Here is a 227,066-nt window from a genome sequence, read left to right as displayed (position 1 = left end):
GAGGCGCTGCAAGGTCGCGACCCGTTCGGCCATTTCGCCCAGCAGGCGCAGATCAACGTCGCGTACTGCAACTGGAAGGACAACGAACTGACGGCGGCCGACCAGGCCGTCGACCGCTTCATCCAGCTGCATCCGGATCACCCCGATATCGCCTATGCGTACTACCTGAAGGGGATGATCCACTTCAACGACGATCTCGGCCTGTTCGGGCGCTTCTCGGGCCAGGACATGAGCGAGCGCGATCCGCAGGCGCTGCGCGAGTCGTATGACGCGTTCAAGATCGTGGTCGACCGCTATCCGAAGAGCAAGTACGCGCCGGACGCGGCCGCGCGGATGCGCTACATCGTCAACGCGCTCGCCTCGCACGAGGTCCATGCGGCCGACTACTACTACCGCCGCGGCGCCTACGTGGCCGCCATCAACCGCGCGCAGCTCGCGATCACGCAGTACAAGAACGCGCCGGCGATCGAGGACGCGCTGCACATCATGATGCTGTCGTACACGCGCCTGAACCAGCCGCAGCTCGCCGACGACACCAAGCGCGTGCTGGCCGCGACCTTCCCGGACAGCCCCTACATCACGGGCCACCCGCGCTCGGGCGCGCGGAAGCGGGCCTGGTGGCAGTTCTGACGGCATGATGCCGTCACGGCGCGAAGGCGGCACCGCCGCGCGCCCTGCCCGCCGCGTCGGGCGCATCAAAAAACCGGCCTCGGCCGGTTTTTTTACTGGGCTTTTGCTGGGCGTCACGCCAAGCCGCTCGCGCCGTCAGGCACGGATTCCGCGCCCACCCTCCTCGAAGAACTCGCGCACCACCTCGATCTCGCGCGTGCGCTTGAACGGCGGCAGGCTCTGCCAGATGCGGCGCCCGTATGGCTTGTCGACGAGCCGCGTGTCGCAGATCATCAGCACGCCGCGATCGGTTTCGGCGCGGATCAGCCGGCCCGCGCCCTGCTTCAGCGTAATCACGGCCTGCGGCAGCTGGTGGACCGCGAACGGACTCAAGCCCTTCCTGGTCAGCGCGTCGAGCCGAGCCGCCAGCACCGGATCGTCGGGCGGCGCGAACGGCAGCTTGTCGATCACGACCAGCGACAGCGCATCGCCGCGCACGTCGACGCCTTCCCAGAAGCTCTGGCTGCCGACCAGGATCGCGTTGCCGTAGGCGCGGAAGCGGTCGAGCAGCTCGGTGCGGCTCGCGTCGCCCTGCACCAGCAGCGGCAGGTTCCAGCCGCGCGCCTCGATCGTCTCGCGCAGCTTCGCGGCGATCCGATCGACCGCGCGCAACGTGGTGCAGAGCATGAACACGCCGCCGCCCGAGGCCTCGATGGCCGGCAGCGCCGCCTCGAACACCGCGTCGGTGAAGGCTGGCGACGACGGTTGCGGCAGGCCGCGCGGCACGTAGAGCAAGCCCTGCTCGGGATAGTCGAAGGGGCTCGGCAGCGTCATCGAGCGGCGCGAGCTGAGGCCCATCTGCGCCGCGTAATGGCTGAAGTCGCCGCGCACCGACAGCGTCGCCGACGTGAAGATCCAAGCACGCGGCACGCCGGCGCGCTGCTTCGCGAAGATCGGCGCGACCGACAGCGGCGTCTCGTGCAACTGCACGGTCTGCGAGAACACCTCGACCCAGCGCACCTTCTCGCCCGGATCGTCCTGCGGTTTCGCGGCGGCCTCGCCCTCGGGCGCCGCTGTCGCCTCCCTGGCCGCCTGCGCCGCAGCCGCCTCCGGTGCGACCCAGCCGGCCAGGATGCCCTGCAGTTCGCGCGCGCGACGCAGGCACGCGCCGATCGACTCGGCCCGCTCCGACTGGCCGGCCAGCGCCGTGGCGAGCGCGTCGAGCGCCGCGTCGACGTCGTCGAGCGCACCGAACAGCGGATGATCGTCGCCGAGCTGCGCGAGCGACATTCGCACGATGCCGCTGTCCGCGAACGCGAGCCGCACGTCGCGCGCGGCACGTTCGAGCGCGCCGCCGAGCTTGACCCATTCCACTGCATCGCGCGCATGCGCGAGCCCTTCCACGACGGCGTCGCGCGCGAGCTCGAGAATCTGCGTGGTCGAGAGCGTCTCGCCGAAGAACAGCGTGGCCGTCTCCGGCAGCTGGTGCGCCTCGTCGAAGATGATGGTGTTCGCGCTCGGCAGCAGTTCGGCCATGCCGGTGTCGCGCAACATGATGTCGGCGAAGAACAGATGGTGGTTGACCACCACCACGTCGGCCTGCTGCGCCTCGCGGCGCGCCTGCATCACGAAGCATTCCTTGTAGTGCGGGCACTCCTGGCCCAGACAGTTGTCGCGCGTCGAGGTGACCATCGACCAGACCGGCGAGGTTTCCGGCACGCTCGCCAATTCGGCCTTGTCGCCGCTGCGCGTGATCTTCGCGAAGCGGACGATTTCCTGCAGGTAGGCCGTGTCCTGCCGCGTCGGCAGGCGGCCGTTGTCGGCCGTGCGCTGCAGGTAGTAGTGGCAGAGGTAGTTGGCGCGCCCCTTCAGCATCGCGACCGTGACGGGCACGGCCAGCGCATCGCGCACGGTCGGCACGTCGCGCTGGAACAGCTGGTCCTGCAGGTGCTTGGTGCCGGTCGAGACGATCACCTTGCCGCCCCACAGCATGGCCGGCACCAGATAGGCGTAGGTCTTGCCGGTGCCGGTGCCGGCCTCGACGATCAGCGTGTTGTCGGCGCCGTCGTCGGCCTCGGCGCCAGCGGCCGGGCCGCGCGCGTCCTCGCCGGCCGCGGCGTCGCCCTGCAGCTTGCGTGCCGGGCGCTTGCGGCTGTCGAACATCTCCGGCTCGGGCAGCTTGCGCGCGGACGCCTCCATCGCGGCCGCGACGGCACGCGCCATGTCGATCTGGGAGGCGCGCGGACGGTAGCCGTCGAGCGCGCGCGAGAACAGGCCACCTTCACCGAAGATCGCGTCGAGTTCGGCCACGCGCTTGCGGCTCGGCATCGCCAGGCCGTTCGGCGCGGACGTGCGCGACGCCGCGGCGGACGGTTCGTCGCGCCGCGCGTCGGCGGTGGCTTCTAACGAAGAATTCAAGGCAAGCGGTTCCTATGTCCGGTGCCCGACCCGGCCCCGGCGCCTGCCAGGCCCGCGATCAGGCGTGCTGATCCGGTTCGAGCTGCGACTGCAGCATGATGATTTTGTCCTTGGCCAGCAGCTTTTCCTTCTTCAGCCGATGAAGTGCCAGGTCGTCGATGTCGGATCGGCCTTCCTTCTGCTCGATCTCGCGGGCCAGCTGACTGTGCTGCTCCTGCAAGGACACCAGCCGGTTGCGCAGGTCCTGCCTCAGATCCGCTTGACGGGTTTGCATGCTCGCCTCCTTCAAAAGAACCGGCGCGACGCAAACGGCCTGCAATTACCGTTCACGATTTGCCGGGATTGCTGTTGGAACGAAATCCCCCCCTCGCGTCTGGCGTGACGACGTACGCGGCACACCCTACTGCTGTTGTTGCTGTTGCTGCTTTCGCCGGGCCTTCTCGGCCGCCTGGCGCTGGCGCTCGGCCACCTCGGCCTGATGCTGCGCGGCCTCGCGCTGCTTGTCCTCGTAGCGCGCAACGTTCTGCACACGCTCCTGCGCCTTCTCGGCCGCCTGCGCACGCGCCTGGGCAAGCTTGCGCTGGAAATCGGCCTGCTTCTGATCGTAGGCCTGCTGATTCGCCGCGCGCTGCGGCCCCTCGGCTCCGCGCTGCGCCTGCTTCAGCGCGTTCTGGCGCTGCTTGTCCTCGTATGCCGCCGCGTTCGCGGCGTCGGTGGCCGCGCGCTGCGGCGCCTCGGCCTGCTGCTGCGCCGCCTTCAGCGCGAGTTGCTCGTCGCGGCGCTTGGCGCGCACCGCGCGCTGCTCGTCGTCGAGCGCGAGCTGCTGCTGGCTGATGCTCGAACGCTCCACGCGCATCGCCTCGCGTGCCTTGGTCAGACAGGCGTTGACGAAGAACCGGCTGTAGCAATCGTGTTCGGCCACGGCATAACGATAATTGTTTTCCGCCGTGCGTTGATTGAGCACTTTTTGGCGGACATCGAAATCGTGATCCTGCGCCGCATCGGCGGCGGCCGCCGTCGCCGATGCGGGCGCAGGCGTCTGCGCGGCGGCCACGGACGACACGGCGCCGAGCACGAGAGCCAGCGCGGCAGCAGTTGAACGGGAGATGGGCAACGTCATAGGAAAGCAGCGGGACATGGGGCAAATTCTAACACCGCGTGACGGCCGTCGCGGCGGAGGCGCCCCGCATTTATGGCAAAATGCCCCGCTCCATTCACCCGCCCGGCCCGGTTCGCCGGCCACGGGCGTTCCAGCCGGCCGTAGACGCACTCACACCCCATGACGGAAACCGTAGCACTCAAGATCGTTCAGCGCATCGCCACCGAACTCGCGGTCCAGCCGCGTCAGGTCGCGGCAGCCGTGCAACTTCTCGACGAAGGCGCCACCGTTCCGTTCATCGCCCGCTACCGCAAGGAGGTGACGGGCAACCTGGACGACACGCAACTGCGCCAACTCGAAGAGCGCCTGCTGTACCTGCGTGAGCTCGAGGATCGCCGCGCGACGATCCTCGCGAGCATCGAGGAACAGGGCAAGCTGAGCGACGAACTGCGCGCGGCCATCGAGACCGCCGACAGCAAGCAGGTGCTCGAGGACCTGTACCTGCCCTACAAGCCGAAGCGCCGCACGCGCGCCCAGATCGCCCGCGAGGCCGGCCTCGAGCCGCTCGCGCAGGCACTGCTCGCCAACCCGCTGCTCGACCCGCAGACCGAGGCCGCCGCCTACGTGAATGCCGAGCGGGGCGTGGCCGACCTGAAGGCGGCGCTGGACGGCGCGCGCGACATCCTCTCCGAGCAGTTCGGCGAGACGGCCGAGCTGCTCGGCAGGCTGCGCGATTACCTGCACGGTCAGGGCGTCGTGTCGTCGGCCGTGATCGAGGGCAAGGAAGGCGAGGAAGGCGAGAAGTTCCGCGACTATTACGACTACTCGGAAACGCTGAAGACGGTGCCCTCGCACCGCGCGCTCGCGCTGTTCCGCGGCCGCAACGCCGGCGTGCTGACCGTCAAGCTCGGCCTCGGCGAGGAGCTCGACGCGCAGGTCCCGCATCCGGGCGAGGCGATGATCGCGCGCCATTTCGGCATCGCGAACCAGGGCCGGCCGGCCGACAAATGGCTGTCCGACGTCTGCCGCTGGTGCTGGCGCGTGAAGGTGCAGCCGCACCTGGAAACCGAATTGCTCACGCAGTTGCGCGAGGACGCCGAGAGCGAGGCGATTCGCGTGTTCGCGCGCAATCTGAAGGATCTGCTGCTGGCCGCGCCGGCCGGCCCGAAAGCCGTGATCGGTCTCGACCCCGGCCTGCGCACCGGCGTGAAGGTGGCGGTGGTCGATCGCACCGGCAAGGTGCTCGTCACCGATACGATCTACCCGCACGAGCCGCGCCGCGACTGGGACGGCTCGCTCGCCAAGCTCGCGCGCATCGCCGCGCAAACGCAGGCGGAGCTGATCAGCATCGGCAACGGCACGGCCTCGCGCGAGACCGACCGGCTCGCGAGCGAACTGATCGCGAAGCACCCCGAACTGAAGCTGCAGAAGATCGTCGTGTCGGAAGCCGGCGCCTCGGTCTATTCGGCCTCGGAGCTGGCCGCCAAGGAGTTCCCCGAGCTCGACGTGTCGCTGCGCGGCGCGGTGTCGATCGCACGGCGCCTGCAGGACCCGCTCGCCGAGCTGGTCAAGATCGAGCCGAAGGCGATCGGCGTCGGCCAGTACCAGCACGACGTGAACCAGCGCGAGCTGGCGCGTTCACTCGACGCGGTGGTCGAGGACTGCGTGAACGCGGTCGGAGTGGACGCGAACACGGCCTCGGCGCCGCTGCTCGCGCGCGTGTCGGGCCTGAACGCCACGCTCGCGCGCAACATCGTCGACTACCGCGACGCGAACGGCCCGTTCCCGTCGCGCGAGCACCTGCGCCGCGTGCCGCGCCTCGGCGACAAGACCTTTGAGCAGGCGGCCGGCTTCCTGCGCATCAACGGCGGCGAGAATCCGCTCGACCGCTCCTCGGTGCACCCGGAAGCCTATCCCGTCGTCGAGCGGATGCTCGCGAAGCTCAGCAAGCGCATCGACGACGTGCTCGGCAACCGCGACGCGCTGGCCGGCCTCTCGCCGGCCGAATTCGTCGATGACCGCTTCGGCCTGCCCACCGTGCGCGACATCCTCGCCGAACTCGAGAAGCCGGGCCGCGATCCGCGCCCCGAATTCAAGACCGCGACGTTCCGCGAGGGCGTCGAGAAGGTCTCCGACCTGCTGCCGGGAATGGTGCTGGAAGGCGTCGTGACCAACGTGGCCGCGTTCGGCGCCTTCGTCGACATCGGCGTCCACCAGGACGGCCTAGTCCACGTCTCGGCGATGTCGACCAAATTCATCAAGGACCCGCACGAGGTGGTGAAGGCCGGCCAGGTGGTCAAGGTCAAGGTGCTCGAGGTCGACGTCAAGCGCCAGCGGATCGCGTTGACGATGCGCCTCGCCGACGAGGCGGGCGCCGCCGGCCCGGGCCGCGCCCCGGGTTCGGGCGCCGATCGCGGCGCGCCGCGCGGCGGCGCCGGCCGGCCGCAGCGTTCGCGTGAGCCGGAACCGGCCGGCGCGATGGCCGCTGCGTTCGCCAAGCTCAAGCGCTGACGGCGGCAGGCCGCAACGGTACGGATAGCGGGCCCGGCCTCGCTCGAGGCGGGCCTGTCTCTGGCGGATCGCCCGCACTGACTGGGGCGCGCGTCCATGAAAAAAGCCGCGCGACGCGCGGCTTCTGTCCGCCGCCGGGCCTCACCCGCGGCGCATGCCGGCACCGGCCTCAGATCTCGATCTTGGTGCCCAGCTCGACCACGCGGTTGGCCGGAATCGCGAAGAAGTCGGTCGGCTTCGCGGCGTTCTGATGCATCCACGCGAACACGCGCTCGCGCCAGATCGACATGCCGGGCAGATGGGTCGGCACCACCGTCTCGCGCGCGAGGAAGAACGACGTGTCCATCAGCTCGAACGACATGTCGTGCTTGCGGCCGATGTACTCGAGCACGGCCTTCACGTCGGGCGTCTCGTTGAAACCGTACTCGGCGCGCACGATGTAGAGGCCGCCGCCCGCCTCGCGCACGCTCACACGCTCGTCGTCGCGCACGTAGGGGATGTCGCGCGTGACGAAGGTCAGGAACAGCGTGCGCTCGTGCAGCACCTTGTTGTGCTTGAGGTTGTGCAGCAGGCCGACCGGCACCAGCCGGTCGTTGCCGGTCAGATAGATGGCGGTGCCCGAGACGCGATGCGGCGGATGCGCGAGCAGCCCCTGCAGGAACGGCATCAGCGGAATGCCGTCGGCCGCGGTGCGCTCCTTCACGATGTGGCGGCCCTTGAACCAGGTGGTCAGCAGGAAGAACAGCAGCGCGCCGATGCCGAGCGGCAGCCAGCCGCCCTGCGCGACCTTCAGCAGGTTCGCGCCGAAGAAGCCGAGGTCGATGACCAGGAACACGCCGATGATGAGCCCGACCAGCAGCCGGTTCCACTTCCAGACGTTGACCATCACGACGCAGGCCAGCACCGTGGTGATCACCATCGTCGCCGTCACGGCGATGCCGTAGGCGGCCGCGAGATTGTCGGAGGACCGGAAGCCGATCACGATGCAGAGGATCACGAACAGCAGCAGCCAGTTGACCACCGGCACGTAGATCTGTCCGATCGCGAGATCGGAGGTGTGCAGCACCTTCATGCGCGGCACGTAGCCGAGCTGGATCGCCTGGCTCGTCAGCGAATACGCGCCCGAGATCACCGCCTGCGAGGCGATCACGGTGGCCACCGTCGACAGGATCACGAGCGGCAGCAGCGCCCACTCGGGTGCGAGCAGGAAGAACGGGTTTTCGATCGCCTTCGGGTTCTGCATCAGCAGCGCGCCCTGGCCGAAGTAGTTCAGCACCAGCGACGGGATCACCAGCACATAACCGGCGAGCCGGATCGGGCGGGCGCCGAAGTGGCCCATGTCGGCATACAGCGCTTCCGCGCCGGTCAGCACGAGCACCACCGAGCCGAGCACCACGTAGGCCTGCAGCACGTGGGCGGCCATGAACGAGAAGGCGTAGTACGGATTGATCGCGGCGATCACGAGCGGCATGCGCGCGATGTGGTAGATGCCGAGCGCGGCCAGCGTCAGGAACCAGATCACCATGATCGGGCCGAACAGCTTGCCCACCATCGAGGTGCCGTGGCGCTGGATCCAGAACAGCGCGACCAGGATCAACACCGTGATCGGCAGCACCAGGTGCGTGAGCTGGGGCGTGGCGATCTCGAGGCCCTCGACGGCCGACATGACCGAGATGGCCGGCGTGATCACGGCGTCGCCATAGAACATGCAGGCGCCGAAAATGCCGAGCGCCATCAGGATGCGCGTCAGATGCCGGCGCGACTCCACCGAGCGCAGCGACAGCGCCATCAGCGCGAGCACGCCGCCCTCGCCGTTGTTGTCGGCGCGCATCACGAACATCAGATACTTGACGCCGACCACCAGCATGATCGCCCAGAAAAGCAGCGAGATCACGCCGAGGATCGAGCCTTGGGTGAGCGGAATGCCGTGGGCGGGACTGAACGCCTCTTTTAGCGAATACAGCGGGCTGGTGCCGATGTCGCCGAACACCACGCCGATCGCCGCGACGGCGAGAGCCTGCAGGGAGGTATGGCGCGTGTTCGAGTGGTTCGTGTCGGTCATGGGAAGCGTAACGTTCCGTTCTGGGGTCGGAAAAACGAGCGCTATTCTAACTGGCCCCGCGATCATGCCATCCGGCGGTGTTGCCGTCATGCCACGCGGCGCGGCCAGTGTAGCATGCGGCCCCGTTTAGGCCAGCCGCTTGCGCGCGGCGGCCGCAAATGCGATCGGCGCCCGCGGGCGCCGATGTCAGTGGCTGGCCGGTGGGGCGCGCCGTCTTACTGCGCCGCCTCGTCGTTGCGCTGGGCGTGGCCGCGCTTGGTCCAGGCCGTCAGGTTGTGCGGCCGCAGCGTGTCCCACTCCTCGAACGGCTGATGGATCCACGGGTTCGTCGCCAGATACTGGACGTGGTAGTCGGGCTTCACCTTCGAACACGCCTTGTACCAGAGCACGGCCGAGCGCACCGCCGTGACGGACGGATAGCGCTCCTTCAGGTGCTGCTGCACGCGTGCGAGCGTGACGCCCGAATCGACCAGATCATCGACGAGCAGCACGTTGCCGGAAAGGTTGCCGCGCGTCATCGTGATGTACTGCGCGATGTCGAGCTCGCCCTGCTCCGTGCCGGCCGCCTCGCGGTACGAGCTGGTCGCGAGGATCGCGAGCGGCAGATCGTAAATTCGCGACAGTTGGTCGCCCACGCGCAGGCCGCCGCGCGCGAGACACAGGATCTGGTCGAACTTCCAGCCCGATTCATGCACCGCTAGCGCGAGCAGCTCGACGAGCCGATGATATTCGTCCCAGCCGACCCAGAGGTTCTTGTCGTCGTTGCGCGGATCGGCCATCGCGATCGGCGCGCCGTGATTGGTTTGCGTCATCGTGCAATCAGACCTTGAACGGATGGCGCAGCAGGATCGTTTCGTCGCGATCGGGGCCGGTCGACACCATGTCGATCGGCACGCCGGCCACTTCCTGCACGCGCGTCAGGTAAGCCTGCGCGTTGGCCGGCAGCGCCTCCCACGAATCGATGCCCACCGTGCTTTCCTTCCAGCCGCCAAACGTTTCGTAGACCGGCTCACAGCGTGCGACGTCGGCCGCGCCGCGCGGCAGCAGGTCCACGTCCTTGCCGTCGATCTTGTAGCCGACGCAGAGCTGGACTTCGTCGAGGCCGTCGAGCACATCGAGCTTGGTCATGCAGAGGCCCGATACGCCGTTGATCTGGATCGAACGGCGCAGCGCAGCCGCGTCGAGCCAGCCGGTGCGGCGCGGGCGGCCCGTGACCGAACCGAACTCCTTGCCGACGTTGGCCAGCGTGACGCCGACCGGGCTCTGGCGCGCGGGATTGTCCGCGTCGTACAGTTCGCTCGGGAACGGGCCAGCGCCGACGCGCGTGCAGTAGGCCTTGGTGATGCCGAGGATGTAGTTGAGCTTCTGCGGGCCGATGCCGGCACCCGACGTGGCCGCGCCGGCCACGCAGTTGCTCGACGTGACGAACGGATAGGTGCCGTGGTCGATGTCGAGCAGCGTACCCTGCGCGCCTTCGAACAGCAGGTTCTGGCCGGCGTTGTTCGCGTCGTACAGGCGCCGCGAGACGTCCGTGACCATCGGCTTGAGACGATCGACGTAACCGAGCATGGTGTCGAGCGTCGCCTGGAAATCGACAGCCGCGCCGCCGAGATACTGGGTCAGCACGAAGTTGTGGAAATCGAGATTGTCGCGCAGACGGTCGGCGAAGGTCTTCGCGTCGAACAGGTCCTGCACGCGCAGCGCGCGGCGGCCCACCTTGTCCTCGTAGGCCGGGCCGATGCCGCGGCCCGTGGTGCCGATCTTGTCGGCGCCGCGGCGCGCCTCGCGCGCCTGGTCGATCGCGACGTGGTACGGCAGGATCAGCGTGGCGGCCTCGGAAATGAACAGCCGCGACTGGACGTCGAGCCCGGCTTCCTCGAGTTCGCCGATTTCCTTGAACAGCGCCTCGGGCGACAGCACGACGCCGTTGCCGATGTAGCAGGCCACGCCCGCGCGCATGATGCCGGAAGGAATGAGGCGCAAGATGGTTTTCTTGCCGCCGATGATGAGCGTGTGCCCGGCGTTGTGACCGCCTTGGAAACGAACGACGCCTTGCGCGTGGTCCGTCAGCCAGTCGACGATCTTGCCCTTGCCTTCATCTCCCCACTGGGTTCCCACGACGACGACATTGCGCCCGGGAGTCACATTCACTGCGCTGGCAGACATGTTGATTCGTTAGCTGGTTAAAAACGTATTCTACATAGGTTCGGCGCGGGTTCCGAATTTTTCCGTTTCGCTTCAACGGCTTCGCGCCGACGACAAGGCACCGGGAAGCGTCGCGCGGCCCGGCGCGCCGACACGCTTCAGCGCGTCTCGACCACCCACGCGTCGCCGCGTTCGACGAGCGCGCGATCGCAGGCGAATTCGTCGAGCACGTGGTCATGCCCCGGCAGCGCCTGGATCACGACCTCGCCCGCATCGCGCAGCGCGGCCACCGCCGCGCGCAACGCGTCGTCCTGGCGCCACGGCGCGAGGATCGCGGTGCCGCGCGCCTCGACCGGCGAAATCCGCGCGATCTCGCGCAGGTCGAGCGAGAAGCCCGTGGCCGGCCGCGCGCGCCCGTAGGCCTGGCCCACGTGATCGTAGCGGCCGCCGTTGGCGACCGCGTTCGGCACGCCGTCCACGTAGGCCGAGAACATCGCGCCGCTGTGATAGGCGTAACCGCGCAGGTCCGCCAGATCGATCGACACGTCGGCGCCACGCGCATGCGCGGCGAGCTGCGCGAGATCGTCGAGCGCGCGTGCGATCTCGGGCAGCGCCGGCAGCACGCGGCGGGCCTCGCCGAGCACGGCGGCATCGCCGTACAGATGCGGCAGCGCGCGCAGCGCGGCGCGCGTGTCCGGTCCCAGATCGTCGGTCAATTCGTTCAGCAGCGGCACGTCCTTGCTGGCGAGCGCGTCGTAGAGCGCCTCGCCGCGCGCGGCGGCCACCGCGTCGCGCCGAAACAGCGCGCCGAGCACGGCGGCGTGGCACAGATCGAGGCGCACCTTGCCGAGCCCGGCGAGCCGCAGCGCGTCGAGCATCAACTGCTGCACCTCGAGATCGGCCTCGAGGCCGGCGTGGCCATAGAGCTCGGCGCCGATCTGGATCTGCTCGCGCGTCGCGTGCAGGCCGCGCGGGCGCGTATGCAGCACGTTGCCGGCATAGCAGAGGCGCGTCACGCCCTGGCGGTTCAGCAGGTGCGCGTCGATGCGCGCCACCTGTGGCGTGATGTCGGCGCGCAGGCCGAGCGTGCGGCCCGAGAGCTGGTCGACGAGGTTGAAGGTGCGCAGGCGCAGATCGCTGCCGCCGCTCGTCAGCAGCGACTCGAGATACTCGAGCAGCGGCGGCATCACCATTTCGTAGCCATACGAACGGAAGCGATCGAGCAGCCTGCGGCGCAGCTCCTCGATCTTGCGCGCTTCCGAAGGCAATACATCGGCGATATTCTCGGGAAGTAACCAGGTCGACATCGTGACGGTCCTACGACAAAAAACAGCGGCGCGCGGACGCGCACCGGATTGGAATCGGATGGGTCGGACACCCGCACGGCATCCGGCGCCGCGAGGCACCGGCCCAGGCAAATCGAGATAAACGGAGCCGCTCGGCGCGGATTGCGGGCCGGGTCGGCGGCCGGCACATCAGGTCGCGAAGACGAGCAGCACCAGGCCGAGCACCATCACGATCAGGCCGCCGATCCGGATATGATGCGGCGGCCGCTCCGCTATTCTACGAAACGCGTCGCGCCAGGCGACCGGAAACACGAACGGGAACGCCCCTTCGACGATCAGCATCAGCGCGAGAGCGAGCAACAGCGAACCGGCCAGATCCATGCGGTATCGACGGCGCCGCGCGCGGCGGCGCCCCTTGTACGTCAGTGTTTGCGGGAAGCGGACGCCGGCGCGGCGGCCGTGCCGCCCGTCGGGCCGCGCATGAAGCGGAAGAATTCGCTGTCCGGATCGACGACGATCACGTCGTTGGCGTGGAACGTGTTCCGGTACGCCTGCAGGCTCGCGTAGAACTGGTAGAACTGCGGATCGCGGCCGAACGCGTCACCGGCGATCTGAGCGGCCTTGGCGTCGCCCTCGCCCTTGATCGTCTGTGCCGACTGATAGGCGTCCGCGAGAATCTGCTGCTGCTGGCGCGCCGCCTCGGCCTTGATGCGTTCGGCGGCCGCCGCCCCCTCGGCGCGCTCGGCGTCGGCGCGCTCGCGCTCGAGCGCCGCCATGCGGCGATAGGCGGCCTCGGTCGCGGCGGCCGGCAGGTCGATGCGCAGCAGCGCGACGTCGACGATCTCGACGCCATAGGGCGTGGCCGCCGCCTGCAGCGTGCGCTTCGCGTCGTTGGCGATGGCCTGCTGCGCGCCGATCGCCTCGGCCAGCGTACGGCTCGCGAACGACTGCGCGAGCGCGTCCTTCAGCGAGCTCAGCAGCGGATCGAGCGCATCGCGCACGCCGCCCTCGGTCTTCTCGTAATACTTCAGCGGATCGGCGATCCGGTAGCGCACGGTCGGGCTGACCAGCAGGTCCTGCTTGTCGGAGGTCGTGCAACTCTGCGGATCGGCCCAGTCGAGCGTCTGGATCCGCGTGTCGACCATCACCGCGGTCTGCAGCGGCGGCGGCAGTTTCGCGTGCAGGCCGGGACCGAACACGGTCGGCTCGCCGTCACCGCGCGCGGAGACGATCGCGGCATGGCTCGGATCGACGACGAACACGGTGGACGACGCGACGAACGCGACGATGACGAGCGCAATGACGAGCGCAACGATTCGATTCATGTCTGGCGTTCCCCGTTACTGCAGATCGTCTTCGCGCGAGCGGCTGCGCAGCGCGTCGCGCGAGCGCAGCGCCTCGTTGCCCGGCGCATCGCTGGCGGCACTGGCCGGGCTCGCGGCCGTTGCGGCCGACGAACCGGCCGAAGCCGCGGGCGGATTCGAGCCGGACGCCTGGGCGTTACCGCCGGCCGCGCCGTTCATGTCGGCGCCGTTCGCCGGCGCCGCGCCGGCCGGCGCGGTCGAACTCGCGGCGGCGTCGGCCGCGTGCTGGCGCTGCTGCTCGACGATCTTGTCGAGCGGCAGGTAGACCACGCTGTTGCCGGCCTTGCTGCCGACGTAGACCTTGATCGCCTTCGAGTAGATTTCCTGCATGGTGTCGAGATACATGCGCTCGCGCACGACGGCAGGCGCCTTCTCGTACTGCGCGTAGACCTGCTTGTAGCGGTCCGCGTCACCCTGCGCCTGCGTGACGACGCGGTCCGCGTAGGCCTTCGCGTCTTCGATCAGCTTGGCCGCATCGCCGCGCGCGCGCGGCAGCAAGCCGTCGGCGTAGGCCTGCGCGGCGTTCTTGGCCGCCTCGCCCTGCTGGCGCGCCTTGGCCACTTCGTCGGTGGCGGCCTGCACCTGCTCGGGCAGCTGCGCGGCCTGGATCACGACGTTGGTCACCACGAGGCCGGTCTGGTCGCGGTCGAGATCGTGCTGGATCGCCTGCATCAGCGCATCGCGCAGCGCGTCGCGATCCGAGTCGATCACGTCGCTCGCCGCCTGCGCGCCGACGATGCGGCGAATCGCAGCCTGCGCGGACTGGCGCACGGTGAGTTCGGGATCGACGGTGCGGAACAGATAGTCGGTGGCGGAGCGAATCCGGTACTGGACGATGAAGCGCACATCGACGATGTCGCCGTCGCGCGTGAGCATCGAGGCGTCCTTCACGTTCGCGGGGCGCACCACGTTGTTACGGCCGATCTCGGTGGCGTGCATCTGAGAGGTGTCGACCACTTCGTGCGATTCGAACGGATAGGGCAGGCGCCAATGCACGCCTTGATCCACCGTGCCGCGATATTCGCCGAACTGCAGCACGACGCCCGTCTGGCCGTCCGGCACGATGAAGATGCCGCTGCCCGCGTACACCGCGACCAGCACGCCGATGACGATGCCCACGCCGACCCGCGCGGCGCGCCCATTGTCGGGGCGCAGGCCGCGATTGCCGCCGCCACCGCCCTTGCCGCCGAACAGGCCGGACAGACGGCGGTTGAAGTTGCGCCACATTTCATCGAGGTCGGGCGGACCGTCGCCGTCGGACTGCGGGCGCTTCGGTTCGTTGCCGCGGGGCTTGTCGTCATTGCCGCCGCCGCGACCCCAGCGAGGGTCGTTGATCGACAGCATCGGACGCTTGCGCAGCCAGGTACTCCGCTCGTTGTAATCGTTCACCTGAGTTTGTTCACCAGATTGGGCGTCGACTGTCCGGCCAGCGGCCGGCTAGTGCCCGTGTTCGGAAACCGTGTGGTCGTCGCGCGGTTCGGCCAGCCCGCCGTCGCGCGTCGGCTCGGGCAGCGACACCGCGCCGGAGAGCTGCTGGTCGCTGGTCGCGATTTCGGCAATGGCGCTGCGCAGCGCATCGAGCCCCTGGCCGCTGCGCGCGCTCAAAAAGACGCGCGAAATATTACCATACTCGTCACGCTCGACCGCATCGCCGCGGGCCGCGAGTTCCGGCACCGCATCGATCTTGTTGAAGACGAGCACCTGCCGGATCGCGTCCGCGCCGATCTCGTGCAACACGTCGTTGACCTGCTCGATCTGCTCGAGCCGCACCGCGCTAGACGCATCGACCACGTGCAGCAGCAGATCCGCGTGGATCGTCTCCTCGAGCGTCGCACGGAACGCGGCGACGAGCTGGTGAGGCAGTTCGCGGATGAAGCCGACCGTGTCGGACACCACGATCTGGCCCACCTCGTCGCCGAGATAGACGCGCCGTGAAGTCGTGTCGAGCGTCGCGAACAGCTGGTCGGCCGCATAGGCCTGCGCCTTCGTCAGCGCGTTGAACAGCGTCGATTTGCCCGCGTTCGTATAGCCGACCAGCGACACCGACATCGTGCGGTTGCGTTCGCGCTGGCGACGCTGCGTGTTGTGCTGGCGGCGCAGCTTGTCGAGCCGCGACTTCAGCATCTTGATGCGCTCGCCGATCAGCCGGCGGTCGGTCTCGAGCTGCGTCTCGCCGGGGCCGCGCAGGCCGATCCCGCCCTTCTGGCGTTCGAGGTGGGTCCAGGCGCGGATCAGCCGCGTCGACAGGTACTGCAGCTGCGCGAGCTCCACCTGCAGCTTGCCTTCGTGGCTGCGCGCGCGCTGCGCGAAGATGTCGAGGATCAGGCTGGTGCGATCGACCACGCGCCGGTTCAGCGTGCGCTCCAGATTGCGCTGCTGCGCGGGCGCGAGCGGATGATTGAAGATGACGATGTCGATCTCGTTCGCGTCGCAGGCGAGGCGCAGTTCCTCGGCCTTGCCGCTGCCGATGAACATCGCGGCGTCGGGGCTCGAACGTCGTCCGGTGAGGGTGACTGCGGGATGGGCGCCCGCGCTGGAAGCAAGCAGGCTGAGTTCTTCGAGACTGGCTTCGAAATCGGTCTTGCCGAAATCGATGCCCACTAATGCGGCGTTGGTCAAATTGGCGGGTGTCAAGATAAGGCGGCTGGCGTGGATCGCCGGCGGCGACGGGCGCCAGCCGCGGCAATCGGGTTAGGAGGACGCGCCTTCCGCATCCGGGTGGAAATTCACCGGGCGGGCCGGCACGACCGTGGAGATGGCGTGCTTGTAGACCATCTGGGTAACCGTGTTCCGGAGCAACACGACGTACTGGTCGAACGATTCGATGTTCCCTTGCAGCTTGATGCCGTTGACGAGGTAGATCGACACCGGCACGTGTTCCTTACGCAGTGCGTTCAAAAACGGGTCTTGTAACAATTGCCCTTTGTTGCTCATGGCGTACTCCATCTTTTTTTGCAGGTTGAACTAGATTGTCGGCGAAGAAAAAGAGATCCGCCGTCAATCGCTACACTATAGCCGATTTTGCCAGCCGCCTTCGCTGGCCGGCGGTTCGGCTCATTCCCCGCGACCCTTGTCCGTATAAGGGTTCGTGGTGGACCGGAACTCTATCCGCAATGGAGTGCCGGTCAGCGCGAAAGTTTCCCGGAAGCGGTTCTCGAGGTAGCGTTTATAGGTGTCCGTCACGGCATCGAGCGCATTGCCGTGAATCACGATAATCGGCGGATTCTGGCCGCCCTGATGCGCGTAGCGCAGCTTCGGCCGCACCGGCCCGCGGCGGCGCGGCTGCTGGAATTCGACGGCTTCGATCAGCGCGCGCGTAAGCTTCGGCGTCGGCAGCTTCTTCATCGCGGCGGCGTAGGCGTCGTCGACCGAGCGCAGCAGCGGGCCGATGCCGGTCTTCTCGGCAGCCGAAATGAAGTGGAATTTGGCAAACTCGAGGAATTTGAGCTTGCGCGTCAGATCGGCCTTGGTGCGCTCGCGCGCGTGCGAATCGAGTCCGTCCCACTTGTTCACGCCCACCACCAGCGCGCGGCCCTGCTCGACCACGAAGCCGGCGATGTGCGCGTCCTGGTCGGAGATGTCCTGCTGCGCATCGAGCAGCAGAATCACGACGTTCGCGTCCGAGATCGATTGCAGCGTCTTCACCACCGAGAACTTCTCGATCGCTTCGAACACCTTGCCGCGCCGGCGCAGGCCGGCCGTGTCGATCAGCGTATAGGGCTTGCCGTTGCGCTCGAAATCGACGTAGATCGAATCGCGCGTCGTGCCGGGCATGTCGAATGCGATCACGCGATCCTCGCCGATCAGCGTATTGACGAGCGTCGATTTACCGACGTTCGGACGCCCGACGATCGCGATCTTCACGCCGCGCGACTGGGCCGCGTCCTCGCTCTCCTCGGGCTGGCCCGCGTAGGCGACTTCGAGCGCCTCGTTGATCATGTCGGTCACGCCGTCGCCGTGCGCGGCCGAGATCGCGCGCGGATCGCCGAGGCCGAGTTCGTAGAAATCGGCCGCGACTGCCGTGTATTTCATCCCCTCGGCCTTGTTGACGACGAGGAAGATGGGCCGGCCGGTCTTGCGCAGGTAGTCGGCGATCGACTTGTCCTGGGGCGCGAGCCCGTTGCGGCCGTCGACGATGAACACCACGACGTCGGCCTCTTCCACGGCCTGCCGCGTCTGGCGCGCCATCTCGTGCAGGATGCCGTCCTTCGCGACCGGCTCGAAGCCGCCCGTGTCGACGACGAGGTAGGGACGCGCGCCGGTGCGCCCCTCGCCGTAGTGGCGATCGCGGGTCAAGCCCGGCAGGTCGGCGACCAGCGCGTCGCGCGAGCGCGTGAGCCGGTTGAACAGCGTGGATTTCCCCACATTGGGGCGCCCGACGAGGGCAATGACCGGTTTCATCTGATGTCGTCTACGGTATTACGCAGGAGCGGGAGGCCTGCCGCACGAAACCTCGCTGCGACAGGCGGCTGCGTTGAATGAAAATTAGCACGAATTCCGCGCCGCGACGGGCGCTCGGCGCACGTATCGTGCGCCTCGTGAATGCGGCATGCCGCCAAGGCGGCGCGCCGGACCCGCCCGCTCGGGGGCGCCGGCGGCAAGCGCCGCATGAAAAAAGCAGGCGCGGCCCGCACCGCCGGTGCCGGGCCGCGCCCTTCCTGCCGATCGGTCAGCGCGGGCGGAAGCCGTACACCTCGCCGTCGTGCGTCTGCACGACGAGCGTGTCGCCGGCCAGCACCGGCGCGGCCGTGATCGCGCTGCCGTCCGTCTTCATGCGCGCGACGAACGAGCCGTCATCACGCGACAGGAAGTGGACGAAACCCTTGTAGTCGCCCATCACGACCGCGTGGCCGAGCAGATAGGGCACGCCGACATCGCGACTCTTGAGCTTGTCGTTGCGCCAGAGCTGGTTGCCGTTCGCGACGTCGTAGGCGGTGACCACCGACCAGTCGTCGCCGCCCGTCACCACGGTGTCGTCCTGCGCGATGCCGCTGCGGCTCGAGAACGGCTTCTCCCAGACCGGACGGCCCGAATTCGCGTCGAAACAGCCAATCTGCCCCTGGAACGTGACCGCGCAGGTTTCCGCACCGACCAGCGTCGGCGGCCCGCTCACGTCGTTGATCCGCTCGACTTCGGTCACGCCCTTCGGATACGACACGGGCGTCTGCCAGTACGGCTCACCCGTCTGAAGATTGATCGCGACCAGGCCGCCACCCTGGAAACCGGCCAGCACCGCCGCATCGCCCGCAAACGTCATGCCGGCCGACACGCGCAGGTTCAGCGGCACCGCGCGGCTGCGGTAGATCCACTTCTGCTCGCCCGTCTGCGCGGCGAACGCGATCACCTGGCCATCGATCGTGCGCACGATCACGAGACCGTTGCCGACCAGCGGCGGCGAGAAGATCTCGCCCTGCACGGTCGTCGTCCAGAGCTGCTTGCCGTCCGCGCCGAGCACGAACACGCCGCCCTTGAGCGCACCGACCGCAGTCAGGTTGCCGTCGCTGCCGACGCCGGCCGACAGGTCCGAGTGCAGCTTCGTACGCCACACCGTCTGGCCCGTCTTCGCGTCGATCTTCTCGACCGAGCCGTTCGCCGCGGCGACGAACACCGCGTCGCCGACCGCGATCGGCGAGAACAAATAGCGACCGCCCTTGCCGACGCTCGTCTTCCACGCCTGCTGCACATTCAGCACTGGCTTGATCTCGGTGAGCGGCGTCGGCACGCGGCGCGCGTCCTTCGTGGACGAGCACGCCGCCAGCGCGAGGACGGCGACCGCGCAGGCAATCGGAGCAGCGTTACGTTTCAGCAAATTCATCGGTGAGCGAAGCTAATAAGGTTGGGGAACGCGAGCGCGGCGGCTCAGCTGCCGAGCGCGTCGAGCTTGAACTGCACGAGCCGGCGCGCCGACGCGTCTTCCTTCGGCAGCGCATCGAGCGCGAGCTGGTAGGCGGCGCGCGCGTCGCCGCGCTTGCCCTGCGCGGCGAGCAGATCGCCGCGGCGGTCGGCAACGAGGCCCTTGAAACCGTCGTCCGGCGTGCCGCTCAGCAGCGCGAGGCCCGCGTCGTAGGCCTTCTCCTCGAGCAGCAGCGAGGCCAGGCGCAACTTCGCGATCTGCTTGTAGGCATCGTCCTGCGCGTGATCGATCGTCCACTGCAGCTGCGCCTTCGCGCCGGCCGTGTCGCCCGCCATGTACAGCGCTTTCGCGGCCGCGAGCGCCGTCATCTGCGCATAGGCGGTGCGGCCGTACTTGTCCTCCATGTCGGACGCGGCGCGCGCGATCTTCGCCTTGTCGCCGGAGCTGACGGCCTGCTGCACGGCCTCGTACAACCCAGAGGCCTGGGCCGCCTGATGGCGCTGCCAATAGTTCCAGCCGTTCCAGGCGGCTGCCACGACGAGCACGGCGGTCAGGATCCAGGTCGTCAGGTCGCCCCAGCGGGCCCACCATGCTTTTACGCTTTCAATCGATTCTTGTTCGTCGTGATAGCTCATCGGCTAGCGATTCCTTACTGTCCAGCTTGTTGTCGAGCGCCGGGCGCCGACATCAGTCGTCGCCGTCTTCGGCGGATGCAACCATCGCATTGATTAGAAATTCGGTCAAGTTCTCGACCGTTACCGTCTGCTGCTCGCTCTTTTCGCCGTCGGCGCCCGCACCGCGCAGCGCCTTCACGCCGACCGTGCCGTTCGCCACCTCGTCCTCGCCGAGGATCACGGCATAAGCGGCGCCGCTCGCGTCCGCGCGCTTCATCTGCGACTTGAAGCTCGCGCTCGCGCCATCCGCGCTGCAGTGGAAGATCACATCGAGACCGGTGTCGCGCAGACGTTCGCCGATGATGAACGCCTGCTCGCGCGCGGCCTCGCCCTGATGGACGATGTAGACATCGACACCGTCCTGCTCCGGCACGAGTTGCTCTTCCTTCAGCAGCTCGAGAATCCGCTCGATGCCCATCGCCCAGCCGCAGGCCGCCGTCGGCTTGCCGCCGAGCTGCTCGATCAGCGGGTCGTAACGGCCGCCGGCCGCCACGGTGCCCTGCGCGCCGAGCTTGTCGGTCACCCATTCGAACACGGTCAGATTGTAGTAATCGAGGCCGCGCACGAGCCGCGGATTGATCGTAAACGGCACGTTGTTGGCCTTCAGCAGGCGCTGCAGGCCCTCGAAGTGCGCGCGCGACGTGTCGCCGAGGAAATCGATCAGCTTCGGCGCGTTCTGGGCAATCTCCTGCAGGGCCGGATTCTTGGTGTCGAGCACGCGCAGCGGATTGGTATACAGACGGCGCTTCGCGTCCTCGTCGAGCTGGTCGGCGAACTGCTCGAGGTACTTGATCAGTTCGACGCGGTGCGCGGCGCGCTCTTCGGCCAGGCCGAGCGAGTTGATCTCGAGCTTGATGCCGGTGAGGCCGAGGTCGTCCCACAGCCGCTGGCACATCATGATGATTTCCGCGTCCGCGTCGGGACCGGCGAAACCGAGCGCCTCGACGCCGACCTGGTGAAACTGGCGGTAGCGGCCGCGCTGCGGACGCTCGTGACGGAACATCGGGCCGATGTACCAGAGTCGCTTCGGGCCGTCGTACAACAGGTTGTGCTCGATCGAGGCGCGCACCACGGCTGCGGTGTTTTCCGGGCGCATCGTCAGGTTCTCGCCGTTCAGCGAATCGGTGAAGCTGTACATCTCCTTTTCGACGATGTCGGTCACTTCACCGATGCCGCGCGTAAACAACTGCGTATGCTCGACGATGGGCGTGCGGATGTTCTGGTAGCCGTAGGCGCGCAGCAGTGACTTGGCAGTCGCCTCGAAGAATTCCCACAAAGCGGCATCCTGCGGGAGGATGTCGTTCATGCCTTTCACGCCTGTCAGCTTTTCGAGCTTTCGCTTGGTTTCGATCATCGGATTTCGGTTGATTTATTGCTCGGCCGTTGCCTGACCGTAGTTACGGGCGACGTAGTCGCTCACGATCTGCTGGAATTCCTCGGCGATGCGTTCGCCGCGCAGCGTCCTGACCTTTTCGCCGTCGATGAAGACCGGCGCGGCCGGGTTTTCACCCGAGCCGGGCAGGCTGATGCCAATGTTCGCGTGCTTCGACTCGCCCGGGCCGTTGACGATGCAGCCCATCACGGCGACGTTCATCTTCTCGACGCCCGGGTAAGTCTTGCGCCATTGCGGCATCTGCTCGCGCAGATAGGTCTGGATCTGCATCGCGAGCTCCTGGAACAGCGTGCTCGTCGTCCGGCCGCAGCCGGGGCAGGCGATCACCATCGGTGCGAACGAGCGCAGGCCCATCGTCTGCAGGATTTCCTGGCCGACCACGACCTCGCCGGTACGCGGCGCACCCGGCTCGGGTGTCAGCGAGATGCGAATCGTGTCGCCGATGCCTTCCTGCAGCAGCACGCCGAGCGCCGCCGTCGACGCGACGATGCCCTTCGAGCCCATGCCCGCCTCGGTCAGCCCCAGATGCAACGCGAACCCGCAGCGGCGCGCGAGTTCCCGGTAAACGGCGATCAGATCCTGCACGCCGCTGACCTTGCACGACAGAATGATGCGATCGCGCCCGAGGCCCACGTCCACCGCGCGCTCGGCCGAGCCGATCGCCGACTGGATCAGTGCCTCGTACATCACGCTCTGCGCGTCCCACGGCGTGCTGCGCGCGGCATTCTCGTCCATCATGCGCGCCAGCAGATCCTGGTCGAGACTGCCCCAGTTCACGCCGATCCGCACCGGCTTGTCGTACTTCGCGGCCAGTTCGATCATCTGTGCGAATTGCGTATCGCGCTTCGCACCCTGGCCGACGTTGCCCGGATTGATCCGATACTTCGACAGCGATTCCGCGCAACCGGGATAGTCGCGCAGCAGCAGATGGCCGTTGTAATGGAAGTCGCCGACGAGCGGCACCGCGACACCCATACGGTCGAGCTGCTCGCGGATTGCGGGAACCGCTGCGGCTGCCTCCGGAGTATTAACCGTAATACGCACCAATTCGGAGCCCGCGTTCGCCAGATCCTTGATCTGTATCGCAGTCCCGATCGCATCGGCGGTGTCGGTGTTCGTCATCGACTGCACGCGCACGGGTGCGTCGCCGCCGATCGTCACCAGATTCCCGCCCCACCGGACATCCACCGCGTGCGAACGGCGGCGCGGCAGGGAGCCGCCGAACACCGGTTCGGTTGAACAAATCTGACTGCTGCGTGGGGATTGAGCTTCGGATTGCATCGTTGGATCCATTTGCGCCGGAAGCGCCACCCGCGGGCGGCGCACGAATTGAAAAAGCGCCGTGCCCGGTCAGCCGCGGCGCTTGTCGTCAGGGCAGCGCGAAGCGCGCGACGTTACCCCGACCTGCCGAATATTTTGCCGGATCCACGGTTTTTCCGTCGAACGTGATCGACTCGAGGCCGGCCCGGTTGCCGATCGTCACGCGCAAGGGCGTCTCGCCCGCGATCTGGCGCGTCTCGCCCGCTTTCACGAGCGCCGACAAGAGTTCCTTGCCGCTCTTGTCGCGCACGCTGACCCAGCAGTCGGCCTTGACCGTGATGCCGAGCACCGATTGCCCCGCGGCCGCGACCACGCTCGCGCCGTCGGCCGACGCCGCCGCGCCCGGCGCGGCGTCGCTCGCCGGCGCAGCCTGGGCCGGCGCCGCGCCGGCCTCGCTGGCCGCCGGGCTCGCGGCGGGGCTGGAGGCGACGTCGCCCACCACGGCCGAACCACCGGGCGCGATTGCGGCGCTCTCGGAAGCCACCGTCGAATCGGCCCCCGAAGCCGGTTGCGAAGCCGAGCCCGCCACGCCGGCGTTCGACTTGAATTTCGCGAGCCAGTTCGCCGAATCACCGCCCGAATGCCACATGGCCGCCGCGATCACCACCACCACCACGGCCAACACGCCCCACAACCACGAGCGGCGGTGCGTCGGCGCACCGAGCGGGATCGACACGCGGCCGCGCGGCAAGTCGGTGCCGGAGGAGGCCGGCATCGACAGATCGACTTCCGGAACGCCCTTCTCGCGCCGCAACGCCTGCGCGAACGGCTCCGGATCGACCCCGAGCATCTTCGCGTAGCTGCGCACGACGCCGACCGCGAACGTCGAGCCCGGCATCTGGCTGATGTCGCCGGCTTCCAGCGCGCGCAGCTTCGGCGCCGCCACCTTCAGGCGCGACGACACGTCGGCCACCGACCAACCCTTTGCTTCCCGAAGCTGCGCGAGGCGTGCGCCCACGGCCACCAACGATTCCAACCCCGCCGATACCGGCTTCTGCTCGGCATTCGTCTCTGCGCCTCTTGGCGGTTGCGGCTCGCTCATCCTAATCCTCGCGTCGATTCTTCTTCACTTGTGCAACGGCGCCGGAACATGGCCCGGCGCCGCAGCACAACCGTTAAACAGGGGCGGCCCGACCCGCCCCGGATCGCTTGTCGCGTCTACCCACTACCCGCCCGGACCTCCCCGTCAGACGGCCCGGACTTCGATCACCTTCCCGCTTCCCGTGCGCTGCTGTAGGCGCGTGCGGTCCTTCACGGCGCCGGCGAGCTGGCCGCAGGCCGCATCGATGTCGTCGCCGCGCGTCTTGCGCACCGTCGTCACGACGCCCGCCTCGATCAGGATCTGCGAGAACTGCTTGATGCGCTCGTTCTTCGAGCGCAGCAGCCCCGACTCGGGGAACGGATTGAACGGGATCAGGTTGAACTTGCACGGCACGTCGCGCGTCACGGCGAGCAGCTCGCGCGCATGCGCGTCGGTGTCGTTGATGCCGTCGAGCATGCAGTATTCGAATGTGATGAAATCCCGCGGCGCGACGGCCAGGTAGCGCTGACACGCCGCCATCAGCTCACGCAGCGGGTACTTCTTGTTGAGTGGCACGAGCATGTCGCGCAGCGCATCGTTCGGTGCGTGCAGCGACACCGCCAGCGCGACCGGCAGTTCCGCGCCGAGGCGGTCCATCATCGGCACGACGCCGGAAGTCGACAGCGTCACGCGGCGCCGCGACAGCCCGTAGGCGTTGTCGTCGAGCATCAGCCGCATGGCCGGCACCACCGCGCTGTAATTGAGAAGCGGCTCGCCCATGCCCATCATCACGACGTTCGTGACGACGCGCTCGGCCTTGCCGTTCGGCCCGGGCGCGCGCCCGAGCGATTCGCGCAACGCGAATTCGGCCATCCGCAACTGCCCAACGATTTCAGCCGTGGACAGGTTGCGCGAAAAACCCTGCTTGCCCGTCGAACAGAACCGGCAGTTGACCGCGCATCCGGCCTGCGAGGACACGCACAGCGTGCCGCGCGTCTCCTCCGGAATGAAGACGGTCTCGACCGCGTTGCCGTTGCCCACGTCGATCAGCCACTTGCGCGTGCCGTCCGACGAGACATGGTCGCTCGCGATCTCGGGCATGCCGATCACGGCACGCCCTTTCAACTTTTCCCGCAACGACTTCGCGAGATCGGTCATGCCGTCGAAATCGGCGGCATTGTATTGATGGATCCAGCGCTGCAATTGCTTGGCGCGAAACGGCTTCTCGCCGAGGCTGCCGCAATACGCGACGAGACCTTCGGCGTCGAAGTCGAGGAGATTGACGGGAGTATCGCTCGTCATGGTGCCCTGCCTTGCCGCACGCGCCGGACCCGCTACCCGCTTAGCGCGAGTAGACGTTCAGACCTGCGAAGAAGAAGCCGATTTCGACGGCCGCCGTTTCCGGCGCGTCCGAACCGTGAACCGCATTGGCATCGATGCTGTCGGCGAAGTCGGCGCGAATCGTGCCGGCTTCGGCCTTCTTCGGGTCGGTCGCGCCCATCAGGTCGCGGTTCTTCTGGATCGCGTTTTCGCCTTCCAGAACCTGGATCATCACCGGGCCCGAGATCATGAAGTCGACCAGATCCTTGAAGAACGGACGAGCCGCGTGAACCGCGTAGAACTGCTCCGCTTCACCGCGCGACAGATGCGCCATACGAGCCGCGACGACCTTCAGGCCAGCGCCTTCGAAACGGCTGTAGATCTGACCGATCACGTTCTTTGCCACTGCGTCCGGCTTGATGATCGACAGGGTGCGCTCGATTGCCATAAAAACTCCAAGAAATTAAGAAGTTACGTTTTCAAATGAATCCGTTATTGTAGCACGTTCCCGTGTATCATTGCGATCGAACCCTTACATCTCGGAAAGGTGAAAACCGGGTATGCTGATGATTGCGCGTCGTGCCTGCATCGGCTGGCGAACGATTGTCGGCCCCACTTGAAACCTTGGGGCGGCAAACCGATCTGATGTAGTGCGGCGTCCGGATTGCTGCAGCGCATCGCGATGCGTCCGGTTTCCGATCGCTGTCACGTTCCATGCTAGGAGAAACCATGAACGACTATCCGTACAACTTCGGCCGCGGCGGCGCGCTGACGGCCGAAACCCGCAACCGCGTGCTGCGGAACACTTACTGGCTGCTCGCGCTCTCGATGATTCCGACCGTGCTCGGCGCGTGGGCCGGGGTCGCGACGGGTTTCTCGCTGTTCGCCGCGACGAGCCCGATGATGAGCCTGCTCGCGTTCTTCGCGATCGCGTTCGGCTTCATGTTCGCGATCGAGCGCACCAAGAACAGCAGCGCCGGCGTGTTCGTGCTGCTCGGCTTCACGTTCTTCATGGGCCTGATGCTGTCGCGGCTGCTGAGCTTCATTCTCGGCTTTTCGAACGGCCCGTCGCTGATCATGCTCGCGTTCGGCGGCACCGGCGTGATCTTCGCGGCGATGGCCACCATCGCCACGGTCAGCAAGCGTGATTTCTCGGGGCTCGGCAAGTGGCTGTTCGTCGGCGTGATCGTGCTGCTGCTGGCGATGGTCGCGAACATGTTCCTGCATCTGCCGGCGCTGATGCTCACCGTGTCGGTGCTGGCGATCGTGATCTTCTCGGCCTACATGCTATTCGACGTGCAGCGCGTCGTGAACGGCGGCGAGACGAACTACATCACCGCCACGCTCGCGATCTATCTCGACCTGTACAACGTGTTCACGAACCTGCTCGCGCTGCTCGGCATTTTCGGCGGCAACCGTAACTGAACGAGGCGAGTCGGGAGGTCATCACTCCCCGGATTCGCCACGAAAAACCGGCCCGATGATCGGGCCGGTTTTTTTATGAGCGCTCGCTCGGCGCGGCGCGGACGGCGATCCGGCCGCTCAATCGCGTTCGAACACCGCGATCGATTCGACGTGCGACGTATTCGGGAACATGTTCACCACGCCCGCGCCGCGCAGCCGATAGCCGGCCTCGTGAACCAGCAGGCCCGCGTCACGCGCGAGCGTCGCGGGATTGCACGACACGTAGACGATCCGCTGCGGCAGCGGGCCGTCGCCGCTCTGCGCGATTTCCGCGAGCGCCTTCGACACCGCGAGCGCGCCTTCACGCGGCGGATCGACGAGGAACTTATCGAACCCGCCAAGCGCACGCAGATCGTCGGCCGTGACCTCGAACAAGTTTCGGCAGGCGAACGAGGTATGCGCATCGACGCCGTTTGCCTTCGCGTTCTCGAGCGCGCGCGTGGTCAGCACCTCGCTGCCCTCGATGCCGACCACCTCGCGCGACAGCCGCGCAAGCGGCAGCGTGAAATTGCCGATCCCGCAGAACAGGTCCAGCACGCGGTCGCCGCGCCGCGGCGCGAGCAGGCGCAGCGCGCGGCCCACCAGCACGCGATTGATCTGGTGATTGACCTGAGTGAAGTCGGTCGGCTTGAACGGCATGCGGATATTGAATTCCGGCAGCGTGTAGTCGAGCGACCGGTCGAGCGGGTAGAACGGGAATACCGAGTCCGGGCCCTTCGGCTGCAGCCAGAACTGCACCTGATGCGCATCGGCGAAGGCGCGCAGCAGCGCTTCGTCGGCGGCATTGATCGGCTCGAGCACGCGCAGCACGAGCGCCGTCACGCTCGACCCGACCGCGAGCTCGATCTGCGGCATCCGATCCCGGATCGACAGCCCCGCAACGAGTTCGCGCAGCGGCACGAGCATGGCGGACACGTGCGGCGGCAGCACCTCGCAGCTCGTCATGTCGGCCACGTAGCTGCTCTTCTTCTCGTGGAAACCCACCAGCACGCCGCCCTTCTTCGCGACGTCGCGCACGGTCAGCCGCGCGCGATAGCGGTAGCCCCAGGCCGGGCCGTGGATCGGCGAGAACATCGTCTGCGCGCGCAGCTTCGACAAATGCCAGAGATTGTCCTCAAGCACGCGCTGCTTGATCGCCACTTGGGCACGCACGTCGAGATGCTGCATCGAGCAGCCGCCGCAGGTGCCGAAGAATTCGCATTTCGGCTGCGCGCGCATCACGCTCGGGCGCAGAATATCGACCACCGTGGCCTGCTCGTAGCTGGGCTTGCGGCGATAGCTCGAATAGGTGACGCGCTCGCCCGGCAGCGCGCCCTCGACGAAAATCACCTTGCCGAACTCGCCGTCCTCGTTCACGAGGCGGCCGACGCCGCGTGCATCCATGTCGAGCGATTCGATCTCGATGGGCGCACTGACGTGCGCGACGGGCGCGTTGCGGGATTTGCGCGCGGGAGTGGGGACGGCTTCGGACACCAGCTTTTCCTGACGATCGTTTGGGGGAAGGCGAGATTGTAGACGAATGAACGTGCGCCATCGGAGATTGATATGCGCTTGATCGACTGGAACATCCAATGGGGTCGGGACGCGAGCGGCCGGGTCGAGCTGGCACGCACCGTCGCGCAAGCCCGCGCCCTCGCCGATTTCGACGTGTGGTGCGTGCAGGAGCTCACGCGCGGCTTCGCTGCCCTGCCCGGCGGCCCCGGGCCGGACCAGTTCGCCGAGCTGGCCGCGCTGCTGCCGGGCTACACGGTGATCGAGGCGATCGCGGTGGATCTGCCGCCCGCCGCTGGCGGCGTCGCGCGGCGCCAGTTCGGCAACGCGATCGCGACGCGGCTGCCGGTCGGACGCGTGCTGCGCCACATGCTGCCCTGGCCGGCCGAGGCCGGCACGCCGTCGATGCCGCGCATCGCGCTCGAGGTCAACCTATGCGGCGCCGGCGGGCCGCTGCGGATCGTCACGACGCATCTGGAGTTCTACTCGGCCGCACAGCGCCTCGCGCAGGTCGACGCGCTGCGCGAGCAGCATCGCGAAGCGGCCGGCCACGCGCACCGCCCGGCACCGGCGGAAACGCCCGACGGGCCGTTCGCGGGATCGGCGCGCGCGCTCGACGCGATCGTCTGCGGCGACTTCAACAGCGCCTATCGGGACGACGCCTATCGGCGGATCACCGCCCCGATCGCCGGGGCGCCGGATCTCGTCGACGCCTGGGTGCAGGCGCACCCGGGCCAGACGCCGCCGCCCACGGCGGGCGTCTACGATACGGAGCAGTGGCAGGACGGCGCGATGACCTGCGATTTCGTGTTCGTGACCGACACGCTCGCAAAGCGGATCGTGCGCTGCGAGATCGACGGCGCGACGCGGGCCTCCGATCACCAGCCGATCCTGCTCGAACTGCGCGACTGACCAGGGCGCTGCCGCGCGGTTCACGCCGGGCCGGCGCGCGGGCGGCCCGGACAAACGCGCTGCCGCCTACTTGGGGAACGCCGCCAGGTACTGGGCCCAATGCGGCGCCGGCTCGGCCGCGAGCGCCTCCTTCACGAGCCGGATCTCGTCGGCATACTCGGGGGGCGTGAGCCCGCCGCGCATCATCTGAAAGCGGCAGTACAGCAGGTAGGTATTGACGACGTCGGTCTCGCAATAATGACGGATGTCGTCGATCTGGCCGTCGCGATAAGCCTCCCATACCTGGCCGCCGTCCATCCCGAGCTTGCCCGGAAAGCCGCACAGCCTGGCCATTGCATCGAGCGGGGCGCTCGCGCGCGGCTGGTAGAGCGCGAGCAGGTCCATCAGGTCGGTATGCCGGCTGTGATAGCGCGACAGGTAGTTGTTCCACTTGAACTCGCGATCGTCCTCGCCCATGTCCCAGTAGCGCGGCGCCGCGATGCCGTGCACCAGCGCGCGGTAGTGAAGCACCGGCAGGTCGAAGCCGCCGCCGTTCCACGAGACGAGTTGCGGCGTGTATTTCTCGATGGTGCGGTAGAACGACTGGATCAGCGCGGCCTCGCCGTCCTGCGCGGTGCCGAGCGAGCGGACGCGGAACCCGCCCTTGTCGCGGAACACGCAGGAAATCGCCGCAACGCGCTGCAGATGATGCGGCAGGAAATCGCTGCCGGTCTTCTCGCGGCGCGCATCGAATGCATGCTCGGCCACTTCCGCGTCGGAGAGGTCGGACGGCAGGTCTTCAAGACGGCGGATGCCGTCGACATCGGGAATCGTCTCGATGTCAAATACCAGAATCGGAGTCATCAATCGGTTACAGAACGGCGTCCTTGCGAACGCCATTGGAGGCGAAGAACCGCTTCAGGCGTACCAGCGCTTCCTGCTGGATCTGCCGGACGCGCTCGCGGGTCAGGCCCATCTCGTCGGCCAGTTCCTCGAGCGTCGCGGGTTCGATGTGGTTGAGCCCGAAGCGTCGCTCGATCACGTGGCGATGCTTGTCGGACAGCCGCGACAGCCAGGCGCGCGTCAGCGTTTCGAGCTCGCGGTGCTGGACCTCCGCGTCGGGCGACTGGCTCTGGTCGTCGGGCAGCAGATCGAGCAGGCTGCTCGCCGGATCGAGGTCGAGTGGCGCGTCGAGCGAGGCGGTATGCTCGTTGAGCGCAAGGATGTCGGTCACCTCCTCGGCCGTCTTGCCGGTGAGGTAGGCGATATCGTCGATGCCGGCTTCGCGGCGCTCGGCGGCCTCGCCCGTCGACATCGAATTCTTTTCCAGATGACGCTTGGCACGCAGCACCTGGTTCAGTTCGCGGATCACGTGCACCGGCAGCCGCACGGTGCGCGCCTGGTTCATGATCGCGCGCTCGATGCTCTGCCGGATCCACCAAGTGGCATAGGTCGAAAAGCGGAAGCCGCGCGTGGGATCGAATTTCTCGATCGCATGCATCAGGCCGAGGTTGCCTTCCTCGATCAGGTCGAGCAGGGGCACGCCACGATTCAGATAGCCCTTTGCGATACTGACCACGAGCCGCAGATTGCGCTCGATCATCACCTGCCGCGCCTCGAACTCGCCCGCCTTCGCGAGCCGCGAATATCGCTGCTCCTCCTCGACGGTCAGGAGCGGCTTGACGCTGATGCGGTTCAGATAGTGCTGGATCGTGTCGGCGGTCAGTTCCGCCTGCAGCACCGCGCGGAAATCGTCGGGCTCGGGCGCGCTCTCGCTGCCGCCCCGCCCTTCGCGCTCGCCGTCGGACTCCTCCGCATCGGATTCACGCGCCTCGTACTCACGCTCGCTCTCGGCGGTGTCGTCATCGTCGTCCTTCGAAGCGCCAGCGCGCCCCATCGATGCTTGCGTGGCACGACTGATCTTCTCAGATTCGGCTTGCGGCTCGTGGCGCTTCGATTTCGGCATGGTCGTCTCGTCTATTGAGGCGGCAGATACTTCAGCGGATCGACAGGTTTGCCCTGCCGGCGGACCTCGAAATGCAACATCACGCGGTCGGAGTCGCTATTGCCCATCTCGGCGATCTTCTGGCCTTTCGTGACGGAATCCCCCTCTTTTACCATCAAAGCGCGGTTGTGTGCATACGCAGTGAGATAGGTTGCGTCGTGCTTGACGATAATGAGGTTGCCGTAACCGCGCAGACCGTTGCCGGCGTAGACCACGCGGCCATCGGCGGCGGCCTTCACGGGCGTGCCGGCCGCCCCGCCGATATTGATGCCCTTGTTCCTCGAATCGTCGAACGTGTTGAGGATCGGGCCGCGCACCGGCCATGCGAACGTCACGCTGCTCGGGCCGGCAGCCTTGTCGTTCGCGACCGGTGCCGGCGCCGGCGCCGCGGCGGGCGCCGCCGTGCCGGCACCGGTGCTCGCGCCGTTGGCACCGTAGATCGGCGGCATCGCGGGACCGCTCGACAGCGGCGGCACCGCCCCCGGCTGCACCGAGGCGGTCGCGCCGTTCGGCGGCGCCACGCGCAGCAGCTGATCGACCTCGATCTGGTTCGGGTTCGCGAGATTGTTCCACGCGGCGATGTCGCGGTAGTTCTGGCCGTTCTCGAGAGCGATGCGATACAGCGTGTCGCCCGGTTTCACCCGGTAATAGCCGGGCGGCGGCGGGCCGAGCGGTACGGGCGCCGCCGCCGGCGCGGCGGGCGCCGAGGCGGTGGTGCCGAGCGCGCCGGAGCGGTCAACGACGGGCGCCTGATCGAGTCGCGACGCGCAGGCGGCGACGAGCAGGAGTGCAGCTGCACAAATCGCGCGCTGGCCGATTCGCTGGCCGTATGTCAGCGGAATAGTCGATCGATTGTTTTGCATCGCGCGCAACATAATCATCTGTGTCAAATCACTCCGGATTTTAAGGGGACAAAGAAAACGCGATCAAGCCGGGACTCCCGCCATTGCGTCGGCCCGACCCGCTCGACGAGCGTCAGCACCTGCGAGTCGCCGCTCTGCGCGCCTACCGGCGCGACGAGCCGCCCGCCCACGGCCAGTTGTTCGACAAGCGCCTGCGGCACGTCGAGCCCCGCCGCGGCGATCACGATCGCATCGAACGGCGCGGCCGACGGCAGGCCGAGGCGGCCGTCGCCGTAATGCAGCCGGATGTTCGGAACGCGCAACGGCCGGAGGTTGCGTTTCGCGCGCTCGAACAATGGCTTGACACGCTCGATCGAATAAACATCCCGCGCGAGATGGCTCAGCACGGCCGCCTGATAGCCACAGCCGGTGCCGATCTCGAGCACGCGCTCGGGCGAGCGGCCCGCCAGCGCGAGCTCGATCATGCGGGCCACCACCGACGGTTTCGAAATGGTCTGCTGATGGCCGATCGGCAGCGCCGCGTCCTCGTAGGCCTGGGCGGCGAGGCCCGGATCCACGAACAGGTGGCGCGGCACGGCCGCTATCGCGCCGAGCACGCGCGTATCGGTCACCCCATTGGCGCGCAGACGTTCGACCATGCGCTCGCGGACCCGTTCCGACGTCAGCGCGAGCGCGGGTTTGCCCGCCGGACCCGCGGCGCCGGCGGGGCCGTGCGCGGCCGCGCGCGCGAGCCCGGCCGGCCGCGCCGGCGAGCCCGCGACCGAGGCGCCGAGCGTCGGCCGCGCGGGCGAAGTCGGATGGCGCTCGGTGGTGCGGGCGGCGGCCTTGCGCGGCGCGCGTTTGAGATCCTCGAGCGCAAGCGGGAACCGCTTGGCGCGCTCGCCGCTCATGAAGCGTCGCTCCGCGCACGCGCCCAGTCGCGCGTCGCCGCCAGTTTCTGCGTATCGGTGAGATCGAGCTGCAAGGGCGTGATCGACACGTAGCCGTTCGCCGTGGCATGGAAATCGGTGCCGTCGCTCGCGTCGAGCGCGGCGCCCGCCGCGCCGATCCAGTAGATCGGCTCGCCGCGCGGATTGGTCTGGCGGATCACCGGTTGCGACGGATGGCGCTTGCCGAGCCGCGTGACCTGCCAGCCCTTGATCGCGGCGTAGGGCAGGTTCGGAATGTTGACGTTCAGGAACGGCTGGCCCGGCATCGGCTGCGCGATGAAATGCCGGACGATGTCGGCGGCCACGCGGGCGGCCGACTCGAGTTCCACCCAGTCCTTGTCGACGAGCGAAAACGCGATTGCCGGGATGCCGAACATGATGCCTTCGGTGGCGGCGGCGACGGTGCCGGAATAGAGCGTGTCGTCGCCCATGTTCTGGCCGTTGTTGATTCCCGACACGACGAGGTCGGGCCGCTCGTCGAGCATGCCCGTCAGCGCCAGGTGGACCGAATCGGTCGGCGTGCCGTTCACGTAGTGGAAGCCGCTCGCTGCCGAGCGGTGCAGCGACAGCGGCCGCGAGAGCGTCAGGGAATTGGATGCCCCGCTGCAGTTCTGCTCGGGCGCCATCACGGTCACGTCGGCAAACGGCCGCAGCGCCTCGTAGAGCGCGGCGAGGCCGGGCGCCAGATAACCGTCGTCGTTGCTGAGTAGGATTCGCATTCGGCGATTGTAACCGAGGAAAGATGGCGCGCGAACGACAGTCCGGGCGCCTCCGGTGCCGCCGCCGCGCTCAGATCACGCGCCTGTCCCGCAGCGCCGCGATCGCCCGCGAGTCGTAGCCGAGCGCACCCAGCACCTCGTCGGTGTGCTCGCCGAGTTCGGGACCAAGCCAGCGCGTCTGGCCCGGCGTGTCCAACAGCTTCGGCGTGACCGCGGGCAGCGCGATCTGCTGCCCGTCGGGCAGCCGGAACTGCCCGATCATCTGGCGCGCGACGAACTGCGGATCGGTGAACATGTCGGCGACGCTGTAGATGCGCCCGGCAGGCACGTCGGCCGCGTTCAGCACCGCGAGCGCGGCCTCGATGGTGCGCGGCGCGAGCCAAGCGGCGATCGCCGCATCGATCTCGGCGGTGCGCGGCACGCGGCCGTCGTTGTGCGCGAGCGCGGGGTCGTCGGCCAGGTCGGGACGCTCGATCGCCTGCATCAGACGCTTGAAGATCGGGTCGCTGTTGCCGCCGATCACGATGCTGCCGTCCGCGCATGCATAGGTGTTCGACGGCACGATGCCGGGCAGCGACGCGCCGGTGCGCTCGCGCACCATGCCGTATACGCCGTACTCGGGCACCACGCTTTCCATCATGTTGAACACGGCCTCGTAGAGCGCGACGTCGACCACCTGCCCCTTGCCGCCGTTCACGTTGCGGTGGTGCAGCGCCATCATCGCGCCGATCACGCCATGCAGCGCCGCGATCGAATCGCCGATCGAGATGCCGATGCGCGGCGGCGGCAGCTCGGGGTAGCCGGTGATGTGGCGCAGCCCGCCCATCGCTTCGGCGATCGCACCGAAACCGGGCCGGTCGCGGTACGGGCCGCTCTGACCATAGCCGGACAGCCGCACCATGACGAGGCCGGGATTGCCGGCCGACAACACGTCGTAGCCGAGGCCGAGCTTTTCGAGCAGGCCGGGCCGGAAATTCTCGATCACGATGTCGGCCTCGGCGGCGAGCTGCTGCGCGATGCGCCGGCCCTCGTCGGTCTTCAGGTTCAGCGTGACCGACTTCTTGTTGCGCGCCTGCACCGACCACCAGAGCGACGTGCCGCCCGCCTCCGGGTAGAGCTTGCGCCACTTGCGCAGCGGGTCGCCGCCGTTCGGGTCCTCGATCTTGATCACTTCGGCACCGAACTCGGCGAACAGGCGCGCCGCGAACGGCCCCGCGATCAGCGTGCCGAATTCGAGCACCTTGACGCCCGCGAGCGGGCCCGGTTTTGCGCTCATCTGCTGGGTCTCTCCGGAGCGGCGCGCGAACGCGGCCGTGTTGCGATCACATCGTGCGGCGGTCGAGCATCGCGCGCGCGATGGTGCCCGCGTCGACGTATTCGAGCTCACCGCCCACCGGTACGCCGCGCGCGAGCCGCGTGACCGACAGGCCGCGCGCCTTCAGCGTCTGGCCGAGATAATGGGCGGTCGCCTCGCCCTCGTTGGTGAAGTTGGTCGCAAGCACGACCTCCTTCACGATGCCGTCCGAGGCACGCCGCACGAGCCGGTCGAAATGGATTTCCTTCGGGCCGATGCCGTCGAGCGGACTCAGCCGCCCCATCAGCACGAAATAGAGCCCGCGGTAAGTCAGCGTCTGCTCCAACATGATCTGGTCGGCCGGCGTCTCGACCACGCACAGCAGGCTCGGATCACGCTCGGTGTCGCTGCAGACCTCGCAGATCTGCGCCTCGGTGAAGGTGTTGCACTTCTCGCAATGCTGCAGATGCTGGGTGGCGAACAGCAGCGACTGCCCGAGCCGCTCGGCGCCCTCCCGATCGTGCTGCATCAGGTGGTAGGCCATCCGCTGCGCGGATTTCGGACCCACGCCGGGCAGCACGCGCAGTGCTTCGACGAGGGCGGACAGGGCGGACGGCTGCTTCATGCGGAAACGGCGTGCGAGTCGGGGGTCGGCTTCGGCGCCGCGTCAGAACGGCAGCTTGAAGCCCGGGGGCAGCGGCAGCCCGGAAGTCATGCCGCTCATCTTTTCCTGCGAGGTGGCTTCCGCCTTGCGCACCGCATCGTTGAAGGCCGCCGCCACCAGATCCTCGAGCATGTCCTTGTCGTCCGCGAGCAGGCTCGGGTCGATCGCCACGCGCCGCACTTCGTTCTTGCAGGTCATCGTCACCTTCACGAGCCCCGCGCCCGACTGGCCTTCGACTTCGATGAGGGCGAGCTGCTCCTGCATCTTCTTCATGTTTTCCTGCATCTGCTGAGCCTGCTTCATCAGCCCGGCGAGTTGGCCTTTCATCATGGACGTGCTCCTTGGTGTTCGTGTGAGACCGGCGCGATCTTAGCGCCGGTTCCGGAATTAGGGAATGGGATGCGCGCGCCGCACGCTCAATGCAGCGTGGGCGCGCCGCACTGCCCGGCCGGCCCGGCCGCTGCGGCGTCGCTCGCGACGGGCCGCACCGAGCCCTCGACGATACGCGCGCCGAAGTCGCGAATCAGTTGCTGGACGAACGGATCGGCGCCGATCTCCTGCTCGGCCTCGCGCTGGCGCTTCGCGCGCTCGACCGCATCGAGCGCGGCCGCCGTGCGCCGCGCGGGACCGACCTCGACGGCCACCTCGACCGGCTTGCCGAGCGCCTCGGCAAGCGCCGTCTTCAGCTTCACCACCTGCGCCGCGTCGGCATACTGCGGCACCGGCACGGCCAGCTTCAGCACGCCGCCCTGAGCGGAAATCAGTTCGCTGTTGAACGCGAGCTGGTAAGCGACGCCCTTGAGCGTCAGGGTCGCGGCCAGTTGCGGCCATTCGCCGGCATAGCCGATCGCGTCGAGCGCGATGGCGGGCGGCAGCGGTCGGGTGTCAGCCGGTGCGGGCGCCGGCTGCGGCGCGACGCGCACGTCGTCGGGACTGCTGTCGAAGACGGGAAGGTAGCCGTCGTCGGGCGGTGGCCCGTAGTGGTCGTCGGCCGAGATCGGCAGGTAATCGTCGGGCGGCATGTCATCCCACGGCGGCGGCGCCGACGGATCGGCCGCGGCGGCGGGACGGGACGGCTGCGCCGTGCGCGGGCGCGGGGTCGGCACGTTCACGCGCGGCGCGGCGGACTTGGCCGCCGGCGCCGGCTTGGCGGCCGAGGCTGCGCGGCCGCGATCGGACGAGACGCGCATGCCGGCGTTGCGCAGTACGTCGAGCGCGGCGGCGGCGCCCCCGCCGCGCAGCGCGTCGGAACGTTCGCCCGGCGCGGCAACCGGCGCGGCCGGAGGCCGGACCGCGGCAGGCTCGACCCGATCGGGACGCGGCGCGGCGGCAAGCGGCGCGGCGTCAGCCGACGGCGGAGATGCTTGCGGCAAGGCGGCGGGCAAGGACGAGACGTCTTCGGCAAACGCGGCTTCGGCCGCAGACTCGGCCATCGGCGGCGTGTCGGCGCGCAGCGACGGCTCGAGCATGGCCGCCGGTTCAGCGGGCGGCGTCGGCCCGGCGCCGAGCGCGACATCGGATGATTCGAGCTGCGAGGCAAGCGGCGACTCGGCAGGCTCGTCCGCGAGGTCCGGCGCCGATTCGCGCGGCGCGACAGCGGCCGCCTCGTCCGATTCGGCGGGCCTCGCTTGCTCGGCGCGCACCGGCAACTCGGCCGGCCGCTTCGCTGTCGCGACATCGCGGGCCGCCGCTGGCGGCACCGCGCGCGGTGCGGCGACGGCCGCGGGCGGCGGCTCGGCCGCAGCCTGCGCCACCGGGGCGGGCGCGGGCCTTGCAGACGCCGCGGCGGCCACGGGTGGCATCGCATGCGCTGCGGCATCGCGCGCGCCGGCTCCGGCCGGCGCCACCGGCGCGGCCGCGCGACGGCCGCCGGCGGCCACGGCAGGCGCCGCGCCAGGCACTGGCGCGCCGCCGCTCGCGGCTGGCGCGAACGCCAGCATCCGCAGCAGCGTCATCGTGAAACCCGCATATTCGTCGGGCGCGAGGCCGAGTTCGCCCCGGCCGACCGTCGCGATCTGGTAATAGAGTTGCACCTGCTCCGGGCTCAGCGCCTCGGCGAAGCGGCGCAGGTCGGCCGCCTCGGGCCACTCGTCGAGCACCGAGGCCGGTGCGAACTGCGCCCAGGCGATGCGGTGCAGCAGGCCGGCCAGATCCTGCAGCGCGGTCGAGAACGACAGGCTGCGCAAGGCCATCTCGTCGGCGATCGCGAGGATTTCGGGGCCGTCGGACGAGGCGATCGCGTCGAGCAACCGGACCATGTAGGTCTGGTCCAGCGCGCCGAGCATTCCCGACACGGCCGCCTCGGTCACCTCGTTGGCCGAATAGGCGATCGCCTGATCGGTCAACGACAGCGCATCGCGCATGCTGCCCTGTGCCGCGCGCGCGAGCAGCCGCAGCGCCTGTGGCTCGAACGCGACGCGCTCCTCGCCCAGAATGCGCTCGAGATGCATCACGATATGGCCGGCCGGCATCTGCTTCAGATTGAACTGCAGGCAGCGCGACAGGACGGTGACGGGAATCTTCTGCGGATCGGTGGTGGCAAGGATGAACTTGACGTGCGGCGGCGGCTCTTCCAGCGTCTTCAACATCGCGTTGAAGGCGTGGTTCGTCAGCATGTGGACTTCGTCGATCATGTAGACCTTGAAGCGCGCGTCCACGGGCGCGTACACGGCGCGCTCGAGCAGCGCGGCCATTTCGTCGACACCGCGATTGCTCGCCGCATCCATTTCGACATAGTCGACGAAACGGCCCTCGTCGATCTCACGGCAGGCACGGCATACGCCGCACGGCTGCGAGGTGACGCCCGTCTCGCAATTGAGCGCCTTGGCGAAGATCCGGGACAGCGTGGTCTTGCCGACGCCGCGCGTGCCCGTAAACAAATAGGCGTGATGCAAACGCCCGCCGTCGAGCGCGTGCGTGAGCGCCCTGACGACGTGCTCCTGGCCGACGAGCGAAGCGAAATCCTTCGGACGCCACTTGCGTGCGAGAACTTGATAGGTCATCGGGAAATTGTATCAGTAACGCCGGTCGCCGCCGACAGCCGGACGCGCGGCGCGAGCCGGCCGGGGCCGTCGTTCATGCGCAGGATGCGTGAGGTCATGCGGCGCGGCAAGGACCGCGCAGGTGCCGGAGGCTGCAGAAAAATCGGCTGCGCGATCGGGCCGCTGCCATGACCGAGCCGCGCGGCAAGGCGCAACCCGAACAGGCCAACGCGAATCGGCTGAACGAGCGAAGCAAGAAGGGGGGAGAAGGTGACGAGCCCGACCCTCGGCACTGGTGGAAAACGGCTGTGGCTGCTTCGTTCCCGACCTGACCAGGTTCACCGGCCCACCATGCGAGGAGGCCCGTCACGGCGAATTCTAACATCGCTTCGTCGCGAACGCGACCGATTTATCGCACGGCGGCCGCGGCGACGCCGCCGGACGGAGCACAGGACGGAACGCGTCGCGGCAGGCGCGGCGAGGAATCGGAGCCATGCGCCATCATGAGGCACCCTCGACGACACGGCGGCATGCCTTGTGCCGGACCGGCCAGCCTTGCATTCGCGGGCGCCATCCCCATGTTCTTGCCATCGCTCGCAGCGGCCCGAACCCCCTACTCGCGAAGCGGATACTATCGCCGCCAACGGCGCATAGCGATTTAGGCTAATATGACGCCCGAGTGACCCGCGAGCCACGGTTTTCAGCGCTTCATGGCCGCCGTTCCCTGCGGGGCGGACCTGCCTGAACCGGCGGCCGGCGCACCTGACCGGCACCCGCAGGCAGTCCCCGAAACGAATGAGGTATTGACCAAATGAGCGAACAGATCAAACACATCAGCGACACGTCGTTCGAACAGGACGTCGTACGATCCGACAAGCCCGTGCTGCTCGATTTCTGGGCCGAATGGTGCGGCCCCTGCAAGATGATCGCCCCGATCCTCGACGAAATCTCGAAGGAATACGGCGACAAGCTGACGATCGCAAAGATCAACGTCGACGACAACACGGCGACGCCGGCGCGTTACGGTGTGCGCGGCATCCCGACGCTGATTCTGTTCAAGAACGGCGTGCTCGCCGCACAAAAGGTCGGCGCCCTGTCCAAATCGCAATTGACCGCGTTTCTCGACAGCCACCTGTAATAAGCGATTATCTCCGCCACGCGCCTGTTGCCGGCTGGCAACAGGCGCGTGGTGCAGCCGATGTGCGGCAAAGCAAGGCCGAATCGGCGTGTGCTAGAATTTAATTAGACGTCGCCATCCGACGCAAAAGTCTCAGAGCGTTTCCGCTCGCCCTCCTCCCTATTTCTTTCGTCGCATCTCTCCTCCCTGGCGGGTTCTCCGTATGCATTTATCCGAGCTCAAGTCTCTGCACGTGTCCGAATTGATCGAAATGGCCAACGGCCTGGAGATCGAAAACGCGAACCGCCTGCGCAAGCAGGAGCTGATGTTCGCCATTCTAAAAAAGCGCGCCAAGACGGGAGAGACGATCTTCGGCGACGGCACGCTCGAAGTCCTGCCGGACGGCTTCGGTTTCCTGCGCTCGCCCGAAATGTCGTATCTCGCGAGCACGGACGACATCTATATCAGCCCGTCGCAGATCCGCCGCTTCAACCTGCATACCGGCGACACGATCGAAGGTGAGGTCCGCACGCCGAAGGACGGCGAGCGCTACTTCGCACTGGTCAAGGTCGACAAAGTCAACGGGCAGCCGCCCGAGGCCTCGAAACACAAGATCATGTTCGAGAACCTCACGCCGCTGCACCCGAACAAGCCGCTTTCGCTCGAACGCGAAATGCGCGGCGAGGAAAACGTGACGGGCCGCATCATCGACATGATCGCGCCGATCGGCAAGGGCCAGCGCGGCCTGCTGGTCGCCTCGCCGAAGTCGGGCAAGACCGTGATGCTCCAGCACATCGCGCACGCGATCAAGCAGAACCACCCGGACGTGATTCTGTTCGTGCTGCTGATCGACGAGCGTCCGGAAGAAGTGACGGAAATGCAGCGCTCGGTGGCGGGCGAAGTGATCGCCTCGACCTTCGACGAACCGGCCACGCGCCACGTGCAGGTCGCCGAAATGGTGATCGAGAAGGCCAAGCGCCTGGTGGAAATGAAGCACGACGTGGTGATCCTGCTCGACTCGATCACGCGTCTCGCGCGCGCCTACAACACCGTGATCCCGGCCTCGGGCAAGGTGCTCACGGGCGGCGTCGACGCCAACGCCCTGCAGCGCCCGAAGCGCTTCTTCGGCGCGGCGCGCAACATCGAGGAAGGCGGCTCGCTGACCATCATCGGTACCGCGCTGATCGAAACCGGCAGCCGCATGGACGACGTGATCTACGAAGAGTTCAAGGGCACCGGCAACATGGAAGTCCACCTGGAACGCCGTCTCGCGGAAAAGCGCGTCTACCCGTCGATCAACCTGAACAAGTCGGGCACGCGCCGCGAGGAAATGCTGATCAAGGCCGACATCCTTCAGAAGATCTGGGTGCTGCGCAAGTTCATCCACGACATGGACGAAGTCGAGGCGATGGAATTCCTGCTCGACAAGATTCGCCAGACCAAGAGCAATTCCGAGTTCTTCGACCTGATGCGCCGCGGCGGCTGAGCCCGCGCCAGGCCGGCACGAGTCGCGCAACGCAGCAGGAAAGCCGCCAGAAGCCGCCCGCCGGGCGGCTTTTTCATGCCCGAATCTGTACGTGTACGTGTACGTACACGTTGATTTATAATCGCCGGCATTCCGTCATTCTCGGCGCGCCATCGCGCCCAGAGCCTCATGACCCGCCTTGCCGCCCCCTGCCTGCTGACCGTGCGCGACGCCGCCGACCGTCTCGGCGTCACGCCGCGCACGCTGAAATACTATGAGGAACGGGGACTGGTCACGCCGCTGCGCAGCGAGGGCCGCTACCGGCTCTACGCCGAGGCCGACCTCGAGCGTTTCGCGAGGATACTGCGGCTGCGCGCGCTCGGCTTCTCGCTGCACGGCATCACGGAGATGCTGAAGCGGCCGAGCGAGGCGACGGGCGACGGGCAGCGGCGCTTCTCGGACGCTTCGCTGCGCGAGATCCATGCGAATCTCGCGCAGCAGGTGGCGACGCTCGACGAACGGATCGCCGCCGCGCGCCGCGAGCTGCACGAGGTCGAGACGATCCGTGCCGAACTGCTGCACGACATCGACTACGTCGAGCGACGCCTGGCCGGCGAAGATCCCGATACGCTGATCGCGCGCCGCCAGGCGGCCGCGAAGCAGGGCCGCGGCCGCAGGTCACGGCCATGAGCAGCCTCCTCTCCGCCCGGTCGCCGCACGGCAGTCTCGCCGCACCGTGCGGCGGGCTGTTTCGCTGGGCGCTGGCGGTCGTCACCGGCCTCGACTATTTCGACAACGCGCTGTTCTCGTTCTTCGCCAGCTACATCGCCGGCGGGATCAACGCCTCGCCCGACGAACTCGTCTGGGCGTCGAGCGCCTATGCGATCACGGCGGTGCTCGGCATCCTGCAGCAGCAATGGTGGATCGACCGCGTCGGCCATCGGCGCTACGTGAGCGGCTGCCTGCTGCTCTACGCGCTCGGCGCGAGCGCCGCGGCGCTGGCCGACACCTCGCTCGAACTCGCGTTCGCTCGGGGCTTCCAGGGCTACTTCATCGGCCCGATGATGGGTGCCTGCCGCATCCTGATCCAAATCACCTACCCGCCGCAGGAGCGCGCGCCGGCATTGCGCGCGTTCCTCGTCATGCTGCTGCTCGGCACCTCGCTCGCGCCGATCGTCGGCGGCGAACTGATCGCGCGCTTCACTTGGCGCGCCGTGTTCGCCTGCACGGTGCCGATGGCGCTCGCGAGCTCCGCGCTGGCCTACGCCACGCTGCCCGATGCCGGCCATGCGCCGCCCGCCGAGCGCACCCCGAGCCAGATCTGGCCCTACGTGATCTTCGCCTTCGCGCAGGGCTCGCTGCAGATCGTGATGCAGCAGGTGCGCTACCAGCTGTTCCTGTCGTCGCCTTTGCTGATCCTGCTGACGTTGGCCGGCTTCGCGGCGCTGGCGCTGTTCGCGCGCCACCAATGGAGCCAGCCTGCGCCGCTGGTGCGCATGTCGGCGCTGCGGCTGCGCACGTTCCAGGTCGGCCTGCTGCTCTACGTGCTCTATTACTACATCACCACCTCGTTCAGCTATCTGACCTCGCGCCTTCTCGAGGCGGGGCTCGACTACCCCGTCGAGAACGCCGGGCGGCTGACGGGCGCCACCTCGCTGATCGCGTCCGCCGCGCTGTTCGTCTACCTGCGCTACGCGAAGCACGTCACGCACAAGAAATGGTTCATCGTGCCGGGCTTCGCGCTCGCGGCCGGCGCCGCGCTCGCGATGGCGCGGCTGTCGCCCGGCGTCGGCGAGGCCGAGCTGATCGTGCCGCTGCTGATGCGCGGCCTGTTGCTGCTGTTCATCGTGATGCCGGTCGCGAACCTGACGTTTCGTGCATTCCCGATCGACGACTACACGCACAGCTACCGCCTGAAGAACATCGTGCGGCAACTGACGCTGTCGTTCGCGACCTCCTCGGTGATCATCATCGAGCAGCATCGCGACGCGCTGCACCGCGCACGGCTTTTCGAGCAGGCGAGCGTGTTCAACCCCACGTTCGCGCAGACCGTCGACGCGCTGGCGCGCGGCTACGCCGGCGCCGGTCAGGCGGCGGGCGACGCGCACGCGCTCGCGCTGGCGTCGGTCAGCGCAACGATCGGGCGCCAGGCCGCGTTCCTGACTTCGCTGGACGGCTTCCTGTTCATCGCCGGCGTCGCGCTCTGCGGCGGCCTGTTCGCCGCCTGGCAAAAATCCATCGATTGAGGTACCGTGCGCTGTCTCGTCACACCCCTCCCGCATCGATGCTCTCCCGACTCACCCGGTGGCTCGACGCCCGCCGCCGCGACCGCGCGCTGCGCGCGTTCCCGATTCCCGACGCGCTGTGGGACGCCACGCTCGCCAAGCTGCCGTTTCTCGCGGCGCGGCCCGCGGCCGAACTGGCCCGGCTGCGCGAGATGACCAGTTGCCTGCTCGCCGAAAAATCGTTCTCGACCACCCACGGCCTCGAACTGACCGATGCCATGACGGTCAACATCGCCGCGCAGGCCTGCCTGCCGGTGCTGAACCTCGGGCTCGACCTCTATCGCGGCTGGAGCGGCGTGGTCGTCTATCCGGGTGAATTTTTGATTCCCCACACCGTCGAGGACGAGGCCGGCGTGGTACACGAGTTCACCCAGGACGCGGTGGGCCAGGCCCTGCCGGGCGGCGGTCCGGTGATCCTGTCGTGGGAGGACGTGCAGATGGCCGACGGCCGCGACGTGTACAACGTCGTGATCCACGAGTTCGCGCACAAGATCGACATGGTCAACGGCGAGGCGGACGGCCATCCCCCGCTGTTCCGCCGGCTGCACGCGCCGCACCTGGACGCGACGCGCTGGGCGGACGTGTTCGATCACGCCTATGACCGCTTCTGCGACCGCGTCGACGCGGTGCCGGATCGCGCCTGGGCGCGCTTCGAACGCACCTCGCTGATCGAACCCTACGCGGCCAATCACCCGTCCGAATTCTTCGCGATCTGCAGCGAGGCGCTGTTCGTGCGCCCCGGCCCGTTCGAAGCCGAGTTTCCGGAGCTTTACCGGCTGCTCGCGCACTATTATCGGCAGGATCCGGCCGGCACCGGCGCGCTGGAGGCGCTGCCCGCCCGCTGAACCGGATGGGACGTGCAAAAAATCGTCAAGCAACTGATTTTCTGGCATAATCGTCGTTTTTCGACCTAAGGCAAGTGGCTCGCAACGGCGCAGCGTCCGGTTCGACGGATTCGCGCGGCGGGTTGGCTACCGCTCCATTACAGGAAACATCATGAAACCGGGCATCCATCCGAATTACCGCGAAGTCGTCTTCCAGGACATGTCGAACGGCTTCAAGTTCATCACGCGCTCGACCATCCAGACGCGCGAAACGATCGAACTCGACGGCAAGACCTACCCGCTCGCCAAGATCGAAGTGTCGTCGGAGTCGCACTCGTTCTACACGGGCCAGCAGAAGATCATGGACACGGCCGGCCGTGTCGAGAAGTTCAAGAACAAGTTCGGCGCGCGCGCCAACGGCAAGGCGGCGTAAGCTCGCCGCGCGATACCGGCGGCGGCATCGCCGGTTCGAACCAAAAGGGCAGCCCAGGCTGCCCTTTTTTCGTCTGCGCGCTTGCGGCACCGCCCGCGCGCAGCGTCTACAATGCCGGATGCTCGCAAGTCGGCCGTGCCAGCCGACGCCGGCCAAGCGCCTCCTCATAACAAGTCAGTCATCTGCATGAAGCCCGTCGTTCGCCTTACCGCCTCCGCCACGCGCGCGTTGCCGCGCTGGCTGCTGCTCACGCTCTGCCTCGTCTACGCGGCGTTCGGCCTGTTCGGGCGCGATCCGTGGAAGAACGAGGACGCCGCGGGCTTCGGCGTGATGTGGACCATGGCGGGCGGCTCCGCGCACGACTGGCTGCTGCCGAACCTGGTCGGCAAGTTCGTCACCTCCGACGGTCCGCTCGGCTACTGGCTCGGCGCGCTCGGCATCCGCGCGTTCGGCGCGTGGTTCGACGCGAGCAATGCGTCACGCCTCGCCACCTGCGTGCTGTTCTGCGTGGCCTGCGCGTTCGTCTGGTCCACCGCCTACCTGCTCGGCCGCCGCGCGGAGGTGCAGCCGTTCAAGTACGCGTTCGGCGGCGAGCCGGAGCCGCGCGACTACGGCCGCACGCTCGCCGACGGCGCGCTGCTGGTGCTGCTCGCCTGCTTCGGCCTGGCCGAGCGCGGCCACGAAACCACGCCGCAGCTTGCGCAGTTCGCCTCGATCGCGATGCTGGTCTACGGTTTGGTGCGGATCACCGACAAGCCGCTGCACGGCGCCGCCTGGTGGGGCGCGGCGGTCGGCCTGTTGCTGCTGTCGGGCAATCCGGTGCTGACGGGCGCGCTGGTGCTCGGCACCGCGGTGCTGATCGCCGTCACGCCCGAGGTGCGCCATCGCCACCTGGCGCTCGTCGGCCTGCCGATCGCGATCGTGCTGTTCGCGCTGTGGCCCGCGGCGGCGCTGACGCTCTACCCCGGCGACGCGTCCTGGTTCCTCGATCAGTGGATGCACGGCAGCCTGATGCGCTTCTCGGGACCGCCCACGGCCGTGCTCAAGTATGCGGCGAAGAATCTGCCGCTGTTCACCTGGCCTGCCTGGCCGCTCGCGATCTGGGCGTGGATCAGTTGGAAGGGCTGGCGCCGCCGGCCGCACATCGCGATTCCGCTCGCCGTCGCCGCGCCGCTCGTCGCGCTCGTGATCCTGCAGAGCCAGCAGACCAATCGCGTCTACATGCTGCTGCTGCCGCCGCTCGCGGTGCTCGCGAGCTTCGCGCTGCCCACGCTCAAGCGCGGCGCGATCAACGCGATCGACTGGTTCGCCGTATTGAGCTTCACGATCCTCGGCAGCTTCGTCTGGCTGGTCTGGCTCGCCTCGATCACGGGCTTTCCGCATCCGCTCGCGCGCAACCTGGGCCGCCTCGTGCCCGGCTACGTGCCGCATTTCAACGCGCTCGCGTTCGCCTGCGCGCTGATCGCCACGGCCTGCTGGTTCATGCTGGTGCGCTGGCGCATCTCGCGGCAGCCGAAGGTGCTGTGGCGCAGCGTGGTGCTGTCGGGCGCGGGCACCACGCTGATGTGGGTGCTGCTGATGACGCTGTGGCTGCCGTTCGTGAACTACAGCCGCACCTATCGCGACGTCGCGATGCAGATCGCCGCGCACCTGCCGGCCGACTACGAATGCATCTCGCCGGTGCGGCTCGGCGATGCGCAGATCGCGACCTTCGCCTATTTCGGCAAGATGCACTTCTCGTTCACCGACGACTGCGACTTGATCCTGCGCCAGGATGCCGCCGACTACGGCGATCCGAGCTCGATGTCCCAATACGTCTGGCGGCTGGTCTGGGAGGGCCGCCGCGCGGCCGACCGCGACGAGCGCTTCCGCCTCTACGAGCGGATCGAGCGGCCCCGCTCGCCGCTACGACGCCATCCACGCGGCGCGCGCGGCTGACCATGCTCGCCGACGTCCGCCGCATCGCCGGCCTCGCCTGGCCGGTGCTGGTCGGCCAGCTCGCCATCATCGCGTTCGGCGTGATCGACACCGCGATGGTGGGACGCTACTCGGCGCTCGATCTGGCCGCGCTCGGGCTCGGCTCGTCGATCTACGTGTCGGTGTTCATCGGGCTGACCGGCATCCTCTCGGCGCTGCAGCCCATCGCGGGCCAGCTCTACGGCGCACGCCGCTTCCAGGAAATCGGCGAGGAAGTGCGCCAGGCGATGTGGTTGGCCCTGATGCTCGCCGTGCCGGGCTTCCTGCTGCTGCACTTCCCGGAGCTGATACTGCGCGCCGCGCACGCGCCGCCGCAACTGCACGACCGCACCGTCGACTACCTGCGCATCCTCGCGTTCGGGCTGCCCGCGAGCCTGATGTTCCGCATCTACAACGCGCTGACCAACGCCGCCGGCAAGCCGCGGCTCGCGATGATCCTGCAGCTCGGCGCGCTCGCGCTGAAGATCCCGCTCAACGTCTGGTTCATCTTCGGCGGGCTCGGCGTGCCGGCGCTCGGCGGCCCCGGCTGCGGGCTGGCCAGCACGCTGATCAACTGGGCACTCGCGCTGATCGGCTTCACGCTGGTTGCGCGGCTCGACGTGTTCGCCCCGCTGGGCATCTTCGCGCGCTTTTGCACGCCAACCTGGGAACGCCAGAAGGCGCTGCTCAAGCTCGGGCTGCCGATGGGCCTGTCGTACCTGATCGAGGTCACGTCGTACACGTTCATGGCGCTGTTCATCTCGCACTTCGGCACCACCGTGCTGGCCGGCCATCAGATCGCCGGCAACGTCGGCGCGGTGCTGTACATGACGCCGCTGTCGATCGGCATCGCGGCCTCGACGCTGGTTGCGCGCGCGCTCGGCGCCGGCCGCCCCGACGAGGCGCGGCTGCTGGCGCGGCATGGCGTGAGCTTCGCGGCGCTCACCGCGCTCGGCTATGCCTGCGTGGTGCTTGCGCTGCGCCACTGGATCATCGGCGCCTACACGCCGAACCCGGCCGTGGTCGCGGCCGCGCTGCCGCTCGTGACGATCGTCGCCTTCTACCACTGCGTGGATGCCGTCCAGGTCACCACCGCGTTCGTGCTGCGCGCCTACAAGGTCGCGGTCGTGCCGACCGTGATCTACGCCGTCGCGCTGTGGGGCGTCGGCGTGGGCGGCGGCTATCTGCTCGGCTTCGACATCGGCGGCTGGGCGCCGGCCGCGTTCACCGGCGCACGCGGCTTCTGGTTCGCGAACTTCGCGAGCCTGCTGATCGCGGGCGCGGCGCTCGTCGTCTATCTGAACCACATCAGCCGGCGCTGGCTGCACCGCGCGCCCTAGGCCGAGCGCCCGCGCCCCGGCGCCTCAGCCGTCGAGGAACGCGTCGATCAGCCGGTTGACGTCGCCGGCCGCCGCGCCGGGGGCGTCTCGCCGAGCGGGTCGCGCGACAGACGTTTTGCGAGGATCTGTCCTACCGGCTCGGCGGAGCCCAGTTCACGCTGCCGCCGCTGCGCGAGCGCGCGGATCTGGGCGATCCGATCCGCACCGTGTTCGCCGGCGAGGCGCAGGCCGCGGGCCATCTGATGACGCTCGATCCGGCGCTGGCCGAGGCGCTCGGCCGCTTGGCCTGGCCGGGCAACCTGCGACAGCTGCGGCACACGCTGCGCCATGCCTGCGCCGTCTGCGACGGCACGCGCGTGGGGCTGCGCCATCTGCCGGCCGATCTCGCTGCCGCGCTGGTGCCGCCGGCCGGCGACGCACGCCATGGCGCGGACGACGAACGCGCGCGCATCGTCGCCGTGCTGAACGCGCATCGCTGGCACCCGAACGCGGCCGCCGCGGCGCTCGGCATCTCGCGCGCGACGCTCTATCGACGGATCGCCCGGCTCGGCATCGTGCCCCCCATCGCCGCTGACGCGCCGCGCGACGGGCGCTGGTGCCGCGCCCCCGCACGCCCGGCGAAGCCGCCCGTCGATCCGCCGCTGCCGCGGGCGCGACGCGGCCACCGGGGCGGCATGCGCACGCCTTGCCGACGCCGCCCTTGCTGCCCCGGCCCCGGGCCATCGGGCGTCAAACATCGTCAAAACCGCCATCCCCGGCCGCGTCCCCCCTTTACAGCCGGCGCCCCAATGCGCAACACTGCCCGCGCCGTCTCGAAAATAGCAGGCCCGGGTGCCAGGCCGGATTGCGACCTGACGGCAGCCCGCCTTGCGTGATCGTCGGCGCGTTCCAACAGCGGTTCGACCGCTCAACTGGGGAGTCCTTGTCATGCAGAACATGCTGAAGACGCTGCTGATGCTGCTCGTCGCACTGTCGCTGTCACTCACGGCCAGCTTCGCGGCCGCCGTGGAGGTCAACACCGCCGATCAGGCGGCACTCGAATCGGTGAAGGGCCTGGGGCCGGTGAAATCGAAGGCGATCATCGACGAGCGGACGAAAAACGGCCCGTTCAAGAGCGCGGACGATCTCGCGAACCGCGTGAAGGGACTCGGCCAGAAGTCGGTCGCGAACCTCGAGGCGGCGGGCCTGACGATCGGCGGCTCGACGGCACCGCCGACCGGCGCGCAGGCGGCCCCGGCGGCCGGCTCGCGTGGGCCCAGGACCCAGGCGGCCACCGGCGCCCCGGCCCCGACCGCCGCACCGACCTCGACGGCCACGACGGCACCGGTCGCCACCGCCGCGGCCCCGGCATCGGCCGCCGGCGCGGCCCGCAACGGGGCCAACAACGCGCCCACCCAATCGGCCCGAGGCAAGCGCGCCGCCAAGCAGCAGGACAAGGCGGCAGCGGCCGGCGCATCGGCAGTCTCGACGCCCGTGGCCGCAGGCCCGGCGCCGAAGGCGAAGAACCCGCGCAAGGCAAAGAAGAATCAGGCCGCCTCGGCCGCGACGGGGGCCTCGGCCAGCTGAGCGGCACGGCCGCCACGCCGCGGCTCGCGCGGGCGCGGCGGGCTCCCGCATCGGCCGGCGCCGCACGGCGCCGGCCCGGAAAACCGGCATCATTCATCGGAGAATCATCATGGGTCTGCTCGACATCGTGGGTGGCGTACTCGGCGGCGAGAACGGCGGCAACCAGAACGCCCTGCTCGCCGTGGCGCTCGAATTCATCAACAACCAGCCCGGCGGCCTGAACGGCCTGATCGAGAAGTTCCGCCAGGGCGGCGCGGGCGAGATCATCGGCTCGTGGGTCGGCAACGGCGAGAATCAGCCGATCTCGCCCGACACGCTGCATAACGTGCTCGGCACCGACGCGATCACGGCAATCGCCAGCAAGGTCGGCCTCGATCCGGCGCAGGCCTCGAGCATCCTCGCGCAAGTGCTGCCGCACGCGGTGAACCATGCCACGCCGAACGGCGAGGTGCCGGCCGACGGCCAGGTCGATACCTCGAGCCTGCTCGGCACGCTGTCGCAGTTGGCCGGGCTGTTCGGCAGCAAGCCGGCCTAAGGCCGGGGAGCCGCAAGACAGCCGGGCCGCAGCACGTGGTCCCATTGCCTCATTGCCGGCCCCGGAAAAGGAAAAACCCCGCCAAGGCGGGGTTTTTCACGGGCACGGCAGCCGCGCGCCGGAGCCCGGTTCAGTGGACCACGCGGTCGAACACGAACTTGCCGTCCTGCACGTCCACCGGAATCACGTCCTTCGGCCCGAAACGCCCGGCGAGGATCAGCTTCGCGACCGGATTCTCGATCTCCTGCTGGATCGCGCGCTTCAACGGCCGCGCGCCGAACAGCGGGTCGTAGCCGACCTTGCCGATCTGGTCGAGCGCCGCGTCGGACACGTCGAGCTGCATGTCGAGCTTGGCGAGCCGGTCATGCAGGCGCGCGAGCTGGATCTTCGCGATCGCCTGGATGTTGGCGCGATCGAGCGCATGGAACACCACGACGTCGTCGATCCGGTTCAGGAATTCGGGCCGGAAGTGCAGCTTCACCTCTTCCCATACGGCATCCTTCACGGCCTCCTGAGGCGAGCCGGCCATCGACTGGATCACCTGCGAACCGAGGTTCGAGGTCATCACGATCACGGTGTTCTTGAAGTCTACCGTGCGGCCCTGCCCATCCGTCATGCGGCCGTCGTCGAGCACTTGCAGCAGCACGTTGAACACGTCCGGGTGCGCCTTCTCGATCTCGTCGAGCAGGATCACGCTGTACGGCTTGCGGCGCACGGCTTCGGTCAGATAGCCGCCTTCCTCGTAGCCGACATAGCCCGGCGGCGCGCCGATCAGCCGCGCCACGCTGTGCTTCTCCATGAATTCGCTCATGTCGATGCGGATCAGGTGATCCTCCGAATCGAACAGGAAGCCGGCCAGCGCCTTGCAGACCTCGGTCTTGCCCACACCCGTCGGGCCGAGAAACAGGAACGAGCCGTAGGGGCGGTTCGGATCGGACAGCCCGGCGCGCGAGCGGCGGATCGCATCGGCCACCGCGTCGATCGCCTCTTCCTGGCCGATCACGCGCTCATGCAGCTTCTCCTCGATGTGCAGCAGCTTCTCGCGCTCGCCCTGCATCATCCGCGACACCGGGATGCCGGTCGCGCGCGACACGACTTCCGCGATCTCCTCGGCGCCCACCTGGGTGCGCAACAGGCGCGGCCGCGACGGATTCTGCTCGTTCTGCTCCTCGGCCTGCGTGACCTGCTTGAGCTGCGCCTCGAGTTGCGGCAGCTTGCCGTATTGCAGCTCGGCCACCTTCTCGAGCTTGCCCTCGCGCTGCAAGCGCGCGATGTCCGCGCGTACCCGGTCGATGTCTTCCTTCAGCTGCGCGCTGCCCTGCACGGCGGCCTTCTCCGCGGTCCAGATCTCTTCCAGGTCCGCGTACTCGCGGCCGAGCCGCTCGATCTCTTCCTCGATCAGCTGCAGGCGCTTCTGCGATGCTTCGTCCTGCTCCTTCTTCACGGCCTCGCGCTCGATCTTCAGCTGGATCAGACGCCGGTCGAGGCGATCCATCGATTCGGGCTTCGAATCGATTTCCATCTTGATCTTCGAGGCGGCCTCGTCGATCAGGTCGATCGCCTTGTCGGGCAGGAAGCGGTCGGTGATATAGCGGTGCGACAGCTCGGCGGCCGCGACGATCGCCGGATCGGTGATGTCCACGCCATGGTGCAGTTCGTATTTCTCCTGCAGGCCGCGCAGGATCGCGATGGTCGCCTCGACGCTCGGCTCGTCGACGATCACCTTCTGGAAGCGGCGCTCGAGCGCGGCGTCCTTTTCGATGTACTTGCGGTACTCGTCGAGCGTGGTCGCGCCGATGCAGTGCAGCTCGCCGCGCGACAGCGCGGGCTTGAGCATGTTGCCGGCATCCATCGCGCCCTCGGCCTTGCCCGCACCGACCATCGTGTGGATCTCGTCGATGAACACGATGGTGCGGCCCTCGTCCTTGGCGATGTCGTTGAGCACGGCCTTCAGGCGCTCCTCGAACTCGCCGCGGTACTTCGCGCCGGCCAGGAGCGCCGCCATGTCGAGCGACAGCACGCGCTTGTTCTTCAGCGTCTCGGGCACCTCCCCGTTGACGATGCGCTGCGCGAGTCCCTCGACGATCGCGGTCTTGCCTACCCCCGGCTCGCCGATCAGCACGGGATTGTTCTTGGTGCGGCGCTGCAGGATCTGGATCGAGCGGCGAATCTCGTCGTCGCGGCCGATCACGGGGTCGAGCTTGCCCGAGCGCGCACGCTCGGTCAGGTCGACGGTGTACTTCTTGAGTGCCTCGCGCTGGCTCTCGGCGTCGGCGCTATGCACTTGCGAGCCGCCGCGCACGGCCGCGATCGCCGATTCGAGCGACTTGCGCGTGAGGCCGTGCTGGCGCGCGAGCTTGCCCGCGTCGCCGCGGTCGTCGGCCACCGCGAGCAGGAACATCTCGCTCGCGATGAAGCTGTCGTTGAGCTTCTGCGCTTCCTTGTCAGCCTGGTTAAGCAGGCCGGCCAACTCGCGGCCGACCTGGATGTCGCCGCCCGTGCCGGTCACCTGCGGCAGGCGCGAGATCGCCTCGTTGAGCGCGCCCTGCAGCGCCTGCACGTGGACGCCCGTGCGCGACATCAGCGAACGCGCCGAGCCGTCCTGCTGGCCGATCAGCGCGGCCAGCACGTGGACCGGTTCGATGTATTGATTGTCGTGGCCGGCAGCGAGGCTCTGCGCGTCGGCGAGAGCTTCCTGGAATTTGGTGGTGAGCTTGTCGATTCTCATGAAGAGACCTCCAATTTGCGAATAGCACCAATATGAGGATGGTTATCCGGCTTTCAAGCGAGCGAAAGGCAAGATGTGTGCCGCGCTCGCGCGGGCGGCCCTGCGGCCCTGGCAAGGCTTCGCGAAGCATGGAGGGCGAGGCGCCCAGCAGCGGCATGGCGGGCACGGCCGTCCGGCAGGGGAAGACCGCGGGCCAGGCACCGGCGGGGGAGCGCGGGTGCTGGCGCCGGTCGAGCCGCGGAGCGCGTCACGGCGTGCCCGCGACGGCAGGCATCACGAGGATGGCGGCCGCGGCGGCGGCCTCGCGGCGCGCCGAGGCAGCCCAAGCGCGGTTCAGGCGCGGTTCGGGCGCGACCTGGGCGCGGCGCCGAGCGGCACACTCGCGGCCCATGTCGCCAGCCGCGGCGGCGCCGCGGCTCAGACCGGCTCGACCAGGATCGGCACGATGCCGAGCGCCCTGGCGAGCTGGGCGCCCGGATGCGTCAGGTCGGCGATCGTATGGCGATCGAGTTCGGCGAAAAACGCGTCGCGCGCCGCGGCCAGCACGCCCTTCAGCCGGCAATGCGGCTCGATCACGCAGCCGCGATGCGCAATCGCCTCGCCCTCCCCGCCGAAGCAGCCGACCAGCGCGAAGTCGCTCTCGCCCGCGCGCACCACCTCGCCCACCGTCAGCGTCGCCGAGGCCGGATTCATCCGTAGTCCGCCGTTGCGCCCGCGCACGGTCTCCACCCAGCCCAGTTCGCCGAGCCGCTGCACGACCTTCATCAGGTGGTTCTTGGAAATGCCGTAGGCGTCCGAAATCTCCTGGATCGTCGACAGGCCCTCGCCGCGCACCGCCAGGAACAGCATCACGCGCAGCGAATAGTCGGTGTAATCGGTCAGTCTCATGAGCGAAATCGTGTCGTTGGAATGCCCGACGGGCCCGCGCGCCCGGCACGCGGCCCCGTCCGTCAGGATTGCGGATAATATGCGCCCTGGAAGCACTTTATTGGTGGATGGCCCTGCAACATTGTGCGACAAAATCGCCGGTGTGGTCGGCCACCGCACTTTGCCACGATGACGACCTCTCATACCCAGGCCAACGCTCCGGCCCCGAATCATCGAATCGATGCGGCGTCGCGCGCCGCGGAACCGACCGTCGAGAACATCGCCGCGCTCGTCGACGCGTTCTACGAACGCGTGCGCGCCGACCCGCTGCTCGGCCCCGTGTTCGCCGCGAAACTGGACGGCCGCTGGGACCAGCATCTGCCGAAGATGGTGACCTTCTGGTCGAGCCTCGTGCTCGGCACCAAGGACTATCGCGGCAACGTGCAGGCCAAGCACCAGCCGCTCGACGGTCTCGAACCCGCCCACTTCAGCCGCTGGCTGACGCTGTTCCTGCAGACCGTGACGGCGCGCTACGCGCCGGCCGCGGCGGTGCGCTTCATGGAGCCCGCGCTGCGGATCGCGCAGAGCCTGCAACTGAGCCATTTCGGCTGGGACTACCGGATTCCAGCCGAGCAGCAGGCGCTGCTCGACGCGATCGCGCCGAAACGCCCGCGCGACGGTGACGACGCCCATCCGGCGCGCCCGCGCGGCGAGCCGTTTCCGGCCAAGATCATCGGCCGCGGTGGCCACGACACGGACGCGTAAGGGCGCAGCCCCCGGCGCCGCCGGCCGCGCCGTCCTGCCACCCGCGCGGCCGGCTCAGGCCTCGAAGCCGCGGAGCCAGTCCTTCAGCGAGCCGAGATCGCGAAACGCCTGCAGATCGCGCTCGCGCTGCGCCACCGCTCGCCGCAGCGCGGCGATGTCGGCGCCCAGCGTGCGCAGCGCCGTGTCCGGCGCCAGGATGGCCGACGCACCGATCCCGTAGCCGTGGCGGAAATCGGACTCGACGCGGTGCAGTTCGCGATCGAGCGCGCCGAGTTGTGCCTTCAGGATGCCGTTGTAATGCTGCAACAGCTCGTCGCCGGCGCCCGCGAGCCGGTCCGCGCCGGCCGGATTCAGGTCGCGCTCGAGTTCGAGCAGTTGCAGCAGGTCCTGCCTGTCGTAGGCGCGATTGAGCCGCTGCATCAGGTCGGTCTTGCGCGCGTGCTCGTCGGGGTCGGTCTCGCGGTCGGGATGCAGTGCGCTGGCCAGGCGCCGGTACAGCTCGCGCAGCGAGCGGCTGATCTGCACCGGCGGCAGTTCGGGCACGGCCTCGGCCGCGGCGCGCTCGGCATCGTCGGGGCCATCCTGCGCCGCCGGATCGTCCGCGGCCGCCGCGTCGGCCGACTTGCGCCTCGAGGCGCGCCGACGCTGGCTGCGTCCCGCGTCGCGGGCTGCGGCCTCGGCGGCCGCGCGCGCCTCCTGCGCGTCGAGTTCGGCCTGGATGTGACGCATCATCGCCTCGTCCGATTCGTCCTCTGCTGCGGCGGCCGGCGCCTCGGAACGCGCCGGCGCCGCATCATCGTCAGCCGTGCCGGCGCGCTTGCGGTCACGCCCATGCGGCGGCGCCGCGCCGGCCGCCTCGCCGCCGCGTCGCGACCGCTGATGGCGCGCGTGGATCTCGTGCAGGCCGTCTGCCGCGTCGCCGTCGAGCAGCGGGCGCGCGAAGGCCACGACCAGCTCCGACACCAGCGCGCGCTCGGCCTTGGTCAGCCCCTTCATGTCGAACGCGACATCGAGCCGGCGCACCAGTTCGGCCTCGTGCCCGGTGGCCGCGCGCGCGAGCGGCACCCATTCGTCCAGGTAGCGCTGCTGGAAAGCCGGCCAGACGGCCTCCCAGGCGCGCAGCCGCGCACGCCGCGCGGCCACCTGCTTGGTCAGCGTGTTGAAGCTGCGTTGCGGGGCAGACAGCCCGGCGGCGCCGGGCAGCGGCACCAGGCGGATGGCGCCGGTGGAAGAATCGGTCATGGATGACAACGCGGTGGCGGCGGAAATCGGGGCAGGACTCGAGACAAGACTCGGGGCGGGAGGCCGCGGCGAGGCCGGAGGCGCGCCGCTCAGCGCGCGTTGCCGGAGGCGAGGCCCCAGCGCGCGAGCGCGGCATCGTCGCTGCTGCGCGCGTCGACCCAGCGCTCGCCGGCCGGGGTGGTCTCCTTCTTCCAGAACGGCGCCTGCGTCTTCAGGTAGTCCATCACGAACTCGCAGGAGGCGAAGGCCTCGCCGCGATGAGCGGACACCGTCGCCACCAGCACGATCTGGTCGAGCGGCAGCAGCCGGCCGACGCGATGCACGATCGTCACGTCGATGCCGGGCCAGCGCGCGATCGCGTCGGCCGCGATCGCCTCGAGCGCCTTCTCGGTCATGCCCGGATAGTGCTCGAGTTCGAGCGCGGCGACCGAATCGCCCTCGTTGAGGTCGCGCACCGTGCCGATGAAGCAGGCCACCGCGCCGATGCGCGGATTGCGCGCGCGCAGCGCGGCCAGCTCCGCGCCCACCTCGAAATCGTCGGTCTGCACCCGGATCGTGGCCATCGCGCCTCCTCAGCCGCCCGTCACCGGCGGAAAGAACGCGACTTCGCAGCCGTCGGTAAGGCGCGTATCCGCGTCGGTCATCACATGATTGCAGGCCATGCGCAGCGCGCGGCCGTCGGCCAGCGTTTCGGCCCAGGCGCCGCCGCGCGTGCGCAGCCAGGCGCGCACGTCGCCCACGGTGGCGATGCCGTCCGGCACCGTCACGGATTCGCTTGCCACGCCGAGCGCCTCGCGCACGCTCGCAAAGAATTTCAGTTCGATCTTCATCGATGTTGCGTGCCCGGCCTCAGCCGAGCAGGTCGGAAAAGGGAAGGAACCGCACCGTCTCGCCGGCGCTGATCGCGTGATTGGGCGGGTTGTCGATCAGGCCGTCGCCCCAGACGGTCGAGGTCAACACCGCCGAGCTCTGGTTCGGGTAGAGGTCGAGGCCACCCGCCTCGTTGACGCGCGCGCGCAGGAACTCGTTGCGCCGGTCCCCCTTGGCGAGCGTGAAATCGGCGCGCAGCGACAGCGCGCGCGGCGCGACCTGGGCGGCGCCCGCGAGCCGCAGCAGGAACGGCCGCACGAACAGCAGGAAGGTGACGAAGCTCGATACCGGGTTGCCGGGCAGGCCAATGAAATGCGCCTCGCCGGCGCTCCCGCCGCCATCCGCGCCATTGCCCGCCCCACGCCGCACGGCGCCATGGGCGAGCGGCTTGCCCGGCTTCATCGCGATCTGCCAGAGCGTGAGGCGCCCCTCGGCCTCGACGGCCGGCTTCACGTGGTCCTCCTCGCCCACCGACACGCCGCCGCTCGTCACGATCAGGTCGTGATCCCGCGCGGCCTCGCGCAGCGTGGCGCGTGTCGCGTCGAGCGAGTCGGGCACGATGCCGAAATCGCTGACCTCGCAGCCGAAGCGTTCGAGCAGCCCGCGCAGCGTGAAGCGGTTCGAGTTGTAGATCGCGCCCGGCGCGAGCGGCTCGCCCGGCATGGTCAGCTCGTCGCCGGTAAAGAACACCGCCACCTTCACGCGGCGCCGCACCGTCAGATGCGCGCAGCCGACCGAGGCGGCCAGGCCGAGCGCCTGCGGCGCGAGCCGCGTGCCGGCCGGCAGGATCACCGTGCCGCGCCGGATGTCGGCGCCCTGCGCCGTGATCCATTCACCGGCCTTCGGCGTATGCAGGATGTCGACCGCCTCGCCCGCGGCCTCGGCCTGCTCCTGCATCACCACGGCATCGGCGCCGGGCGGCAGCGGCGCGCCGGTGAAGATGCGCGCGGCGGTGCCGGCCGCCAGCGGCGCGGCCGCGTGACCGGCGGGAATCCGCTGCGAGACGGGCAGCCGGCGCGTGCCCTGGGTCAGGTCGGCGACGCGCACCGCGTAGCCGTCCATCGCGCTGATCGCCATCGGCGGCACGTCGAGCGGCGACACCACGTCGACGGCCAGCACGCGGCCGAGCGCGTCGAGCGTCGGCACGGTTTCGGTCTGCGCGAGCGGCGCGGCGGCGCCGAGCAGCGCGGCGAGCGCCTCGGCGGTCGACAGCAGCGGCGCGCGCGGCGCCTGGGATGCGGGGGTGGACATCGCGGTGGAAGCGTGGGCAGAGCGGCGAAACCGTTATTGTAACGAGCGCGCCGCGGACGCGGGCGATCGGCTGCCGAGCACGAGCTTGATGAGGGCATGACGGGCCGGTGCGCGCGGGCCGCAGCGGCCGCAAACGGCACGGCCGCGCCGGAAGCCCTGCCCGGTCGCGGCCGTGATCCGGCCGGCGCGCAGCGCCGGGACGGGCTCGCGCGGACTCAGCCGCCCGTATGCGCGACGATGAAGTCCTTCACCTGCTGCACGTCGGCCTGCACGACCTCGAAGCGCTGCGGCAGCGCCTCGATGCCCTCGAACCCTGCCGGGCGCTCCGCCTCGCGGCCGAGCGCCTCGCGAATCGTCTCGCCGAACTTGATCGGCTGCGCCGTCTCCAGCACGACCATCGGCACGCCCGGCTGCAGGTGTTCGCGCGCGACCTTCACGCCGTCGGCCGTGTGCGTGTCGATCATCGTCGCGTAGCGCTGGTAGACGTCGCGGATGGTCGCGAGACGGTCCTCGTGCGTGCTGCGCCCCGACACGAAGCCGAACTCGGCCACGCGCGCGAAGTCGCCGCTCGCCGCCAGATCGAAGCCGCCCTTCTCCTCGACGTCGCGAAACAGCTGCAGCACGCGTGCCGGGTCGCGGCCGAGCAGGTCGAACACGAAGCGCTCGAAGTTCGACGCCTTCGAGATGTCCATGCTCGGGCTGCTCGTGTGATAGGTCTGCGCGGCGCCGCGCACGCGGTAGCGGCCGGTGCGGAAGAACTCGTCGAGCACGTCGTTCTCGTTGGTCGCCACCACCAGCTTCTCGATCGGCAGGCCCATCATGCGCGCGATGTGGCCGGCGCAGACGTTGCCGAAGTTGCCCGACGGCACCGTAAACGAGACGCGCTGCTCGTTGCTCGTGGTGGCCGCGAAGTAGCCCTTGAAGTAGTAGACGACCTGCGCGACCACGCGGGCCCAGTTGATCGAGTTGACCGTGCCGATCTTGTGCCGCGCCTTGAAGGCGTGGTCGTTCGAGACCGCCTTGACGATGTCCTGCGCGTCGTCGAACACGCCCTCGACGGCGAGGTTGAAGATGTTCGGGTCCTGCAGGCTGTACATCTGCGCGCGCTGGAACGCGCTCATCTTGCCGTGCGGCGAGAGCATGAACACGCGCACGCCGACCTTGCCGCGCATCGCATACTCGGCCGCGCTGCCGGTGTCGCCCGAAGTCGCGCCGAGGATGTTCAGCGTCTCGCCGTGCTTGGCGAGCGTGGCCTCGAACAGGTTGCCGAGCAGCTGCATCGCCATGTCCTTGAACGCGAGCGTCGGCCCGTTGGACAGTTCGAGCAGCGAGATCGGCGCGCCGCCCTCGGTACCGAGCGGCTTGATCGGCGTGATGTCGGCCGCGTTCTCGCCATGCCGCGTGTTGGCGTAGACCTCGGCGCGGTAGGTACGGCGCGTGAGCGCGCGCAGCTCGTCGGCGGGGATGTCGTCGCTGAACTTCGAGAGCACCTCGAAAGCGAGGTCGGCATACGGCAGCGCGCGCCAGCGTGCGAGCTCAGCCGCGCTCACGCGCGGGTACTCGGCGGGCAGGTAGAGCCCGCCGTCCTTCGCCAGGCCGCCGAGCAGGATGTCAGAAAACGTATGGTGCTCGCCGATGCCGGCGCCGCGCGTCGAAATGTAATTCATGTCGTCCTCAGTTTAGCGCTTCCATGCGCAGCTTCGTGACCTGCGAGCGCACCGTGGAGAGCGCCTCGATACGCGCGATCGCGGCGTTCACGTTGCGCTCGACCGTCACGTGCGTGATCAGGATGATGTCGGTTTCGTCGGCGCCACCGTCGATCTGGTCCGACTCCTTCTGCAGCAGCGCGTCGATCGAGATGCCCGATTCGGCGAGGATGCGCGTGATGTCGGCCATCACGCCGGTCTCGTCGGCCACCCGCAGGCGCAGGTAATAGCCGCTGGTGACGTCCTCGATCGGCAGGATCGGCGTGTTCGACAGACTTTCCGGCTGGAAGGCGAGGTGCGGCACGCGGTGCTCGGGGTCGGCCGTGTGCAGGCGCGTGACGTCCACTAGGTCGGCGACCACGGCCGAGGCGGTGGGCTCGGCGCCCGCGCCCTTGCCGTAATAGAGCGTCGTGCCGACCGCGTCGCCATGCACCACCACCGCGTTCATCGCCCCCTCGACGTTGGCGAGCAGGCGCTTCTCGGGCACCAGCGTCGGGTGCACCCGCAGTTCGATGCCGGCCTCGGCGCGGCGCGCGATGCCCAGCAGCTTGATGCGGTAGCCGAGCTCCTCGGCATAGCGGATGTCGGTGGCGGCCAGCTTGCTGATGCCCTCCACGTAGGCGCGCTCGAACTGCACCGGCACGCCGAACGCGATCGCGCTCATGATGGTGGCCTTGTGCGCCGCGTCCACGCCCTCGATGTCGAAGGTCGGGTCCGCCTCGGCGTAGCCGAGCGCCTGCGCGCCCGCCAGCGCCGTCGCGAAGTCGAGGCCGCGCTCGCGCATCTCGGACAGGATGTAGTTGGTGGTGCCGTTGATGATGCCGGCGATGTACTGGATGCGGTTGGCCGTGAGGCCCTCGCGCAGCGCCTTGATGATCGGGATGCCGCCCGCCACGGCCGCCTCGAACGCCACCATCACGCCCTTCTCGCGCGCGGCCGCGAAGATCTCGCTGCCATGCACGGCGAGCAGCGCCTTGTTGGCGGTCACCACGTGCTTGCCGTTGGCGATCGCGCGCAGCGCCAGCTCGCGCGCGATGCCGGTGCCGCCGATCATCTCGGCGACGATCGAAATCGCGGGATCGTCCACCGCCGCGTGGAAATCGGTGCTGACCTCGATGCCGGCGCGCTCGCCGAGCGCGGCCTGCACCTTCGCCGGATTACGGACCGCGATGCGCGTGACCACGATGCCCCGGCCGGCGCGCCGTTTGATTTCTTCCTGGTTGCGGCGCAGCACCTCGAAGGTGCCGCCGCCGACGGTGCCGAAGCCCAACAGGGCGACTTTGATCGGTTCCATGCTGCGTGTCGTCTGGAATATTTGGAGTGGATAGGAAGGCGATGGCGGGCGGCTCAGGCCGCGTGCTGCTTGCGGTAGCCGTCTAGGAAGCGCGCGATCCGGTTGATCGAATCGGCCAGGTCGTCGACGTTCGGCAGGAACACCACCCGGAAATGGTCGGGCGTCGGCCAGTTGAACCCGGTGCCCTGCACCAGCAGCACGCGCTCCTTGAGCAGCAGATCGAGAATGAACTGCTGATCGTTCTGGATCGGGTAGAGCTTCGGATCGAGCCGCGGGAACATGTAGAGCGCGGCGTCCGGCTTCACGCAGGTGACGCCGGGAATCGCCGTCAGCATGTCGTAGGCGAGCTCGCGCTGGCGGTACAGGCGCCCGCTCGGCACCAGCAGCTCGTTGATGCTCTGGTAGCCGCCGAGCGCCGTCTGGATCGCGAACTGGCCCGGCACGTTGGCGCACAGGCGCATCGACGAGAGGATCCCGAGCCCCTCCAGGTAATCCTTCGCGCGGCGGCGGTTCTCGCCCGTCAGGCCGGCCACGAACATCCAGCCGGCGCGGTAGCCGCACGAGCGGTAGCTCTTCGAGAGGCTGTTGAAGGTGACCGTGATCACGTCCTCGGCCAGCGAGGCGAGCGCGGTGTGGGTCTTGCCGTCGTAGAGGATCTTGTCGTAGACCTCGTCGGCGAAGATCACGAGGCCGTGCTCGCGTGCGATCGCGATCAGCTCGCCCAGCAGTTCGTCCGAATAGAGCGCGCCGGTGGGATTGTTCGGGTTGATCACGACGAGCGCCTTGGTGTTCGGCGTGATCTTGCGGCGAATGTCGTCGGGATCGGGCATCCAGCGGTTCGACTCGTCGCAGACGTAGTGGACGGGCGTGCCGCCCGACAGGCTCACGGCCGCGGTCCAGAGCGGGTAGTCGGGTGCCGGCAGCAGCACCTCGTCGCCGTCGTTCAGGAGCGCCTGGGTGGCCATCACGATCAGTTCCGAGGCGCCGTTGCCGATGTAGATGTCGTCGAGCTCGACGCCCTTCACGCCCTTTTGCTGCGTGTAGTGCATCACCGCCTTGCGCGCCGAGAACACGCCCTTCGAATCCGAGTAGCCCGAGGACGCCGGCAGGTTGCGGATCATGTCCTGGATGATCTCGTCGGGGGCCTCGAAGCCGAACGGCGCCAGGTTGCCGATGTTCAGCTTGATGATCTTGTGGCCTTCTTCCTCGAGGCGCTTCGCGTGCTCGAGCACCGGGCCGCGAATGTCATAGCACACGTTGAGCAGCTTGTTGGATTTCTGAATCGGTTTCACGGCGGGCACGTTCCTGGGCTAGGCCTGCGAAGCTGGAGGATGGGAGTCGAAACTGGAGAGCGGCCGGTCGGTGCGCGCTGTCTAGGAGACGGTCGGGAGCGAGGCCGGACGCGGCTTGTGGCGACGCGCGACGCAAATGCCGCCCGGGGGCGACGGAAAAGCTATAATTTAGCGGATTTTCACCCGCTTTCGCAATGCGCCACGCCGGCCAGCCGGCCGGCGGCGGCCCCGTCCGGGCCGGGCCCGCCCGGCCGCGGCTGCCGCCGCCGGGCACCCCGGCAGGCAGGCCGGGCGCCCGGCCGGAGCGGCCTTCCCGACACCGCGGACAACGATTTGAAACTACATCAGGACCCGAGCGACGCGCTCAATACCGTCACCGGCTACGGCCCCGATTATGTCGACATCAACCTGGCACGCCACGAACACAGCGTGATCGTGCTGCCGGGCGCCCCGGTGGCGCCATGGCCCGTGGCCTCGTTCGAGGCGCTCGCGCCCGAACATTTCACGATGCTGCTCGATCCGGCCCCGGAAGTGGTGATCTTCGGCAGCGGCGCGAGGCTGCGCTTTCCGCACCCGCGCCTGACCGCCGCGCTGACGGCGCGCCGGATCGGCGTGGAGACGATGGACTTCCAGGCCGCCTGCCGCACCTACAACATCCTGATGGCCGAGGGCCGCAAGGTGGCTGCCGTGCTGCTGATCGAGCGCGCGGGCTGAGCGGCCCGACCCGCCGCGCGAACCGTCGTCAAGCGAGCGAGGTCGCGCGATGCGTGACCAATCCGGCAACGCGGCCGCCCGCTGCCAATGATGGCTGCGTGGCCTTCGGGCCGCGCCGCTCTTGCCGATTCCGATTTCCGTTGTCTGACAGGCTGACCGACTCATGAACGATACGCCATCGAGGCTACCGCTCAACCGTGCCGTACTTTTCCTGATCCTGCTAGCGTTCGCCGCGATCTGGTTCGGCCCGCTCGGGCTGCGCCACCTGATCCCCAGCGATGAGGGCCGCTACGCCGAAATGGCGCGCGAGATGTTCGTGACCGGCGACTGGATCACGCCGCGCTACAACGGCTACAAGTATTTCGAAAAACCGCCGCTGCAGACCTGGCTGAACGCGCTGACGTTCGCCTGGTTCGGAATCGGCGAGTGGCAAGCACGGCTCTACACCGCGCTCGCGAGCTTCGCCGGCGTGCTGCTGGTCGGCTATACCGGGGCGCGCGTGTTCAATCCGCTGGCCGGCTTCTGCGCGGCGGTGGTGCTCGCCGCGTCGCCGTACTGGAACCTGATGGGCCACTTCAACACGCTCGACATGGGCCTGTCGTTCTGGATGGCCGTCACGCTCTGCGCGCTGCTGCTGGCGCAGCGCCCGGGCCTGACGGTGCGCGCCACGCGCGGCTGGATGTGGCTGTGCTGGGCCTCGATGGCGCTCGCGGTGCTGTCCAAGGGGCTGGTCGGCGTGATCCTGCCCGGCGCGGTGCTGGTGCTCTACACGCTGATTGCGCGCGACTGGGCGCTCTGGCGGCGCCTGTACCTGGTGAGCGGCATCGTGATCTTCTTCGCGATCGTCGCGCCGTGGTTCGTGCTGGTCCAGCAGCGCAACCCCGAATTCTTCAACTTCTTCTTCGTGGTCCAGCAGTTCCGCCGCTACCTGACGCCCGAGCAGAACCGGCCGGGCCCGGTCTACTATTTCGTCGGCGTGCTGCTGGTGGGCTTCCTGCCGTGGCTGTCGGTCGCCGTGCAGAGCCTGCGCCATGCATGGCGCATGCCGCGCCAGCCGAACGGCTTCGCGCCGATGACGGTGCTGCTGGTCTGGAGCGGCTTCATCTTCCTGTTCTTCAGCGTCTCGCACTCGAAGCTGGTGTCGTATGTCCTGCCGATCGCGCCGTCGCTCGCCCTGCTGCTGGGCGCCTACCTGCCGCTCGTCTCGCGCGAGCACTACCGCCGCCATCTGCTCGGCTACCTGGTGTTCCTGGTGGCGGCCGCCGGCGGCTCGATCGTGCTCGGCCGCCTTGGCGACGCGCGCACTCCGAACGCGCTCTACGTCAGCTTCCAGCACTGGGTCTACGCGGCGCTCGCGGTCGCGTTCGTGCTCACCCTCGTCGCGCTGTGGGTGAACCGCCGTGCGCGGGCCGGCATCGCCGCGACGGCGCTGGTGTTCGGCGCCGGCTGGCTGCTGCTCGGCACCATCGGCGGCACCGGCCACGATGCGTTCGGCCGCTACAGCTCGGGCGCGCTGCTCGCGCCGGCGGTGCGCGCCGCATTCGCGAAGCTGCCGCCCGGCACGCCGTTCTACTCGATCGAGATGCTCGACCACACGCTGCCGTTCTACGTCGGCCACACCACCACGCTGGTCGCCTACCAGGACGAACTCGCGTTCGGCATCTCGCAGCAGCCTGAAAAATGGGTGCCGACCATCGCGGAATGGGAGCGCCGCTGGCGCGCCGAGCCGGCCGCACTCGCGGTGATGCGCCCCGAGCGCTACGCCGCGCTGGCCGCGCAAGGCCTGCCGATGACGGTGATCGCGCGCGACACGCGCCGCGTGATCGTCGAGAAACCCATGGCCAAGCCGCAATCCTGAGGACCTTCGCGCCGATGAATCCCGTTTCCCTCGTCTGCATCGTCACCGGCGTGCTGCTGAACGCCTGCGCGCAACTGCTGCTGAAGGCCGGCGTCAACGCCGTCGGCCATTTCGAGTTCACGCGCGCCAACATCATCCCGGTCGGCTTCAAGATCGCGACCCAGCTGCCGATCATCGGCGGGCTCGGCTGCTACGTGCTGAGCGTGGTGGTCTGGATCGTCGGGCTGTCGCGCGTGGACGTCTCGATCGCCTATCCGATGCTCTCGCTCGGCTATGTGGTGAACGCGTTCGCCGCCTGGTATCTGTTCGGCGAGGTGCTGTCGGTGCAGCGCCTGATCGGCATCGGCATCATCCTGGTGGGGGTGCTGGTGCTGGCGCGCAGTTGAGCCTCGCCGCCGGGCGGCACGGCCGCTCCCGGCCGGCGCGCCGCGCCGTTGCGCCATGCCGGGTCGCACCGCGATTACCGGCGGCGCCCCCTTCCCCCAACAAAAAGAGACGTTGTAATCTCGCGAACCAGTGTCTAATGCGCATGGCGGATCGGCCCTGATCCCGCCCCTTTCGACACCTACCCAGCCAGCCGCCATGAGCCAGACATCCGTGCCGTTTTTGCCGTTCGTCAAACCCGAGATCGACGAGGAAACCATCCAGGGCGTGGTCGACGTGCTGCGTTCGGGCTGGATCACCACCGGCCCGCAGAACCAGCGTTTCGAGGCCGCGCTGTCCGAGTACTGCGGCGGCCGGCCGGTACGGACCTTCAACTCGGGCACCGCGACGCTCGAGATCGGACTGCGCATCGCCGGGGTCGGTCCCGGCGACGAAGTGATCACCACCCCCGCGAGCTGGGTCGCCACCAGCAACGTGATCATCGAGACGGGCGCCACGCCGGTGTTCGTCGATATCGATCCGGCCACGCGCAACCTCGATCTCGACGCCCTCGAGCGCGCGATCACGCCGCGCACCAAGGCCTTGATCCCGGTCTATCTGGGCGGCCTGCCGGTCGACATGGATCGCCTCTACGCGATCGCGCGCGAGCACCGGCTGCGCGTGATCGAGGATGCCGCGCAGGCGCTCGGCGCCTCGTGGCACGGCAAGCGGATCGGCGCGTTCGGCGATCTGGTCTCGTTCAGCTTCCACGCCAACAAGAACATCACCTCGATCGAGGGCGGCGCGCTGGTGCTCAACGACGAGGACGAGGCGCTGCTGGCGCAGAAATACCGGCTGCAGGGCATCACGCGCACCGGCTTCGACGGGATGGACTGCGACCTGCTCGGCGGCAAGTACAATCTCACCGATGTCGCGGCCCGCGTCGGCCTCGGCCAGCTCGAGAAGATCGAGCGCTTCACGGCACAGCGCCGCGCGCTCGCCCGCGCCTACTTCGAGGGGTTCGCGGGCGGTCCCGCGGCGGCGCTCGGCGTCGGGCTGCCGCTGGCCGACTTCGCGAACAGCAACTGGCACATGTTCCAGATCACGCTGCCGCTCGAGCGGCTCACGCTCAGCCGCGCCGAATTCATGGCGCAGTTGAAGGAGCGCGGGATCGGCTCGGGGGTGCATTACCCGGCGATCCACCTGTTCACGCTGTACCGTGCGCGCGGCTTCCGCGGGGGGATGTTCCCGCACGCCGAGCGCTTCGGCGCCTCGACCGTCACGCTGCCGCTGTTCACGCTGATGAGCGGGGACGACGTGACGCGCGTGGTCGACGCCGTCAACCAGATTTGCGAACGATACGGAAAATAAGCGGAAATGACTCACCCTGAACCACGCGCCACGAACCCGGAAGTCTCGATCGTCATCCCCGTGTACAACGAGGAAGACGGGCTCGCCGCGCTCTTCGCCCGACTCTATCCGGCGCTCGATGCGCTCGATGCCTCGTACGAAGTGATCTTCATCAACGACGGCAGCCGCGACCGCTCGGCCGCGCTGCTCGGCGAGCAGTTCCGCGCCCGCCCCGACACCACGCGCGTGGTGCTGCTCAACGGCAACTACGGCCAGCACATGGCGATTCTCGCCGGCTTCGAGCAGTCGCGCGGGCAGGTCGTCATCACGCTCGACGCCGATCTGCAGAATCCGCCCGAGGAAATCGGCAAGCTCGTGGCGAAGATGCGCGAGGGCTACGACTACGTCGGCACGATCCGCAAGCAGCGCCAGGACAGCCTGTTCCGCCGCAAGGCCTCGGCCGCGATGAACCGGCTGCGCGAGCGCATCACGCGCATCAAGATGACCGACCAGGGCTGCATGCTGCGCGCCTACAGCCGCCAGATCATCGACACCATCAACCGCTGCGGCGAGGTCAACACCTTCATCCCGGCACTCGCCTACACGTTCGCGCAGAACCCGACCGAAATCGAGGTCGCGCACGAGGAGCGCTTCGCCGGCGAATCGAAGTATTCGCTCTACAGCCTGATCCGACTCAACTTCGATCTCGTGACCGGCTTCTCGGTGGTGCCGCTGCAGTGGCTGTCGTTCGTGGGCGTGATCCTGTCGATCGGCTCGGCCGCGCTGTTCCTGCTGCTGCTGATCCGCCGCTTCGTCATCGGCGCCGAGGTCCAGGGCGTGTTCACGCTGTTCGCGATCACGTTCTTCCTGCTCGGCGTGATCATCTTCGCGCTCGGCCTGCTCGGCGAATACATCGGACGAATCTACCAGCAGGTGCGTGCGCGGCCGCGCTACCTGATCCAGACCGTGCTCGAGGAGCGCCCCGAGCGCAGCCACCTGCCGCTGCCGGGCGGCGCCGGCCATCGCGTGGAGGCCAGCCGATGAAACCGCGCGCGGTCGTGTTCGCCTATCACAACGTCGGCGTGCGCTGCCTGCAGGTGCTGCTCGCGCGCGGCGTGGAGGTCGCGCTAGTCGTCACGCACGAGGACAGTCCGACCGAGAACATCTGGTTCGACAGCGTCGCCGCGGTGGCGCGCGAGCACGGCATCGCCGTGATCACGCCGGCCGATCCGGCCGGCGCCGAGTTGCGCGAGGCCGTCTCGGCCGCGCGGCCCGACTTCATCTTCTCGTTCTACTACCGGCACATGCTGCCGGTGTCGCTGCTGGCGCTGGCCGCGCGCGGCGCCTACAACCTGCACGGCTCGCTGCTGCCGAAGTACCGCGGCCGGGTGCCGACCAACTGGGCGGTGCTCAACGGCGAGACCGAAACCGGCGCGACGCTGCACGAGATGGCCGCGAAGCCCGACGCCGGCGCGATCGTGGGCCAGACCGCGGTGCCGATCCTGCCCGACGACACCGCCGCGCAGGTGTTCGACAAGGTCACGGTGGCCGCCGAGCAGACGCTCTGGCGCGTGCTGCCCGCGTTGCTCGCGGGCGAGGCCGCGCACCTGCCGAACGATCTCTCCCAGGGCAGCTACTTCGGCGGGCGCAAGCCCGAGGACGGCCGCATCGACTGGTCGAAGCCGGCTGCCGAGGTCTACAACCTGATTCGCGCGGTCGCCCCGCCCTACCCGGGCGCCTTCACCGAGCTCGCCGGCACGCGCTTCGTGGTCGCGCGCGCGCGCCTGGCCGCGCCCGGCTCGGCCGCCGCGCAGGCTGCACGGGATTTGCCCCCGGGCCTGCAGGTGCGCGATAATGCGCTATTCGGCGTGTGCGGCGACAGCCGCGCCGTCACCGTCCTCGAGTTGCGCGAAGCGCGCAACGGCGGCCCGGATTCCGGCCCGGTCGTCTCTCCCGCTCAATTCGCGCAGTTCATTGATTCTTCCCGCCAGTCATGAAAGCAAAAAAAGTCCTGATCCTGGGTGTGAACGGCTTCATCGGCCATCACCTGTCCAAACGCATTCTTGAAACCACCGATTGGGAAGTATTCGGGATGGACATGCAGACCGACCGGCTTGGCGACCTCGTCAACCACCCGCGGATGCATTTCTTCGAAGGCGACATCACGATCAACAAGGAATGGGTGGAATACCACGTCAAGAAGTGCGACGTGATCCTGCCGCTGGTCGCGATCGCCACGCCCGCCACCTATGTGCAGCAGCCGCTGCGCGTGTTCGAGCTCGATTTCGAGGCGAACCTGCCGATCGTGCGTTCGGCCGTGAAATACGGCAAGCATCTGGTGTTTCCGTCGACTTCCGAGGTCTACGGCATGTGCTCGGACGAGCAGTTCGATCCGGACGCTTCCGCGCTCACCTATGGCCCGATCAACAAGCCGCGCTGGATCTACGCCTGCTCGAAGCAGTTGATGGATCGCGTGATCTGGGGCTACGGCATGGAGGGCCTGAACTTCACGCTGTTCCGCCCGTTCAACTGGATCGGCCCGGGCCTCGACTCGATCTACACGCCCAAGGAAGGCAGCTCGCGCGTGGTCACGCAGTTCCTCGGCCACATCGTGCGCGGCGAGAACATCAGCCTCGTCGACGGCGGCTCGCAGAAGCGCGCGTTCACCTATGTCGACGACGGCATCAGCGCGCTGATGAAGATCATCGAGAACCGCGACGGCGTGGCCACCGGCAAGATCTACAACATCGGCAACCCGAGCAACAACTACTCGGTGCGCGAGCTCGCGCACAAGATGCTCGAACTGGCGGCCGAATTCCCCGAGTACGCCGATTCGGCGAAGAACGTGCAGCTCGTCGAGACCACCTCGGGCGCCTACTACGGCAACGGCTACCAGGACGTGCAGAACCGCGTGCCGAAGATCGACAATACGATGCAAGAGCTCGGCTGGGCACCGGAGACGACGTTCGACGACGCGCTGCGCAACATCTTCGAGGCGTACCGCGGCCACGTGGCCGACGCGCGCGCGCTGGTCGAGCAGCAAGGCTGACGCGTTGGCCCGCATCGTCCTCAAGATCGACGTCGACACGCTGCGCGGCACGCGCGAGGGTGTGCCGAACCTCGCGCGGATCTTCGATCGCTACGCCGCGCGCGCGACCTTCCTGTTCAGCCTCGGCCCCGACCACACCGGCTGGGCGATGCGCCGCGTGCTGCGGCCGGGCTTCCTGAAGAAGGTCTCGCGCACCTCGGTGGTCGAGCACTACGGCATCCGCCAGCTGATGTACGGCGTGCTGCTGCCGGGGCCGGACATCGGCCGCCGCGCGGCGGCCGAGATGCGCGCGATCCACGAAGCAGGCTTCGAGTGCGGCATTCACACCTGGGATCACGTCTACTGGCAGGACAACGTGCGCGGGCGCGAACGCGCCTGGACTGCGCGCGAGATGGGCAAGAGCCATGCGCGCTTCGTCGAGATATTCGGCGCGCCGCCGGCCACGCACGGCGCGGCCGGCTGGCAGATGAACGACGCCGCGTTCGAGCAGATCGACGCCTGGGGCATGCGCTACGCGTCCGACGGCCGGGGCCACGGGCCCTACCGTCCGGTGGTGGCGGGCCGCACGCTCGGCCACGTGCAGCTGCCGACCACGCTGCCGACGCTCGACGAAGTGCTGGGCGTCGACGGCGTGGATGAGTCGAACGTGGCCGCCCACCTGCTCGCGCGCACCGAACGCAATCCGCACGACCAGGTGTTTACGCTGCACGCCGAGCTGGAAGGCCAGAAGCTCGCGCCGGTATTCGAGCAACTGCTCGCCGGCTGGCGCGCGCAGGGCCACACGTTCGCGACGATGGGCGACTATCATGCCGCGCTGGATTTCGACACGCTGCCATCGTACCCTGTTACGTGGGGCGAAATCCCAGGTCGCTCCGGCGAGCTGATCGTCCAGCCCGGCTGAACGGTTCGCCGCGGTTTCCGTCATGCCCGGCCGGCCCAGCGCCGCGCCGCCGATAACAACAGGAGAATTTCCGTGTCAGTCGAAATCGACCGCCCAGTTCCCGATTTCACCGCGCCGGCGACAGGTGGCGAGTTCACCCTGTCCTCGCTGAACGGCAAGAAGCTCGTGCTGTATTTCTATCCCAAGGACAACACGCCCGGCTGCACCACCGAAGGGTTGCAGTTCCGCGATCTGTACCCGAAGTTCAAGAAGGCCGGCGCCGAGATCGTCGGCGTGTCGCGCGACAGCCTGCGCTCGCACGACAGCTTCAAGGCCAAGCTCGAACTGCCGTTCCCGCTCGTTTCGGACCCCGACGAAACGCTCTGCGCGATGTTCGGCGTCATGAAACTGAAGAAAATGTATGGCAAGGAAGTGCGTGGGGTCGAGCGCTCGACCTTCCTGATCGACGGCGACGGCGTGCTGCGCCGGGAGTGGCGCGGCGTCAAGGTGCCGGGGCACGTGGACGAGGTGCTCGACGCTGTACAAGCGCTTTGAGGCGGGTTATATTGGGCCGCAATGAATGCCCGTCAGCCCCATCTTTTTCGCCGCTGCGCAGGCGCACCACATGAGGCGCTTAGGCCCGTGAGGCGCAGTACGCAGCAGGAAGCCGAGCCGCTTGCCCCTGTTCGGGGGCAGCGGCTTTTTTCATGGTCTTGCGCGGCCCGCGCCGCGTCCGTCCGTCAAGGAGCTGATCGAAAACTAGGCGAACCGGCGTTTTGACACCCATGTGCGCCGCCGCGCGCAAACTGCACGTGCGAGCACGTGACAGGATGCGAACCGCGGCGCATTCCAAGCGACACGATTCCTCCCGAGGGACACCATGCCTTTGCCTACTCCCCCCAGCAAGCTCGGCAGCCTGCTGCCGCCCGACGAATACAAGGCGAAAGCGCGCCCCAGCCGCACCCCCAAGCGCGCCGCCGATGGGGACACGGCGACCGCCGCCGCGGCCGTAGCCGAATACGCCTCGCCTGCCAACGTCGCCGCTCCGATGGCTCCCGCCGCCAATGCTCCCGCCGCGCTGCACGCGGTGGCGCCGGCCGCGGCCGACGCCGCGACGACGTCCGGCACGCGGTCGCGCAAGTCGCGCCAGACCGCCGCGTTGCTGACGCCGGTGCAAGCGCCGGTGCCGGCCCGGCCCGAGGCACGTGCCGAAGCGCCGGTGGCCGCCGCCGCGCCGGCAGCGGCCGCCGGCGAAGCCGCGCGTGCCACACGCACGCGCAAGAAGGCCCCCGCCGTCGAACTGCAGAAGCTGTTCGTGCTGGACACGAACGTGCTGATGCACGACCCGAGCAGCCTGTTCCGCTTCGAGGAACACGACGTCTATCTGCCGATGATGACGCTCGAGGAACTCGACAACCACAAGAAGGGCATGTCGGAAGTGGCGCGCAACGCGCGTCAGGTGAGCCGCACGCTCGACGCGCTGGTGGCCGACGCCGGTCCGATCTCGGAGGGCATCGCATTGTCGCGCCTGGGCAGCCGCGAGGCGCTCGGCCGGCTCTACTTCCAGACCACGCTGACCGACATCGAGCCGGTGGAAGGCCTGCCTCAGGGCAAGGCCGACAACCAGATCCTCGGCGTGGTGCGCGCGCTGCAGCGCGAGCGCACCGACCGCCTGGTCGTGCTGGTGTCGAAAGACATCAACATGCGCATCAAGGCGCATGCGCTTGGCCTGCCCGCCGAGGACTACTTCAACGATCAGGTGCTCGAGGACAAGGACCTCCTGTACTCGGGCGTGCGCGAGCTGCCGCAGGATTTCTGGACCAAGCACGCCAAGGGCATGGAGAGCTGGCAGGACACCAAGACCGGCACCACGTACTACCGCGTGACCGGCCCGCTGGTGGCCTCGATGCTCGTCAACGAGTTCCTCTATCTCGAGCCGCGCAACGGCGAGCCGACCTTCCACGCGATCGTGCGCGAGTTGAACGGCAAGACGGCGCTGCTGCAGACGCTGCGTGACTACAGCCACCACAAGAACAACGTGTGGGGCATCACGGCGCGCAACCGCGAGCAGAATTTCGCGCTGAACCTGCTGATGAACCCCGAGATCGACTTCGTCACGCTGCTCGGCCAGGCCGGCACCGGCAAGACGCTGGTCGCGCTCGCGGCGGGCCTCGCGCAGGTGCTCGACGACAAGCGCTACAACGAGATCATCGTCACGCGCGCGACGGTGCCGGTGGGCGAGGACATCGGCTTCCTGCCGGGGACCGAGGAAGAGAAGATGCAGCCGTGGATGGGCGCCTTCGACGACAATCTCGAGGTGCTGCAGAAGACCGACGACGCGGCCGGCGAATGGGGGCGCGCCGCCACCCAGGAACTGATCCGCTCGCGGCTCAAGGTCAAGAGCATGAACTTCATGCGCGGGCGCACTTTCGTCGACAAGTACGTGATTATCGACGAGGCGCAAAACCTGACGCCGAAGCAGATGAAGACGCTCGTCACGCGTGCCGGCCCCGGTACGAAGATCGTCTGCCTCGGCAATATCGCGCAGATCGATACGCCTTATTTGACCGAGGGCAGCTCGGGGCTGACGTACGTGGTGGACCGCTTCAAGGGCTGGGGGCACAGCGGACATGTGACGCTGGCTCGGGGCGAGCGCTCGCGGCTGGCGGATTACGCGTCGGATATTCTGTGAGTGGTTGTGCCGGATGGTTTGGTGGTTGAAAAAAGCGCCCCTTCGGGGGCGCTTTTTTTTGGGTCCGGCGGGGGGATTTTCACGGGGGATCATGGTGGGTTGGCTGTTGTCGGCCACAACCGGTCAGTCACGACGCAGTGGTCCAGCTTGATTACCATCCTTATGCAGCACGATATGCGCGTGGCGGTGTTTGGCTGATCTCGTTCTGGATTTGTAAGGCCATTCAAATATCACATTGGCCGATGGCGAAAGCATAACCTCATCCATTTCTTTAATTCCAAAGTATTGCTCGTAAAACGTCAGTGTCTTGTGTATGAGAAAAAACTCTGCGTTTATCCACGAAATCATTCGCTTTGCTTCTTTTTGCTTGACCGATGAGGGAAGTGAAATGCGATCTTTTACTAGTACAGTCTTTCGATCACGATCCAGTCCGACGTAGACAGCTTGCTGCTTTCGCCGCTCCAAGCCTCCATTTTTTATAAATTCGACAAGGGATGGCGGATATTCAAACATGTCGCGCGCAACAAAGGCATATTGCTTCTCTAAATGTATGTAAAGAAGCTTCAGCCACTGCTGCTCAAACTCCACCTCTTCGAACCCGCAATTCGTAATCGAACTGTAGTAATAGTGCTCGATCCACTTGGCTTTCGAAAATTCTTCCAATGACAGAACCGACAACTGGAACGCAGACGGAAAAGAATTGGCTTCAAAGAGAAGAATCGCATCTCGGTGAAGCCTAAGCGCATTTAGAAGCGACTCCTTCCCCAATTTCTTCCACTTGTACACCGACAGGTTGTGAGTATCGGTTCTGCCATTCGTGCTCATTGGTTCCCCAGTTTGCGAACATAAAGTTAGGGAGTGTCGCTATCGAGCGCAATTTTGGCATACACAACGACTGGCCGCTTTCGAGAGCGTTGAGTGGCCGGAACGGGTCGATCTGCGCCGGTCGCGCGTCACCGGGCGGCGGCCAACCGCGTTTGGCCATGAACGGCCTGTCGACACCGCTTGCTGCTTCGTCGACAATCAATTGCATGAAGCAGTCCCATCCCATTGCGAGGAGACAAACGTGCAAGTTCAACGTGTGGTAGCCAACTTCAAGGCGCTCGATCTCAATCGAGCCCGGTCGTTCTATCAAGACATTTTCGGTCTTGAGCTTTGTATGGATCACGGGTGGATTCAGACTTACGGTTCTAGAACCAAGATGACAATTCAGGTGAGCTTCGCCGAAGAAGGAGGCTCCGGCACCCCGGTGCCCGATCTGTCGATCGAAGTAGACGATGTGGAATCAGCATATGAGCGCGTCAAGGCTTCGGGTTTTGCCATCGAATATGGTCCGGTTGACGAACCGTGGGGGGTCCGTCGGTTCTTCGTTCGCGACCCGTTCAACAAACTGATCAATGTTCTTGCGCACATTTGAGCGCTGCCCGCCGTTTTTCTCGGATCGAAGGCCGTTGAACGTCCGCTTTTGGGGTGCTGCGTACTGCGAAGGTCCATTTCGTGTCGGTCTGCGGCGGTCGCGCGCTGCCGGTTGGCAGCAGGCCGTGTTCGGCCAGTTCGAGAGGTTCGACGCCAACGTCCAAATCGTCGACAATCCGGCCTCGTTGGCAGGCCCAGCAAATTGGACATGAACGCCCCCGATAGTCGGTGGTTCAGGTTGGCGGAAGCAATATGGACCGATGGAAACAGTACTTGTTTGAGTCTCACCCGGAAGCCACGCTTCGGGATTGGGCGAAGCGCCTGACGCTATTCCGTTTTTTCAGGGCCTATGGCGGACATGCCAATGATGGCGATTCTCTCGACCTTGCCTACCGCTATGAAACGGCCCAGGACCTGGAAAAATTCCTGCTGTCACTGGGCATCGTTCCGGTCAAGTATTCGGAGAAGCCGCCCCAACCGGAGTTCGGCATCGCTTATAAGGCCGACGAGTTCGTGAAATTTCCGTCGCTGGTCCCAGGAACCGAATGGATCCGACAGCCGGGACGCTGCCTCATCGCAGGTAAGCCGGTGTTCGTCTGGTGCGGGCGTAACGTGGCGACGATCTCCATCGCCGGCGCGCCCTACACAGTGACAGAGGCGGACGTGCAAGCGGCGCAAGCCGTAGAGGCGGTGCTCGCATCGGCTTGGCTGGAGAGAGTCGATCCGCCCGTGGATACAAAGCACTACATCTGTCCGAAATATTATCCGGAATACTTCGAATGAGGATTCGCGCAGCGCGACGGCATCACGCCCCGTCGATACGCCGGCCAAGGCTCGCTCACACGGCAGTCGCCTGGGGTGTCGCCGTTCGCAATCCCCTCCATTAACTGCCCAATCACATTCAGGGTCGGAGTTTTTGCGCAAAAACTCCCCGCACCTGCCCAAAATTCGGGCAACTTCTCAAGTTCTATCTGAAGAATTCTTGCCGAAGCCAGGCCGGACCGACTACCATCCGCATTACCCGTCGTCATACGACGGGCGCCTCACCGGCGCCCGGCCCTCCTCCCGATGCTGCGAATCTGGCTATCGATCGTCGTCGTTTCCCTGCTCGCCGCGTGCTCGACCGCGCCGCAGCAGCGGTCGGCGCGCTCGTCCGCGGGCCCGCGCATCAGCACGCCGCGCGCCTTCGCACCGCCGCCCGACTTCCCGAACTTCGTCGATCACAGCATCGGCCGCGAGGAAATCCCGATCCAGGCGATGAGCCTCGTCGGCATTCCCTACCGCTGGGGCGGCAACACGCCCGACGCGGGTTTCGATTGCAGCGGCCTCGTGCGCTATATCGTGTCGCGCGCCGCCAACGTGTCGCTGCCGCGCACCACCGCCGAGATGAGCACGCGCGGCGTGTCGGTCGAGCCCGACGAGATCGCGCCCGGCGACCTCGTGTTCTTCAACACCACCGGGCGGCCGCATTCTCACGTCGGGATCTACGTGGGCAAGCTGCGCTTCGTCAACGCGCCCTCGACAGGCGGCACGGTGCGGCTCGACTATCTGACCAATCCCTACTGGGCCAAGCACTTCGACGGCATCCGGCGCGTAGCGCCGCCGCGCCATGCGCCGACACCGTTCGATACGCCGACCTACGAAGCCGACAACCGCCAGCCCGAGGCGCCGCCCTCCTCCGCACCGCCATCGCTGTCGGCAACACCGCGCGGGGCAGCCGCCGCACCGGCATATGCGACGGCGCGAGCCGAGCCGGCGCCGGCCGTGGCCATGGCAGCGCCGACAGCCGCCGCCCACGGCATGTCGCCGCCGATTCAGGACGCCGCTGCAGGCGCCGATCCGTTCGAGCCACCGCCCGCCGCACTCTCGGCCGCGCAGCGCCAGGCCCGTGCGGCAGGCGCGACGAGCGCCGTTGCAACCACCCCCGCCGCAGCGGCGGCGCCATCCGCATCCGCGGGCCAGAGCCTCGCGACGGCCGCCGCTACGCGCGGCGGCAGCTATGCCGCGCCGGCTCCGGCGGCGGCCGCAAACGCCGAGCCCGATGCGATCGACGCCGCCGCCGACGCATTCGAGCCGCCGCCGCCCACCGCGCGCGCGGCAGCGCAACAGGCGCGGCTCGCCTCGCCCGACGGCGTGCGGGTGATTCGCGCCTCGACGGCGCCGCCGTCCACCGCCGGCAGCGGCGACGATCCGATCGCCCGCTTCGCGAACGGCAGCGACTGAGTCGCTCCCCGCGCTGCGCCCGTCCCCGCCGCGAGGTTCTCGCGTGCCGCGCCGCGACAGCGCACCGCCCTCGACAACAGCCCGTGCCCCGGCCACGACAGCCGCTCGGCCCGCGGCCGCCCAAAGCAAAGCGCGCCGCGGCCATCGGCACGCGGCGCGACATCACCATCCCGCTGAATCCGGCGGCAACAGCCGCCGGTCCAACGCATCAAAACACCTGGTGCCCCACCCACCAGCCGGCCGCTGCGATCAGCGCCGAGGCCGGAATCGTCAGCACCCAGGCCCACACGATATTACCGGCCACGCCCCAACGCACGGCCGACAGCTTGCGCGTCGCGCCCACGCCGACGATCGCGCCCGTGATGGTGTGCGTGGTCGACACGGGGATGCCGAGCCAGGACGCCGAGAACAGCGTGATCGCCCCGCCCAGCTCGGCGCAGAACCCGCCGACCGGCTTGAGCTTGGTGATCTTCTGCCCCATCGTGCGCACGATGCGCCAGCCGCCGAACAGCGTGCCGAGCCCCATCGACAGGTAGCAGGCGCCGATCACCCAGATGGGCGGCGCATCGGCGCCGGCCGAGGCGTAGCCGGTCGCGATCAGCAGCATCCAGATCATGCCGATCGTCTTCTGTGCGTCGTTGCCGCCGTGGCCGAGGCTGTAGAGCCCGGCCGAGACCAGTTGCAGCTTGCGGAAGCGCCGGTCCACCCTGCTCGGCGGCGTGCGGAAATAGAACCAGGACACCACGAGCATGAACAGCGAGCCGAGCACGAAACCGAGCAGCGGCGAGACGAAAATGAAGGCCACCGTCTTCATCAGACCGTCGAGATTCAGCGAGCCCCAGCCCGATTTCGCGACGGCCGCGCCGACCAGCCCGCCGATCAGCGCATGCGACGAACTCGACGGAATCCCGTAATACCAGGTGATGACGTTCCAGCCGATCGCGCCGACCAGCGCGCCGAACACCACGTAATGATCGACGATGGCGGGATCGATGGTGCCCTTGCCCACGGTCTGCGCGACCTTCAGGTGGAACACGAAATAGGCGACCACGTTGAACACGGCGGCGAATGCCACCGCCTGCTGCGGCTTCAGCACGCCGGTGGAAACGACGGTGGCGATCGAGTTCGCCGCGTCGTGGAAGCCGTTCATGAAGTCGAACACGAGCGCGACGATCACGAGCGTCGCGACGGCCCAGATGGCGAGTTGTATCGAATGCATCGTCGTCGGCTCAGGCGTTTTCCAGCACGATGCCTTCGATGATGTTCGCCACGTCCTCGCACTTGTCGGTGATTTCCTCGAGCAGTTCGTAGATCGCCTTCAGCTTGATCAGCGTCTTGACGTCGTTCTCCTCGCGGAAGAGCTTCGACATGGCCGAGCGCAGCACGCGGTCGGCCTCGGATTCCCAGCGGTCGATCTCCTCGCAGGCCTTGAGGATGCGCGCCGACTGCTTCATGTCCGACAGCAGCGCCACCGCCTGCTGCAGGTGCTGCACGGCCTGCGTGACGATGCGCGCGAGCTGGCTCGCCTCCGAAGTCACGGACTGCACGTCGTAGAGCAGCACGGCCGTGGCGACATCCTCCATCAGGTCGAGCACGTCGTCCATCGTCGTGATCAGCTTGTGGATGTCGTCACGGTCGATCGGCGTGATGAAGGTCTTGTGCAGCAGGTCGATCGCCTCGTGGGTAAGCTTGTCCGCCGATTTCTCGGCCGACTGGACCTTCTGCTTGTGGATCTCGGCGTCCGCGAGATTGTCGATCAGCAATTCGAGTTCGCGGCCGCCGGCCACGATGAAATTTGCGTGCGAATTGAAGATTTCGAAGAACTTGCCCTCGGTGGGCATGAATCGGCCGAACATGAAATTTCCGGAAATTGTCAAATGACTGTCATAAAATCGGCGTCATTGTACCGTCTCCGGGAAACGCGGTCGCGGCGAAGCGCGCCGCACCACGACCAGATACAACATCTCGTGGTGCAGGCTTTACAAACGCACTTCACTCGCCGTAGAAATTCTGCGCGCCGGCGAAATTGTCGAATTTCGTGAATTGTCCGGTGAAGGTCAGACGCACCGGGCCGATCGGGCCGTTACGCTGCTTGCCGATGATGATCTCGGCGGTGCCCTTGTCGGGGCTGTCGGGGTTGTAGACCTCGTCGCGGTAGATGAACAGGATCACGTCGGCATCCTGCTCGATGGCGCCCGATTCGCGCAGGTCGGACATCACCGGGCGCTTGTTCGGCCGCTGCTCGAGGCCGCGATTGAGCTGCGAGAGCGCGATCACCGGCACGTCCAGCTCCTTGGCCAGGCTCTTCAGCGAACGCGAAATTTCGGAAATCTCGGTGGCGCGGTTCTCGCCCTGCGACGAGCCCGTCATCAGCTGCAGGTAGTCGACGATGATCAGGCCGAGCTTGCCGCACTGCCGCGCGAGCCGCCGGGCGCGCGAGCGCAGTTCCATCGGGTTCAGGCCGCCCGTCTCGTCGATGAACAGCTGCGCCTCGCTCATCTTCTGCACCGCGTGCGTGAGTTTCGGCCAGTCCTCGTCGGTCAGGCGCCCGGTACGCATGCGGTGCTGGTCGAGCCGGCCCACCGAGCCGAGCATCCGCATCACGAGCTGGGTGCCCGGCATTTCCATCGAGAACACCGCGACCGGCAGCCCGTATTCGACGGCGACGTATTCGCCGATGTTCATCGAGAACGCGGTCTTGCCCATCGAGGGCCGGCCGGCCACGATGATCAGCTCGCCGCCATGCATCCCCGAGGTCATCCGGTCGAGGTCGACGAAGCCGGTGGGCGTGCCGGTCACGTCGCTCGGGTTCGCGGTGTGATACAGCGTATCGATGCGCTCCACCACCTGGGTGAGGAGCGGCCCGATGTCGAGGAAGCCCTGCGTGCCGCGCGCGCCCTCCTCGGCGATCGAGAACACCTTCGATTCAGCCTCGTCGAGCAGCTGGCGCACTTCCTTGCCCTGCGGGTTGAACGCGTCGGCGGCGATCTCGTCGGCTACCGAGACGAGCCGGCGCAGCACGGCGCGATCGCGCACGATTTCGGCGTAGCGGCGGATGTTGGCGGCGCTCGGCGTGTTTTGCGCCAGCGCATTCAGGTAGGCCAGCCCGCCCACGTCGTCGGCCTTGCCCGAGGTGACGAGCGCCTCGTACACGGTCACCACGTCGGCCGGCCGCGTCGAGGCAATCAGCCGCCCGATGTGCTCGTAGATCAGCCGGTGATCGTAGCGGTAGAAATCCTGCTGCGACAGAAAGTCGGCGATGCGGTCCCATGCGCTGTTGTCCAGCAGGAGGCCGCCCAGCACCGATTGCTCGGCCTCGACCGAGTGCGGCGGAACTTTCAGCGATTCGATTTGGGGGTCGTGCGGCACGTTCATGGCTTGGGATTATCGCGAAATGGACCGGGATGCGCCAGCCGTCGTCAGGCCGGCGCCGTCCTCGGGTCGCCAGGGAATCGTTGCCGGGCCGGCTCCGCCGCCGGCCGCAGGGGGCATCCGGCGCCAGCCGCGACCGGGCGACGCGAAAACGAAAAAGGCAGGGCCGGTTTCCCGTGCCCTGCCTCATGGCCCGGGCGGCGGAGCCGCCCGAACCGGACCTGCTGGCGTCAGTGTACGTTAAGCGTGATCGCCGATCACGTTCACCGTCACGTCGACCACGACGTCCGTATGCAGCGCGACCTGCACGCCGTGCTCGCCGATCATCTTCAGCGGGCCTTCCGGCAGGCGAACCTGCGCCTTCTCGACTTCGTAGCCGGCCTTCTTCAGCACTTCCGCGATGTCCGCGTTCGTGACCGAGCCGAACAGGCGGCCGTCCACGCCCGACTTCTGCGTGATCTCGATCGACTGGCCGTTCAGCTTCTCGCCGATTGCCTGGGCGGCCGACAGCTTCTCGGCGGCGACCTTCTCGAGTTCCGCGCGGCGCACTTCGAATTCGGCGATCGCGTCCTTGGTCGCACGGCGGGCCTTGCGATTCGGGATCAGGAAATTGCGTGCGTAGCCGTCCTTGACCTTGACGATGTCACCCAGGTTGCCCAGGTTGGCGACTTTTTCCAACAGAATGATTTGCATTCGAATTCTCCTTATTGCGTCGCCGGCTTACGCCTTGTGCTGGTCGGTGTACGGCAGCAGCGCGAGGAAGCGCGCGCGCTTGATGGCCGTGTCGAGCTGGCGCTGGTAGTGCGCCTTGGTACCCGTCAGACGCGCCGGCGTGATCTTGCCGTTCTCGCCGATGAAGTCCTTCAGCGTTTCGGTGTCCTTGTAGTCGATCTGCTCGACACCGGCTGCCGTGAAACGGCAGAACTTCTTGCGCTTGAAGAGCGGGTTTTGTTGCTGACGACGCTTGTCGAATTTCTTGCCAGTGGGACGGGGCATGATTCAGTCCTTTCCTATGTCCTGCAATGCTGTGATGTGAAACACCAGGGTGCGCGCGTTGCGGCTCTTTTTCGCCAGGAAGCCGGTGAAGAGCGTCTCGACGCCCATCTCGCAGCGTTCCAGCCTGGCGCTCGCCTCGCCGGCGGCCATCGCCTCGATCGTCATTTCGACCTGTCGGCGGATGCCTGCCTCGACGACCTCCGTGCGGTGCTGCAGCGTGCAGCTCGCGATCGGAACGCCTGCCGGCGTGTACCGCACCGGTTGACGCTCGACGACGCTCGCCGACAGTTGCAGCCTGTTCACGAAGTGATGCTGACCCTGATGGCTTGACCGATGCGGTCTTAAGCCTGCGCTTCGGCCGGCTGCGCTGCAGCGGCCTTCTTGGCTTCTTCGCGCTGCACTTCCTTCATCATCGGCGACGGGCCGGTCTCGGCCTTCTTCATCTTGACGATGAGATGGCGCAGCACGGCGTCGTTGAACTTGAACGCGTGTTCGAGTTCGTCGAGCGTCGCCTGGTCGCACTCGATGTTCATGCAGACGTAGTGAGCCTTCGCGAGTTTCTCGATCATGTAGGCCAGTTGACGGCGGCCCCAGTCCTCGACGCGGTGGATCTGGCCGCCGCGCGTGGTGATCGTGGACTTGTAGCGCTCGATCATCGCGGGCACTTGCTCGCTCTGATCGGGGTGCACGATGAAGACGATTTCGTAATGACGCATACACACTCCTTGTGGATTGAAGCCACCCGGGCGTCGGAACCGGTGTGGCAAGTGAGAAGCCAGAGAGTGTAACCCGAACGGCAGGCCCGCGCAATGGTTTCACGTCGTCGGTTCGCCGAATCGGCCGTGTTTTCAACGACTTGAGGGCCGGGCCGAGTCCGCCGCGGCGGCCGGGCATGCGGCAGCGTCAGCGCGGCGCGCTCCAGTAACCCGGCCGCGCATAGGCGTCGCGCAGGTAATCGATGAAATAGCGCACGCGCGCCGGCACGTAGCGCTGCTGCGGATAGACGGCGAGGATGTCGTAGTCGGGCAGCGCGTGGTCGTCGAGCACCGTTTCGAGCTCGCCCGTCTCCAGTTGCCGCGCGATTTCCCAGGTCGACCGCCAGCCGAGCCCAAGCCCTTCCGAGACCCAGCGGTGCAGCAGTTCGCCGTCGTTGCAGTCGAGGTTGCCCGTCACGCGGATCGTCGCCAGCTTGCCGTTGCGCCGGAAATACCAGCCGCGGTTCTGTCCCCCTTGCAGGTTGAAGGCGAGGCAGTTGTGCCTCGCCAGGTCGTCGAGCGACTGCGGGCGCCCGTGCCGGCGGAAATAATCAGGCGTGCCGCACACCACGCGGCGATTGCTCGCCAGCTTCACCGCCACGAAGTTCGGATCGACCGCGCCGCCGATCCGGATCGACAGGTCGTAGCCCTCGCGGACCAGATCCACGACGCGGTCGGTCAGGTTGAACGAGAGCTGCAGGTCCGGCTTGTCGGCGACGAAGGCCGGCGCGAGCGGCGCGACGTGCTTGCGGCCGAACGCGGCCGGCGCCGAGACGATCAGGTGCCCGCTCACCGCGCGGCGCCCGGCCGCGAGTTCGTTCTCGGCCTGGTGCCAGTCGCCGAGCAGCCCGCGGCAGCGCTCGAGGAACGCGGCGCCGTCCTCGCTCACCACCAGCCGCCGCGTCGAGCGATACATCAGCTTCACGCCGAGGCGCTTCTCCAGCGCGTCGATGCGCCGCCCCAGCACGACGGGCGACACCCCCTCCTCGAGCGCCGCCGCGGCCAGACTGCCCGCGTCGGCCACCCGCACGAACGTCTCGATCTGCTTGAAGCGGTCCATCGGCGGCCTCCCGGTGCCTGGATCGATGCGCCGGACGCTTGTCCACACGGCATTCGATACTTTTAGTTTCGAAATAAGCGACGAGCGGCGATCTTATCAAAGCTTTCATGCCGACCTACAGTGACGACGACAACGTGATGCGCGATTTCCAAGGAGACATTCATGGCCAAGATGAGAGCCGTCGACGCCGCCGTGCTGGTGCTGGAGAAGGAAGGCATCCAGACCGCCTTCGGCGTGCCGGGCGCCGCGATCAACCCGTTCTACTCGGCGCTGCGCAAGTCGGGCGCGATCGGCCACGTGCTGGCGCGCCACGTCGAGGGCGCCTCGCACATGGCCGAGGGCTACACGCGCGCCGCGCCGGGCAACATCGGCGTATGCATCGGCACCTCGGGGCCGGCCGGCACCGACATGATCACCGGCCTCTATTCGGCCTGGGCCGATTCGATCCCGATCCTCGCGATCACCGGCCAGGCGCCGCGCGCGCGGCTCTACAAGGAGGACTTCCAGGCCGTCGACATCGAATCGATCGCCAAGCCGGTCACCAAGTGGGCCGTGACGGTGCGCGAGCCGGCCCTCGTGCCGCGCGTGTTCCAGCAGGCCTTCCACCTGATGCGCTCGGGCCGCCCCGGCCCGGTGCTGATCGACCTGCCGATCGACGTGCAGCTCGCCGAGATCGAGTTCGATATCGACACCTACGCGCCGCTGCCGGCCTACAAGCCGGCCGCCACGCGCGCCCAGATCGAGGCCGCGCTTACGATGCTGGACGAGGCCGAGCGGCCGCTGATCGTGTCGGGCGGCGGCGTGCTGAACGCGGCGGCCGAGGATCTGCTGGTCGAGTTCGCCGAGCTGCTCGGGGTGCCGGTGATCCCGACGCTGATGTCGTGGGGCGCGATTCCCGACGATCACCCGCTGATGGCCGGCATGGTCGGCTTGCAGACCTCGCACCGCTACGGCAACGCCACGCTGCTCGCCTCGGACTTCGTGCTCGGCATCGGCAACCGCTGGGCCAACCGCCACACCGGCAGCGTCGAGGTCTACACGAAGGGCCGCAGGTTCGTCCACGTCGACATCGAGCCGACCCAGATCGGCCGCGTGTTCGGCCCCGACCTCGGCATCGTGTCCGATGCGAAGGCCGCGCTCGAGCTGTTCGTGGCGGCGGCCCGCGAATGGAAGGCGGCCGGACGGCTCAAGGACCGCGGCGCCTGGGTGGCGGACTGCCAGCAGCGCAAGCGCACGCTGCAGCGCAAGACCCATTTCGACGACGTGCCGGTCAAGCCGCAGCGGGTCTACGAGGAGATGAACAAGGCGTTCGGCCGCAACACCTGCTACGTCAGCACGATCGGCCTGTCGCAAATCGCCGCCGCGCAGTTCCTGCACGTCTATCAGGCGCGCAACTGGATCAACTGCGGGCAGGCAGGCCCGCTCGGCTGGACCATTCCGGCCGCGCTCGGCGTGCGTGCCGCGGACCCGGGCCGGCCGATCGTCGCGCTGTCGGGCGACTACGACTTCCAGTTCATGATCGAGGAGCTCGCGGTGGGCGCGCAGTTCAAGCTGCCCTATGTGCACGTGGTGGTGAACAACGCGTATCTGGGCCTGATCCGTCAGGCACAGCGCGCGTTCGACATGGACTACTGCGTGCAGCTCGCGTTCGAGAACGTCAACGCGCCCGAGCTCGGCAGCTATGGCGTGGACCACGTCGCCGTGGCCGAAGGGCTCGGCTGCAAGGCCCTGCGCGTGACGAGGCCCGAGCAGATCGCGCCCGCCTTCGAGCAGGCCAAGCAGCTGATCGCCGAGTTCGGCGTGCCGGTGGTGGTGGAGGTGATCCTCGAGCGCGTGACCCATATCGCGATGGGCGCCGAGCTCGACGCGGTCAACGAGTTCGAGCCGCTCGCCGAGCGCCCCGAACACGCGCCGACCGCGATCTCGCTGCTCGACTGAGCCTGCTGCTTGCCGACCGACCGGAGACCCCGCCATGCCGAAATTCGCCGCCAACCTGACGATGCTGTTCAACGAAGTGCCGTTCCTCGAGCGGTTCGAGGCCGCCGCCGAGGCGGGCTTCGACGCCGTCGAGTTCCTGTTTCCGTACTCCTATGCGAAGGAGCAACTGGCCGAGCGGCTCGCCGCCCACCGCCTGAAGCTGGTGCTGCACAACCTGCCCGCCGGCAACTGGGACCAGGGCGAGCGCGGCATCGCCTGCCTGCCGGACCGGCGCGGCGAGTTTCAGGACGGCGTGGGCCGCGCGATCGACTATGCGAAGGCGCTCGGCGTGCCGCAGCTGAACTGCCTGGTCGGCATCGCGTCGGCCAGCGTGCCGCGCGACACCACCCACCTGACGATCGTCGAGAACCTGCGCTTCGCCGCCGACGCCCTCGAGCGCGAGGGCATCCGGCTGCTGGTGGAGCCGTGCAACCACTTCGACCTTCCCGGCTTCGCGCTGAACCGCTCGACCGAGGCGCTCGACGTGATCCGCGCGGTCGGCTCCGACAACCTGTTCCTGCAATACGACATCTATCACATGCAGCGCATGGAGGGCGAGCTCGCGGCGACGCTGCGCGCGAACCTGCCGGCGATCGGCCATGTCCAGCTGGCCGACAACCCGGGCCGCCACGAGCCCGGCACCGGCGAGATCCGCTACGCCTACCTGTTCGGCCTGCTCGACGAGCTCGGCTACCACGGCCATGTCGGCTGCGAGTACAAGCCACGCACCACCACCCGCGACGGGCTCGGCTGGCTGCGCGAGGCGAGGCAGTGCAGCGCCGCACACGCCTGACGCCCCTTTCTTACCCTCGCTACGGAGCACAACATGGCAACCATCGGTTTCATCGGCCTCGGCATCATGGGCTCGCACATGGCGCGCAACCTGCTCAAGGGCGGCCACTCGCTGGTCGTCAACGGCGCCTTCCCGGTGCCCGACGACCTGCGCGGGCAGGCCCGCGTGGTCGCGAACTCGACGGCGGTGGCCGACGGCGCCGAGATCCTCATCTCGATGGTGCCGGACACGCCCGACGTACACCGCGTGCTGTTCGCCGACGACGGGCTCGCGAAGGGCCTGACGGCCGGCAAGCTGGTGATCGACATGAGCTCGATCTCGCCGCTCGACACGCAGGCATTCGCCAAGCGGATCAACGCGCTCGGCTGCGACTACCTCGACGCGCCGGTGTCGGGCGGCGAGGTCGGCGCGCGCGACGCGACGCTGACGATTATGGTGGGGGGCCCCGAGCGCGCGTTCGAGCGCGCCCGCCCGCTGTTCGAGCTGATGGGCAAGAACATCTCGCTGGTCGGCGACAACGGCGCCGGCCAGACCACCAAGGTGGCCAACCAGATCATCGTCGCGCTGAACCTGGAAGCGGTGGCCGAGGCGCTGCTGTTCGCGGCCCGCTCGGGCGCCGATCCGGAGCGCGTGCGGCGCGCGCTGATGGGCGGCTTCGCGTCGTCGCGCATCCTCGAGCTGCACGGCGAACGGATGACCAAGCGCACCTTCGAGCCGGGCTTTCGCATCGAGCTGCACCAGAAGGACCTGAACCTCGCGCTCGACGGCGCACGCCGCCTCGGCCTCGCGCTACCGCATACCGCCAGCGCGCAGCAGCTGTTCAGCGTGTGCGCCGCGCACGGCGGCAAGACCTGGGATCACTCGGGTATCGTCCGCGCACTCGAAATCATGTCCAACCTCGAGATCGCCGAGCCCACGGCAACCGCGAAGTAGACATCGGCCCGGCACGCCGCCCCGGCTGGCGGCGCGCCGCACGGTGGGGCGTCCGTCGGATCTTCGGCTCCGGCGGGCGGTTGAAGGCCGCTCTGGGCTGAGAGCGGCTGGCAGGGTCCGCAGCGGCACCCGGCGGCGACGGGCAAGCCCTGGTCGGTCAGACGTCGCCGTCGGGTGTCCGCCTGTCGGATTCGCCAGTGATTCCCCGCCTTCCCGGCGCGGCCGCGCCCGCCGCCCCGGGGCGATGGCCATGAAAAAAACGGACCATGCGGGTCCGTTTTTTTTCATGCCTTCTCGCCAGCCGCGCGGCGGCGGGCGCGGCGCGTCAGTAGGTATCGAACACGGTCTGCAATTCGGCCGGATCGCTCACGCCGGCCGCGAGCGCGAGCATCAGCAGCACGCGTGCCTTGAACGGATTGAGCGAGCCGGCGCTGATAAAGCCCAGCGCGTCGTCGTTGGCCGCGCCATTGCGCATCACGTGCCCCGAGCCGACCCGCGAGGCGCGCACCACCGCCACGCCGCGGCGCGCGGCTTCGACGAGCGCCTCCTGCAGCCGCACGTGGATCGAGCCGTTGCCGGTGCCGGCCACCACGATGCCCTTCACGCCGGCCGCCACCAGCGCATCGACGCCGACCCGCGACACGCCGGCGTAGCTCGCGACGATCTCCACGGCCGGCCAGTCGGTGCCGATCGAGAAGCGCGTGGCCGCCGTGTGCGGGCGCGTGACGCCGCGCGCGAACTCGACGCGGCCGTCCTGTACCCAGCCCAGCACGCCCAGCTCCGGCGACTGGAAGGCGTCGACGGCATAGGTGCTGGTCTTTACCACGTCGCGCGCGCTGTGGATCTTGTTGTTGAACGCGACCAGCACGCCCTGCCCGTGCGCGGCGCGATGCGCGGCCACGGTCACCGCGTTGAGCAGATTCAGCGGGCCGTCCGGGGAAAGCGCCGTGGCCGGCCGCATGGCGGCCGTCAACACCACCGGCTTGCTGGTCTTGACGCTCAGGTGCAGCAGGCAGGCGGTTTCTTCCAGCGTGTCGGTGCCGTGCGTGATCACGATGCCGTCGATCGCGTCGTCGGCCGCGAGCGCGTCGATGCGCGCGGCGAGCGTGCTCCAGAGCGCCGGTTCGAGATCCTTGCTGTCGATGCTGGCGATCTGCTCGCCGACGATTTGCGCGACGCGCGCGAGTGCCGGCACCGCGTCGAGCAACGAGCCGATGCCGAGCGCGCCGGCCTGATAGCCGGCGGTATTGGTGGCGTCGGCAGCGGCGCCGGCGATGGTGCCGCCGGTGGCGAGGACCGCGATGCGCGGCAGCGCCGGCGCGGTGCCGGCGGAGTTGGGGTGGGGGGTCGAATAGGTCATGGCCGCGATTGTAATCGCTGTCCACCGTGCTTCGGCAACCCTTCGCGCTCGGCGCGGCGGCATCCGGCGCCAGCAGCAGCGCGCTCGCCCGACTCGCGTTGCGCGTTTGCCCGCTCTGGTATTTTCGGGATGATTTGCCATAATGGCCTCGCGATCCGCGCAGCCGCGCGCGTCGTCCGGTGTCACGAGAACGCCAATTACCCAACGGGAGTGTCCAATGAAAATCCGATCGCTGATGGCCGTGCTGCTCGTCGGCGGCATGCTGGCGTCACCCGCGTTTGCCGCCAACAGCCAGCAGGACAAGATGAAGGCCTGCAACGCGCAGGCAGCCGGCAAGTCGGGCGACGAGCGCAAGGCCTTCATGAAGGACTGTCTGTCCGCGAAGCCGAAGATGTCCCAACAGGACAAGATGAAGGCATGCAATACGCAGGCCGCAGGCAAGAAGGGAGATGAGCGCAAGGCCTTCATGAAGGCTTGCCTGTCGAACCAGCCGGCGGCCTGACGCTGCCCGCCCCATGCCTCGCCCCGCTCGCGGGCGCGGCAGTTTCACCGCGGCCCGGCCGCCCGCGCGCCGTCGCGCCGCCCCGGTTGCTGCCCTTGCCGCCCTCTCTTCCGTGGTGGACGAGCCGCGCGCGCATCACGCCGGCCGGCGCCGATCGGCTGCCGGGCGTGTCCGCCGCGCGGCTGTTCGCATGCGCCGCGGCGCTCGAGCCGCCGCGGCGCGCATCGCGGCGCCCGCTTCCCGCCGTTTTTCACGCCCGTCTCGCGCCCCGCTCTGCACCCGGCGAATTCGGGAATTTCTCATCAAAACAAGGGTTTAACCAAAATTAACGATTTGGCGCTCTTTTTTGGCGGGCGAGGGAAAAAGATACGGATCGCTGTGATATAACTCGGGCGCAGTGCCCTGTTTTGGCGGGACGCCCCGCGAAATCACACCTGATGGAGAACAACGATGCAAAAACGCACACTCGTGTTGAAAGCCGCCGCCGCGCTGATCGTCGGCAGCCTCGCACTCGCGGGCTGCACCACCACGCCGGACAAGCCCGCGACCGCATCGACCAACGCATCGACACGCCAGGCCATCGACGCCAGCGTGAACGCCACGCTCTCGCGCCTCTATGCCACCGTGCCCGGCTCGCGTGAGCTGGCAGCGAAGTCGCGCGGCATCCTGGTGTTCCCGGAAGTGCTGCAAGCCGGCTTCATCGTCGGCGCCCAGACCGGCAACGGCGCCCTGCGCGTGGGCGGCAGCACCATCGGCTACTACAACACCTCGTCGCTGTCGGTCGGCCTGCAGGCCGGCGCGCAGTCGAAGGCGGTCATCTTCCTGTTCATGACGCAGGATGCGCTTGACAAATTCCGCGCCTCGAACGGCTGGGCCGCCGGTGCGGACGCCTCGGTCGCGCTGGTGAAGATGGGCGCCAACGGCGCGATCGATTCGAACACGGCGACGGCGCCGGTCGAGGTGGTGGTGCTGACCAATGCCGGCCTGATGGGCGACGTGTCGATCAACGGCACCAAGGTGACCAAGCTGGATCTGTGACGACGGGCGGCGGGGCCGCTCCCTGCTATCTGCCCCGCCGCGGCTCGACCCGCAACGAATGGCGCCCGCGACGGGCGCCATTTTTGCATCCGCCACGGCGCCGCGCCACGCTCGGGAGGCCGGCCCCGAAAGGACAGCGGGTCAGGAGGCGGCCGAATCGATCACCTTGAAGCGCGAGCGCTTCTGTGCGCGGATCAGGGCCTGGTAGACGTCCACGTACTGCTGCGCCATGCGGCGCGACGTGAAGCGCTCCTCGAAACGCTGCCGCACGCGGGTGCGCGACAGCAGCGGCAGGCGGTTCACGGCGGCCACCGCGCCGATCTCGTCCTCGACGATGAAGCCGGTCAGCCCCTCCTCGATCACCTCCGGCACGGCGCCGCGGTTGAAGCCGATCACCGGGGTGCCGCAGGCCATCGCCTCGATCATGACCAGGCCGAACGGCTCGGGCCAGTCGATCGGAAACAGCAGCGCGTGCGCGCCGGACAGGAACGCGGCCTTCTGGTCGTCGGCGATCTCGCCGATGTACTCGACGTGCGGCAGCGCGAACAAGGGCTTGATCTTGCGTTCGAAATACTCCTCGTCGGCCGCGTCGATCTTCGCCGCGATCCGGATCGGCAGGCCGCAGCGTTCGGCGATCCGGATCGCGCGGTCCACGCGCTTCTCGGGCGAGATGCGGCCCAGGAACGCGAGATACTGCGGTTCCACCGGCTGCGGCGTGTAGAGCGTGTCGGGCAGGCCGTGCTGCACCGTCTTCAGCCAGTTCGCGCGAGGCAGCGGCTGGCGCTGCGCGTTCGAGATCGAGACGACGGGCGCGGTGTCGAACAGGTCGAACACCGGCTGCTGCTCGAGCAGGTCGAGGCGGCCGTGCAGCGTGGTCAGGAAAGGCACCGGCTGGCGCTGGAACACCGAGAACGAGTAATAGTCCATGTGGAAGTGCAGCACGTCGAACTCGTTCGCGCGGCGCGCGACGCGCTCCATCAGCAGCATGTGCGGCGCCACCCGGTCGCGAATCGACACGTCGAGCCGCATCGCGCGCGGCCATACGGCGTCCAGCTTCGCGCTGGTGCGCGAGTCCCCGCTCGCGAACAAGGTCACGTCGTGCCCAAGTTCGACCAGCGCCTCCGTGATATAGGACACGACCCGTTCGGTGCCGCCGTAGAGCTTCGGCGGCACGGATTCGGTCAGTGGCGCGATCTGAGCAATCTTCATCGTTTTGTCTCCGGGATGCCCGTCGACGGCGCCGCAGCAGCAAGGCGCCGACTCCCGGTATTATTCGCGATCGTCAGGACGGGCGGCAGCGGGATTGCACTTTCTGGGCCTTGTTACAGGACGGATACATTCCTGTCGGTCATTTTTTCCGCGTGGAAAAAGGGGCGCAGCCGGCATGGCGCCGCGGGCCTCGCCAATGGGCGGCGCCGCTGCGGCCGGCTCAGCGCGCCGGCCACTTCCAGGCGGGGCGCTCGAGCGCCTCGTCGTCGAGACGGGTTTCGCCGAGCCGCTTGTCCAGCACCAGCGACAGGCTGCCCGCCTCGCGCTCGAGGGTGGCGACGAGCCGCGCCGCGTGCGAGACCACGATCACCTGCGAGCGCGCCGCGGCCAGCGCGATCAGCCGGCCGAGCGCCGGCAGCAGGTCCGGGTGCAGGCTCGTCTCGGGTTCGTTCAGCACCAGCAGGGCCGGCGGACGCGGCGTGAGCAGCGCGGCCGCGAGCAGCAGATAGCGCAGCGTGCCGTCCGACAGCTCGGCCGCGCCGAGCGGGCGCAGCAGCCCGGGCTGCTGCATCCTCAGCTCGAAGCGGCCGCGCCCGGCCGCATCGTCCACCTCGAGCCGCGCGCCGGGGAACGCGTCGTCGATGGTCGCGTCGAGCGCCTCGGCGTCGCCGATCTCGCGGATGGTCTGCAGCGCGGCGGCCAGATCGGCCCCGTCGTCGGCCAGCACCGGCGTGTGGGTGCCGATCTGCGCGCGCCGCGCGGGCGCGTCGGCATCGGTGCGGAAATGGTCGTAGAAGCGCCACGAGCGGATCCGCTCGCGCAACGCGATCATCTCGGGCGCGCCGGCCGGGTCGACGAATTCGGTCAGCATGCTGTCGTACGAGGCCACCGGCTGCGGCACGGTGCGCCAGCCGCCCGCCGCGTCGCGCGTGCGGATCTGCGCGCCGTGCCGATCGACGAGCAGCGCCGACGGGCGCAGCAGCGTGCCGCTCCAGACGCACTCGCGCTTGATCACCGGATCACGGCCGAACAGCGTGCGCGCGTTGATGACCGGCATGCCGAGATCGATCGCATAACCGAAATCGCTGCAGGCAAAGCCGAGCCGCAACGACACCGGCGCCTTGCGCACCAGCGGCTCGACGGGCGTCTCGCCCGCCAGCATCGCGCGCGAGAAGCGCTCGGGGCCGGCCCACAGCGTCGAGGCCAGGCCGCCCTCGCGCGCCAGCGACGGGATCGCGCGGCCCTGCGCGGTGTCGGCCAGCAGCCGCAGCGCGCGGTAGACGCTCGATTTGCCGCTGCCGTTCGGCCCCGTCACGACGTTGAGCCCGGCCAGCGGCACGATGAATTCGCGCAGCGAGCGGTAATTGGCGATCGCCAGCGCGCTCAGCGGCGGCAGCGGCGAGGAGGAGTCGGGCATCGGCATCGGGCACGCGTATCGGGCAGCCGGGCTGGCGCCGCCGTCAGCGCGCCGGCACCGGATCGGTGGCGGTTGGATCGGCCGGCGTGTTCGCGGCAGTGCTCGACGCGGGTTGGCTCGGCAGCCAGGACGGCAGGTTCGGCGTGTCGCCGCTGCCCGGCGTGGCCAGCTCCATGCGGCCGCGCGGCAGGCTGTCCGGGTAATGCGTCTGCAGGAACGCGATCAGCCCTTCGCGCACGCGGCAGCGCAGGTCCCAGGACAGCGAGGAATCGGGCGAACTGACCAGCGCGCGCAGCTGGATCGAGCGCTCGGTCGCGTCGGTCACCTGCAGCACCTGCACGCGGCCGTCCCATTCGGGCGCCGAGGCGACGATCCTCGCCAGCTCGTCGCGCAGCGGTGCGAGCGGCGTCCGGTAGTCGACGAACAGGTACACGGTGCCGATGATCTCGGCGCTGTTGCGCGTCCAGTTCTGGAACGGGTTCTCGATGAACCACTGCAGCGGCACCACCAGCCGCCGCTGGTCCCACAGCCGCACCGACACGTAGGTGCCGGTAATTTCCTCGATGCGGCCCCACTCGCCCTGGATCACCACCACGTCGTCGAGCCGGATCGGCTGCGACAGGCCGATCTGCAGCCCGGCGATCAGGTTGCCGAGCACGGGCCGCGCGGCGATCCCGGCGACCAGCCCGGCCACGCCCGCCGAGGCCAGCAGGCTGGCGCCGATCTGGCGCACGTTCGGGAACGTCATCAGCGCGGCGCCGGTGCCGATGATCACGATCACCACCATCACGGAACGCGCCAGCACGCGCGCCTGGGTATGGATGCGGCGCGCCTCCAGGTTGTTCGGCGTGTCGACCGGATGGGCCTGCACGATCGCCTCGCCGGTGGCCGCGGCCAGCCGCATCAGCAGCCAGGTCAGCGAGACGATCAGCCCGACCGCCGACAATGTGCGCAGGCCGCCCGAGTGCGGCAGCTCGTCGGCCACCTGCAGCGAGAGGAATTCGAGCGCGAGGAAAGCCAGCACCGCGAGCGCGGGCCGTTCGCTGTAGCGCACGATCACGCTCATGAACGGATAGGGCCGCGCGAGCGGGATCACCACGCGCGCGCCGAGCCAATGGATGCCCGTCACGGCGGCCAGCAGCAGCACGGCCACCAGCAGCGTACCGGGCCAGGAATGGAGCGGCGCATCGGCGATGGCCGCGAGTTGATCGAGCGTCGTCGTCATCGCGCGGTGGCTAAGGCGTCAGGGCGGGAACAGCGGATTCCCGCGCGGAATGGTTGGACGGCGCGGCGAACCGGCCGTTGCGGCACGGCGCGTTCAGGCGGCCGACGCCGCGCGCGCTGCGCCAGGGGTTGCGCTCAGTTCCCGTTGCGGCACGGAAACGCCTTGCCGAGCCCGAGCGACACCGCCGTGCTGGCGTTGTAGTCGACGATCTTCGGGTTCTCGGCCACGTACTTGCGGACCGCATCCGTCATCTGCTGCGCCTTGACGTCGGGCGGCAGGCAGAAATACTGGCCCACGCGCGGCCCGGTGGTCCCGCCGATCGCGTCGATCGTGTTGTAGACGCCGTCGGCAACCCCCTCGATGTACGCGCCGCACGATGCGCGGGACTTGACGTCGGTCTTCGCACAGAGCTTGTCGAGATCACCGGCCGTGAAGGCGTGCGCCGAGAGCGGCACGACGAACGCGGCGGTAAAAAACAGAGCCCGCAACATTGGATGTTCCTTTATGTCAGGTCGGCGGCGTCACGCCGGCACGACAAAAACGGCGCGGCAAACGCCGCGCCCAAAACCGCTATTTTGCACTGTTTTCACCATCGCCCGCATTCGCGGGCCGCGCGTCGCCGATCCGCACCGTGCGCTTCGACAAAATCGCGACCGCATCGGGCGCCTCGTAGTGTTTCGCGAACTCGAGCGCGGTCACGCCGACCTGGTTCTTGATGGCCGGATCGGCCCCTTGGTCGAGCAGCAGCGTGACGGTGCTGGCGTGGTTGCCGCGCGCGGCCATCATCAGCGGCGTGGTGCCGTTCGGCGAGCCGGCGTCGATATAGGCGGACTTGTCGAGCAGGTAGCTGACCACGTCGTCGTGGCCGTTGGTGGCCGCGTAGTGCAGCGCCGTCCAGCCCTTCTTGCTGACCTCGGCGCCCTTGTCCACCAGGTACTTGACGAGCGGCAAGTCGCCGTTGAGCGCGGCCATCATCAGGCCGTTCTCGCCGGCCGGATCGGTCTTTTCCAGGTCGATGTTGGGCGCGGCGGCGAGCGCCTCGGCCACCTTGTCGGACTTCTCGCGCGCGGCGATCACGAGCAGCGGATTGCCCTGCTCGTCGGTCAGGTTCGGGTCGAGGCCGTGCTTGAGCTGCTTCGCGATGTCGTCGATGTCGTCGAACTTGACGGCCTTGACGATCGCGTCGCGCGATTCGGCCTGCGCGAGCGGCGCGGCGAGGCCCGCGGCCACGCCGGCGGCCATGACGAGCGCGCGCAGCGCGGCGCCGGGGCGAATCGTGGATGCACCGTGGATCGTTTTCATTGGTTTGGGCTCCTTCCCTGGGTTGCTCCCGGCCGGCAGCGCCTCAGGCGGCGATGCCGAACAGCCGGAAAAAGTTCTGCGAAGTCGCGGCGGCCAGCGCTTCGTCGCTGATGCCGCGCTGCGCCGCGATAAAGCGTCCGACATAACTGACGTAAGCAGGTTCATTCGGCTTGCCGCGATACGGCACGGGCGCGAGGTACGGCGAGTCGGTCTCGATCAGCAGCCGCTCGAGCGGCACGCGTCGCGCCACCTCCTGCACGTCCTCGGCCTTCTTGAACGTGACGATGCCCGACAGCGAGATGTGGAAGTTCTGCGCGAGCGCCGCCTCGGCCACCGGCCACGGCTCGGTGAAGCAGTGCATCACGCCGCCGGGCAGCGAGGCGCCCTCCTCGGCCATCAGGCGCAGCGTGTCGTCGGCCGAGGCGCGCGTGTGGATGATGAGCGGCTTCATGGTCTCGCGCGCGGCGCGGATGTGGGTGCGAAACCGCTCGCGCTGCCATTCCATGTCGGCCAGCGTGCGTTCGCCGAGCCGGTAGTAGTCGAGCCCGGTCTCGCCGATCGCCACCACCTTCGGGTGCGCGGCCAGCTCGACGAGCTCGGCGAGCGTCGGCTCCTTCACGTCCTCGTGGTCCGGATGCACGCCCACCGAAGCGAACACGTTGTGGTGCCGCTCGGCGATCTCGAGCACCGACGGCAGCGTCTCCAGGTCGACCGACACGCAGAGCGCATGCGTGACCCGATGCTCGCGCATGTTGGCGAGCACCTCGGGCAGGCGCTCGGCGAGGCCTTCGAAATTGATGTGGCAATGGGAATCGACGAACATCTGCGCTTCCTGTCTGGGTTCGGGGCCGGCCGGCGGCCGGGCTCAGGCGTAGAGCGCGCGGTAGCCGAGGAACAGTTCCTCGAACACGAGCCGCGCGTTGAGCGGGTGGTTCTCCACCATGCGCTGCCGCGTGACGGTCTTCATGAAGCGTGTGAAGGCCTCGGCGTCGAGCGCGGCCGCGCAGCGCGCGAGCGCGTCGCGCTGCGCCGGGAAATAGCGCGGCCGGCCGGCGCAGCGCTCGGCGAGCAGGTCGTAGAGCCAGCGCTGCAGCCAGCCGAGCACGAGCGGCACCGGCAGCTTCTGCAGCGACTCGCCGCAGGCGAACGGATCGCAGCGCGCGCCGGCCGCGAGCTGCGCGAGCGTCCAGTCGCGCAGCGGCCGGTGCTCGTCGCTCGCCAGCGCGAGCGCGGCCAGCGGCGCGCCGCCGGCCTCGGCCAGCAGCACGGCCGCGTCGCCCACCTGCTGGGCCTCGAGCCAGGCCACCGCCGCCGCGTGCGAGGGCACCGTCATCGGCCACTGCCGGCAGCGGCTGACGATGGTCGGCAGCAGCCGGTCGAGCCGCGCCGAGACGAGCAGGAACACGACGCCCGCGGGGGGCTCCTCGAGCGTCTTCAACAGCGCGTTGGCGGCCGCGACGTTGAGCGCCTCGGCAGGATAGAGCACCACCACGCGCGCGCCGCCGCGATGCGAGCCGACCCCGACGAAGTCCAGCAAGCCGCGCACCTGCTCGATCTTGATCTCCTTGCTGGGCGTGCGGGTTTTCTTGCCGCCCTCGTCGGCATCGGCCTTCGGCTCCTCGGCCGCGGCGCCCGGCGCTTCGCCCGCCAGCGCCTCGGGCAGCACGATCCGGTAATCGGGATGGTTGCCCTGCCCGAACCAGGTGCAGGCCGGGCAGGTGCCGCAGGGCTCGCCGTTACCCTGCGGCGACTCGCAGAGCAGGCCCTGCGCCAGGTGCTGGGCGAAGCGCAGCTTGCCGATGCCGGCCTGGCCGTGCAGCAGCAGCGCATGCGGCCAGTGCGCGCGCAGCGCCTGCAGCCGGTCCCAGTCGTCGGTTTGCCACGGATAGATCATCGGTTTGTCGGCCTCTGGTCGGATGAGCGGGTCTTAAGGGTTGCCGGCGGCCGGCATCAGAGCGCGGCCAGCACGCCTTCGAGCTGCCGCTGGATCTGCGGGATCGACTGCGTCGCGTCGACGATCAGGAAGCGGTGCGGGGCTTCCTCGGCGCGGCGCAGGTATTCGGCGCGCGTGCGCAGGAAAAACGCCTCGCTCTCGCTCTCGAACTTGTCGGGTGCGCGCACCGCGCCGCGCCGCTCGCTCGCCACCTCGGGCGGCACGTCGAACAGGACCGTCAGGTCCGGCTGGAAGCCGCCCTGCACCCAGCGCTCGAGCGCCTCGAGCTTGTCGCGCGGCAGCCCGCGGCCGCCGCCCTGGTAAGCGAACGTCGCGTCGGTAAAGCGGTCCGAGACCACCCAGTCGCCGCGCGTGAGGGCCGGCTCGATCACGCGCGCGAGATGCTCGCGGCGGCCCGCGAACATCAGCAGCGCCTCGGTCTCCAGGTCCATCGGCTGCTCCAGCAGCAGCGCGCGCAGCGCCTCGCCGAGCACCGTGCCGCCCGGCTCGCGGGTCTGCACGACCTGCCGCCCGGCGGGCGCGATCTTCGCGCGCAGGTGTTCGCAGAACCAGGCGAGGTGCGTGGTCTTGCCCGCGCCGTCGATCCCTTCGAACGTGATGAATTTTCCACGCGCCATCATTGACCTCGAATGTATTTGTCCACGGCCTTGTTGTGATCCCCCAGCGTGTCCGAGAACACGCTGGTTCCGTCGCCCTTGGCCACGAAGTAGAGTGCCGCGGTCGGGGCGGGGTTCACGGCGGCCTGCAGCGACGCCACGCCCGGCAGGGCGATCGGCGTCGGCGGCAGGCCACGGCGCGTGTAGGTATTGTAAGGAGTGTCCATCTGCAAATCCCGCCTGCGCAGGTGTCCGTCGTAGGCGTCGCCCAGGCCGTAGATCACCGACGGGTCGGTCTGCAGCGGCATGCCGATGCGCAGCCGGTTCGCGAACACGGCCGAGACGTAGGCGCGATCGGCCGCATGGCCGGTTTCCTTCTCGATCAGCGAGGCCACCGTCAACATTTCGTAAGGCGTGCGGTACGGCAGCCCCGGCGCGCGCATGCTCCACGCCTCGTCGACGCGCTCCTGCATGAGGCGGTAGGCGCGGCGGTAGACGTTCAGATCGCTGGTTCCCTTGTCGAACAGGTAGGTGTCGGGGAAAAACAGCCCCTCGCCGCTGCCGCGCGCCACGGCCGCCGCCGGCGCGCCGATTGCGCGCAGCAGTTCGGCGTCGCTCAGGTGAGCGCTGTCGTGGACGAGGGCCGGGCTGGCATCGAGTTCGGCGCGCATGCGCTTGAAGGTCCAGCCTTCGATGACCGTGACGACGTATTCGTTGACGTCGCCGCGCGCGAGCTTCTGCAGCACCTCGTAGGCCGTCACGCCGGAGCGGAACTCATAGTTGCCGGACTTGAGCCGCGCCGACAGGCCGAGCGCGCGCGTGATCGCCTCGAACAGCACCGGCTGCAACGGCACGCCGCCGCGCACCAGTTGCCGGGCGACGCTCCTGACGCTGCTGTGGGGCTTGATGGTGACGTCGAGGGTCGGCGAGGCGAGGACGAGCGGCCGGGTCGACCAGTAATAGGCGCCGCCCGCAAGCGCAGCGGCCAGAACGACGGCCGCCGCCGCAAGCGCGGCGCATTTCGAGAGTAGGGACATGCGGAACGAGACCGGGACAAGATCAATATAATACTTGCTTGTCTTCGCCAAAGTCAGAATTGACTGTTCCCAGCTCCATGAACTCACCGATTGCCAACGGCGCATCGCCCGCCCCGCCCGAATTCGCGCGCCCGCAGGCGGCCGAATTCGAGGCCGTCCAAACGCGCGGTGCCTATATGCCCCTGCCCCAGCTCGGCCTGATCGAGGTGGCCGGCGACGACGCCGCGACCTTCCTGCACAGCCAACTGACCAACGACATCGAGCAGCTCGACGCCGCCGGCGTGAAGCTGGCCGGCTACTGCTCGCCCAAGGGCCGGCTGCTCGCCTCGTTCCTGGCCTGGCGCACGGCCGACGGCGTGCAGCTGCTGCTGTCCGCGGAGCTCCAGCCCGCCGTGCAGAAGCGCCTGTCGATGTTCGTGCTGCGCGCCAAGGCGAAATTGAGCGACGCGGGCGCCGAATGGGTCGCGCTCGGCCTCGCGGGCGACGTTCGCGAGGCGCTCTCGGGACGCTTCGACGCGCTGCCCGACGGCGTGCACACCAAGCTCGACGGCCCGGCCGGCACGCTGATCCGGCTGCCCGACGCGGCCGGCCGGCCGCGCTATCTGTGGATCGCGCGCCGTGCGCACGCCGAGGCGCACGCGGCCGAACTCGACGCGAAACTCGCGCGCGTGTCGCCGGCGGTCTGGAACTGGCTGGAAATCCGCGCCGCCGAACCGCGCATCACCCAGCCGGTGGTCGAGCAATTCGTGCCGCAGATGGTCAACTACGACGTGATCGGCGCGATCAATTTCCGCAAGGGCTGCTATCCGGGACAGGAGATCGTGGCGCGCAGCCAGTATCGCGGCACCATCAAGCGCCGCACCGCGCTCGCGCACGTGGCGGGCGACACCGCCGAGGTACGAGCCGGCGTCGAGCTGTTCCACAGCGCCGATCCGGGCCAGCCGTGCGGGCTGGTCGTCAATGCGGCGGCCGCGCCCGGCGGCGGCGTGGACCTGCTGGCCGAGGTCAAGCTCGCCGCGCAGGAAGGCGGCAGCGTTCACCTCGGCAGCGCCGACGGTGCGCCGCTCGCGTTCCTGCCGCTGCCCTACGCCTTGCCCACCGAAGTCTGAGCCCGCATGCTATCGTGGCGCGCGAAGCCGGCGCGCCGCGCTCGGGTGCCGGCTTCGCGCACCCCGATCCCAGCGAGGGAATCTCCCGATGTGCCTGATCGTATTCGACTGGCAGCCCGAGGCCGAAAGCGGCCCGATGCTGACGCTCACCGCGAACCGTGACGAATTCCTGCGCCGCACCAGCGCGCCGCTCGCCTGGTGGGAGGATCTGCCCGGCGTGCTGGCCGGCCGCGACCTCGAAGGCGGCGGCACCTGGCTGGGCGTATCGCGCGACGGCCGCTTCGCCGCCCTCACCAACTACCGCGCGCCGTTCGACATCCGCGCCGGCGCGCCCACGCGCGGCCGGCTCGTGTCCGACTTCCTCGGCGCTCGCAACCTCGCGCCGCTCGCGTACCTGCAGCAGATCGCCGGCACCGCCGCGCTCTACAACGGCTTCAACCTGCTGGTCGGCGATTGCCGGCGGCGCGAGCTGGCCTGGTTCTGCAACCGGCCGGCCGAGCCCGACACCGCGCTCGAGGCGCCGCTGCTGGTCGGCGCCGGCCTGCACGGGCTGTCGAACGCGCGGCTCGACACGCCCTGGCCGAAGCTCGTGCACAAGCGCAGCGAACTCGGCACGCTGCTGACCTACGAGGCCGCGCCGCCGCTCGACGCGCTGATCGAGATCATGCGCGACCCACGCAGGGCCGACGACGACGCGCTGCCGCGCACCGGCATCCCGCTCGAACGCGAGCGTGCGCTGTCGGCCGCCTTCATCGAGACGCCCGAATACGGCACGCGCGGCACCACCGCGCTGCGCGTGACGCAGAAGGAAGGCGCGCGGCTGTCGGTCGAGATCAAGGAGCGCTGCGACGACGACGGCTCGCACCGGATCGTGCGGCCCGGCGCGTTCGAGCGCGCGATGCACTTCGACGTCGCGCTGGGCGGCGCGCGCTAGCCGGGCGGCGCCGGCGCGCGGCGCGCCGTTCAGACCGCGTCGAACGCCTCGCGCAACGCGCCGGCCGCGTCGGCGTGCGCCTGCCGGACCTCGGGGACGTAGCCGCCCATCTTGAAGAACTCGTGGATCATGCCGGCGTAGCGCACCAGCGTGACGGCGTTGCCGGCCGCGCGCAGCTTGTCCGCGTAGGCGACGCCCTCGTCCGAGAGCGGATCGTATTCGGCCACGGCGATCCAGGCCGGCGCGACGCCCGCGAACGACGGCGCGCCGCGCCGGCCGTCGAGCGGCGCGAACCGCCAGTCCTCGCGGTCGGCCGGATCGCGCACATAGTGCGAGAAGAACCACTGAATCGTCTCGGCCGTCAGCAGGTAGCCGTCGCCGAGCCGCGCGTGCGAGGCGGTCTGCTGGTGCGCGCTCACGCCGGGGTAGATCAGCATTTGCAGCGCGAGGGCGATGCCGTGATCGCGCGCGAGCACGGCCACGGCCGCGGCGAGCGTGCCGCCCGCGCTGTCGCCGCCCACCGCGAAGCGCGCCGCGTCGAGGCCGAACCCGCTCGCATGGGCATGCAGCCAGAGCAGCGCGTCCTGCGCGTCGTCGTGGGCGGTCGGGAACGTCGCCTCCGGCGCGAGCCGGTAATCCACCGCCAGCACCGCGCAATGCGCGTCGCGCGCGAACATCCGGCACAGCGCGTCGTGCGTGTCGAGGCTGCCGATCATGAAGCCGCCGCCGTGATAGTAGACCAGCGTCGGCAGCGGCTCGGCGAGGCTCGGTGCGACCGGCAGATAGAGCCGCGCGCCGATCGTTGTGCCGTCGCGCATCGGCACGCGCAGGTCTTCGACCTCGGCCATCGGCGCGGGCGCGATCTCGAGGATCGTCGCGCTGCGCTCGTAGGCGGCGCGCGCGGCCTGCGGCGTCTGCGACGCGAAGGACGGGCGCCGGGCCCGCCCGATCATCTCGAGGACCTGCGCAATGACGGGATTGAGCGGCATGGATGGGCAGGAAGAGTGGCGACAGCGGGCCATGATGCCATCGCTCGCGCGACACCGTGCAGATCGGGCATCACGAAATAGCAGCCGCGGCCGGGGCGGCACCCCCGCGCCGCGCGGCGCGGCGCGCGGCCGGCTGCGGGCCGGCAGCGCGCCGTTGCGTGCATCGGCCAACGCAGCCGGTGCGAGGCCCCGGACGGCCGCGGCTCAGACGTCGCTCGGCCCCGGCGTCGCGCCCGGATCGGTGCGCGTGCGCTGGCGAGCGACGTCGCGGCCCACCGCGAGCCGCTTCATGTACTTGAAGGTGCCGATCGCCTTGGCGACGAAATTGCCGGCGCTGTCGCGCACCTCGCCCTCGCAGTAGGCCATGGTGGTCGAGCGGTGCATCACGCGACCGTAGGCGCGCAGCTCGCCGCGGCCCGGCTGCATGAAGTTGACCTTCATCTCCACGGTGACCACGCCGACGCCGTCGTCGGTCAGGCTGCGCGCGGCCATCGCGAGCGCCACGTCGGCCAGCGTCATCGTCACGCCGCCGTGCGCGATGCTCCAGGTGTTGAGATGCCGCTCCTCGAGCGGCAGCGCGATCTCGCTCGCGCCGTCCCGGGCCGAGACGAGCCGCACGCCGAGCATGTCGACGAACGGGCTTTCGATGGCGGGCGGCGTCTGGCGCGGCGTAGCGGTGCTCGTCATGGCGCTCACCGTGCCGGCCTGGGCCGCGAGGGCAAACGCGGGGACGGCACGCCGCCGCCGGCCGCGCGCGCGGCGCGCATGGCCGGTTCCTTCCACTTCCAACTGACGATCTGAGCAATCATGATGCCTTCTTGCGTAACGGAGTCCGAGGGGCCACCAGGGCCGGGCGCGCGGCGCCCGGCGGGTCCAGAGGCGAAGCCTACCAAACTTGCCGCCGCGGCGAAGCGATGCGTCGGGCGCGCCCATCGGCGCCCATCGACCGCCACCGCAGATCGTGGCCGGACCGGGCGCCCTCAGGCGATCTCGAACAGCCCCGCCGCGCCCTGGCCGCCGCCGATGCACATCGTCACCACCACGCGCTTCGCGCCGCGCCGCTTGCCTTCGATCAGCGCATGGCCGGTGAGCCGCGCGCCCGACACGCCGTAGGGATGGCCGACCGCGATCGCGCCGCCGTTCACGTTGAGCCGCTCGTTCGGGATGCCGAGCGTGTCGCGGCAATAGAGCACCTGCACCGCGAACGCCTCGTTCAGCTCCCACAGGTCGATGTCGGCCACCGTCAGGCCGGCCTGCTTCAGCAGCTTCGGCACCGCGAACACCGGGCCGATGCCCATCTCGTCGGGCTCGCAGCCGGCCACCGCGAAGCCGCGGAAGATGCCGAGCGGCTGCAGCCCCTCGCGCTCGGCCAGCTTCGCGCTCATCACCACGCAGGCCGAGGCGCCGTCGGAGAACTGGCTCGCGTTGCCGGCCGTGATCACGCCGCCCGGCAGCGCCGAACGGATCTTCGAGACGCCCTCGAGCGTGGTGTCGGGGCGAATCCCCTCGTCGGCCGCGAGCGTGAGCTCGCGCGTCGAGAGCCGCCCGCTCGCCTTGTCGGCCACGCCGGCCAGCACCGTGATCGGCACGATCTCGTCGTCGAACCGGCCGGCCGCCTGCGCGGCGGCCGCGCGCTGCTGCGATTGCACGCCGTACTCGTCCTGGCGCTGCCTGTCGATGCCGTAGCGCTTCGCGACGTTCTCGGCGGTCTGCAGCATGCTCCAGTAGATCTCCGGCTTGTGCTCCCTGAGCCAGCCCTCCTGCAGCATATGGTGGTTCATCTCGTTCTGCACGCACGAGATCGACTCCACCCCGCCCGCCACGAACACCTCGCCCTCGCCCGCGATCACGCGCTGCGCGGCGAGCGCGATGGTCTGCAGCCCCGACGAGCAGAAGCGGTTGATCGTCATGCCCGGCACCGATACCGGCAGGCCGGCGCGCAGCGCGATCTGGCGCGCGATGTTGGCGCCCGTCGCGCCTTCGGGATTCGCGCAGCCCATCAGCACGTCCTCGACGCGCGCCGGGTCGAGCTTCGCGCGCGCCACGGCCGCGGCGACCACGTGGCCGCCGAGCGTCGCGCCATGCGTCATGTTGAGCGCGCCGCGCCACGATTTGGCAAGCGCGGTGCGGGCGGTGGATACGATTACGGCTTCGGTCATGCCAGTCTCCTGGTTCGAATTGCTTGTAGACGGAACGCGGCGCGCGCCGGCGGGCTCAGAGCGGCACCGCGTCCGCATGCACGCGGGCCACGCCCGCGCCGTGAAGGTCCTGCCAGGCGCGCGCGAGCGAGCCGTCGAGGTCGATCGCGCGGCACGCGTCCTCGATCACCGCGGCCTCGAAGCCGGCCGCGCGTGCATCGAGCGCGGACCACGCGACGCAATAGTCGGTGGCGAGCCCGCAGCACCAGACGCGCTTGGCGCCGAGCGCCTGCAGATAGGCGGCGAGGCCGGTGGAAGTCGCACGGTCGGCCTCGACGAAGGCCGAATAGCTGTCGACGGCCGGGTCGAGCCCCTTGCGGATCACGAGCCGCGCATGGGGGACGTCGAGATCGCGGTGCAGCGCGGCGCCGTCGGTGTCCTGCACGCAATGCACGGGCCACAGCACCTGCTCGCCGTAGGGCAGCGTCAGCGTCGAGAACGGCTCGCGGCCCGCGTGGTTGGCGGCAAACGACACGTGCGCGCGCGGATGCCAGTCCTGCGTGATCACCACCTGATCGAAGCGCCGCGCGAGCCGGTTGATCACCGGCACCACCGCGTCGCCGTCGGCCACCGCGAGCGCGCCGCCCGGCATGAAATCGTTCTGCACGTCGATCACGAGCAGCACGTCGTCGGTCCGCATCATCGTGTCCTCCGCGCGTCAGCCGTTGAAACCCTTGCCGCTGGCGGCCAGCTCGACGATCGACGGCGCGATCCGCCACGCGTCGCCGTTCGCGCCGGCCGCGTAGCGCCGCATCGCGCGCTCGACGTTGTAGAGCCCGACCTCGTCGGCATACAGCATCGGGCCGCCGCGCCAGAGCGGGAAGCCATAGCCGGTCAGGTAGACCATGTCGACGTCGGAGGCCTTCGACGCGATGCCTTCCTCGAGGATCTTCGCGCCTTCGTTGACGAGCGCGTAGACGAGCCGCTCGACGATCTCGTCGTCGCCGATCGCGCGGCGCTCGATGCCGGCTTCCTTCGAATAGGCGAGCACCATCTCGTCGACGAGCTTCGACGGTTTCGCGCGCCGCTCGCCCGGCTGGTAGTCGTACCAGCCGCCGCCCGTCTTCTGGCCGAAGCGGCCCAGCTCGCAGAGGCGGTCGGCGATCTTCGAGTAATGCAGCTCGGGCTGCTCGACGTAGCGGCGCTTGCGGATCGCCCAGCCGATGTCGTTGCCGGCCAAATCGCTCATGCGAAACGGCCCCATCGCGAAACCGAAGGCCTCGATGGCGCGATCGACCTGCGCCGGCAGCGCGCCTTCCTCGAGCATGAAGAGGGCCTGGCGGATGTACTGCTCGATCATCCGGTTGCCGATGAAGCCGTCGCAAACGCCCGACACCACGGCCGTCTTGCGGATCTTCTTGGCGATCTGCATGACGGTGGCGAGCACGTCCTTCGCCGTCTTTTCGCCGCGCACCACTTCCAGCAGCTTCATGACGTTGGCGGGGCTGAAGAAGTGCATGCCGACCACGTCCTGCGGGCGCTGCGTGAACGCGGCGATGCGATCGACGTCGAGCGTCGAGGTGTTCGACGCGAGGATCGCGCCGGGTTTGGCCACCTCGTCGAGCCGGCGAAACACCTGCTCCTTCACGCCGAGCTCCTCGAATACCGCTTCGATGATGAGGTCGGCCTCTCCCAGGTCGTCGTAGGACAGCGTCGGCGTGATCAGCGCGAGCCGCGCCTCGAGCTTCTCGGCCGTCAACTTGCCCTTCTTGACCTGGGCCTCGTAGTTCTTGCGGATGGTCGCGAGGCCGCGGTCGAGCGCCTCCTGCTTCGTTTCGAGCAGCACCACCGGCAGCCCGGCGTTGACGAAATTCATCGCAATGCCGCCGCCCATGGTGCCGGCGCCGATCACGGCGACCCGCCGGATCTCGCGCACCGGCGTGTCGGCCGGCACGTCGGGGATCTTGCTCGCGGCCCGCTCGGCGAAGAACGCATGGCGCAGCGCGCGGCTCTCGGGCGTCTGCACCAGCGCGACGAAGCCCTCGCGCTCGTCGGCCAGGCCCTGCTCGAAGCCGTTCAGCACGCCCGACTCGATCGCGTCGATGCACTTGTGCGGCGCCGGATACTGCGGCGCGGCCGCCTTCACGCTGTTGCGCGCGAACTGGATGAAGCCGGCCGGGTTCGGATGCACGATGGCGCGGTCGCGCACGCGCGGATGCGGCCCGGGCTGCGCGCCCACGCGCCGGCCGAACGCCACCGCGGCGTCGAGCAGGTCGCCTGCGGCGATCTCGTCGAACAGGCCGCTGGCGGCGAGCTGCTCGGCCGGCACCGGCGCGCCCGAGACGATCATGTTCAGCGCCGTCTCCAGCCCCACCGCGCGCGGCAGCCGCTGCGTGCCGCCGGCGCCGGGCAGCAGCCCGATCTTCACTTCGGGCAGCGCCACCTGGGTGCCTGGCGCGGCGATCCGGTAATGCGCGCCGAGCGCGAGCTCGAGCCCGCCGCCCATCACCACGGCATGCACCGCCGCGATCACCGGCTTCGGGCTGGCCTCCACGGCAGCGATCAGCGTGTGCAGGTTCGGTTCCTGCAGCGCCTTCGGCGTGTTGAATTCGGTGATGTCGGCGCCGCCCGAGAACGCGCGGCCGGCGCCCGTCAGCACGATCGCTGTGACCGAAGCGTCGGCCAGCGCGCGGTCGAGCCCGGCCATCAGCGCAGCGCGCGTCGAATGGCCGAGCCCGTTGACGGGCGGATTGTCGAGCGTAAGGACGGCCACGCCGTCGCGAATCGTGTAAGCCACTGCCATCTGTCTGCCTCCATGCGGTTACGCGAGCCCGGGGCGGCGGCGCGTCGTCAGCGTTGTCGGTCGTGGGTGCGCGCAACGCGTGCGGCGCGCGCAATCGAACCCGGGCAGCATACCTAAAAACGAACGATCGTTCAATTCATCTCGCCCCGATGCCAAGCGGGGCACGGCAGGCACGCCGGCCGGCGGCGCATGGCACGCCCCCCGGAACACTCGACGAGGCCCGACACGGCCGCCGCCCGGCCCCGACGCAACCCGGCCCTCCGCCGATCGCGGCGGCCCGGCGCGACGGCCCACGGCCCTCAGCCCTCAGCCCCGCCCGGCCGATCGCGCCGGCACGCTTTCGCGCGGGCTATCGCCGGCGACGGCGGTGGGCAGCACGTGCTCGCGGAACATCTCGCGCAGCCTGAGCTTTTGCAGCTTGCCGGTGGCCGTGTGCGGCAGCGCCTCGACGAACACCACGTCGTCGGGTATCCACCATTTCGCGACCTTGCCCTCGTAGAACGCGAGCAGCGCCTCGCGCGTCAGGTCGCTGCCGGGCCGGCGCACCACCACGAGCAGCGGCCGTTCCGTCCATTTCGGATGCGCGCAGGCGATGCAGGCCGCCTCGGCCACGCCCGGGTGCGCGACGGCGATGTTCTCCAGGTCGATCGAGCTGATCCATTCGCCGCCCGACTTGATCACGTCCTTGCTGCGATCGGTGATCTGCAGGAAGCCGTCGCGATCGATGGTGGCGACGTCGCCGGTCGGGAACCAGCCGTCGACGAGCGGCGAGCCCTCGCCCTGGAAATAGCCGTCGATCACCCACGGCCCGCGCACCTGCAGCTCGCCGAACGCGACGCCGTCCCAGGGCAGCTCGCTGCCGTCCTCGCCGACGATGCGCATGTCGATGCCGCAGACCACGCGGCCCTGTTTTTCGAGCGACTGGCGCCGCTCGGCCTCGGGCCGCTGCATCTGCGCCCAGGTCGGCCGCGCCAGCGTGCCGAGCGGCGACAGCTCGGTCATGCCCCAGGCGTGGATCACCTGCACGCCGTAATCGTCCTCGAACGCGCGCAGCATGCTGGGCGGGCATGCGGAGCCGCCGATCACGGTGCGTCGGAGCGTCGAGAAGCGCACCCCGGCCTCGCGCATGTAGTTGAGCAGGCCGAGCCAGACGGTCGGCACGCCGGCCGAGCAGGTCACGCGCTCCGCTTCCATCAGCTCGTAGACCGACTTGCCGTCCAGATCCTTGCCGGGCAGCACCAGCTTCGCGCCGGTGAGCGGCACCGCGTAGGGCAGGCCCCAGGCGTTGACGTGGAACATCGGCACCACCGGCAGCACCGCGTCGAGCATCGACAGCGCCATCGCGTCGGGCAGTGCGGCCGCGTAGGCGTGCAGCACCGTCGAGCGGTGCGAGTAGAGCGCGCCCTTCGGATGGCCGGTGGTGCCCGACGTGTAGCAGAGCGACGAGGCCTGGCGCTCGTCGAGGCGCGGCCAGTCGTAATCGCCATCCTCCGCGTCGAGCAGCGTTTCATACGCGATCAGCGGCGTGGCCGCCGCGGGCAGGTGCGCCGCGTCGGTCAGCGCGATCCAGCCGCGCACGTTCGGGCACTGCGGCGCGAGCTGGTCGATCAGCGGCGCGAAGTTGAGATCGAACAGGATGAAACGATCGTCGGCATGGTTGACGATATAGACGAGTTGCTCGAGAAACAGGCGCGGGTTGATCGTATGGCTGACGGCGCCCATCCCGGCGATGCCGAAATACGCCTCCAGGTGGCGGTAGCCGTTCCAGGCCAGCGTGCCGACGCGCTCGCCCGGCGCGACGCCGGCCCGCGTGAGCGCCTGCGCGAGCTGCTTGGCGCGCCGTTCGCAGTCGCGATAGGTGTAGCGGTGCAGATCGCCTTCGATCCGGCGCGACACGATCTCCACGCCGCCGGCATGCCGCGCCGCATGCGTGATCAGCGACGACACCAGCAGCGGCACCTCCATCATCTGGCCCAGCAAAGGCGGGTTCATCGTGATGCTCATCGTCCAGCTCTCCCGGTTGGATTGTCTCGAGCCCCGATCGTGGTCGGGTCCGCGGCCGCAAGCGGCCCGCGCGGCGCGGATTTACAATATCGGCTTGTGCCCCGTTGTTCAACTCGTTGTTTCCAGGAAACGAACCCGCCTTGGCCGCCTCCCTCCCCGCCGCTTCCGCCGCTGCCGCCCTTGCCGATCTGGCCGCCTCGCTCGCCGCGCCGCGCGACGACGCGTTCGTCGGGCTCGGCCCCGCGTTCCTGACCCGGCTGCCCGCGGCACCGCTGCCCGCGCCCTACGTGATCGGCTTTTCCGACGAGCTCGCGCGCGAGCTCGGCCTCGATCCGTCGATCCGCGCGCTGCCCGGCTTCGCCGAGCTGTTCTGCGGCAACCCCACGCGCGACTGGCCCGCCGCGGCCCTGCCCTACGCGACCGTCTATTCGGGCCACCAGTTCGGCGTCTGGGCCGGCCAGCTCGGCGACGGCCGCGCGCTGACGATCGGCGAGCTCGAGCACGCGGGCCGGCGCGTCGAATTCCAGCTGAAGGGCGCGGGCCGCACGCCGTATTCGCGCATGGGCGACGGCCGCGCGGTGCTGCGCTCGTCGATCCGCGAATTCCTCTGCTCGGAGGCGATGCATCACCTCGGCATCCCGACCACGCGCGCGCTGGCGCTGATCGGCTCGGACCAACCGGTCACGCGCGAGGAGATCGAAACGGCGGCCGTGGTCACGCGCGTGGCGGACAGCTTCGTGCGCTTCGGCCATTTCGAGCACTTCTTCGCCAACGACCGGCCCGACCTGCTCAAGCAGCTCGCCGATCACGTCATCGCGCGCTTCTATCCGGACTGCCGCGCCGCGGACGACCCGTATCTGGCGCTGCTCGAGGCCGTGATGCAGCGCACCGCGCGAATGCTGGCCCAGTGGCAGGCGGTGGGCTTCTGCCACGGCGTGATGAACACCGACAACATGTCGATCCTCGGTCTCACGCTCGACTACGGCCCGTTCGGCTTCATCGACGGCTTCGACGCCTCGCACATCTGCAACCACACCGACACGCAGGGTCGCTACGCGTACCGCATGCAGCCGCGCATCGCGCACTGGAACTGCTTCTGCCTGGCCCAGGCGCTGCTGCCGCTGATCGGCCAGCAGCGCACCGAGCTAGACGACGATCCGCGCACCGAGCGCGCGGTGGAAGACGCCCAGGCCGTGCTGGCACGCTTTCCCGAGACGTTCGGCCCCGCGCTCGAGGCCGCGATGCGCGCCAAGCTCGGCCTCGCGCTCGAACTCGAAGGCGACGCCGCGCTCGCCAACCGGCTGCTGGAAATCATGAACGGCAGCCGTGCCGACTTCACGCTGACGTTCCGCCGCCTCGCGCACCTGTCGAAGCACGACGCGCGCGCGGACGGCGCGGTGCGCGACCTGTTCATCGACCGCGCGGCGTTCGACGGCTGGGCCGCGCAGTATCGCGAGCGCCTGGCCGCCGAGCCGCGCGACGACGCGGCGCGCGCCGAGGCGATGAACCGCGTCAATCCGAAATACGTGCTGCGCAATCATCTGGCCGAGACCGCGATCCGGCGCGCGGCCGAGAAGGATTTTTCCGAGCTCGAACGGCTCGCCCGCATCCTGCGCAGGCCGTTCGACGAACAGCCCGAGTACGAGGCCTACGCCGCGCTGCCGCCCGACTGGGCGAGCACGCTGGAAGTGAGCTGCTCGTCGTAACGAGCGAACCTGCCGCCTTCTCCAGGAGAACCCCACCATGCCCCACGATCAGGACGACCGCCGCTATCCGTACCAGGCCGACGACGCCGAACTGCGCGAGCGGCTCACGCCCATGCAGTACGAGGTCACGCAGCACGCGGCCACCGAGCGCGCCTTCACCGGCGAATACACCGACACCGAGGAGCCCGGCATCTACCGCTGCGTGGTGTGCGACACCCCGCTGTTCGAATCGGGCGCGAAGTACCATTCGGGCTGCGGCTGGCCCAGCTACTTCAAGCCGCTCGCCGCCGAGGTGATCGACGAGAAGATCGACCGCACGCACGGCATGGTGCGTGTCGAGGTGCGCTGCAACCATTGCGGCGCGCATCTGGGCCACGTGTTCGAGGACGGCCCGCGCGACAAAACCGGTCTGCGCTACTGCATCAATTCGGCTGCGTTAAACTTCGAGCCTGACGCCGGCCGCTGACGCCCAGCCCAGCACCGGCCGATGCCCGCCGCACCAGCCCCCGGCCCGTGCGGCGGGGCCCCGTAACGGTGGCCGCCTGGGCGCCCCAGCCCCGGCGCGTGCCACGCAGCCCCGATCACCATGAAATTTCTGTTCGATCTGTTTCCGATCATCCTGTTTTTCGCCGCCTTCAAGCTCTGGGGCATCTTCACCGCGACGGCGGTCGCGATCGTCGCCACGCTGCTGCAGGTCGCCTGGGTGGCCTGGCGCCACAAGAAGGTCGATACCATGCTGTGGGTCAGCCTCGGCGTGATCGTCGTGTTCGGCGGCGCCACGCTGGTGCTGCACGACGAGAAATTCATCCAGTGGAAGCTCACCGTGCTGTACTGGCTGTTCGCGGTGGTGCTGATCGGCGCGCGCTACCTGTTCGGCAAGAACCTGATCGCGAAGATGATGGCTACGCAGCTGTCGCTGCCCGCGGCGATCTGGGACAAGCTCAACCTGGCGTGGGGGCTGTTCTTCGTCGCGCTCGGCGTGGCGAACCTCTATGTGGTCAATCACTACACGCTGTCGCAATGGGTCAACTTCAAGCTGTTCGGCACCACCGGCGCGATGTTCGTGTTCATCATCCTGCAGAGCCTGTGGCTCGCGAAATACCTCAAAGAAGAATGACGATGGCCGACGACTTCCTGAACGCGGCGCCCGAGGCGCGCATGGCGCTGATCGAGGCGCGCCTCGCCGCCGCGCTCGCGCCCGAGTCCCTGCATGTCAGCGACGACAGCGCACAGCATGCCGGTCATGCCGGTGCCTCGGCGGGCGGGCATTATACGGTGACGATCGTGTCCGCCGCGTTTGCCGGCAAGTCGCGCGTGGCACGGCACCGGCTGGTGTATGATGCGCTCGCCGATGCCATGCAGCGCGGGATTCACGCGCTCGCGATCGTGGCTTACACGCCCGATGAATTCAATGTGTCTTCCCAATAAAGTTTCGTTTCGCTAGGAATTCCCGATGATCCTGAAATCCCCCCGTCTGTGGGTCGCGGCCGCCGCATTCGTCGCCGCACCGGCATTTGCCCAGAACGTTGCCGTCGTCAACGGCACGCCGATCCCGAAGGCGCGCGTCGACGCGATGGTGGCCCAGCTCGTCCAGCAGGGCCAGCCCGACAGCGAGCAGTTGCGCAAGAAGGTGAGCCAGGAACTCGTCAACCGCGAGATCCTGATGCAGGAAGCGATCAAGGAAGGCGTGCCGAACCGGCCCGACGTGAAGCAGCAGGTCGCGATCGCCCAGCAGGCGGTGGTGCTGCGCGCGATGATCGAGGACTTCGTGAAGAAGAACCAGCCGAGCGACGCCGATATCAAGGCGCGCTATGACGAGCTGACGAAGTCGGTGTCCGGCAACGAATATCACCTGCACCACATCCTCGTCGACAACGAGCAGCTGGCCAAGGAGCTGATCGCGAAGATCAAGGCCGGCGCCAAGTTCGAGGATCTGGCCAAGCAGTATTCGAAGGATCCGGGCTCGGCGAAGAACGGCGGCGATCTGGACTGGGCCGATCCGAAGTCGTTCGTGCCGGAATTCGCCAATGCGGCGACGCACCTGCAGAAGGGCCAGATGACCGACACGCCGGTCAAGACGCAATTCGGCTGGCACATCATCCGCGTCGACGACGTGCGCCCGGTGGCGCCGCCGCCGCTCGATCAGGTCAAGGCGCAGATCGCGCAGCAGATCGTGCAGCAGAAGCTGCAGGCATTCGAGGAAAAGCTGCGCGCGCAGGCGAAGATCCAGTAAGGATCGGCTTGCCGCGGCGGCCGCTTCGGGCCGCACTCGACGAACCATGCCGCTCGCCCGAGCGGCATTTTTCATTGGGGCGGCAGTCAGGCGTCGGCCGGATTGATCAAGGATCGCAGCACATGGTCGGCCCAGGCGCCATCGATCTTCAGATAGGCCCGCGCGATGCCCTCGCGCTCGAAGCCCAGCGCTTCGAGCAGGCGCGCGCTGCGCGTGTTCTCGGGGCGATGGTTCGCCATCAGGCGGTGCAGCCCGAGCGGGCCGAACGCGTAGCGGATGACCTCGATCAGGCATTCGCGCATCAGCCCCCGCCCCTCGCGATCGCTCGCGATCGAGAAACCGAGGTGGCAGGCCTGGAACGGCCCGCGCACGATATTCGTCAGGCTGCATTCGCCGATCAGCCGGTCGCCGGCCTTCTCGTAGAGCAGCAGATGCACGGCCTGCCCGGCCGCGGCCTGCGTCGCCATCGCGTCGAGCCGCGTCTCGATCGAGGGCAGCGTGTAGAACGACTCGGGACGGGACGGCGCCCAGGGCTCGAGATGGGCGCGGTTGGCAAGGTAATAGGCCAGCAGGGCCGGTGCGTCGCGGCGAGCGGCGTGCCGCAGCGACAGGCGCTCGGTGCCGGGCAAGGCCGCGGGCGGAGGGGAAGCACAATCCATGGGCGGCTCGGTCTTGGCAATACGATAAGCATCGACGATAGCGCGGTCCGATCGCTTCGTCACGCCCCGCCTCGCCGGCGGCGAGGGCTTCGGCCCGGCTTCCAGGGCGAGCCGCCTGCCGCGCCGTCATCGGCCCGCTCGCGCAGCGGAAACGCCGCGAGCGCCTCGACACGCCGCCACGTCTCGTGCGAGAAGATCCGGCGCCGCGCCGCCCCCGGCAGCCGGTCGAGCCATCGCGGCCGCGTCTCGATCTCGATCGGCCAGTCCGGCCAGTCCGGCCAGCCCGGCCGGCGCGCTGCCGATGCCGGCTGCCGGCGCTGCGCGCGTCGAAAAAAACCGCCCATGAGGGCGGCATGCGTCGGCGCACGGCGGGCGGCGGGCCGATCGCATCGGTCGCGATCGCCTGCCGCACGGAGCCGGCCGGACTCAGTCGTCGAGCAGCGACAGATCCCGCACCGCGCCCTTGTCGGCCGACATCACCAGCTTCGCGTAGGCCTTCAGCGCCGCCGACACCTTGCGCGGGCGTGGCCGGGCCGGCTTCCAGCCCTTCGCGTCCTGCTCGGCGCGGCGCCGGGCCAGTTCCTCGTCGGACACCAGCACGTCGATGGTGCGGTTCGGAATGTCGATGCGGATCGTGTCGCCGTTGCGCACCAGGCCGATCGCGCCGCCCGCGGCCGCCTCCGGCGAGCAATGCCCGATCGACAGCCCCGAGGTGCCGCCCGAGAAGCGCCCGTCGGTCAGCAGCGCGCAGGATTTGCCGAGCCCCTTCGACTTGATGTAGCTGGTCGGATACAGCATCTCCTGCATGCCCGGGCCGCCCTTCGGCCCTTCGTAGCGCACGATCACCACGTCGCCGGCCTTCACCTCGTCGGCAAGGATGTGCTCGACCGCCTCGTCCTGCGACTCGACCACGTGCGCCGGGCCTTCGAACACGAGGATCGAGTCGTCCACGCCGGCCGTCTTCACGACGCAGCCGTCCCTGGCGATGTTGCCGGTCAGCACGGCGAGGCCGCCCTCCTTGCTGAAGGCGTGCTCATAGGAGCGGATGCAGCCTTCGGCGCGATCGAGATCGAGGCTAGGCCAGCGCGCGTTCTGGCTGAACGCGACCTGGGTCGGAATTCCGCCCGGACCAGCCAGGTAGAACGTGCGGACGGCCTCGTCGCCGGTGCGCACGATGTCCCACTGCTCGAGCGCGGCGCCGAGCGTGGGCGCGTGCACGGTCGGCACGTCGGTGTGCAGCTTGCCGGCGCGCTCGAGCTCGCCGAGGATCGCCATGATCCCGCCCGCGCGATGCACGTCCTCGATGTGGTACTTGTTGGTGTTCGGCGCGACCTTGCAGAGCTGCGGCACGGTGCGCGACAGGCGATCGATGTCCGACATCGAGAAATCGATTTCGGCTTCCTGCGCGATCGCGAGCAGGTGCAGGATCGTGTTGGTCGAGCCGCCCATCGCGATGTCGAGCGTCATGGCGTTCTCGAAGGCCTTGAAGCCGACCGAGCGCGGCAGCACCTTGTCGTCGTCGTGCTCGTAGTATTGGCGCGCGAGTTCGACGATGCGGCGGCCGGCGCGCTTGAACAGCAGCTCGCGGTCCGCGTGCGTCGCGACGATCGTGCCGTTGCCGGGCAGCGAGAGCCCGAGCGCCTCGGTCAGGCAGTTCATCGAGTTGGCGGTGAACATGCCCGAGCACGAGCCGCAGGTCGGACAGGCCGAGCGCTCGACCTCGGCGACGTCGGCGTCGCTGACCTTGCTGTCGGCGGCCATCACCATCGCGTCGATCAGGTCGAGCTTCTTGATCTGGATGGTATTGGTGCCCGGCACGGCCAGTTGCGCCTTGCCCGCTTCCATCGGGCCGCCCGACACGAAGATCACCGGAATGTTCAGGCGCATCGCGGCCATCAGCATCCCCGGCGTGATCTTGTCGCAATTCGAGATGCAGACCATCGCATCGGCGCAGTGCGCGTTCACCATGTACTCGACCGAGTCGGCGATGATGTCGCGGCTCGGCAGCGAATAGAGCATGCCGTCGTGGCCCATCGCGATGCCGTCGTCCACGGCGATCGTGTTGAACTCCTTGGCGACGCCGCCGGCGGCCTCGATCTCGCGCGCGACGAGCTGGCCCAGGTCCTTCAGGTGGACGTGGCCGGGCACGAACTGGGTAAACGAGTTGACGACGGCGATGATGGGCTTGGAGAAATCCTCGTCCTTCATGCCGGTGGCGCGCCAGAGCGAACGCGCCCCCGCCATGTTGCGGCCGGCGGTGGAGGTTTTGGAACGGTATGCGGGCATTGTCGTGGTCGCGAAAATAAGAATGACGGAAACAGCGGCGGTCTTGCCGTCGAACGGCTTGCGGGGCCGGCCAGACGCGCCGATACGCACCACAACAGGCGCCTCTTGAGCGCCCGCCGATGCAAACGCACTGATTATGCCGCAGCGCGCGACCGTATGCGCGCGGCGGCACGAGTCATGCGGCGGCTCAGCCGAGCCAGCGGCGCGCGTTGCGGAACACGCGCATCCACGGGCCTTCGTCGCCCCAGCCTTGCGGATGCCAGCTCATCTGCACGGTGCGATGCACGCGCTCCATGTGCGGCATCAGCACGGTGAAGCGGCCATCGGCGGTGGTCACCGAGGTGATGCCGGCGGGCGAGCCGTTCGGGTTGAACGGATAGCGCTCGGTGGCCTGGCCGCGGTGATCGACGAAGCGCATCGCCACGGCGACGCGGCTCGCGTCGCCCTGCTGCGAGAAATCGGCGAAGCCTTCGCCATGCGCGACGGCCACCGGAATCCGCGAGCCCTCCATGCCGGCGAAGAAGATCGACGGCGAGGGCTGCACCTCGACCAGCGAGAAGCGCGCCTCGAACTGCTCGGACTTGTTGCGCGTGAACTTCGGCCAGGCCTCGGCGCCGGGGATCATCGAGGCGAGGCTCGACAGCATCTGGCAGCCGTTGCAGATGCCGAGCGCGAACGTGTCCTCGCGCGCGAAGAAGGCCGAGAACATCTCGGCCAGTCGCGCGTTGAAGCGGATCGTCTTGGCCCAGCCCTCGCCGGCGCCGAGCACGTCGCCATACGAGAAGCCGCCGCAGGCCACCGCGCCGGTGAAATCGGCCAGCGTGGCGCGGCCGGCCAGCAGGTCGCTCATGTGGACGTCGTGCGCGTCGAACCCGGCGCGATCGAACGCGTAGGCCGTCTCCAGGTGCGAATTCACGCCCTGCTCGCGCAGGATCGCCACGCGCGGGCGCGCACCGGTGGCGATGAACGGCGCGGCGACGTCGTCGGCCGGGTCGAACGTCAGCACCGGCTGCAGGCCCGGATCGGCCGCGTCGAGCAGCGTATCGTATTCGGCGTCGGCGCAGGCCGGGTTGTCGCGCAGGCGCGCGATGCGCCAGCTGACCTCGGCCCAGGCGCGATGCAGCTCGGCGCGCGGCGCGTCGTAGATCTTCTTCGCGTCGCGGAACACCTCGATCACGTCGCGATCGTTGACGGTGCCGATCACGTGCGAGCAGGTCGACAGCCCGTGCTCGCGCAGCAGGCCGAGCACGGCGTCGCGATCGGCCGCGCGCACCTGTACCACGGCGCCGAGTTCCTCGCTGAAGAGCGCACGGATCGTGCGGTCCTCGCGGCGGCCGCTGGTCTGCTTGGCCCAGTCCTTGGCGTCGCCGTAGTCCGGCTCGTTGGCGTCGAGCGTGAGCATGTCGACGTTCAGCGACACGCCGGCGTGGCCCGCGAACGCCATTTCGCAGACGGTGGCCCACAGGCCGCCGTCCGAGCGGTCGTGGTAGGCGAGCAGCCGGCCCTGCGCATTGAGCGCCTGGATCGCACCGAAGAAGCGCTTCAAGTCCTGCGCGTCGTCGACGTCGGGCACCGTGTCGCCGACCTGCTGCGTGACCTGCGCGAGGATGCTGCCGCCGAGGCGGTGCTTGCCGCGGCCGAGGTCGATCAGGATCAGCACGCTGTCGCCGGCGTCGGCCACGCGGCGCAGTTGCGGCGTCAGGTGGCGGCGCACGTCCTCCACCGGCGCGAACGCCGAGATGATCAGCGAGACCGGCGCGACCACTTCCTTGGCCACGCCCGCGTCGTTCCACTGGGTCCTCATCGACAGCGAATCCTTGCCGACCGGAATCCCGATGCCGAGCGCCGGGCACAGCTCCATGCCAATCGCGCGGACCGTGTCGTAGAGCGCGGCGTCCTCGCCGGCGGTGCCGCAGGCGGCCATCCAGTTCGCCGAGAGCTTGAGCTTGTCGAGCGAGGCGATCGGCGCGGCGGCGATGTTGGTGATCGCCTCGCCCACCGCCATGCGGCCCGAGGCCGGCGCGTCGATCACGGCCAGCGGCGTGCGCTCGGCCATCGTCATCGCCTCGCCGGCGAAGCCGGCGTAGTCGAGCGCGGTGATCGCGCAGTCGGCCACCGGCACCTGCCACGGGCCGACCATCTGGTCGCGCACCGAGGTGCCGCCCACCGAGCGGTCGCCGATCGTGATCAGGAACGACTTGCTGGCGACGGTCGGGTGCTTCAGCACGCTGACGGCGGCCTCGGCCAGCACCACGTTCGTGACGTCCACCGGCACGCGCTCGACCTTCAGGCGCGCCACCTCGCGGTGCATCTTCGGCGGCTTGCCGAGCAGCACGTCCATCGGCATGTCGACCGGGAACGCGTCGCTGCCCTCGGCCAGCTCGTCGACGAGCTTCAGCTCGCGCTCGTCGGTGGCCACCCCGATCACGGCGAACGGGCAGCGCTCGCGCGTGCAGATCGCCTCGAAGCGCGGCAGGTCGGCCGGCGCGATCGCGAGGACGTAGCGCTCCTGCGATTCGTTCGACCAGATCTCGCGCGGCGACAGCCCGCTTTCCTCGAGCTGGATCTTGCGCAGCTCGAAGCGCGCGCCCTTGTCGGCGCCGTCGACGAGTTCGGGGAACGCGTTCGACAGGCCGCCCGCGCCGACGTCGTGGATCGACAGGATCGGGTTGGCCTCGCCGAGCTGCCAGCAGCCGTTGATGACTTCCTGCGCGCGCCGCTCGATCTCGGGGTTGCCGCGCTGCACGGAGTCGAAATCGAGTTCGGCCGTGTTCGCGCCGGTCGCCATCGAGCTGGCCGCGCCGCCGCCCATCCCGATCCGCATGCCGGGGCCGCCGATCTGGATCAGCAGCGTGCCGGCCGGCAGGTCGCGCTTGTGGGTATGCGCGTCGGACACGTTGCCGATGCCGCCCGCGATCATGATCGGCTTGTGATAGCCGCGCACCTGGCCGCCGACATTCTGCTCGTAGACGCGGAAGTAGCCGCCGAGATTGGGCCGGCCGAATTCGTTGTTGAACGCGGCGCCGCCGAGCGGGCCGTCGATCATGATCTGCAGCGGCGAGGCGATCCGCTCGGGGCGGCCATACGGCCCGTGGGCGTCGGCCGGGTTGCGCTCGCCCAGCGGCTGCGCGGCGTCGCGCGCGTTTTCCCACGCCTCGCGCGCACCGGGCAGGTCGAGGTTGGAGACCGTGAAGCCGGTCAGGCCGGCCTTCGGCCGCGCGCCGCGGCCGGTCGCGCCTTCGTCGCGGATCTCGCCGCCCGCGCCCGTCGCGGCGCCGGCGAACGGCGAGATCGCGGTCGGGTGGTTGTGCGTCTCCACCTTCATCAGCGTGTGGGTCAGCTCGACGTGGCGGCCGTACTGCTCGGCCGGCGCGCCGTCGGCGCCGGCGCCGCGCGGGAACCAGCGCTCGGCCGGCGCGCCGCGCATGATCGAGGAATTGTCCGAGTACGCGACGATGGTGCCCTGCGGGCTCAGCTTCTCGGTGTTGCGAATCATCGCGAACAGCGACATGTCCTGCTTCGCGCCGTCGATGGTCCAGTCGGCGTTGAAGATCTTGTGGCGGCAGTGCTCGCTGTTGGCCTGCGCGAACATCATCAGCTCGACGTCGGTCGGGTTGCGCCGCAGCTTGGCGAAGGCGTCCACCAGGTAGTCGATCTCGTCGTCGGCGAGCGCGAGGCCCAGCTCGAGGTTGGCCGCCTCGAGCGCGGCGCGGCCATGGGCCAGCACGTCGACGCGGCTAAGCGGCTTGGCCGGCAGTTCGTCGAACAGGTGGTGCGCGTCCTCGCGCGCGGCCACCACGCTTTCCGTCATGCGGTCGTGCAGCGCCGCGGCCACCGCCGCGCGCGCCTCGGCCGACAGCGCCTTCTTGCCGCCCATGCCGAGCAGGCCCGCCTTCAGCGTGACCGTGAACTCGACGCCGCGCTCGATGCGGCGCACCGAAGCCAGCCCGCAGTGCAGCGCGATATCGGTGGCCTTGCTGGCCCACGGCGAAACCGTGCCGAACCGCGGCAGCACGATGAAGGTTTCGGTCGCGCCCTTCTCGGCGGCAGGCTCGAACGGCGCGCCGTAGTGCATCAGCGCGCCGATGCGCGCCGCGTCATCGGCCGACAGCGCGTCGGACGCGTTGACGAAGTGCAGGTACTGGCCGCGCACCGCGACGATATCGCCGTCGATCTGCTTGAGCACGTCGAGCAGGCGGGTCTGGCGGAAGTCGGACAGGGCGGCGGCGCCGGGAAAACACGAGAAGTGAGCCATGGGCTGGACGGACATCGATGAGTCGCGCGAGGTGGCGACATTGGGGCGAAAGGAAGGCCGCAATTATACCCGGAAGTGCAGGTGCCGAAGGCCCCGGGCGCAGCGCTCGCGGCCGTGCCGGGCGCGGCCGCATCGGGCCGCATCGGGCCGCATCGGGCCGCCTCTGGCCGCGGCACGGACCGCGGCAGCCCGGCGCGGCACCCCGGCGCGGCGCCCGGAATCCGCGCCGGCCCGGTTTGGCGCTATCATTCGCGGTTCATCGGGCGCCACCAGGCCCGTCACGCAAGACCAGACCCGGGCCGCACCGCGCGGCCCGCCATCGAAGCACACCATGGATGTCATCGTCATTGGCGGCGGTATCGGCGGCGTCGCCACCGCCTACCAGTTGCGCGCCGCCGGCCATCGCGTCTGCGTGGTCGAGCGCCACGCGACCGTCGCCCAGGGCGCGACCTACGGCCATGGCGGCCTCGTGCTGCCGACCCCGCTCGATGTCTGGTTCGGCCCGACCTTCATGCACCACCGGCGCGCGCTCAAGAGCGGCGTGGTCTACAAGCCGGGCCTGAACCGCGCGCTGCGCCGCTTCACGCACGAGCTCGCGAAGCTGCGCGCGCCCGAGGCGTTCACCGCGCAGTACGCACGACTGAAGCCGCTCGCCGATCTCTCGCGCGAGGCGATCGCCGACATCGAACGGCGCTTCGCGCTCGAGTTCGAGCAGCGCCCCGGCGTGCTGCACGTGATCCGCGACCGCCAGGAGTGGGAGCTGGCCCAGCCCGCGCTCGACCTGCTGCGCGCCAACGAGGTGCCGCACCAGCTGCTGTCGGCCCAGGAGTGCGCGGCGCTCGAACACTCGGTGCCGGCCGATCCCCCGTTCGCGGGCGGCGTGCTGCTCGAATACGAGCGCACCGCGAACTGTCCCCTGTTCACGAAGCTCGTCAAGCACACGCTCGACGAGCATGGCGTGCAGTTCCGCTTCGGCCGCGCCGTCACCGCGATCCGCGTCGAGGCGAATCGCGCCGCCGTCGACCTGGCGCCCGAGCCAGGCGACCGGCTCGGCGCGCGCGGCAAGGAAGTGGACGTGATCTCGGCCGACGCGATCGTGATCGCGGCCGGCACCGGCAGCGTGCCGCTGCTCGAACGGCTCGGCGTGACGCTGCCGCTGCACCCGGTGCGCGTCAACGCGCTGACCGCGCCGCTCGCCTACGAGGAGCACGCGCCGCACCTGACGGTGGTCGATTCGATCAAGCGCATCACCATGACGCGCATGCACCAGCGCGTGCGCATCTGCGGTGCGCCGGTGCTGCAAAGCGGCAAGGACGCGGCGCAGCCGCTGCCCGAGGCGCTCGGCGAAAGCGCGCTCGCGCTGCTCGGCCAGGCCACCCACGACTGGATTCCCGGCGCGGCGAAGATCTCGGCCGCCCTGCCGTGGCAGGACCTGCGCCTGCTCTCGCCGGACGGCCTGCCGGTGGTCGGCCCGACCCGCCACCCGCGCGTGTTCGTCAATCTCGGCCACGGCCCGGCCGGCTGGGGCCTCGCCTGCGGCTCTGCTAAAGTGATAGCCGATTACGTCGGCGGCACTGCGCACCACGTGCCGGCCGATACGCTCGCCGCGCTCCACGTGGATCGCTTCGCCACCTGACGCCGCCCGCGGGCGGCGCATCGACCCGGCCGCCGCGCCCCGGCGGCCCTCCGCCATGACGCCGCTCGCCACGCTCACCGCCGCCTCGCCCTCCCCGTCCGGCCCGCCCGCCGATCCGTTCGCCGCGCCGCTCGCGCATCAGCCGCTGCCGCTCGCCACCGTCGCCGAGCTGCGCGCGGCCGAGGCCGCCGCCCTGCAGCCGCCCCACGCGCTGCCGCCGCACACGCTGATGGCGCGGGCCGGCGCCGCCGCCGCGCGCTGGCTCGCCGCGCGCGGCAAGCCCGGGGCGGGCCCGGTCTGGCTCGCCGCCGGCCCCGGCAACAACGGCGGCGACGCGCTGGTGACCGCCACCGAGTTGCTGCGGCTGGGCGTGCAGGTAGAGGTCTGCCTGCCGGTCGAGCCGAAACCCGAGGATGCGCGCTGGGCGCTCGCGCTCGCGCGCGAGGCCGGCGTGCCGATCTCGGCGGCGCCGCCAGCCTCGTTCGACGGCTATGGCTGGCTCGTCGACGGGCTGTTCGGCATCGGTCTCGCGCGTCCGCTCGACGGCCCGTTCGCGACGCTCGCGGCGGCACTCTCGACACGCGCCTGCAGCCATGGCCGCGTGCTCGCGCTCGATATTCCCAGCGGCATCGACGCCGACAGCGGCGCGCGCGTCGGCGACGGCGCGGCGGTACGCGCCACCCACACGCTGTCGTTCATCGCCGCCAAGCCGGGCCTCTACCTCGGCGACGGCCGCGACCACGCCGGCGAGATCACGATCGAGACGCTCGACGCGCCGGTGCGCGCCTCGGCCACGCTCAACGCCGCCGCGCTGTTCGCGCCGCACTGGCCGGCCCGCGCGTCGGCCTCGCACAAGGGCAGCTTCGGCAGCGTGGCGATCGTCGGCGGCGACACCGGCATGTGCGGCGCGCCGATCCTGGCCGCGCGCGCCGCCCTGCACGCGGGCGCCGGCAAGGTCCACGTCGGCTTCATCGGCGAGGACGCGCCGCCCTACGATCCGCCGTTCCCCGAGCTGATGCTGCATCCGGCACGCACGCTGCCCACCGACGGGCTAAGCGCGATCGGCATCGGCTGCGGGCTCGGCGTGCGCGAGCGCGCGCGCGACACGCTACGCGCGATGCTCGCGCTCGACCTGCCGCTGGTGGTGGACGCCGACGCGCTGAACCTCGTCGCCACCGACGCCGGGCTCGCCTCGGCGCTGGCTGCGCGCGGCGCCGTTTCGATCCTGACGCCGCATCCGCTCGAAGCCGCCCGCCTGCTCGGCAGCCAGGTGCGGGCGGTCCAGGCCGACCGTCTCGCCGCGGCACGCGCGCTCGCCACGCGCTATGCGGCGATCGCGGTGCTGAAGGGTTCGGGCACGATGATTGCCCATCCCGACGGGCGCGTCGCCGTCAATCCGACCGGCAACGCGGCGCTCGCCACCGGCGGCACCGGCGACGTGCTCGGCGGGCTGATCGCCGCGTTCGCCGCGCAGCGCATCCCCGCCTATGAGGCCGCGCTTGGCGGCGTCTACCTGCACGGCCTCGCGGCCGACTGCCTGACGGCACTCGGCGACGGCCCGGCCGGCCTCGCCGCCGGCGAGCTGGCCGGCGCGGTGCGCCGGCTGGTGAACCGGCACTTTTATTCGCGCCGCGTGTCGTCCGTCGTTTGAGGCCGCTATACTGATTCCCCGCGCCCGAGCCGAGAGGGCTCGCGCGCGGTTTCCGCGGTCCCCCGGCGTCCGGCGCCGGGCGCGATCCCGTCCTCGCCCCCGAATCACGCTAGCTTCGCCCGAACCGATATGACGCTGAATTCGCTCCCCGCTTGGCCTGCCCTCCAATCGCACTACGACGAGATCCGCGACGCGCAGCTGCGCGACTGGTTTGCCGCCGGCAATGATCCGGCCCCGACGCGCGCCGAACGCTTCACGTTCAGCGGCGGCGGGCTTGCGATCGACTTCTCGAAGAACCGCATCACCGACGCCACGCTGACGCTGCTCGTGCAGCTCGCGCGCGAGGCCGGCGTCGAGGCGCGTCGCGACGCGATGTTCGCCGGCGACGTGGTGAACCCGACCGAAGGCCGCGCCGCCCTGCACACCGCGCTGCGCGCGAGCGCGCCCGATGCGCCGTTCCACGCGCAGGTGCTGGCCGAGCGCAGCAAGATGGCCGCCTTCGCCGAGCAGGTGCGTGACGGCCGCTGGACCGGCTACACCGGCAAACGCATCCGCCACGTGATCAACATCGGCATCGGGGGCTCCGATCTCGGGCCGAAGATGGTGGTGCACGCGCTCGACCATCTCGCCACGCGCGAGCTGTCGTGCGCCTTCGTCTCGAACGTGGACGGCGCCGACCTGTCGCGCGCGCTCGAATTCTGCGATCCCGAGCAAACGCTCGTCATCGTGGTGTCGAAGACCTTCACGACGCTCGAGACCATGACCAACGCACGCTCGGCGCGCGACTGGCTGATCTCGCACGGCTGCCCCGAGAACGCGCTCGCCAAGCACTTCGTCGGCGTGTCGGCGAATCCCGGCGAAGTCGTGAAGTTCGGCATCGACGCCCACAACGTGTTCGAGATGTGGGACTGGGTCGGCGGGCGCTACTCGCTGTGGTCGGCGGTGGGCCTGTCGATCATGATCGCGATCGGGCCGCAGCAGTTCGACGAGCTGCTGGCCGGCGCCAACGAGATGGACACGCACTTTCGCGAGGCGCCGCTCGAATCGAACCTGCCGGTGCTGCTCGGCCTGATCGGCATCTGGTATCGCAACTTCTTCGGCTCGCAGAGCTACCTGGTGGCGCCGTATTCCGAGGCGCTGCACTTCCTGCCGTCGTACCTGCAGCAGCTGGAAATGGAGAGCAACGGCAAATCGGCGCGGCTCGACGGCGCGTTCGTCGACTACCCGACCTCGGCCGTGACCTGGGGCGAGCCCGGCACCAACGGCCAGCACGCGTTCTTCCAGATGCTGCACCAGGGCCCGACGATCGTGCCGATCGACTTCATCGCGGTGCTCAAGCCCGAGCATGCGCTGGCGAGCCACCATCCGAAGCTGCTCGCGAACTGCTTCGCGCAGAGCGAGGCGCTGATGCTCGGCCGCACGCTCGAGGAGGCGCGCAGGATCGCCGGCCCGGACAAGCCCGAACTCGCGCCGCACCTGACGTTCCCCGGCAACCGGCCGAGCTCCACGATCCTCGTCGAGGCGCTCACGGCGCGCGCGCTGGGCGCGCTGATCGCGCTCTACGAGCACAAGGTGCTGGTGCAGGCCTCGATCTGGAACATCAATCCGTTCGACCAGTGGGGCGTGGAGCTCGGCAAGATTCTCGGCAAGGTGGTCGAGGCCGACCTGAACGCCGCGAGCGTCGATGCGGGCAAGCACGATTCGTCGACCTCGGCGCTGATCGCGCGGGCGCGCGCCGCGCTCGAGCGCTGAGCGGCGCGCGTCGCAAAACGGCAGGATGACCGGCCGTTCTCGTTTCGCCGCTGCGGTGGCGCGGCGCGGGTCGCGACGGCTCAGCTCGCGCTGCGCTCGGTTGCGTCGGCCACGATGCGCCCGCCGTCGAGCGTGACGGTGGCGTCACAGCGGCGCGCGAGCGCCGCGTCGTGCGTGACCAGCACCAGCGTGGCGCCCTGCGCGCGGTTCAGCTCGAACATCAGGTCGATCACGGCGTGACCGGTGGCGGCGTCGAGGCTGCCGGTCGGCTCGTCGGCGAACAGCACGGCCGGCTCGGTGACGAACGCGCGCGCGAGTGCGACGCGCTGCTGCTCGCCGCCCGAGAGCAGCTTCGGATAGTGGCCGGTGCGCGCGCCCAGGCCGACGCGTTCGAGCAGGCGCCGCGCCCGCCCGGCGGCCTCGCGCGCCGGGGTGCCGCCGCGCAGCTCGAGCGGCAGCATCACGTTCTCGAGCGCCGTCAGGTGCGGCATCAGCTGGAACGACTGGAACACGAAACCGACCGCGCCGCTGCGCAGCGCCGCGCGCTCGTCCTCGCCGAGGCCGGTCAGTTCGCGGCCGAGCAGGCGAACCGTGCCGTCCGTCGCGCTGTCCAAGCCGGCGAGCAGGCCGAGCAGCGTCGACTTGCCCGAGCCCGACGCGCCGACGATCGCGACGCTGCTGCCCGCCGGCACGGCCAGGTCGATGCCGTCGAGAATCGTCAGCTCGCCGGCCGCGTCGGCGACGCGCTTCGAGACCTGTCGAACTTCAATGATCGGATCCGTCATCTTGATGAGCATGAAGCACATTCGTTCCTGGAAACACGGCGCATGCGCCATGATGATCGCAACGGCCGCCACGGCCTGGCTTGGCGCGCCGCCCGCTGGCGCGGCCGCCGGCGCGCCAGCGGCGAGCCCCGCGGGCAGGGCCGCCAAGCCGGCCATCGTGGTGCTCGGCGACAGCCTCTCGGCCGAATACGGCCTGCCTCGCGACACCGGCTGGGTCGCGCTGATGCGGGCACGCATCGCCGACCAGCGAATCGATTATAGCGTTGCGAACGCAAGCGTCAGCGGCGACACCACGAGCGGCGGTCGCGCCCGCCTGCCCGCGCTGCTCGCGCGGCTCAAGCCCGCGATCGTGATCGTCGAGCTCGGCGCGAACGACGCGCTGCGCGGCGTGCCGCTCGCCACCACCGAGCAGAACCTGCGCGCGATCGTGGCCGAGGCGCGCCAGGCGAACGCGAAGGTCGTGCTGATCGGCATGTACGTGCCGCCGAACTACGGCCTCGACTACACGCAGAAATTCCACGCGATGTACGGCAAGCTCGCCAAGGAACTGCACCTGCCGCTCGTGCCGTTCCTGCTGGCCGGCATCGAGAACCGCCCGGAGCTGTTCCAGGACGACCAGAACCATCCGACGCAGCAGGCGCAGCCGAAGCTGCTCGACAACGTCTGGCCGGTGGTGCGGCCGCTGCTCGGTGCCGGCGCGCACTGAGCGCGCGCCATCGAGCGTGCCTCGCCGCGCGACGCGGCGGACCGCATGAGCAAAACAGCCCCGCCCGATATCGGGCGGGGCTGCCGTGGTCGTGAAGGGCGCCACGCCGGCGCGTGGCGGACCGATCAGTTGTCGTCGCCGTTGCGGCTGCCGTCGGCCACCGAGCCGTACAGCTTGACCTTCGCACGCGCGCGCAGCGCCTTCATGAACGCCTCGCTCTCGCTTTGCGCATAGACCTGGGCGATCTGCTGCTGAGCGGCCGCGAGCTGCTGCGGATCGGCCGGCGCCGGAGCGACGATCGCGTTCACGCGGAAGATCGCATAGCCGCCGTTCGCGCCGAGATCGACGCCGACATAAGCCGGCAGCGACTTCGGATCGACCTTGTAGATCGCCGCGACCGCGTCCGGCGGCAAACCGAGCGTCTGCGTGCGCGAGATCTTCTCGGCCGGCAGGAAGCCGGTGGTGGCCTTCGACTTCTGCAGCGCCGCGAGCCTCGCCATGCCGTCCTGCTTGGCGAGCTTCGCGCTCTCGTCGGCGATGAGCTTCTGGCGCACCGCGTCCTTGATCGCGTCGAGCGGCGGCACCGCCGCCGGCTTGTCGCTCATCACGTGCGCGGCGATCAGCGTGTTGTTGCCGACATCGATCGCCTGCGTGTTGTTGCCGTTCTTCACCGAGTCGGGCGCGAACACGGCGGCCAGGAACTTCGCGTTGTTGAGCGGACTGTCGGGCGGCAGCGCCGGGTTCGGCTGCGGCGTGACGGTGGCCGTTTGCAGCGTCAGCTTGTATTTGTCGGCGGTCGGCTGCAGGCTCTTGGCCTTCTCGTAGACGCTCGAGCTGAAGCCTTCCGAGTTGTCCGAGAACGCCTTGGCCGCGTACTGCTGCTTCAGTTCGGCCGCGATCGACTCCTTGACCTCGTCGAACGGCTTGACGATGGCAGGCTTCACGTCGGTCGCCTTCAGGATGTGAAAGCCGAGATCCGATTCGACCACCTTGCTGATCTCGCCCGGCTTCAAGGCGAAGGCCGCGTCGTCGAACGCCGCGCCGCCCGCCGTCGAGCCGCGCGTGATGTAGCCCAGGTCGCCGCCCTTGGCCGCCGACGGCGCGTCCTGCGAGTTCTTCTCGGCGATCTGCGCGAACTGGTCCGGATGCGCCTTCACGTCGGCCAGCAGCCGATCGGCCTTCGCCCTCGCGGCGGCCTTGTCGGCCGCGCTCGCGCCGCGCGCGGCCGCGATGAAGATGTGGCTCACGCGCACCTGCGCCTCGGTGCGGTAGCGCGCGGTGTTGTCGTCGTAGTACTTGCGGATGTCCGCCTCGGTCGGCGGCGTGGCCGACGCGGCGGCGGTGGCCGGCGTGAACACCAGGTACTGGATGGTGGCCGTCTCGGGCGTCGCGAAGGCCTGCTTGTGGGCATCGTAGTAGGCCGAGATCTGCGCGTCGGTCGGCTGCACCTTGGCCGCGTAGTCGGCCGGCTTCAGCACCAGCGCCTGGATTTCGCGCTGCTGCTGCGCGAGATCGGTGAGGCTCCGTGCCACGCTTTTGGGCGTAAACGCGCTGTCGATCAGGTTGCTCGGCAGTTGCTGCTGCGTGAGCTGGTAGCGGATGCTTTCCTGATACTGGTCCGGCGTCATGCCCTGCATCGCGAGCAGCTGCGTGTAGCGCTCCGCGTCGATCGAGCCGTCCGGCTTGCGCATCGCGGCGACGATCGGATTGCTGAGCAGCGCCTCCCGTACTGCGGCATCGGAGGCCGTCAGGTGCAGGCGGCGCACCTCGTCGGCCAGCGCGCGCTGTTCGATCATGCCGTCGAGCAGTTGCTGGCGACGCTCCGGCGTGTCGATCACCTTGGCGTCGTAGCGGGCGCCGAGCGCCTGGCGCGCCTGGTCGATCTGCTGGCGGTAGGCGCTGTCGAATTCGGCGCGCGTGATCTTGCGCCCATCGACCGAGGCCACGTTCGCGCTGTCGTCGAAGAAGTCGCGGAAACCCTGAACCCCCACGAACGCGAGCCCCGGCAGCACGATCAGGAGCAGGAGGAACATCATCAAGCGCTGGTGATTGCGGAAGAAATCGAGCATGCGGAGCGAACGTGGCTGGACAAAACGGCTGATATTACCTCAGCGGAGCGGAAAATTGGCGAAACGGGCCGCGACGGAGGCGCCGCCGGGTTCCGATGCGCAGTGGCGGGAGCCGAAGAGGCGGCCGGGCATCGCGCCAACCCCATCACGCGACGGCCGGCGCCTTGATGGCGCAGGCGCGATGACTGCGCGACCGGCGCCGCCCGGGAACAAAAAAATACCCGCTTGGCGCGGGTATTTTTTCAAAATCTGGCGGAGCGGACGGGACTCGCCCACGTTCCGCCGGCCGCGGTGGCGCAAGCATGCGCCACCCTTCGATTCCCGCCGGAAGCCGCGCAGGCGGCTTCCTCCGCACCGCCCGGGAACAAAAAAATACCCGCTTGGCGCGGGTATTTTTTCAAAATCTGGCGGAGCGGACGGGACTCGAACCCGCGACCCCCGGCGTGACAGGCCGGTATTCTAACCGACTGAACTACCGCTCCCTGGTCGGCACTACAAGTGCTGCGTCGCGGCCGAAACCGCAACGGAGCGAGATTGTGCCCTGAATACCGCCGCCGCGCAACCATCCGGGTCGCGACGAGAAACGACGCGATTCCGACCTCCCCCTGCGTACCATCGCCCGCCCGAGCCCCGCGCTCCCCGCGCACGACGACAAACACATGCCGTCACGCATGCGCATCGCGCGCAGCCGCCACGCACGACCGCCGCACTGCGGGCCGGGACCGGGCCGGCAGCGGCCACTGCGGCGCGGCAGGCACGGCAAAGGCGATTGCCGGCGAGGCGGAACCTCGCTATGGTCGACACTTTCCGCTCGCCTCGAGACGCGCGCATGCCCCGCCCCTTGCCGCCCCTGCTGTCACTGCGCGTTCGAAGCCGCCGCACGGCGGCTGTGCTTCAGCCTGGTCGCCAAGGCAATGTTCGTCGCGCAAGGCACCGTCAGCCACCCGCCCCGGAAGCTCGAGGCGGAACCCGGCATGGCGTGGTTCGACCGGCGCGCGCGATCCGCGGCAGGCGGCCGGCCAGCTCGCGCGCCGCGCCGGCCTGCCGGCCGGTCCCGGGCGGCTCGGCGAAGCGCGCTTTGCCGACCAGGGCCTCGGGACGGCTCGACGCGCCGCCCGCCAGGCCACCGCGACCGCGGTGGCCGCCATCGCGCTCGCCACGCCCGCCCTACTCGAACCGAACGCCCCCCACAAGGAGCCTCCATGCCCCCCGCCCTGTCCCGCGCCACCATCGACGCGCTGCGCGCCGCCACGCCGGGCATCGCCCATACCACCCACTTCAACCACGGCGGAGCCTCACTGCCGTCGGCCCGCACGCTCGAGGCCGTGCAGACGCAGCTCGCGCGCGAAGCCACGCTGGGGCCGATGGAAGCCGGCGCGGCCGGCGTCGAACAGAGCGAGCGCGCGCGCGGGCTCGCCGCCCGCCTGCTCAATGCGCGGCCCGGCGAAATCGCGCTGACCACCAGCAGCACGCACGGCTGGGGCCTCGCGTTCGACGCGCTGGGCCCGTGGCGGTCCGGCGACCGGATTCTCGTCGCGCGACAGGAATGGGGCAGCAACGTCGCCACGCTGCGCCTCGCGGCGCAGCGCGACGGCGTGTCGATCGAGACGATTCCCTGCGACGCGACGGGCGCGGCCGACCCCGAGGCGCTGGCCGCGCTGATCGACGAGCGCGTGCGGCTGATCGTGCTGACCTGGATGCCGGCCAACGGCGGGCTGATCAATCCGGCCGCCGCGATCGGACGCATCGCGCGCCGCCACGGGATTCCGTATTTCGTCGACGCGGCGCAGGCGGTCGGCCAGTTGCCGATCGACGTCGCCGAAGTGGGCGCCGACGTGCTGGTCGGTACCGGCCGCAAGGCGCTGCGCGGGCCGCGCGGCACCGGCCTGCTCTACATCCGGCAGGATTTCCTGCCGCGCCTCACGCCGTCGTTCGTCGACGTCTGGTCCGCGCCGTTCGACGCCGACGGCTATCCGGTGCTGCGCCGCGACGCCGCGCGCTTCGAGACCGGCGACACCGCCTACGCACTGCGCTGCGGCCTCGCGAACGCGCTCGACGAAGCGCTGGCGCTGGGCATCGAGGTGATCCGCGCACGCATCGACGCCGTCGCCACCATGCTGCGCGAGCGGCTGGCGGCACTGCCCGGCGTGAAGGTGCTGGACCTCGGCGGCGAGCGCTCCGGGCTGGTGGCGTTCGACGTGGCCGGCATCGAACCGGCCGAGGTCCGGCGCCGGCTCGCGGCCAGGCAGATTTCGATCGCCAGCAACGGGCTCGACTACACGCCGCTCGACATGGAGGCGCGCGGCCTGCGCGAAGTCGCGCGCGCCTCGGTCAGCTATCTGACCACTGAAGAAGAGATCACCACGCTGCTGGCGGGACTCGACGCGATCCGGCGCGAGTGATGCGTTGGCGCCGCGCGGCATCGACATCGAAGGCAGCGATGACGGCGGCAACGGCGCGCTTCACGATAGTGCCGCGCCGGTGTTAGCGTTAGGCTCTCGCGCGGTGCCGGCCGGCGGCACCGCCCTCTCTTTACGCCACGGAACGACCATGCGCCCCCTCGACACCCTCGAAGTCGAAACCTCCGCCGATCCCCGCTACGCGGTCATCCTCATGCATGGCCTCGGCGCCGATGCCAACGACTTCGTGCCGCTGATCCCAGAGCTGCATCTGGCCGACGCGCCCGGCGTGCGCTTCGTGTTGCCGAACGCGCCCGAGATGGCCGTCACCGCCAATAACGGCTACGTGATGCGCGCCTGGTACGACATCCTGTCGTTCAACGGCGGCCTCAGCCGCGAAGTCGACGAAGCGGGCATCGAGGCCTCGCGCGACGCCATCCGTGCGCTGATCGAGGCGCAGAACCAGCGCGGCATCCCGACGTCGCGGATTTTCCTGGCCGGCTTCTCGCAAGGTGGCGCGATGACGTGGACCGCGGGCCTCACGCACCCTGACGCGCTCGCCGGACTGATCGTGCTGTCAGGCTATCTGCCCTCGCCGGCACTGGTCGCACGTGATTTCCAGGCGGCCAACCGCGACACGCCGATCTTCGCCGCGCACGGCAGCTTCGACGACGTGCTGCCGCCGCGGCTCGGCGAGGCGGCCCGCGATTTCGCGCTCGATCGGGGATGCAAGGTGGATTGGCAGGTCTATCCGATGCCGCACTCGACCTGCCTGGAAGAAGTCGTCGCGCTGCGCGCGTGGCTGCTCAAGCGACTCGTCTGAAGCGGCAGCGACGAGGTGCGTCGCCGAGGCACCGGCCAGCACGCCACTCGGGCAGCGAACATGAAAAAACCCGCAGGGCCACCGGCCATGCGGGTTTCGAGATGTGGTTCAGGCGGCTTCGGAGCCGAACTCCGGGCGCCCTGCGAAGCGGAAATGGTGGGTGCTGAGAGGCTCGAACTCCCGACCTACGCCTTGTAAGGGCGCCGCTCTACCAACTGAGCTAAGCACCCGCTTCGCTTGCCGCGTGCCTGATGCGCCGCCGCGTCCATCGGCGCGACAATCATCAAGCAGCAAGCCCATCAGTTTAAGGCATCTTTCAGTGCTTTACCAGCCCTGAATTTCGCGACGCGTGCTGCCTCGATGCGAATCGTTTCGCCGGTTTGCGGATTGCGCCCATTGCGCGCGATCCTCTCACCGACCTCGAACGTGCCGAAGCCGGCCAGCGTCACGCTGCCGCCGCTTTCGAGCGCCTGCATGACACCGCCGATCAGTGCGTCGAGCGCACGTCCCGCCGATGCTTTCGATAAATCCGCTTCGCGCGCGATGTGGTCGATCAAATCCGTCTTGTTCATCTGCCGTCCCCTTCCGTGAGTGATTCAGTCTCAGGACAGCCGCCCCGTGCCGGCCGTCGCCCGGGTTCACGCCGGGTCGATTATTAAATGAAGCCGAAACGATCGTGTCAAGTGATACGAATGAGGCAACGCAATGCTCGCCCAAATCCTACGCCGACAAATAAAAAACCCGCGGACCTGCCGCGGGTTGGGTGCCGAAAAGGGTTCGGATCAGTGCTTGACGACTTCCGTCGAGGCGTCCTTGGCGGCTTCGGCAACCGGCGCCGCAGCCTTGGCTTCCTCTTCCGGCAACACGTCGGGCACGCGTTCGAGCGCCAGCTCCAGAACCTTGTCGATCCAGCGGACCGGCACGATCTCGATCGCGTTCTTCACGTTGTCCGGAATGTCGGCGAGATCCTTCACGTTCTCTTCCGGAATCAGCACGAGCTTGATGCCGCCGCGATGCGCCGCGAGCAGCTTCTCCTTCAGCCCGCCGATCGGCAGCACTTCGCCGCGCAGCGTGATCTCGCCCGTCATGGCGACATCGGCACGCACCGGAATGCCAGTCAGCACCGACACCAGCGCCGTCGTCATCGCGATGCCGGCGGACGGGCCGTCCTTCGGCGTCGCGCCTTCCGGCACGTGGATGTGGATGTCCTGCTTCTCGAACGCCTCGTCCTTCACACCGAGACGGCGCGAACGCGAACGCACCACCGAGCGTGCGGCCTCGACCGATTCCTTCATCACGTCGCCGAGCGAGCCGGTGCGGATCACGTTGCCCTTGCCCGGCATCACCGCGGCTTCGATGGTCAGCAGATCGCCGCCGACTTCCGTCCAGGCGAGACCCGTGACCTGGCCGACCTGATTCTCCTTCGCGGCGAGGCCGAAGTCGTACTTGCGCACGCCGAGGAAGGTGTCGAGGTTGCCCGCGTCGACCTTCACCGGGCTGGCCGCCTTCTTCAGCAGCAGCATCTTCACGACCTTGCGGCAGATCTTCGACACTTCGCGCTCTAGCGAGCGCACGCCGGCTTCCCGCGTGTAGTAGCGGATGATGTCGCGGATCGCCTCTTCGGACACGGCGATCTCGCCGTCCTTGAGCCCGTTGTTCTTCTTCTGCTTCGGCAGCAGATAACGCTGGGCGATGCTGACCTTCTCGTCCTCCGTGTAGCCGGACAGGCGGATCACTTCCATCCGGTCGAGCAGCGGCGGCGGGATGTTCAGCGAGTTCGAGGTGGCCACGAACATCACGTCGGACAAATCGAAATCGACCTCGACGTAGTGATCGGCGAACGTATGGTTCTGCTCCGGATCGAGGACTTCGAGCAGCGCAGACGAAGGATCGCCGCGGAAATCCATGCCCATCTTGTCGACTTCGTCGAGCAGGAAGAGCGGATTGCGCACGCCGACCTTGGTCAGGCTCTGCAGGATCTTGCCCGGCATCGACCCGATGTAGGTGCGGCGATGGCCGCGGATCTCGGCCTCGTCACGCACGCCGCCGAGCGCCATGCGCACGAACTTGCGGTTCGTCGCGCGCGCGATCGACTGGCCGAGCGAGGTCTTGCCGACGCCCGGGGGCCCCACGAGGCACAGGATCGGCGCCTTGACCTTGTCGACTCGCTGTTGCACCGCGAGATACTCGAGAATCCGTTCCTTGACCTTCTCGAGGCCGTAGTGGTCCTCGTCGAGCACCTGCTCGGCGTTCGACAGATCGTTGTTGACCTTGCTCTTCTTGCGCCACGGCAGACCGATCAGCGTGTCGATGTAGTTGCGCACCACGGTGGCTTCGGCCGACATCGGCGACATCAGCTTGAGCTTCTTGAGCTCGGCGTCGGCCTTCTTCTTGGCTTCCTTCGGCATGCGCGCGGCGTTGATGCGCTTCTCGAGTTCCTCGAGATCGGCGCCTTCCTCGCCCTCGCCCAGTTCCTTCTGGATCGCCTTGACCTGTTCGTTCAGATAGTACTCGCGCTGGCTCTTCTCCATCTGGCGCTTGACGCGCCCGCGGATGCGCTTTTCCACCTGCAGGATGTCGATCTCGGCCTCGAGCTGCGCGAGCAGATGCTCGAGGCGCTCGATCACGGGGAACATCTCGAGGATGTGCTGCTTCTGATCGAGCTTGAGCGGCAGGTGCGCCGCGATCGTGTCGGCCAGACGCCCGGCCTCGTCGATGCCCGACAGCGAGGTCAGGATCTCCGGCGGGATCTTCTTGTTCAGCTTCACGTACTGATCGAACTGCGACACGATGGCGCGCCGCAGCGCTTCCGTTTCGGCGCTATCGGCATGATCGGGTTCGAGCGGCAGCACTTCGCACGAGAACTGGGTTTCCTGCTCCTCGATCGACAGCGCCTGGGCACGCTGCAGGCCCTCGACCAGCACCTTCACGGTGCCGTCCGGCAGCTTCAGCATCTGCAGGATGTTGGCGATACAGCCGACCTCGTACATGTCCTTCTCGGTCGGCTCATCCTTCGCGGCGGTCTTCTGCGCCACCAGCATGATGTGCTTGCCGCCTTCCATCGCGGCCTCGAGGGCCTTGATCGATTTCGGCCGCCCCACGAAGAGCGGGATCACCATATGCGGGAAAACGACGACATCCCGCAGCGGCAGCAGCGGGAGCGTAATGCGTTCCGGCGGGAGAAGTTGGGTGCCTGACATTTTCATTTCCCCATGAGTGGAATCAATTGTTCGGTAATTGAGGCCGGCACAGTAGAATGCAAGCCTTCAGCGCGTGGGAAATATCCGGTAAAAAATTCGCCGTGAAACGGTAAGTCAGTGTTACCCACAAGACTAAACGAAAAAAGCCGCTCATGACGCCATGAACGGCTTTTTTGCTCCTTCAAACAGTCAAGCCGCTCAATTCGAACCCGCCACTTTCGGGGCGTCTTCGTAGATCAGTAGGGGCTTGCCGTCGCCGTCGATCACGTTGTCGTCGATGATGACCTTGCTCACGCCCTTGAGCGTGGGCAATTCGTACATCACGTCGAGCAACGCCTGTTCGATGATCGAACGCAGCCCGCGCGCCCCGGTCTTGCGGCGGATCGCCTTGCGGGCCACGGCCTGCAGCGCGTCCGGCCGCAGTTCGAGCTCGACGCGCTCCATCGCGAACAGCTTCTGGTACTGCTTGACGAGCGCGTTCTTCGGCTCGACCAGGATCTTCATCAGCGCGGCTTCGTCGAGCTTGCCGAGCGTGGCGACCACCGGCAGCCGGCCGATCAGTTCGGGAATCAACCCGAATTTGATCAGGTCTTCGGGCTCGACCTCGCGCAACACCTCGCCCGAATCGCGCTCCTGCTTGCTCTTCACCGTCGCGCCAAAGCCGATGCCGGTCTTCTCGGTCCGATCCGTGATGACCTTCTCGAGCCCGTCGAACGCGCCACCGCAGATGAACAGGATGTTGGTGGTATCGACCTGGATGAAATCCTGGTTGGGATGCTTGCGACCGCCCTGCGGCGGCACCGACGCCATCGTGCCCTCGACGAGCTTGAGCAGCGCCTGCTGCACGCCCTCGCCCGACACGTCGCGCGTGATCGACGGGTTATCCGACTTGCGGCTGATCTTGTCGATCTCATCGATGTAGACGATGCCGCGCTGCGCCTTCTCGACTTCGTAGTTGCAGTTCTGCAACAGCTTCTGAATGATGTTCTCGACGTCCTCGCCGACATAGCCGGCTTCCGTCAGCGTGGTCGCGTCGGCGATCACGAACGGCACGTTCAACAGGCGCGCCAGCGTCTGCGCGAGCAGCGTCTTGCCGGAGCCGGTCGGGCCGATCAGCAGGATGTTGCTCTTCGAGAGCTCGACCTCGTCCTTCTTGTCGAGATGCTTGAGACGCTTGTAGTGATTGTAGACGGCCACCGCGAGAATCTTCTTCGCGCGCTCCTGGCCGATCACGTACTGATCGAGGATCTCGCGGATCTCCTGCGGGCTCGGCAAATCCGATTTCGACAGACTGGCTTCGACCCCGGATGCGGCTGCTTCGTCGCGAATGATCTCGTTGCACAGGTCGATGCATTCATCGCAGATGAACACCGACGGGCCGGCGATGAGTTTCTTCACCTCATGCTGGCTTTTCCCGCAAAACGAGCAATACAACAGCTTTTCGCTGTTCGAACCTTTCTTGTCCGCCATGGATGTATGAGCCTCCGGACACACGAGTTACATGATACGCCGTCTGGCCGGCCGCCCATGACATCGACATGGGTATTCGCCGGCCGTGCTGGTCTAGCCGCAGATGCTCGGGGCGCGGGCGCCGCCCCAAGGGGAGCAGCGCCCCGTTTGCTTCATCACGGACGCTTTGCCGATACGTGATCGATCAGGCCATACGCCTTCGCATCGTCGCTGGACATGAAATTATCACGATCCGTGTCGCGAGCGATGCGCTCGACGTCCTGACCCGTATTCTCGGCGAGAATCTTGTTCAGACGCTCGCGGAGATAGAGGATCTCGCGCGCCTGGATCTCGATGTCCGAGGCCTGGCCGCGCGCGCCGCCGAGCGGCTGGTGGATCATCACGCGCGCATTCGGCAGCGCGTAGCGCTTGCCCTTCGCGCCCGACGACAGCAGGAACGCGCCCATGCTGGCCGCGAGGCCCATGCAGAGCGTCGACACGTCCGGCTTGATGAACTGCATCGTGTCGTAGATCGCGAGGCCCGCCGAGACCGATCCGCCCGGGCTGTTGATGTAGAGGCTGATGTCCTTGTCGGGATTCTCGCTCTCGAGAAACAGCAACTGGGCCACCACGAGATTCGCGGTCTGGTCGTTCACTTCGCCGACCATGAACACGATCCGCTCCTTCAGCAGGCGCGAGTAGATGTCGTAGGAACGCTCGCCGCGGCCGCTCGTCTCGACGACGATCGGCACCAGTCCGAGCGCCTTCGTTTCGAAATCCTGCGGTGCATGGGAAGCCAGCGTGTCCAGCAATTCAGCGCGATTGATCATGCAATGAGCCTTGTCCGAAATGAATGTTGAACGGAGGAAGCGCCGCCGGCGCGAATCCGCCGGCATGCCGGCCTTCGGACACCGACGCAAAAACGGCGTGCGGGCCGTCGCTCCGACAGCCGGCACGCCGCTGAAACGACGCTTAGGCCTGCGCCGATGCGCTTGCCAGTGCCTCGAAGCTCACTTCCTTGTCCGTCACCTTCGCCTTGCCGAGCACGAAGTCGACGACGTTGCTCTCGACGACGAACGCTTCCATTTCGGCCAGGCGCTGCTGGTTCGAATAATACCAGCGGACCACTTCCTTCGGGTCTTCGTAGCTCTTCGCGAACTCGTCGACTTCGGCACGGATCTGCTCGGGCTTCGCTTCGAGGCCGTTGGCCTTCACCAGCTCGGCGATCACGAGGCCCAGCTTGACGCGGCGCTCGGCCTGCTCCTTGAACATCTCGACCGGGATCGGCGCGGTGGCCGCGTTCGGCACGCCGCGTTGCACGAGGTCCTGGCGCGCCATCTCGACGAGGCGCTCCTGATCCTGCGCGACGAGCGCGTTCGGCACGTCGAGTTCGGAAATCTTCAGGACCGCGTCCATCACCTGGTTCTTCACCAGCGACTGAGTGCGGCGCTTCGCTTCACGCTCGAGGTTTTCCTTGATCTCGGCGCGCATCTTGGCCAGATCGCCGTCCTCGATGCCGAGCGTCTTCGCGAACTCCGCGTCGATTTCCGGCAGATGCGGCCATTCGACCTTCTTCATCGTGACCGTGAACTTCGCGGTCTTGCCGGCCACATCCTTGCCGTGATAGTCCTCGGGGAAGGTCAGATCGAATTCGCGCGACTCGCCGACCTTCAGGCCCAGCGCGGCCTGCTCGAACTCCGGCAGCATCCGGCCTTCGCCGAGCACGAACGGGAAGTCCTCGGCCGTGCCGCCCTGGAACGCGACGTCGTCGATCTTGCCGACGAAGTCCACCGTCACGCGGTCGCCTTGCTGGGCGGCCTGCTCCGCGCCGCCGTCGCCGTGCTCGCCGCCTTCGCCGCGCACGTGGTAGTGCACGCGCTGCTTGCGCAGGATGTCGAGCGTGCGGTCGATCTCGGCATCGCCAATGGTGGTGGTCGAGCGCTCGACTTCCGCCGTGGCCAGATCACCGATCTTGACCTCCGGGTAAACCTCGAACGTCGCGTCGAAGGCGTAGGCATCGGCGGCCGCATCCTGCTTCGGCGCGAAGCTCGGCTGGCCCGCCACGCGCAGGTTTTCCGCGCGGCTGACTTCGAAGAATTCCTGGCCGATCTTGTCGCTCAGCACTTCTGCCTCGACCTGGCCCGCGTATTGTTGCGCGACCATCTTGAGCGGCACCTTGCCCGGGCGGAAACCCGGCATGCGCACGTTCTTCGCGAGTTTCTGAATACGGGCGTCGATCTCCTTCTGCACGACTTCCTTCGGCAGGGAAATCGTCACACGGCGTTCGAGCTTGCCGAGGTTTTCAACAACGTTAGCCATGGCTTCAATCGTCCTAAAATTATTCGAGCGAATCGGTTTTCCTTGCCGTGCCTGCCTCATGACGCTGCTGCGTCGCGCGCCGCGGTTCCATACGTTCGGCGCGAACGCCGCCGGATGCCCAGCGCCGCGCCTGCGGCCTGAAAAGCACGGCTTTGGCCGGAAGAATCGGCTATTCTAGCAAACTATTGTCGTCACACCGCCAGATCGCGCGGCATCGTCCGACGGCCCGCGGCCGCAGCCCCCGCCCCGCGTCGAACCCGACGCCCATCCTCCTCGTGACGCCGCAGCGGTGCCCGCAGCGCGCGCCGCAATCCCCGTCATAGCGGCTTGCCTATTCGCCGTGCGCCACCGCGCTGTTAAGCTCACGCGTGCCCCGCCGTCCGGCCCGTGCTGTCTGCGCGCGTGCCAGGGCTTGCGCCATCAAGCCACCCGATATCCAACGGAGACACCATGCAGCCCTTCCCGTCCGCGCCCGTCGTCGTCGTCGCGCCCGATTCGTTCAAGGGATCGTTGTCCGCGCAGCAGGTGGCCGAGGCGATCGCGGCCGGCATCATGCGTGCGCGGCCCGACGCGATCGTGCGCGCCTGCCCGATGGCCGACGGTGGCGAAGGCACGCTCGATGCGATGCTCGCGCATGGCGGCACGCGCCGCACGCTGCGCGTGGCGGGCGCGGCACTCGCGCCGCGCGAGGCCGCGGCCGGGCGGCTCGACGCGCGCTGCGCGATCCTCGAGACCGCCGAGATCGTCGGCATCACCGACCCGGTCGGCATGGCGGTGCCGGTCGAGGCACGCAGCACGCGCGGCCTGGGCGAGGCGATCCGGCAGTTGCTCGACGAGGGTGTGCGCACGGTGTTCGTCGCGCTCGGCGGCAGCAGCACCAACGACGCGGGCGCAGGCATGCTGGCTGCGCTCGGCCTGCGCGCGCTCGACATCGACGGCCGCCCGTTCGAGCCGGTGCCGGCCAGGTTCGGCGAGATCGCGCGCCTCGACGCGTCGGGGCTCGATGCGCGGTTGGCCGACACGCAGTTCATCGCGATGTCCGACGTCGACAATCCGCTGACGGGCGAGCACGGCGCCACCGCGATCTTCGGTCCGCAGAAGGGCGTGCGGTCCGAGCAGGTCGCAACGCTCGACGCCGCGCTCGGGCGCTATGCCGACCTGGCCGAGGCGGCGCTCGGCCGCCAGCTGCGCGATCAGCCCGGCGCAGGCGCGGCTGGCGGCCTCGGCTTCGCGCTGCACCTGCTGGGCGCGCGCTTCGAGCCGGGCGCAGAAGTGGTGGCGCGCCAGATCGGCCTCGACGCCGCGCTCGACGGCGCGCACTGGCTGATCACGGGCGAGGGCCGCTCGGACCGCCAGACCCTGCACGGCAAGGCGCCGTTCATCGCGTGCCGGCACGCGGCCGCCGCAGGCGTGCCGGCGAGCCTGCTGTCGGGGGCCGTCGACGCCGCCGCGCTGCCCCAATTATCAGAACATTTTGACGGCTGCTTTTCGCCGGCGCCGGGACCGATTACGCTCGAAGCCGCAATCCGCGACGCCGCGCGGCTGCTCGCCAACGAGGCCGAGCAACTGGCCCGGCTGCGCTTCGGCCGTTTATCGCCCCGTTGACCGCGCGCGGCGATACGGGAACAATCGGGCCGCCGCCCTACTTCAGGAACCGCCATGAAAGGCAGCCAAGCCGGACTCGAACAGTTTCTGACCCATCGCCTGCATACCATGAACAAGCTCACCGACCGCGCGCTCGGCGAGCTTTACCGCGACAAGCTCGGCATCACGCTGCCCGAGGCGCGCGTGATCAACGCAGTCGGCGCGTTCGGGCCGTTCTCGATCATGGAACTCGCGCGCCGCACGCAGCTCGACAAGAGCCAGGCGAGCCGCGCCGCGGAGGCGCTGATCCATCAGGGTCTGCTGTCGCGGGCCGCCAGCGAGGAGGACGGCCGCATGGTGGTGGTCGCGCTGACGCGCGACGGCGCCGCGCTGAACCGCAAGATCATGACGCTCGCGCGACGCTGGAACGGCGATCTGGCCGAACGGCTCAGCGACAACGAACGCGCGGCGCTGGAACGCGCGCTCGACAAGCTGATCGCTTACACGCGCGAGCGGATCGAATAAGCGCGCACAAGCGCGCGCGCGGACCTGCCAGCGGGCCGCTCGCATCGGCGAACCGCGCGTCGCGTCCGGTGTGCCATATGCCGCCCGCCGCGCACTGCGCGCGCCGTCCGTGCGATCCGTGCGGCCGCGCGCTCCGGCGACGACGCGCACGATGCCGCTCGCCCGCTCCGGTTTGCGGCGCCTCGTGCCGCCGGCCGGCCGCGATAACGGCGCACCGGCCGCCGCCCTTTCGCGCCGGCGGCTGCCGGAATCGAACGCACTGGCCGCGCACCCCGATCGCTGCGTTCGCATCGTCCCCCCTCGGCATCGTCCCCCCCTCGACCTCCGGCCGCCCGGCGGCCGCGCGAGCGAGTCGCTCGACCGCCCAGCTCGCCTCGGGTCCGCGTGCCTGGATCGCGCCGTCCTCGAGCAGTGCCGGGATGCCGAAACCGTTGCGCATGCAACTTGACGGAACGCTCGCGCGGCTTACCCGCTTTCCCAGGCTGGACGCGCGCTTCCGGCGTTTCGAAAGTCGTATCGCGGTGTGTGAAAAGTAACAAAACGTGACCACCGGCGACCAGCGCAAACGCACTAGAAAGCCCCATGCATTTGAGCCTGTCGGCGCGCACGCCGAATCCGTAATCTGAATGAACTGCGACTCCCGATGAAAGGAGACAGGTCATGAGACTGCATCAAACGCCCGATCCGGCGCCGATCGAGCCGAGGCCGCCGCCGGGCGATCCGCTGCCCGGCCAGGATCTACCAGGCACGCCGCAACCGGACATACCGGTTCCGCCGCCAGGCCTGCCGCCCGTGACGCCCATCCCGGACCCGCCTCGCGCCTGATGCGCCGCAGTCCATCCATCGAGTCATTGACGACACCATTTGATTACGGAGAACGACACCATGAACAAGACGAACAAGATCGCCCTGAAGTCGCTGCTGGCCGCGAGTGCCGCCCTGATGCTCGGTGCGGCGGTGGTGCCCGCCGCCTACGCCCAGGCGTCGGCCGCCGGTGACAGCGGTGCCGCGATGAAGTCGGACCAGCCGGTATCCGATACGTGGATCACGACCAAGGTGAAGGCCGAACTCGCCACCACCAAGGGCGTGAAGAGCACCGAGATCGACGTGAAGACGGTGGACGGCGTGGTGACGCTGACCGGCGTGCTGCCGTCGAAGACGGCGGTCCACAAGGCGGTGGCGGTGACCAAGTCGATCAAGGGCGTCAAGCAGGTTGACGACTCGGGCCTGAAGGCCAAGGGCTAAGCGCCAATCCGTCTCACGGCGACTTATATCCGGCGGCGCGGCGCGCCGCCCCTCACTCGACGCAGACGATCCGGAGGACACCATGAACGAAGACAGGATCAAGGGCCAGTGGAAGCAGTTGGCCGGCAAGCTCAAGGCCAAGTGGGGCAAGCTGACCGACGACGACCTGGCGGTACTGGACGGCAACCGCGAGTATCTGGCGGGCCGAATCCAGGAGCGCTATGGCATTGCACGCGACGAAGTGGAAAAGCAGTTGAACGACTTCGACCGGACGTTGTAACCCACGCGGTGGCGCCGCGACCTCCCCGGCTCGCGTCGCCGGCAAAGGAGGTCCAATGGGAAAATATCTGATCGCATGGTTGCTGGGCGTGCCGATCGGCTTGTTGGTAGTGATTTACCTGATCGCGCACGTCTTCTGATCCGCGCATCACGCGCAACACGCGGCACATCGCTTCGGCGGTGCGCCGCGTTTTTTGTCATCCCCACGCCGGTACAGCGCGTTCCGGCGTCGAACCCGCCTCGCCGGCTTTCGGCACGCCGTTCCGCCTCCGGCCTTTGGTTCGGCATCGCGGCCGCCGGCTCCGCGGTGCGAGCGCCCGCCCGCCGCGCTTGCCGGCCGGGTTCGAGCCTGCCGATGGTGCCCTGGCCGGCCCGGCGCAGACCACCGGCTGCCCAGCAGCCTCTGCGCCTCGCTCGCCACGCGCAGCCGGCCGCCCCACAAGGCGGCCGATCCGTCCGGCTTGTCGCATGCGCCTCACCCGAAGCTGGTGTTCGCCGTGATCGTGCGGACCGCATCGACACTCGCGCCAACGCAGCCGAACGCCTCGGGGCAGGCTGCCGCGCCTGCGCGGGGCAGCCGATGCACCGCGCAGACTGCTACGGCCGGACCGGGAACCCTTGCTGGACGAGGAAGGCGGACACGACGGGCTCCCAGATGCCGGTGCCGCGTGCAAACAGCAGGTGCCCGTTGTCGCCGAACGGCGGCAGCAGCCGATAGTCGGCCTTGCCGCCGGCACGGACGAACGCGGCATGCCAGGCCCGGCTGTAGCTCGGGCCGAAGTACTGGTCGTTCTCGGTATAGATCCACAGCATCGGCACGCGCGCCGTGCTGCCGAAACGCTCGTACATCGCTTCCAGCCGCTCGCCCTGGCACGGTGTGCCGGGATGCCCGACAGGGTCGCCCCCCGCACCGCCCGCGAAATTGACCGCGGCCACCAGGCCGTCGGGATTGTCTGCGGCCACGCCCGTCGTGACGAAGCCGCCGACCGATTGCCCCACCATCACGATCCGATGCGGATCGACCCGCGGCTGCCGTCTCGCGTAGTCGAGCACGGCACGCTCCTCGATGCGGGCCGCATCGATCATCGGCTGGTAATCCTTCTGGCTGCACTTGCCGCTGTACTCGGGATCGAACTGCGTGCCGAAGCGGCCATAGCCGATGCGCGTCGGCTCGAACACCGCGAAGCCGCGCTCGACGAAAAAGGCCGCCTGCCGCGTGTAGCGGAAACGCGGCGGCGTGCTCCGATCCGTTGCGCTGCGTCCGTGATTGAGAATCAGGATCGGAAACGGGCCGTCGCCGTCCGGCATGAACTGCGTGACGGCGAGCCTGCCGGTTTCCTTCCTGCCGTAGAAATCCTTGACTGCCACGTCGAGCGTGACGACGGATTCGTGCAGATCCGCGTCGAGCGGCTCGGCGCGGCCCTGGGTGAGGCACGGCATCAGGATGAGCGGCAGCAAGGCACGCAACAGGCGAATGGCGGGGGTCATAGGCGGCTCAGCGTGGGCGAGGCGTGTCGGCGGCCGGCTTCCGTTGCCGCGCCGGCGTCGAGATATTACCCGCAGCGCCGCCGTCCGGCACGCGGCTCACCTGGCAGGCCTGCATCGAATCCTGCCATGCGGCACAACAACGGCGGCAGCCTCCGCCGGCCGCGACGGGTTCAGCACGCCGCCGTCGCGTGCCGCGCAAGTCCCGTTATCGCGGCGCGCAGCAGGCCGTCTTGTAACGGCTTCTCCAGGACCACGCAGGCAGGCAGGCGGCACGCGCACGCGCCTGGGGTCCCGCCTGACCGATGACGAAGATCGCCGGCACCTGCGCGCAGCGCTCGTTGGCGCGCATCACACGACAGAACTCGAATCCGTCGAGCGCGCCGCCCAGCACCACATCGAGCACGACGATGTCGGGCGGTGCCCGCTTCAGCAGGGCGAACGCGGCCTCGGCCCCGCCGCACACCGACACCTGCGATCAGGCGCGCTCGAGCATCGCCGCAATCACCTTGCGCGACACCTCGTCGTCGTCGAGCACGAGCACATTGACGCCCTTGAGTTCCGGCGGCGAGCCCCGTCGTTCGTAGCGGATGCCGGCCGAACGCCTCGCCCCCGAGATCGCGACGGTTCGATTGTCCGTCTCCTGCAGTTTGCCCAGGTCGTCCAGCCTCCTTGCCGGCGCGCTGCTGCCGTTGGCCGCGACGGACCTCAAGGCGTCCGGCACGCCCAGGTAGACGTCCAGCGCAGTGTCGGCGCGCAGTCCAAGGCCATGCCACTTGAGCAGCGCCGTGAACTCCTTGATGAAGTTCACCGGCCGCCGGCAGGCGAACGTCAGCTTGAACAGCGTGCCGCCGCGAGCGACCATCACCAGATCCAGCCATGAACCGAGACCCGCCGCGCGGCATGCCCGATCGACAAGTTCGGTGGTATCAACCGATATGTCCGGCAATGCGCCAGCCTCCGTGTGATTCGACTTCCCTCTGCCCATCCTGTCCTCCTTCATTCCTGTCTCAGCGATCTCGGCGCTTCCGCTCGCACGGCGCGGCGACCGGGCATGCCGCGCGCGGCTCGCTGGCATCGAGCCGGGCAGCCGAACGGCAACCGCGGCGGCATCGCAAGGCCGCCCTGCCGGATCGGCTCGCCGAGCCAGCGGGCAGCCGCGGGAGGCGTCGCCAAGACAGCCCGGCGAGCAGCGGCACGGCTCGCCGGGCGGCCGCGCAGCGAGCCGCACGGTCCTGGCAGCTCAGCCATCGATACCGCCCTCGGCAAACAGCGTCGACAAAGGCCGCCGCACCAGCGCATCCACGGCGACGATCCGTGCCGCGAGCCGTGGCGCATCGGTGACGCCGCACGCGGCACGCTGCTCGATATCGGCCATCAGCGCGGCGAATCGCCAGCGCGCCGGCGTAGGTGCTGCTGGCTTTGAGCGTATGCGCGAGTGCCGCGGCCTCGTGAAACGCATCACGCTCGAGCGCGTCCGCCAAGGACGCGGCCTGCGGTCCGGCGTTGACGAGATACGTCGATACGACGTCGCGGGCGAGATCGGGCGTGTCGTCGGCGGCGAGTTCGTGCGGGGTTGCGATGCAACGGCCAGCGATTGCCGCCTGCGCCGCATCGTCGAACACGCGCGGCCGCGTATCCGCGAGATAGAGGACGCCGATTTTCTGGCCGTGCTCCAGGCGGCCGACGAACGAAATCAGACCGATCGGGACCGAGAAAAACTGGCTGACACGCCGCACCATCCGGCCATACGCCTCCTGCGGTAACGGAGTCAGGATTTGCAAGGCGTTCAGTGCCACCGGGCGCTGCGATTCCATCGCCACCGCCCGGTCCCTTGCCGTATCGCCGCCGCCGATTCCCTCGCCGCGGGCGTCGTCATCCCGATCCACGATCACGGCCACTTCTCCTCGTATTACGCGGTTCGTCCGACCATCGTCACCGGGTTCGCGAGATGTCGAACACGGTGAATGCGGCGGCCGGACGGCCGCTCCCCTGTTGATTTGCATTCCAAACCACTTTGCCAGCCGCTCCTCGAACCGGCCGGCGTATGAGCGTGCCTGGAAACCACGCCTGCGCGCACCGGCTTCGAACACCGGGTCAGATTAAGACCGCGAGGATAAATGCCTCCACTGGGGTTTTCATCCGATTCGTCGTCTCGACACAATGTTTTACGAATCGCCCCAGCGGCACCGAAATGCCGGAGGCCATGGGCACCGGCCATGGCCTGCTGAGATCCAAACACGTAGACGAGAAACGATACCGGTCCGTATCGATCGAATTCGGTGAGTCGCGCGCCTTGATCCGCCTTGCTTGTCAGCAGGTGGCCCGGCCCTGGGCCGCCGCTGCGGCCGACACCGAACGCGCCGGGCATCGATTGCGAAATCGCCTTGCCCAGGCCGGCCGCCTCGGGCGCTCGGGCCGGAACGGCAGCTACCGTTTCCTGGCCGACCGGTAGTGCGCCGCGGCGGCCGGACGTGCGCGCCGGACGGCCCGTGCATAGCAAAGGCGCGACCGGGGCGAATGCCGTCATGCGCGGTTAACGGAATGAACCGGACATTGCTGAAGGCTTTTTTTCATCGAGGCGAACCCGACGACACGCAATCGGGCGCTCCGCCCGGCCGCCGGAAACGGCCGGCCGCCGGCAATCGATGAAGAAAATCAGACGAAACCGTGCCGGCCACCCTTCAGCAATGCGGCGCGCTGCCGACATCAAACCTAAGACGTCGCCGTTTTCTCAGCCAGGGCCGTTGCACTGTCGCGCCTCAAGCATGCGGGACGCGGCGAAAAGAGGGCCGGCAATGTCGGTTCAGGCGTCAATCCGGGCAATCAATCTAGTAGGAGTCCCTATGTTCGTGGCAATTGGCTGGATCGTCGTGATCGGCTCGGTAATCGGCAGTTTCGTCGGCGTGGGGGGCCATCTTCCCGCCCTGATCCAGCCGTTCGAGCTGCTGTGTATCTTCGGCGCCGCGGCGGGAGCCTTCGTGGTCAGCAATCCGCGCGACACGCTGGTCAAGACGCTGAAGGCACTGCCCTCGTGCTTCAAGTCCAGCGGCTATACGAAGACGCAGTATCTGGAACTGATCGCGCTGTTGTACGAGGTGCTTCAGAAGGCTCGCCGCGAAGGCATGCTGTCGCTGGAATCCGACATCGAGAACCCGGCCAGCAGCGCCCTGTTTCAAAAGTACTCACACGTGCTCGCCGATCATCATCTGCTCGATTTCATCATCGATTATCTGCGCATGATGTCTACCGGCAACGTCAATCCTCTGGAGATGCAGGACCTGATGGACGAGGAACTCGGGACGCATCATGCGGAAATGTCCGTCGCCCCGTCCGCGATCCAGAAGATGGCGGACGGTCTGCCCGCATTCGGCATCGTCGCGGCGGTGATGGGCGTGGTCCACACCATGGGTTCGGTCGGCGCGCCGCCGGCCGAACTCGGCAAGATGATCGCCGGCGCGCTCGTCGGGACGTTCCTCGGCATCCTGCTGGCCTATGGCTTCGTGGGACCGCTCGCCGATCTGCTCAACGCCAAGGGCCGCAGTTCCGCAAAGCCGTTCCAGTGCGTCAAGGCCGTGCTGCTCGCGTCCTTGAGCGGCTACGCGCCGGCAGTGGCCGTGGAGTTCGGCCGAAAGGTGCTGTTCACGTCCGACCGGCCCAGCTTCCAGGAGCTGGACGAAGCCGTTCGTGCCACCAAGACCGTCAAGGCGGCCTGAGGAGACATCAGATGGCAACCGACAAGGCAGCCGAACAGGCGGCACGCAAGCTGGGCAGCGGCACGATCATCGTGCGGCGGGTGAAGCGTGATGCGCACGAAGGGCATCACGGCGGCGCATGGAAGATCGCCTATGCCGATTTCGTGACGGCCATGATGGCGTTTTTCCTGTTGATGTGGCTGCTCGGCTCGACCTCGAAATATGAGCGGCAAGGCATCGAGAGCTACTTCAATACGCCGCTGTCCGCCTTGCTGGGCGGCAGTGCCGACGGCAGCGGGACGGCACGCTCCAGCGTGATCAACGGCGGCGGACACGATCTGTCGGACACGCATGGCGGCAACGGCAACGCGACGCAGCAGGCCGCGCCGGCCCGCTCCGTGCCCCCCGACTCCGCGAACGACGCCAGGCTGGCGCTGCTCAAGCAGCAATTGACGGCGCTCGTCGACGAGAACCCGAAGCTGAAGGCGTTCAAGAATCAGATCCGCTTGTCGACGACGCGGGAAGGCCTGCGCATCGAGATCGTCGATTCGCGCAGCCGCCCGATGTTCGCTACCGGCAGTTCCCGGCTCGAAGACTACGCCTACGACATCCTGTTCCAGATCGGCGGCGTGCTGAATCAGGTCGACAATCGCGTGTCGCTGGCCGGCCACACCGATGCCGTTCCGTATTCCGGCGGTATCGCCGGGTATTCGAACTGGGAACTGTCGTCGGAGCGGGCCAACGCGGCACGTCGCGCGCTGGTGGCGGGACATTTGCGTGAGGACAAGCTGCTGCAGGTACGCGGGCTCGCCGACGTGCTTCCTTTCGATCGCGGCGTCGCCGATGCGGAGGTCAACCGGCGCATCAGCATTCTCGTGCTGAACAAGGAAGCGGAGCGCGCGTTCTTCTCCGAGGCGGCCGAGGCATCGGCGTCGGCGTCGCGGTTGGTCGACCTGGCGGCCCACCACTGAGCGGTCGAGGGTTTCGCGGGCGTGGGCCATGCGGAAGAAAGGAGCACTCTCGGCGCTGTCACGTTGGCGAGTGTGGCCGCGTAGACGGATCGATGAAACCGAAAGCGCTCTACCGCGGCCATCGATTCCGAGCAGCGGTTTCGCTCGGCGGATCGAGGCTGCCCGGCGCAAGCCGGGCAGCACCTGGCCTCTCGACGACACGGCGCTGACCCTGCGCGGCGAACTCTACCGGTTGTGGCGCGCCGTCGACGAGCACGGTGTCGGACTCGACGTGCCGTTACCGAGGCGGCGCGACAAGGCCGCGGCCAAACGGTTCTTCCAGTGAGTGCTGCGTACCTGCCCGGTACCGCATGTCACACATCCGCCACGGTTGTGACAGTCCCATCACGGTTCGCGATACCACGTCGGTACGATTCAGTCACGGGGGCCCGCTTTGAACCTCGTGCCTTCCACCGACTGGTGCTCGCCGATGAATCCGCTCTGTCGATTCATCGGCGCTTTTTTTTGAGGCCACGTCAAAATGTGGTGGTGAGTGGCGCCGACGCCGCAAGTCGCGATCCGGGAAAGGCCGAGCTCATTTGCCAGCGCGCCGCTTGCCTCGGTGGACGACGACTGTCCCGGCCCCGGCAGCGAGCCAAGACGCACTCTCAGGTCAAGAAGCCCTGACACTCTACTTCGGGCGTCCCGATAAGGACGGCGTTGATACGTCTCAGCGCCGTCCAGACAACAAAAAACCCGCTAAGCTTTTTGCTGTCGCGGGTTTCTGGACTTTCTCGGGACACTTGAAACAATGACGTGGTGCGTGAGGCCGGACTCGAACCGGCACACCCTTGCGGGCGTCAGGACCTAAACCTGGTGCGTCTACCAATTTCGCCACTCACGCACGTCGCTGTTCGGGCACGCCCGGTCACCAAGGCCAGGCGTTGCACAAGCACACCGCCGACTTGGAGTCGGGCGGCCGCCCCGTGAAGCGCGAGATTCTACCCGATCTCTCCACGCTTGTCTCTAGGCGCCACGCCGAGCGGGCGACGGTGCTAGAATCGCCGCGCATTCGCCACCCCACGCGGCATCCGGTCCGCTCCGCGCGCCCGATCCGTCCACTCACAGCCGCCCGTCCGTGAATTTCGACGAATATTGCCAGCAAAAGGCCGCCCCGCCGGGCTCCAGCGTCTACTACGCGCTGCGTCAGGCACCCTACGCCAGCCAGGCGGCGCTGACGGCGCTGTTCGCGCTGCACCGCGAACTCGACGATACGGCGCGCGAGACCAGCGACCCGACCGTCGGCCAGACCAAGCTCGCCTGGTGGCGCAAGGAACTGGCGGCGCTGGCCGCGGGCCAGCCTTCGCATCCGGTGTCGCTGGCGCTCGCGAAGCACGCGGCCGCGATCGCGCAGGACGGCGCCGCGCTACAGACGCTCGCCGATGGCTTCGCGATGGATCTCGAGCAGGCACGCTATCTGGATTTCGCGAACCTGCGCCGCTATGTCGAACGCGTCGGCGGCGCCTTCGCGCTGCTCGTCGCGCGGGCCAGCGCGGGCGCCGCCTGGCCCGGCGCGGCAACAAGCTGGGCGCCCGCGCTCGGCAACGCGCTCACGCTCGCCCGCTTCGTGGAGGACGTCGGCCACGATGCGCGCCACGGCCGCGTCTATCTGCCGATCGACGAGTTGCAGCGCTATGCGGTGACGGCCGCGGACCTCATGCACCGCCGCTACGGCCCCGCCTTCACCGAGTTGATGCGCTTCCAGACCGCGCGTGCACGCGCGGCGCTGCACGAGGCGCTCGCGGCGATCCCGCCGGCCGAACGCCGCGCGCAACGCACGCTGCGAGCGCTCGCCGCGCTCGCGCTCGCGACGCTCGACGAAATCGAACGCGACGATTATCAGGTACTGCACCAACGCATCGCGCTGACGCCGATCCGCAAGCTCTGGGTGGCATGGCGCGCGGCCCGGCGGCGCTGAAACGCAACGACCGCCTCGACACCGCATCGGCGAAGCAGCCGCCCGCGGCAACCGGCTGCCCTGGGCTCAGGCGCGCAGCAAGGGCAACGGTGCGAACCGTCCGCGCAGCACCGACGCCGGATCGATCCCCCACCACGGCCCCAGCACGGTGGCATAGAGCTGCCGGAAATCGACGGCCACCGGCAGGTTGCCGTTGCCGTCGAGCCGCGCGAGCGCCGGCGGCTCGCCGTAGAGCCCGCCGCGCACGCGCCCGCCCGTCACGAAGTGCGGCGCCGCCGTGCCGTGATCGGTCCCACCGCTCGCGTTCTCGCGCACGCGCCGCCCGAACTCAGCATAGGTCATCACCAGCGTATCGTTCCAGCGCCCGAGCTCGACGAGCGCCGAGCGCATCGCCGCGAGCCCGTCGGCAAGCTGCTTGAGCAGCGCGGCCTGCTGGCCGGCCTGATTCTGGTGCGTGTCGAAGCCGTTCAGCGTGAGCCGCATCACCGCCACGCCCTGGCCCGTCGCGGGCTGGCGCTGCGGCGTCTCGCACGCGGCCAGCACCTGCATCGCGGTCTTCACCGCGGTGCCGAACGGCCCGCCGGGAAACGCAGTGGCGAAGGCGAAGCCGCCGTCGCGCGGCCGCAGCCGCGCGGCCGCGTTGACGATCTCGTTCTCGACATCGATCAGATGCGCGAGCGCGGGGTTGCGCTCGCGCAGCGACACCGGATGGGCGAGCCGCGACGCGCCCAGAAACTGCGCGGGATTGACCAGCACGATTGCGCGCGCGCCGTTCGCGAGCGGCCCCATCTCGGCACTGCCGAGCACGATGCCGTCGGCAGCGAAGCCGGGCGGCACCGGGGCCTGCGCGAACGCGCGCGTGAGCCATCCCTCGGCGAGATATTCGTCGGCGCGCGAGGCCGTGTCCCAGATCTCGATCGACCGGAAGTGCGAGAGATTCGGCTGCGGATACGCCACGCCCTGCACGACAGCCAGCTCGCCCGCGCGCCAAAGCGGCATCAGCGCCGCGAGCGACGGATGCAGCGCCGCGTGCTCGTCGAGCGTGAGCAGGGTCTCGCGGCGCAGCCCGAGCGTGGGCCGCAGCGCCCGATAGAGCGGATCGGCGTAGGGAACCACGGTGTTCAGGCCATCGTTGCCGCCCTTCAGCTCGACGAGGATCAGCAGCCGCCTGCCGTCGGCGCTCGCGCCGCCCGCCAGCGCCGGCCGCGGCATCCACAGCGAGACGCCGGCGGCGCCCGCCACGCCGGCCAGCGTCAGGAAATCGCGTCGTTTCATCGTGCCACCCTCATCACCGTCTATCTCGTTCACATCACGTTGCGCCCATCCCGCCGGGCGGCCCTGCCTGCCTCGCCCGACCCGGCTCAGCTCAACTGATAGACAGGGTCCATCAGCAGCGCGCGCAGATACGCGGCGCCGTTCGCATCGGCATCGATCGCGGCGACCGGCGAGATCGGCAGCACCGCGTGCTGCAGCTGCAGTTCGGTCGACAGCGTCGGCCGCGCCTGCGGCGTCGCGCCGAAGCGCGCCAGCCAGCCGTCGAGATCGAAGCGCATCGCGCCGTTGGCGAGCGGCGCGGCGCCCGGCATGGCAGCCTTGCCGCCCGCGGCCCGCATCATGCCCGCCACAGGCGGCTTCGCATGATAGCCAGAGGCCGTCGAGCGAAACATGCGTTCCACGAATTGCTTGCGCGCGAGCAAGGTCGAGCTGTTGATCCAGAGCGCGCCGCCCGGCCAGCCCTTCACGTTCGGCGGTGCGAACAGGCGCTCGCCGAGCACGTTCAGCACCGGCACGAACTGCGCCGCGTCGCCGTAGTCGAGTCCGAACATGCGGACCGTACCCACCACGAATTCGGTCGGCGCCTTCGCGTGCACGCCGCGCACCGCGTCGCTCCAGAACGCATCGGTGGAAAACAGCGCTGCGAGCGCCGCGCCGATCTCGTAGCCGCTTTCGCGAAAGCGCGCGGCCACGGTATCGAGCTCGGCAGGCTCCGGCGTGTCGGAAACGAACTCGCGCCACAGCTTCGCGGCGACGAAGCGGGCCGTGCCGGGCTGGGCGAGCAGCACGTCGAGCAACCCGCGGGTATCGAGCGGGCCGGTTTGGCCGAGCACGGTCTTGATGCCGTCGTCGTGAAGATTCGGATGCCAAACGGTTTCGAGCGTATCGGCGTCGAGCCCCCAGCCGGTCAGCGCGCGGGCCGCGTCGGTCACGTCGTGCTGCGTGTAATGGCCTTCGCCGAGCGTAAACAGCTCCATCACCTCGCGAGCGAAGTTCTCGTTGGGACGTCCCTTGCGATTGCTCGCACCGTCGAGGTACTGCAGCATCGCCGGATCGATCGCGACCGCGTGCAGCATCGTGCCGAAGTTGCCGAGCGCCTGCGCGCGCAGCAGCCGGTGCTGCGCGGCCATGGTGCGCGGATACGGCACCTTGTCCTGCCCCGAGGTGAAATGGCGATGCCAGAACAGCGTCATGCGCTCGGCGAGCGGCGACGGCGTGGTCAGCATCTCGCCCAGCCACCAGGCGCGCAGCGCATCGTAGCGTTGGGCCTGCAGGCGCTGGTCGTCGCGGCGCTGGTCGGGCGTCCAGGCGTTGCGCACCGCTCGCGGCGGCAGCGGTACGTCGGCCCAGTCGGGCAGCGGCGTCGCGGGGGCGCGCCGCGCGCCGGCCAGCAGCGCATCGACGGCCGCCGCGCGCGTCATGCCCACATAGGGCGCCCATTCAGCCGGCGTCGGCGAGAATCCGGTGCGCTCGAGCAGGAAACGCGCGTCGTCCGCATCGAGCGGCGCGAGCATCGCAGCTGGCCGGCGCGCGCCGGCAGGGTCCCCAACGGTTCCGGATCGATGCATCGCGTGTGCCTCCCCTGGCCGATCGGGCCATCGACGTTCCGAGCGCGACGCCGGACTCGGCACCGCGTTACCCGTTCCTCAACGGGCCGGCCGGCGACATCGTTGACGCATCTTGCGCGGGCCGGTGCCGACGGCGTGTAACGAAAGCGTCGCAAACGTAACCGTGCCGTCATGGCAACCACGCGGGCCGGCCGTGCGGCCCCCGCTCGGCCGGCCAAATCCTTAGACAATCCACCGACAATCCACTGACGAATGGGCGCGCTCGAGCCTCGCGCGGAGCGAATCGACCGGCTCGGGAGACGACGGCAGACGAAGGGGCGACACGGAAACGATGAACAGGCCATGCGCACCGCGCAGCGAAGGCGTGCGCCGAAATCAGCGCTTGTAGAGTTCGCGCACCGCGTCTTCGATGTGCTGACGCAGCAGATGCCGTTCCTCGGGCGTCATGTGGCCGTCACGGCGGCGCTCGTCGAGGTCGGGGGGAACGGCGGAGCGTCCGGGCGGATCGTCGAAGCGGTCGAGCTGGGAATCACGCGGCGGGGTCGGCACATGCGAGCGCGGTGCCCGGTGCGACGGCGCGTTGCGCTCGGGACGTTGCGCACTGGCGAGGTTCGATGCGAGGAGCCCGGCGAACGCGATCGCCAGTGCCCATGCGATCCGGCTCGATCGCATCACCGTGCTCGCTTCTCTGGTCGATTTGTTCCCTTCCTCACGCGGCAACCGTCTACCTCTGGTACTTGAACGAACCCGGCGAATATCGGGCGAACGAACTACGAAAAATCGGGTGGGTGGAGTATCCACTGAATTTCCGCGCCAAGTAAAGGAGTGTCTAACGAGCGGCTTTACTCAACATCGCAGCACGGGTAAATTTTGTAACCGACTGTTACTCGCAAAATCCCGCGCCCGTGCGCCCCTTCGTAATCGCGATAAGATGCCGCCCATGGAAACTAAAAATCCCTCGAAAATTCTCGTCGTGGACGACGATCCCCGCCTGCGCGATCTGCTGCGCCGCTATCTGGGCGAACAGGGCTTCAACGTCTACGTCGCGGAAAACGCGACCGCCATGAACAAGCTCTGGGTGCGCGAGCGCTTCGACCTGCTCGTGCTCGACCTGATGCTGCCCGGCGAGGATGGCCTGTCGATCTGCCGCCGGCTGCGCGGCAGCAACGATCGCACGCCGATCATCATGCTCACGGCCAAGGGCGAGGATGTCGATCGCATCGTCGGCCTCGAAATGGGCGCGGACGATTACCTGCCCAAGCCATTCAATCCGCGCGAGCTGGTCGCGCGGATTCACGCGGTGCTGCGCCGCCAGGCACCGGCCGAACTGCCGGGCGCGCCGTCCGAGACCACCGAGGTGTTCGAGTTCGGCGAGTTCTCGCTGAATCTGGCCACGCGCACGCTGACGAAGTCGGGCCAGGAGATCCCCCTGACCACCGGCGAATTCTCGGTGCTGAAGGTGTTTGCGCGCCATCCTCGCCAGCCGCTGTCTCGTGAAAAGCTGATGGAGCTGGCGCGCGGGCGTGAATACGAAGTGTTCGACCGCAGCCTCGACGTGCAGATCTCGCGGCTGCGCAAGCTGATCGAGCCCGATCCGGGCAGCCCGCGCTTCATTCAGACCGTCTGGGGCCTCGGCTACGTCTTCATCCCGGACGGCGCCGCCTGACGCGGCTTCCGCGGACCGCGCGAGCCGCGCGTCCGCGGGCTTCCCTTCGCCCTGCCACCGAGACAGTCCGCTCCTATGCGCATCGACCGGCGCCTCCTGACGCTCGTTTTCGGCGGCTTGTTCTGGCGCACCTTCCTGCTGATCGCGCTGCTGATCGCGGTCAGCCTCGCCGCGTGGTTCCAGAGCTTTCGCGTGATCGAGCGCGAGCCGCGCGCGCAACGCGTGGCGCTGCAGCTCGTGGCCGTGGTCAAGCTCACGCGCACCGCCCTGCTCTATTCCGATCCCGACCTGCGCCGCGCGCTGCTGCAGGATCTCGAAAGCAACGAGGGCGTGCGCGTCTACCCGCGCGAGTCCACCGACAAGTTCAAGCTGCAGCCCGACGAGTCGCTCAATCGTCTGATCGAACACGACATCCGCAGCCGGCTCGGCGACGACACCGTGATCGCGCAGTCGGTCAACGGCATCCCTGGCGTGTGGATCAGCTTCAAGATCGACGACGACGATTACTGGGTCGCGCTCGACCGCGACCAGCTCGACACCGTCACGGGCCTGCAATGGGCCGGCTGGGGGCTGTTCGCGCTGGCGCTGTCGCTGCTCGGCTCGGCGTTCATCACGAGCCTGGTGAACCAGCCGTTCTCGCGGCTCGCGCACGCGGCGCGCAAGGTCGGCGCGGGGCAGATGCCCGAGCCGCTGCCCGAGCGCGGCATGGGCGTGGCGGCCGAGACGAACCGCAGCTTCAACCAGATGGTGCGCGATCTCGAACAGCTCGACGCCGATCGCGCGCTGATGCTCGCGGGGATCTCGCACGACCTGCGCACGCCGCTCGCGCGGCTGCGGCTCGAGACCGAGATGAGCCCGTCCGATCAGGCCACCAAGGACGCCATGGTGGACGACATCGAACAGATGGACCGCATCATCGCCGCGTTCATCGACTACGCGCGGCCGCTCCAGCAGCGCGCGCCGGAGCCCGTGGACCTGTCGCTGATCGCGCACGACGTGGGCGCGCGGCTGGCCAACGAGGACGGCGTGCAGATCACCACGCAGCTCGCGCCGGCCGCCGTGGTGGAAGCCGACGAGACCGACATGCGCCGCGTGATCGGCAACCTGGTGGAGAACGCGCGCAAGTACGGCCTGAGCCAGGCCGACGGCATTGCCCGCATCACGATCGAGACGCGCGTCTCGCATGCGCGCGTCGAGGTGGTGGTGCGCGACGAAGGCCCCGGCATTCCCGACGACCAGCTGCCGCTCGTGATGCGCCCGTTCTATCGCGTCGACGCCGCGCGCAGCAAGGCGGACGGCACCGGCCTCGGGATGGCGATTGTGCTGCGGCTGGTGGGCCGCTATCGCGGCACGCTGAAGCTGCGCAACCGCACGCCGGAGCCGGGCCTCGAGGTGTCGCTCGACTTCCCGACCGGCAAGGGCACGCGCCCGCCCGCCTGAGCCGGGCAGCGCACGACGGCGCCGGCGCGGGGCGCCCGGAACGGCAGTCGCCGGTACCGGGCGGCGCCGCCGCGCGGGCAGCCCGCGCGGCGTCATCTTGCTTCGGCGGCGGCCCGCGGGCGGCCTCGGCCGCAGGCGCGGGACGGCCGCCTATGCCGCGCGGCGCACCAGCAGCGCGGCGGCCTGCGCCTCGATGCCTTCGCCGCGGCCGAGATAGCCGAGCTTCTCGTTGGTCTTGGCCTTCACGTTGACGCGCTCGAGCGGCAGCCCCAGATCCTCGGCAATGTTCGCGCGCATCGCGTCGATGTGCGGCGCGAGCTTCGGCGCCTGTGCGATCACGGTGGTATCGACGTTGCCGATCGCAAAGCCGGCGGCGGCCACGCGCTTCGCGCATTCGCGCAGCAGCACGCGGCTGTCGGCGCCCTTGAACTGCGGATCGGTGTCCGAGAAGTGCCGGCCGATGTCGCCGAGCGCGGCGGCGCCGAACAGCGCGTCGGTCAGCGCGTGCAGCAGCACGTCGGCGTCCGAGTGGCCGAGCAGGCCGCGTTCGTAGGGGATCGTCACGCCGCCGATGATGAGCGGCCGGCCGGGAACCAGCTGGTGTACGTCATAGCCTTGTCCGATTCTGATGTCCATGCGGTGCCTGGTTCGTGGTGAAGGGGGTTCAGGAGGCGTTCGCGGGCCGCGACAGGAATGCCTCGGCCAGTTCGAAATCCTCGGGATAGGTGACCTTGAAATTGCGCAGATTGCCCTGCACCACGCGCGGCGCGTGGCCGGCCCACTCGATCGCGCTGGCCTCGTCGGTCAGGTCGTGGCCGTCGCGCTGGGCGGCGAGGATCGCCTCGCGCAGCATGCCGATCCGGAACATCTGCGGCGTCTGGGCCTGCCAGAGGCCGTCGCGCGCTTCGGTGCGGGCGATCTCGTCGCCGCCCGCCGGCACGCGCTTGAGCGTGTCGGCCACCGGCAGCGCGACGATGCCGCCCACCGGATCGTCCTTGAGGGTCGCGATCAGCGTGCGGATCAGCGCCGGCGTGATGCCGGGGCGCGCCGCGTCGTGCACCAGCACCCAGTCGCCGTCGGTCGCGCCGAACCCGGCCAGCTCCAGCAGGCCGTTGTATACCGACGCCTGGCGCGAGGCGCCGCCGCAACGGCTGATCGCGAAGCGCAGGCCGGCGAAGCGCCGCGCGTCGAAGTGCGTATCGTCGGGCGAGATCACCACCAGCGTCTGCGAGAACTCGCTGAGCGCATCGAACGCGGCAAGCGTGTAATGCAGCAGCGCGCGTCCGGCCAGCGTGCGGTACTGCTTGGGCAGGGCCGAGCCGGAGCGGGAGCCGGTGCCGGCGCAGGGAATCAGGGCAAAGAGTCGGGGAGTCACGGGAGCGGCACGCCGGAGAAATAGGGAAATCGAGAGACGGATTTTATAATAGGTCTTTCGCCTCGGCCGCCGTGCCGCTCGCCGCCGTACACGGCGCTTGCCATCCAGCCCCGTCCATGCCAGAAAACGCCAGCTTTCCGCCGTCCCCCGTCGCCCTCGTCAAAGCGGGTCAGCGCTTCGCCTTCGATGGCGCGCCCGGCTCCGCCGAGGCCCTCGCGATCGCCCGCTACCTCGCCGCACATCGGGCCCAGGTGCCGCTGCTGGCGGTGATCTGCGCGAACCCGGCCGACGCGCAGCGGCTGTCGCAGGAGATCGGCTTCTTCGCGCCCGAGGCACGCGTGCGGCTGCTGCCCGACTGGGAAACGCTGCCCTACGACACCTTCTCGCCGCACCAGGACCTGGTCTCGGAACGGCTGGCCACGCTGCACGACCTCGGCGAAGGCCGCTGCGACATCCTGCTCGTACCGGCCACCACGGCGCTCTACCGGATGCCGCCCGCCTCGTTCCTGGCCGCCTACACGTTCGCGTTCACCCAGGGCGAGCGGCTCGACGAGTCGAAGTTCAAGGCCCAGCTGACGCTGGCCGGCTACGAGCACGTGAGCCAGGTGGTGCGCCCCGGCGAATACTGCGTGCGCGGCTCGCTGATCGACCTGTTCCCGATGGGCTCGCCGCTGCCCTACCGGATCGACCTGTTCGACGACCAGATCGATTCGATCCGCGCCTTCGACCCGGATACGCAGCGCAGCCTCTACCCGGTGCGCGACGTGCGCCTGCTGCCGGGCCGCGAATTCCCGTTCGACGAGGCCGCGCGCACGGCGTTTCGCAGCCGCTGGCGCGAGAGCTTCGAGGGCGACCCGAGCCGCGCGCCGATCTATCGCGACATCGGCAACGGCGTGCCGTCGGCCGGCATCGAGTACTACCTGCCGCTGTTCTTCGACGACACGGCCACGCTGTTCCACTATCTGCCCGAGCACGCCCACCTGGTGTTCACGGGCGACCTCGACACGGCGATCCGCCGCTTCACGGCCGACACGAAACAGCGCTACACCTTCCTCTCGCACGACCGCGAGCGGCCGATCCTCGAACCGCAGCGGCTGTTCCTCAGCGACGACGATTTCTACACGCTCGCCAAGCCGTTCGCGCGCGTGGTGCTGCCCGCGCAGGCCGCCGGCGGCTGGGCCACCCCGCTGCCGCCGCTCGCGCTGGAACGGCAGGCCGACGACCCGCTCGCCAGCTTCCGCCGCTATCTGCAGACCACCCCGAACCGCGTGCTGTTCACGGTCGAATCGGCGGGCCGCCGCGAGACCATCGCCCAGCTGTTCGCCGAGCACGGCCTGAAGCCGGCCGGCAACGACAGCTACGCGTCGTGGCTGGCCGGCGACGAACGCTTCGCGCTCGGCGTGGCGCCGCTCGCGAGCGGCTTCGCGGTGCCGGGCGAAGGCTACGCGATCGTGACCGAGACCGAGCTGTACGGCTCGACCGGACGCCGCTCGGGGCGCCGCCGCCAGGAGCAGGCCAGCAACGTCGACGCGATGGTGCGCGACCTGTCGGAGCTGAAGGTGGGCGATCCGGTGGTCCACGCGCAGCACGGCATCGGCCGCTACATGGGGCTCGTCTCGATGGACCTCGGCGAGGGCGAGACCGAGTTCCTGCATCTGGAATATGCGGGCGAGAGCAAGCTCTACGTGCCGGTCTCGCAGCTGCACGTGATCTCGCGCTACAGCGGCGCCGACCCCGACAGCGCGCCGCTGCACCAGCTCGGCTCGGGCCAGTGGGAGCGGGCCAAGCGCAAGGCGGCGCAACAGATCCGCGACACCGCCGCGGAGCTGCTGAACCTCTACGCGCGGCGCGCCGCGCGCGAAGGCCATGCGTTCGCGCTCGAGCCGCGCGACTACGTGAAGTTCGCCGAGAGCTTCGGCTTCGAGGAAACGCCCGACCAGGCCGCCGCGATCGCGGCCGTGATCGGCGACATGACGAGCGGCAAGCCGATGGACCGCCTGGTATGCGGCGACGTGGGCTTCGGCAAGACCGAGGTGGCGCTGCGCGCCGCGTTCATCGCGGTGATGGGCGGCAAGCAGGTGGCGCTGCTCTCGCCCACCACGCTGCTCGCCGAGCAGCATACGCAGACCTTCATCGACCGCTTCGCCGACTGGCCGGTGCGGGTGGCCGAGCTGTCGCGCTTCAAGTCGACCAAGGAAGTCAACGCGGCGATCCGGCAGATCAACGAGGGCAGCGTCGACATCGTGATCGGCACCCACAAGCTGCTGTCCTCGGACGTGCAGTTCAAGCGCCTCGGGCTCGTCATCATCGACGAGGAGCATCGCTTCGGGGTGCGCCAGAAGGAGGCGCTGAAGGCGCTGCGCGCCGAGGTGGACGTGCTGACGCTGACCGCCACGCCGATCCCGCGCACGCTGGGCATGGCGCTGGAAGGCCTGCGCGACTTCTCGGTGATCGCCACCGCGCCGCAGAAGCGGCTCGCGATCAAGACCTTCGTGCGGCGCGAGGAGGAAAGCGTGATCCGCGAGGCGATGCTGCGCGAGCTCAAGCGCGGCGGCCAGGTGTACTTCCTGCACAACGAGGTGGAGACGATCGAGAACCGCAAGACGATGCTGGAGGCGCTGGTGCCCGAGGCGCGCATCGCGATCGCCCACGGCCAGATGCACGAGCGCGAGCTGGAGCGCGTGATGCGCGAGTTCGTCGCCCAGCGCGCCAACGTGCTGCTATGCACGACCATCATCGAGACCGGCATCGACGTGCCGAGCGCGAACACCATCATCATGCATCGCGCCGACAAGTTCGGCCTCGCCCAGCTGCACCAGCTGCGCGGGCGCGTCGGCCGCTCGCACCACCAGGCCTACGCCTACCTGCTGGTGCACGACCCGCAGGCGCTCACCAAGCAGGCGCAGCGGCGGCTCGAGGCGATCCAGCAGATGGAGGAACTCGGCTCGGGCTTCTATCTGGCGATGCACGACCTGGAGATCCGCGGCACCGGCGAGGTGCTCGGCGACAAGCAGTCGGGCGAGATCCACGAGATCGGCTTCCAGCTCTACACCGAGATGCTCAACGACGCGGTGAAGGCGCTCAAGAACGGCCGCGAGCCGGACCTGCTCGCGCCGCTGGCGGCCACCACCGAGATCAACCTGCACGCGCCGGCGATCCTGCCCGCCGACTATTGCGGCGACGTGCAGGAACGGCTTTCGCTCTACAAGCGGCTCGCGAACTGCGAGGACGGCGACGCGATCGACGCGATCCAGGAGGAGCTGATCGACCGCTTCGGCAAGCTGCCGCCGCAGGCCCATGCGCTGGTCGAGACGCACCGGCTGCGGCTCGCGGCCAAGCCGCTCGGCATCAGCAAGATCGATGCGAGCGAGGCCGCGATCGGCCTGCAGTTCGTGCCGAATCCGCCGATCGACCCGATGCGCATCATCGAGATGGTGCAGAAGCACCGCCACGTCAAGCTCGCCGGCCAGGACAAGCTGCGCATCGAGACGCGCACGCCCGACCTGGCGATCCGCGTCTCGACCGTCAAGGAAACGCTGCGGGCGCTGGGGCTGCCCACCACGGGCCGCGCCGCCGCGCCGGCACGCTGAGGCACGCCGGGACGCGCGAAGGCACGCCGGGACGCGCGAAGGCACGCCGGGACGCGCGAAGGCGCGCCAGGCGCCCGCCGCTGCACGCAGCGGCGGCGGCAGCGGCGCGCCGGCGCGGCGCCTTGCGGCGCCGGCCTTGCTGCACCGCAAGGCGCGGCGCGAGCGCGGGCCGCCGCGTTTTTGAGTATGATTTTCGTATCGCCATCCGGAGTTTCACCATGCCGCCCGTCGACGCCGCCGCGCCGTCCGCCCACGCCCTTCCCGCCGTCGAATCGCCGGTCAGCCTGCGCTGGGTCAGTGAGCTCGTCGCGATGGACACCACCAGCCGCGTGCCGAACCTGGGTCTCATCGAGACCGTGCGCGACGCGCTCGCCGCGCGCGGCATCGAATCGACGCTGACGCACGACCAGCGCGGCGGCTGGGCCAACCTGTTCGCGACGATTCCCGCGCACGACGGCACCACCGACGGCGGCGTGGTGCTGTCCGGGCACACCGACGTGGTGCCGGTGGACGGCCAGCAGTGGGACAGCGACCCGTTCACGCCGGCCATCCACGATGGCCGGCTCTATGGGCGCGGCACCTGCGACATGAAGGGCTTCATCGGCGCGGCGCTCGCATTGGTGCCGGAAATGCAGGCGGCGAAGCTGGCCCGGCCGATCCATCTCGCGCTGTCCTACGACGAGGAAATCGGCTGCGCGGGCGCGCCGCTGATGCTCGCCGAACTCAAGCGCCGCGGCCTGCAGCCGGGCGGCTGCATCGTCGGCGAGCCCACCGGCATGCGCCCGATCATCGCTCACAAGGGCATCAACACCTACCGCTGCTGCGTGCGCGGCCACGCCGCCCACTCGTCGCTGACGCCGAAGGGGCTCAATGCGATCGAATACGCGGCGCGGCTGATCTGCCATATCCGCGACATCGCCGACGAATTCCGCGCCAACGGGCCGTTCGACGAGCTCTACGACGTACCGTTCAGCACCGCGCAGACGAGCCAGATCGAAGGCGGCAATGCGATCAACACGGTGCCGGCCGAGTGCCGCTTCTCGTTCGAATTCCGCAACCTGCCGACGCTCGATCCCGACGCGATCTTCGCGCGCATCGACGCCTATGCGCGCGACACGCTGCTGCCCAGGATGCGCCGCGAGCATCCGGACGCGGCCATCGAAATCACGAAGATCGCCGCGGCGCCGGGCCTCGATGCCGACGAGCAGGCCGCGATCACCGAACTGGTGCGCGCGCTGACGGCCGACCGCGCGCAGCGCAAGGTCGCCTACGGCACCGAGGCCGGGCTGTTCGCGAACGCGGGCATTCCGAGCGTGGTGTGCGGGCCGGGCGACATCGAGCAGGCACACAAGGCCAACGAGTACGTCGAGCTCGCGCAGCTCGATGCCTGCGAGCGCTTTCTGCGCAAGTTCATCTACAGCATGACGCTCGCCTGATGCCATCCGGACCGGTTCGCCTGTCCGGCGAGCCCCCGCTCTCCGCCATGTCGACCCTGTCACCGCCCCCTGCCCATCCGTCCATCAACGGCGAGCCGATTCCCACGCTCGACGACATCGCCGCCGAGCATTTCGCGCTCACCCCCTGGGTGTCGCGCACGCCGGTGTTCGAACGCGCCGAACTGCCCTCGCTGGAAACCACCCACGTCAACCTGAAATTCGAGCTGCTGCAGGCAAGCGGCAGCTTCAAGGTGCGCAGCGCGTTCGCGAACCTGCTCGCGCTGCGCGAGCCGCAACGGCGCAGCGGCGTGACCTGCGTGTCGTCGGGCAATCATGCGGCGGCGCTCGCCTACGCGGCCATGCGGCTCGGCATCGGCGCGAAGGTGGTGCTGCTCGATACGGCCGACCGCGCACCGCTCGCGCTGTGCCGGCAGTACGGCGCCGAGGTCGTGATGGCAGCCGGGCAGGCCGAAGCGTTCGAGCTCGTGCGGCGCATCGAGATCGAGGAAGGCCGGCAGTTCGTGCATGCGTTCAACGGCTACCGCACGATCCTCGGCACTGCCACGCTCGGCTACGAATGGGCCACCCAGACGCCCGACCTCGATGCGGTGATCGTGCCGGTGGGCGGCGGCGGCCTCGCCGCCGGCATCGCGACGGCGCTGCGGCTCGCAAGCCCGCGGATTCGCGTCTACGGCGTGGAGCCCGCAGGTGCCGACGTGATGAGCCGCAGCTTCGCGGCCAACCGGCCGCTCGCCTCGGGCCCCGCGCATACCATCGCCGCGGCGCTCGCCGTGACCCACACCGAGGAATACGGTTACGAGCTGTGCCGGCGGCACCTCGAGCGGCTCGTGCGTGTCGACGATGACGCGCTGCGCGCGGCGATGCGCTACCTGCACACGTATCTGAAGGTGGCCGTCGAGCCTGCCTGCGCGGCGCCGATGGCGGCGCTGCTCGGACCGTTGCGCGAGACGCTGCAGGGCAGGCGCGTCGGCGTGCTGCTGCCGGGCTCGAACCTCGATCCGGCGGCATTCGCGGCACACCTGGCCACGCCGGCCGGCGCGCGCCGCGCGCGCTGAACGGCGCGCGGCGCGGCCGCGACGATATCCCCAGATTATGTTGAAGAGCCTGTGGACAAGCGCCTGACAAGCCACGCAAGCCCTTGATTGCGCGGGCTTTCGCGGCGGCGCCTCGAATCGGGCAGCAACGCGCCGCAAGCGCTGGCGAGGCCGGCCTGCCCATGCCGCGCCCCAAGGCGAAAAGCCTATCGGCTCAAGGGCTTGCGCCGCATGGCGCGAGCCTATCGACCAGCGCTCCCAGTTAAACCCGTGCACAACTCGCGCGGCACCGCGTTGCGCACCGGCCGGCGCCGCAACGCAAAACGGCGCGGCGAAGTCCGCCGCGCCGTCGTCGCGCATCGCGCGGCCCCGCCGTCACGGGCCGGGGCTCGCCGGGATCAGGGCTTGTCGAACATGTCCATGATCTGCTGCTTTTCCTGCGGCGTCACGGGCGGCGGCGTCAGGCCCGCCGCGCCGGCCGAGCCGAGCGCGTCGTTGGCGTTGATCGGGTTCGCCGCGTCGCCGATGTCCACGTTCGCGACGAAGCCGTTGCCCGGCGTGTGATCGGAGAAGTACAGCTCGCCGTCGATGGTGGTCAGGCCGTCGGGCATCGGCATCTGCTGCTCGGGCACGCCGTGCAGCGCCGTGCGCATGTAGTTGATCCAGATCGGCAGGCCGAGCTGGGCGCCGAACTCGCGGCTGCCGAGGCTCCTCGGCTGGTCGAAGCCCATCCAGGCCACCGCCACCAGCGACTGCTGATAGCCGGCGAACCAGCCGTCCTTCGCGTCGTTGGTGGTACCGGTCTTGCCCTGCAGGTCGGAGCGCCCCAGCACGTTGGAGCCGGCGCCGGTGCCGGAGGTCGCCACCGTGTGCAGCATGCTGTTCATCACGTAGGCGTTGCGCGCCTCGATGGTGCGCTGCGCGTTGCTGCCGGCGATCGCCGGCTGCGCCTTTTGCAGCGGCTGGCCGTAAGCGTCGTCGACTTCCGCGATCAGATACGGATCGACGCGGTAGCCGCCGTTGGCGAACACCGCATACGCGCCCGCCAGCTGCAGCGGCGTGACGAGCCCGGCGCCGAGCGCCATCGGCAGGTAGGGCGGCGTCTTGGCCGGATCGAAGCCGAACCGCTGGGTCACGTAGTCCTGGGCGTACTTGGTACCGATCGAGGCGAGGATCCGGATCGACACGAGGTTCTTCGACTTGCGCAGCGCATCGCGCATCGTCATCGGGCCGTCCGGCTGGTCGTCGTCCTTCGGCTCCCAGGCGGTGCCGCCCGGCGTGCTGGGCGGGAAGTACAGCGGCGCGTCGTTGATGATGGTCGCCGGCCCGAGGCCCTTCTCGAGCGCGGCCGAATAGATGAAGGGCTTGAAGCTCGAACCGGGCTGGCGCCACGCCTGCGTGACGTGGTTGAATTTGCTCTTGTTGAAGTCGAAGCCGCCGACCAGCGAGCGGATCGCGCCGTCCTGCGGCGTGAGCGCGACCAGCGCGCCTTCCACCTGCGGCAGCTGGCTGACCTGCCAGTTGTCGCGCGCGTCCTTGACCACGCGCACGATCGAGCCGGGCTTGATGCGCAGCGCGTCGGACGCGCGCGGGCTCAGCGCGGCCGCCACGAAGCGCAGGTTGGCCCCGCTGATCTTCGCGGTCGCGCCGCCCACGAACTGCACCTCCACCGCCGACGGCGCCGCGGCGATCACCACGGCCGACTGCAGGTCGCCGTTGTCGGGGTGGTCGGCCAGCGCGTCGTCGATAGCCTCGTCGCGCGCGTCGCCGGCGGCCGGCAGCGCGATGAAGCCTTCCGGCCCGCGATACCCGTGGCGGCGCTCGTAGTCGAGAATGCCGCGCCGCACGGCCTGGTAGGCCGCTTCCTGGTCCGTCGAGTTGATCGTGGTGGTCACGCTCAGCCCGCGCGTATAGGTTTCGTCCTTGTACTGCGCGTACATCATCTGGCGCACCATCTCGGCGACGTACTCGGCATGCACGGCGTACTGGTTGCCCGGCGTGCGCGTGTGGATTTCCTCCTTCACGGCGGCGTCGTACTGCGGCTGCGTGATGTAGCCGAGCTCGAGCATGCGCCTCAGGATGTATTCCTGGCGCACCTTCGCGCGCTTCGGATTGACCACCGGGTTGTAGGCCGACGGCGCCTTCGGCAGGCCGGCCAGCATGGCCGCCTCGGCCAGCGTGATGTCCTTCAGGTCCTTGCCGAAATAGACGCGCGCGGCGGCCGCGAAGCCGTAGGCGCGCTGCCCCAGATAGATCTGGTTCATGTACAGCTCGAGGATCTGGTCCTTCGTCAGCGCGCGCTCGATCTTGTAGGCAAGCAGCATTTCGTAGATCTTGCGCGTATAGGTCTTCTCGCTCGACAGGAAGAAGTTGCGCGCGACCTGCATCGTGATCGTGCTCGCGCCCTGCCGCGCGCCGCCGTGCATCAGGTCGGCCACGCCCGCACGCAGGATGCCGACGAAGTCGACACCGCCGTGCTCGTAGAAGCGGTAGTCCTCGATCGCGAGCACCGCCTTCTTCATCACGTCGGGGATGTCCTGGAAGCGCACCAGGCTGCGGCGCTCCTCGCCGAACTCGCCGATCAGCACGTGGTCGGCCGTATAGACGCGCAGCGGCACCTTCGGCTGGTAGTTGGTCAGCGCATCGAGCGACGGCAGCTGCGGCGCCATCACCACCAGCGCATAGCCGACGATCAGCGCGCCGACCACGCCGGCCAGCGCGATCAGGCCGGCGAACCACAACGCGATGCGCGCGCCGACCGAGCGTCCGCCGCCGTCGTCATCGTCGCGGTCGCGGCGATGGTCGTCACCGCCGCCGTGGCGATCGGATTCGTCCGCGTAAAACGCACCGGAAGGCGAGCGGCGTAACTTGTAGTTGGGTTCGGAATCGGACGGGCGTTTGATGATCGGCATGTCGGAATGGCGGGCGCTGCGGCGACACCGCGGGCGCGCGGAGCGCGCATGTGCGTGTGGATCTTAGGTGTTGGGGCTTGAGGCGATGCGCAGGAGCGTAGCACATCACCGGATCACGGCACGCGGCGATCCATTCCCGCGACGCGACAGCGCATTTTAATGAAATCGTCCGGCACCCCACGCGATTTTTTGTAAAAATTCCCGCTGCCTGCCCCATCGCGGGGCACGCGCGCCGCGCAACGCGCCCGCCACCGCCACGCCGACGCGCCACCGTCACCCACGCCCGCTATCATCGGAAGCGAGAAGGCGCATGGCCGCGCGATGCTTTCAACGGCGAAAGCTTTGTATCCGTCGGTGTCGTCCCCTGGAAATCCGCGCCAGGCACCCGCATCTCATGCCCGCGGGGGGGCCGCCGGCGCGGCAGCGCGGGCAGCCTGCCCGGAAGCCGCCCCTGATGCGGCCGGCCGGGCCGTGCCGCGGGCGCCGCCGGCACCGGCGCCGCCCCGTCTTAAGCGGTGTTTAAGCGATCCGGTGGTGTAATATCCGCCGGCATCACGGGCGCGCCGCGCCGTGTCAACGAGGTGGTCGCCGATCGCCTCGACATTCATCCATGGAGGGTTTCATGTCGCTTTTCGACTCTATCTCGCGCACGCTCAAAGGCCTGCTGAACGACGCAGCCGATTCGGTGCAGGACCCGTCGCGCGACGCACGGCAGATCGTGCGGGAGCTCGACGACAGCATTGCCAAGGCCGAGAACTCGCTGATCGAGATCGAGGCCCAGGTCGCGACCCAGCGCAGCAAGCGCGACGCCGCCGCCGACAAGGTGAAGAAGTACGAGGATGGCGCCAAGCGCGCGCTGCAATCGGGCGACGAGTCGCTCGCGCGCGAGGCGCTGAGCGCGCAATCGAACGCCGAGGTCGAGCGCGACGCGCTCGCCCGCGAACTCGACGCGCTCGAGCCGTCGGTCGACAAGCTGAAGGCCCAGATCGCCGACATGCGCCAGCGCCGCAACGACCTGAACACGCGCTCGAACATCCTGCAGGCCAAGCAGGAAATCGCGCAGGCCAAGGATGTCGCGGCCACCGCGCTGGGCGGCATCGGCGGCAAGGACCTGTCGGCCGACTTCCAGAAGCTCGAGGACAAGGTCGCCCTGTCGAACGCCCGTTCGGACGCACGCCTGAACTCGGCCGACACGAACAGCGGCAAGGCGCTCGACGACAAGCTCGCGGCGCTGAACCGCGGCCCGTCGGTCGACGATCGCCTCGAAGCGCTGAAGAAGCAACTGAACACGCCGGCGCAGTAATCCATGCACCGGCCCCGCGCGGCGGGCATGCCGCTTGCCGCCGGCCGCGCGACACCGTCGAAAGAGGCAGGCTCGCCGCCTGAACACAGATGAAAAAATTCGTTGCCGCCGCCGCCGCCGCCGTCTCGCTGCTCGCCGTCTCGGCGAGCGTGTTCGCGGCCGTGCCGTCGCTGGCGCAGGTCGAGCAATCGGTCAGCCAGCGCAACTGGCAACGCGCCGACGCCCAGCTCTCGGAAGTGATCCAGGCGCATCCCGACAGCGCGCGCGCGCATTACCTGTACGGCCAGGTGCTCGATCGCGAGGGCCGCGCGGCCGACGCGCTCGCGCAGATCGAGCGCGCGAAGTCGCTCGATCCGTCGATCCATTTCACCAACCCGTCCACGTTCGCGCAAACCGAGGCACGCGTGCGGGCCGACGCGAACCGCGCCGGCGAACGCCGCTCGGCCACCTCCGGCGGGGCGCTGCAGCCGCTCGCCCAGCCCCAGGCGGCCACGCAGTCGGCGCCGTTCGCACCGGCCGCGCCGGCCCGGCACGGCCCGTCGGTCGGCATGTGGATCGCGCTCCTGCTGCTGGTGGCCGTGATCGCGCTGGTGCTGCGCTGGACGCTGCGCCGCGCGCGCTCGGGCGAGGACAAGCAGGCCGACGACGAGCGCCGCGCGCAACTGAAGCGCGCCACCGAACTGTTGAACGAAGTGCGGCCGCTCAAGCTCGACGCACGGCTGTCCACGGCACCCGGCGCCGCCGCGCTGGCAAGCGACATCGAGGGCGTGGAAACCGATGCGCGCACGCTGGTCGAAACGCTGTCGACCGGCAAGAATCCGGTGCCGCCCTACCAGCTCGAGGACCTCGAGCACCGCTTCGCGAGCCTGAAGGCGCGCGTCGAGGGCCGCCCCGATCCGAACGCCGCGCCGGCCTCGCCGGCGGCCGGCACGGGATCGGTATTTGCTCAGGAGGCCGATCGATTGACGGGCACCCAGGCCCAGCCGCCCTATCCGCCCTCGTACCCGCAGCAGCAGCCGTATCCGCCCTATCCGCCGCAACAGCCGCCCGTGATCGTGCAGCAGGGCGGCGGCTTCGGCAGCGGCATGGGCGGCCTCCTGACCGGCGTGCTGCTCGGCGAGGCCATGTCGGGCGGCCGCGAGCGCGTGGTCGAGCGCGACGTGATCGTCGACGACGAGCGGCGCCGCGCGAATGACGGCTTGGGCGGCAGCGCCGACAACGGCGGCGGGAACGACGCTGGCTTCGACTTCGGTCAGGGCGGCAGTTGGGACAGCGGCGGCAACGACGGCGGCGTCGATCTGGGCAGCAGCAGCGACGACGACTGGAACAACAGCTGAGCGCCGGGCCGGCCAGCCGGCCCCTCTGCGCGCGCCCAAGCGGCGCCGACGCGGAGCGGCGGCCCGGAGTTCACGCGCAACGGGCCGGCGACGGCCCGTTTTTCATGGCGCACCATCCGGCGCCGAGTTTGTTAACATCCCGGGAAGTATCGGTGTCCGATCGCCTTCGCTGCCTGGGCGCGATCATCGCGCGGGCGAACCGGCCGCGCATTCTCTTTCCCTTTTCTGGAGAAACCTGCTTATGAGCATCATGAAGGAGTTTAAGGAGTTCGCCGTCAAGGGCAATGTGATGGATCTGGCCGTCGGCGTGATCATCGGCGGCGCGTTTTCGAAGATCGTCGATTCCGTCGTCAAGGATCTCATCATGCCGGTGATCGGGGTGATCACCGGGGGCCTCGATTTCTCGAACAAGTTCATACAGCTCGGCCCGATCCCGGCGACCTTCAAGGGCAATCCCGACTCGTACAAGGATCTGCAGGCCGCAGGCGTCGCGCTGTTCGGCTACGGCTCGTTCATCACCGTGCTGATCAACTTCATCATCCTCGCGTTCATCATCTTTCTGATGGTGCGCTTCATCAACCGGCTGCGCCGCCCGGTCGAAACCGCGCCGGCCGAACCGCCGCCGCCGCCCGAGGACGTGATGCTGCTGCGCGAGATCCGCGATTCGCTGAAGAACCGAGGCTGACGCGCCCCGCCGCCATCGGATCGGCCCGCCGCGGGCCGGTCCCGAGCCCGCCGCGCGCGGGCTTTTTTGCGGCCTTTTTTTGTGCGGCGCGATCGGGCGGGCCGCCGCCGCACGCGGGAAAACACTCATCCGCGCGCGCCCCGAAACGTGGCTTTTTTATGAATCGGGCCTGCACGCGCCGCGTGCGCCGGTCTATCATGAAAAAGCAACGACATTACACAAGGCGCAATCAGCGCAGACATGACGATCGTGGACATTCACGCGTTCGGCCCTGCGCGGCCTGGTCGAACACTTAGTGAAGACGGCATTTTCGTATGCTATAAAAGATCGACATGCGGGCGCGCTAGCCGGTTTGGGGGTGGGTCGCATGACAAAGCCACAAATCTTGCAATCGTTTTTGACGCGAGTGTTTATGTCCTTTCCGAAAAAACGCCGACGCATGCAGCCGGACGGCCAGGAATCGTTCCTGGCCGTACTGCGTCACGCGAAGCCCTTCGCCCAGCTCGATACCAAGATCGCGCGCGCCCGCGCGCAGGACGAACCGGTGCTCTACGCGCACGTGCTGCCCGGACTGGACGTGTTGCTCTGCACCGTGCGCGGTGCCCATCCGCCGTATCCGGCGATCGCCGACTTGCGCAGGCGCTGCGTGGAATCGATCACCAACGCGCTCGAGCAGCCGCTCGACGGGCTCGAGAACGGCGGCTACTGGTACGAGGCGAACGGCTTCGGCTTCCTGGTGTTCGCGAGCCGCGCGCGAGGGCGCATCCTCCCCGAGTTCGGCGCGAATGCCGGCGAGCGCAGCGCGGGCCGGCAGAACGCCGGCGATACGACGCCGCGATCGCTGTAAGCCGGGCTGCTGCCGGGCCGGCGTCGCGCGCCGTGAATCGCGCGCCGGCGCTTGGCCCGGCCGTATCGCGCGGGCCGGATCGAGACGGGCCGGATCGAGACGGGCCGAAGGCCTCGACGACGACTCCGCTTGCGGCGGGCTGGCGCGATCTCGTGCCGATCGCGGCAGCGCGCGTGCTGCCGGGTCCTGCCTCGTCACGGGAAGGCCGCGCCCGGTCGCCGGCTCGGGTCCGCTCGGGTCCGGGCCTTGCTGCAGGTTTCACCGCACTGGCTCGCGCCCTGCCCGCTCCCGAATCCGATTGAACTTGTCCCCCCGCCCGCGAATCACTCCTTGACGGGCGGCGGCTTCGGCAGCGAGCCGGCCGTCGCATCGGTCCATCCACCGTTACGGAGGCATCATGAGTGACCACGTCTACAAGCACATCGAGCTCACCGGCTCGTCGCAGTCGTCGAGCGACGACGCGATTCGCGTCGCCATCGCGAAGGCGGCCAAGACGCTGCACAACCTGGAGTGGTTCCAGGTGCTCGAAACCCGCGGCCATATCGAGGACGGCAAGGTCGCCCACTGGCAGGTCACGCTGAAGGTCGGCCTGCGCCTGGACGACTGACCCCGTCGGGCACGGCGCCCGTGCCGCTTGCGCGCCTCGCACCGCGAGGCGTGTTCCCCGCCCTCCCCCCCCCCTTCCCACGCCTGCCTGCTCCCATCCCGCAGCGTCGCGAAACCGAGGCTCGACCGTGGTTTACGCCGCCTTGACGGTCATTTCTGTCCATATTAAAAACCATATACTCATCGGATACTAAAATCAGCTGAGACATATATAACCTGGAGAGAAGATGAGTCAACAACGCGAGGCGATCGACACTTACCTGCTGCGCGTCCTGCATACGCTGCTGATGGAACGCAGCGTGACGCGCGCGGCGGTCAAGCTCAATCAGTCGCAGCCCGCGATCAGCGCCGCGCTGCGGCGCCTGCGCGACATCACCGGCGACCCGCTGCTGGTACGCGGCAAGTCGGGCATGGTGCCCACCGAATACGGGCTGCGCCTGCTCGAACCGGTGCAGAACGCCTTGCGCGAAATCGAGCGCATCAAGTTCCAGCAGCACAACTTCGACCCTGCCACCTCGATCCGCTGCTACCGGATCGGTTGCCCCGACTATCTGAACGTGCTGTTCGTGCCCACCGTGGTGGAGCGCTTCCGGCAGGCGGCACCGAACGCGACGCTCGAATTCCATTCGCTCGGCCCCGCCTTCGATTACGAGCTGGCGCTCGAGGACGGCAAGCTCGACATCGTGGTCGGCAATTGGCCCGAGCCGCCCGAGCAACTGCATCTGTCGAACCTGTTCGTCGACAAGATCGTCTGCCTGATGAGCAACACGCACCCGTTCGCCAAGCGCGGCGGCCTCACGCTCGACCAGTATCTGAACGCCCCGCACCTCGCGCCCACGCCGTATTCGGTCGGCCAGCGCGGGGCGATCGACGTGCATCTCGCGCGCGAACGGCTCAAGCGCCACGTGGTGGTCACGCTGCCGTACTTCAATCTCGCGCCCTACGTGCTGGTGAAGTCGGACCTGATCTTCACCACCACGCGGCTGTTCGCCGACCACTACGCGAAGTTCCTGCCGCTGTCGGTGGTGCCGGCGCCGCTCGACTTCCCGCCCATGCAGTACTACCAGCTCTGGCACGAACGCTGCCATTACTCGGACGAGGTGCGCTGGCTGCGCAGCCTGGTGGCCGAGGCCACCCGCACCCTGATCGATCCCTGAGCCTCGTCGCGGCGGCCGCGGTCAGCGCGCCGCCTCGACCAGCTGGCGCGCGAGCGCGTTGTGGCGCGCGACGAGCGGCGCGGGATCGAGGCTCGCGAGCCGCCCCTGGCGCACCACCACGCGGCCGTTTACGACGCTCCACGCCACCTGTGAGGGCGCGCAGAACACCAGCGCCGCGACCGGATCGTGCAGCGCGCCGGCGAAGCCGGGCTGGGCCAGGTCGAACGCGACGAAGTCGGCGGCCATGCCGGGCGCGAGCGCGCCGATGTCGTCGCGGTTCAGCACCCGGGCGCCGCCCAGCGTCGCGATCTCGAGCGCCTCGCGCGCCGTCATCGCATCGGGCCCGAAGCCGACCCGCTGCAACAGCAAGGCCTGGCGCGCCTCGGCCACCATCTGCGCGCCGTCGTTGGAGGCCGAGCCGTCCACGCCGAGCCCCACCGGCACGCCCGCGAGCCGCATGCGCCGAACCGGCGCGATTCCCGAGGCGAGCCGCATGTTCGAGCACGGGCAATGCGCGACGCCGGTGCCGGTGCGGGCGAACAACGCGATGCCGGCGTCGTCGAGCTGCACGCAGTGCGCGTGCCAGACGTCGGGGCCGACCCAGCCGAGATCCTCCGCATACTGCGCCGGCGTCATGCCGAAGCGCTCGCGGCTGTAGGCCACGTCGCGCGCGTTCTCGGCCAGGTGGGTGTGCAGCGAGACGCCGTGAGCACGCGCGAGCCGCGCCGATTCGCGCATCAGCTCGCGGCTCACCGAGAACGGTGAACAGGGGGCGACCGCCACCCGCAGCATCGCGTAGCGCCCGGCATCGTGGTAGGTCTCGATCAGCCGCTGGGTATCGTCGAGAATCGCGGCCTCGCGCTCGACCAGCGAATCGGGCGGCAGGCCGCCGTCGCGCTGCCCCACGCTCATGCTGCTGCGGCTCGCATGGAAACGCATGCCGATCCGGCGCGCGGCCTCGATGCTGTGATCGAGCCGCACGCCGTTCGGATAGAGGTAGAGATGGTCGCTCGAGGTGGTGCAGCCCGACAGCAGCAGCTCGGCCATCGCGGTCAGCGTCGACACCTCGACCATCTCGGGCGTCAGATGCTGCCAGATCCGGTACAGGCCGGTGAGCCAGTCGAACAGCTCCGCGTTCTGGGCAGCCGGCACCGCGCGCGTGAGGCTCTGATACATGTGGTGATGCGTGTTCACGAGGCCCGGCAGCAGCAGGTGGCCGCGCAGGTCGAGGACCTCGTCGGCCGTGTCGGGCAGCGTATCGCTCGGGCCGACCGCGATGATCCGGTTGTCCTCGATGAAGAGGCCCGCGTCGCGCAATTCGCGGCGCTGCGCATCCATCGTGACCAGCACCTCGGCGTGACGCACCAGCAGGGTGCGGCCGCGCGCGGCAGGGCCGGTCGAAAGGGCAAAGGCGGACGCGCCGTGGCGCGGATTCGATTCGTCAGGCATGGCGGTTCGTGCTCCGTTCGGTGATGCCGCGCGGCTGACCGGCGGCGAGCGTGGCGTTCGAACCGTGAGGTGGCGCATCGACCGTGCCGCCGCGTCCGCCCGAACGCCCCTGGCCCGGTTACCCGGCGTCCCCGCCGTCTTCGGGGTCCGCCGCGCGGCCGCAGCCGCGCGCGAACCGGCCGAGCATCGCGCAGCCGCGGCCCGCTGGCAAGTGCGCCGCCCGCATGCTCGTCTTCACACCGTCAATATGGTCGGATAAGTTGTCGTGATGCGCTGCCCGGCATCCGCGTGGCACGAATCGGCGGCCGCGCTCATGCACACGGGCTTATCTTCGCTATCGCGCCAGGGATCGCGCCGCAAGCTTTCTTAGAATGACGGCTCGGCGCGCGCTTCGATCCGCCGACGGGTATGTAGCCACAGCCGTGGAGCCTCGATCCGCCGCCGCATCACCGGATCGAGGCTGCCGTGACTCTTCGCATTCACACAAGGACACAAGCGAATGGGAAAGCTGACTACCCACGTACTCGACACCGCCCACGGCCGGCCGGGTGCCGGCATCCGGATCGAACTCCATGCCATCGACGGCGAGGCGCGCCGCTTGCTCAAACAGGCCGCCACCAACGACGACGGCCGCTGCGACGCGCCGCTGCTCGAAGGCGATGCGCTCGCCGCCGGTGAATACGAGCTGGTGTTCCACGCCGGCGATTACTTCGCCGCGCTCGGCGTCGCGCTGCCCGCGCCGCGTTTCGTCGATCGCGTCGTGCTGCGCTTCGGCGTGGCGGACCCGGGCTCGCACTACCACGTGCCGCTGCTCGTCTCGCCGTGGTCGTACAGCACCTATCGCGGCAGCTGACAGCGTATCGGCCCGCCGCCCGTTTGCCGAGGACGCGACAACAACGCCCCGAGTCTGTCTGGAGAAGTGTCATGGAAGGCTTCATCAACGACTGGCTGAATCTCGCGATTCGCTGGTTGCACGTCATCGCCGCGATCGCCTGGATCGGCGAATCGTTCTACTTCGTCGCCCTCGACAACAGCCTGACCCCGCCGAAGGACCCGAACCAGCGCCAGCGCGGCGTGTTCGGCGAGCTGTGGCACGTACACGGCGGCGGCTTCTACAACATGCAGAAGTACACGGTCGCGCCGCCCGCCATGCCGGAGCACCTGCACTGGTCGAAATGGCCGTCCTACACCACCTGGATGTCGGGCTTCGGGCTGTTCTTCGTGCTCTACCTGCTCGCGCCGAACACCTACCTGATCGATCGCAACGTGCTCGACATGGGGCCGGTGGTGGCGGTCTCGGCCGCGCTCGGCTTCCTGATGGCCGGCTGGATCGTCTACGACTGCGCGTGCCGCCTGCTCGGCAGCCGCGACCGGCTGCTCGGCGTGTTCGTCGGCCTGTACGTGGTGATCGCCGCCTACCTCGCCTGCCACATCTTCGCGGGGCGCGCGGCCTACCTGATCGTCGGCGCGATGCTGGCGACCATCATGTCGGCCAACGTGTTCTTCGTGATCATCCCCGGCCAGCGCAAGATGGTCGACACGATGCTCAAGGGCGGGACGCCCGACCCGGTCTACGGCAGGTGCGGCAAGCAGCGTTCGGTCCACAACACCTATTTCACGCTGCCGGTCGTGTTCGCGATGCTGTCGAACCACTACGCGATGACGTACACCAACCGCTACAACTGGGTGGTGCTGGTGATCATCATGCTGGCCGGCGCGCTGATCCGCCAGTTCTTCGTGATGCGCCACCGCGGTCAGCAGCGCTGGTATCTGCCGCTCGGCGGCGTGGCGCTGATGCTGCTCGCGCTGGTCTGGACCGCGCCGCGCCCGGTGGCGCCGCAGGCGCTGGCGGCGAACCGGCCGCAGCTCACGATCAGGGACATCCAGCCGGTGCTCGAACAGCGTTGCGTGGCCTGCCACGCGGCCAAGCCGACCATGATGGGCAGCGCGCCGGCCGGCGTGATGTTCGACACCCCCGAGGAAATCGCGCAGAACGCCCAGCGCATCTATCAGCAGGCGGTACAACTGAAGGCGATGCCGATCGGCAACGTCACGCACATGACCGATGACGAGCGCAAGCAGCTCGCGGCCTGGTTCGAGGCCGGCGCGGCAAAATAGGCGCTGCCTCGGCCGGCCCCGACGAACCTGACGAAACGGGCTCGCGTCACGCGAGCCCGTTTGCCTTGCCAGGCTGGCATCGCGAGACGGGCACGCCGGCGCCCGCGCTCGCCGCAGAACCTGCCGACTGTCACCGACGCCGCGGCCAGCGCCGCCGCCGTGCCGGAGGCCGCCGCTTCGCCCTGCTGCCCCTGCCGGCTCGCGCCACGGCGGTGCACTTGCACCACGGCGCGGCATCCACGCCCCGCCGGGAGGCTCGCGCACGCGTGCGCTAAAGCCGCGGCGCGACGCTGCCGTTAGTCAGGGAGCGAGCGCGCGCGGGCCCCGCGACGACGCTTCCGGACACGCCGGTTCCCGGTATGGAACACGGCGGCAACCCTGGCTGTCATCCTGGCGCGTGCGATGCAACACAACCTGTTCTTTCGACTGCTCGGGCGCTTGCGGGTCGGCCGCAAGCTGCTGCTGATCTACCTGCTCGATCTGAGCGCGGTCGTCTATATCAGCGGCATCCTGATTCACGAGAAGTACCTATCGATCGATTTCTCGCAAAAGGAGATCGTCGGCAACGCCTACCTGGCCACCGTGCGCGAGGCGCTCGTGGAAGTGGCCACGCTCGGCGCCGACGGACGCCTCGCGATGCCGGAGGTGGCACGCACCGAGGCCGCGCTGGCCGCCGCCGAACGACAGTACGGCACGGGGCTGCAAAGCGGCGAACTGAACGCGCGCCTGCGCGCCGCGCTCGACGCGCTGGCCCACGCGCCGCCCGCGAATCGCGCGGCGGCCGTGCGCGACGCGTTCGCGGCCTGCCGTGATCTGATCACGCGGGTGGGCAACCAGTCGAACCTGATCCTCGACCCCGATCTCGACAGCTATTACTCGATGTCGCTGGCCGTGCTGCGCTACCCCGCGCTGCTCGACGCGGTGGACGGCATCGGCCAGCGCCTGCGCGAAGGCGCCGTCACCGCCCGGGTGCGGCGCGAGCTGAGCACACGCTATCTCGTGCTCGAGGGCCAGCTCGACGCGGTCGCGCAGGGGCTGCGCTCCGATTTCGCCGAGGCCGGCGCGGCCAACGCCGGCGTGCAGCGCGTGCTCGCCGCGCCGACCGGGCAGCTGCTGGAGGCGATCGAAATCTACCGCGACGCGGCGCGCCAGGCGGTGGCCGCGGGCGGCGCCGACGCCGCCGCGCGCGCGGCCGCCGACGCGGCCCAGCAGGCGCTGGTCGCGCTCGCGGGCGACGCCTGGCGCGCCACCGGCGCCGAACTCGACGCGCTGCTGCGCGCGCGCGTGAGCGCGCTGTTCTCGCGCATGTGGCTGCACCTCGGCACGGCGCTGTTCCTGCTCTGCGGCATTCTCTCCATGGTCTATCTGGTGGCGCAGCAGATCTCGCGGCCGCTGCGCCAGCTCGCGCGCGTGATGGACACCGTGCGCCGCACCGGCGACCATGGCCAGCGCGCCGCGTGGCACAGCCAGGACGAGATCGGCCAGCTCGTCAGCGGGTTCAACGACATGCTCGCCCAGCTCGACCACGAGCGCGACGTGCAGAAGGAGCTCGCCGCCAGCGCGCGCGCCGCGCAGGCGCAGCACGCGCTGGTGGAGGCCACGCCGGTGCCGATGATGGTGACCTCCGTGCCCGGCCACGAGGTGCTGCACGCCAACCATCCGGCGCTCTACTGGCTCAACGGCTGCACCTCGGACCCGTGGGCCTCGGGACTCGATTCGGCGGTGCGCGCGCGCTTCTTCCAGCAGCTCTCCGACCGCAACGCCGTCGACCAGTTCGAGGTGCGCTGGATGGCGAGCGAGGAACCCACCTGGGCCATGCTGTCGGCGCGCCGCCTCGAATTCCAGGGGCGCGACGCGGTGCTCACTGCGTTTACGCCGATCAACCAGATCAAGCTGATGGAAAAACGCCTCGAATTGTGGGCGAAAGTGTTCGAGGCGTCGTCGGAGGCGATCCTGATCCTCGACAGCGAGCGCCGCCTGCTGACCGCGAACGCCTCGTTCTATCGCGCCACCGGCTATCGCGCCGAGAAGATCGCCGGCACGCTGCCCGAGTTCATCGTGGCGAGCGGCGGCGAGCAGCCGCTGATATCGCGGCTCGCGGCGCTGGTGGACATCTCGAGCGTCTGGAACGGCGAAGCCGTGGTGCGCCGGCGCGCGGGCGGCGACTATCCGGCCTGGCTCATGATCAGCGCGGTGCGCGACAAGCACGGCGCGGTGTCGCATTACATCTGCACGCTGATCGACATCACCGACCGCAAGAAGAGCGAGGCGCGCATCCGGTTCCTCGCCGAACACGACGTGCTCACCGAGCTACCCAACCGCGCGCTGTTTACCAGGCGCCTAGGTGCCGCAATCGAGCAGGCGCGGCACGACCGCGGCCGGGTGGCGGTGCTGTTCATCGACCTCGATCGCTTCAAGGACATCAACGACACGTTCGGCCATCACGCCGGCGACGGGCTGCTGCGCTCGGTCTCGCAGCGGCTGCTGCAATCGGTGCGCGCGGGCGACACCGTGAGCCGGCTCGGCGGCGACGAATTCACGGTCCTGCTCGGCGGCGCGGGCAGCGCGGCCGACGTGGCGCACCTGCTCGACGAGCGGCTGCTGCCGCTCATGCAGGAGCCGCACCAGATCGGCGGCATGACGCTGCAGGTGGCATGCAGCATCGGCATCGCGCTGTATCCGGACCACGGCGAGGACATCGAGACGCTGATGCAGAACGCCGATGCCGCGATGTACCGCGCCAAATCGAGCGGCCGCAATCTCGTCAAGTTCTTCTCGCCCGAGATGGCCGAAAGCGCGCGCCACCGCCTGGAACTCGAGACCCATCTGCGCACCTCGGTGGAGCGCCGCGAGCTGTGGCTCGAATACCAGCCCTGCGTGCAGGCCGCGACGGGCGAGCTGCTGAGCGTGGAGGCGCTGCTGCGCTGGCAGCATCCGCATCTGGGCAGGGTGCCGCCCTCGCAGTTCATCCCGATCGCGGAGGAAACACGCCTCATCGTGCCGATCGGCACCTGGGTGATCGACGAGGCCTGCCGCCAGATCGCACGCTGGCGCGCCGCGGGCCTGCCCGAGATCCGCGTGTCGATCAACCTCTCGGTGGTGCAGCTGCGCGACGACGCGCAACTGGTCGACAAGCTGCACGACAGCCTGGCGGCCCACGACGTCAGGCCTGACAGCCTCGAGCTCGAAATCACCGAAACCGAGCTGATGGAGAGCGTCGATCACTATCTCGACACCGTCAACGAGATCCGCGCGCTCGGCGTGAAGCTCTCGCTCGACGATTTCGGCACCGGCTATTCGAGCCTCAGCTACCTGCACCGCTTCCCGCTCGACCGGCTCAAGATCGACCGCGCGTTCGTCAACGGCAGGCTCGGGGCGCCCGCCGATCTCGCCGTGATCCGCGCCATCGTCGAACTCGGCCACGAGCTGGGCTTGCGCGTGGTGGCCGAAGGCGTCGAGCAGGCGCACGAGGCGAACGCGCTCAGGCGGATCGGCTGCGACGAGTTGCAGGGCTTCTACTACGCCAAGCCGATGTCGAACGACGCGCTCGAGCAATGGCTCAGGGCGCGCGCCGCGCCGTGCGTGAGCGAGGCGCTCTGAACCGGCGGCGGGCGCGAACGGAGCCCCGCGAACCGCGGTTCGCGGGGCCGGGGACAGGGTTGCCGCGGGGGGCGATCAGGCCGTCACGTGATGCAGGGCGGCGTCGGTGAGCCAGAGCGATTCGTCGAGCGCCGTCTCGTCCAGGTTCACGCCCTCGCCGCCGCGATCGACGACGATGAAATCGCTGGTCTGGCCGAGCGCGATCAGCGGATGGTGCCAAACGCCCTTCGCATAGTTCACGCCCTGCCAGCCGTGCGTGACGAATGCGCGGATCCTCGCGGGATCGAGCTCGCCGGCCGGCGCCACCACCACCAGATAGGGCCGTGCGTCGAGCGGCAGGAACGCCTGGCTGCCGAGCGGGTGGCGCTCGAGCATCGTCACCTCGAACGGCAGCGCGCGCGGCTCGCCGCGAAACAGGTTGACGAGCGGCCGGCCGCCGCCGTCGGCCACGTCGATCCTGGCGAGATCGTGGAAGCGGGTGGTGGTGCCGAGATTGATCGGAATCCGCGTCGCCCCGGCGGTCTCGATCACGTCGCCGAACGGCGCGAACGCGGCGCGCGTCAGCGCCTCGATGGCGAGCGTCTTCATTGGGCGAGCGTGCCCCAGAGGCGCAGACGCGACACGCCGCCGTCCGGGATGATGTTGAGCCGCACGTGCGTGACGGGGCCAAGCGCGGCCAGCTCCGCCTCGAAATGATGCTGCTTGTCCATTTGCAGCTTCTGCTCGCCGAGCAGCTCGGGCCAGAACATCGCCTGCGTGACCAGCGAGCTGTCGGTGCCGCCCTTCACATACGCGGCCTGGATCGAGCAGCGGTCCGGATAGTTGCCCTTGAAGTGGGCCGTGTCGACCTCGATCCTGCGGATCACGCCGGGCCGCGCGAGCGCCACGATCGCCCAGTCGTTGCCGGGCTCGCGGCGGCGCCGCGTCTCCCAGCCGTCGCCCATGTTCACGCCGCGGCCCGGCAGCAGGATCGTCGAGGCGAGGCCGAAATGCTGGTTGTTGGCGGCCACCAGATAGCCGCCGTTCTCCATCGCGGCCAGATCGAACAGCTCGTCGCGCGCCGCGCCGCTCCAGTCGAGCTGCGGCTGCCCGTATACACGCAGCCGCGCGATGCCGCCGTCCGGATAGATGTTGATGCGCAGGTGCGTGTAGGGCGCGGCGTCGGCCACCTCGACATAGTGGTGCTGATTGCCCTGCAGGGTGGTCGAGGGCACGATCTCGACCCAGCGCGTGTCCTGGTTCGGCGCGCCCTCGGCCGCCCGACAGGCCTCGACCGAGGCGGCCGGCGGGAAATTGCCGGTGAAGTGGCTGGTGTCGAGGTCGAGCCCCTTGATCACGCCGGGCCGCGCGAGCTTGACCACGCACCAGTCGTAGCCGGCGGTGCGCTTGCGGCGCGTTTCCCAGCCGTCCATCCATTTGCCGTGGTCATCGTACTTGCCAGGGATGAACACCGCCGGCTCCGGATTCAGCATGCGCTCCTTCGGCGCGAAGAAATCGTCGCTCGCCTCGAGCGCCTGCGCCCCGAGACGCGGATCGGCGAGATTCACATAGCGGCGCGTGAATTCGGGAGCGTTGGGGTCGAGCAGCGGAATGGCCATGATGGGGTCCTTGTGTTCTCGGTTCGTGGAAAGTGCCGGGCCCGCGCTCGCGCGGACCCGGCGGGCGCCGGGGCGGCGCGAAAAGGCGGCCGTCGCGCGCCGTGGTGAAGCGCCGCTCAGGCGCCGATCAGGTCGTCGAGCCGGAAGCGCGCGATCCGGTAGATCTGCGCCAGGCTCGCGCGCAGTTCCGCCTCGCGCGTATTGGCCAGACGCGACTCGAAGTTCGCGATGATGCCGTGCCGGTCGTAGCCGCGCACGGCGAGGATGAACGGGAAACCGAACCTGTCGCGATAGGCGAGATTGAGCTGCTGCAGCCGGTCGAACTCGGCCTGCGAGCACTGGTCGAGCCCGGCACCGCTCTGCTCGCGCGTCGATTCGGCGGTCAGCTCGCCGCGCACGGCGGCCTTGCCGGCCAGCTCCGGGTGGGCGTTCACGAGCGCGAGCCGGCGCGCCTCGCCGGCCTGCTCAACGATCCCGCACATCGCCGTGTGCAGCGCGTCAACGCTTGCATAGGGGCGCCCGGCCGCGGCCGCCTCGGCGACCCACGGCGAATGCTCGAAGATGCCCGACAGCGCGGCGACGAAGGCCTCGGCCGCCATCCCGTTCAGTTCCGCCAACGTGTAGTGCATCGCCTTCATGCCGCTCCTTCGCCTTGGTGGCTGCTGGCATACGGATGGTGCTCGCGCCAGTGGCGCGCGATGTCGACGCGGCGCGTGACCCAGACGCGGTCGTGCCGCTCGATATGGTCGAGGAAGCGCTGCAGCGCGCGGAATCGCCCCGGCCGGCCGAGCAGCCGGCAATGCATGCCGATCGACAGCATCTTCGGCGCCTCGTCGCCCTCCTCGTAGAGCACGTCGAACGCGTCGCGCAGGTACTGGAAGAAATGATCGGCGGTGTTGAAGCCCTGCGGCGTCGCGAAGCGCATGTCGTTGGTGTCGAGCGTATACGGCACGATCAGCTGCGGCACGCTCGCGCCGCCCGTGACGGGAACCTCCATCCAGAACGGCAGGTCGTCGCCGTAGTAGTCGGAGTCGTACAGGAAGCCGCCGTATTCGGCCACGAGCCGGTGCGTGTTCGGGCTGTCGCGCCCCGTGTACCAGCCGAGCGGCCGCACGCCCGTGACGCGCTCGATCGCCGCCATGCCGAGCCGCATGTGCTCCGCCTCGCGCTCGGGAGTGGCGTCCTGATAATGAATCCAGCGCCAGCCGTGGCAGGCGATCTCGTGGCCCAGCTCGACGAACGCGCGCGCGAGCTCGGGATGCCGCTCGATCGCCATGCCGACGCCGAATACGGTGAGCGGCAGCGCACGTCTCTCGAACTCGCGCAGGATGCGCCAGACGCCCGCGCGCGAGCCGTATTCGTAGATCGACTCCATGCTCATGTGGCGCGCCGGATAGGCCGCCGCGCCGACGATCTCGGACAGGAACTGCTCGGAGGCCGGATCGCCGTGCAGCACGCAGTTCTCGCCGCCCTCCTCGTAATTGAGCACGAACTGCACGGCGACGCGCGCGCGGCCCGGCCAGTTCGCCTGCACCGGATGCCGGCCGTAGCCGATCAGGTCGCGCGGATAGTGGGAATCGTGGGACATGGCTGGATACGAAGAGAAACCCGTGTCGATCGGGCTCGCATCGGCGCCGCCGGCGGCGGTGACGCAGGCGGCGCGCGGGGCGGCGCCGATGCGAGGCTTGGGCCAGTGTAGCGAAAAGGGTTCGGGGCGCCCATACAGCCGGGCCGATAGTGCGTGTCACACCGGATGTATATGTACCGGCGGCAGGGCCGGGCTGGTGCCGCCGGCGTTCGCGATCGCCTGGGCGTTCGCGGCCGGGCCGGTTCCCGCCGCGCCGCCCGGCAGGCCGTCGGCGCCGGGGCTGAAGTGCGCGAGCTGGCCGTCGTAGCGTTTCGCGAGCGGCCGCGCGTAGTCGCCGCGCTTGGCCGTGGCAAGCCGCAGCGCGGCCAGCGCCTCCACCCACTTGACGGCCGCGGTCACGCCCTCCACCACCGGCGCGCCGATCGCCTGCTCGATCTCGCGCGCGAATTCGACCATCCCCGCGCAGCCGAGCACGATCGCCTCGGCGCCGTCCTCGTCGAGTGCGCGGCGGCACTCGTCGACGATCCGGCCCCGCGCCGGCGAGCCGGGCCGGTCGAGCTCCAGCACCGGCACGTCGGTGGCCCGCACGTTGCGGCAGAAGCGGCGCATGCCGTAGCGCTCGGCCAGGTGCCAGGCCAGGCCGCGCGTGCGCGCTAGCGTCGTCACCACCGAGAAGCCGGGCGCGAGCACGCTCGCCGCATGCATCGCCGCCTCGGCGATGCCGATCACCGGGCCGCGCGCGAGCTCGCGCGCGGCGTAGAGGCCGGGGTCGCCGAAGCAGGCGATCACGTAGCCGTCGAAGCCGTCGCGCTCGCCGGCGGCGATCTCGGCGAGCAGCCCCGGCACGGCGAGCGCGTCGTCGTAGTGGCTCTCGATCGAGGGCGGCCCCGAAGGCGGGCTCACCGCCACCACCACGGTGCCGGCGTTCACCGTCTCGCGCGCGCAGCGCCCCATCGCCTCGGTCATGCGCTGCGTGGTGTTCGGGTTGATCAGCTTGATCTTCATGTGGTCGTCCTGGTTCAGTGCCGCGCCATGATCCGATAGAACAGGCCGCCCAGCAGCGCGCCGACGAACCACGAGAAGTTCGCGAGGCCGGCCAGCGCCGGCACCATCACGCAGGCCACGGCCAGCGCGGCGGCCGGCAGCAGCGCCAGCGCGGCGGCCGGCAGCAGCGCCAGCACCGCGCGCCGGTTCACGCCGCCGCGATACCAGTAGGCGCCCGTCTCCGACAGCGTGTAGAGCTCGTCGCGCAGCAGCCGGCCGCGCTTGATCAGGTAGAAATCGACGATCAGCACGCCGTACAGCGGCCCGATGAAGCTGCCGAGCACGTCGAGCGTATAGTGGATCACCGCCGGATTGTTGAACAGGTTCCAGGGCGTGATGAACACCGAGGCGACCGCGGCCAGCATGCCGCCCGCGCGCCAGCTGATGCGCCGCGGCGCGACGTTGGAGAAATCGAAGGCGGGCGACACGAAGTTCGCGACGATGTTGATGCCGATGGTGGCGACCGTGAAGGTCAGCGCGCCGAGGATCACGGCGGTCGGATGATCGATGCGTCCGACGGTGGCGACCGGGTCGGTCAGCAGTTCGCCGAACACCGGCAGCGTGGCGGCCGTGGTGATCACGGTGACCAGCGAGAACGCCAGGAAATTGACCGGCAGGCCCCAGAAATTGCCGCGCTTCACCGCGCCGAAGCTGCCGCAGTAGCGCGAGAAATCGCCGAAATTGAGCATCGGCCCGGAGAAGTACGAGACCACCAGCGCGATCGCCGTGAGCATCACCGGGATCGCCTCGGCACCGTGGTAGCGCACGCCGCCCAGGTTGATGCCGATGTTGCGCCAGCCGGCGCGCCAGACCATGTAGCCGGCCAGCGCGAACATCACCACGTAGACGGCCGGCCCCGCGAAGTCGATGAACTTCTTGATGGTCTCCATGCCGTTCCAGAACACCAGCGCCTGCAGCACCCAGAGCAGCATGAAGCCGGCCCAGCCGAGCGCGGACAGCCCGAGCAGGCCGTGCTGATGAACATCCGCGTAGGGCATCCACTGCGGCACGAACTTCAGCACCACCACCACCAGCGCGCTCGAGGCCAGATAGGTCTGGATGCCGTACCAGGCCACGGCGATCAGCCCGCGGATCACGGCCGGCACGTTCGCGCCGAGTACGCCGAAGGTGGCGCGGCAGGCCACCGGATACGGCACGCCCAACTGCTGGCTCGGCTTGGCGATCAGGTTGCAGAGCAGGTTGACGATGGTGATCCCGACCAGCAGCGACACCAGCACCTGCCAGCTCGTCAGGCCGAGTGCGAACAGGCTGCCCGCGAACACGTAGCCGCCCACGCTGTGGACGTCCGACATCCAGAACGCGAAGATGTTATAGGCGCCCCAGCCCTGCCGCTCGAGCGGCGCGAGATCGTCGTTGTAGAGCCGCTCGCTGTAGCGGCCCGGCGAACCCGGGCCAGGGTCCGCACGGTTCGTGGAGTCCGGATGATAGGGGGGGCTTTCCGGCGCAATGCTGAACTGAGCCATGACATCTCCTTGCCTGCCGCGGTCGGGCCGCGCGATCGTCGTTGAAACCGCGGCCCGCCTCGTGTGGGGCCGCGCCCGCCTGCGGCAGCGCGAGGCTGCCGCCAGCATCCGGTCAATCCGTCCGGTCGGCGCGGGCGCGGCGCACGGGACGTCAGCCCGTGCCGCCGAACACGTCGCGCAGGTCGACCGTGCCCTGTGCGGGCCGGTCCAGCATTCTCAGTTCCACCTGTTGCAGGTGATGCGCCATCCGCTGCGCGGCCTCGCGCCCGTCGCCCGCCTCCAGCGCCGCCGCGATCAGCGCGTGCTCGTCGAACGAGCAGGAACCGCGGCCGTGCGATTCGTAGAGCGAGGACATCAGCGTCGAGCGCGCGACCAGCCCGTTCAGGCAATCGCACAGCACGGTATTGCCGGTCAGCGCGGCGAGCGCCGTGTGGAACTCGCCCGACAGACGCACGCAGGCCGCGAAATCGCGCCGCTCGAACGCGCCGCGCTCGCGTTCGACGATCGTCATCACGCCGCGCAGGCGCTTGCCGCCCGGCCCCGCCGCGAGGCGCTCGACCACCGCCTGCTCGATGATGCGCCGCATCTCGAACACCTCGTGGACGTCCTGCAGCGTCGGGCTCGCCACGAACGCGCCGCGGTTCGGCTCCAGATCGACGAGCCGGTCGGTCGCGAGCAGCGCGAGCGCCTGCCGGATCGTGCCGCGCTTCACGCCGAACACGTCACAGAGCTGCGCTTCGGTCAGCTTCGCGCCCGGCGCGAGCCGGTGCTCGAGAATCGCCGCGCGGATGCGCTCGGCGATCGCCTCCGCCGCACTCACGGGTGCGGCGGTTGCCTTCTTCATCATGTTCGTCATCTCGTTATGTTCAGCATCCTAGAGTGGACATAAACATTGTCAACAATTTCCATCACTATCATTGCACCGCAATCGGGCATGTTTCGGCTCTCATGAGGTGCAGACGCCGGTCAAGCGGCGATGGATCGCGCTGAAATCCAGTCTGCTCACGCCATCGCGTCGAAATCAGGCATTATTTTTGTCAACAATTTAAGCATCGGCTTGGTGCGGCCAGCCATTCGGAGGGGCCCGCGATGTCAGACCGTTAGTTGCTTATGTGGATGAAAAAAAAGGCGGTCGCCCGCCTCGTTTCGCGCCCGTCGGCCAGAACCTCAGCCGCCCAGCACCGGATAGTCCGAGACGCTCAGGCGGAAACCGTGTTGGTTCGCGACGAGCCGCGCCTGGCCGCCCACCGGCAGCGTCAGCAGGTCCGGCACATGGCCGAACTGCAGGCCGGTGATGATCGGGATGCCGATCACCTCGCGCATCTGGTCGATCACGGCCTGCAGATCGTAGCCGTTGTCGTAGTCGAACGCGCGCGCGCCGGTGAACTGGCCCAGCACCAGCGCCTGCTGGCGCGCGAGGATGCCGGCGAAATGCAGCGTATAGATCATCCGCTCGATGCGGAACGGCTGCTCGTTGACGTCCTCGATGAACAGGATGCCGCCCTCGATCTGCGGCATGTACGGTGTGCCGACCAGCGAGGCGAGGATCGCGAGGTTGCCGCCCCAGAGCGTGCCCGCCACGTCCGCCGACTGCTGCTGCGGCACCTCGGCCACGATCGTCGCGGACGGCTGCGTGAGCGTCGTCCAGAACTGCGTCATGGTGAATTCGCTCGGCGTTTCGGCGCCGAAATCGGCCGACAGCATCGGGCCGCCGAAGGTCTTCACGCGCGACTTCGCGAGCAGCGCGAGCTGGATCGCGGTGAAATCGCTGTGGCCGCACAGCGCAACCGGCTGATCGCGCAGGCGGCGCTCGAGCCCGCGATAGTCGAGCCCGTGCAGGATGCGCACGGCGCCGTAGCCGCCGCGCACCGCGAGCCCGATGTCGGGCAGCGGCTGCGACGGATCGGCGAGATGGTTCAGGTCGGCGGCGCGTTCGCCGTCGGTGCCGGCGAACCGCAGGTAGCGCCGCTCGACGGCGATCAGGTTTTGCAGCACGTGCTGCGCGTTGCTGAGGCGCTCGAGCGCGCGCTGCACCGCGAGCGGATCATGCGGGTAACCGGAGGGGGCCAGCAGACGGATCGTGCGTGGCAGGGAGGAGGGATTCGTCATCGGCTCGCGGAGAAAAAAGGGACTGGCCCGGCTGGGATTGCCCGATTAGAGCCGCGCCACCGCGACTGGTTCAGTCGGCGCCGGGCGCGGCCGAATCGCACGCTCCGGCGGACGCGGCGCGCGCGCGCCGTGCCTCGCGGGCGGCACGGCGGCGTTCGGCGAAGAACGCACGCAGCGTGTGGCCGCACTCGTCGGCCAGCACCCCGCCCGTCACGCTCGTGTGGTGGTTCAGCTGCGGATTCGCGAAGGCGTCGACCACACTACCGCAGGCGCCCGTTTTCGGATCCGCCGCGCCGTACACCACGCGCGCGATACGCGCGTGCATGATCGCACCGGAGCACATCAGGCATGGTTCGAGCGTGACGTAGAGCTCGCAGCCGGGCAGGCGATAGTTGCCGAGCGTGTGCGCGGCCTCGCGCAGAGCGGCCATTTCGGCATGCGCGGACGGATCGTGGCCGCTGATGGGATGGTTGAAGCCGCGCGCGATTACCTGGTCGCCGCGCACCAGCACGGCGCCCACCGGCACTTCGCCGGCGGCCCGTGCCGCGTCGGCCGCGGCCAGCGCGAGCCGCATGAAGCGGCGGTCGCGCTCGGCGCCCGGATCGAGCGGCGGCAGCGCGCAGGCGGCGGGGTCTGGCGAGGCGGGCGGGAGTAACGAATCGCCGGATTCGGCGTTCATGCGGCCCCCGCTTCGCCGGCGCCGTCGTCGAGCGCGCGCTCGGACAGGCGTTCGGCAATGCGGCGGCAGTATTCGCGCGGCACCACGAGGGGGCCGCCGCGCAGGGATTCGAGGGCCATGTCGCAGGCGAGCACTTTCGCCTGCAGACGGCAACGGGTCGCGCGATCGTCGACCGCCCGCATTTCATCCTGCAGATTGCGCAGCGCCCGCAACTGCTCGACCGCGGGCGGCACGAAGCCCGCGTTCTTCAGGATCCGATTGGCCATCCGCACCTCGGCCGGGACGAGCAGATCGTCGTCCAGTTCCATCGGTGCGCCGGCTCCCGGCAAATCGTCGAACTCACCGCGCGCGGCAGCGGCAGCGATGCGCTGTTCGACCAAGGCATCAAGCAGTCTCATTCGGACAAGTCAGGGCAAAACGTCCTAGCGATTTTAACAGGGGATCGGGCAAGCGCCAGCCCTGTCGAGCAAATGCTCGACTCCCGGTCGCGATCCCTGAAGGAAAGCCGCCATGCTGATTCGGGAAGCTCGAACGCCAGCGCCAATGCCCGCGTCGGCGGCGCCTTTCAAGGGAACGATGACCATCCATCAGACGATCGTGAGGCGAACCCGCCGACGACGCGGTGTTCTGCTGGCCTGCACCGTGCTGATGCTCGCGCTTGGCGGATGCGGCGTGTTCTGCCGCGGGGCCGGCAGCAAGGACTGGATAGGCGGCGCCTGCGGCACCACCGTGCATTTCTGAGCCCGGTTGCTGCCCCGATTGATGGATTGCTGACCCCGATTGCACGCCACCAACACACTGCTGCGCGTCAAATCGACGCATGCCGGTGCCGCCTGTCGCGTCCGCCACCACGGCAGGCCGGTCATGCTCGGGAACGAGGCCGTCCGGCGCTGCCCCGTTCACGGCCGCCCCTTCAGCGCGTCGCGTCCGGCCGGCGGCTTTGCGTCGGGGAATTGCGTCGACAGCGCGCTTGAGCACCAGCGGTTGGCCGGCGCGATGCGCCCCCACATCGGGCCGGCGCAGTGCGCTGCGTCCGCCCGGGATCAGGCCAGACAGTCGGGATGGGCGCGCAGCGCGCGGCGCGCGTAATAGTCGAAGGCGACGGCGTGGCGCTTCGGCGTCGAGATCCAGTCGTGCGCCTCGGCGGCGAGAGCCTCGGGGATCGGGCGGATCGGGCCGGCGGCCATCGCGGCGAGTTGCAGGCGCGCGGCGCGCTCCATCAGCAGCGCGAGCGAGCACGCTTCCTCGACGGTCTTGCCGGTCACCAGCATGCCATGATGCGCGAGCAGCACCGCGCGCTTGCCGCCGAGCGCGGCCGAGATGATCTCGCCCTCCTCGTTGCCCACCGGCACGCCGGGCCATTTTTCGAGGAACGCGCAATCGTCGTAGAGCGGGCAGGTATCCATGTGCGACACGGCCAGCGGCACTTCCAGCATCGACAGCGCCGAGACGTGCAGCGGATGGGTGTGGATGATGCAGTTCACATCGGGGCGCGCGCGGTAGACCCAGGTGTGGAAGCGATTCGCCGGATTCGGCATGCCGCGGCCGTCCACCGTCTTCAGGTCCTGGTCGACCACCAGCAGGTTCGTCTCGGTGATCTCGTCGAAACCATGGCCGAACGGCTGGGTGTAATAGGTGTCGGGATCCTCGGCGCGCGCCGTGATCTGGCCGGCGAGGCCCGAATCGTGGCCGCCGTCGAATAGAATGCGGCACGTCAGGGCCAGCTTCTGGCGCGTCGTCCAGTTGCGCACGGACAGCGTGGTATCCAGTTGCGCCTGCGAACGGGCAACCAGCTCGGATTTCGACAGACTCAGCGTTTCGGCCATTGCAGCATCTCCAGGTGAACCGGCGGATGTCGGGCGACCGGCATCGTGCCGACAGTACACGCTGGGTATTATATGACACGACGTGTCATTCAACGATAAATCAATGAAGGGGAAAGCCTTGGGGGCGATTCGTCTGAAGCTGCTGAGAAAACAGCTCGGCCTGAGCCTGCAGGACCTGGCCGAGCGCGCGGGCCTGACGAAGAGCTATCTGTCGAAGGTCGAGCGCGGCCTCAGCACGCCGTCGGTGGCGGTCGCGATGCAGCTTGCGCAGGCGCTGCACGTCGAGGTCGGGCAGTTGTTCTCGGCCGACGGCGACGAACAGGCGATCACCGTGGTGCGGGCCGACGAGCGGCTGCGCATGAGCCGCGCGCCGGACGACGCGCAAAGCGGCTACGAGGTGATCGCGGCCGAAGCGGGACGCAAGCGGCTGCTGCCGTTCATGATCCGCCCGGCGCACGATTTCACGACGTCCGAATTCAGGGAACACGCGGGCGAGGAATTCCTGTTCGTTCACAGCGGCAGGATCGAGATCGATTTCGCGTCGCAGAAGGTCACGCTCGCGACCGGCGACGCCGTCTACTTCAACGCGCAGGTGCCGCACCGGATCCGCTCGCTGGGCGCGAAGACGGCGCAAGTGCTGCTCGTGATCAGCGGCGACGAGCCGGCCGCCGGCACCGCGCCGTCCTGAGCACGGCGCGCCGCGCGCAGCAACCGGATGCCCTCGCGGGCATGCCGCGCGTGCCTGCTCGACGGCCCTTCTGGTTCGCATTCCTGATCGACGGAATCGAGCCCGCGGGCCGGGCCGCCGGCACGACGCCGCGTTGGCGACGTCGTCATCGACGCATCACCTCAAGCCGTGGCCTGCCGGGCCTGCACGCGTTCATGCGGCACCGCCCCGCCACCCCGATGCCGCGCCGTGTTTAGTCGCGACCCGCGCAACATGCCGCGCGGCGGCCGCTGGCGGGGGACCGGCGCGTTCCGGGCGCGCGAAAGCGCAGCCTGACCACACGGAGTCACGCAAAACCGTGCAAACTAGGACTTTCCGCCGCACTGCGGCATGCCGCACCACCTTTCGTTCAACGCTCATCGATCTTGACCCGCGAACCACCCATGACGAATCAGCCCAACCCGACCGCATCCGAACTGCCCGTCGACATGATCATCTTCGGCGGCGGCGGCGACCTCGCCGCCCGCAAGCTGCTGCCCGCGCTGTACATGGCGCACCTGCACCGCAACCTGCCGCCCGAGACGCGCATCATCGCGGTCGGCCGGCGCGACTGGGGCATCGACGGCTACCGCAGGTTCATGGAGGAGCAGTCGCGGCCGTTCATCGACGCGAAGGCATTCGACGCGCAGGCCTGGAACCACTTCCTCGATCTGTTCCAGTACACGCTGATCGACGTCAACGAGCCGGGCGACTACCAACGGCTCGCCGAGGCCTCGCGCAGCGAGGCGATCCGCGTGTTCTACCTGTCCACCTCGCCCGAGCTGTTCACGACCATCTGCGACAACCTCTCGGCCGCCGGTCTGGTCGACGCGCATTCGCGCGTAGTGCTGGAAAAGCCGCTCGGCCACGACCTGGCCTCGGCGCAGGCGATCAACAACGCGGTCGGCAGGCATTTCGCCGAATCGCAGATCTACCGGATCGACCACTATCTCGGCAAGGAAACGGTGCAGAACCTGATGGTGCTGCGTTTCGGCAACCCGATCTTCGGGCCGCTGTGGCAGGCGCCATACATCCGCAGCGTGCAGATCACGGTGGCCGAGACGGTCGGCGTGGGCAGCCGCGCCGGCTTCTACGATCACACCGGCGCGCTGCGCGACATGGTGCAGAACCACCTGCTGCAGCTGCTGTGCATCGTGGCGATGGAGCCGCCCGTCTCGCTCGACCCCGACGCGGTGCGCGACGAAAAGCTGAAGGTGCTGCGCTCGCTGCGGCCGATGACGCCCGCCGACATCGCCCGCGACACGGTGCGCGGCCAGTACGCGGCCGGCGCCGTGGACGGCAAGCCCGTCAAGGGCTATCTGGAAGAGGACAACGTGCCGGCCGACAGCCGCGCGGAGACTTTCGTCGCGCTGCGCGCGCACATCAACAACTGGCGCTGGGCCAACGTGCCGTTCTTCCTGCGCACCGGCAAGCGGATGCAGAAGCGCCAGTCGGAGATCGTCATCGAGTTCGCCGATCTGCCGTTCTCGATCATCCCGAACGGCCCGCGCCACTACAGCAACCGGCTCGTGATCCAGTTGCAGCCCGAGGAATCGATCCAGCTGCAGATGCTCGCGAAGGAACCGGGCAGCGGCATGAACATGGTGCCCGTCAGCCTCAACCTCGACCTGCAGCAGGCGATCCCCGAGCGGCGCGCCGAAGCCTACGAGCGGCTGCTGATCGACGTGATCCGCGGCCGCCTCACCCATTTCATGCGCCGCGACGAACTGGAAGCGGCCTGGACCTGGATCGAGCCGATCCTCGACGGCTGGCATCAGCCCGGCGACCGGCCGCGGCTCTACACGGCGGGCACCTTCGGGCCGGCCGCGTCGTCGGCGCTGCTCGCGCGTGACAACATGTCGTGGGCCGAGGAGGCCTGAGCCTCGCCCGCAGGGCGGCGGCGCCCGCCGCCCGCCCTGCCGCCCGCCGCGTCACCGTGCCGCCGTCGGTCGTGCGATCCGCGTCCGTCATGGAACCCGATCGGCACTCGCGAACCGCGCCGGCCTCATTCACGGCCGCCCGACACCTCGGCGGGCAGGATCAGGTGTTCGGGAATACGGCGCGCCGAGGCGCGTGCGCAGACGTAGTAAAGCAGCGCCGGCACGACCAGGCCGAGAATCCATGAAATGTCGGCGCCGCCGAGCGCATCGACGAGGGGGCCGGTGTAGAAGCTCGTGGACAGGAACGGCAGCTGCACGGCGATGCCGACCAGATACACGCCGATCGCGGTGCGGTTCCAATGGCCGTAGCGGCCGTCGGGGTCGGACAGCGCCGGCACGTCGTAACGCGAACGCGTGAAGCCATAGTAATCGACCAGATTGATCGCGCTCCAAGGCGTGAAGAACGCGAGCAGGAACAGGATGAAGGCCGTGAATTCCTTCAGGAACGAATCGCGGCCTGCGACCGCGAGCGCCGTCGAGAGCGCCACCATCGCGAGGATCGCCGCCAGCCGGGCGCGATGCGGGATCGTGCGCTGGCCGCCGAAGCCGCTGACGATGGTGGCCATCGACATGAAGCTGCCGTAGGCATTGAGCGTCGTCACCGTGAGCTTGCCGAACGCGATGCTGAAATACAGCAGCGCGGCCGCGGCGCCCGACGAGCCGAGCCCGACGATGAAGGCGACCTCGTGATGCGCGAACTGCCCGCCCGCGAGCGCCGCCGCGAACACGCCGAACACCATCGCCGCCTGCGCGCCGAGCACCGAGCCGAGCCCCACCGCGAGGAAGGTGCCGAGCGACGAGGTGGTACGCGGCAGATAGCGCGAATAATCCGCGACATAGGGGCCGAACGCGATCTGCCATGACGCCGACAGCGACATCGACAGCAGGAAGCTCGCGATCGAGAAATGCCGGTTGGCGAGCAGCAGGCCGACGTCGTGCTGCGAAAACAACCGCGCGTACATGAACACGAACGCGACCACGCCGATCAGGCTCGCGAGGCGGCCGATCAGATGGATCGTGCGGTAGCCGAGCACCGTCAACACCACGATGCAGGCCGAGAAGACCGCGATGCCGGCCACCTCGCCAACGCCGAGCAACTGCGCGAGCGCCGCGCCCGCGAGCACCGTGCCGCTCGCCGAAAAGCCGACGTACATCAGGCAGACCAGCAGGATCGGGATCGTCGCGCCATGGACGCCGAACTGCACGCGGCTCGAGATCATCTGCGGCAGGCCCAGCTGCGGGCCCTGCGCGCCGTGCAGCGCCATCACCGCGCCGCCCAGCAGTTGGCCGAGCAGCAGCGCGACGAGTGACCAGAACACGTCGCCGCCGAGCACCACCGCCAGCGCGCCGGTAACGATCGCCGTTACCTGCAGGTTCGCCGACAGCCACAGCGTGAACTGGCTGCCGAGCCGGCCGTGACGCTCCGCGTCGGGAATGAAGTCGATCGTCCGCGATTCGATCAATACGCCGCCGGCGCGGCCCGCTCTCTCGTCCTTGTTCTCGTTCGCCACGGCAAACGCTCCAGTTCCGGGTTGGGATGGCCGCCCGCCGGTCGTCGTGGGATCGGGCGGCTCCAGCCTCGCATCTGAACCGGCCAAATTGGCATCGTCAATGGCCGCCAGTCCGGCGACTCATCCTGAGGAGACCGCATGCCGGTTCGGCGCGCAGCGACGAAGCGAAACGCACGTCGGCCGAACCGGCGATGGTAGGCGCGGAAGCGGCGCCGCGGCACGTGCCTCGGACGAGGCGTACCTGCCAGCCGCCCTTTACAGCGTAGCCATCAGCGTCAGTGCGTTGGGAATCGCCTCGCCGCGCGCGGTATTGTCGAAAATGCACCATGCTTCGGCGCCGGTGCGGCCGGCTTCGGTCAGCTGCGCCGCCAGCGCTTCGATGAACGGCGCGTCGTATGCCGAATGATAGATCTGCGGCGAACCATGCAAGCGGAAATAGGAAACATGCGGATCGCCGACCGGCGCGGCCCTGGCCACGGGCGGCGGGTCGGCCCGCACGCAGCCGATTCCGGCCTGTTTCATGAGTGCCGCGCCCGCCTCGGCAAACCATGTCGCATGACGCGGTTCGCAGACGATCGGCGTTTCGGTGGCGCTTCGCAGCAGCGAAAAGAAGCGCCGGGCCGTGGCCTCGTCCAAGGCCAGACTGGGCGGCAGTTGAAGCAACAGGCATCCCGCCTTGTCTTGCAAGGGCGCGATCTGGGCCAGGAATTCGCTCACGTCGGCATCGGCGTCGCGTAATCTCAGCTCATGGGAAATCCTGCGTGGCATCTTGACCGAGAACCGGAATGCCTCGGGTACGCTCGCGGCCCAGCGCGCGTAGGTCTTTGGTTGATGAGGACGATAGAACGACGAATTGATCTCCACCGCAGAGAAAACGCGTGCGTAGCGCTCGAGGTGACTGCCTTCGGTGGGGAATGAATCGGCGACGCGTGACGACAGGGCCCACCCGGCAGATCCGACATATATCGGACCGGGCCGGGAACGACTCTCGGCGGGCGGGCCTGCGGTCATGGGGCTTCGGAGCGGGCCGGCCGGATCGACGCGATGCCGTCGGCCCGGCACGCGCCGCGCCGTCCGCCGACCGTGCCGCGAGCCTCGGGCGCTGCCGACAGCGGTGCGGAACCGATGCGCGGGGGCCGGCGGGAATGCGTGGCATCGGCCCCTGCGGGCATCGAGCCGTGCCGGCTCGGCGGGCTGGGGCTTATTCCCACTCGATCGTCGCCGGCGGCTTCCCCGACACGTCATAAACCACCCGATTGATGCCCCGAACCTCGTTGATGATGCGATTCGAAACGCGCCCCAGCAGCGCATACGGCAGATGTGCCCAATGCGCCGTCATGAAGTCGGTGGTCTGCACCGCGCGCAGCGCGGTCACGTAGTCGTAGGTGCGCCCGTCCCCCATCACCCCCACCGACTTCACCGGCAGGAACACCGCGAACGCCTGGCTGGTGAGGTCATACCACGACTTTCCGACCTGCGACGCCTCGCAGATCCCCGCCGCCGCATCCTGCTCGTTCGCGATCGTGCCGCGCAGTTCCTCGATGAAGATCGCGTCGGCGCGGCGCAGCAGGTCCGCGTAATCGCGCTTCACCTCGCCCAGGATCCGCACCCCCAGGCCCGGCCCCGGGAACGGATGGCGATACACCATCTCGGGCGGCAGGCCGAGCGCCACGCCCAGCTCGCGCACCTCGTCCTTGAACAGGTCGCGCAGCGGTTCGAGCAGTTTCAGCCCCAGCGTCTCGGGCAGCCCGCCCACGTTGTGGTGGCTCTTGATCGTCGTCGCCTTCTTCGTCTTCGCGCCGCCCGATTCGATCACGTCCGGGTAGATCGTGCCCTGCGCGAGCCACTTCGCGTTGCCGAGCTTCCTCGCCTCGGCCTGAAACACCTCGACGAACTCGCGGCCGATGATCTTGCGCTTCGCCTCCGGGTCGGTCACGCCGGCCAGCTGGCCGAGGAACTGCTCCGACGCGTCGACGTGGACGACCTTCGCATGCAGCCGCCCTGCGAACATGTCGAGCACCATTTGCCCTTCGTTCAGGCGCAGCAGGCCATGGTCGACGAACACGCAGGTGAGCTGGTCGCCGATCGCGCGATGGATCAGCGCCGCGGCCACGCTCGAATCCACGCCGCCCGACAGGCCGAGGATCACCTCCTCGCTGCCCACCTGCTCGCGAATCAGCGCGACGGCCTCCTCGATATGGTCGCGCATCACCCAGTCCGGCTTGGCGGCAGCGATCTCGAGCACGAAGCGCTCGAGCAGCTGGCGGCCCTTCACGGTATGCGTCACTTCCGGATGGAACTGCACGGCGTAATAGCCGCGCGCCTCGTCGGCCATCGCGGCGATCGGGCAGCTCGGCGTGGACGCCATCAGCTTGAAGCCGGGCGGCAGCTCGCCCACCTTGTCGCCGTGACTCATCCACACCTTCAGCATGCCGTGGCCTTCCTCGGTACGGAAATCCTCGATGCCGTCGAGCAGGCGCGTGTGGCCATGGGCGCGCACTTCGGCATAGCCGAATTCGCGGTGATCGCTCCACTCCACCTTGCCGCCGAGCTGCACGGCCATGGTCTGCATCCCGTAGCAGATGCCGAGCACCGGCACCCCGAGATCCCAGACGGCCTGCGGCGCGCGCAGCTGGTGGTCCTCGTAGGTGCTCGCATGGCTGCCCGACAGGATCACGCCCTTCGGCGCGAACTCGCGGACGAATTCGTCGCTGACATCGTTCGGATGAATCTCGCAATAGACGTGCGCTTCGCGAACCCGCCGCGCAATCAGTTGGGTGACTTGCGAACCGAAGTCGAGGATCAGGATTTTGTCGTGCATGGCAGGCTACGGGATGAGTACAGGCAGGTAAGAAAAGCAGCGCACGCGGCGCTGCATCTGAGTCGGAAAATGGTCCGGGCGCCATGCCCGGCAAGCGCCCGGCACACGCCCGGCGGGCGGTGCAGACGGCCGGGGCGCGCGCCTCGGCTCAAGCGCGCGGCGGCCGCGTCGGATCGGCGGCGGAGCCGGGCGTGGCGGGCGGCGCATACGATGGCGCAGCGGTCCCCGCCGGCTCGGCGCGGCCGGCCGGGGCCGCTGCGCTGGAGGCGCCGATGCCCGGCTCCACGCGCGTCGCGGCCGGCTGCGGCTGCGGCGGCACCACGACTGGCGCGGGCGTCGCCGCCGGCACGGCATCGGCGGCCGGCTGCGCCTTCGCGTCGGCCGCCAGCCCGCGCTCGCGCCGGCGCACCGCCGAGGCCAGCCGCACGCCGCCCAGCCCGATCACGAGCAGCACGACGGCGGTGGCCACCGACACGAGCTGTCCCAATGCATTCAGCTCGGGCCGGTGCAGGCCGATCAGCCAGACCACCATCAGCACGCCGATCAGCCAGTTCACATGGCCGACTGCACGCGCGACGCCGGTGGTCAGGTCGCCGTTGAACGAGGCATGGAACGCGAGCCAGGCCAGCCCGAGCAGCGCGACGCCGAAGGCCTGGCCGGCCATCGCCGGATCGACCGGCACCAGCTGCAGGGCGTCGTAAAGCCCCTTCCAGGGCGTCAGCACGAACAGCACACCCCCTGCCAGCAGCAGCAGGGCATCGATGACGAGTACGACGCGCAGCAGTGGTTTCATTGGCGTTCAGTCCACGTGGTAGTTGGGGGCTTCCTTGGTGATCTGCACGTCGTGGACGTGAGATTCGCGCATGCCGGCCGCCGTGATCTGGACGAACTCGGCCTTGTCGTGCAATTCCTCGATGGTGCGGCAACCGCAGTAGCCCATGCTCGCGCGCACGCCGCCGACGAGCTGGAACAGGATCGCGTTGACCGAACCCTTGTAGGCGACGCGCCCTTCGATACCTTCCGGCACGAGCTTGTCGATGTTCGCGGAATTGTCCTGGAAGTAGCGGTCGGCAGCGCCGTCCTTCATCGCACCCACCGAGCCCATGCCGCGGTACGACTTGTACTGGCGGCCCTGGTACAGGAACACGTCGCCCGGCGCTTCCTCGGTGCCGGCCAGCATGCTGCCCATCATCACCGCGTTCGCGCCGGCGGCCAGCGCCTTCGACACGTCGCCCGAGAAGCGCACGCCGCCGTCGGCGATGCAGGGCACGCCGGTGCCGCGCAGCGCCTCGGAGACGTTGGCGATCGCGCTGATCTGCGGCACGCCCACGCCAGCCACGATCCGCGTGGTGCAGATCGAGCCGGGGCCGATGCCGACCTTGACGGCGTCCGCGCCGTAGTCGACCAGCGCCTTCGCGGCGGCGGCGGTGGCGATGTTGCCGCCGATCACCTCGACCCGCGGGAAATTCTGCTTGACCCAGCGCACCCGCTCGAGCACGCCCTTGCTGTGGCCGTGCGCGGTATCGACGACGATCACGTCGACCCCGGCCTGCACCAGCAGCTCGACGCGCTCCTCGTTGTCGGCGCCCACGCCCACGGCGGCGCCCACGCGCAGCTTGCCGTGCTCGTCCTTGCAGGCGTCCGGGTGCTCGGTCTGCTTCGTGATGTCCTTCACCGTCATCAGGCCGCGCAGCTCGAACGCGTCGTTCACCACCAGCACGCGCTCGAGGCGGTGGCTGTGCATGAGCGCCTTGGCGTCGGCGAGCGGCGTGCCTTCCTTGACCGTCACGAGACGCTCGCGCGGCGTCATGATCGACTGCACCACGTCGTCGAGGCGGCTTTCGAAGCGCAGATCGCGGTTCGTGACGATGCCGACGAGTTGCGCCCCCTCGACGACCGGGAAGCCGGAAATGCCATGCTGGCGCGACAGCGCGATCACGTCGCGCACCTTCATGGTGGGCGGCACCGTGATCGGATCGCGCACCACGCCCGATTCGAAGCGCTTGACCTTGGCGACCTCGCGCGCCTGCTCGGCAGGCGTCAGGTTCTTGTGGACGATCCCCACGCCGCCCTGCTGCGCCATCGCGATCGCGAGACGGCCTTCCGTCACCGTATCCATGGCGGCGGACACGAGCGGCATGTTCAGGGCGATGTTGCGGGTGAGTCGGGTCTTGAGGCTGGTGTCGCGCGGCAGGACGTCGGAGAACGCCGGGACGAGGAGCACGTCATCGAAAGTGAGTGCTTTTTGGATGAGACGCATGGCAGATCCTATGGGCGCAAAGCCGAATTATACGCGATGCGCGGCAGATTTTCACAACACGAACAACGGCTTAGCGCCTTCCCAGGCAGCCATTCGCTTCGTGCTTCGTCAGGCGTTCGTCAAGGTTTCGCCGCCGTGCCGCGCGGTTCGAATCCGAACATCGCGCCGCGGACGGCCGACCTCGAATCCGCCATGGCCGCCTGGCCCGCCGCGGCCGGCTCCCCAAGCGGCCGGCCGATCGCAGCGGGCGTCACGCGGCAGGCTCGCGGGCATGCAGGATTCGACAAGGCGCGCCGGCCCCGCCCCGCTACGATGCGCAGCCTCCGAAACCCGCCCGATCGCAAGGAAACCCGTCATGCAGCGCGGCGTCCTGTACGGCATTCTCGCCGGAGCCCTCTGGGGCATGGTGTTCCTGGTTCCGCGGCTGCTCGCCGAGGTTTCCCCGCTGGCGCTGAGCGCGGGCCACTACACGCTGTACGGGCTGGGCGGTGGTGGCGCTGCCGGCCGCGCGCTCGCTGCTGGCACGCCTCACGCGCGAGGATCTGGTCGCGCTCGTGCGGTTCGCGGTGATCGGCAATCTCGGCTACTACATGCTGCTGGCGGGCGCCGTTCACCTGATCGGCATCGCGCCGAGCTCGCTGATCGTCGGCGTGCTGCCCGTCACGGTCTCGCTCGCGGGTCTGCGCGACGCCGATGCGGTGCCGCTGCGCCGCCTCGCGCTGCCGCTCGGGCTGGTCGCGACCGGCATCGCCTGCATCCATGTCGACCTGTTCACCTCCGGCGCGGCGCGCGCCACCTCCACGCTCGACAAGCTCGCCGGCATCGGCTGCGCGGCCGCCGCGCTCGCGAGCTGGACCTGGTACGCGGTCGCCAACGCGCGCTACCTGCGGCGCCAGCCTCGTTTCGACGGCAATCAATGGTCGGTGCTCTGGGGTGTCGTCACCGGGCTGATCGGCGCGCTCGGCTGGCTCGCGCTCGCGCTGCTGCCGGCCGGCAGCGTCGCCATGCCGGGGCCGGGCCGCTGGCCGGCCTTCTGGCTGCTCAACCTGGCCCTCGCGATCGGCGCGTCGTGGCTCGGCAACTGTCTGTGGAACGCGGCGTCCAGGCGCCTGCCGCTGACGCTGACAGGGCAGTTGATCGTGTTCGAGACGGTGTTCGCGATGCTGTACGGCTTCGCGTTCGAGGCGCGGCCGCCGCGGCCGCTCGAGGCAGGCGCGCTCGTGCTGCTGCTGGCAGGCGTCTACGGCGCCGTGCGGCGGCACGGCCAGGCCGCGCTCAGGCGGGCGGCACACTGAGCCGGCCGCCTGCCGGCCAGCCCGGGGCGCCCTGTCGACGAGCGAGTGGGCAGATCGGAAGATTTGACGGGTGAATGCGGCCACGCGAAGCTTCACCGCAACGGCGCGCGGCGGCCGCAGGCGGCCACGCGAACTCCGGCCCGGCGAGCAGCGAACCCGCCGGATGGCCCGGGCCGGGACCGCCAGGCCCGCGGGCAGCGCGCATGCACGCGCTCAGCGCGAATCCTTGTGCTGCCACTTGCGGCCCTCCACGGACCCTTCGCGGCGCGTCTTGTCCACACGGCGCTGGCGCGCCGCCTTCGGATCGACCACGAGCGGCCGGTAGATCTCGACGCGGTCGCCGTCGCGCAGCACGGCGTCGAGCGGCGCGAGCTTGCCGAACACGCCCGTCTTCGCGACGCTCAAGTCGATCTCGGGATGCCGGGCCACGATCCCGCTCGCCTCGATCGCCGCGCGCACGGTGGTGTTCTCGGGCACGTCCAGATCGATCAGCGTCTGCTGCGTGGGCAGCGCATAGCACACCTGCACGGCCGGCATGCTCAGCCCTTCCCGTAGCGCTGGTCGGCGCGCTTGACGAACGAATCGACGAAGGTGTTCGCGATGTGGCTGAACACCGGGCCGATGATCTTCTCGAGGATCACGCTGGTGAATTCGTAGTGCAGCGAAAACTCGATCTTGCAGGCATCGGCACGCAGCGGCGTGAAGCGCCAGTAGCCCGTGAACTTCTTGAACGGGCCGTCGGCGAACTCCATGTCGATGCGGTGCGGCCGCTCCTGCGTGTTGCGGGTCGCGAAGTGCTGCCGGATGCCCTTGAAGTTGATGTCGATCCGCGCCTCCATGCCGGTCTCGTCCTGGCGGCGGATTTCGATGCCGCCGCACCACGGCAGGAAGTTCGGGTAGTCGGCCACGTCGGTGACGAGGTCGAACATCTGTTCCGCCGAATGGCGGATCAATACGGTTTTCTGGACATCTGCCATAAATCTCGCGGCATCAAGAGTGGGGGCCGAGCCGGGCCAACCGCGCCCCGCTTTGCTAAAATCGTGATTTTAAACGAGTTGGCCATTTCCTTTCATGAGCATCATAGACAACAGAAAGGCCTTCTTCGACTACCACATCGAGGAACGCTACGAAGCAGGGCTCGTGCTCGAAGGATGGGAGGTCAAGGCGCTGCGCGCGGGCCGCGGCCAGATCAAGGAAGGCTACGTGATCGTCAAGAACGCGGAGATCTTCCTGATCGGCACGCACATCAGCCCGCTGCCCGAAGCTTCGACGCACATCAAGCCCGATCCGGTACGCACGCGCAAGCTGCTGCTGCATCGTGAAGAAATCAAGAAGCTGATCGGCAAGGTCGAGCAGCGCGGCTACACGCTCGTGCCGCTGAACTTCCATTACAAGGGCGGACGCGTCAAGTGCGAGATCGGCCTGGCCAAGGGCAAGAAGCTGCACGACAAGCGCGAAACCGAGAAGAAACGCGACTGGGAGCGCGAAAAGGCCCGCATCATGCGCGCGGGCGCCGGCGCCGCCTGAAGCGGCTCGCGGGCCGCGTGCTTCGGGCGGCAACGCCGATCACGCCCCCCGCAACGAAAACGGCCCGCATCACGCGGGCCGTTTCCCTGAAGGCGAGCGCCGGCGGCGCCGCGCATCAGCCCTTCGCGGCGCCCGGCATGCCGCGATTGACGATCGTCAGCGCCGAAGCAATCGACGTGCTCAGGTCTGACAAATTCGACGGCACGATCAGCGTATTGCCCTGTTTGGCCAGATTCGCGAACGCGTTCACATACTGCTCGGCCACCTTCAGGTTCACCGCCTCCATGCCGCCCTGCGACTGGATCGCCTGCGCGATCTTCTGGATCGCCTGCGCGTTGGCCTCGGCCACCGCGAGGATCGCCGCGGCCTCGCCCTGCGCCTGGTTGATGGCAGCCTGCCGCTCGCCCTCTGACTTCTGGATCGCGGCCTCGCGCGCGCCCGAGGCGAGATTGATCTGCTCCTGCCGGCGCCCCTCCGAGGCCGCCACCAGCGCGCGCTTCTCGCGCTCGGCAGTGATTTGCGCCTGCATCGCGTGCAGGATCTCCTTGGGCGGCGTGAGATCCTTGATCTCGTAGCGCAGCACCTTCACGCCCCAGTTCGAGGCGGCGTCGTCGAGCGCGGACACGATGCTGTGGTTGATGAAGTCGCGCTCCTCGAAGGTCTTGTCGAGTTCGAGCTTGCCGATCACCGAGCGCAGCATGGTCTGCGAGAGCTGCGTGATCGCCAGCACGAAGTTGCTGGAGCCGTAAGAGGCCTTCATCGGGTCGGTGACCTGAAAATACAGCACGCCGTCCACCTGCAGCTGCGTGTTGTCGCGCGTGATGCAGACCTGGCTCGGCACGTCGAGCGGGATTTCCTTGAGCACGTGGCGGTAGGCGATCCGGTCGATGAACGGCAGCACCACGTTGAGCCCCGGCGAGAGCGTCGCGTGATAGCGCCCGAAGCGTTCGAGCACCCAGGCGTGCTGCTGCGGGACGATCTTCACCGTCTTCGACAGCACGACGAACACGATGACGAGCAGCACCACCCAGAAAATCAGTGCATTCATGAAAAAACTCCCCTGTGATTGACGGATCGACGCGCGCCGGGCGCTCAGCCCCGCGGCTTGGCGGCGACGATCAGACAGTTTCCCCGTATCGCGCGCACTTCGTAGTGCAGCGCATCGTCGCGCTCGCCCGCGGCGAGTTCGACGTCCCAGTCGGCGCCGCGATACGGCACGCGCGCGCGCCGCTCGTGCCAGCGCGCGACGTCGAGCGCCGCGCCGATGTCGAGATTGACATCGGGATTGGCCGACGCGTCGCGCTTCTGGCGGCGCCCGAAGCGCGAGCGGCGCAGGCCCACCAGCAGCACCAGCGCGACCAGCGCGGCGGCGGCCACCTGCGCATGCAGCGCGCCGCCCGCCAGGCAGACAAGGCCGCCGGCGACGAACCCGAGCGCGACCATCAGCAGATAGAACGTGCCCGTCACCAGTTCGGCCACCACCAGCACGCCGACGCCGACCCACCAGATCAGTTGGCCTGACAACATCCCGACCTCCAAACGAAAACACCCCGGTAGCCACCGGGGTGTTTATAGCACAGTGTCGTGCACGAATCGGGGCGCCGGCGGCCGGCAACCGCACGTAACGGCAAAACGCCGCTCGCCGCAGCCGGTCTCGCGCAGCCGCCGGGGCAGGCCCGCTTACTTCTGCGTCTTCGCGAGCGCCTGCCAGGTCTCGATGACCGTATCGGGGTTCAGCGAGATCGACTCGATGCCCTCCTCGGTCAGCCACTGCGCGAAGTCCGGATGATCGGACGGGCCCTGGCCGCAGATGCCGACGTACTTGCCGAGGCGCCGGCAGGTGTCGATCGCGCGCTTGAGCATGAACTTCACGGCCGGATCGCGCTCGTCGAAATCGACGGCGAGCAGTTCCATGCCCGAGTCGCGGTCGAGGCCGAGGGTGAGCTGCGTCAGGTCGTTCGAGCCGATCGAGAAGCCGTCGAAATACGCGAGGAACTGCTCGGCCAGGATCGCGTTGGACGGCACCTCGCACATCATGATCAGGCGCAGGCCGTTCTCGCCGCGCTTGAGGCCGTACTTCGCGAGCAGGCCCACCACGCGCTCGGCCTGCTTCACGGTACGCACGAACGGCACCATGATCTCGACGTTGGTGAGGCCCATCTCGTCGCGCACGCGCTTCAGTGCCATGCACTCCATCTCGAAGGCCTGCGCGAAGTCGTCGGCGATGTAGCGCGACGCGCCGCGGAAGCCGAGCATCGGATTTTCCTCGTCCGGCTCGTAGCGCGAGCCGCCGATCAGCTTCTTGTACTCGTTCGACTTGAAATCGGACAGGCGCACGATCACGGGCTTCGGATAGAACGCCGCGCCGATCGTGGCGATGCCTTCGGTCAGCTTGTCCACGTAGAACGCGCGCGGCGAGGCATGACCGCGTGCGACGCTCTCGACCGCCTTCTTCAGGTCCGAATCGATGTTCGGATACTCGAGGATCGCCTTCGGATGGACGCCGATGTTGTTGTTGATGATGAACTCGAGCCGCGCCAGGCCGACACCGCCGTTCGGCAACTGCGAGAAGTCGAACGCGAGCTGCGGGTTGCCGACGTTCATCATGATCTTGACCGGGATGGCCGGCAGGTCGCCGCGCTGGACTTCCGTCACCTCGGTCTCGAGCAGGCCGTCGTAGATCTTGCCTTCGTCGCCCTCCGCGCACGACACGGTGACGAGCGCCCCGTCCTTCAGCACGTCGGTCGCGTCGCCGCAGCCGACCACCGCCGGCACGCCCAACTCGCGCGCGATGATCGCCGCGTGGCAGGTGCGCCCGCCGCGGTTCGTGACGATCGCCGAGGCGCGCTTCATCACCGGCTCCCAGTTCGGGTCGGTCATGTCGGCCACCAGCACGTCGCCGGGCTGCACACGCTCCATTTCCGACGGGTCCTGGATCACGCGCACCGGGCCGGCGCCGATCTTCTGGCCGATCGCGCGGCCGGTGGCGAGCACCTGCGACTGGCCCTTCAGCTTGAAGCGCTGCTCGACCTTGCCGTTGGCCTGGCTCTTCACGGTTTCCGGGCGCGCCTGGAGGATGAAGATCTTGCCGTCGCGGCCGTCCTTGCCCCACTCGATGTCCATCGGACGCTGGTAGTGCTTCTCGATGATGACGGCGTACTTGGCCAGCTCGATCACGTCGGCGTCGGTGATCGAGTAGCGATTGCGCTGCTCGTGTGCGACGTCGACCGTCTTCACACGGCCCGGCTCGCCCGGCTGCGTGAACTCCATCTTGATCAGCTTCGAGCCGATCGAGCGGCGGATGATCGGGTGCTTGTCCCGGGCGAGCGTGGTCTTGAACACGTAGAACTCGTCGGGGTTCACGGCGCCCTGCACCACCGTCTCGCCCAGGCCGTAGCTCGACGTCACGAACACGGCGTCCTTGAAGCCCGATTCGGTGTCGATCGTAAACATCACGCCGGCCGCGCCGACGTCGGAGCGCACCATGCGCTGCACGCCGGCCGACAGCGCGACCTCGGCGTGCGTGAAGCCCTTGTGGACGCGGTACGAAATCGCGCGGTCGTTATAGAGCGACGCGAACACGTGCTTCATGCGGTCGAGCACGTCGTCGATGCCGACCACGTTGAGGTAGGACTCCTGCTGGCCGGCGAACGACGCGTCGGGCAGATCCTCGGCGGTGGCCGACGAACGCACCGCGAACGACAACTCCTCGGGCGAGCTCTGGCAGAGCACCTCGAACTGTTCGCGGATTTCGGCATCGAGCCGCGGCTGCAGCGGCGCCTCGACGATCCACTTGCGAATCTCGGCACCCGCCACGGCGAGCGACTTCACGTCGTCGACATCGAGCGACTCGAGGCGTTTCGCGATGCGGTCGGTGAGATCGTTATGGGCGAGGAAGTCGCGGAACGCGAGCGCCGTCGTGGCGAACCCGGTGGGAACGCGCACGCCTGCCTCGGAAAGCTGGCTGATCATCTCGCCGAGGGAAGCGTTCTTGCCCCCCACGATCTCGACATCGGTCATCCGCAACTGCTCGAACGGGATTACATACGCCTGGTCCTTTGCGACGTTTGCTGCGTTAGTCATACAAGCCCCTAAGTGTGAAAAAAATTCACGATCGCGCGATTGGGCTTGACGCACGGCCGCTTGCAAAAGGCGGGGCGTGCATCGCGCGACCTGTTGGATAAGCATTCGCGAAGCGGCGCGGCTTGTAAAAATCCCGGCGCAAGGGCGAAACAGCAGACAAATCGCCCAATTTGCCGGGAACACCAGCCAGCGGCGGTAAAAAAGACGCGATCGTGACGTCTTCGTGATGCTTTCCGCAAGCGCTTATCCAACAGGTTGCCCGCTATTCTACCGTGCCGGCCGCGCGATGTGCGAATGCGGCCCGGGCGCGCGCTCGGGCCAGGGCCGCGAGGGGCGCCGCATCTGGCCGGGCCGCGTGCCGGGCATGGGCTGCAAGGGCCGGAAACGGTGCGCGCCGGCCCTGCTAGAATGGCCGCTTCCGGCCGCCAGGCCGTCATCGCGCACGCCCGCCATTCATGCTTCCAACCGTTTTCATCGTCTCCGACGGCACCGGGATCACCGCCGAAACCTTCGCGCACTCGATCCTGTCCCAGTTCGACCAGAAGTTCCGGCTCGTGCGCGTGCCGTTCGTCGATTCGCACGACAAGGCATACCTGACGGTGCAGAAGATCAACGACGCGGCGCAGCTCGACGGCCGCCGACCGATCGTGTTTACGACGCTGGTGGACGGCGAGTCGAACGACATCGTCAAGCGCTCGAACGCGCTGATCCTCGACATGTTCCAGCGCTTCGTCGAGCCGCTCGAGCAGGAACTGCAACTGAAGTCGACGCACGCGATGGGGCGTGGCCACCAAAACGCCGACACCGACGAATACAAGACGCGGATCGAGGCCATCAACTTCTCGCTCGCGCACGACGACGGCCAGTCCGACCGCAACCTCGCCGAGGCCGAGGTGATCCTGGTGGGCGTGTCGCGCAGCGGCAAGACCCCGACCAGCCTCTACCTCGCGATGCAGTATGGCGTGAAGGCCGCGAACTATCCGCTGATTCCCGAGGACTTCGAGCGCGGCAAGCTGCCGGGCGAGCTCGCCCAGCATCGCGACAAGCTGTTCGGGCTGTCGATCGACGCGCAGCGGCTCTCGGAGATCCGCAACGAGCGGCGCCCCGGCAGCAAGTACGCGTCGCTCGAGAACTGCCGCTTCGAGATCAACGAGGCCGAGGCGATGATGCGGCGCGAAGGGATCAACTGGCTGTCGTCGACGCACAAGTCGATCGAGGAGATCGCCACCACGATCCTGCAGGAAATCAAGCTCGACCGGCAGTCGTACTGAGCGCGCCGGGCCGGCACGGCGCACATGAAACAACGGCGGATGACCCGGGTCATCCGCCGTTTCCTTGCCTGCTGGCTTGCTGACGCGCCGGGCCTCAGCGCCTGCGCTGCTGGCGGCACTGCTCGAACAGGCAGACGGCGGCGGCGGCCGCCACGTTCAGCGATTCCATGCCGCCCGGCTGCGGGATCGTCACGCGCAGCTTGGCCGCCTCGCGCCACGGCGCCGACACGCCCGCGCCTTCGTTGCCGAACACCCAGGCCACCGGGCCGCTCAGGTCGCAGTCGTCGATCGCGCGGGCGCCGTGCGAATCGGTCAGCGCGACCGGCACGCCGAGCCGCGCGATCAGGTCGGCCGCCTCGACGTCCTCGTGGATGTCGAGCAGGAAATGCGCGCCCATGCCCGAGCGCAGCACCTTCGACGACCACGCGTAGGCCGTGCCGCTCACGCAGAACACCTGGGCGACGCCGGCCGCGGCCGCGCTGCGCAGGATCGAGCCGACGTTGCCGGCATCCTGCACGCCGTCGAGCACCACCACCGTGCCCGTCACGCGCTCGGGCAGCGCCGCGGCGGGCCGCTCGACCAGCAGCAGCAGGCCGACGCCGTTGACGACGCTCGAGAGCTGCCCGAACAGCGCATCGGGCAGCGACACCACGCGCTGCGGCTCGACGCGCGCGACGATCGCGCGCGTCTCGTCGTGCGCAAGCGCACCGTCGGTGACGACGCAGAGTTCGGGCTGGCCGTTCGCGTCGAGGTAGGCCGCGGCCAGGTGCAGGCCTTCGAGCAGCGCCTGGGCGCCGCGGCGTTGTTGTTGCGTCGAGCCCGCGAGCGCCTTCAGGCGCTTGTAGAGCGGGTTGTCGCGCGAGCTGATCGACTTCATCGCGCCGTCCGCTATCGGGTGAGATCGAGCGCGGCGCGTACCGGCGCGAACGAGCGGCGGTGATGCTCGCACGGGCCGTGTTCGCGCAGCGCCGCGAGGTGCTTGGGCGTGCCGTAGCCGGAATGGACGTCGAAGCCGTAGAGCGGAAAGCTCGCGTGCAGATCGACCAGCAGCCGGTCGCGCGTGACCTTGGCGAGGATCGAGGCGGCCGAGATGCTCGGCACCAGCGCATCGCCGCCGATGATCGCCTCGCTGCGGATCGCGAGCGTCGGGCAGCGGTTGCCGTCGATCTGCGCGAGCGTCGGCAGCACCGCGAGCCCCTCCACCGCGCGCTTCATCGCCAGCATGGTGGCGTGCAGGATGTTCAGCGTGTCGATTTCCTCGACGCTGGCGGAGGCCACGCAATAGGCCTGCGCGCGCTCGACGATCTCGGCGTAGAGCCGCTCGCGCTTCTTTGCGCTCAGCGCCTTCGAATCGTCGAGGCCGACGATCGGCCGCGCCGGATCGAGGATCACGGCGGCCGCGACCACCGGCCCGGCGAGCGGCCCGCGGCCCGCCTCGTCGACGCCGCAGACGATCTCGCCCGGCGCGTCGAAGCTGAAGCCGGCCTGCTCGGCGGCCAGCGACGCGGCGGTGCGCCTGGTACGGACGGCCTTCATGCGCGTGGCTTCCGGCTCGCGATCACGCGCTCGACCGCCTCCGCGGCGCGCACGGCGGTGTTCTGACGCAGCGACAGATGCAGCTGCGTGAAGATTTCGGTCAGCGTGCGGCGGTTCGCGTCGTCGCGCAGCTGCGTGAGCGTCGCGTCGGCCAACGCCTGCGGGGTCGCGAAGTGCTGCAGCAGTTCCGGCACCACGAAGCGGCCGGCCAGGATGTTCGGCAGCCCGACATAGGGCTGGTAGCCTTGCCGGCGCATGATCTGCCCCGTCAGCCAGGGCACCTTGTACGAGATCACCATCGGCTTCTTCAGCAGCGCGGCCTCGAGCGTCACCGTCCCGCTCTTGACGAGAATCGCGTCGGCAGCCGTCATCGCCACCTGCGAGCGGCCGTCGGTCAGCGTGAGCGGCAGTTGCGGATGCGCGTCGACGAGCGGCTGCAGCAGCGCGCGCAGGGCCGGCGTCGCGGCCGGCATCACGAAGCGCAGGCCGGGCTCGCGCTGGTGCATCAGCGCCATCGCGGCGAAGAAGGTCGGCCCGATCAGCGCGATCTCCGAACGCCGGCTGCCGGGCAGCACCGCGATCACGGGACCGTGCTCGGGCAGCCCGAGCGCGATGCGCGCACCGTGCGTGTCGGGTTCGAGCGGGATCTCGTCGGCGAGCGGATGGCCGACGTAGGTCGAGGCCACGCCCGATTTTTCGAGCAGCGCCGGCTCGAACGGGAACAGGCACAGCATGTGATCGACCGACTTCACGATCTTCTTGATGCGCCCGCCGCGCCATGCCCAGATCGACGGGCAGACGAAGTGGACGGTCGGGATGCCGGCCTCGCGCAGTGCCTGCTCGACGCCGAAATTGAAATCGGGCGCGTCGACGCCGATGAACGCATCGGGCGGCTCGGTCAGCAGCTGGCGCTTCAGCTCGCCGCGGATCCGCAGGATCGCCGGGATTTCCTTGAGCGCCTCGACATAGCCGCGCACCGTCAGCCGGTCCATCGGCCAGTGCGATTCGAAGCCGGCCGAGATCATGCGCGGGCCGCCGATGCCGTAATAGTGCGACGCCGCCGGCAACCGTGCGTGCAGGCCGCCCAGCAGCGACGCGGCCAGCAGGTCGCCCGACGGCTCGCCGGCCGCGAGCGCGATTCGCAACGGTTTCGGTGGGAGCGCCATCGCGTCAGCGGATGATGCCGCGCTGCGACGCGCCGATGAAATCGACGAACGTCTTCACGTCGGCCAGGTGCTCGCCGCCCGCCGCGATCAATTCGCGCAACTCGGCCTTCGCCTCGTCGAGCGTGTTGCCGCTCTTGTAGACGATCCGGTACGCGTTGCGCAGCGCGGCAATCGCCTCGGGTGCGAAGCCGCGGCGGCGCAGGCCCTCCGCGTTGATGCCGTGCGGCACCGCCTTGTTGCCGGCCGAGATCACGAACGGCGGCACGTCCTGCACCAGCGCCGAGGCGCCGCCCAGCATCGAGTGCGCGCCGATCCGCACGAACTGGTGGACGCCCGACATGCCGCCCACGATCGCCCAGTCGCCGATCTCGACGTGCCCGGCCATCTGGGCGTTGCTCGACAGGATCACGTGGTTGCCGACGCGGCAGTCGTGGCCGATGTGGACGTAGGCCATGATCCAGTTGTCGTTGCCGACCTGGGTCACGCCGGCGTCCTGCACGGTGCCGGTGTGGATCGTCGTGAATTCGCGGATCGTGTTGCGGTCGCCGATCACGAGCTGGGTCGGCTCGTCCTTGTACTTCATGTCCTGCGGGCGGCCGCCCACCGACGCGTAGTGGCCGATGCGGTTGTCCTCGCCGAGCGTCGTGTGTCCCTCGATCACGCTGTGCGAGCCGATCGTGGTGCGCGCGCCGATCGTCACGTGCGGACCGACGATCGCGTAAGGGCCGATCTCGACGGTTTCGTCGATCTGCGCGCCCGGCTCGATGATCGCCGTGGGATGAATCCTGGTCATGCGCGGTTGCCTCTCAGTAGTCAGTGCGGAGTCGGAAATGCCGTGCCCCGCTCAGGGCGCGGCGTCGGCCGACTTCACCGTGCACATCAGCTCGGCCTCGGCTGCCACCTTGCCTTCGACCTGGGCCGTGGCCTTGAACTTCCAGATGCCGCGAATATAGCGCTCGAACTTCACGTTGAGGATCAGCTGGTCGCCCGGCTCGACCACGCGCTTGAAACGCGCGCCGTCGATACCGACGAAGTAGTACAGCGTGTTGCCGGGATTCTTCGGCTCTTCCTCGGAGAACGTGAGCAACGCGGCGGCCTGCGCCAGCGCCTCGATGATCAGCACGCCCGGCATCACCGGGCGCTGCGGAAAGTGGCCGGTGAAGAACGGCTCGTTGATCGTGACGTTCTTCAGCGCTTTGATGCTTTCGTGCGGCGTGAGTTCGAGCACGCGATCGACGAGCAGGAACGGGTAACGGTGCGGCAGCAGCGTGAGGATCTTGTGAATGTCGAAGTTGATTTGTTCGGTGTTCATGGTGGTTCGTCTCACGCAATCGCTGCGCGGTGGTAACTGCAAATGCTGGTACGGGCCGCGCCGAGCGGCCCTCGTGATCGCGGCGGCCGGTCCGGCCGCGCCGCCGCGCCCTGGCGACGCTCAGTCCTGCGCGGGGCCCGCGTCGCGCGCGGCGAGCGAGGTCTCGAGCGCACGAATCCGGTCGCGAAGCTTGTCGAGATTGCGCACGAGCGCCGCGCTGCGGTTCCAGTCGCCGTGTTCGACGGCCGGAAACGCGCTCGTGTACATGCCGGCCTTGGGCAGCGACTTCGATACGCCCGACTGCGCGGTGATGATCACGTAGTCGCCGAGCGTGAGGTGCCCGGCGATCCCGACCGCGCCGCCGATCATGCAGTGGCGGCCGATCGTGGTGCTGCCGGCGATGCCCGCGCAGCCCGCGATCACCGTGTAGGCGCCGATCCGGCAGTTGTGCGCGATCTGCACGAGGTTGTCGATCTTCACGCCTTCCTCGATGACGGTGTCGGCCATCGCGCCGCGGTCGATCGTGGTATTCGCGCCGATCTCGACGTCGGGGCCGATCTTCACGCCGCCGACCTGCGGGATCTTGACCCAGCTGCCGGTGCGCGCCGCGCCGTCGCCGACGAAATCGGGCGCGAAGCCGAAGCCGTCCGAGCCGATCACGGCGCCCGAATGGACGATCGCGCGCTCGCCGAGTTCGCAGCCGTGATAGACGACCACGTTCGGATACAGGTGCGAGCCGTCGCCGATCCGCGTGCCGGCACCGACGAACACGTTGGCGTCGAGCCGCACCTGCTCGCCGATCACGGCGCCCGCCTCGACCGTCACGCCCGGGCCGATCACGGCGCTCGCCGCGACCTGGGCCGCCGCGTCGACCCGCGCGCTCGGATGCACGCCGGCCGGCCGCTGCGGCGTGGCCAGATCGATGAACATCTGCGCGACGCGCGCGAAATAGGCGTAGGGATTGGGCGTCACGATGAAGTTGCGGCCCTCGGCGGCCGCGCCGAGCTTCTCGAGATCGCGCGGCGCGATCAGCACCGCGCCGGCGCGCGTCGTGGCGACCTGAGCCAGATACTTCGGATTGGCGAGGAACGCGAGCTGCTGGGGGCCCGCCTGGTCGAGCGGCGCGAGGCCGCCCACCGTGCATTGCGGGTCTCCGGCGATGTCCCCACCGAAACGTTTGGCGAGTGCCTCGAGCGTCAATGCCATGCGTTCGACCCCCGTCAGTTCAGCGAACCGGAAGGCGACGCGAGCGCCTTCAGCACCTTGTCGGTGATGTCGATGCGCGGACTGACGTAGACCGCTTCCTGCACGATCAGGTCGTAGTTCTGCTGCTCGGCGATCTGCTTGATCACCTTGTTGGCCTTGTCCAGCACCGCCGCGAGCTCCTCGTTGCGGCGCTGGTTCAGGTCTTCGCGAAACTCGCGCTGCTTGCGCTGGAAATCGGTGTCGAGCTGCGACAGATCACGCTGCTTCTGCGCGCGATCGGCAGCCGACATCGACTGGCCGTTCTTGTCGAGCGAGTCGGACAAGGTCTTCAGGCGGGCCGCCATGTCCTGCAGATCCTTGTCGCGCTTCGCGAACTCGGCTTCGAGCTTGGTCTGCGCCGCCTTGGCGGGCGCCGACTCGCGGAGGATACGGTCGGAATTGACCGCCGCGATCCGCGCCACGTCCTGCGCCTGCGCGGCCGTCGCGCCGAGCGCGGCCGTCAGCGCCAGCACGCACATCATCCGTTTCGAATACTTACCGGTTAGCAAAATTACCCTCTCGATGCGTTTGGTGTTGCGGTTCCGATCAGAACGCCGTGCCGATCTGGAACTGGAATTTCTGGTACTGGTCGCCTTCGTGCTTTTGCAGCGGGAAGCCGAGGCTCAGCTTGAGCGGGCCGATCGGCGAGATCCAGGCGAGACCCACGCCGTAGCCGTAGCGCAGGCCGTTCGCGCCGGTGCTGTTGCCGCCCGGCACGTTGCCCCAGACGTTGCCGCCGTCGAGGAACGTGAACACGCGCAGCGTGCGGTCGTAGCCCGTGCCCGGCAGCGGGAAGGTCAGCTCGATATTGCCGACCACCATCTTCGAGCCGCCGATCGGGTCGTTGGTGGTGGCGTCGCGCGGGCCGAGCGAACTCGGTTCGTAGCCACGCACCGAGCCGATACCGCCCGCGTAGTAGTTCTTGAAGATCGGGTACGAGTTGCCGATGCCGTTGCCGTACCCGCCCTGCAGGTTCAGGCCCAGGATGAAGCCGCGCGCGAACGAGTAGTAATACTGCGCCTGCACGTCCATCTTGTAGTACTGGATCTTGTCCACCGGCGCGCCGTATTCGGCGTTCGCCTGGGTGAAGTAGCCGCGGCTCGGGATCAGCGCGCTGTCACGCGCGTCGCGCGACCAGCCGATCGTCAGCGGCACCGTGTTCGAGACGCGGCCGAACTGCTGCACGTAGGCCTTGTAGCTGGCGGGCGTGTTGTCGTCGATGTCGAGGCGGTTCTGCTCGAAACCGGCGCCGAAGAACACCGTGTCGGTCTCGGAGAACGGAATGCCGAACTTCAGGTCGCCACCGGCCGTGATGATCCGGAAGCTCGAGTTCGTCGAATAGTAAAGCGGCTGGTAGGTGCGATAGAACACGTCGGTGATGCGCTTGATGCCGTCCACCGTGAAGTACGGATCGACCTGCGTGACAGTCAGCGTGCGGTAGCTGCGCGCCGTGTTCACGTTCACCGACAGGCTGGTGCCCGAACCGAACACGTTGTCCTGCGAGATGCCGGCCGACAGCACCACCTTGTCGGTCGAGGAGAAGCCCGCGCCGAGCGTGATCGCGCCGGTCGGCTTCTCGGTCACCTTCACGTTCACGTCGACTTCGTCGCTGGTGCCCTCGACCGGCACCGTCGTCACGTCGACGTCGGTGAAGTAGCCGAGACGGTTGATGCGATCCTTCGACAGCGCGAGGCGGCCCGAATCGAACCACGAGCTCTCGAGCTGGCGCATCTCGCGGCGCACCACCTCGTCGCGCGTGCGCGAGTTGCCCACCACGTTGATGCGGCGCACGTAGACGCGGCGGCCCGGATCGACCATCAGCGTGAGGCCGACCTTGTGCGTGGACTGGTCGATGTTCGGCTGGGCGTTGACGGTCGCGAACGCGTAGCCGTATTCGCCCAGCTTGTCGACGATCGCCTTGGTGGTCTGCTGCAGCTTCTCGGCCGAGAAGCGGTCGCCGGCCTTGATCTTGACGAGCTTCTGCAGCTCGGCCTCGCGATCGAGCAGGTTGCCCGCCAGCTTCACGCTCGAGATCGTGTACGGCTCGCCTTCATGCAGCGTGACCGTCAGGTACATGTCCTTCTTGTCGGGCGAGATCGACACCTGGGTCGAATCGATGTTGAACTCGAGGTAGCCGCGGTTCAGGTAGTACGAGCGCACGTTCTCGAGGTCGCCCGTGAGCTTTTCCTTCGAGTAGAGGTCGTTCTTCGTGTACCAGGAGAACCAGTTCGGCGTGGACAGCTGCATCTCGTTGCGCAGCGTGCTAGAACTGAAGGTCTTGTTGCCGATGAAGTTGATCTGCCGGATCTTCGCGCTCGGGCCTTCGGCCACCGAGAACAGGATCGACACGCGGTTCGCGTCGACCGGCGTCACGGTGGTGGTGACCTCGGCGGCGTAGTAGCCGCGCGTCAGGTACTGGCGCTTGAGCTCCTGCTCGGCCTTGTCCACCAGCGACTTGTCGTAGTAGCGGCCCTGCGACAGTCCGACCGCCTTCAGGGCCTTGAGGAGGTTGTCCTTGTCGAACTCCTTGATGCCGGTGAAGTCGATCGACGAGATCGCCGGACGCTCCTGCACCTGCACGATCACGACATTGCCTTGCGTCGCGATCTTCACGTCGTTGAAGAAGCCCGTCGCATAGAGCGCGCGGATCGCTTCGGATGCCTTGTCGTCCGTGAACGTGTCACCCTGCTTGATCGGCAGGTAGGCAAACACGGAACCGGCTTCGACACGCTGCAAGCCCTCGATCTTGATATCCTGCACGACGAACGGTGTCGTCGCGTGGGCTGCGAGTCCGTGCACGGCAAGCGCCGCGGCGGCTACAGTCTTGGGTACGAAGCGATGAGGTTTGAACAACGTGCATCCCCAGTATTTAAGCTTGCATCAGATCCGGCGGCGGCCCTCGCAGCCACCGCCCGACGCTTCAAGAATGGATTAAACGAGACAGGTCGTTGAACAGCGCGATCGCCGATAGCGCGACGATGCAGATCAACCCCGCTCTTTGCAGAATCAGTTGCCAGCGTTCCGACACGGCCTTCCCGGTCGCGGCTTCAACCAGATAATATAACAGATGCCCCCCGTCCAGAACCGGAATTGGCAGCAAGTTCAGCACGCCGAGACTGATGCTGACGAGCGCGAGAAACGACAGAAACGCCGATAAACCGAGCCGCGCGCTCTTGCCGGCGTAATCGGCGATCGTCACCGGGCCGGACAGGTTCTTCAGCGACGCCTCGCCCGTCAGCATGCGCCCGACCATCTTCAGCGAATAAACCGAAATACCCCAGGTGCGGCGCGCGCCCAGCTCGACGCTCTCGAGCAGGCCGTAGCGCACCTCGACCGACGGCGTGTGCATCGCCAGCGCCGCGCCGATCCGGCCGATCAGCGCGCCGCCGGCGCCCGGCGTGGTGTCGCGCTCGGCGTGCGGCACGATGGTCAGCGTGCGCTCGACGCCCGACCGCGAAATCCGCAGCGCGAGCGGGCGGCCCGCATGCGACTTGATGGCGTCGATGAAGCGCGTGGAACCGGACACCGGCTTGCCGTCGAGCGCGACGATCCGGTCGCCCGGCATCAGGCCGGCCCGTGCCGAGGCACTGCCCGGCGTGACGGCCGAGATCGACAGCGAACCGCCGCCGGGTTCGAAGCCGAGTTGCGCCAGGTAGTCGTCGTCGCCCGCCGGCTCCCCGAGGCGGCGCAGGTCGACCGGAAAGTCATAGGTCGCGCCGCCCGAGCGGGCGGCCAGGATCACCTGCCGGTGGTCGACGCTCGCGCCGAGCAGCTTCCAGCGCAGGTCGGCCCACGAGCGCACCGGTTCGGGCGCGCCGCCGCGCGCGTCGCGCACCGACACGATCGTCTCGCCGCCGTCGAAGCCGGCGCGCGCCGCAGCCGTGTCGGCGGCCGGCGCGGCCACGATCGCGGCCGGCTCGGTCACGCCGGTGGCAAAGATCGCCGAGAACAGCACGATCGCGAGCAGGAAATTGGCGATCGGGCCGGCCGCGACGATCGCGATCCGCTTCCAGACCGGCTGCCGGTTGAAGGCGCGCGGCAAGTCGGCGGCGGCGATGCCCTCGGGGCCGGGATCGCGCTCGTCGAGCATCTTGACGTAGCCGCCGAGCGGCAACGCGGATAGCGTCCACTCGGTGCCGGTGCGCCGGCTCGTGCGCCGCAGCAGCGGCGTGCCGAAGCCGATCGAGAAGCGCAGCACCTTCACGCCGCACAGGCGCGCGACGCTGTAATGCCCGTATTCGTGTACGACGACCAGCACGCCGATCGCCACTGCAAACGCCACCAGCTCGATCAGCACGTTCATGCGCCCCTCTCGGTCAGGCTGCGCGCTCCGCGCGCGGAACTGGCAGGCCAGCGATCACCGCGGCTGCCGCGCGACGCGCCTCGGCATCGGCCGCGAGCACGTCGTCGAGGCCGGCGGCCTCGCGATTGGTCAGACTGTTGAGCACCGCGTCCACCGTGCGCGCGATGTCCATGAAGCCGATCCGGCGTTCGAGGAAGGCATCCACCGCCAGCTCGTTCGCGGCGTTGAGCACGGTGCTCGCCACGCCGCCCGCGTCGAGCGCCTGGATCGCCAGCGCGAGGCACGGGAAGCGCTCGAGGTCGGGCTGCTCGAACGTGAGCGTGGCGATCTGCGCCAGGTCAAGCTGCGCGACGCCGGCGTCGACGCGCTCGGGGAACGCGAGCGCGTGCGCGATCGGCGTGCGCATGTCGGGGTTGCCGAGCTGCGCGAGCACCGAGCCGTCCTTGTACGAGACGAGCGAATGGATCACGCTCTGCGGGTGAATCAGCACGTCGATGCGGCTGCTCGGCAGCCCGAAGATCCAGTGCGCCTCGATCACCTCGAGACCCTTGTTCATCATGGTGGCCGAATCGACCGAGATCTTGCGGCCCATCGACCAGTTCGGATGCTTGCAGGCCTGCTCCGGCGTCACGTCGGCGAGCGTGGCCGGCTCACGGGTACGAAACGGGCCGCCCGAGGCTGTCACGATGATCTTCTCGATCCCGCCGTGCTCCGCGATGTCGCGCGGCATGCACTGGAAGATCGCGTTGTGCTCGCTGTCCACGGGCAGCAGGCTCGCGCCATGGTCGCGCACCGCGTCCATGAAGATCGAACCCGACATCACCAGCGATTCCTTGTTGGCCAGCAGAATCCGCTTGCCCGCACGCGCGGCGGCGAGGCTCGACGGCAGGCCCGCCGCGCCGACGATCGCGGCCACCACGGTGTCGCAGCCGCCCGCTCCGGCGACCTGGACCAGCGCCTCCGGCCCGTAGGCCACCTGGGTGCGGCTGCCGGCAGCGCGCAGCTTGGCCTCGACCTGCGCGGCGGTGGCGGCATCGCCGACCACGGCCACCTCGGGCGCGAACCTCAGGCACTGCTCGACGAGCTTGTCGCCGTTGCGATGGGCGGTCAGCGCATACACCGAAAAGCGGTCCGGGTGCCGCGCGACGACATCGAGCGTGCTGTCTCCGATCGAACCCGTCGAACCGAGGATAGTCAGGCGTTTTTGCATAATGAGGGTCTAGTGTTTAACCGAGCAGCAGCACGGCGAGCGGCAGCACCGGCAGCAACGCGTCGACACGGTCGAGCACGCCGCCGTGGCCCGGCAGCAGGCCGCTCGAATCCTTCACGCCGGCCTGACGCTTGAGCAGCGATTCGAACAGGTCGCCAACCACGCTGTAGGCCACCAGCAGGGTCAGCGCAGCGAGCGCGCCCGCCACGCCGAAGCGCTCGGCGAGCGCCGCATACAGGGTCGCCCCGGACGCGTCGAGGGCAATTGCGAGGCCGGCCACCATCATCACGGCGAGCCAGCCGCCCAGCGCGCCCTCCCAGGTCTTGCCCGGGCTGATCGACGGGGCCAGCTTGTGCCGGCCGAACGCCTTGCCCGCGAAGTATGCGCCGATATCGGCGAGCCACACCACCAGCAACATCGACAGCACGAACGCGATGCCGGCCGCGCGCGCGGCCACCACCGCGTGCCAGCAGGCGGCGAACACCACCAGCCCGGCCGCGAGCAGGAACGGTCGCCAGGCGCGCCCGGCCAGCGCCGGCTTGCGCCACAGCGCGAACGGCCCGGCCAGCAGCCAGAATACCGCGGCGGCCTCGACGAGCGGCCGCGACGGCCCGAAGCCGGCGCCCGGTCCGCCCCCGAGCCGCATGCTGGCGCCGAGCGCGAGCGCCGCGACGATCGCGTAGATCACCGAGCCGGCCGCGCCGAGCTTGAGCAGCCGCGCCCACTCCCAGGCCGCGAACACGAGCACCAGCGCGATCAGTGCGCCGAACGCCGCGAGCGGCGCGAACAGCGTGACCGGCAGCAGCACTGCCAGCAGCACGACCGCCGTGATGACGCGGGTCTTCAGCATGAAAGGGAATCGACGTCCTGCGATTGAGGTTCGAGCTGCGCGCTGGTCCGCCCGAAGCGGCGCTCGCGGTCGGTGTAGGACGCCATCGCATCGGCGAGCGCGGTCGCATCGAAATCGGGCCAGAACTTGCCCGTGAAATAGAACTCGGTGTAGGCGAGTTGCCAGAGCAGGAAGTTGCTCACGCGCTGCTCGCCGCCGGTGCGGATGAACAGGTCCGGCTCGGGCGCATAGGCCATCGCGAGATGCGGCTCGAACGCGGCTTCGTCGACCGGGATCTCGCGCCCCTCGCGCACCGCCTCGGCGATCAGCTTTCTGGTGGCCTGCAGGATGTCCCAGCGGCCGCCGTAGTTCGCGGCGATCGTCAACGTGAGCCGCGTGTTGCGCGCGGTCTTGGTTTCCGCGCGCCGGATCAGCTCGCGGATGCGCGGCTCGAAGCGGTCGAGATCGCCCACCACGCGCAGCCGGATGCCGTTCGCGTGCAGCTTGCCGACCTCGCGCTCGAGCGCGGTGATGAACAGCCGCATCAGGAACGAGACCTCGTCGGTAGGCCGCCGCCAGTTCTCGGAACTGAACGCGAACAGCGTCAGGTATTCGACGCCCGCGCGCGCGCACCCTTCCACGACCGACCGGACCGCATCGACGCCGCGCGTGTGCCCCGCAACGCGCGGCAGGCGACGCTCGGTCGCCCACCTGCCGTTGCCGTCCATGATGATCGCGATGTGACGTGGCACGGCGGCAACGTCGGGCACGCGAACGGTAGAGCTGGTATGAGTCATGGCCGCTGAGACTGTAACTGCGGGAAAAAGTGCAACGGACGCGCGCAAAGCTGCGTCAGACCGTCATGATCTCGGCGTCCTTCGCCTGCACCAGCTTGTCGATTTCGGCGACGTGCTTGTCGGTCAGCTTCTGGACTTCGTCGCTGGCGCGGCGCTCGTCGTCTTCCGAGATTTCCTTGTCCTTGACGAGCTTCTTCAACTGCTCGTTCGCGTCGCGGCGCAGGTTGCGCACGGCCACCTTGGCCGTCTCGCCTTCGCTCTTGACCACCTTGGTCAGCTCGCGGCGGCGCTCTTCGGTCAGCGCGGGCATCGGCACGCGGATCATGTCGCCGGAGGTGGCCGGGTTCAAGCCCAGGTCCGACTCGCGGATGGCCTTCTCGACCTTCGCGACCATCGGCTTTTCCCACGGCTGCACACCGATCGTGCGTGCATCGACGAGCGTCAGGTTCGCGACCTGCGAGATCGGCACCATCGAGCCGTAGTAGTCGACCTGCACGTGATCGAGCAGGCCCGTGTGCGCGCGCCCCGTGCGGATCTTCGCCAGATCGTTCTTGAACGCTTCGATCGAGCGCTGCATCTTCTGCTCGACGCCCTTTTTCACATCAGCGACACTCATTTCAACCTCCGAACCTTCGAACCTTCGAAAAGACACAGGCCCGCATCCCGCCGACGGCGTCATGCCGGGCCCGAATCGGCGTGAGTTTACACGTGAACGAGCGTACCCTCGTCCTCACCCTGCACGATGCGCTTGAGTGCACCGGGCTTGTTGATCGAGAACACGCGGATCGGCAGCTTCTGGTCGCGGCACAGCGCGAACGCCGTCGCGTCCATCACCTGCAGATTGCGGCCGATCGCCTCATCGAAGCTGATCGATGCATAGCGCGTGGCCGACGGGTCCTTCTTCGGGTCGGCCGTGTAGACGCCATCGACCTTGGTGGCCTTCAGCACGACCTCGGCCCCGACTTCCGAGCCGCGCAGCGCGGCGGCCGTGTCGGTCGTGAAGAACGGGTTGCCGGTGCCGGCGGCGAAGATCACCACGCGCCCTTCCTCGAGCTGACGGATCGCGCGGGGCCGGATGTACGGCTCGACCACCTGGTCCATGCGCAGCGCCGACTGCACGCGCGCCTCGATGCCGGCGTGGCGCATCGCGTCCTGCAGCGCCAGCGCGTTCATCATGGTGGCCAGCATCCCCATGTAGTCCGCCGTCGCGCGGTCCATGCCGGCCGCGCCGCCCGCCACGCCGCGGAAAATATTGCCGCCGCCGATCACCACGGCCAGCTGCGTGCCGAGCCGCACCACTTCGGCAATGTCCGCCACCATCCGTTCGATCGTCGCGCGGTTGATGCCGAAGGCATCGTCGCCCATCAGCGCTTCGCCGGAAAGTTTGAGGAGGATGCGTTTATAGGCATTGGGCATAGAGGCTTCCAAGCGACGAAAGGATGACAACCACGAACTGTAGGGGCGAAATACTGATTCGGGCAAGCGCCGCCAAATTGCGCGGCCCGCGAAGGCCGCGGCGCGCGGCGCTGCCGAACCGCGGCGGAGCGAGCGCCCGCCGCGGGTCCAACCTTGCTGCTGACGGCTTACTGCTGCTTGGCCGCCGCGACCTGCGCCGCCACTTCGGCCGCGAAGTCGTCCTGACGCTTCTCGATGCCTTCGCCGACCACGAACAGCGCGAACTTTTGCACCGCAGCATTGGCGGCCTTCAGCATCTGCTCGATCGTCTGCTTGTCGTTCTTCACGAACGGCTGGTTCAGCAGCGAGACTTCCTTCAGGTACTTCTGGACGCTGCCGTCGACCATCTTGGCGACGATCTCGGCCGGCTTGCCCGACTCGGCGGCCTTCTGCTCGGCCACGCGGCGTTCCTTCTCGATCAGCTCGGCCGGCACTTCGTCCGACGACAGCGAAACCGGCTTCATGGCCGCGACGTGCATCGCGACATCCTTGCCGACCTGCTCGTCCGCGCCGGTGTACTCGACCAGCACGCCGATGCGGCTGCCGTGCAGGTACGAGGCGATCCGGTTGGCGGTCTCGAAGCGCACGAAACGGCGGATCGAGATGTTTTCGCCGATCTTGCCGACCAGCGCGAGGCGCACCTCGTCGACCGTCTTGCCGTCGAGCGGCAGCGCCGACAGCGCGGCCACGTCGGCCGGGTTCTGCGTCGCGATCAGTTCGGCGACGGTCTTCGAGAAGGCCAGGAAATCGTCATTCTTGGCAACGAAATCGGTTTCGCAGTTCAGCTCGACGAGCGCGCCCGTGCTGCCGCCGACGAACGACGCGACGACGCCTTCGGCCGTCACGCGCGACGCCGCCTTGCTGGCCTTGTTGCCGAGCTTCACGCGCAGCAGCTCTTCGGCCTTGCCCATGTCGCCATCGGCTTCGGTCAGCGCCTTCTTGCACTCCATCATCGGTGCATCGGTCTTCGCGCGCAGTTCTGCCACCATGCTTGCGGTAATTGCCGCCATCATTCGCTCCTAGAGTCTGTATTCACAACGCCGCCCTTCGACCCGGACGGCGGGGATTCGTTTCCGACATTGCGCGCCGGCGCGCGCCGAGGCGCCCGACACGCTGCCCGGGAACGCGGCTTAAAAAAAGGGGGCCTGTTGAGAGCCCCCTTCTTGTGCCGGCTCGGGACCGGTTACGCGTTCTCTTCGACGTACTCGTCGTCGCCGCGCACCGCCTGGACCACTTCGTTGACCGCGTTGGCACGGCCTTCGAGGATCGCGTCGGCCACGCCTTCGGCGTACAGCGCAACGGCCTTGCTCGAGTCGTCGTTACCCGGGATCACGTAATCCACGCCTTCCGGCGAGTGGTTCGTGTCGACCACGGCGATGACGGGCACGCCCAGCTTGTTGGCTTCCGTGATGGCAATCTTGTGGTAGCCGACGTCGACCACGAAGATCGCGTCCGGAATGCCGCCCATGTCCTTCACGCCGCCGATCGACTTCTGCAGCTTGGCGATCTCGCGCTCGAACAGCAGCGCTTCCTTCTTGCTCATCTTCTCGGTTTCGCCCGCTTCGACGGCCGCTTCCATGTCCTTCAGGCGCTTGATCGATACCTTCAGCGTCTTGAAGTTGGTCAGCATGCCGCCGAGCCAGCGTGCGTTGACATAAGGCATGCCCGCGCGCTGCGCTTCCTGGGCGATCGTATCGCGCGACTGACGCTTGGTGCCGACGAACAGAATCGTGCCCCGATTTGCCGCCAGCTGACGCACGTATTTCTGTGCGTCGTTGAACATCGGCAGCGTCTTTTCGAGGTTGATGATGTGAATCTTGTTACGGTGACCGAAAATGAACGGGGCCATCTTCGGGTTCCAGAAGCGCGTCTGGTGACCGAAGTGGACACCGGCTTCCAGCATTTGGCGCATCGTGACTGCCATGAGCGTGAATCTCCGCTAGGGTTGGGTCTTAAGCCGGCTGCCGTATCGCGGCGGGATCGCACGCGACACCCAAGGGTGCGCCGGCTTGCGATTCGGCACGGGCGCAACGCTCGTGCCGGCAAGACTGGACCCGGCTCGGATTCGGCCGAACGCCGATATCAAAAGGGGTTCCAGACTTAGCCAGAGAGTATAGCACGCGAGCATGACCGCTCTCAAGCCGCCAATCGCGTTGGCGCGTCGGCTGCCATTCGGGAAAACCCAGGGAGCCGCCGGCGGCGGCCCGGCGGCCGCTCGGGCGCCGCCCGACTCTCGGCGCGGGACGCGCCCGCGAACGCGGCTTCGCCCGAACCCTGCGCTCGCGCCCCGGTTCCGCCCGAAACCCATGCCGGACAAGCCACGCGACGGCTGCGACCACCCCGATTCGATGCGATAATCCCGGGATTCCAGGCATTCCAGGTCACCAATCATGTCCATCACGATCAAGAACGATCACGATATCGAGCAGATGCGCGTCGCATGCCGGCTCGCGAGCGAAGTGCTCGACTACATCACGCCGTTCGTCGTCGCGGGCACCACGACGGGCGAGCTGGACCGGCTCTGCCACGAGTACATGACCAATGTGCAAGGCACCGTGCCCGCGCCGCTCAACTACCAGCCGCCCGGCTATCCGCCCTACCCGAAGGCGATCTGCACCTCGGTCAACGACGTGATCTGCCACGGCATTCCCGGCGACAAGGTGCTGAAGAACGGCGACGCGCTCAACATCGACATCACCGTGATCAAGAACGGCTATTTCGGCGACACGAGCCGGATGTTCCTGATCGGCGAGGGCTCGATCCTGGCCAAGCGGCTGATCCAGACCACCTATGAATGCATGTGGCTCGGCATCGAGCAGGTCAGGCCCGGCGCGCACCTCGGCGACATCGGCCATGCGATCCAGAAGCATGCGGAAAGCCGCGGCTACAGCGTGGTGCGCGAGTATTGCGGGCACGGCATCGGCACGGTGTTCCACGAGGATCCGCAGGTGGTCCATTACGGCCGGCCCGGCACCGGCATCGAGATCGTGCCGGGCATGATCTTCACGATCGAGCCGATGATCAACGCCGGCAAGCGCGACATCCGTACCATGCCGGACCAGTGGACCGTCAAGACGCGCGATCGCAGCCTCTCGGCGCAATGGGAGCACACCGTGCTCGTCACGCCGAGCGGCTATGAAGTGCTGACGGTGTCGGCCGGCACGCCGGCGCGGCCGGCGCTCGACGCGGCGGCGGCCTGAGGCGGGCGGCCCGCCGCCGGCGCGCCGTCCGGCCGGATGGCGGTCGCGCCGGGCCGGCAGCGCGGCACGCGCCGCGCAGGCCACGCGCCCGGTCCGCCCGGCCTGCTTGCTCGGCTTCATCCGTTTCAGCTGTCGCCATTCCACCGCCTCACCTGCCTCGTTCGCCATCGCCACCATGAGCGTCCCCGCCGTCTCCGCCGCCGCAGCGCCCGCGCGCAAGGCCGAATTCCGCGCCGTCAAGGCCGAGCTGATCACGCGCTTTCGCGCCGCGACCCGCGTCGAGGCGCTGATGCGCGCGCTGTCACGCGCCACCGACGACGCGCTGCGGCAGATCTGGGACCAGTGCGAGTTGCCCGGCTCGCTCGCGCTGGTCGCCGTCGGCGGCTTCGGGCGCGGCGAGCTGGCGCCGCATTCGGACGTCGACATCCTGGTGCTGCTGCCCGATGCCCACGACGGCGAGTTCGACGCGCGCATCGAGCGCTTCATCGGCCTGGCCTGGGATCTCGGTCTCGAGATCGGCAGCAGCGTGCGCACCGTCGACGAATGCATCGCCGAGTCCGCGCGGGACGTGACGGTACAGACCTCGCTGCTCGAGGCGCGCCGCGTGACCGGCAGCGTGACGCTGTTCCGGCGCGCCGTGGCCCGCTACCGCGAGGCGCTCGATCCGCACGCGTTCTTCCAGGCCAAGGTGCTCGAACTGCGCCAGCGCCAGGCCAAGTTCCAGGACACGCCGTACAGCCTCGAGCCGAACGTGAAGGAAAGCCCGGGCGGGCTGCGCGACCTGCAGACGATCCTCTGGATCGCGCGCGCCGCCGATTTCGGCAACAGCTGGCGCGAGCTCCACACGCGCGGGCTGATCACCGCGCGCGAGGCACGCGAGCTGCGCCGCAACGAGAGCTTCCTGAAGGCGCTGCGCGCGCGGCTGCACGTGATCACGGGGCGCCGTCAGGACATCCTCGTGTTCGACCTGCAAACCCAGGCGGCCGAGAGCTTCGGCTATCTGCCGACGCCGGCCAAGCGCGCCAGCGAACAGCTGATGCGCCGCTACTACTGGGCCGCGAAGGCGGTCACGCAGCTCGCGACGATCCTGATCCAGAACATCGAGGCGCAGCTGTTCCCGGCCACCAGCGGCGTGACGCGCGTGCTCTCGCCGGGCCGCTTCGTCGAGAAGCAGGGCATGCTCGAGATCGCCTCCGACGACGTGTTCGAGCGGCATCCCGACGCCGTGCTCGAAGCGTTCCTGCTCTACGAGACGACGCGCGGCGTGAAGGGGCTGTCGGCACGCACGCTGCGCGCCCTCTACAATTCGCGCGACGTGATGAACGGCGCCTGGCGGCGCGACCCGCGCAATCGCGCGACGTTCATGAAGATCCTGCAGCAACCCGAGGGGGTCACGCACGCGTTCCGGCTGCTGAACCAGACCAGCGTGCTCGGCCGCTACCTGCTGAACTTCCGGCGCATCGTCGGGCAGATGCAGCACGACCTCTACCACGTCTACACCGTCGATCAGCACATCCTGATGGTGTTGCGCAATATCCGCCGCTTCACGGTGGCCGAGCACGCCCACGAATATCCGTTCTGCAGCCAGCTGATCGCCAACTTCGAGCGGCCCTGGGTGCTTTACGTGGCGGCGCTGTTCCACGACATCGCCAAGGGCCGCGGCGGCGATCATTCCACGCTCGGCATGGCCGACGCGCGGCGCTTCTGCCGCGAGCACGGCATCACCGGCGACGACGCGGCGCTCGTGGTCTGGCTCGTCCAGCATCACCTGACGATGAGCCAGGTCGCGCAGAAGCAGGACACGAGCGACCCCGAGGTGGTCAAGCGCTTCGCGGCCAAGGTCGGCAACGAGCGCTGGCTGACCGCGCTCTACCTGCTGACGGTAGCCGACATCCGCGGCACCAGCCCGAAGGTCTGGAACACCTGGAAGGGCAAGCTGCTGGAAGACCTCTACCGCGCCACCAGCGCGGTGCTCGGCGGCGCCCAGCCCGACGCGCATTCCGAGCTGCGCACGCGCCGCGACGAGGCGCTCGCGCTGCTGCGGCTCGAGACCGTGCCCGAGGACGCGCACCGCCCGCTCTGGAGCCAGCTCGACGTCGGCTATTTCCTGCGCCACGACGCGGCCGACATCGCCTGGCAGACGCGCGTGCTGTACCGCCACGTGCAAGCCGACACCGCGATCGTGCGGGCGCGGCCCTCGCCCGTCGGCGACGCGCTGCAGGTGCTCGTCTACGTCAAGGACCGTTCGGACCTGTTCGCGGGCATCTGCGCGTACTTCGACCGCAACGGGCTGTCGGTGCTCGATGCGCGCGTGAGCACCACCAAGCACGGCTACGCGCTCGACAACTTCATCGTCACGCAGACCGAGCGCGACGTGCAGTACCGCGACATCGCCAACCTCGTCGAGCAGCAGCTCGCCGACCGGCTGACCAGCGCGGCGCCGCTGCCCGAGCCCGCCAAGGGCCGGCTCTCGCGGCTGTCGCGCAGCTTCCCGATCACGCCCCGCGTCGACCTGCGCGCCGACGAGCGTGGTCAGTACTACATCCTGTCCGTGTCCGCCAACGACCGGCCGGGCCTTCTGTATTCGATCGCGCGCGTGCTGGCCGAGCACCAGGTCGGCGTCCACGCGGCGCGGATCAACACGCTCGGCGAACGCGTCGAGGACGTGTTCCTGCTCGACGGCGCCGGCTTGTCCGACAACCGGCTCCAGATCCAGGTCGAAACCGAGCTGCTGCGCGCGATCGCAGCCTGAGTGAAAGAAAGACAGCGTTTATGCGCACCAAACTGACCATCAAGCATCCTCGCCCGGCATCGCCGTCCCGCGCCCCGGTCCGCTCAGGCAGCCTCGTCGCGCGCAAGCCGACGCGCCCCGCCGCGCCGCCCGATGGCGCGCCGAAGCCGAAGTCGAAGCCGAGCGCGAAAGGCGCGGCGCCGCGCGCGGCCAAGCCGGCGGGCGCCGGCGCCGTGAAACCGCGCGCGCCGCGCGAGGCCGACCGGCCATCGCGCAGCGAAGCCCGGCCCGCTCGCGACGGCGAGCGGCCGTTCCGCAGCGAAGGGCGACCTGCTCGTGACGGCGAACGCCCCGTCCGCAGCGGTGCACGCCCGCCGCGCGACGGCGAGCGGCCGTTCCGCAGCGAAGGGCGACCTGCTCGTGACGGCGAGCGCCCCGCCCGCAACGGCGCGCGTCCGCCGCGCGACGGCGAGCGGCCGTTCCGCAGCGAA

198 protein-coding genes, 3 tRNA genes, 1 other RNA gene and 4 pseudogenes (2 of these 206 running past the window's edge) are annotated in these 227,066 nt (G+C 68.5%); 78 read left to right on the top strand and 128 right to left on the bottom strand.

Features of this window, described 5'->3' with window-relative positions:
* On the top strand, positions 1-630 hold the 3' portion of the coding sequence (locus tag KS03_RS24570) for an outer membrane protein assembly factor BamD (protein ID WP_026051703.1). Its footprint begins 198 nt before the window's first position; the window shows 630 of its 828 coding nt (coding positions 199-828); its start codon lies beyond the left edge, outside the window; it ends in the stop codon at positions 628-630.
* 135 nt (positions 631-765) lie between these two features.
* Here KS03_RS24570 and KS03_RS24565 read toward each other — a convergent pair whose 3' ends face one another.
* From KS03_RS24565 to KS03_RS24555, 3 genes are all read right to left on the bottom strand, one after another.
* Complete coding sequence (locus KS03_RS24565; protein WP_015875507.1) at positions 766-3,027, bottom strand: DNA repair helicase YoaA; 2,262 nt, start codon at positions 3,025-3,027, stop codon at positions 766-768.
* A gap of 58 nt (positions 3,028-3,085) precedes the next feature.
* Positions 3,086-3,301 carry an HP1242/YdcH family protein gene (locus KS03_RS24560; protein WP_015875506.1) on the bottom strand — a complete coding sequence of 72 codons (216 nt, stop codon included), beginning with the start codon at positions 3,299-3,301 and terminating at the stop codon, positions 3,086-3,088.
* 126 nt (positions 3,302-3,427) lie between these two features.
* Positions 3,428-4,165, bottom strand: a complete 738-nt coding sequence (locus KS03_RS24555; RefSeq protein ID WP_015875505.1) for a hypothetical protein — start codon at positions 4,163-4,165, stop codon at positions 3,428-3,430.
* 141 nt (positions 4,166-4,306) lie between these two features.
* On the opposite strand from KS03_RS24555, the gene KS03_RS24550 reads away from it, so the two are divergent.
* On the top strand, positions 4,307-6,637 hold the full coding sequence (locus tag KS03_RS24550; RefSeq protein ID WP_015875504.1) for a Tex family protein: 2,331 nt from the start codon (positions 4,307-4,309) through the stop codon (positions 6,635-6,637).
* A 169-nt stretch (positions 6,638-6,806) separates the two neighbouring features.
* Here the strand turns inward: KS03_RS24550 and KS03_RS24545 are convergent, their stop codons facing one another.
* The 17 genes from KS03_RS24545 to ndk form a co-directional block, all read right to left on the bottom strand.
* Positions 6,807-8,699, bottom strand: coding sequence for a potassium transporter Kup (locus tag KS03_RS24545; protein ID WP_026051469.1), 1,893 nt, complete (start codon positions 8,697-8,699; stop codon positions 6,807-6,809).
* A gap of 215 nt (positions 8,700-8,914) precedes the next feature.
* Positions 8,915-9,511 carry a phosphoribosyltransferase gene (locus tag KS03_RS24540; RefSeq protein WP_015875502.1) on the bottom strand — a complete coding sequence of 199 codons (597 nt, stop codon included), beginning with the start codon at positions 9,509-9,511 and terminating at the stop codon, positions 8,915-8,917.
* 7 nt (positions 9,512-9,518) lie between these two features.
* Positions 9,519-10,865 carry an adenylosuccinate synthase gene (locus tag KS03_RS24535; RefSeq protein ID WP_015875501.1) on the bottom strand — a complete coding sequence of 449 codons (1,347 nt, stop codon included), beginning with the start codon at positions 10,863-10,865 and terminating at the stop codon, positions 9,519-9,521.
* 137 nt (positions 10,866-11,002) lie between these two features.
* Entirely contained in the window at positions 11,003-12,151 is a 1,149-nt protein-coding gene (locus tag KS03_RS24530; protein WP_015875500.1) for an ATP phosphoribosyltransferase regulatory subunit, read from the bottom strand.
* A gap of 168 nt (positions 12,152-12,319) precedes the next feature.
* Positions 12,320-12,511, bottom strand: coding sequence for a DUF2065 domain-containing protein (locus KS03_RS24525; protein ID WP_015875499.1), 192 nt, complete (start codon positions 12,509-12,511; stop codon positions 12,320-12,322).
* Positions 12,512-12,552: 41 nt separating this feature from the next.
* Positions 12,553-13,455, bottom strand: coding sequence for a protease modulator HflC (hflC, locus tag KS03_RS24520; RefSeq protein ID WP_015875498.1), 903 nt, complete (start codon positions 13,453-13,455; stop codon positions 12,553-12,555).
* A 15-nt stretch (positions 13,456-13,470) separates the two neighbouring features.
* Entirely contained in the window at positions 13,471-14,883 is a 1,413-nt protein-coding gene (hflK, locus tag KS03_RS24515; protein ID WP_015875497.1) for an FtsH protease activity modulator HflK, read from the bottom strand.
* Positions 14,884-14,931: 48 nt separating this feature from the next.
* Entirely contained in the window at positions 14,932-16,113 is a 1,182-nt protein-coding gene (gene hflX, locus KS03_RS24510; RefSeq protein ID WP_026051468.1) for a GTPase HflX, read from the bottom strand.
* Between the two features lie 72 nt (positions 16,114-16,185).
* A complete protein-coding gene (gene hfq / locus KS03_RS24505; protein ID WP_026051467.1) occupies positions 16,186-16,428 on the bottom strand; it encodes an RNA chaperone Hfq in 243 nt (80 codons plus the stop codon).
* A gap of 120 nt (positions 16,429-16,548) precedes the next feature.
* Positions 16,549-17,895: a ribosome biogenesis GTPase Der gene (gene der, locus KS03_RS24500; RefSeq protein WP_015875494.1), complete on the bottom strand. Its 1,347-nt coding sequence runs from the start codon at positions 17,893-17,895 to the stop codon at positions 16,549-16,551.
* Between the two features lie 268 nt (positions 17,896-18,163).
* Complete coding sequence (bamB, locus tag KS03_RS24495; protein ID WP_015875493.1) at positions 18,164-19,309, bottom strand: outer membrane protein assembly factor BamB; 1,146 nt, start codon at positions 19,307-19,309, stop codon at positions 18,164-18,166.
* A gap of 44 nt (positions 19,310-19,353) precedes the next feature.
* On the bottom strand, positions 19,354-19,983 hold the full coding sequence (locus KS03_RS24490) for a tetratricopeptide repeat protein (RefSeq protein ID WP_015875492.1): 630 nt from the start codon (positions 19,981-19,983) through the stop codon (positions 19,354-19,356).
* A 52-nt stretch (positions 19,984-20,035) separates the two neighbouring features.
* Positions 20,036-21,376, bottom strand: coding sequence for a histidine--tRNA ligase (hisS, locus tag KS03_RS24485; RefSeq protein ID WP_015875491.1), 1,341 nt, complete (start codon positions 21,374-21,376; stop codon positions 20,036-20,038).
* A 15-nt stretch (positions 21,377-21,391) separates the two neighbouring features.
* Positions 21,392-22,696 (bottom strand): flavodoxin-dependent (E)-4-hydroxy-3-methylbut-2-enyl-diphosphate synthase, encoded by a 1,305-nt coding sequence (gene ispG / locus KS03_RS24480; RefSeq protein WP_035982366.1) that lies wholly within the window; start codon positions 22,694-22,696, stop codon positions 21,392-21,394.
* A gap of 88 nt (positions 22,697-22,784) precedes the next feature.
* Positions 22,785-23,777 carry a helix-turn-helix domain-containing protein gene (locus KS03_RS24475; protein WP_015875489.1) on the bottom strand — a complete coding sequence of 331 codons (993 nt, stop codon included), beginning with the start codon at positions 23,775-23,777 and terminating at the stop codon, positions 22,785-22,787.
* A gap of 144 nt (positions 23,778-23,921) precedes the next feature.
* Positions 23,922-25,058 (bottom strand): dual-specificity RNA methyltransferase RlmN, encoded by a 1,137-nt coding sequence (rlmN, locus tag KS03_RS24470; RefSeq protein ID WP_015875488.1) that lies wholly within the window; start codon positions 25,056-25,058, stop codon positions 23,922-23,924.
* 40 nt (positions 25,059-25,098) lie between these two features.
* On the bottom strand, positions 25,099-25,524 hold the full coding sequence (ndk, locus tag KS03_RS24465; protein WP_015875487.1) for a nucleoside-diphosphate kinase: 426 nt from the start codon (positions 25,522-25,524) through the stop codon (positions 25,099-25,101).
* Between the two features lie 281 nt (positions 25,525-25,805).
* Here ndk and KS03_RS24460 point away from each other — a divergent pair, with 281 nt between their 5' ends.
* On the top strand, positions 25,806-26,501 hold the full coding sequence (locus KS03_RS24460) for a Bax inhibitor-1/YccA family protein (protein WP_015875486.1): 696 nt from the start codon (positions 25,806-25,808) through the stop codon (positions 26,499-26,501).
* Between the two features lie 117 nt (positions 26,502-26,618).
* Here KS03_RS24460 and rlmD read toward each other — a convergent pair whose 3' ends face one another.
* Positions 26,619-28,013 (bottom strand): 23S rRNA (uracil(1939)-C(5))-methyltransferase RlmD, encoded by a 1,395-nt coding sequence (gene rlmD / locus KS03_RS24455; protein WP_015875485.1) that lies wholly within the window; start codon positions 28,011-28,013, stop codon positions 26,619-26,621.
* Between the two features lie 72 nt (positions 28,014-28,085).
* On the opposite strand from rlmD, the gene KS03_RS24450 reads away from it, so the two are divergent.
* Entirely contained in the window at positions 28,086-28,943 is an 858-nt protein-coding gene (locus KS03_RS24450) for an endonuclease/exonuclease/phosphatase family protein (protein WP_015875484.1), read from the top strand.
* 66 nt (positions 28,944-29,009) lie between these two features.
* Here the strand turns inward: KS03_RS24450 and KS03_RS24445 are convergent, their stop codons facing one another.
* From KS03_RS24445 to ffs, 10 genes are all read right to left on the bottom strand, one after another.
* Positions 29,010-29,786 carry a 3'-5' exonuclease gene (locus KS03_RS24445; protein ID WP_015875483.1) on the bottom strand — a complete coding sequence of 259 codons (777 nt, stop codon included), beginning with the start codon at positions 29,784-29,786 and terminating at the stop codon, positions 29,010-29,012.
* Between the two features lie 7 nt (positions 29,787-29,793).
* On the bottom strand, positions 29,794-30,888 hold the full coding sequence (rpoS, locus tag KS03_RS24440) for an RNA polymerase sigma factor RpoS (RefSeq protein WP_015875482.1): 1,095 nt from the start codon (positions 30,886-30,888) through the stop codon (positions 29,794-29,796).
* 11 nt (positions 30,889-30,899) lie between these two features.
* Positions 30,900-31,802 (bottom strand): peptidoglycan DD-metalloendopeptidase family protein, encoded by a 903-nt coding sequence (locus KS03_RS24435; RefSeq protein ID WP_039200960.1) that lies wholly within the window; start codon positions 31,800-31,802, stop codon positions 30,900-30,902.
* 11 nt (positions 31,803-31,813) lie between these two features.
* Complete coding sequence (locus KS03_RS24430; protein WP_015875480.1) at positions 31,814-32,680, bottom strand: protein-L-isoaspartate(D-aspartate) O-methyltransferase; 867 nt, start codon at positions 32,678-32,680, stop codon at positions 31,814-31,816.
* Positions 32,677-33,438, bottom strand: coding sequence for a 5'/3'-nucleotidase SurE (gene surE / locus KS03_RS24425; protein WP_015875479.1), 762 nt, complete (start codon positions 33,436-33,438; stop codon positions 32,677-32,679). Before surE ends, KS03_RS24430 begins: the two co-directional genes overlap by 4 nt.
* 70 nt (positions 33,439-33,508) lie before the next feature.
* Positions 33,509-34,714 carry a CaiB/BaiF CoA transferase family protein gene (locus KS03_RS24420; RefSeq protein WP_015875478.1) on the bottom strand — a complete coding sequence of 402 codons (1,206 nt, stop codon included), beginning with the start codon at positions 34,712-34,714 and terminating at the stop codon, positions 33,509-33,511.
* A 46-nt stretch (positions 34,715-34,760) separates the two neighbouring features.
* Entirely contained in the window at positions 34,761-35,357 is a 597-nt protein-coding gene (recR, locus tag KS03_RS24415) for a recombination mediator RecR (RefSeq protein ID WP_015875477.1), read from the bottom strand.
* Positions 35,358-35,399: 42 nt separating this feature from the next.
* Positions 35,400-35,726 (bottom strand): YbaB/EbfC family nucleoid-associated protein, encoded by a 327-nt coding sequence (locus KS03_RS24410; protein WP_013698260.1) that lies wholly within the window; start codon positions 35,724-35,726, stop codon positions 35,400-35,402.
* A gap of 86 nt (positions 35,727-35,812) precedes the next feature.
* Complete coding sequence (locus tag KS03_RS24405; protein ID WP_015875476.1) at positions 35,813-38,398, bottom strand: DNA polymerase III subunit gamma/tau; 2,586 nt, start codon at positions 38,396-38,398, stop codon at positions 35,813-35,815.
* Positions 38,399-38,646: 248 nt separating this feature from the next.
* Positions 38,647-38,745: signal recognition particle sRNA small type (gene ffs, locus KS03_RS30455), an RNA gene on the bottom strand.
* A gap of 443 nt (positions 38,746-39,188) precedes the next feature.
* On the opposite strand from ffs, the gene trxA reads away from it, so the two are divergent.
* From trxA to KS03_RS24350, 11 genes and pseudogenes are all read left to right on the top strand, one after another.
* Positions 39,189-39,515, top strand: a complete 327-nt coding sequence (gene trxA / locus KS03_RS24400; protein WP_015875475.1) for a thioredoxin TrxA — start codon at positions 39,189-39,191, stop codon at positions 39,513-39,515.
* 202 nt (positions 39,516-39,717) lie between these two features.
* The gene (gene rho / locus KS03_RS24395; RefSeq protein WP_015875474.1) at positions 39,718-40,980 is read left to right on the top strand and encodes a transcription termination factor Rho; all 1,263 of its coding nucleotides are present in this window, start codon (positions 39,718-39,720) and stop codon (positions 40,978-40,980) included.
* A 168-nt stretch (positions 40,981-41,148) separates the two neighbouring features.
* Positions 41,149-41,649 (top strand): MerR family transcriptional regulator, encoded by a 501-nt coding sequence (locus KS03_RS24390; protein ID WP_015875473.1) that lies wholly within the window; start codon positions 41,149-41,151, stop codon positions 41,647-41,649.
* A complete protein-coding gene (locus KS03_RS24385) occupies positions 41,646-43,205 on the top strand; it encodes an MFS transporter (protein ID WP_015875472.1) in 1,560 nt (519 codons plus the stop codon). The genes KS03_RS24390 and KS03_RS24385 overlap by 4 nt, the downstream gene beginning before the upstream one ends.
* Positions 43,206-43,243: 38 nt before the next feature.
* Positions 43,244-44,089, top strand: a complete 846-nt coding sequence (locus tag KS03_RS24380) for a M90 family metallopeptidase (RefSeq protein WP_015875471.1) — start codon at positions 43,244-43,246, stop codon at positions 44,087-44,089.
* 151 nt (positions 44,090-44,240) lie between these two features.
* Entirely contained in the window at positions 44,241-44,501 is a 261-nt protein-coding gene (locus KS03_RS24375) for a type B 50S ribosomal protein L31 (RefSeq protein ID WP_015875470.1), read from the top strand.
* Between the two features lie 186 nt (positions 44,502-44,687).
* Positions 44,688-46,439, top strand: a complete 1,752-nt coding sequence (locus KS03_RS24370) for an ArnT family glycosyltransferase (protein WP_015875469.1) — start codon at positions 44,688-44,690, stop codon at positions 46,437-46,439.
* 2 nt (positions 46,440-46,441) lie between these two features.
* The gene (locus tag KS03_RS24365; RefSeq protein WP_015875468.1) at positions 46,442-47,797 is read left to right on the top strand and encodes an MATE family efflux transporter; all 1,356 of its coding nucleotides are present in this window, start codon (positions 46,442-46,444) and stop codon (positions 47,795-47,797) included.
* An 86-nt stretch (positions 47,798-47,883) separates the two neighbouring features.
* A pseudogene (locus KS03_RS32940) lies at positions 47,884-48,360 on the top strand (AAA-type ATPase lid domain-containing protein); the annotation flags it as partial.
* A 373-nt stretch (positions 48,361-48,733) separates the two neighbouring features.
* Positions 48,734-49,363: a ComEA family DNA-binding protein gene (locus KS03_RS24355; RefSeq protein WP_045678967.1), complete on the top strand. Its 630-nt coding sequence runs from the start codon at positions 48,734-48,736 to the stop codon at positions 49,361-49,363.
* 109 nt (positions 49,364-49,472) lie between these two features.
* On the top strand, positions 49,473-49,898 hold the full coding sequence (locus KS03_RS24350) for a YidB family protein (protein ID WP_015875466.1): 426 nt from the start codon (positions 49,473-49,475) through the stop codon (positions 49,896-49,898).
* Between the two features lie 130 nt (positions 49,899-50,028).
* On the opposite strand, the gene clpB is transcribed toward KS03_RS24350, so the two are convergent.
* Together clpB and KS03_RS24340 are read right to left on the bottom strand one after the other, a co-directional pair.
* Positions 50,029-52,626, bottom strand: coding sequence for an ATP-dependent chaperone ClpB (clpB, locus tag KS03_RS24345; RefSeq protein ID WP_015875465.1), 2,598 nt, complete (start codon positions 52,624-52,626; stop codon positions 50,029-50,031).
* A 417-nt stretch (positions 52,627-53,043) separates the two neighbouring features.
* Positions 53,044-53,514, bottom strand: coding sequence for an Rrf2 family transcriptional regulator (locus KS03_RS24340; protein WP_015875464.1), 471 nt, complete (start codon positions 53,512-53,514; stop codon positions 53,044-53,046).
* 168 nt (positions 53,515-53,682) lie between these two features.
* On the opposite strand from KS03_RS24340, the gene KS03_RS24335 reads away from it, so the two are divergent.
* Positions 53,683-54,258: a group III truncated hemoglobin gene (locus KS03_RS24335; RefSeq protein WP_015875463.1), complete on the top strand. Its 576-nt coding sequence runs from the start codon at positions 53,683-53,685 to the stop codon at positions 54,256-54,258.
* Between the two features lie 54 nt (positions 54,259-54,312).
* Here the strand turns inward: KS03_RS24335 and KS03_RS24330 are convergent, their stop codons facing one another.
* The 7 genes from KS03_RS24330 to KS03_RS24300 form a co-directional block, all read right to left on the bottom strand.
* Positions 54,313-55,500 carry a J domain-containing protein gene (locus tag KS03_RS24330; RefSeq protein WP_015875462.1) on the bottom strand — a complete coding sequence of 396 codons (1,188 nt, stop codon included), beginning with the start codon at positions 55,498-55,500 and terminating at the stop codon, positions 54,313-54,315.
* Between the two features lie 89 nt (positions 55,501-55,589).
* Positions 55,590-56,063 carry a molybdopterin synthase catalytic subunit MoaE gene (moaE, locus tag KS03_RS24325; protein ID WP_015875461.1) on the bottom strand — a complete coding sequence of 158 codons (474 nt, stop codon included), beginning with the start codon at positions 56,061-56,063 and terminating at the stop codon, positions 55,590-55,592.
* Positions 56,064-56,072: 9 nt separating this feature from the next.
* Entirely contained in the window at positions 56,073-56,330 is a 258-nt protein-coding gene (moaD, locus tag KS03_RS24320) for a molybdopterin converting factor subunit 1 (RefSeq protein ID WP_015875460.1), read from the bottom strand.
* Between the two features lie 19 nt (positions 56,331-56,349).
* Positions 56,350-57,621: a molybdopterin molybdotransferase MoeA gene (locus KS03_RS24315; protein WP_015875459.1), complete on the bottom strand. Its 1,272-nt coding sequence runs from the start codon at positions 57,619-57,621 to the stop codon at positions 56,350-56,352.
* Between the two features lie 215 nt (positions 57,622-57,836).
* Entirely contained in the window at positions 57,837-59,288 is a 1,452-nt protein-coding gene (gene thrC, locus KS03_RS24310) for a threonine synthase (RefSeq protein ID WP_015875458.1), read from the bottom strand.
* A 7-nt stretch (positions 59,289-59,295) separates the two neighbouring features.
* Entirely contained in the window at positions 59,296-60,621 is a 1,326-nt protein-coding gene (locus KS03_RS24305; RefSeq protein ID WP_015875457.1) for a homoserine dehydrogenase, read from the bottom strand.
* A 53-nt stretch (positions 60,622-60,674) separates the two neighbouring features.
* Positions 60,675-61,913 carry a pyridoxal phosphate-dependent aminotransferase gene (locus KS03_RS24300; protein ID WP_015875456.1) on the bottom strand — a complete coding sequence of 413 codons (1,239 nt, stop codon included), beginning with the start codon at positions 61,911-61,913 and terminating at the stop codon, positions 60,675-60,677.
* 333 nt (positions 61,914-62,246) lie between these two features.
* Here KS03_RS24300 and KS03_RS31710 point away from each other — a divergent pair, with 333 nt between their 5' ends.
* The 9 genes from KS03_RS31710 to KS03_RS24255 all read left to right on the top strand — a co-directional run bounded on the left by KS03_RS31710 (position 62,247) and on the right by KS03_RS24255 (position 70,682).
* Complete coding sequence (locus KS03_RS31710) at positions 62,247-62,627, top strand: Mth938-like domain-containing protein (RefSeq protein ID WP_017923188.1); 381 nt, start codon at positions 62,247-62,249, stop codon at positions 62,625-62,627.
* 163 nt (positions 62,628-62,790) lie between these two features.
* The gene (locus KS03_RS24290) at positions 62,791-64,485 is read left to right on the top strand and encodes a glycosyltransferase family 39 protein (protein ID WP_015875454.1); all 1,695 of its coding nucleotides are present in this window, start codon (positions 62,791-62,793) and stop codon (positions 64,483-64,485) included.
* Between the two features lie 14 nt (positions 64,486-64,499).
* Positions 64,500-64,871 carry an EamA family transporter gene (locus KS03_RS24285; protein ID WP_015875453.1) on the top strand — a complete coding sequence of 124 codons (372 nt, stop codon included), beginning with the start codon at positions 64,500-64,502 and terminating at the stop codon, positions 64,869-64,871.
* 196 nt (positions 64,872-65,067) lie between these two features.
* Positions 65,068-66,219 (top strand): DegT/DnrJ/EryC1/StrS family aminotransferase, encoded by a 1,152-nt coding sequence (locus KS03_RS24280; protein WP_015875452.1) that lies wholly within the window; start codon positions 65,068-65,070, stop codon positions 66,217-66,219.
* 6 nt (positions 66,220-66,225) lie between these two features.
* Positions 66,226-67,242 (top strand): glycosyltransferase, encoded by a 1,017-nt coding sequence (locus KS03_RS24275; protein ID WP_015875451.1) that lies wholly within the window; start codon positions 66,226-66,228, stop codon positions 67,240-67,242.
* Positions 67,239-68,195, top strand: a complete 957-nt coding sequence (locus KS03_RS24270; protein WP_015875450.1) for a formyltransferase — start codon at positions 67,239-67,241, stop codon at positions 68,193-68,195. The genes KS03_RS24275 and KS03_RS24270 overlap by 4 nt, the downstream gene beginning before the upstream one ends.
* The gene (locus tag KS03_RS24265) at positions 68,192-69,247 is read left to right on the top strand and encodes a bifunctional UDP-4-keto-pentose/UDP-xylose synthase (RefSeq protein ID WP_015875449.1); all 1,056 of its coding nucleotides are present in this window, start codon (positions 68,192-68,194) and stop codon (positions 69,245-69,247) included. The genes KS03_RS24270 and KS03_RS24265 overlap by 4 nt, the downstream gene beginning before the upstream one ends.
* Positions 69,248-69,251: 4 nt before the next feature.
* On the top strand, positions 69,252-70,148 hold the full coding sequence (locus tag KS03_RS24260; RefSeq protein WP_015875448.1) for a polysaccharide deacetylase family protein: 897 nt from the start codon (positions 69,252-69,254) through the stop codon (positions 70,146-70,148).
* A 72-nt stretch (positions 70,149-70,220) separates the two neighbouring features.
* On the top strand, positions 70,221-70,682 hold the full coding sequence (locus KS03_RS24255; RefSeq protein WP_015875447.1) for a peroxiredoxin: 462 nt from the start codon (positions 70,221-70,223) through the stop codon (positions 70,680-70,682).
* 185 nt (positions 70,683-70,867) lie between these two features.
* Here KS03_RS24255 and KS03_RS33240 read toward each other — a convergent pair.
* A pseudogene (locus KS03_RS33240) lies at positions 70,868-71,109 on the bottom strand (hypothetical protein).
* Between KS03_RS33240 and KS03_RS24250 the strand changes: the two are divergent.
* Positions 71,008-72,819, top strand: coding sequence for a PhoH family protein (locus tag KS03_RS24250; protein ID WP_015875446.1), 1,812 nt, complete (start codon positions 71,008-71,010; stop codon positions 72,817-72,819). The pseudogene KS03_RS33240 and the gene KS03_RS24250 overlap by 102 nt on opposite strands.
* A gap of 123 nt (positions 72,820-72,942) precedes the next feature.
* Here KS03_RS24250 and KS03_RS30440 read toward each other — a convergent pair whose 3' ends face one another.
* The gene (locus tag KS03_RS30440) at positions 72,943-73,644 is read right to left on the bottom strand and encodes an AbiV family abortive infection protein (protein ID WP_080569295.1); all 702 of its coding nucleotides are present in this window, start codon (positions 73,642-73,644) and stop codon (positions 72,943-72,945) included.
* 241 nt (positions 73,645-73,885) lie between these two features.
* Here KS03_RS30440 and KS03_RS30435 point away from each other — a divergent pair, with 241 nt between their 5' ends.
* The 3 genes from KS03_RS30435 (at position 73,886) to KS03_RS24240 (ending at position 76,458) form a co-directional block, all read left to right on the top strand.
* Positions 73,886-74,236, top strand: coding sequence for a VOC family protein (locus KS03_RS30435; protein ID WP_015875445.1), 351 nt, complete (start codon positions 73,886-73,888; stop codon positions 74,234-74,236).
* Between the two features lie 272 nt (positions 74,237-74,508).
* The gene (locus tag KS03_RS24245) at positions 74,509-75,018 is read left to right on the top strand and encodes a hypothetical protein (protein ID WP_232252262.1); all 510 of its coding nucleotides are present in this window, start codon (positions 74,509-74,511) and stop codon (positions 75,016-75,018) included.
* Between the two features lie 285 nt (positions 75,019-75,303).
* Complete coding sequence (locus KS03_RS24240; protein ID WP_035981681.1) at positions 75,304-76,458, top strand: C40 family peptidase; 1,155 nt, start codon at positions 75,304-75,306, stop codon at positions 76,456-76,458.
* A gap of 208 nt (positions 76,459-76,666) precedes the next feature.
* Here the strand turns inward: KS03_RS24240 and KS03_RS24235 are convergent, their stop codons facing one another.
* From KS03_RS24235 to KS03_RS24200, 8 genes are all read right to left on the bottom strand, one after another.
* Positions 76,667-77,677 carry an inorganic phosphate transporter gene (locus tag KS03_RS24235; RefSeq protein ID WP_015875442.1) on the bottom strand — a complete coding sequence of 337 codons (1,011 nt, stop codon included), beginning with the start codon at positions 77,675-77,677 and terminating at the stop codon, positions 76,667-76,669.
* A gap of 10 nt (positions 77,678-77,687) precedes the next feature.
* Entirely contained in the window at positions 77,688-78,314 is a 627-nt protein-coding gene (locus KS03_RS24230) for a DUF47 domain-containing protein (RefSeq protein WP_015875441.1), read from the bottom strand.
* 136 nt (positions 78,315-78,450) lie between these two features.
* Positions 78,451-79,833 (bottom strand): replicative DNA helicase, encoded by a 1,383-nt coding sequence (locus KS03_RS24225; RefSeq protein WP_015875440.1) that lies wholly within the window; start codon positions 79,831-79,833, stop codon positions 78,451-78,453.
* A 237-nt stretch (positions 79,834-80,070) separates the two neighbouring features.
* Positions 80,071-80,523, bottom strand: a complete 453-nt coding sequence (gene rplI / locus KS03_RS24220; RefSeq protein ID WP_015875439.1) for a 50S ribosomal protein L9 — start codon at positions 80,521-80,523, stop codon at positions 80,071-80,073.
* Between the two features lie 27 nt (positions 80,524-80,550).
* Positions 80,551-80,826 carry a 30S ribosomal protein S18 gene (gene rpsR / locus KS03_RS24215; protein ID WP_006486248.1) on the bottom strand — a complete coding sequence of 92 codons (276 nt, stop codon included), beginning with the start codon at positions 80,824-80,826 and terminating at the stop codon, positions 80,551-80,553.
* 3 nt (positions 80,827-80,829) lie between these two features.
* Positions 80,830-81,129 carry a primosomal replication protein N gene (gene priB, locus KS03_RS24210; protein WP_015875438.1) on the bottom strand — a complete coding sequence of 100 codons (300 nt, stop codon included), beginning with the start codon at positions 81,127-81,129 and terminating at the stop codon, positions 80,830-80,832.
* Between the two features lie 38 nt (positions 81,130-81,167).
* A complete protein-coding gene (gene rpsF, locus KS03_RS24205; RefSeq protein WP_015875437.1) occupies positions 81,168-81,542 on the bottom strand; it encodes a 30S ribosomal protein S6 in 375 nt (124 codons plus the stop codon).
* A gap of 187 nt (positions 81,543-81,729) precedes the next feature.
* On the bottom strand, positions 81,730-82,641 hold the full coding sequence (locus KS03_RS24200; RefSeq protein ID WP_017423762.1) for a LysR family transcriptional regulator: 912 nt from the start codon (positions 82,639-82,641) through the stop codon (positions 81,730-81,732).
* A gap of 162 nt (positions 82,642-82,803) precedes the next feature.
* On the opposite strand from KS03_RS24200, the gene gcl reads away from it, so the two are divergent.
* Genes gcl through KS03_RS24185 form a run of 3 tightly spaced genes read left to right on the top strand, consistent with a single transcriptional unit; the run spans position 82,804 to position 86,344 of the window.
* Positions 82,804-84,579 carry a glyoxylate carboligase gene (gene gcl / locus KS03_RS24195; RefSeq protein WP_015875435.1) on the top strand — a complete coding sequence of 592 codons (1,776 nt, stop codon included), beginning with the start codon at positions 82,804-82,806 and terminating at the stop codon, positions 84,577-84,579.
* A 34-nt stretch (positions 84,580-84,613) separates the two neighbouring features.
* On the top strand, positions 84,614-85,411 hold the full coding sequence (hyi, locus tag KS03_RS24190; protein WP_015875434.1) for a hydroxypyruvate isomerase: 798 nt from the start codon (positions 84,614-84,616) through the stop codon (positions 85,409-85,411).
* A 33-nt stretch (positions 85,412-85,444) separates the two neighbouring features.
* Complete coding sequence (locus KS03_RS24185) at positions 85,445-86,344, top strand: 2-hydroxy-3-oxopropionate reductase (RefSeq protein ID WP_015875433.1); 900 nt, start codon at positions 85,445-85,447, stop codon at positions 86,342-86,344.
* Positions 86,345-86,669: 325 nt separating this feature from the next.
* On the opposite strand, the gene KS03_RS24180 is transcribed toward KS03_RS24185, so the two are convergent.
* A complete protein-coding gene (locus tag KS03_RS24180) occupies positions 86,670-87,713 on the bottom strand; it encodes an asparaginase (protein WP_085962390.1) in 1,044 nt (347 codons plus the stop codon).
* A 208-nt stretch (positions 87,714-87,921) separates the two neighbouring features.
* Here KS03_RS24180 and KS03_RS24175 point away from each other — a divergent pair, with 208 nt between their 5' ends.
* Together KS03_RS24175 and KS03_RS24170 are read left to right on the top strand one after the other, a co-directional pair.
* Positions 87,922-88,206 carry a PsiF family protein gene (locus KS03_RS24175; RefSeq protein WP_015875431.1) on the top strand — a complete coding sequence of 95 codons (285 nt, stop codon included), beginning with the start codon at positions 87,922-87,924 and terminating at the stop codon, positions 88,204-88,206.
* A gap of 450 nt (positions 88,207-88,656) precedes the next feature.
* A complete protein-coding gene (locus tag KS03_RS24170) occupies positions 88,657-89,244 on the top strand; it encodes a BPSL1445 family SYLF domain-containing lipoprotein (RefSeq protein WP_015875430.1) in 588 nt (195 codons plus the stop codon).
* 141 nt (positions 89,245-89,385) lie between these two features.
* Here the strand turns inward: KS03_RS24170 and KS03_RS24165 are convergent, their stop codons facing one another.
* From KS03_RS24165 to mltG, 9 genes are all read right to left on the bottom strand, one after another.
* Positions 89,386-90,453 carry a glycosyltransferase family 4 protein gene (locus KS03_RS24165; protein WP_015875429.1) on the bottom strand — a complete coding sequence of 356 codons (1,068 nt, stop codon included), beginning with the start codon at positions 90,451-90,453 and terminating at the stop codon, positions 89,386-89,388.
* Between the two features lie 220 nt (positions 90,454-90,673).
* Positions 90,674-91,849: an AAA family ATPase gene (locus KS03_RS24160; RefSeq protein WP_015875428.1), complete on the bottom strand. Its 1,176-nt coding sequence runs from the start codon at positions 91,847-91,849 to the stop codon at positions 90,674-90,676.
* A gap of 64 nt (positions 91,850-91,913) precedes the next feature.
* Positions 91,914-93,095, bottom strand: a complete 1,182-nt coding sequence (locus KS03_RS24155; RefSeq protein WP_015875427.1) for a mechanosensitive ion channel family protein — start codon at positions 93,093-93,095, stop codon at positions 91,914-91,916.
* A 134-nt stretch (positions 93,096-93,229) separates the two neighbouring features.
* Positions 93,230-93,586: a Rap1a/Tai family immunity protein gene (locus KS03_RS24150; protein ID WP_015875426.1), complete on the bottom strand. Its 357-nt coding sequence runs from the start codon at positions 93,584-93,586 to the stop codon at positions 93,230-93,232.
* Positions 93,587-93,665: 79 nt separating this feature from the next.
* Entirely contained in the window at positions 93,666-94,397 is a 732-nt protein-coding gene (locus KS03_RS24145) for an ankyrin repeat domain-containing protein (protein ID WP_015875425.1), read from the bottom strand.
* Between the two features lie 43 nt (positions 94,398-94,440).
* The gene (locus KS03_RS24140) at positions 94,441-95,220 is read right to left on the bottom strand and encodes a TatD family hydrolase (protein WP_015875424.1); all 780 of its coding nucleotides are present in this window, start codon (positions 95,218-95,220) and stop codon (positions 94,441-94,443) included.
* A gap of 42 nt (positions 95,221-95,262) precedes the next feature.
* Complete coding sequence (locus KS03_RS24135) at positions 95,263-96,291, bottom strand: DNA polymerase III subunit delta' (RefSeq protein WP_015875423.1); 1,029 nt, start codon at positions 96,289-96,291, stop codon at positions 95,263-95,265.
* A gap of 56 nt (positions 96,292-96,347) precedes the next feature.
* Entirely contained in the window at positions 96,348-96,968 is a 621-nt protein-coding gene (gene tmk / locus KS03_RS24130) for a dTMP kinase (RefSeq protein WP_015875422.1), read from the bottom strand.
* Positions 96,968-97,984 (bottom strand): endolytic transglycosylase MltG, encoded by a 1,017-nt coding sequence (gene mltG, locus KS03_RS24125; RefSeq protein ID WP_015875421.1) that lies wholly within the window; start codon positions 97,982-97,984, stop codon positions 96,968-96,970. The genes tmk and mltG overlap by 1 nt, the downstream gene beginning before the upstream one ends.
* A gap of 77 nt (positions 97,985-98,061) precedes the next feature.
* Between mltG and ygfZ the strand changes: the two genes are divergently transcribed.
* Positions 98,062-99,093, top strand: a complete 1,032-nt coding sequence (ygfZ, locus tag KS03_RS24120; protein WP_015875420.1) for a CAF17-like 4Fe-4S cluster assembly/insertion protein YgfZ — start codon at positions 98,062-98,064, stop codon at positions 99,091-99,093.
* 88 nt (positions 99,094-99,181) lie between these two features.
* Complete coding sequence (locus KS03_RS24115) at positions 99,182-100,027, top strand: NRDE family protein (RefSeq protein ID WP_015875419.1); 846 nt, start codon at positions 99,182-99,184, stop codon at positions 100,025-100,027.
* 29 nt (positions 100,028-100,056) lie between these two features.
* Here the strand turns inward: KS03_RS24115 and KS03_RS24110 are convergent, their stop codons facing one another.
* The 6 genes from KS03_RS24110 to KS03_RS24085 all read right to left on the bottom strand — a co-directional run bounded on the left by KS03_RS24110 (position 100,057) and on the right by KS03_RS24085 (position 107,949).
* Positions 100,057-101,016 (bottom strand): alpha/beta hydrolase, encoded by a 960-nt coding sequence (locus tag KS03_RS24110; protein ID WP_015875418.1) that lies wholly within the window; start codon positions 101,014-101,016, stop codon positions 100,057-100,059.
* A gap of 204 nt (positions 101,017-101,220) precedes the next feature.
* Entirely contained in the window at positions 101,221-101,703 is a 483-nt protein-coding gene (locus tag KS03_RS24105; protein WP_015875417.1) for a PaaI family thioesterase, read from the bottom strand.
* Positions 101,704-101,996: 293 nt separating this feature from the next.
* On the bottom strand, positions 101,997-103,175 hold the full coding sequence (locus KS03_RS24100; RefSeq protein ID WP_015875416.1) for an acetyl-CoA C-acyltransferase: 1,179 nt from the start codon (positions 103,173-103,175) through the stop codon (positions 101,997-101,999).
* A gap of 55 nt (positions 103,176-103,230) precedes the next feature.
* Positions 103,231-103,857, bottom strand: coding sequence for a bifunctional nicotinamidase/pyrazinamidase (pncA, locus tag KS03_RS24095; RefSeq protein ID WP_015875415.1), 627 nt, complete (start codon positions 103,855-103,857; stop codon positions 103,231-103,233).
* Positions 103,858-103,872: 15 nt separating this feature from the next.
* Positions 103,873-105,957, bottom strand: a complete 2,085-nt coding sequence (locus tag KS03_RS24090) for a 3-hydroxyacyl-CoA dehydrogenase NAD-binding domain-containing protein (RefSeq protein WP_017424533.1) — start codon at positions 105,955-105,957, stop codon at positions 103,873-103,875.
* Between the two features lie 306 nt (positions 105,958-106,263).
* A complete protein-coding gene (locus tag KS03_RS24085; RefSeq protein WP_169512450.1) occupies positions 106,264-107,949 on the bottom strand; it encodes a 3-(methylthio)propionyl-CoA ligase in 1,686 nt (561 codons plus the stop codon).
* A 152-nt stretch (positions 107,950-108,101) separates the two neighbouring features.
* Here KS03_RS24085 and KS03_RS24080 point away from each other — a divergent pair, with 152 nt between their 5' ends.
* The 5 genes from KS03_RS24080 to KS03_RS24060 all read left to right on the top strand — a co-directional run bounded on the left by KS03_RS24080 (position 108,102) and on the right by KS03_RS24060 (position 111,900).
* Complete coding sequence (locus KS03_RS24080) at positions 108,102-109,667, top strand: protein adenylyltransferase SelO (RefSeq protein ID WP_015875412.1); 1,566 nt, start codon at positions 108,102-108,104, stop codon at positions 109,665-109,667.
* A 37-nt stretch (positions 109,668-109,704) separates the two neighbouring features.
* Positions 109,705-110,133, top strand: a complete 429-nt coding sequence (msrB, locus tag KS03_RS24075; RefSeq protein WP_015875411.1) for a peptide-methionine (R)-S-oxide reductase MsrB — start codon at positions 109,705-109,707, stop codon at positions 110,131-110,133.
* 120 nt (positions 110,134-110,253) lie between these two features.
* Positions 110,254-110,784 (top strand): septation protein A, encoded by a 531-nt coding sequence (locus KS03_RS24070; RefSeq protein ID WP_015875410.1) that lies wholly within the window; start codon positions 110,254-110,256, stop codon positions 110,782-110,784.
* 2 nt (positions 110,785-110,786) lie between these two features.
* Positions 110,787-111,095: a BolA family protein gene (locus tag KS03_RS24065; RefSeq protein WP_035980172.1), complete on the top strand. Its 309-nt coding sequence runs from the start codon at positions 110,787-110,789 to the stop codon at positions 111,093-111,095.
* A 25-nt stretch (positions 111,096-111,120) separates the two neighbouring features.
* Positions 111,121-111,900 carry a peptidylprolyl isomerase gene (locus tag KS03_RS24060; RefSeq protein ID WP_015875408.1) on the top strand — a complete coding sequence of 260 codons (780 nt, stop codon included), beginning with the start codon at positions 111,121-111,123 and terminating at the stop codon, positions 111,898-111,900.
* Between the two features lie 86 nt (positions 111,901-111,986).
* Here the strand turns inward: KS03_RS24060 and KS03_RS24055 are convergent, their stop codons facing one another.
* From KS03_RS24055 to purL, 3 genes are all read right to left on the bottom strand, one after another.
* Positions 111,987-112,559, bottom strand: a complete 573-nt coding sequence (locus KS03_RS24055) for a GNAT family N-acetyltransferase (RefSeq protein WP_045678904.1) — start codon at positions 112,557-112,559, stop codon at positions 111,987-111,989.
* Positions 112,560-112,985: 426 nt separating this feature from the next.
* Positions 112,986-114,845 carry a dihydroxy-acid dehydratase gene (gene ilvD, locus KS03_RS24045; RefSeq protein WP_015875407.1) on the bottom strand — a complete coding sequence of 620 codons (1,860 nt, stop codon included), beginning with the start codon at positions 114,843-114,845 and terminating at the stop codon, positions 112,986-112,988.
* A gap of 187 nt (positions 114,846-115,032) precedes the next feature.
* The gene (purL, locus tag KS03_RS24040) at positions 115,033-119,100 is read right to left on the bottom strand and encodes a phosphoribosylformylglycinamidine synthase (RefSeq protein ID WP_015875406.1); all 4,068 of its coding nucleotides are present in this window, start codon (positions 119,098-119,100) and stop codon (positions 115,033-115,035) included.
* Between the two features lie 331 nt (positions 119,101-119,431).
* On the opposite strand from purL, the gene KS03_RS24035 reads away from it, so the two are divergent.
* The 3 genes from KS03_RS24035 to pgi all read left to right on the top strand — a co-directional run bounded on the left by KS03_RS24035 (position 119,432) and on the right by pgi (position 124,139).
* Complete coding sequence (locus tag KS03_RS24035; RefSeq protein ID WP_015875405.1) at positions 119,432-120,736, top strand: FAD-dependent oxidoreductase; 1,305 nt, start codon at positions 119,432-119,434, stop codon at positions 120,734-120,736.
* Positions 120,737-120,791: 55 nt separating this feature from the next.
* Entirely contained in the window at positions 120,792-122,387 is a 1,596-nt protein-coding gene (locus KS03_RS24030) for an NAD(P)H-hydrate dehydratase (RefSeq protein ID WP_015875404.1), read from the top strand.
* A gap of 129 nt (positions 122,388-122,516) precedes the next feature.
* A complete protein-coding gene (gene pgi / locus KS03_RS24025) occupies positions 122,517-124,139 on the top strand; it encodes a glucose-6-phosphate isomerase (protein ID WP_015875403.1) in 1,623 nt (540 codons plus the stop codon).
* Between the two features lie 80 nt (positions 124,140-124,219).
* Here pgi and KS03_RS24020 read toward each other — a convergent pair whose 3' ends face one another.
* The gene (locus tag KS03_RS24020) at positions 124,220-124,945 is read right to left on the bottom strand and encodes an ABC transporter ATP-binding protein (RefSeq protein ID WP_015875402.1); all 726 of its coding nucleotides are present in this window, start codon (positions 124,943-124,945) and stop codon (positions 124,220-124,222) included.
* Here KS03_RS24020 and KS03_RS24015 point away from each other — a divergent pair.
* Complete coding sequence (locus KS03_RS24015) at positions 124,929-125,630, top strand: arylesterase (protein WP_080569360.1); 702 nt, start codon at positions 124,929-124,931, stop codon at positions 125,628-125,630. The two genes, KS03_RS24020 and KS03_RS24015, sit on opposite strands and share 17 nt — an antisense overlap.
* 125 nt (positions 125,631-125,755) lie before the next feature.
* On the opposite strand, the gene KS03_RS24010 is transcribed toward KS03_RS24015, so the two are convergent.
* Both KS03_RS24010 and KS03_RS24005 read right to left on the bottom strand, forming a co-directional pair.
* Entirely contained in the window at positions 125,756-127,699 is a 1,944-nt protein-coding gene (locus KS03_RS24010) for a SurA N-terminal domain-containing protein (RefSeq protein ID WP_015875400.1), read from the bottom strand.
* Positions 127,700-128,104: 405 nt separating this feature from the next.
* Positions 128,105-128,181 (bottom strand) — tRNA-Asp (locus tag KS03_RS24005).
* Between the two features lie 720 nt (positions 128,182-128,901).
* Between KS03_RS24005 and KS03_RS24000 the strand changes: the two genes are divergently transcribed.
* Together KS03_RS24000 and KS03_RS23995 are read left to right on the top strand one after the other, a co-directional pair.
* Positions 128,902-130,101: an aminotransferase class V-fold PLP-dependent enzyme gene (locus KS03_RS24000; protein ID WP_015875399.1), complete on the top strand. Its 1,200-nt coding sequence runs from the start codon at positions 128,902-128,904 to the stop codon at positions 130,099-130,101.
* Between the two features lie 148 nt (positions 130,102-130,249).
* The gene (locus KS03_RS23995) at positions 130,250-130,921 is read left to right on the top strand and encodes an alpha/beta hydrolase (RefSeq protein ID WP_015875398.1); all 672 of its coding nucleotides are present in this window, start codon (positions 130,250-130,252) and stop codon (positions 130,919-130,921) included.
* 154 nt (positions 130,922-131,075) lie between these two features.
* Here KS03_RS23995 and KS03_RS23990 read toward each other — a convergent pair.
* The 6 genes from KS03_RS23990 to tig all read right to left on the bottom strand — a co-directional run bounded on the left by KS03_RS23990 (position 131,076) and on the right by tig (position 137,889).
* Positions 131,076-131,151: transfer RNA gene (locus tag KS03_RS23990), tRNA-Val, on the bottom strand.
* A gap of 69 nt (positions 131,152-131,220) precedes the next feature.
* The gene (locus tag KS03_RS23985) at positions 131,221-131,493 is read right to left on the bottom strand and encodes an HU family DNA-binding protein (protein ID WP_015875397.1); all 273 of its coding nucleotides are present in this window, start codon (positions 131,491-131,493) and stop codon (positions 131,221-131,223) included.
* 210 nt (positions 131,494-131,703) lie between these two features.
* Positions 131,704-134,121 (bottom strand): endopeptidase La, encoded by a 2,418-nt coding sequence (lon, locus tag KS03_RS23980; protein ID WP_015875396.1) that lies wholly within the window; start codon positions 134,119-134,121, stop codon positions 131,704-131,706.
* Positions 134,122-134,319: 198 nt separating this feature from the next.
* Complete coding sequence (gene clpX, locus KS03_RS23975; protein WP_015875395.1) at positions 134,320-135,591, bottom strand: ATP-dependent Clp protease ATP-binding subunit ClpX; 1,272 nt, start codon at positions 135,589-135,591, stop codon at positions 134,320-134,322.
* A 155-nt stretch (positions 135,592-135,746) separates the two neighbouring features.
* Positions 135,747-136,400, bottom strand: coding sequence for an ATP-dependent Clp endopeptidase proteolytic subunit ClpP (clpP, locus tag KS03_RS23970; RefSeq protein WP_015875394.1), 654 nt, complete (start codon positions 136,398-136,400; stop codon positions 135,747-135,749).
* A gap of 142 nt (positions 136,401-136,542) precedes the next feature.
* On the bottom strand, positions 136,543-137,889 hold the full coding sequence (gene tig / locus KS03_RS23965; protein ID WP_015875393.1) for a trigger factor: 1,347 nt from the start codon (positions 137,887-137,889) through the stop codon (positions 136,543-136,545).
* Between the two features lie 450 nt (positions 137,890-138,339).
* Here tig and KS03_RS23960 point away from each other — a divergent pair, with 450 nt between their 5' ends.
* The 4 genes from KS03_RS23960 to KS03_RS23945 all read left to right on the top strand — a co-directional run bounded on the left by KS03_RS23960 (position 138,340) and on the right by KS03_RS23945 (position 141,523).
* Positions 138,340-139,494, top strand: a complete 1,155-nt coding sequence (locus KS03_RS23960) for a glycerate kinase (RefSeq protein ID WP_015875392.1) — start codon at positions 138,340-138,342, stop codon at positions 139,492-139,494.
* Between the two features lie 54 nt (positions 139,495-139,548).
* Positions 139,549-139,998: a MarR family winged helix-turn-helix transcriptional regulator gene (locus KS03_RS23955; protein WP_015875391.1), complete on the top strand. Its 450-nt coding sequence runs from the start codon at positions 139,549-139,551 to the stop codon at positions 139,996-139,998.
* An 885-nt stretch (positions 139,999-140,883) separates the two neighbouring features.
* A complete protein-coding gene (locus tag KS03_RS23950) occupies positions 140,884-141,243 on the top strand; it encodes a BON domain-containing protein (protein ID WP_015875390.1) in 360 nt (119 codons plus the stop codon).
* A gap of 82 nt (positions 141,244-141,325) precedes the next feature.
* Positions 141,326-141,523: a CsbD family protein gene (locus KS03_RS23945; RefSeq protein ID WP_015875389.1), complete on the top strand. Its 198-nt coding sequence runs from the start codon at positions 141,326-141,328 to the stop codon at positions 141,521-141,523.
* Positions 141,524-142,119: 596 nt separating this feature from the next.
* Here the strand turns inward: KS03_RS23945 and KS03_RS23940 are convergent.
* The 5 genes from KS03_RS23940 to KS03_RS31700 form a co-directional block, all read right to left on the bottom strand.
* Positions 142,120-143,010 carry an alpha/beta hydrolase family protein gene (locus KS03_RS23940; RefSeq protein ID WP_015875388.1) on the bottom strand — a complete coding sequence of 297 codons (891 nt, stop codon included), beginning with the start codon at positions 143,008-143,010 and terminating at the stop codon, positions 142,120-142,122.
* Between the two features lie 205 nt (positions 143,011-143,215).
* Positions 143,216-143,479 (bottom strand): response regulator, encoded by a 264-nt coding sequence (locus tag KS03_RS32935; protein WP_230674498.1) that lies wholly within the window; start codon positions 143,477-143,479, stop codon positions 143,216-143,218.
* 6 nt (positions 143,480-143,485) lie between these two features.
* Entirely contained in the window at positions 143,486-144,010 is a 525-nt protein-coding gene (locus KS03_RS32930) for a hypothetical protein (RefSeq protein ID WP_232252263.1), read from the bottom strand.
* A 7-nt stretch (positions 144,011-144,017) separates the two neighbouring features.
* Positions 144,018-144,908: an Hpt domain-containing protein gene (locus tag KS03_RS30425; RefSeq protein ID WP_080569294.1), complete on the bottom strand. Its 891-nt coding sequence runs from the start codon at positions 144,906-144,908 to the stop codon at positions 144,018-144,020.
* 11 nt (positions 144,909-144,919) lie between these two features.
* On the bottom strand, positions 144,920-145,537 hold the full coding sequence (locus KS03_RS31700; protein WP_127913957.1) for a hypothetical protein: 618 nt from the start codon (positions 145,535-145,537) through the stop codon (positions 144,920-144,922).
* A 316-nt stretch (positions 145,538-145,853) separates the two neighbouring features.
* Here KS03_RS31700 and motA point away from each other — a divergent pair, with 316 nt between their 5' ends.
* The 3 genes and pseudogenes from motA to KS03_RS30420 all read left to right on the top strand — a co-directional run.
* Positions 145,854-146,723, top strand: coding sequence for a flagellar motor stator protein MotA (gene motA / locus KS03_RS23920; protein WP_015875387.1), 870 nt, complete (start codon positions 145,854-145,856; stop codon positions 146,721-146,723).
* 11 nt (positions 146,724-146,734) lie between these two features.
* On the top strand, positions 146,735-147,673 hold the full coding sequence (motB, locus tag KS03_RS23915) for a flagellar motor protein MotB (RefSeq protein WP_015875386.1): 939 nt from the start codon (positions 146,735-146,737) through the stop codon (positions 147,671-147,673).
* A gap of 133 nt (positions 147,674-147,806) precedes the next feature.
* Positions 147,807-147,995 (top strand): annotated as a pseudogene (locus tag KS03_RS30420) (DDE-type integrase/transposase/recombinase); the annotation flags it as partial.
* A 474-nt stretch (positions 147,996-148,469) separates the two neighbouring features.
* Here the strand turns inward: KS03_RS30420 and KS03_RS23910 are convergent.
* Positions 148,470-148,556, bottom strand: a tRNA-Leu gene (locus tag KS03_RS23910).
* Positions 148,557-148,790: 234 nt separating this feature from the next.
* Between KS03_RS23910 and hpnD the strand changes: the two genes are divergently transcribed.
* On the top strand, positions 148,791-149,630 hold the full coding sequence (gene hpnD / locus KS03_RS23905; RefSeq protein ID WP_015875385.1) for a presqualene diphosphate synthase HpnD: 840 nt from the start codon (positions 148,791-148,793) through the stop codon (positions 149,628-149,630).
* 66 nt (positions 149,631-149,696) lie between these two features.
* Here the strand turns inward: hpnD and KS03_RS23900 are convergent, their stop codons facing one another.
* The 3 genes from KS03_RS23900 to KS03_RS23890 all read right to left on the bottom strand — a co-directional run bounded on the left by KS03_RS23900 (position 149,697) and on the right by KS03_RS23890 (position 153,145).
* A complete protein-coding gene (locus tag KS03_RS23900) occupies positions 149,697-150,905 on the bottom strand; it encodes a DUF1501 domain-containing protein (protein WP_015875384.1) in 1,209 nt (402 codons plus the stop codon).
* A gap of 86 nt (positions 150,906-150,991) precedes the next feature.
* Complete coding sequence (locus KS03_RS23895; RefSeq protein WP_015875383.1) at positions 150,992-152,473, bottom strand: DUF1800 domain-containing protein; 1,482 nt, start codon at positions 152,471-152,473, stop codon at positions 150,992-150,994.
* 375 nt (positions 152,474-152,848) lie between these two features.
* Positions 152,849-153,145, bottom strand: coding sequence for a hypothetical protein (locus KS03_RS23890; RefSeq protein WP_015875382.1), 297 nt, complete (start codon positions 153,143-153,145; stop codon positions 152,849-152,851).
* A 259-nt stretch (positions 153,146-153,404) separates the two neighbouring features.
* Between KS03_RS23890 and ompR the strand changes: the two genes are divergently transcribed.
* Positions 153,405-154,139, top strand: a complete 735-nt coding sequence (gene ompR / locus KS03_RS23885; protein WP_015875381.1) for an osmolarity response regulator transcription factor OmpR — start codon at positions 153,405-153,407, stop codon at positions 154,137-154,139.
* Positions 154,140-154,214: 75 nt separating this feature from the next.
* Positions 154,215-155,579 (top strand): ATP-binding protein, encoded by a 1,365-nt coding sequence (locus tag KS03_RS23880; protein WP_015875380.1) that lies wholly within the window; start codon positions 154,215-154,217, stop codon positions 155,577-155,579.
* A gap of 150 nt (positions 155,580-155,729) precedes the next feature.
* On the opposite strand, the gene ispF is transcribed toward KS03_RS23880, so the two are convergent.
* Positions 155,730-156,215, bottom strand: coding sequence for a 2-C-methyl-D-erythritol 2,4-cyclodiphosphate synthase (gene ispF / locus KS03_RS23875; RefSeq protein WP_015875379.1), 486 nt, complete (start codon positions 156,213-156,215; stop codon positions 155,730-155,732).
* 28 nt (positions 156,216-156,243) lie between these two features.
* Positions 156,244-156,954, bottom strand: a complete 711-nt coding sequence (gene ispD, locus KS03_RS23870) for a 2-C-methyl-D-erythritol 4-phosphate cytidylyltransferase (protein WP_015875378.1) — start codon at positions 156,952-156,954, stop codon at positions 156,244-156,246.
* 116 nt (positions 156,955-157,070) lie between these two features.
* On the opposite strand from ispD, the gene mfd reads away from it, so the two are divergent.
* The 3 genes from mfd (at position 157,071) to KS03_RS23855 (ending at position 163,056) form a co-directional block, all read left to right on the top strand.
* On the top strand, positions 157,071-160,544 hold the full coding sequence (mfd, locus tag KS03_RS23865) for a transcription-repair coupling factor (RefSeq protein WP_015875377.1): 3,474 nt from the start codon (positions 157,071-157,073) through the stop codon (positions 160,542-160,544).
* Positions 160,545-160,762: 218 nt separating this feature from the next.
* On the top strand, positions 160,763-161,980 hold the full coding sequence (gene argE, locus KS03_RS23860) for an acetylornithine deacetylase (RefSeq protein ID WP_015875376.1): 1,218 nt from the start codon (positions 160,763-160,765) through the stop codon (positions 161,978-161,980).
* 47 nt (positions 161,981-162,027) lie between these two features.
* A complete protein-coding gene (locus KS03_RS23855; protein ID WP_015875375.1) occupies positions 162,028-163,056 on the top strand; it encodes a pyridoxal-phosphate dependent enzyme in 1,029 nt (342 codons plus the stop codon).
* 377 nt (positions 163,057-163,433) lie between these two features.
* On the opposite strand, the gene KS03_RS23850 is transcribed toward KS03_RS23855, so the two are convergent.
* Positions 163,434-165,947, bottom strand: a complete 2,514-nt coding sequence (locus KS03_RS23850) for a penicillin-binding protein 1A (RefSeq protein WP_015875374.1) — start codon at positions 165,945-165,947, stop codon at positions 163,434-163,436.
* Positions 165,948-166,569: 622 nt separating this feature from the next.
* Here KS03_RS23850 and KS03_RS23845 point away from each other — a divergent pair.
* The 6 genes from KS03_RS23845 (at position 166,570) to KS03_RS23820 (ending at position 171,882) form a co-directional block, all read left to right on the top strand.
* Positions 166,570-167,250, top strand: coding sequence for a PspA/IM30 family protein (locus KS03_RS23845; protein WP_015875373.1), 681 nt, complete (start codon positions 166,570-166,572; stop codon positions 167,248-167,250).
* An 89-nt stretch (positions 167,251-167,339) separates the two neighbouring features.
* The gene (locus KS03_RS23840; RefSeq protein ID WP_035980366.1) at positions 167,340-168,587 is read left to right on the top strand and encodes a tetratricopeptide repeat protein; all 1,248 of its coding nucleotides are present in this window, start codon (positions 167,340-167,342) and stop codon (positions 168,585-168,587) included.
* Positions 168,588-168,828: 241 nt separating this feature from the next.
* Complete coding sequence (mscL, locus tag KS03_RS23835) at positions 168,829-169,272, top strand: large conductance mechanosensitive channel protein MscL (protein ID WP_015875371.1); 444 nt, start codon at positions 168,829-168,831, stop codon at positions 169,270-169,272.
* Between the two features lie 412 nt (positions 169,273-169,684).
* The gene (locus KS03_RS23830) at positions 169,685-170,119 is read left to right on the top strand and encodes a hypothetical protein (protein ID WP_015875370.1); all 435 of its coding nucleotides are present in this window, start codon (positions 169,685-169,687) and stop codon (positions 170,117-170,119) included.
* A 397-nt stretch (positions 170,120-170,516) separates the two neighbouring features.
* Positions 170,517-170,726 (top strand): dodecin, encoded by a 210-nt coding sequence (locus KS03_RS23825; protein ID WP_017423432.1) that lies wholly within the window; start codon positions 170,517-170,519, stop codon positions 170,724-170,726.
* A gap of 226 nt (positions 170,727-170,952) precedes the next feature.
* The gene (locus tag KS03_RS23820) at positions 170,953-171,882 is read left to right on the top strand and encodes a LysR substrate-binding domain-containing protein (RefSeq protein ID WP_015875368.1); all 930 of its coding nucleotides are present in this window, start codon (positions 170,953-170,955) and stop codon (positions 171,880-171,882) included.
* Positions 171,883-171,903: 21 nt separating this feature from the next.
* On the opposite strand, the gene KS03_RS23815 is transcribed toward KS03_RS23820, so the two are convergent.
* On the bottom strand, positions 171,904-173,331 hold the full coding sequence (locus tag KS03_RS23815; RefSeq protein WP_043307133.1) for an 8-oxoguanine deaminase: 1,428 nt from the start codon (positions 173,329-173,331) through the stop codon (positions 171,904-171,906).
* Between the two features lie 499 nt (positions 173,332-173,830).
* Here KS03_RS23815 and uraH point away from each other — a divergent pair, with 499 nt between their 5' ends.
* The 3 genes from uraH to KS03_RS23800 all read left to right on the top strand — a co-directional run bounded on the left by uraH (position 173,831) and on the right by KS03_RS23800 (position 179,049).
* Positions 173,831-174,184 carry a hydroxyisourate hydrolase gene (uraH, locus tag KS03_RS23810; protein WP_015875366.1) on the top strand — a complete coding sequence of 118 codons (354 nt, stop codon included), beginning with the start codon at positions 173,831-173,833 and terminating at the stop codon, positions 174,182-174,184.
* 71 nt (positions 174,185-174,255) lie between these two features.
* A complete protein-coding gene (locus KS03_RS23805; protein WP_015875365.1) occupies positions 174,256-175,449 on the top strand; it encodes a urate hydroxylase PuuD in 1,194 nt (397 codons plus the stop codon).
* A 402-nt stretch (positions 175,450-175,851) separates the two neighbouring features.
* A complete protein-coding gene (locus KS03_RS23800; RefSeq protein ID WP_039203281.1) occupies positions 175,852-179,049 on the top strand; it encodes an EAL domain-containing protein in 3,198 nt (1,065 codons plus the stop codon).
* Between the two features lie 75 nt (positions 179,050-179,124).
* On the opposite strand, the gene KS03_RS23795 is transcribed toward KS03_RS23800, so the two are convergent.
* The 10 genes from KS03_RS23795 to KS03_RS23750 form a co-directional block, all read right to left on the bottom strand.
* Positions 179,125-179,637, bottom strand: coding sequence for an ureidoglycolate lyase (locus KS03_RS23795; protein WP_015875364.1), 513 nt, complete (start codon positions 179,635-179,637; stop codon positions 179,125-179,127).
* Positions 179,634-180,647: an allantoicase gene (gene alc, locus KS03_RS23790; protein ID WP_015875363.1), complete on the bottom strand. Its 1,014-nt coding sequence runs from the start codon at positions 180,645-180,647 to the stop codon at positions 179,634-179,636. The genes KS03_RS23795 and alc overlap by 4 nt, the downstream gene beginning before the upstream one ends.
* A 116-nt stretch (positions 180,648-180,763) precedes the next feature.
* Complete coding sequence (uraD, locus tag KS03_RS23785; protein ID WP_015875362.1) at positions 180,764-181,285, bottom strand: 2-oxo-4-hydroxy-4-carboxy-5-ureidoimidazoline decarboxylase; 522 nt, start codon at positions 181,283-181,285, stop codon at positions 180,764-180,766.
* On the bottom strand, positions 181,282-182,235 hold the full coding sequence (gene puuE / locus KS03_RS23780; RefSeq protein WP_015875361.1) for an allantoinase PuuE: 954 nt from the start codon (positions 182,233-182,235) through the stop codon (positions 181,282-181,284). Before puuE ends, uraD begins: the two co-directional genes overlap by 4 nt.
* 156 nt (positions 182,236-182,391) lie before the next feature.
* Entirely contained in the window at positions 182,392-183,240 is an 849-nt protein-coding gene (locus KS03_RS23775) for an aspartate/glutamate racemase family protein (protein WP_015875360.1), read from the bottom strand.
* Between the two features lie 14 nt (positions 183,241-183,254).
* Positions 183,255-184,763, bottom strand: a complete 1,509-nt coding sequence (locus KS03_RS23770) for an NCS1 family nucleobase:cation symporter-1 (RefSeq protein ID WP_045678903.1) — start codon at positions 184,761-184,763, stop codon at positions 183,255-183,257.
* Positions 184,764-184,914: 151 nt separating this feature from the next.
* Positions 184,915-185,607, bottom strand: coding sequence for a GntR family transcriptional regulator (locus tag KS03_RS23765; RefSeq protein WP_035983588.1), 693 nt, complete (start codon positions 185,605-185,607; stop codon positions 184,915-184,917).
* Between the two features lie 323 nt (positions 185,608-185,930).
* Positions 185,931-186,872: a muramoyltetrapeptide carboxypeptidase gene (ldcA, locus tag KS03_RS23760; protein ID WP_015875357.1), complete on the bottom strand. Its 942-nt coding sequence runs from the start codon at positions 186,870-186,872 to the stop codon at positions 185,931-185,933.
* 70 nt (positions 186,873-186,942) lie between these two features.
* Positions 186,943-187,551: a tRNA adenosine(34) deaminase TadA gene (gene tadA, locus KS03_RS23755; RefSeq protein ID WP_015875356.1), complete on the bottom strand. Its 609-nt coding sequence runs from the start codon at positions 187,549-187,551 to the stop codon at positions 186,943-186,945.
* Complete coding sequence (locus KS03_RS23750; RefSeq protein ID WP_015875355.1) at positions 187,548-187,949, bottom strand: DnaJ family domain-containing protein; 402 nt, start codon at positions 187,947-187,949, stop codon at positions 187,548-187,550. The genes tadA and KS03_RS23750 overlap by 4 nt, the downstream gene beginning before the upstream one ends.
* A gap of 112 nt (positions 187,950-188,061) precedes the next feature.
* On the opposite strand from KS03_RS23750, the gene KS03_RS23745 reads away from it, so the two are divergent.
* Entirely contained in the window at positions 188,062-188,292 is a 231-nt protein-coding gene (locus KS03_RS23745) for a hypothetical protein (protein ID WP_230674487.1), read from the top strand.
* A 302-nt stretch (positions 188,293-188,594) separates the two neighbouring features.
* Here the strand turns inward: KS03_RS23745 and KS03_RS23740 are convergent, their stop codons facing one another.
* A complete protein-coding gene (locus KS03_RS23740; RefSeq protein WP_015875354.1) occupies positions 188,595-189,377 on the bottom strand; it encodes an aldolase in 783 nt (260 codons plus the stop codon).
* A gap of 103 nt (positions 189,378-189,480) precedes the next feature.
* Here KS03_RS23740 and KS03_RS23735 point away from each other — a divergent pair, with 103 nt between their 5' ends.
* Positions 189,481-190,065, top strand: a complete 585-nt coding sequence (locus tag KS03_RS23735; RefSeq protein WP_017923134.1) for a helix-turn-helix domain-containing protein — start codon at positions 189,481-189,483, stop codon at positions 190,063-190,065.
* Positions 190,066-190,487: 422 nt separating this feature from the next.
* Positions 190,488-191,963, top strand: coding sequence for a glucose-6-phosphate dehydrogenase (gene zwf, locus KS03_RS23730; RefSeq protein WP_015875352.1), 1,476 nt, complete (start codon positions 190,488-190,490; stop codon positions 191,961-191,963).
* Between the two features lie 125 nt (positions 191,964-192,088).
* On the opposite strand, the gene KS03_RS23725 is transcribed toward zwf, so the two are convergent.
* The 5 genes from KS03_RS23725 to guaB form a co-directional block, all read right to left on the bottom strand.
* On the bottom strand, positions 192,089-193,534 hold the full coding sequence (locus tag KS03_RS23725; protein WP_015875351.1) for a purine-cytosine permease family protein: 1,446 nt from the start codon (positions 193,532-193,534) through the stop codon (positions 192,089-192,091).
* 255 nt (positions 193,535-193,789) lie between these two features.
* A complete protein-coding gene (locus tag KS03_RS23720; protein WP_015875350.1) occupies positions 193,790-194,545 on the bottom strand; it encodes a DUF72 domain-containing protein in 756 nt (251 codons plus the stop codon).
* 190 nt (positions 194,546-194,735) lie between these two features.
* Entirely contained in the window at positions 194,736-196,355 is a 1,620-nt protein-coding gene (gene guaA / locus KS03_RS23715) for a glutamine-hydrolyzing GMP synthase (protein ID WP_015875349.1), read from the bottom strand.
* A 148-nt stretch (positions 196,356-196,503) separates the two neighbouring features.
* Entirely contained in the window at positions 196,504-197,148 is a 645-nt protein-coding gene (locus KS03_RS23710) for a hypothetical protein (RefSeq protein WP_015875348.1), read from the bottom strand.
* Positions 197,149-197,154: 6 nt separating this feature from the next.
* Positions 197,155-198,615, bottom strand: coding sequence for an IMP dehydrogenase (gene guaB / locus KS03_RS23705; RefSeq protein WP_015875347.1), 1,461 nt, complete (start codon positions 198,613-198,615; stop codon positions 197,155-197,157).
* Positions 198,616-198,970: 355 nt separating this feature from the next.
* Between guaB and KS03_RS23700 the strand changes: the two are divergent.
* Positions 198,971-199,910: pseudogene (locus tag KS03_RS23700) on the top strand (DMT family transporter).
* 213 nt (positions 199,911-200,123) lie between these two features.
* Here KS03_RS23700 and KS03_RS23695 read toward each other — a convergent pair.
* Both KS03_RS23695 and KS03_RS23690 read right to left on the bottom strand, forming a co-directional pair.
* Positions 200,124-200,447, bottom strand: a complete 324-nt coding sequence (locus KS03_RS23695) for an RnfH family protein (protein ID WP_015875346.1) — start codon at positions 200,445-200,447, stop codon at positions 200,124-200,126.
* A 2-nt stretch (positions 200,448-200,449) separates the two neighbouring features.
* A complete protein-coding gene (locus tag KS03_RS23690; RefSeq protein WP_015875345.1) occupies positions 200,450-200,887 on the bottom strand; it encodes a type II toxin-antitoxin system RatA family toxin in 438 nt (145 codons plus the stop codon).
* Positions 200,888-200,981: 94 nt separating this feature from the next.
* Here KS03_RS23690 and smpB point away from each other — a divergent pair, with 94 nt between their 5' ends.
* Entirely contained in the window at positions 200,982-201,437 is a 456-nt protein-coding gene (smpB, locus tag KS03_RS23685; RefSeq protein ID WP_015875344.1) for an SsrA-binding protein SmpB, read from the top strand.
* Positions 201,438-201,552: 115 nt separating this feature from the next.
* On the opposite strand, the gene KS03_RS23680 is transcribed toward smpB, so the two are convergent.
* The 3 genes from KS03_RS23680 to ppsA all read right to left on the bottom strand — a co-directional run bounded on the left by KS03_RS23680 (position 201,553) and on the right by ppsA (position 205,520).
* Positions 201,553-202,485, bottom strand: a complete 933-nt coding sequence (locus KS03_RS23680) for an SPFH domain-containing protein (protein WP_015875343.1) — start codon at positions 202,483-202,485, stop codon at positions 201,553-201,555.
* A 44-nt stretch (positions 202,486-202,529) separates the two neighbouring features.
* The gene (locus KS03_RS23675) at positions 202,530-202,964 is read right to left on the bottom strand and encodes an NfeD family protein (protein WP_015875342.1); all 435 of its coding nucleotides are present in this window, start codon (positions 202,962-202,964) and stop codon (positions 202,530-202,532) included.
* Between the two features lie 153 nt (positions 202,965-203,117).
* On the bottom strand, positions 203,118-205,520 hold the full coding sequence (gene ppsA / locus KS03_RS23670; RefSeq protein WP_015875341.1) for a phosphoenolpyruvate synthase: 2,403 nt from the start codon (positions 205,518-205,520) through the stop codon (positions 203,118-203,120).
* A 455-nt stretch (positions 205,521-205,975) separates the two neighbouring features.
* On the opposite strand from ppsA, the gene ppsR reads away from it, so the two are divergent.
* Positions 205,976-206,791, top strand: coding sequence for a posphoenolpyruvate synthetase regulatory kinase/phosphorylase PpsR (ppsR, locus tag KS03_RS23660; RefSeq protein WP_015875340.1), 816 nt, complete (start codon positions 205,976-205,978; stop codon positions 206,789-206,791).
* Between the two features lie 94 nt (positions 206,792-206,885).
* On the opposite strand, the gene KS03_RS23655 is transcribed toward ppsR, so the two are convergent.
* The 16 genes from KS03_RS23655 to rpsB all read right to left on the bottom strand — a co-directional run bounded on the left by KS03_RS23655 (position 206,886) and on the right by rpsB (position 222,568).
* Positions 206,886-207,668, bottom strand: a complete 783-nt coding sequence (locus tag KS03_RS23655; protein WP_015875339.1) for a TrmH family RNA methyltransferase — start codon at positions 207,666-207,668, stop codon at positions 206,886-206,888.
* Positions 207,669-207,679: 11 nt separating this feature from the next.
* Positions 207,680-208,327: a ribonuclease HII gene (gene rnhB, locus KS03_RS23650; protein ID WP_015875338.1), complete on the bottom strand. Its 648-nt coding sequence runs from the start codon at positions 208,325-208,327 to the stop codon at positions 207,680-207,682.
* Positions 208,324-209,493 carry a lipid-A-disaccharide synthase gene (lpxB, locus tag KS03_RS23645; RefSeq protein ID WP_015875337.1) on the bottom strand — a complete coding sequence of 390 codons (1,170 nt, stop codon included), beginning with the start codon at positions 209,491-209,493 and terminating at the stop codon, positions 208,324-208,326. Before lpxB ends, rnhB begins: the two co-directional genes overlap by 4 nt.
* Positions 209,494-209,497: 4 nt before the next feature.
* The gene (lpxA, locus tag KS03_RS23640; RefSeq protein ID WP_015875336.1) at positions 209,498-210,286 is read right to left on the bottom strand and encodes an acyl-ACP--UDP-N-acetylglucosamine O-acyltransferase; all 789 of its coding nucleotides are present in this window, start codon (positions 210,284-210,286) and stop codon (positions 209,498-209,500) included.
* A 51-nt stretch (positions 210,287-210,337) separates the two neighbouring features.
* Positions 210,338-210,805: a 3-hydroxyacyl-ACP dehydratase FabZ gene (gene fabZ / locus KS03_RS23635; protein ID WP_035981898.1), complete on the bottom strand. Its 468-nt coding sequence runs from the start codon at positions 210,803-210,805 to the stop codon at positions 210,338-210,340.
* A gap of 120 nt (positions 210,806-210,925) precedes the next feature.
* Positions 210,926-212,011 (bottom strand): UDP-3-O-(3-hydroxymyristoyl)glucosamine N-acyltransferase, encoded by a 1,086-nt coding sequence (gene lpxD / locus KS03_RS23630; RefSeq protein WP_015875334.1) that lies wholly within the window; start codon positions 212,009-212,011, stop codon positions 210,926-210,928.
* Between the two features lie 14 nt (positions 212,012-212,025).
* Positions 212,026-212,532, bottom strand: a complete 507-nt coding sequence (locus KS03_RS23625) for an OmpH/Skp family outer membrane protein (protein ID WP_015875333.1) — start codon at positions 212,530-212,532, stop codon at positions 212,026-212,028.
* A gap of 64 nt (positions 212,533-212,596) precedes the next feature.
* A complete protein-coding gene (gene bamA, locus KS03_RS23620) occupies positions 212,597-214,903 on the bottom strand; it encodes an outer membrane protein assembly factor BamA (protein ID WP_015875332.1) in 2,307 nt (768 codons plus the stop codon).
* A 67-nt stretch (positions 214,904-214,970) separates the two neighbouring features.
* A complete protein-coding gene (gene rseP, locus KS03_RS23615) occupies positions 214,971-216,353 on the bottom strand; it encodes an RIP metalloprotease RseP (RefSeq protein ID WP_015875330.1) in 1,383 nt (460 codons plus the stop codon).
* 13 nt (positions 216,354-216,366) lie between these two features.
* The gene (locus KS03_RS23610) at positions 216,367-217,563 is read right to left on the bottom strand and encodes a 1-deoxy-D-xylulose-5-phosphate reductoisomerase (protein ID WP_015875329.1); all 1,197 of its coding nucleotides are present in this window, start codon (positions 217,561-217,563) and stop codon (positions 216,367-216,369) included.
* 16 nt (positions 217,564-217,579) lie between these two features.
* Positions 217,580-218,413, bottom strand: coding sequence for a phosphatidate cytidylyltransferase (locus KS03_RS23605; RefSeq protein WP_015875328.1), 834 nt, complete (start codon positions 218,411-218,413; stop codon positions 217,580-217,582).
* Positions 218,407-219,189: a polyprenyl diphosphate synthase gene (gene uppS, locus KS03_RS23600; RefSeq protein ID WP_015875327.1), complete on the bottom strand. Its 783-nt coding sequence runs from the start codon at positions 219,187-219,189 to the stop codon at positions 218,407-218,409. Before uppS ends, KS03_RS23605 begins: the two co-directional genes overlap by 7 nt.
* A 55-nt stretch (positions 219,190-219,244) precedes the next feature.
* Positions 219,245-219,805, bottom strand: a complete 561-nt coding sequence (frr, locus tag KS03_RS23595; RefSeq protein ID WP_015875326.1) for a ribosome recycling factor — start codon at positions 219,803-219,805, stop codon at positions 219,245-219,247.
* Positions 219,806-219,891: 86 nt separating this feature from the next.
* Positions 219,892-220,605, bottom strand: coding sequence for a UMP kinase (gene pyrH / locus KS03_RS23590; RefSeq protein WP_035980904.1), 714 nt, complete (start codon positions 220,603-220,605; stop codon positions 219,892-219,894).
* Positions 220,606-220,772: 167 nt separating this feature from the next.
* A complete protein-coding gene (tsf, locus tag KS03_RS23585; RefSeq protein ID WP_015875324.1) occupies positions 220,773-221,654 on the bottom strand; it encodes a translation elongation factor Ts in 882 nt (293 codons plus the stop codon).
* Between the two features lie 173 nt (positions 221,655-221,827).
* Positions 221,828-222,568 carry a 30S ribosomal protein S2 gene (gene rpsB / locus KS03_RS23580; RefSeq protein ID WP_015875323.1) on the bottom strand — a complete coding sequence of 247 codons (741 nt, stop codon included), beginning with the start codon at positions 222,566-222,568 and terminating at the stop codon, positions 221,828-221,830.
* A 466-nt stretch (positions 222,569-223,034) separates the two neighbouring features.
* Between rpsB and map the strand changes: the two genes are divergently transcribed.
* From map to KS03_RS30405, 3 genes are all read left to right on the top strand, one after another.
* Positions 223,035-223,844 (top strand): type I methionyl aminopeptidase, encoded by an 810-nt coding sequence (gene map, locus KS03_RS23575; protein WP_015875322.1) that lies wholly within the window; start codon positions 223,035-223,037, stop codon positions 223,842-223,844.
* A gap of 175 nt (positions 223,845-224,019) precedes the next feature.
* Entirely contained in the window at positions 224,020-226,596 is a 2,577-nt protein-coding gene (locus tag KS03_RS23570; RefSeq protein WP_015875321.1) for a [protein-PII] uridylyltransferase, read from the top strand.
* A 20-nt stretch (positions 226,597-226,616) separates the two neighbouring features.
* A protein-coding gene (locus tag KS03_RS30405; protein ID WP_015875320.1) for a pseudouridine synthase crosses the window boundary here: on the top strand, positions 226,617-227,066 show its 5' portion. It continues 1,182 nt past the right edge of the window; 450 of the gene's 1,632 nt are visible here — the first part of the coding sequence; the start codon lies at positions 226,617-226,619; its stop codon lies beyond the right edge, outside the window.

Origin of the sequence: Burkholderia glumae LMG 2196 = ATCC 33617, from assembly GCF_000960995.1 — a bacterium.
Classification (GTDB): Bacteria; Pseudomonadota; Gammaproteobacteria; order Burkholderiales; family Burkholderiaceae; genus Burkholderia; species Burkholderia glumae.
This window is presented reverse-complemented; position numbering and strand designations above follow the sequence as displayed.

What these genes read in the sequence shown, in the direction of transcription:
- KS03_RS24560 (WP_015875506.1), bottom strand. Translation starts at nt 3,301, where the DNA reads ATGCAAACCCGTCAAGCGGATCTGAGGCAGGACCTGCGCAACCGGCTG.
- KS03_RS24555 (WP_015875505.1), bottom strand. Translation starts at nt 4,165, where the DNA reads ATGTCCCGCTGCTTTCCTATGACGTTGCCCATCTCCCGTTCAACTGCT.
- KS03_RS24550 (WP_015875504.1), top strand. Translation starts at nt 4,307, where the DNA reads ATGACGGAAACCGTAGCACTCAAGATCGTTCAGCGCATCGCCACCGAA.
- KS03_RS24545 (WP_026051469.1), bottom strand. Translation starts at nt 8,699, where the DNA reads ATGACCGACACGAACCACTCGAACACGCGCCATACCTCCCTGCAGGCT.
- KS03_RS24540 (WP_015875502.1), bottom strand. Translation starts at nt 9,511, where the DNA reads ATGACGCAAACCAATCACGGCGCGCCGATCGCGATGGCCGATCCGCGC.
- KS03_RS24535 (WP_015875501.1), bottom strand. Translation starts at nt 10,865, where the DNA reads ATGTCTGCCAGCGCAGTGAATGTGACTCCCGGGCGCAATGTCGTCGTC.
- KS03_RS24530 (WP_015875500.1), bottom strand. Translation starts at nt 12,151, where the DNA reads ATGTCGACCTGGTTACTTCCCGAGAATATCGCCGATGTATTGCCTTCG.
- KS03_RS24525 (WP_015875499.1), bottom strand. Translation starts at nt 12,511, where the DNA reads ATGGATCTGGCCGGTTCGCTGTTGCTCGCTCTCGCGCTGATGCTGATC.
- hflC (WP_015875498.1), bottom strand. Translation starts at nt 13,455, where the DNA reads ATGAATCGAATCGTTGCGCTCGTCATTGCGCTCGTCATCGTCGCGTTC.
- hfq (WP_026051467.1), bottom strand. Translation starts at nt 16,428, where the DNA reads ATGAGCAACAAAGGGCAATTGTTACAAGACCCGTTTTTGAACGCACTG.
- der (WP_015875494.1), bottom strand. Translation starts at nt 17,895, where the DNA reads ATGAAACCGGTCATTGCCCTCGTCGGGCGCCCCAATGTGGGGAAATCC.
- bamB (WP_015875493.1), bottom strand. Translation starts at nt 19,309, where the DNA reads ATGAATTTGCTGAAACGTAACGCTGCTCCGATTGCCTGCGCGGTCGCC.
- KS03_RS24490 (WP_015875492.1), bottom strand. Translation starts at nt 19,983, where the DNA reads ATGAGCTATCACGACGAACAAGAATCGATTGAAAGCGTAAAAGCATGG.
- hisS (WP_015875491.1), bottom strand. Translation starts at nt 21,376, where the DNA reads ATGATCGAAACCAAGCGAAAGCTCGAAAAGCTGACAGGCGTGAAAGGC.
- ispG (WP_035982366.1), bottom strand. Translation starts at nt 22,696, where the DNA reads ATGCAATCCGAAGCTCAATCCCCACGCAGCAGTCAGATTTGTTCAACC.
- KS03_RS24475 (WP_015875489.1), bottom strand. Translation starts at nt 23,777, where the DNA reads ATGAGCGAGCCGCAACCGCCAAGAGGCGCAGAGACGAATGCCGAGCAG.
- rlmN (WP_015875488.1), bottom strand. Translation starts at nt 25,058, where the DNA reads ATGACGAGCGATACTCCCGTCAATCTCCTCGACTTCGACGCCGAAGGT.
- ndk (WP_015875487.1), bottom strand. Translation starts at nt 25,524, where the DNA reads ATGGCAATCGAGCGCACCCTGTCGATCATCAAGCCGGACGCAGTGGCA.
- KS03_RS24460 (WP_015875486.1), top strand. Translation starts at nt 25,806, where the DNA reads ATGAACGACTATCCGTACAACTTCGGCCGCGGCGGCGCGCTGACGGCC.
- KS03_RS24450 (WP_015875484.1), top strand. Translation starts at nt 28,086, where the DNA reads ATGCGCTTGATCGACTGGAACATCCAATGGGGTCGGGACGCGAGCGGC.
- KS03_RS24445 (WP_015875483.1), bottom strand. Translation starts at nt 29,786, where the DNA reads ATGACTCCGATTCTGGTATTTGACATCGAGACGATTCCCGATGTCGAC.
- rpoS (WP_015875482.1), bottom strand. Translation starts at nt 30,888, where the DNA reads ATGCCGAAATCGAAGCGCCACGAGCCGCAAGCCGAATCTGAGAAGATC.
- KS03_RS24435 (WP_039200960.1), bottom strand. Translation starts at nt 31,802, where the DNA reads ATGTTGCGCGCGATGCAAAACAATCGATCGACTATTCCGCTGACATAC.
- KS03_RS24430 (WP_015875480.1), bottom strand. Translation starts at nt 32,680, where the DNA reads ATGAGCGGCGAGCGCGCCAAGCGGTTCCCGCTTGCGCTCGAGGATCTC.
- surE (WP_015875479.1), bottom strand. Translation starts at nt 33,438, where the DNA reads ATGCGAATCCTACTCAGCAACGACGACGGTTATCTGGCGCCCGGCCTC.
- KS03_RS24420 (WP_015875478.1), bottom strand. Translation starts at nt 34,714, where the DNA reads ATGAGCGCAAAACCGGGCCCGCTCGCGGGCGTCAAGGTGCTCGAATTC.
- recR (WP_015875477.1), bottom strand. Translation starts at nt 35,357, where the DNA reads ATGAAGCAGCCGTCCGCCCTGTCCGCCCTCGTCGAAGCACTGCGCGTG.
- KS03_RS24410 (WP_013698260.1), bottom strand. Translation starts at nt 35,726, where the DNA reads ATGATGAAAGGCCAACTCGCCGGGCTGATGAAGCAGGCTCAGCAGATG.
- KS03_RS24405 (WP_015875476.1), bottom strand. Translation starts at nt 38,398, where the DNA reads ATGACCTATCAAGTTCTCGCACGCAAGTGGCGTCCGAAGGATTTCGCT.
- trxA (WP_015875475.1), top strand. Translation starts at nt 39,189, where the DNA reads ATGAGCGAACAGATCAAACACATCAGCGACACGTCGTTCGAACAGGAC.
- rho (WP_015875474.1), top strand. Translation starts at nt 39,718, where the DNA reads ATGCATTTATCCGAGCTCAAGTCTCTGCACGTGTCCGAATTGATCGAA.
- KS03_RS24390 (WP_015875473.1), top strand. Translation starts at nt 41,149, where the DNA reads ATGACCCGCCTTGCCGCCCCCTGCCTGCTGACCGTGCGCGACGCCGCC.
- KS03_RS24385 (WP_015875472.1), top strand. Translation starts at nt 41,646, where the DNA reads ATGAGCAGCCTCCTCTCCGCCCGGTCGCCGCACGGCAGTCTCGCCGCA.
- KS03_RS24380 (WP_015875471.1), top strand. Translation starts at nt 43,244, where the DNA reads ATGCTCTCCCGACTCACCCGGTGGCTCGACGCCCGCCGCCGCGACCGC.
- KS03_RS24375 (WP_015875470.1), top strand. Translation starts at nt 44,241, where the DNA reads ATGAAACCGGGCATCCATCCGAATTACCGCGAAGTCGTCTTCCAGGAC.
- KS03_RS24370 (WP_015875469.1), top strand. Translation starts at nt 44,688, where the DNA reads ATGAAGCCCGTCGTTCGCCTTACCGCCTCCGCCACGCGCGCGTTGCCG.
- KS03_RS24365 (WP_015875468.1), top strand. Translation starts at nt 46,442, where the DNA reads ATGCTCGCCGACGTCCGCCGCATCGCCGGCCTCGCCTGGCCGGTGCTG.
- KS03_RS24355 (WP_045678967.1), top strand. Translation starts at nt 48,734, where the DNA reads ATGCTGAAGACGCTGCTGATGCTGCTCGTCGCACTGTCGCTGTCACTC.
- KS03_RS24350 (WP_015875466.1), top strand. Translation starts at nt 49,473, where the DNA reads ATGGGTCTGCTCGACATCGTGGGTGGCGTACTCGGCGGCGAGAACGGC.
- clpB (WP_015875465.1), bottom strand. Translation starts at nt 52,626, where the DNA reads ATGAGAATCGACAAGCTCACCACCAAATTCCAGGAAGCTCTCGCCGAC.
- KS03_RS24340 (WP_015875464.1), bottom strand. Translation starts at nt 53,514, where the DNA reads ATGAGACTGACCGATTACACCGACTATTCGCTGCGCGTGATGCTGTTC.
- KS03_RS24335 (WP_015875463.1), top strand. Translation starts at nt 53,683, where the DNA reads ATGACGACCTCTCATACCCAGGCCAACGCTCCGGCCCCGAATCATCGA.
- KS03_RS24330 (WP_015875462.1), bottom strand. Translation starts at nt 55,500, where the DNA reads ATGACCGATTCTTCCACCGGCGCCATCCGCCTGGTGCCGCTGCCCGGC.
- moaE (WP_015875461.1), bottom strand. Translation starts at nt 56,063, where the DNA reads ATGGCCACGATCCGGGTGCAGACCGACGATTTCGAGGTGGGCGCGGAG.
- moaD (WP_015875460.1), bottom strand. Translation starts at nt 56,330, where the DNA reads ATGAAGATCGAACTGAAATTCTTTGCGAGCGTGCGCGAGGCGCTCGGC.
- KS03_RS24315 (WP_015875459.1), bottom strand. Translation starts at nt 57,621, where the DNA reads ATGTCCACCCCCGCATCCCAGGCGCCGCGCGCGCCGCTGCTGTCGACC.
- thrC (WP_015875458.1), bottom strand. Translation starts at nt 59,288, where the DNA reads ATGAATTACATTTCGACGCGCGGCGCCGGCATCGGCGAGCACCATACG.
- KS03_RS24305 (WP_015875457.1), bottom strand. Translation starts at nt 60,621, where the DNA reads ATGGAACCGATCAAAGTCGCCCTGTTGGGCTTCGGCACCGTCGGCGGC.
- KS03_RS24290 (WP_015875454.1), top strand. Translation starts at nt 62,791, where the DNA reads ATGAACGATACGCCATCGAGGCTACCGCTCAACCGTGCCGTACTTTTC.
- KS03_RS24285 (WP_015875453.1), top strand. Translation starts at nt 64,500, where the DNA reads ATGAATCCCGTTTCCCTCGTCTGCATCGTCACCGGCGTGCTGCTGAAC.
- KS03_RS24280 (WP_015875452.1), top strand. Translation starts at nt 65,068, where the DNA reads ATGAGCCAGACATCCGTGCCGTTTTTGCCGTTCGTCAAACCCGAGATC.
- KS03_RS24275 (WP_015875451.1), top strand. Translation starts at nt 66,226, where the DNA reads ATGACTCACCCTGAACCACGCGCCACGAACCCGGAAGTCTCGATCGTC.
- KS03_RS24270 (WP_015875450.1), top strand. Translation starts at nt 67,239, where the DNA reads ATGAAACCGCGCGCGGTCGTGTTCGCCTATCACAACGTCGGCGTGCGC.
- KS03_RS24265 (WP_015875449.1), top strand. Translation starts at nt 68,192, where the DNA reads ATGAAAGCAAAAAAAGTCCTGATCCTGGGTGTGAACGGCTTCATCGGC.
- KS03_RS24250 (WP_015875446.1), top strand. Translation starts at nt 71,008, where the DNA reads ATGCCTTTGCCTACTCCCCCCAGCAAGCTCGGCAGCCTGCTGCCGCCC.
- KS03_RS30440 (WP_080569295.1), bottom strand. Translation starts at nt 73,644, where the DNA reads ATGAGCACGAATGGCAGAACCGATACTCACAACCTGTCGGTGTACAAG.
- KS03_RS24240 (WP_035981681.1), top strand. Translation starts at nt 75,304, where the DNA reads ATGCTGCGAATCTGGCTATCGATCGTCGTCGTTTCCCTGCTCGCCGCG.
- KS03_RS24235 (WP_015875442.1), bottom strand. Translation starts at nt 77,677, where the DNA reads ATGCATTCGATACAACTCGCCATCTGGGCCGTCGCGACGCTCGTGATC.
- KS03_RS24230 (WP_015875441.1), bottom strand. Translation starts at nt 78,314, where the DNA reads ATGTTCGGCCGATTCATGCCCACCGAGGGCAAGTTCTTCGAAATCTTC.
- KS03_RS24225 (WP_015875440.1), bottom strand. Translation starts at nt 79,833, where the DNA reads ATGAACGTGCCGCACGACCCCCAAATCGAATCGCTGAAAGTTCCGCCG.
- rplI (WP_015875439.1), bottom strand. Translation starts at nt 80,523, where the DNA reads ATGCAAATCATTCTGTTGGAAAAAGTCGCCAACCTGGGCAACCTGGGT.
- rpsR (WP_006486248.1), bottom strand. Translation starts at nt 80,826, where the DNA reads ATGCCCCGTCCCACTGGCAAGAAATTCGACAAGCGTCGTCAGCAACAA.
- rpsF (WP_015875437.1), bottom strand. Translation starts at nt 81,542, where the DNA reads ATGCGTCATTACGAAATCGTCTTCATCGTGCACCCCGATCAGAGCGAG.
- KS03_RS24200 (WP_017423762.1), bottom strand. Translation starts at nt 82,641, where the DNA reads ATGGACCGCTTCAAGCAGATCGAGACGTTCGTGCGGGTGGCCGACGCG.
- gcl (WP_015875435.1), top strand. Translation starts at nt 82,804, where the DNA reads ATGGCCAAGATGAGAGCCGTCGACGCCGCCGTGCTGGTGCTGGAGAAG.
- hyi (WP_015875434.1), top strand. Translation starts at nt 84,614, where the DNA reads ATGCCGAAATTCGCCGCCAACCTGACGATGCTGTTCAACGAAGTGCCG.
- KS03_RS24185 (WP_015875433.1), top strand. Translation starts at nt 85,445, where the DNA reads ATGGCAACCATCGGTTTCATCGGCCTCGGCATCATGGGCTCGCACATG.
- KS03_RS24175 (WP_015875431.1), top strand. Translation starts at nt 87,922, where the DNA reads ATGAAAATCCGATCGCTGATGGCCGTGCTGCTCGTCGGCGGCATGCTG.
- KS03_RS24170 (WP_015875430.1), top strand. Translation starts at nt 88,657, where the DNA reads ATGCAAAAACGCACACTCGTGTTGAAAGCCGCCGCCGCGCTGATCGTC.
- KS03_RS24165 (WP_015875429.1), bottom strand. Translation starts at nt 90,453, where the DNA reads ATGAAGATTGCTCAGATCGCGCCACTGACCGAATCCGTGCCGCCGAAG.
- KS03_RS24155 (WP_015875427.1), bottom strand. Translation starts at nt 93,095, where the DNA reads ATGACGACGACGCTCGATCAACTCGCGGCCATCGCCGATGCGCCGCTC.
- KS03_RS24150 (WP_015875426.1), bottom strand. Translation starts at nt 93,586, where the DNA reads ATGTTGCGGGCTCTGTTTTTTACCGCCGCGTTCGTCGTGCCGCTCTCG.
- KS03_RS24145 (WP_015875425.1), bottom strand. Translation starts at nt 94,397, where the DNA reads ATGAAAACGATCCACGGTGCATCCACGATTCGCCCCGGCGCCGCGCTG.
- KS03_RS24140 (WP_015875424.1), bottom strand. Translation starts at nt 95,220, where the DNA reads ATGTTCGTCGATTCCCATTGCCACATCAATTTCGAAGGCCTCGCCGAG.
- KS03_RS24135 (WP_015875423.1), bottom strand. Translation starts at nt 96,291, where the DNA reads ATGATCTATCCGTGGCAAACCGACGACTGGGACCGGCTGCAGGCGCTG.
- tmk (WP_015875422.1), bottom strand. Translation starts at nt 96,968, where the DNA reads ATGGCGCGTGGAAAATTCATCACGTTCGAAGGGATCGACGGCGCGGGC.
- mltG (WP_015875421.1), bottom strand. Translation starts at nt 97,984, where the DNA reads ATGTCCCTACTCTCGAAATGCGCCGCGCTTGCGGCGGCGGCCGTCGTT.
- ygfZ (WP_015875420.1), top strand. Translation starts at nt 98,062, where the DNA reads ATGAACTCACCGATTGCCAACGGCGCATCGCCCGCCCCGCCCGAATTC.
- KS03_RS24115 (WP_015875419.1), top strand. Translation starts at nt 99,182, where the DNA reads ATGTGCCTGATCGTATTCGACTGGCAGCCCGAGGCCGAAAGCGGCCCG.
- KS03_RS24110 (WP_015875418.1), bottom strand. Translation starts at nt 101,016, where the DNA reads ATGCCGCTCAATCCCGTCATTGCGCAGGTCCTCGAGATGATCGGGCGG.
- KS03_RS24105 (WP_015875417.1), bottom strand. Translation starts at nt 101,703, where the DNA reads ATGACGAGCACCGCTACGCCGCGCCAGACGCCGCCCGCCATCGAAAGC.
- KS03_RS24100 (WP_015875416.1), bottom strand. Translation starts at nt 103,175, where the DNA reads ATGACCGAAGCCGTAATCGTATCCACCGCCCGCACCGCGCTTGCCAAA.
- pncA (WP_015875415.1), bottom strand. Translation starts at nt 103,857, where the DNA reads ATGATGCGGACCGACGACGTGCTGCTCGTGATCGACGTGCAGAACGAT.
- KS03_RS24090 (WP_017424533.1), bottom strand. Translation starts at nt 105,957, where the DNA reads ATGGCAGTGGCTTACACGATTCGCGACGGCGTGGCCGTCCTTACGCTC.
- KS03_RS24085 (WP_169512450.1), bottom strand. Translation starts at nt 107,949, where the DNA reads ATGAACCCGCCTTTGCTGGGCCAGATGATGGAGGTGCCGCTGCTGGTG.
- msrB (WP_015875411.1), top strand. Translation starts at nt 109,705, where the DNA reads ATGCCCCACGATCAGGACGACCGCCGCTATCCGTACCAGGCCGACGAC.
- KS03_RS24070 (WP_015875410.1), top strand. Translation starts at nt 110,254, where the DNA reads ATGAAATTTCTGTTCGATCTGTTTCCGATCATCCTGTTTTTCGCCGCC.
- KS03_RS24065 (WP_035980172.1), top strand. Translation starts at nt 110,787, where the DNA reads ATGGCCGACGACTTCCTGAACGCGGCGCCCGAGGCGCGCATGGCGCTG.
- KS03_RS24060 (WP_015875408.1), top strand. Translation starts at nt 111,121, where the DNA reads ATGATCCTGAAATCCCCCCGTCTGTGGGTCGCGGCCGCCGCATTCGTC.
- KS03_RS24055 (WP_045678904.1), bottom strand. Translation starts at nt 112,559, where the DNA reads ATGGATTGTGCTTCCCCTCCGCCCGCGGCCTTGCCCGGCACCGAGCGC.
- ilvD (WP_015875407.1), bottom strand. Translation starts at nt 114,845, where the DNA reads ATGCCCGCATACCGTTCCAAAACCTCCACCGCCGGCCGCAACATGGCG.
- purL (WP_015875406.1), bottom strand. Translation starts at nt 119,100, where the DNA reads ATGGCTCACTTCTCGTGTTTTCCCGGCGCCGCCGCCCTGTCCGACTTC.
- KS03_RS24035 (WP_015875405.1), top strand. Translation starts at nt 119,432, where the DNA reads ATGGATGTCATCGTCATTGGCGGCGGTATCGGCGGCGTCGCCACCGCC.
- KS03_RS24030 (WP_015875404.1), top strand. Translation starts at nt 120,792, where the DNA reads ATGACGCCGCTCGCCACGCTCACCGCCGCCTCGCCCTCCCCGTCCGGC.
- pgi (WP_015875403.1), top strand. Translation starts at nt 122,517, where the DNA reads ATGACGCTGAATTCGCTCCCCGCTTGGCCTGCCCTCCAATCGCACTAC.
- KS03_RS24015 (WP_080569360.1), top strand. Translation starts at nt 124,929, where the DNA reads ATGAGCATGAAGCACATTCGTTCCTGGAAACACGGCGCATGCGCCATG.
- KS03_RS24020 (WP_015875402.1), bottom strand. Translation starts at nt 124,945, where the DNA reads ATGTGCTTCATGCTCATCAAGATGACGGATCCGATCATTGAAGTTCGA.
- KS03_RS24010 (WP_015875400.1), bottom strand. Translation starts at nt 127,699, where the DNA reads ATGCTCGATTTCTTCCGCAATCACCAGCGCTTGATGATGTTCCTCCTG.
- KS03_RS24000 (WP_015875399.1), top strand. Translation starts at nt 128,902, where the DNA reads ATGCCCCCCGCCCTGTCCCGCGCCACCATCGACGCGCTGCGCGCCGCC.
- KS03_RS23995 (WP_015875398.1), top strand. Translation starts at nt 130,250, where the DNA reads ATGCGCCCCCTCGACACCCTCGAAGTCGAAACCTCCGCCGATCCCCGC.
- KS03_RS23985 (WP_015875397.1), bottom strand. Translation starts at nt 131,493, where the DNA reads ATGAACAAGACGGATTTGATCGACCACATCGCGCGCGAAGCGGATTTA.
- lon (WP_015875396.1), bottom strand. Translation starts at nt 134,121, where the DNA reads ATGTCAGGCACCCAACTTCTCCCGCCGGAACGCATTACGCTCCCGCTG.
- clpX (WP_015875395.1), bottom strand. Translation starts at nt 135,591, where the DNA reads ATGGCGGACAAGAAAGGTTCGAACAGCGAAAAGCTGTTGTATTGCTCG.
- clpP (WP_015875394.1), bottom strand. Translation starts at nt 136,400, where the DNA reads ATGATCAATCGCGCTGAATTGCTGGACACGCTGGCTTCCCATGCACCG.
- tig (WP_015875393.1), bottom strand. Translation starts at nt 137,889, where the DNA reads ATGGCTAACGTTGTTGAAAACCTCGGCAAGCTCGAACGCCGTGTGACG.
- KS03_RS23960 (WP_015875392.1), top strand. Translation starts at nt 138,340, where the DNA reads ATGCAGCCCTTCCCGTCCGCGCCCGTCGTCGTCGTCGCGCCCGATTCG.
- KS03_RS23955 (WP_015875391.1), top strand. Translation starts at nt 139,549, where the DNA reads ATGAAAGGCAGCCAAGCCGGACTCGAACAGTTTCTGACCCATCGCCTG.
- KS03_RS23950 (WP_015875390.1), top strand. Translation starts at nt 140,884, where the DNA reads ATGAACAAGACGAACAAGATCGCCCTGAAGTCGCTGCTGGCCGCGAGT.
- KS03_RS23945 (WP_015875389.1), top strand. Translation starts at nt 141,326, where the DNA reads ATGAACGAAGACAGGATCAAGGGCCAGTGGAAGCAGTTGGCCGGCAAG.
- KS03_RS23940 (WP_015875388.1), bottom strand. Translation starts at nt 143,010, where the DNA reads ATGACCCCCGCCATTCGCCTGTTGCGTGCCTTGCTGCCGCTCATCCTG.
- KS03_RS32930 (WP_232252263.1), bottom strand. Translation starts at nt 144,010, where the DNA reads ATGAAGGAGGACAGGATGGGCAGAGGGAAGTCGAATCACACGGAGGCT.
- KS03_RS31700 (WP_127913957.1), bottom strand. Translation starts at nt 145,537, where the DNA reads ATGACGGCATTCGCCCCGGTCGCGCCTTTGCTATGCACGGGCCGTCCG.
- motA (WP_015875387.1), top strand. Translation starts at nt 145,854, where the DNA reads ATGTTCGTGGCAATTGGCTGGATCGTCGTGATCGGCTCGGTAATCGGC.
- motB (WP_015875386.1), top strand. Translation starts at nt 146,735, where the DNA reads ATGGCAACCGACAAGGCAGCCGAACAGGCGGCACGCAAGCTGGGCAGC.
- KS03_RS23900 (WP_015875384.1), bottom strand. Translation starts at nt 150,905, where the DNA reads ATGAAACGACGCGATTTCCTGACGCTGGCCGGCGTGGCGGGCGCCGCC.
- KS03_RS23895 (WP_015875383.1), bottom strand. Translation starts at nt 152,473, where the DNA reads ATGCATCGATCCGGAACCGTTGGGGACCCTGCCGGCGCGCGCCGGCCA.
- KS03_RS23890 (WP_015875382.1), bottom strand. Translation starts at nt 153,145, where the DNA reads ATGCGATCGAGCCGGATCGCATGGGCACTGGCGATCGCGTTCGCCGGG.
- ompR (WP_015875381.1), top strand. Translation starts at nt 153,405, where the DNA reads ATGCCGCCCATGGAAACTAAAAATCCCTCGAAAATTCTCGTCGTGGAC.
- KS03_RS23880 (WP_015875380.1), top strand. Translation starts at nt 154,215, where the DNA reads ATGCGCATCGACCGGCGCCTCCTGACGCTCGTTTTCGGCGGCTTGTTC.
- ispF (WP_015875379.1), bottom strand. Translation starts at nt 156,215, where the DNA reads ATGGACATCAGAATCGGACAAGGCTATGACGTACACCAGCTGGTTCCC.
- mfd (WP_015875377.1), top strand. Translation starts at nt 157,071, where the DNA reads ATGCCAGAAAACGCCAGCTTTCCGCCGTCCCCCGTCGCCCTCGTCAAA.
- argE (WP_015875376.1), top strand. Translation starts at nt 160,763, where the DNA reads ATGCCGCCCGTCGACGCCGCCGCGCCGTCCGCCCACGCCCTTCCCGCC.
- KS03_RS23855 (WP_015875375.1), top strand. Translation starts at nt 162,028, where the DNA reads ATGTCGACCCTGTCACCGCCCCCTGCCCATCCGTCCATCAACGGCGAG.
- KS03_RS23850 (WP_015875374.1), bottom strand. Translation starts at nt 165,947, where the DNA reads ATGCCGATCATCAAACGCCCGTCCGATTCCGAACCCAACTACAAGTTA.
- KS03_RS23845 (WP_015875373.1), top strand. Translation starts at nt 166,570, where the DNA reads ATGTCGCTTTTCGACTCTATCTCGCGCACGCTCAAAGGCCTGCTGAAC.
- KS03_RS23840 (WP_035980366.1), top strand. Translation starts at nt 167,340, where the DNA reads ATGAAAAAATTCGTTGCCGCCGCCGCCGCCGCCGTCTCGCTGCTCGCC.
- mscL (WP_015875371.1), top strand. Translation starts at nt 168,829, where the DNA reads ATGAGCATCATGAAGGAGTTTAAGGAGTTCGCCGTCAAGGGCAATGTG.
- KS03_RS23830 (WP_015875370.1), top strand. Translation starts at nt 169,685, where the DNA reads ATGTCCTTTCCGAAAAAACGCCGACGCATGCAGCCGGACGGCCAGGAA.
- KS03_RS23825 (WP_017423432.1), top strand. Translation starts at nt 170,517, where the DNA reads ATGAGTGACCACGTCTACAAGCACATCGAGCTCACCGGCTCGTCGCAG.
- KS03_RS23820 (WP_015875368.1), top strand. Translation starts at nt 170,953, where the DNA reads ATGAGTCAACAACGCGAGGCGATCGACACTTACCTGCTGCGCGTCCTG.
- KS03_RS23815 (WP_043307133.1), bottom strand. Translation starts at nt 173,331, where the DNA reads ATGCCTGACGAATCGAATCCGCGCCACGGCGCGTCCGCCTTTGCCCTT.
- uraH (WP_015875366.1), top strand. Translation starts at nt 173,831, where the DNA reads ATGGGAAAGCTGACTACCCACGTACTCGACACCGCCCACGGCCGGCCG.
- KS03_RS23805 (WP_015875365.1), top strand. Translation starts at nt 174,256, where the DNA reads ATGGAAGGCTTCATCAACGACTGGCTGAATCTCGCGATTCGCTGGTTG.
- KS03_RS23800 (WP_039203281.1), top strand. Translation starts at nt 175,852, where the DNA reads ATGCAACACAACCTGTTCTTTCGACTGCTCGGGCGCTTGCGGGTCGGC.
- KS03_RS23795 (WP_015875364.1), bottom strand. Translation starts at nt 179,637, where the DNA reads ATGAAGACGCTCGCCATCGAGGCGCTGACGCGCGCCGCGTTCGCGCCG.
- alc (WP_015875363.1), bottom strand. Translation starts at nt 180,647, where the DNA reads ATGGCCATTCCGCTGCTCGACCCCAACGCTCCCGAATTCACGCGCCGC.
- uraD (WP_015875362.1), bottom strand. Translation starts at nt 181,285, where the DNA reads ATGAAGGCGATGCACTACACGTTGGCGGAACTGAACGGGATGGCGGCC.
- puuE (WP_015875361.1), bottom strand. Translation starts at nt 182,235, where the DNA reads ATGTCCCACGATTCCCACTATCCGCGCGACCTGATCGGCTACGGCCGG.
- KS03_RS23775 (WP_015875360.1), bottom strand. Translation starts at nt 183,240, where the DNA reads ATGAAGATCAAGCTGATCAACCCGAACACCACGCAGCGCATGACCGAG.
- KS03_RS23770 (WP_045678903.1), bottom strand. Translation starts at nt 184,763, where the DNA reads ATGGCTCAGTTCAGCATTGCGCCGGAAAGCCCCCCCTATCATCCGGAC.
- KS03_RS23765 (WP_035983588.1), bottom strand. Translation starts at nt 185,607, where the DNA reads ATGAAGAAGGCAACCGCCGCACCCGTGAGTGCGGCGGAGGCGATCGCC.
- ldcA (WP_015875357.1), bottom strand. Translation starts at nt 186,872, where the DNA reads ATGACGAATCCCTCCTCCCTGCCACGCACGATCCGTCTGCTGGCCCCC.
- tadA (WP_015875356.1), bottom strand. Translation starts at nt 187,551, where the DNA reads ATGAACGCCGAATCCGGCGATTCGTTACTCCCGCCCGCCTCGCCAGAC.
- KS03_RS23750 (WP_015875355.1), bottom strand. Translation starts at nt 187,949, where the DNA reads ATGAGACTGCTTGATGCCTTGGTCGAACAGCGCATCGCTGCCGCTGCC.
- KS03_RS23745 (WP_230674487.1), top strand. Translation starts at nt 188,062, where the DNA reads ATGCTGATTCGGGAAGCTCGAACGCCAGCGCCAATGCCCGCGTCGGCG.
- KS03_RS23740 (WP_015875354.1), bottom strand. Translation starts at nt 189,377, where the DNA reads ATGGCCGAAACGCTGAGTCTGTCGAAATCCGAGCTGGTTGCCCGTTCG.
- KS03_RS23735 (WP_017923134.1), top strand. Translation starts at nt 189,481, where the DNA reads ATGAAGGGGAAAGCCTTGGGGGCGATTCGTCTGAAGCTGCTGAGAAAA.
- zwf (WP_015875352.1), top strand. Translation starts at nt 190,488, where the DNA reads ATGACGAATCAGCCCAACCCGACCGCATCCGAACTGCCCGTCGACATG.
- KS03_RS23720 (WP_015875350.1), bottom strand. Translation starts at nt 194,545, where the DNA reads ATGACCGCAGGCCCGCCCGCCGAGAGTCGTTCCCGGCCCGGTCCGATA.
- guaA (WP_015875349.1), bottom strand. Translation starts at nt 196,355, where the DNA reads ATGCACGACAAAATCCTGATCCTCGACTTCGGTTCGCAAGTCACCCAA.
- KS03_RS23710 (WP_015875348.1), bottom strand. Translation starts at nt 197,148, where the DNA reads ATGAAACCACTGCTGCGCGTCGTACTCGTCATCGATGCCCTGCTGCTG.
- guaB (WP_015875347.1), bottom strand. Translation starts at nt 198,615, where the DNA reads ATGCGTCTCATCCAAAAAGCACTCACTTTCGATGACGTGCTCCTCGTC.
- KS03_RS23695 (WP_015875346.1), bottom strand. Translation starts at nt 200,447, where the DNA reads ATGCCGGCCGTGCAGGTGTGCTATGCGCTGCCCACGCAGCAGACGCTG.
- KS03_RS23690 (WP_015875345.1), bottom strand. Translation starts at nt 200,887, where the DNA reads ATGGCAGATGTCCAGAAAACCGTATTGATCCGCCATTCGGCGGAACAG.
- smpB (WP_015875344.1), top strand. Translation starts at nt 200,982, where the DNA reads ATGAGCATCATAGACAACAGAAAGGCCTTCTTCGACTACCACATCGAG.
- KS03_RS23680 (WP_015875343.1), bottom strand. Translation starts at nt 202,485, where the DNA reads ATGAATGCACTGATTTTCTGGGTGGTGCTGCTCGTCATCGTGTTCGTC.
- KS03_RS23675 (WP_015875342.1), bottom strand. Translation starts at nt 202,964, where the DNA reads ATGTTGTCAGGCCAACTGATCTGGTGGGTCGGCGTCGGCGTGCTGGTG.
- ppsA (WP_015875341.1), bottom strand. Translation starts at nt 205,520, where the DNA reads ATGACTAACGCAGCAAACGTCGCAAAGGACCAGGCGTATGTAATCCCG.
- ppsR (WP_015875340.1), top strand. Translation starts at nt 205,976, where the DNA reads ATGCTTCCAACCGTTTTCATCGTCTCCGACGGCACCGGGATCACCGCC.
- KS03_RS23655 (WP_015875339.1), bottom strand. Translation starts at nt 207,668, where the DNA reads ATGAAGTCGATCAGCTCGCGCGACAACCCGCTCTACAAGCGCCTGAAG.
- rnhB (WP_015875338.1), bottom strand. Translation starts at nt 208,327, where the DNA reads ATGAAGGCCGTCCGTACCAGGCGCACCGCCGCGTCGCTGGCCGCCGAG.
- lpxB (WP_015875337.1), bottom strand. Translation starts at nt 209,493, where the DNA reads ATGGCGCTCCCACCGAAACCGTTGCGAATCGCGCTCGCGGCCGGCGAG.
- lpxA (WP_015875336.1), bottom strand. Translation starts at nt 210,286, where the DNA reads ATGACCAGGATTCATCCCACGGCGATCATCGAGCCGGGCGCGCAGATC.
- fabZ (WP_035981898.1), bottom strand. Translation starts at nt 210,805, where the DNA reads ATGAACACCGAACAAATCAACTTCGACATTCACAAGATCCTCACGCTG.
- lpxD (WP_015875334.1), bottom strand. Translation starts at nt 212,011, where the DNA reads ATGGCATTGACGCTCGAGGCACTCGCCAAACGTTTCGGTGGGGACATC.
- KS03_RS23625 (WP_015875333.1), bottom strand. Translation starts at nt 212,532, where the DNA reads ATGATGTGCGTGCTGGCGCTGACGGCCGCGCTCGGCGCGACGGCCGCG.
- rseP (WP_015875330.1), bottom strand. Translation starts at nt 216,353, where the DNA reads ATGAACGTGCTGATCGAGCTGGTGGCGTTTGCAGTGGCGATCGGCGTG.
- KS03_RS23610 (WP_015875329.1), bottom strand. Translation starts at nt 217,563, where the DNA reads ATGCAAAAACGCCTGACTATCCTCGGTTCGACGGGTTCGATCGGAGAC.
- KS03_RS23605 (WP_015875328.1), bottom strand. Translation starts at nt 218,413, where the DNA reads ATGCTGAAGACCCGCGTCATCACGGCGGTCGTGCTGCTGGCAGTGCTG.
- uppS (WP_015875327.1), bottom strand. Translation starts at nt 219,189, where the DNA reads ATGACTCATACCAGCTCTACCGTTCGCGTGCCCGACGTTGCCGCCGTG.
- frr (WP_015875326.1), bottom strand. Translation starts at nt 219,805, where the DNA reads ATGAGTGTCGCTGATGTGAAAAAGGGCGTCGAGCAGAAGATGCAGCGC.
- pyrH (WP_035980904.1), bottom strand. Translation starts at nt 220,605, where the DNA reads ATGCCCAATGCCTATAAACGCATCCTCCTCAAACTTTCCGGCGAAGCG.
- tsf (WP_015875324.1), bottom strand. Translation starts at nt 221,654, where the DNA reads ATGGCGGCAATTACCGCAAGCATGGTGGCAGAACTGCGCGCGAAGACC.
- rpsB (WP_015875323.1), bottom strand. Translation starts at nt 222,568, where the DNA reads ATGGCAGTCACGATGCGCCAAATGCTGGAAGCCGGTGTCCACTTCGGT.
- map (WP_015875322.1), top strand. Translation starts at nt 223,035, where the DNA reads ATGTCCATCACGATCAAGAACGATCACGATATCGAGCAGATGCGCGTC.
- KS03_RS23570 (WP_015875321.1), top strand. Translation starts at nt 224,020, where the DNA reads ATGAGCGTCCCCGCCGTCTCCGCCGCCGCAGCGCCCGCGCGCAAGGCC.